Here is a 223,583-nt window from a genome sequence, read left to right as displayed (position 1 = left end):
CGACGGCTGGGCCGCGTCCGCGGTCGCCTGGATCGTCGAGCAGGGGGAAGACGGTGACTACGGCCGCCGCTTCGTCCTGGACGCGCCGATGCGGGCGCGGATCGAAGGACGCGGCTTTCGCAATGCGCTCGACGTCGGCTGCGGGGAGGGGCGCTTCTGCCGCATCATGCAGCGCGCCGGCATCCGCACCACTGGCCTCGATCCTACCGAAGCGTTGCTTGCGCGCGCCAGGGAGCTGGACCCCACCGGCAACTATCGGCTCGGCCGCGCGGAGACGATGGAGCTCAGTGCGGAATTCGACCTGGTCGTCAGCTATCTCAGCCTGATCGACGTGCCCGACCTCGGCGCAGCCATAGCGAGGATGGTGGCGGCGCTGCGGCCGGGCGGCACGCTGCTGATCGCCAACCTGACCAGCTTCAGCACCGCTGGCCAGCCCGACGGCTGGACGCGGGACGGCGAGGGTATCCCGCGATTTTCGATCGACCATTACATGGAGGAGCGGGCGATCTGGGTGAGCTGGCGCGGCATCCGGATCCAGAACTGGCATCGTCCGCTCGGCACCTACATGACGCTGTTGCTCGATCACGGCCTTCAGCTTCGTCTGTTCGTCGAGCCGGAGCCCGCAGGCGGCGATCCCGAGAGGAATGCCGTTCATCGCCGCGTGCCCTACTTCCACATCATGGAGTGGCAGAAGCCCGCCTGAGGGAAGTGATCGGCGATTTCGCAGGCGACGTTGCGGCTGTATAGTGGGCCCGCGACGGAATCTTGACGCGAGTCCTGTCCGATGATCCCCAATCGTCCACCCGTCCTCGCCCATGAGCGCTTCGTTGCGGACCGCGAGAACTTTGACGGCCTCGATCTCGCCGCGCGGTTCGAGCGGATCGAGCGGACCAACCTGTGGGGCGCGGCCACATCCGTCTCGGGCCTCGGCTCGGAGGACCCGGCGACCGCCGCGCTCCGGGAGGAGCTTCCTCCGCTGCTGCAACGACTGGGCGCACGCTCGCTGCTCGATGCGCCCTGCGGCGATGCCGGCTGGATCGGCCGCATCAAGCTCGGCCTCGACTACACCGGCATCGACATCGTGCCGTCGCTGATCGAGACCAATCGCCGGCGTGTGGCCGGCGGCGAGTTGTCCGGCCGGTTTCTCGTTGCCGACATCACGCGCGATGCGCTGCCGCGCGCGGATGTCATCCTGTGCCGGGACTGCCTGGTTCATTTGAGCTTCGACAACATCGCCCGCTCCGTTGCCCGCTTTGCCGAGAGCGGCGCGGGCTTCCTGCTGGTCACGACATTTTCCGAATGGGATGCAAATCGCGATTGCGCGGATGGCGATTGGCGCGCGCTGAACATGGAGAAGGCACCATTCAACTGGCCGTCGCCGCGCGCGCTGATCAACGAGCGTTGCGAGGAGGGTGGCGGCGGCTGGCGCGACAAGAGCCTTGCCCTATGGCGTCTGGATGAACTGCCCGATCGTATCCGCATGGCCACGGCGATGTGACGGACGCAGGCGGAACGTCCATTGCGTCCGCGATCGCACTGGAGATACACTTCAGGTTGTGTGATGCGATCTTTGCTTGACGATACCCGGAGAACGCCATGAGGCCGAGTTTTGTCGTAGCGGCTCTGTTGATCTGGTGCTCCGCGCCGGCACTGGCGCAACAGGATGGCGCCGCGCTCTACGCAACCCACTGCGCGCAATGTCACGATGCCGGCGATGCCCAGAACCGCGCACCCGCGCGCGGCGCCATGCAGGCGATGTCGTTCGATCACGTGCTGGGGACGCTGACCTCCGGCAGCATGGCCGCGATGGCGAAGGAGCGCAGCGACGACGAGCGTCGCGCGATTGCCGCTTTCGTCACCGGCAAGGCCGCGATCAACAGCGCGTCCGACGGGCAGGGCCGCTGCACGCAGCAGATCAGCGGCTTTCCGCAGCCGCTCGACGGTCCACGCTGGAACGGCTGGGGCGTCGATCTCAACAACAGCCGCTTCCAGCCGGCCGACATGGCGGGGCTGACCGCGGCGCAGGTGCCGCGCCTGCGGCTGAAATGGGCCTACGCGTTTCCCGGCGCCTCGGTGTCCTTTGCGCCGCCGACGATCATGGGCGGCCTGCTGTTCATCGGCGGCACCGACCGCAAGGTGCACGCGCTCGACGCGCGAACCGGCTGCACGCTGTGGACGTTCGCGATCGATGCGGCGGTGCGCGCCGCGATCACGGTCGCACCACTTCCCGGCTCCGATCAGTTTGCGATCTTCTTCGGTGATTTGCGCGCCAACGCCTATGCCGTGAACGCGCTGACCGGGGCGTTGATCTGGAAGACGAAGGTCGAGGAGCATCCGGCCGCGCGCATCACCGGCGCACCGGTGCTGCATTCCGGCGTGCTCTACGTGCCGGTGTCCTCGCTCGAGGAAGCCGCCGGCTCGCAAGCCTCTTACGAATGCTGCACCTTCCGCGGCAGCGTGGTGGCGCTGGACGCCGCGACCGGCAAACCGCTGTGGCAAGCCTATACGATCCCGGAAGTGCCGCATCCGACCGACAAGAACGCGAAGGGCGTGCAGCTCTTCGGGCCGTCCGGTGCCGCGATCTGGTCGGCGCCGACGATCGATGTGAAGCGCGGCGCGATCTATGTCGCGACCAGCAATTCCTATTCGAATCCGCCATCCGCGACGAGCGACGCCATTCTCGCCTTTGATCTTGCGACGGGAAAGCTGCTCTGGAGCCAGCAGGCCACGCCGAAGGACGCTTATGTCGTGGCATGCTACGGCGTTGACAAGACCAATTGTCCCGAGGATCACGGACCCGACCACGATTTCGGCCAGTCACCGATCCTGGTGACCCTGCGCGATGGCAGGCGCGTTCTGGCCATCGCACAGAAATCCGGCGTCGTGCACGGGCTCGATCCCGACGACGCTGGCAAGATCCTGTGGCAGACGCGGATCGGGAAGGGCGGTGCGCTCGGCGGCAGCGAATGGGGCTCGGCGGCCGATCAGGACCGCATCTATGTCGCGAACTCCGACGTGCGTTTCCTGCGTGATGGCACCAGACGTCTCGACTCCACGCAAGGCGGCGGCCTGTTCGGGCTCGATCTCGCCAGCGGGACAGTCGTGATGGAGGTGCCTCCGGTCGCCTGCGGCGACCGTCTCCAATGCAGCCCCGCGCTGTCGGCGGCGGTGAGCCTGATCCCCGGCGTCGTGTTCTCCGGCAGCGTCAGCGGCTTCCTGCGTGCCTATGCCAGCGACGGCAAGCTGCTCTGGGAGTTCGACACCGCGCAGGATTACAAGTCCGTCAACGGCGTCCCCGCCCATGGCGGCGCGATCGACGGTCCCGGACCGGTCATCGCCGGCGGCATGCTCTACACCAATTCCGGCTACGGCCAATGGAGCGGCGTCGCCGGCAACGTGCTGCTGGCGTTCGAGGTGGGGACGGAGTGAGCGCAACACGGAGTCCGCTGCGCTGCGTCCGCGACCCGGCTTGTGGTTGCCCTCATCGGCGACGGAGGTGAGTGGCGCTGCACTTTCAATTTGCACTCGGCAATGGGAGGCAAATTCGATGATCGAGGCCAGATGCAGTTGCGGCGCTGTTTCACTCTCGCTGCCGGGACCGACCAAGCTGGTCGCAGCCTGTCATTGCATCGACTGCCAGCGGCGAACCGGGGCACCGTTCGGTGTCGGTGCGTTCTACCCGGTCGAAGCCGTCACGATCTCCGGCGCGCCGAAGGGGTACGTTCGCGCCGCCGCAAGCGGGGGCGAGGTCCGCTTCTATTTTTGCTCCGATTGCGGCTCGACGGTCTATTGGAAGGCCGACAATCTGCCGGCGATGATCGGCGTTGCCGTCGGCGCCATTGCGGACCCGGATTTTCCGGCTCCCGTCAGATCGGTCTTCGAGCAGTCGAAACATGCCTGGGTCGAGATCGGCGGCTCGGGTGTCGAGCACTTCGAACAGAGCGGCTCGCGGAAGAGTTCAGGCTGACGAAGATTTTATGCGAGCCATCGCCCGCACCGCAGCCGGTGTTCGGTCAGGGACGCTGCCGGATACTTGCGCTGGACGGCGCTCCAATCGTTGGTATCGGTTCACCGGGAGCAAGGTCGAGCGGCGGGTGAGGCCTTGCGAGTCCGACCGTTCCGGGAGGTGCGTCGTTGCTGGCCGTACGGGTATTGACGCGCTCTAACGTGACCGTCGAGGCAACTACAATGGCGATGGCCAAGGCGACAGCGGATAGGGCTAAGGCTGCTCGATCATTCGGGTCCATCGCTAGACCTCCGCGAGACGGCTCTATAGTGCGAGGATAACGCCGAACCGATGATTTGGTTCGGTGGTCGCCGCTGGGTGGGGAGCCGTGGCGATTGACAGGCGCTTTGATCTGCGGTCGCGAAGGGCGGAGGAAGCACTGCCGCCCGGTGGGGGCCGAGCGCGTCGCTGCCACCGAATCTACAATTTATCGATTTCATACCCATAGGGCGGGCGGCGTGGGGTCTAAGGTTTGCCGCCAGCTACCTCGTCGCTGCCCTGGGAAGGTTCGCACCAAAAAAGGATTAAGTGTTTTCCTATTGTGCGTGATGAAGTCGTATCGCCGACGGCCGCTGGAATAGCCGGCAATAGGAGACTCTCGAAAATGCTGAAAGGACTGATGCTGCTAGCCATCGCATCGTTTCTGCAAATAGGGAGGAACTCATGCGGAGCTATGTCATCGGCGCCGTGCTCGCGCTCGTGGGGCTGTGGTTCGTCTCTATCCGCGCGCTGATGCTGAGCTGTGGGGACGCTAGGTTCTTAGTTCCGGTTCCGCAATGAAGCTCAGTTTAGGCTTGCCACATCGGCCACCTTGCCGCGCGGTGAAAAACCGCGCGACGATGAGTAGCATTGCTTTTTTGATCGCCCAGTTCGTTCTTCTTGGAGAGCAGATCTTGTCGATCGTGGATGCGCTCTCGCGAGAGGCCAGCACATGATTGAGCTTTGGAACAACTGGTACGGGACCTTGGCCTCTGTCGAGGCGCTGGCAGCCGTCGTCGTTATTGCCGTGGTGACCGCTGGCATTCTTACGCTAGTTGAGAGTCAGCGGCATAGGACAAAACATTGATGGGGAGACGTAAACGATCAGCTAGACCAGAGTAGTTCAACAGGTGAGTGGCGCTAAAAAATGCTCCTATGCAGGAGGATCAAATGATCCTTTCTCGTGCAAGTTGGACAAACGTGAATGCTTCTTGGCGGCAAGCATTTTGCACATGCGCGGTGTTGGGCATACTGGTCGCAGCTCCCGCATTCTTGATGATACTCCTGCTGGATTCCCAGCTCGTCCTACCAGCGCTCAGTATTCTATTTTTCTCAGACGCGATGATCACTGCGGTCTTGGCTTGGGCAAAGTCGGGAAATGCGACATTAGAAAATGTAACGCTATGGGATGTTGCCGGGGCATTGACCATGTTGGGTTGTGCCGCAGCGATTCTTGGCGAACCAGATCAAGTGGCACTGCTTTTCGAGCAACCGGTCAGACTACATTCGGACGCGGCTCTAGGCGATAGCGCTAGCCCCTGATAACCGGCGGCGTTAGGCCCCCGTTTCTTGGTGGCAGGTATCGGTCAACCGATCCGATAGACGTATGCGATCTCGCTTGCAGCTGCCCATTCCCCTGCGGCGGGGACATGACCCGTGCCTGATTATTTCGATACAGATGTCCTTAGCGTATTCTTGCAGATCGTTCTGATCGACCTGGTGCTCGCTGGCGATAACGCCATCGTCATCGGTCTTGCTTCAGCCGGACTTCCTGAGGCGCAACGAGGCAAGGCGATCTTGATCGGTATTGCCGCCGCGACGATGCTGCGCGTCTTACTCGCCGGGTTGGCGACGCAAATCCTCCAGATCGTTGGCCTCTTGCTCGCCGGCGGGATCCTGTTGTTGTGGGTGTGCTGGAAAATGTGGCGAGAGTTGCGCACATTCTCCACAGGGCCAACAGGTGCGATGGACCCTGCTGGAGCAATTGCAGGCAGCAAAGCTCGCAAAACACTCGCTCAAGCGAGTTGGCAGATTGTCGTGGCCGACGTTTCCATGTCTCTCGACAACGTTCTGGCCGTGGCAGGGGCAGCACGCGAGCATCCGATGATCTTGATTTTCGGACTGGGGCTTTCGATCGCGATGATGGGCGTGGCCGCTTCTTTCATTGCGCGCCTTCTGCAGACTTATCGATGGATTGCTTACGTCGGTCTAGCTGTCATCCTTTATGTGGCGGGTGACATGGTCTTTCGCGGGACGTTGGATGTCATCAACGTTGCGTCGATATGAGATGGATCGCGCCGATGCGGACGTCAGTGAAGTAGATATGCCAGTTCTCCTCGTGCGGATTCTCGGAGCGGCGGCGGGTACGTGCGGTCATGGGCATGGATATGCCGCCAGAACGTCACCGGAACAACTGATCCTGTTTTTATGACTGGTGAAACCGCTGCCGTTCGCTGTTCGTGCCGACTTTGCCGAGCGGCAGAATGCGAAGGAAACCTTATAAAACAAGCTAAGCGCTGGTGCCGGCTGAGGGGATTGAACCCCCGACCTTCGGTTTACAAAACTGGTCCGACAGTTTTCGCGGGCTTGCCTATTGTTTCTAGAGATGAACAAAATCCCTTGTAAATAGGCCGTATTCCCTTATCTTGCTTTCACCGTGTTGCCGCGGGATGGCCCTGGTTTTCCGTTCTGGTGGCTTCTCGGTGGCTACTTTTGAGGGAAAGACCGAATGCCGATGGTTCGATTGGGCGCGTCATCACTAGGGATCAAGCCGGAGTTTCCACCGACCAATCGAGGCGCCAACCGGTACGTCATTTACTGGGACACAGAGCTTAAGGGCTTTGGCCTGAAGATCACCGAGAATGGGCACAGGGCGTGGATTGTTGAGTATCGGCCCGGCGCGGGAGGTAGGGGCGTTTCTAAGAAAAGAATAGTACTGGGCTCGGCCTCCACATTAACCGCCGAGAAGGCGCGCAGGGCCGCTAAGGATGCGCTGGCAAACGCCAGAGTCGGCGATGACCCTGCGACAGCGCGAGCCGACGGGCGTGCAGCGATAAGCGTATCAGACTTGGCCGATGCATTCATTACTGACCACGTGGAACCAAAGCGGAAGGATCGAACGGCGTCGACATATCGCCGGTTGATCGATGATTTTATCAAACCGAAGCTGGGAACCGCGCGTGCTGTTGACCTTACCCGCGCTGAGGTCGCCAAGCTCCACCTATCACTGCGCAAGACAGCGGTCACGGCTAATCGTGCCATTGCCGTGCTGAGCGCTATTTATTCGTTTGGCGACGCGCGCGGACTTGTGCCGGAAGGGACGAACCCGACCAGGAAAATTGAAAAGTACAAAGAACAGAGCCGCGAACGCTTCCTGTCGGTTGAAGAATTCCAGCGGCTCGGGGCCGCACTGCGGGACGCCGAGACCCGCGGCATTCGATGGGAGCCGGACCCTGTCAAGAAAGCTAAGCATGCTCCTAAACCTGAAAACCGCGCCGTCGTGGTCGACCAGCACGCCGTTGCTGCCATTCGTCTATTGTTACTGACCGGTGCGCGCCTGCGGGAAATCTTGCACCTCCGGTGGCTGGATTGGGACAAGCAGCGCGGTTTACTCAATCTGCCCGACTCCAAGACTGGCAAAAAGTCCCTCGTTTTAAATGATGCTGCCACGGCTGTGTTGAAGAACCTGCCGAAGCTGGGGCGCTATGTCATTGCGGGCGAAAGCGCCGGCCAAAAGGACGAGCGGCCGCGCGCAGATCTGAATAGGCCTTGGCGCGCAATTCGCCGTCGCGCTGGACTTGAGGATGTCCGCCTGCACGACCTGCGGCACTCCTACGCTGCAGTCGGTGCGGGTCAGGGATTGGGTTTGGTGCAGATCGGCGGCCTGCTGGGGCATTCCCAGCCGAAGACCACAGCCCGATATGCCCACCTTGCCAACGCGCCGCTGCGCGCGGCAACCAATATAATCGGCGACACGATCGCCAGTGCGCTTGGGGGTAAGTAATGGCGGCCCTTCCGAAGTCGTTTGATCTGGAAGCGATGAGACTCCGTGTGCGCCTTCATCAGGGAGAACGGGATTCGGTGAAGCAGCGCTGCGCAGAAATCCTAGCTGGGAGCAAAACCCGCCCCGAGATTCAGAAGCTCGCCGACGAACTTGCCAAGGCTTGCCGCGGCAGACCGAGAACTGGCGCGAAATACTTGTGGTTTGAAATCGGCGAACGGGACGGGATTCTTCGCGACGAGGGCCATAAGTATGAGGTTCGGCTCAGGCTACTGGGTGAGGAGTTCGACCTGCGCGACGAATCGAAGATCAAGACCGCCTTGGCTCTCTATAAGAAGGCCATGGACGAATACGACGCGATCGCGCGCAAGGGCTAGTTTCTTATTTTAAGCAACCATCTTTCCTATTATAGGCAACTAAGATCATAGGCCGATACGGCGCATATTCCTTCCAACGTCGCGACTCTCGCGGCAAATGTGGAGGAAATGATGCACAATCTTCGGGTCGCGGAGGCGGCCGAACTACTTAGACTTTCGAAGTCGACACTCGATAAGCTCCGCTGTCATGGCGGGGGGCCGACCTATTTCAAACTAGGGCGAGCGATTGTCTATGCGCGGGCCGACCTGGACAAATGGATGCTGTCTCGGCGACGGAATTCTACCGCTGTTGCAGCCCAAAACAACGCGTCCAAGAGGGTGGCTGCGTGATGGACACTTGGGAGAACATCGCCATCACCGCCGCAGCCATGCCAGAGCTAATTCAAACAGGTTTGAAAAAAGGTCGGGGCATGGCGCGGGCCTCGCTCGACATGATTGCTGCCATGCGCGACATCGCCGAGGAGGTTCGGCCCGTCACCGGTCGCGGCATCGGCTACAAGTTGTTCACCCGTGGCCTTATCACGTCAATGTCGACCAACAACATGCAGAAGGTATATCGCCTTCTGCGTGTCGCTCGGGAACAAGGCACGATTCCTTGGGACTGGATTGTCGACGAAACCCGCGAGCTTGAGCGGGTTTCAGCATGGAGCAACCCGGCCGAGTATGCCCGTACAGTCGCATGCTCCTACAGGCGTGACTTCTGGGACCAGCAGCCCTGCAGGGTCGAAGTGTGGTCCGAGAAAGGTACCGTTCGCGGTGTCTTGAAGCCTGTCTTGGACCAGTATGCTGTGGGATTCCGAGTCCAACATGGTTTCAGTAGCGCGACTGCCGTGCATAACGTTGCCGACGACACTGATGGAAGGCCGCTTGTTGTTCTCTACGTCGGCGACTTCGACCCTTCGGGCATGTACATGTCGGAGCACGACCTGCCGCAGCGGTTGCGAGAGTATGGCGGCAACCATGTGAGGTTCAGGCGCATTGCCCTGACCGAGGAACATTTGCGCGGATTGCCTTCATTCCCTGCCGCCGACAAGCACAAGGACCCGCGTCACCGTTGGTTCACTCAGCACCATGGCTCTGAGTGTTGGGAGCTGGATGCCATGGACCCCCGCGACCCGCGTGACTGCGTCGAGAGCGCCATCGTTGAGTTGATTGAACCCGTAGCTTGGGAGCGCTGCGAAGTCATCAACGCCGCAGAACTAGAATCCTCTGCGCGACATCCTCGTCATGTGGAAGAGTCCGAACTGAGGGCGGCTGGCTTTTTCAAACCTGTTTGAGAATAAGCGTCGCCTGAGGGGCGCCGCTTAGCTCGATCGGCCTCTAGCCGAGAGCATCGTTCCGAAGGAGCAATCCCACACATATTTTGTTCGTCGCGCTTTTAGTGTCCCGTCCCAAAACTCGCACTAGTACTCACAGACATGGAGGTGAGGATGACGCCGCAACTAAACTTCCACCGCGACACCAAGCCGATCAAGATCCCTGGTTCTTACAACCTTTACTACGACCCCGTCCAGACCGACCGCGAACTGACGAAAATGTTTCAGATGGGAGATGACTATTTTGATGAGGATAGTCGCTACACACGCGCGACTAGGCGCTGATCTTGCCCGAGCCGACGTTGAGGTTCTGCCCGGCCTCGCACTCTTCGGTGTTCGCATCCTTCGCGCAAACGATGGCGACTATCGGGCCTTCGCCCAGGGTGCATCGTTCAACCGCGACATGGTGAAGTCAATTGCAACTCTGATCATGGGCGAATGCCAACGTGTCAACGCAAGCTAACTCAGTCTATAGGGGCGACTGCACGATGCACAGCACTGCCATATCTAACGACAATGTTACTAACGCCGGGTTCGGTGCAAACGACAATCGGCGTGAGCCAGATGCAGGTGTACAGCCGACCGAGGACGCGGTCGCTAAGGTGTTCGCCAACAGTTACCGGAACCAACTACGCTATTGCCACACGGCTGGCGCATGGTTTGAATGGACCGGATCGCATTGGTGCAAGGACGAAACGGGGATCGCCTCCCATTACGCGCGGGTGATGGCGCGCGAGATGTCTAAGACCTGCACGAGTGCGAAGGTGCTTGCAAGTATCAGGAAGAGGTCGTTCGCAAGTGGCGTAGAGAACTTTGCGAAGAACGAACCTATGCTAGCCAGATCCTACCGTGCTTGGGACATCGACCCGTTCCTTCTGGGAACGCCGGACGGTACAGTTGACCTGCGCACTGGCAAGCTGCGCGCAGCGGATCCTGCCGACTGCATCACCAAGGTGACTTCCATTGCTCCGTCCGATAGGGCCGACTGTCCGCGGTGGCTCGCGTTCCTTGACCAGGCGACGGGCGGCGACCGGGAGATGATCCGCTTTCTGCAACAATGGTGCGGCTATTCGCTGACCGGCGACACGCGCGAGCACGCGCTTGTTTTTGCTTACGGTCCCGGCGGAAACGGCAAGTCGGTTTTCCTCAACACCGTGTCGCACATCATGCTGGATTACGCGACTACGTCATCAATGGATACGTTCGTTGAGTCCCGCGGCGATCGTCATCCGACCGATCTTGCCATGCTTCGCGGCGCGCGCCTGGTGACCGCCAGCGAAACTGAGGCTGGTAAGAACTGGGCGGAAAGCCGCATCAAGTCGTTGACCGGCGGCGATCCGATCACGGCGCGGTTCATGCGCCAAAACTTTTTCACCTTCATGCCACTGTTCAAGCTGTGTATCGTCGGCAATCACCAGCCGCGGCTCCAGAATGTCGACGACGCAGCCCGTCGACGGTTCAACATCATTCCGTTCATTCAGAAGCCCGAAAAACCTGATCGCCAGCTCGAGTCCAAGCTTCGCGATGAGGCGTCCGGAATTTTGCGATGGATGATTGATGGTTGTCTTGATTGGCAGCAAAACGGACTGGTGCGGCCGACGTCAATCGTGGAAGCGACCGAAGCGTATTTCGCAGAGCAAGATGTCTTTGGGCAGTGGCTGCGCGATATGTGTCGCGTCGACGATGGCAGTCGGAGTCTGTCGGAGTTTCAGGCAGATTTGTTCGAGTCGTGGACGAAATACGCCGAGGCAGCAGGCGAGAAGCCCGGCAGCCGCATTGCCCTGGGAAAGGCGCTGGAAAATCGTGGCTTCGCTAAAAAATCAACGAAGCGTGGAGTAATGCATTTCGGCGTTCAGCTTACGAAAGCCGAGCGCGAAAATCACCACGACAGCCAGGGTAATGAGTGATGAAAAGTGATCACTTTTTCCATAATCGGCCCTACGCGAGCGCGTAGCAAAGTAAAATGGTAAAAGTCGTCACCAGTCGTCACCTCATCACCACGTTTTTTTCGATTGGACAACTATGCTCAATCTAGCCCTATCCCTAGCCGCGGCACGCCTCCCGGTATTCCCCTGTCGGCCTGAGAACAAGCGGCCCTATACGTCGAACGGCTTTAAGTCCGCGACCGTCTTCCCACACATCATCAATCGCTGGTTTACCGATTGGCCCGATGCTCTTGTCGGCATGCCAACCGGCGAGCGCACGGGTTTGTGGGTGCTGGACATGGACGCGCACAAGGGCGCCACCGAATCCGACCTGCCGCACGACGTGCCGCCGACCACGACCGTGCGCACGCGCTCCGGCGGCAGGCACTTCTATTTCCGTCATGTCGGGCTGGGTAATTCACCGGGCAGGTTGCCGCACGGCTGGGATGTACGTGGAACTGGTGGCTATTGTTTGGTTGCTGGCAATCCGGGCTATACGCTGGATGTCGACATGCCGCCTGCCGACGCGCCTGAATGGCTGGTGACGCTTATCCGACCCCGCCCATATGTGCCGCGCCCGAGCCAGCCTTATCAGCCGCAAAGCCATGACCGCTACGTTGACGCCGCTGTGCGCGCAGAGCTTGCCGCGCTAGCCGGCGCCGCACCCGGTACGCGCGGCACGCTGCTGAATCGCACGGCCTTCACGCTAGGCACATTCGTCGGCGCCGGTGCTCTAGACCGTGGCGAGGCTGAACATGGACTATTTGATGCCGCGCACGGCTGCGGGTTGATTGCGCTGGACGGCGAGCGTGCGGTGCGGGCAACCATCCGGCGTGGTCTGGATGCAGGCACCAGACAGCCGCGCGCACTGCCGGAGCGGGACAACACGCCGATAGTAGATGTGAGCAAGTTGCTGCGGAAGCGGAGGGCATGACAAGGCGGGGGTAGGGGCCATCTCGATCTCTCCCACCGTGGGCCTCAACTTCCGGCCGCACAATTAGACGCGTTATCCCGCAGATTTCGAGATAATTTTTTGGCCGGTGACACAAATAGAAAACCTGCGGCGTCGCGTCCCCAAGTGCCCATACCGGTATGGTGACGAACCGCCCGAGGGTTTGAAGCCACCCCACCCAACACTCGATCGGCGCGCAGACGTCGACGAAACGAAGAGCCGCACAAACGGCCAGATCAGCAAGTCACGTTACGTTGAGGTTTTTATGAAACATACTCCAATCCAACCCGTCTTGCCCGCGCAGGCAGGAGCTCAGATTTGCGCCTGCTGCAAGACTACGCCGCGCCTCCAACACCGGAATATCACAACGACAACCCGCCTTGCGGCTTTGGCGCGGACTGCTTCTGGAGGTGCGCCCATCGCCTGCTGAACTGCTAGGGCTAGCTTAGGACGCAATCGCCGCGGGCCCATACGGTCCCGTTAGCCCGACTGATATTGACCGGGCAACCCGGCAACGTATCCGTTTCAAGGATGGCCGTATTGATCAATGGCTCGGCGGCGACGGGCGTTGGCATTCTGCGGAGCGCACTAGCGGCACGAGCGTGGCAAACGTCGCCATTCGGAAGCCGAACAGCAGGAGGACGCGGCCCGCCATCTGGCGCTGCCCGCCACAGGCCAACTTCCGAGTACCATCTACAAAGCTACTGGAAGGCCATGCTTTGCGCTCTTGCACCGGCTTGGCGTTAGCGGGGTCTACAGCTTCGACGAGTCCTGGGTTAACGCCGGCCTATACCCGGCGTGTCGGGTGCCGCGCTACATGGTTGGCATTGCGCGTGGCGCGCCGTTTATGGCCGGTAGGACTCGTCGGAATGCCTGCGCTTCGGAGAGCAGCTTCGCCGGCCCTGAATACGCCATTCTCGCCGGCCTCGATGCCCCGTGTTGCTGCTGCGCTTGGCGATCACTGCGATGTGTTGGAGCGCTCGCTGGACGGCGACACCGCACGTGAGATCGCCGTGGCGAATGGTTGGGGCAATGGCAAGGCGGGCGAGCGACGGGCGGTCACGGCACAGGACAACGCGCTAGCGGCGTTGGCCGCAATGGAGAAAAAGCTCGCGGCCTAGCAATGAAACCATGGTCTAGCCTCATTTGAGACTGGAATCGCCAACCAATATCTCCCGCGCGCTAGAGCGGGGAGGCGGCGAGACGTGGCGGACGGGCGAAAAATCAGTGCCTGTATAGGCCAGATCGTGATTGATGGCTCTCCTTTGCGCTGCAAGGTACGCCATCTCACAGCTTCGTCCGCAATCGTTCAGACGCTTGACGCGCCTTTAATGCCAGCGACCTTCGGTTTGCGTATTCCAAGCGTTGGACTCGACTTGAGTTGTTCGGTTGTGTGGCGCGATAAGCGCCGTCTCGCTGTGAAGTTTCTGAACTAGCAGCCACTGTTTCTCGTAAACGGCGTCCCTCAGCTCAATCCCGGAACGTAGGATGGCGGCCACCATGGCCAGCTTGAATGACGCACTTCCTGCAATCGACCGGCACGTTGAATTTCCACGCTCAAGAAGCGTGGGCGTCGCACGCCGATTGCACGACGCCGGCAACTGCCGACCCGGCATTTTGCAGGCCAGTTATGAGCCCATAGCAACGTTTTGAGGGTGAGCGCGGGGTAGACGCGTGAACGGGGGTGGGTCAGATCCTTCCGACCTTCGTCCATAGCTACCGGCGGCCCCCGAAAATTCGCGCATCTGCATTTCAGAATATGGGGTATCTTAGGTTGCATTGTATACTAAGTCGCGCCGACGAGAAGAATCGGAGCTGCGGGTAAGTGTGCCGAGATCAGCGCTCCGTATTCGAATAATAGTTCCTTCATGAGGCCGCTAGCAATCGATCCGATCGGCTCGGAGCGGTCTCCGATCGATCTCCGCGGAGGACATCGGCGCGTTGCTTGGCGGTGTCGCGAGGCGACGATAGCGGCCGCTGGCGGCCCGATCCGCAGCCGCCTGAATCCGCTTATTTTCGTAGAGACGGAGGACGCTCTCGTCGCCCATCAGGGCCGAGGGGAATGGGCCGCTGCGGATCGCGCCAACGTTCGCCCTCGGACCAGAACGTCGGGTTGCGGGTATCGAGCGGACTCGGGGGCTGGCTGCATGAGACACGTGGCCGCGGACGAGACTGCTGGCGACAGCGACGCAGATCCGCAAATTCCCCGAGGGACAAGGCGTAAGGCCGCCTCAGTTGGCGACCTCTATCATCATTGCCACCACGTCAGTGAATAGGTTTGCTCGGTGTGTTTGCGTCGCTGTTGTCGCTGGTCGAGAAGGTGATGCCTGAGCCCCGCCAATGTCGCGCACCAATATGCTCAAATTCGCAGCCAGCTATCCGGCGTTCGTCAAACTCGCACCAATCCGCCTTTGGTTGCGAGCTAATGAGCCACGCCTTACACGCCGTGTGACCGTGGACAAAGGCCAGAAGTCAGCTGCATGACCGAAGGCCAGATGGAACTCAACCGTCTTAGTATTGTTTTACCTCAACCCTCCAGCAGTCGGCGGGCTGGATAGGACCCGAATGGAAAAATCAGACCGCTTCGATGCTGCACAATCCAGCGAGGGGCGTTATCGGCTACTTGTTGAGGCGATCACCGACTACGCGATCTATATGCTGGATCGCGACGGGCATGTCACCAGCTGGAACCCGGGGGCGAAGCGCTTTAAGGGCTATGAGGCCGAGGAGATCATAGGGCACCACTTCTCGACATTCTATACGGAGACCGAGCGGGAGCAGAAAGTGCCTGCGTTGGCGCTGGAGGAGGCGGAGCGAACCGGACGCTTCGAGCGAGAGGGTTGGCGGGTGCGCAAGGACGGCACGCAGTTCTGGGCCCATGTCATCATTGACGCGATCCGCTCGCCTAAGGGCGAGCTTGTAGGTTTCGCCAAGATCACTCGGGATCTGACCGAGCGAAGGGCTGCCGAGGCCAAATTACGCGAAAGCGAGCAGCAGTTCCGGCTAATGGTCCAAAGTGTGACGGACTACGCCATCTACATGCTGGACGTGGAAGGCAACGTGGCGAGTTGGAACGCTGGAGCCCGGCGCATCAAGGGGTACGCTCCCGAAGAGATCATCGGTCGCCACTTCTCCAATTTCTATACGGAAGAGGATCGCGCCGCGGGCCTCCCGCGAACAGGCCTGCAGACCGCATCCCGTGACGGACGGTGGGAGCATGAAGGTCAAAGGGTACGAAAGGACGGCACTCGCTTTTGGGCGCATGTCGTGATCGACGCGATTCGAGACGACGACGGGAAGCTCGTAGGATTCGCCAAAGTGACCCGGGACATTACAGAACGGCGTGAGGCGGAAGCCGCGCTCCAGGCGGCGCAAGCAACGATGATCCGATCCCAGAAGCTGGAAGCGATCGGCCAACTTACTGGCGGCGTTGCCCACGACTTCAACAACTTGCTGCAGGTCATCAGCGGAAATCTGCAACTGCTTAGGAAAGATATCGCTGGTAATGCCCGGGCCGAGATGCGGGTCCAAAACGCCCTCGGAGGTGTGGCCCGAGGTTCTAAACTTGCCTCTCAACTGCTTGCCTTTGCAAGGCGACAGCCGCTGGAGCCAAGGGTAGTGAACGCGGGCCGTCTCATCAAGAACATGGATGAGATGCTTCGTCGCGCCCTCGGTGGGGAGATCGAAGTCGAGACGGTCGTCGCAGGTGGGCTGTGGAATAGCCTCATCGACCCGGATCAACTGGAAAATGCGGTCCTGAATCTTGCGATCAACGCCCGCGACGCGATGAACGGCGAAGGCCGGCTGACGATTGAAGCAAGTAATGCCTTCCTCGACGACGAATATGTCCGCCAGCATGACGAGTTGTCTGCGGGACAATACGTGATGATCGCGGTGACCGATACAGGCACCGGAATTCCGCCGGATATCCTGGAACGGGTCTATGAGCCATTCTTCACAACCAAGGCGGAGGACAAGGGTACGGGCTTGGGCCTCGCCATGGTTTACGGCTTTCTCAAGCAGTCCGGCGGACACGTGAAAATCTACAGCGAGGTAGGGGCCGGGACCACGGTGAAGCTGTACTTCCCGCGAGAGATGGCATCCGAAGATACTCTGGTGGGGGCTCCGACCGGAGAGGTTCAAGGCGGAGAGGAAACTGTCCTCGTGGTTGAGGATGACGATGAGGTTCGCGAGGTCGCGGTCTCGATGCTTACCGAGCTCGGCTACCGCGTGGTCAAGGCGCGAGATGCAGCGAGCGCACTCGTCGTTGTCGACAGCGGCATTCCAATAGACCTTATCTTCACCGACGTCATGATGCCTGGCAGCCTGCGTAGCCCGGACTTCGCAAGAAAAGCCAAGGAGCGTTTGCCAAACGTCGCCGTACTTTTCACATCCGGCTATACTCAGAACGCCATCGTGCACGGCGGGCGGCTCGATCCCGGGGTGGAACTCCTGGCCAAACCTTACACGCGCGAGGCGCTCGCGCGGAAAATCAGACACTTGCTGGCTAATCAAGCTCAAAGGCGCGTCGCTCAGGGATCGCAACACTCGGCCAACGAAAAGTCTTTCAAGGACGCGACCGTGTTGCTCGTCGAAGACGACGACCTCATCCGCCTGACGACAACAGAGATGCTAAACGATCTTGGATGCAACGTAAAAGAGGCCAGCACGGCTCAAGAGGCCTTGAAGATCCTGGATGAGCACCCCGTGGACATCTTACTTACCGATGTCGGACTCCCAGGAGTTTCCGGTCTAGAGCTCGCAAGGAATGTCTATGCGCGCCGGCCCGATCTTTGCCTAGTTCTCGCGACAGGTGACAGCGGATTGAAATCTGAAGCCGCGCGATTGGGCGCAATACTCGTCGTGAAGCCTTACACTCCGAAGTCTCTTCGTCAGGGTTTGGAACAGGCGATGAACAAGCGTCGCTGAATAGATAGGTCTCACTGGGTGAAGCAACTTAACCCCATGCGCTTTCAACATTGACGCTATACGATATTCAAAGTCCACGCTGATGCTGGCTGGGTAACGCCGAATGTGAGGTTAACGCTGCGCCGAATTACAGAAAGGCCGGCGCAACGTCCGATTTGGCACACAGCCGACCTTTTTGGGAAAGCCCGCGACGATTAGTTTTGACCCCAGGCGGACTACATCTCATCTGAAGACCAAGAACGTGGCACTGGTCAGCGCACTAACTGTGGCGTGAGATTTTGACGCAACTAGCGATGTAAGAATCACCAGTCCTTGAATGAAGGCTCAGCACATCCACCGCAAACCCAGAGAAATGTCCAATCGGCGGTGCGTCTCGCGCTCTCCGGAGGATATCGGCTCCGCACGGATGCCTTGATCGGGCTGGCGGACTGCCAAACGACCTCGAAGGTACCCGTCGCCGCCGGCTTCGAGAGATGATGATTGGTATTCATCACCAGCTCAAAACCACTTGGCGCCCCTTACGCGTTGTCCGTACATGGCTTGCCGGACCGCCTCGACATCGACCGTGCCGGCTTGGCTGACCGCCTGAGCCCGCATCCTGAAGCCGATGTAAGTCGCCTCCTTTTGATCGTTGGTGGTCGTGTCCCGTTGTTCGTTGAACTCCGTCCACATTCTGATGAACGCGTCGTTTCGATCGAGGTCGACACTGCGCAACTCATGTTCGCTGACGTGAGGGCCATGACTGGATCTGACGGGCATCTACCTGTTGCTTTATCAATACGGCTTACATATGAGCGTTGGAATCCCCAGCGACCGTCGATATCATTGCGGTCTTTGGTCCAGCTGTGCCTAAAGCCTACCTCGCGCATTGGCTTCCCCGCGGCCGTTAGCGAATTACGGACATCGCGGGCTATGATTATACGCGCTAGCGCCACTCCGGCCCAAGTTCCTAAATCTTACGTTTGACTGGTCGACACGCCGATTGCTAACGAGCGGCTCTTTTCTCCGGGTCATCCCGGCGCTGCGCCATCTCTGTGTTTCGGTCGAGCTGCGCACGCTCGCTGCGGCGCAACCTTCCCGTCTTCATAACGCCATACAGAATTGTGCCACCCAAGATGAAGGCGCCAATAAACATCATCCAGAGCGCCGTCACTGAGGTATCGCCGAGTAGCATTCCGACGCCACTGTTTCCCATTTTCGCTCTCGCTGTTTGTCTCAAGAACCAAACCCGCATCGGAGCGGAGGTTCCTGTGGAGCTCGCAGCAAGCCTTCCGACTCGAAATCCCATCTCTTTTTGCAGCCCCCAAAGGTACGTTGGCGATCGGCAAGCCGTTTTCGGTCGACCAGTTGAGGGCTAAATTGCGGATCGCGGCTCCTTTAGCGACCAAGCCAGCTTGTACGGTCTCGGCGCTTAGGCACAATTCATGAGGCCCGACGTTAGAAACGAATGGAGGACCACCCGACCGAACACACTGAGGGCGATGTGCTGGACAAACTCCGGCGCCACATCCGCATTTTGGTCGATATCGGTCGTCTTTCGGTTGAAGACCCCGGAGCAGAACGCTTCTTGGACCAAGCCGTGCTGCAAATTGCCCGCGCCGTGGAAATCCACCATGTTAAGGTGCTTCAATATCGTCCAGACACGTCCGATCTTCTGTTGATTGTGGGAGTCGGCTGGAAGGATGGTGCCGTCCGCACCGCCACGCTGTCGGCCGACCTCCGCTCGCCGCCTGGCCGCGCCTTCCAAACGGCCGAGCCTGTCAGCATCAGAGATTTCGCCGATCAGAACGAATTTGTTCGTTCCGAGTTCTTGGCGGAGCATGGCATTGTGGCTGTCAGCAACGTCCCGATCCTCATCGGCGGCGCCGCATGGGGCGTGCTGGAGGTGGACAGTACAAAGCCGAGAGACTTCTCGCAGGATACGACCGAGTTTCTGACCGCCGCCGCCGCGCTGATAGGTGCTGTGCTCCGTCGCGGTGCGCATCCGGACGAACATGCAAGCCTTATGGCTGCGGTCGCGGAAGCTAAAAAGGGGCAGATCTTGCTTCGAGAGATGCAACATCGGGTCAAGAACAATTTTCAGCTCGTCCTGTCCTCGATTTCCATCCAGAAGCGCCGCTATCTTGATCCAGAATCACACCGCGCTCTGGATCACGTGGCCAGCCGCATCAACGCCATCTCGCTCGCACATGATCAGCTTGCCCCTCGCCAAGAAGGGCAGATCGTCAGACTTTCCCATTACATCCGGGCTCTTTGCAGCGCGATCCGGAATCAGGTGGATGAGGTTGAAGTAGACGTCGAGTGTGACGAACTCGAGTTGGCGATCGACCGCGCCCTCCCGGTTGGCCTCATTTTAAATGAGACTGCGATGAACAGCATCAAACATGCGTTCGGTGCAGAGGGAGGCAGGATCAGCGTAAGTTTAGTGGGAGGCGTCGGCTACGGCGAGGCCCGATTGACAGTGACAGACAACGGTCGCGGCATTCAACATCCTAACGAAAACGGGTCGGGCCTTAAGCTGATTACCTCTCTGGCGAGACAAATTGGCGGTACCGTCGACCAGACCAGCAGCGACGCGGGTACAACAACAACGCTTACATTCCCTTTGATATCGTAAAGTGGGACCTGCTGAGGCAGGCACGGGATAGGCGGCGCCTCGGCTAGTCGGCCGAGGGTACACCTGCGGACCACAAGCCCACATCGTCGCTGAGGTGGGGTAGTCGGGTTGTGACCCGTCAGCGAAGTAGCGTCGCACCTCGTTGAGGTCCGCTCAGTGAGGCACGGCGGACTAGATTTGCTCAGGTTGAGTTCTTCGCATCTTGAACCGAAGCGGACCACAGTGCCGACGCGGGTGAAGCGGTAAAAGCAAGGCCCGGCCTGAAATCACAGGCCCCGTGCCTGCGTGTTTTCGCTGGGCAATGGACGTCTGTGACAACACCTCAGCACGAACCTGGGCGACGCCACGGTTGGTAAACCCCAAGCTACGCGCGGCGGCGAGCGAGAGGTCGATGACGCGACTGCGAATCCATGGTCCGCGATCAGTGATACGAACGACCACCGATTTGCTGCTCTTAGGGTCAGTAACGCGAACATGCGTGCCGAGCGGCAGATTGCGATGAGCTGCAGTTAGCGAATCCCGATCGAACGTTGTGCCGCTCGCTGCAGCTTTCATCGACGACGCCGCAATCGCGAGGTCGAAAAGCCCTGTGACGTCTGAAAAACCTTAAGTTTGCGAGGCATTCAGGTCCAATAATCCGCGATGCAGCTTGGTTCCCGATCTTGGAAGGTCAGTTCCGAAATTGGAACGTCCGGCTCTGGAGTTCGTTTAGCCGGAATAGGAGAAGCGCCATGATCCTCGAAAGCTTCGATCGCCGCACACTAGCAAGCATGGAAGCCGTTCTCGAACGGCTCTGTCAAGGCAGGCCGGACGGCGTCAATCATGAACTAAGATCTTTCATCGCGGACAGCCTTGTCCAGTGTGCAAGGAAGGGGCAGACAACGCTCGGCGCCTTGACCGAAGCAGGAGAAGCCGCGCTGGCACGCTGGGCAATCTCGGATAGGAAACAGGCCTGAGCCAAAAGCGGATCGCTTCCTCGGTCTGGGACGCGGCTGCTTCCTTACCGGCGCGCGGTAGCCAGCGCCATACGCCCAGCACGTTGATCAGAAGAAGGACGGCGTTCTGGATGATGAGCGAGCTCTTTGGCTCAATTATTCCATCGGCGTACTCGCCCGGCGCCGGCATCGGCTGGCACAAGGATCGCCCCGTCTTTGGCGATGTTGCAGGCATTTCAGTGCTCTCTTCCTGCACCCTCAGGCTGCGCAGACGAACTGAAAAGGGCTTCGAGAGGAACACTCTCGTTGCCGAGCCGCGCTCCATATACCTTCTCGGCGGTCGATCGCGCACCGAATGGCAGCACAGCAGTCCCGGCGTCGAAAGCCTGCGCTACTCGGTCACGTTTCGTAACGTGCTCGAAGAAGGTGAATCCTAGTGGCGCGCGTATCCACATTGCCGAAGCGGCTCCAGCCCATGCTCGCGACACTGACCGACGCGCCGTTCGACGATAAGGGCTGGATATTCGAGGACAAGTATGACGGCTTCCGGATGGTCGCAAACATCGACAGCGGCAAGGTTACTCTCTACAGCCGCAACGGCAAGATCATCAGCCATAGCTATATCGAAGTCGCCCAGGCCCTCGAAGGTGTCAAAGGCGATGCCGTCATCGACGGAGAACTCGTAGCGATCGGCAAAGACGGCGTATCGCATTTTCAGCTCCTGCAGAATGCGCTGCGCCATGAAGCAAAGCTGCAGTACTTTGCCTTCGACCTGATGTTTCAGGATGGCGAAGACCTTCGTGGCCTGCCGCTCACGGAGCGGAAGAAGCGCCTTAAGGGTATCCTGCCGAAGCACAGGCTCATCGGGTTCAGTCGCGACCGAAAGACTTCGGGCGTGAAAGTTTTCGAGGAGGCCGAGCGCAAGGGTCTTGAAGGCATCATGGCAAAACGCGCCGACAGCAAGTACCTATCAGGCGCGCGAACCGACGACTGGCTGAAGATCAAAACCTCGAAACGCCAGGAAGTGGTGATCGCGGGATTTACGGCGCCGCGGAGGACGAGACCGTTTTTCGGCGCACTTACACTTGCGCTGCGGGAAGGAGATGGCTGGCGTTATATCGGCCATGTCGGGACCGGCTTCAGCCACGAAACACTCGGAGAGCTGCACAAAAGGCTCATCAAGCTCAAAGCCGCCAAATCTCCTTTCGGCAAAAAGGTGAAGGACGAAGCGGTCACCACCTGGGTGAAGCCGCAACTCGTTGCCGAGGTAAAATTTACCGAGTGGACGAGCTCCGGCGAGATGCGGCACCCCGTTTATCTCGGCCTGAGAAAAGACAAGCAGGCAAAAGACGTCGTCATGGAGCGCGAGAAGCCGCGAGGATGACGCGGCATGTCAGCCCGGCTGAGCGGTGAGCATCCTTGTCTCGTTAATCCCATGAATAGGAACGAGCACCTTCGCGCATGATTGTCATCATCCACGAAGTGAAAGGACGTTCACATGGCAGACGAGCAGAATCCCAACAAGCAGCAGACCCCTGGACAGCAGAACCAGCAGGGCAATCAGGGCGGCCAGCAAGGTCAGAACCCGAATCAGAAGCCGGGCCAGCAAAACCAGGACCCGGGCCAAAACAAGCAAGGCGGCGAAAAGGGCGGCCAGCAGGGCGGCCAGAAGCCGTAAAGTAACAAAAGCCCGGCTTCGGCCGGGCTTTCCGTTTGTGTCGTGATTGCCTGACCTATTTACGGTTCTTGTCGAGCGTCTGCGCCATTTCGAGATGGTGCTTCAGTGCCGCCAGGGTTTTACCAGCCCAGTCCTTCAGCTTGGCATCGTCGCCGCCATTCGAGTAACGCTCGAACAGCGAGACCGCATCCTTATGAGCGCTCACCTGCATGGCGTCGTATTCCGACGCAAAATCCTCGGGTTTGGCCTCGCGCAGCTTTGTGATCTTCTTCTGCGACGCGTCATCGAGCGAAGCCGGGATCGCGGCTTTCAGGGTGTCGGGGACCATCGATTTGAGTTCGCTGCTCGTCTTGGTGTGGTCTTTCACCATCATTTCCGCAAACTGTTTCTCGTCCGCATTGCCCTTCTGCTGCGCGATCTTGGCCGCTTCGATCTCCGTCATGTCGCTCATGGCGGCTTCCTTGATGAAGTCTTCGGTCTTCGGCGCAATTCCAAGCGTGGAATTCACGCCGGTCTTCTCGCCGACCGACTGCGCAAAGGAGGGTGAGGCAAAGACTGCGAGCACGGCAAATGCAAGGGCTGCTTTTTTCATGAAAGTCGTCCTCTGGAGGATAATCGCGCGATCAACCTTCGTTCAGGATCAAAGTTCCTGGGCACAAAGGGACGAGCACGACGCCGGCCCGAGAGGAGGGAGACCGGGGCCGCTTGCCCGGGCAATGAGCATGCCGGACGTTCCGGCATACACTGGCAATGCCAAGGCAAGCTCTGCCGTTCCTAAACGTGGTTCGGCCCAACGTTCAAACAGGGGTATGCGCTGTGTGCACTTTTGGACCGAGACGTGCGGGCGATCATCATGGGGCCCGAGCGAGCACCGCCCGGCTGCCATGCGAAGCGTCCGCGCGCATGCGGGCTACCAGTGCCTGTCACGCCGACCAGCGAACCTGCTCTTCCCGGTGAGCCTGCTCGTTCAATCTCTCAGCGAGCTGATCCGCAAGTTCGTCCGTGTCGGCGGTCGCTATGGGCTCGCCTTTTGCGTAGCTTTTGCTTGTCTGCTTCGATCGGAAAATCATCGGGAGTTAATGCGGGTTCTTTGCTCATGTCACCCTCATGCGGCTGGCACCTGCAGACGTGGAACGCTTGGTCTCAAGGCCAGTTGCAAGCGAACTTCAATATGTTGGAAAGCCAACGTTAAAGTGCGAAGGAGATTGCGTTTATCGCGGTCGCCTCGCCCCGAGGTGGGGGACGATGAATGAAAAATGGTTTATGTGGCAGGAGGTCTGACTATGCGGCGCGACCCTAGACCGAAGATGTAGAGAAGCGGTTGAGGCAAATGGCGGAAGCCGGGCGACCGGAATTGGAACGACTCAAAGGCAGCCCCGTTAGCCGCCGAGCTTCACAGCGGTGATGCGATTACCTCAAAACATTGGAGAACCGCAAATGGCGAAAGAGCCGAAGACTCTCGACGACCTGTTCCACGATACTCTCAAGGATATCTACTTCGCTGAGAAGAAAATCCTGGCCACCCTGCCGAAGATGGCAAAGGCAGCTCAGAACGAAGAACTGAAAGCAGCATTCGAAAAACACCGCACCGAGACGGAGGGCCAGATCGAGCGACTGGAGAAGGTGTTCGCGGTGATCGAGAAGAAACCGCAGGGTAAAACCTGTGCCGCGATCGTCGGTATCACAGAAGAGGGCGCCGAGATCATGGAAGAATATAAGGGCTCGCCCGCTCTCGACGCCGGCCTCCTTGCCGCCGCTCAGGCCGTCGAGCACTATGAGATTTCTCGCTACGGCACGATGATTGCTTGGGCCGAAGAGCTTGGCCTCGACGATGCCGTCTCACTCCTTGAGGAAACCCTCGAAGAGGAAGAGGCGACCGACGAGGCTCTGACTGAAATCGCAAAGACAGCGATCAATCAGGAGGCTGAAGCAGCCTAACACTTACGATGAACTAGAAACTGCCCCGCAATACGGGGCGTTTTTTTATTCCGTCCCCTCCAGGCCGCGGGCGCCTGGTTCCATTCCCTTGACAGTGAATTTCAGACATTCGCCACAAAGCTTGGCGACACCTCCGACAGTCCCCGCATCGAGGCTGCCGTGACCCGCCATTCACTCTGAGATCTACGTCAGCGCTATGTTATCAAGGGCAGCCGCTCGAAGGGCGGGGAATCAAGTTTGCGGCGACCTACATAGGTGAAACGCTGGGCAATCCGTCGGGCGGTCTGAAACGAGGCTCCGTCTATGAAGGCCGGTTGAATCTCGCTGTCGACGTCGAGTTTGGAAAGCTCGCGGGCGTGCGCGATCTGACCTTCCATGCCAACATGTTCCAGATCCACGGCGGCGGCTTATCGCGTGGCGCGCTGCTAAACTTCATGGATGTCAGCGGCATCGAGGCGTTGCCGTCGACCCGCCTTTACGAAGCCTGGTTCGAACGCAAATGGGGGACCATGCTTGCCCTTCGTGCGGGGCAGCTCGCGGCCGATACAGAATTCATGACCGCGCAATACACGGAAGTGTTCACGAATGCGTCGCTCGGCTGGCCGGCAGGACTTTCGCTACCTTCCGAGCGGCGGTCCTTCGCCGCCGCTGGCTGCTCTCGGTGCCCGGCTGCGCGCCGACATCACAGATAATCTGACGGTGCTGGGCGCGATCTTCAACGGCGACTCGGCAGGGCCGGGCGCGGACGACCCGCAGCTCCGCAACCGCTATGGTGTCAACTTTCGCATCAACGACCCGCCGCTCGCGCTCGGCGAAATGCAATTTCTTTGGAACGGAAAAAAGGCGACCCGGGACTGGACGGAAAGTTGAAGCTAGGCGCATGGCGCCATTTCAGGATGTTTAGCGATCAGCGCTTCGACTGGATGGGGGTCTCGCTTGCGGACCCCGCGTCGAGCGGAATGCCGGGACTCATGCGCGGAGACTTCGGGGTATATTCGGTGTTTGAGCAGAAACTATATCGTGTCGGTGCGGACGACGATCGCGCCATCGGCGTTTTCGCGCGCGCTTCATACAGGCCGCCTGACCGGAACGTCATCGATTATTACGCGGACACGGGCCTAGAATTCGTCGGCCTATCGGACGGGCGGCCGAAGGACAAGTTCGGTTTAGCAATGGCGTACGCTCACGTCTCGCCCCGCGTCCGCGCCCTCGATTTCGACTTCCGAAGATTACTGACGCCTGATTGGCCCCCGCGCAGTTTCGAAGGCCTTGTCACCGCCGTGTACCAGTACGAGCTGCGTGCCGGATGGACGCTGCAGCCGAACTTTCAGTTCATCGTGCGACCGGGCGGCGGCGCGACGGGCCCGCTCTCCGCTTTTCCCGGCAAGGCTCTTAAAAACGCGGAAGTCTTCGGTCTTCGAACCGTGCTTAAGTTCTGACGCGAGCGACAGCGGCGCCTCGGTCGCGCGCCACTGACGCAATGGCCCATTACCGCAATAGAAGAATCAAGATGATCAGCGGGATCGGAATTCCAAGGAGCCAGAGTAAAATGGGCATGATGTTTCCTTTCGCTTATCGACGGCGTTTCCAGGTGCCGTCGCGAAGGCCGCCGCCTTCGGTGGCTGCAAGGCTGGCGCAAAAGGCGCCAAGAAGAAGCGAAGCCGTGATCCAGAATGCGAGCGAAGCGGTTGCTTTGCGTGCGGCATCGATGTCGGCCTTGATCTGCGTGACGACCTCATTGACCCGCTTTTCCGCGTCCTGCTGGCTCAGGCCCGTCCGCGCGGCCACGACCTTGACGGTGTAATCGCGGTCCGGGCCTTTGAGTTCGCCGCCGTTGCGAAAACTTCGCGTGAAAAGGCGGACTACCTCGCCGCGGGCTTCGGCGGGGTTAGCGTTTTGTGCAGCGGGATCGCTTCGCAGGATAGTATCGACATAACCGTCCATCGGACCGCTTGATTGAGCGGCGCTCGTAACGGCTCCCTGGCTTGCTCCGGCTGCGGTGCCGCCGATAAGGCTGGTCGCCGGGCTGGCGAGCACGGCGGCGCCGAGTACCGAAGCTAAAGCCCACGCGATAAACCCGTGCGCCGTATCTCGGAAGTACACTTCATCCGCGTGCACGCCCTCCCATGCCGTCCGCAGACGCCCGGCGAGATACCCGCCGATCGACGACGAGATCATGGCGATGACGATCAGATAAAGCCCGGTCGTAATTTTGAAAGTGGTGGCCGAAACGCCTGAGCCTGCCCACGGCGAGATTGCGCTAAGGCCAAGTCCGGTGCCGAAGGCGAGAAGCACGAGGGTCATCGCGCATGCGGCGATCGCCCCCGCGATGATGGAAGGCCAGGACACGCCCGTTCCCGGCGAGCCCGCGGGCCCCCTCGGTGCAACCACGACAGTATCGATCATCAATTCGCTCCGCAAATGACCGCGCCGCGCGCCGTCTGCCGCAATAATGAGCATGTAAGGGGTTGGTTCCCTGGCGATGGAACTTTCGGGCGCACTACCGATTTGTCCCGCCGGCTGACACGCTGACATGGGGCGCCATTCATGAAGGCCAAGGAAAAAGCTAAAGAACCGTCCGCGGTTTCGAAGTTTTTCGGCGACCTTGCCAACAAGACCTCGCTGGCGGCAGGCCGGGCTTCAACGTTCATTCTCGCGGCCGGCATCGTCATCGTATGGGCGGTAACCGGACCGCTGTTCGGTTTCTCCGATACGTGGCAGCTGGTGATCAACACAGGAACGACCATCGTCACGTTCCTGATGGTGTTTCTCATCCAGAATTCTCAAAACCGCGATAGCGCCGCGATCCAGGTCAAGCTCGACGAATTGATCCGGGTCGGCGCGGCTCGGAATTCACTGGTTGGTATCGAACACCTGACGGACGACGAGATCGAGGATCTGCGCGGCAAGTGCGAGGCGAGGGCGCGCGCTGAAAGATCGGCCGACAAGAGCGTCGACAAAACGCGGAAGTCGGCGCGACGGGCCGCAGAAGAGGTCGCAGACTGATGCGGGCGGGCACTCAGTCAGCGAGGCCCGCCGCCCAAAGCATCGACGCAATCCTTCGCCTTGAAAAGCAGGATGAAGAAACTCTGGCGGTTCATCACCGTCTGTTTCACTGGATCGGCTGGTTCGTCGGCACCATTCAGTTTATCGTTCTTCAATGCGCGTTCGTGATCGGCTGGATCATCCTCAGCCACTTTTTTCCGCATCACGCTTTCGACGAATATCCGTTCCCGCTGCTCGCGACGATCCTCGCGCTCGAAGCCGTTCTCCTCACCTCCTGCGTGCTGATCCGCCAAAGCCTGATCGACCGAACTCTGGAACGGCGCGATCACCTGGAGCTGCAGATCAATCTCCTTGCAGAGAGGGAGGCGACCCAGTCGTTGCGCATATTGCAGCGCATCGCGAAGAAATTGGATGTCGAGGACATCGAGGATGGTGGGCCGGATGAGCTTGCAAGCGAGACGTCGGTTGATCAGATAGCGCAAGACTTGAAAGACCGCCAGGACGAAGACGCGAAGCAGTAGACGGTTACGAAGCTCTGTCGGAGGCCACGCTTTCGACTCCCACCCTTCGATCGCGTATCGATGCGCCCTTCTCGGTTCTGGACCAGGTCTAAACCGCCTTACGTGATGTCAGCTCGATACCGCTCGTTTGTCTTGCGCCTTGGACTGTCGCCTTGGCCTCAGCGCTTCTCTGTCTTCCTTCTCAAACGCTGACGTGAAGCCGACATGGTCGAGTAGCCCCTTGTCATTATACAGGCCGAGAAGAAACGAGCCGACGCGCTCACTGTCCTGTGCATAGCGGAAACCTCCAACGACGCAGTCCAAGGTGCGGACGCGTTTTACCTTAAGAATCGCGCGTTCGCCGAAGCGGTAATCGAGATCGGTCTGCTTCGCGATAACGTCGTCGGACCCCGCAAACCGTTTATCGAGCCACCCCCTGTGCAGTCTTGACGTTCGCCGTTTGCTTAGTCAGGCTCAAATGCTGGTGCTTGAACCCGGCTGAGATATTGCCAAGGGCTTTGTGCCTTTGTCCAAACGGCTCGGCGCAAGACCTTGCGACAGTCTTGCCAGGACTGGACGGTGCATCAGACCGTCGATTGCGCAAGAGGCATCACAAACATAAACCTCCTTTCTGCCGCCGACGAGTAGAGCCTTAGCGCTGTCCATTGCGGCCGCCGGGATCGAGAGACCGGCGCTGGCGTGTTTCGTTCGACCCGAAACGGGAAAAATAGGAACATCGTCGCGGCAGGCGTGTTGTGACCGGCCACAATGGAGGATGATATGAACAAGAAAGTTCTTCTGCTGCTGACCGCGGCCTCGCTTCTGGCAGGTCCGTCGTTTGCCCAGAATCCGCCGGCCACGGATCGACCGAACAATAGCGCGGTCAATAGCTCGGGCCAGAACAATTCCGCCAAGCCGGTGTCGGGCGCCAACAGTTTTACCGAAGGGCAGGCCAAATCAAAGATTGAGGAAGCAGGCTACGCCAACGTCACTTCGTTGAAAAAGGACGACAATGGCGTGTGGCGCGGAAAGGCGAGCAAGGGCGGCGCCTCGACCGATGTCAGTTTGGACTTCCAAGGCAACGTGAACGCAGCCAAGTGACCGATCGCTCAGGAGCGATAAACGACAAGGATTCCATATGACCGTTACAATTTCACGTCTCTACGACAACTATTCTGACGCGCAACGCGCCGTGACAAGCCTGGAAGCGGCGGGCGTGCCGCACTCGGATTTGAGCATCGTCGCTAACAACTCCGACAACTGGTACAGCAAGGACAAGAAGGTCGATCGTGACCGCGACGGGGTCGACGATCGTGCCGAAGGTGCTGCAACGGGAGCGGGCGTCGGGGCGGGTCTCGGCGGTGCTGCCGGTCTGCTCGCAGGCCTCGGGCTGTTGGCGATCCCGGGCTTGGGTCCGGTCGTCGCGGCCGGTTGGCTCGCGTCGACCGCGCTGGGTGCCGCTGCCGGCGGTGCCACGGGTGGCGTGGTTGGGGCTTTGACGCAGGCTGGTGTATCCGATGAGGAAGCTCCGCTCTACGCCGAAGGCGTGCGAAGGGGCGGCACACTTGTTTCGGCACGCGTCCCCGATGCCGATCGCGCGCGATACGAAGCGCTCCTGAACCAATCCGCGGTCAATCTGCGCGACCGGAGCGTGGCTTGGCAGAAAGCTGGATGGAAGAGCTACGATCCTTCAGCCCAACCGTATAACGCCGAAGAGGTCCGGCGAGAGCGCCAACTCTACGGAGCCGGACTGCGGTGAGTTCTTGGGCGGTCCGCCGAGGCGGGCCGCCTTTTCTTCGAGCCTTACTATGTTATCACGCCGATGGAGTCGGAAGATGTCTGTCGGGCGTTATTGCTCCACGGCTGTCGGAAGCTCGCGAATAAGCGGTCGAGTATCTCCTGATGCGACAGGCCTGTCTGTGCTCCAGTTTCTGAAGGACGTCGGGACCGATAGCCTGCCGGAGTAGGGCCGCGTCCCCTTGCCCATCCTGCCTGAAGTGCTCGAGGGGCAGGCGAGGCGTGACCAAGGGCGGATCGAAGTCGGGTGCAACGCTTGCGGCGGCGGGGATCTCTGGCCACGCGGGAGTCCGAGCCCGGCCGCAGGGGACCTATCCGGCCTCCAATGGCCGCGCGCGACGGGGCGACACGATCCATCATCCTCTTAAGGATCGTTCCCGCCTGGCGCTGGGGGCGCCAAGCGGGTGGAGCTGTTAGTTCTGTATTGTGCCGGGCATCGATTGCAAGAGCTGTTGGACCAGGCGTTCCTCCTCGGCTATGCGTCGTTCATACGCGGCCCGCTCGCCGTTGTCCCTTGCCCGTTGCAGCAGCCAACGGTAGTGAGCGATTATTTTCGCGCTGCCGCGAACGAGCAGATCGACGCTCGTGCTCATGGCATCACCTCTGCAATCGGCAGCGGTCGACTAGGCCTTGGCTCATTGAAGGCGATCGGGAAGGTCGAAGCGGAAAGGCTTTGCAGAGCGGCGGCCTCCTCGGAAAGCCGCCTTTTGATAAATTGCCGTTCCAAAGGCAAAAGCTTGGTACGCAGGAGCCGGCGGTAGCGGCTGATGTTGTTGCGATGGGCACGAAGGCGTGCCAGGTTCTCGTCCATCATCATCATCATCGGGGCCTCCGAACCTACGCAGCGGCGGCCGTACGTTCGGTCGAACGGAGACGGTAAGGCTTTCCGCCGGGTGGCGTCCGGGGGCCACCGTCCAGGGCGCGCAACGCGTCCAAGATCTCGTCGATCGATACCGGTTTCTTGAGGCCGGCAGGTCCGCGCATCGACGGGCAAGAGGCGATCGCGGACGCGTCGGACGCCCATGATGCCAGGATTGCGCGTTTCTCGCTCAACGTCAGCGCCGGATGATCCAGCACGTCTCTCGGTGCTTCAAACACCGTGCCGGGATGAAGAAGAGCGTCGAAATCGAAAACGTTGTCGTCAGCGGTCGTCGGCCGCATGGTCCTCTCCTATTCATTGACGAATGGATGGGAGCCGCACGATTGGTCGCGCGGCTCCAATGGCGTCTGCGCTAGGCGGCGGCCTTAGCTTCCAGCTTCGGCACGTTGCCGGCCGAGGCATCGCCGATCGAAATCCGGCGAGGCTTCATGGCTTCCGGAATCTCGCGGACGAGTTCGATGGTCAGCAAGCCGTTGTCGAACGCGGCGCTTTTCACCTGGACATATTCGGCGAGGCTGAATTGGCGCTTGAAGTTGCGGTGCGAGATACCGCGATAGAGGAAATCACGCTCGGTCTTGTCGGATTTGCTGCCTTCGACCGTCACCACGTTCTGCTCGGCGGTGATGGCGATATCCTCGGGCGAGAAACCCGCCACCGCCAGCGAGATCTGATAGCGATCCTCCGCCAGCCGTTCGATGTTGTAGGGTGGATAGTTGTCCTCGCTGGCCCGCTGAGCAGTTTCTGCGAGGTCGAAAAGGCGGTCGAAACCAATGGTCGAGCGCCAGAGGGGGGCAAAATCGTAGGTGCGCATAGCCAAATCCTCCTAAGAGCAAGATGTCTACGAGCGGCACCGGACACAACCGGTGCCCGTCTCTTGGCCCGGGCCCATGAGGCACCCGGACGCCATCGTCCGATGGCGACAAAAAAATTAGCAAAGCCGGTTTTGGTTTCAAGAGGGGGCTGAAAAAATTTTGCCTCCGATCGCCGCCATTACAGGTCCTCGCGCAACCCTTTGAAGAACGGATGTCACCCTTTCCCTCTTTGGGATGCCAACTCAAAGGCCCGCTGGTTCACTGGCGGGCCTACCACCAATAAGCAACCCCTGCCGGTTTACGACAGGGGCTGCCGCGGATGGATGGCCTGAGGCTAGCGCCACACGGGCTTTCTAACCCAACGGTGCTGCGTTAATTTAGAACCATGCCTCGGAGCACAAACCGTAACCTGCCGCGATCTGCGGACCTATTGACCGCCAAGGACGAGCTTCTTGCTGGTCGACGGATCGTCATTGCTGCTTCGGCTGGACCGTGTCTTAGCGGTAAGAAAGGCATCGTTGTTGGTCAGGGAGCGACGGCCACTCAGGTCAAGGTGCTTTTAGACGGTGTCAAGGGCTACGTGATTCTCCATGCGCGATACGTTGATCTATTCGAGGATCGATCCGCTGCCGAGGGGGTCTAGAATGATCGAAATGAAGGCGCGGTACGTTGTTTGGTATGAGCGACCGGTAACCGGCCGGTTCACCGTACTGGATCTTTCACTGGATGTGCCTGCGATCGGAAAAGGCGGGAAGCCTCTGTCTGGCTTGTCGCACTCCACCGCTGAAGCAGAGGCCGAGAGACTGAACGCTGCCCGCAGCCGACCGAAGGGCCCAGAAAGGGGATGGACGGAAAGGGGCAATTGAACCGCTGGGCCCCGATTGGGCAGGAGGCGCGCGACCGAACGCTCAGAATTCTCGCGTCATTGCCGGATGGGTCCGGTTCTTCACCTTGATCCAGTCTTTCGAGCGGCCGGCGCCATAACGCCGGTCGCGGCGTTTCGAGACCAAGCCCTCGAGGCCTATGCGGCAGGCGGCGGCGAATAGATCCGGGCCGATTTCGGCAGCCTCGAACGGCGCGACGAATATGCCATCAGGCCGGCCGCGGAGCAGCCGCGCCAGATCGGTCTCAATGGCAGCTGGCGCAGGTCCTCGCCGCCAAGCGCGAGGATGTCGAACGCATAGAGCTGAACCTCGTGATCATGCTTGCGCAAGTGCAGGGCATTGAAGTCCGAGGCGCCATCGACGCCGAGCACCACAGCCTCGCCGTCGATGGCGAATTGCTGCTCGCGGTTCTTCGGCGCGGCCTCGACGATCCAGGGGTATCGCTTGGTCCAGTCGTGCCCGTTGCGGGTGAAGAGACGCACGGTCTTGCCCTGGCGCTCGACGTGCAGACGATAGCCGTCATATTTGATTTCGTGGCGTGGGCCGTCCCAAGGGCGGTCCGGGTGGTTCTCGCAAACCCGGCCGTGATCGTCACAGTTGACGCACGTTGTAGCGCTGCCACGGGCCAGCGGCTTTTCGTCGCTGGACATCAGGCGAGCCCGCGCAAAGGCAGCGCTAACTGCATGTCGAAGCGCCTTGTGGTGTTAGTGGCGATGAAGTCTTGCAATGCAGACGGGACCTCGGCGTGGTGTCGGCTGCGCGCTGGGCCAGCGCGTCGGCGACTTCGGAAGTCGCATCCCGCGAGCGCCCCTCGACGGGGTTGAAGGATACAATCCGGACCGGATAGGCGTACTGGCCCGAGCGTCGAAATCGGAGGTCGGTTGCATCAGCTTTCTAGGGTCAGGTGGTTGCAAGGGAGGTCTTTTTTCGGGTAAATGGGGGTCAGGTTAAGGGGCGAAACGGGGCGAATCTGCCGCGCTTTGTAGAACTTGGTCACACCTCAGCCCAGCTTGCATTGCTCGGCGACAAGGTTCGACCGCCGACTTCGGCACCCATGTGTGCGGCACATCAGTGGATTGCTCGCCGTTTAAAGCCACGACCCAAACGGAAAGCAGAAAGCAGAGGCTCATGCCCACAATCGCTTTGGTCGACGATGACAGCAACATTCTCACATCCGTCTCGATCGCGCTGGAGACGGAAGGCTACCGCATCATGACTTACACCGACGGCGCCTCCGCGCTCGACGGCTTCCGCACCACCCAGCCCGATCTTGCCATTCTCGACATCAAGATGCCGCGCATGGACGGCTTGGAAACGCTGCGCCGTCTCAGGCAGAAATCCGACCTGCCGGTGATCTTCCTGACCTCCAAGGACGAAGAGATCGACGAGCTGTTCGGCCTCAAGATGGGCGCCGACGACTTCATCCGCAAACCGTTCTCGCAGCGCCTGCTGGTCGAGCGCGTCAAGGCCGTGCTGCGCCGCTCGGCGCCGAAGGACCCGACCGTCGCGCCGAAGGAGAACAATGCCAAGGCGCTCGACCGCGGCCTGCTGCGCATGGACCCCGAACGGCACACCTGCACCTGGAAGAACGAGCCGGTGGCGCTGACCGTCACCGAATTCCTGATCCTCCAGGCGCTGGCGACCCGGCCCGGCGTGGTGAAGAGTCGCAACGCGCTGATGGACGCCGCCTATGACGACCAGGTCTATGTCGACGACCGCACCATCGACAGCCACATCAAGCGGCTGCGCAAGAAGTTCAAGGTGGTCGACAACGAGTTCGAGATGATCGAGACACTTTACGGCGTCGGCTACCGCTTCAAGGAAGCCTGAGGCTCACGCGCCTTCACGAAAGACTGAGAGCATGCCGGTTCTCGTTCCATCGGGACCGGGATGGCTCTAGCGATAGGAGATTTTGCAGGACGGTCTCGAGGCCGGTGTCCGCCTCATCCGTCTCGCGCCAGGCGCAACCGGCACGTGCGCCGAAGTCTTCAAGCACCAGATAGATGTCGCGATCGAGGCGGTCGGCCGGCACGATCGAGGGCGACGAACGCATACGCTATTCCGATCGACAAGGGCGGAGAGACGGCCCCGGCTGCAGCCGCCCAGATGAGAGTTCGGAACATTTGTTCACTTTGATACTTAGGAACATCGACATGTCACGCGGGTGGTTCGATGCTCCAAATGATTTTGATAATGGCAGGGCTCGGTACAGCTCTGATGGGCATCATAGTCATCGCCTTCGAGTGGCGCGCGTTGGTCGGGTACTGGCGCGTCAAGAAGCGCCCGCACACCCGATGGACGTGAAGTAAGACCCCTCGGTTGGCGGCCTCTTTCAGTTAGAGCGTGAAGTCATCCTGCGGCACGAGCAGCAAACCTCTCGTTGGCAGTGGTCGACCAGGCCGTGGCTCCTTGAGGACGATCGGGAAGGTCGAAGCGGAAAGGCTTTGCAGAGCAGCCTCCTCCTCGGAAAGTCGCCGTTCAATATACTGTCGCTCCAGAGTGGAGAGCTTAGTGCGCAGCAGCCGGCGATAGCGGCTGATGTTGTTGCGATGTGCGCGATCGGCGCGCGCAAAGAGGGGCACGAGGCGATGGCGGATGCATCTGACGCCCATGAGGCCAGAATGGCGCGTTTCTCCGCTTTTGTCAGGCAAGGATGCTTCACGACGTCTCGGGGTGTTTCAAACACAGTGCCGGGATGAAGCAGGGCGTTGAAGTCGAAAACGTTGTCATCGGCGGTCGTCGGCCGCATGGTCCTCTCCTTTTCATTGACGAATGGATGGAGCCGCACGATGCGCCGCACGGCTCCAAGGGCAGCAGCACTATGCGGCAGCCTTGGCTTCCAGCTTACGCATGTTGCCGGCCGAGACATCGCCGATCGCAATCCGGCGGGCCTTCATGGCTTCCGGGACCTCGCGAACGAGTTCGATGGTCAGCAAGCCGTTGTCGAACGCGGCGCTTTTCACCTGAACATATTCTGCGAGGTTGAACTGCCGCTTGAAACCGCGGTGCGAGATACCGCGATAGAGGAAATCACGCTCGGTCTTGTCGGATTTGCTGCCTTCGACCGTCACCACGTTCTGCTCGGCGGTGATGACGATATCCTCGGGCGCAAAACCCGCAACCGCCAAAGAGATTTGATAGCGGTCGTCGCCCAGACGTTCGATGTTATAGGGTGGATAGTTGTCCTCGCTGGCCCGCTGAGCCACTTCTGCGAGGTCGAAAAGGCGGTCGAAACCAATGGTCGAGCGCCAGAGCGGGGCAAAATCGTAGGTGCGCATAGCCAAATCCTCCTAAGAGCAAGATGTCTACGAGCGGCACCGGACACAACCGGTGCCCGTCTCTTGGCCCGGGCCCGTCAGGCGCCCGGACGCCATCGTCAGATGGCGACAAAAAAATTAGCAAAGCCGGTTTTGGTTTCAAGAGGGCGTGGAAAAAAATTTGGCCACCGATCGCCGCCGTTATAGGTCCTCGCGCAACCCCTTGAAGAACGGGTGCCGCACCTTCCCTTCGGCGGACTTGGCGCGGTATTCGATCTCGGCAAGCAGCTTCGGCTCGACCCAGATCCCCCTGTGCGCGATCCGCTTGGCATATGGCTGAGTCTTGCGGACGAGCGGTTGAAGCTTCTTATGCAACTCGGCCGCCGATGTCTTATCGAAGCCGTGGTCGACCTTGCCGGCATAGATCAGGTCGTCGCCCTTGCGCCGTGCGAGATAAATGCCGTCCCATTTGCCATCATCGAGCGCGAAGCCGGCAATCGTCAGCGTCTCGCGTTGGGCGCAGGTCTTCTTGACCCAATTGTTGCCCCGGCCGCTCGCGTAGATGCTGTCACGCATCTTCGAGACCACGCCTTCGAGCCCCACCTTGCAGGCGTGCGTGAACATCTCGCGGCCGTCGATCTCGAAGCTTTCGCTAAATTGGACGTCGCTGCCGGCGATGATCTTCTTCAGCGCGGCCTTGCGCTGGAGCAGGGGGACTTTCCGTAGATCGCGGCCGTTGAGGTAGAGCAGGTCGAATGCGACGAGCACGATCTTGTTCGAGGTGCCCTTTAGCTCGTTCTGCAATACGGAGAAATCGGTGCTGCCATCGGCGGCCGGCACCACGACCTCGCCGTCGATGATGGCCGAGCTCGCCTTAATGTGCCAGGCGTCGTCGGCGACCTTCTTGAAGCGGCGGGTCCAATCGTGACCGCGGCGGGTGAAAATCTTCACTGCTTCGTTGGCGAGATGCACCTGGACGCGATACCCGTCGAACTTGATCTCGTGAATCCAACGTTCGCCGGATGGCACGCGGTCGATCGAGGCTGCCAGGGCCGGCTCGATGAAGCCGGGGAAGGGCGCCTTGACGCCCAGCGCTTCCGGCTTTTTTCGTTGAAACGCCACGGTTACACCAGGCGAAGACTGAATTGCTGCAGGTCTTGTGGTGAGTAGCGATCCACAAACTCGCGCAGATTCGACGGCACATCGGTCAGTTGAAGATTGCAACGACGCTGGATCTCGCGGGCAATGTCCTCGGAAACATCTTCCGACCAGCGTTCGGCCGTGTTGAAGGCGACTACCCGGATCGGCTGGCGATATTTTCCGGTAAGCAGATCCTGGATGACGATTTCCACCGCCCGCTCCAAGTCTGCTTTGCACCATGCGCTGCCATTGCGGCCGGAGTTGTCTGCGACCAGGTAGATAGTCTCGTCGCTGTTCGGAGCGATCGACAAAAGCCATCGGAATTGACGCATAAGCAACTCACGCAACTAACCGGGATTCAATTTGAACTGGGCCAATTCGTTCCAGCTCTTGGAACTGCTTGTCACAGCTGCGCCTTATAGTGAGGGCAGTCAGCGGAGGTAACATGGCAGTCAATAAACCGACTGGCGACAACGCCCGCAAGGGCGCGGTGAAGAAACGCTCGCAGACCAAAACGACGATCGGGGGCGCTACCGGCTATACCAAACGCGACAGGACGTCCGGCGAGTTCATGGCTGTGAAGAAGCCGAAAACAGCGAAGAAAGCCGCGACAAAATTCAAAGGCGTGCGGGTCGAAAAGAAAGCTAAGAAAACCACCAAGCGAGCCCGCTAGGGTTGGCGATCGGCGTTACCGCGCGGCTCGGTGTTCGGTTAAGGCCGCCAGGTGAGGCGGCCCTACTTTCTCCGCAGACGCCTGTCTTCCTTTTCGAGTTCAGAAAGAAACTCGGCCAGCGCCTTCTTTCCTGCAAATTGAGCGGCAGTGTCGGACTGGAAACCGTCTGCGGTCATTTTAATGCCCAACGGTTGGCTCTTCCGGCATATCTCCCAACCCCACCGTTCGGGACTGCTACTCGTGCGAGAAGTGGCGATGTAATAGTCGTTAAGATCGATCGGCATACCCCATATTAGACCAATCTACCGAGCCGCAGAAAGCCGAGGTTTAAGGCAAACTAGGCCACTGCGGTTTTCAAACTAGGCCACTGAGGTCGGAAACAGGCCAGTACCAAAAGCGCTGTGAGAACGTTCCGGGCAACCGAGAACAGGCCGCCAGCTTGGACGGGCGGGGCGAAGAGGTCGTCAACCGAGGTACTCGCTCAATCGCCGCCGAAGCTCCACCTCAGCCACGCCCTCGAAGATTGCGACGATAGCCGCGATCAAGACGAGGCCTGTACTCAGCGTGATCAGGATCATCTCAAGCATCAATCTAGATAACACCGTATCCGCCAAAACCATCCGGACCTTTGGCCGTTAGATGCTGTCCCCGGCCTGGGGTCGATTCATTGGTGCAGGTGGCCCGCCAGTGTGAAACGGCGGGCGTTGTCCCCACCACGACCGAAGTAGCTCGCGCGCGTTGTTACAGGTCGCGAAAACGGCCCCAGCACAACTAGATGCCAGAGCCGTTGGAAGCCTTGGCGGTAATGGGGTCGCCGAGGTTTACTGAGGTCTAGGAAGATTCGGCAATCGGGTCTGTATGCCTTCCGACATAGGCAGCGCCACACTGCTCGCGCTCTCTGAGTGATCCTTGGCGCCAAAAAGCTACGACCCCAACCATTGGCAAGCTGGGGCCGTGCTTTCACTTAGCTTCCGACCCACGGGGCATAGGCCAGAAGCGACTTGAAAATGCTCCGTACCTGAGAAGGTTCCTGAGCCGTCATAGCGGCTCGTTAAATAAGCACGAGCATTCTTCGGTTTCGGGACGGGGCCGTGGGGACACACGCGTGCAAGTGCGGTTTATCGCCGTACCGAACGCATGGCCTGCGAGCGAGAGTTCAGTAGTTTCGAGTGCGCCGTCTGCGGCGAGACAATTGAAAAATGGCATTCTGCTCGGGTCCCAGCTACCGCCTGATAATCGGACCTGGCAGAGAACCAAATGACCCATCATCCCAAACGCCCTAGACCCCCAACTTCCTAAGTCCAAATCGAGGTCGTGAGCCGCTGCCGGTCGCGCTTCCTGTGCAATCGGCCTTCACACCCACGACAGGCAGTAGCTCGCGCTCATGCACCGGATCGAAATCAAAGGTGCAATCCGATGATAAACCGGATGGCAAGGAAGGCGCCACCGGCGACAATAGCCGTCGCACCAATCGCCAGCACCACTCTCCAGGTCTCGTCCAATCGGCGCCTCGCAAAAAATAAACGGCCCCAGCATCGGGCCGGGGGGCATGATGATGCTGGGGCCTCCGGACAGGCTCTGGTCTTGCGACAGAGACCGTCGCGGAACACAAGCCGGGCTCCGTCCGGACGTTCCAGCCCAAGTCTTGATCTCTATTGCTGTGGCTGAATCGCCACATCGGATCTTTCCTTTTGCACACCCACGATCGCCAGCCCGCGCATTCGGAGCCTCTACGATTGGGTGCGATGTTCCCAGGCAAAATGCGTCACCAGCATCTGACTTCGCTTCCAGTCACGAACTAGCGACCGCACGCGCCAACGATGACACGAAGATTTTGAACCCTTCTCGGGGCCGAGGGACTACCCCCATAATCTCAAGGTACGGTTCTATGACTGCTGTCGATATCGTCGGTTGGGTCTTATTGGCAGCGGTGCTGGTGGCTTCGCTGAGCACAAAGAAAAGGCCGTTGGGTTGAGCGCCTGCATTTGCCTAAGGCGTTACCAAGGCAGCTTAGCGATCGCGTAGGCAACAAACGCGAGAAGCGCAATCCAAGCGAACGACACGCACCAAGACCTAACCGCACGATACGGGCTAACGCCGCGCGTAGCACGGGTCCACAACGATAAAATCATCCATACCAACCCCAAAGCACTGAAGATCGACAGCACGACAAAGCCGAACCGATAAGTTCGTTCCGCCCAATCCATAAGCGTCCCCTGCTTATGCAACCTGTAGTGAATGGTTGTTTGGGAAAAGGAGGCAACTTTGACCTAAGCGCACTTTTCCGCACACCGTGGCCCGCTCGCACTCACGGCCCCTTGAGACGGCTCAAAGCGACAGGATCAACCAAACGACTAGGCCAGCGTTCACGGTGCCTACGGTGACAATGCCTGCCTGAATAAGTCGTTCGGTCATGGTGTCACCCCTCCGATTGAAAGGGAAACCTACACTCAACCAGAACGAGCGGCTACGCAGATTGTGCCAAAACCGGGAAATGTCGGCAACCGGCGCGGTCACAAACCTGTGGCACAGGCATTGCAGAATTCAGGGCTAACTGAGATTTCAGGGCTCAGTTTGAGAATGAGACGCTGCCGGGACAGGTATTTCGAGCCCGGCAGCGTTCTGTTTTGAGACTAGCGGTACAGCCGCCAACTTGCACCGGCCCTGGGCGTTCGAGACCTCGCTCGATGCTCGGGCGGATTGATTTAGCCGGCGGCGTTGCACTGTCGGCCCGGTAGGCGCGCACGCTCGGCCTGTCGTTGCCGAGCACGGCGGTGGCGCAGCAATTGTTCTCGTCCTGCGCCGCGCATGGCGGCAAGGCCTGGGATCATTCCGCGATGGTGCGCGCACTGGAACTGATGGCGGGACACGAGATCGCAGCGACCTGAACTGTTACCCGGTAACAGTCTCCGGGATTTGACGTGCCCTTCATCATGGGTAACCGGAACAATGCTCCAGCCCCGCGGTTGTCGGCGCATCAACAAACACTGGAGAGTGTGGACATGAGAACTCGTCTAGCGATTTCGCTGGCTGCCGTGTCGCTGCTGGCGTCGAGTGCAGCCTTTGCCCAGTCGACGACCGAACAGGGCGCCAGGGACGGCGCGCGCGCGGGTGGCGACATCGGCGGACCGATCGGCGCAATGGTCGGCGGCACCGTCGGTGCGGCCGTCGGTGCCGGCCTCGAAATTCCGAATGCCGTGCTCGGCGGAATCCCGCGCGACGATTCCGTCGTGATCCACGAGCGCGTCGTCGTCGGCGAACCGTTGCCCCCGACCGTGGTGCTGCGCCCCGTGCCGAACTACACCGAGTATCGCTACGCGGTTGTGAACGACCGCCGTGTCATCGTCGAACCGCGCACGCGCCGGGTCGTGAAAATCATCGACTGATCGCTCAAGGCGTGTAGGCTTTTAAGAGCCAAGGCCCCGCGGAGTGACGCTCCGCGGGGCCTTAGTTCGTCATTGCCGAATTGGCGCGAACCGCCGGTGCGGTTGGGAGATCAGTCGTTGCGAGAAGGCCGCCAGGCAACTGTGGCGGGCTTCTCGTGCTCGAGGCCGCCGAGCCGGGTGTACGATAATGGCGAAGAGACGGCCCCGGCTGCAGGGGTCAAGGGGGTAGGCCGAGGCCGCTGCGCCAGCTCTGCCGGCGAGCCAGCGACGACTCAAATAATTGCCCGCGCTCGTCGTTCCTATTGGGACCATCATTCCAAAAATGGGCACTGGCTTGTATCCGACCTTAGGCGCTGGCCGTACTTATTTGGCGCGGGAACAAGTGGCAATTCCACGGGTTTTCGAACCGTCTGTGTTGCATGGTTATGCGCCGAGGCATCGATGAAGACCAAGCTATCCGGGAAGTTGTCGCACTACGATAAGATGGCCGCCTCCGCTCAGCAATTTTTCACGGAGGCGACGGCCTGTCGCGAGGAGGCGGCTCGGAGCCTCGACCAGGTCGATCGAGAAGGCTGGTTGAAGCTTGCGCGCGAATGGACTGAGCTCGCGCTCGCGGCCGAGCGGGGCCAGATTTTCCGCCGGGATTAGCGGGGCCGTCTCACACCGTTGTCATATCGGAGTAACGTATGCGTTCCTCGCCCTCGATCGTGCCGGCCGGCCGCCTCGACCACAACATTGCTGAGTGCCGCGAACATGCGGATCACTACAAGAGACTTTCTGACCACTACAAGAGACTTTCTTCCGCGAGCGGCATCTCCAAGGACCGCGCCACCGCACTGAGAAACATCGCCCGAACCTATGTCGGTTTGGCCGGCCAACTGGATAGACTGGCGTCTCTCGCGAGGAACGAGCAGACAATGGAGGTGAAGTAAGGCGGCACTGGCCTGCTTGCAACTTCACGGGCGCTGTTCGTATTTCAAAATTGCCAAGTTTTCCCGAATTAGTTACGTCCTCTTAGTTGGTTGGGGTACAAGGCGGGATAGGTTCGGGTTTGCCAAATGCCGACAGAAAAAGAGCAAGAAGGCCGCTGGGTCTCCTTCGAGCCTCCATTGCCCGCGCAGATGATGGCTATCGACGGCACTTGGCGTCGCGCCTGCATGCTTAAGGATGTTTCAGACGTCGGAGCCAGACTTCAAGTTGAGACCTCGATTGAGGGATTGACCTTCAACGAGTTCTTTCTTCTGCTTTCCTCCACCGGACTGGCCTACCGCCGTTGTCAGCTCGACCGGGTCAACGGCGAAGAACTGGAGGTCAGCTTCCTCCGTCAAAAAGCTAAGGCCAAGAGATCCTCTGACAGGGACTGAACCATCGTCTCTGGAGTTTGCCGAATTTTCCCGGTAGCTCGGGAACTTTCTCCTTGTGTGCACTTTGTAACATCCAGTGCTCGTGCGCCAGGGGAGACTTTGCCGAAATGCTACCTATAGTCCTGGTGATTGAAGACGACGCTACGATCCAGGGCATCGTCGAAGATGCTTTGAGCGAGGGGGGCTTTGAGGCCGCCATCGCCACGACCGGCGAGGAAGCGGTGACGCTGCTCAAGGGGCGGCTTGTCGCCTACCGCGCCCTTGTCACAGACATCAATCTCTTGGGAAGGTTCAGCGGCTGGGAGGTCGCGCGGGCGGCACGCGATGTCGATCCCAATTTTCCCGTAGTCTACATGTCGGGCGTAGCAGCCCACGAATCGCCGGCACAAGGTGTTCCCAACAGCATAATGCTCCAGAAACCCTTTGCGCCGGTGCAGCTTACGACTGCGATCTCTCAGCTCCTTAATGGGCTCTCGGTGGCCGGTCCGAGCAGGGATTGAGGCAAGTCATGACGCAAGCATCGATACTCCTTGTCGAAGATGAAGCGCTCATTCGAATGATGCTTGTCGCGATGGTTGAGGAGTTGGGGCACAGAGTCATCGCCGAGGCGGGAAGCGTAGATGAAGCGCGACCTCTTGCAGAACGCGAGAGCTATGATCTCGCGATCCTCGACATCAATTTGCAAGGAATCAACGTGCAGCCAGTTGCCGAGGTAGTGAGGGGCCGGGGGCTGCCCTTCTTTTTTTTGAGCGGGTACGGAAGTGCAGGTCTGCCCGACGGATTTGAACAAATGCCCGTGCTCGTCAAACCCTGTACGCCGGATGCGCTCAAGCACACAATCGATGCTGTCCTACCGAACGGAGACAGACCTCGGGGAGCAGCGTAAATTTGGGGGGCCTAAGGGACGGCCGCCCAAGTCGTTCAGGGCACGAGGTCTGGCATATACTCATGCCGAGCTTCGTTCTGAACTGTCACAAGGCACCTCAGTGTCGCCAGCCGTCCTTGTCGACTTCCACGCGAAAGCCCTCTGGCATGCCGGCACTTCACCCTCGCTCAGTCACGTTGTAGGCCGGGCAGGGCGCCAGCGCCACCACAGGTGCAGGCACGCGGGCCGTCCCAAGGGAGGAATCAATAAGCGTCTTTGTTTACGTGAACACCGCGAAACAGATCGGTGACGTCGAGCACCTCAAGATCTTTGCGACCGAAGACGCTGCCAAGGATTGGCTTGATGAGAACGACCCCGAGGGGGTGGCCTTCGAGTACGATGTGTTAGGGTCCGCCACCGGCAACCGAGGGGCCTCCGACTGAGGCGGCCTTACTCGTCGATCTCGCGAAGCTTGTTTTCCAGTTCCCGAACTAGGTCTTTGATGCGCTCGGCCGGCTCTGGATTGTAGCAAAGCGCCGGGCTATTTGCCGATAGCGGAGTATCCGCATTTCCAGCTCAACGCGCTCGTTCTTGGACTACACGGCACCCACCAATCCCATCACCTTTCCTTAAGTGTGCTGGAACAGCCGTTTAGTTTCGATTTAGGGCTACCGACGGGGCGGTACTGGGCAGTTCGGTTGTGGCGCCGTGGGCTCCGCCTGCGGCGGGCGCCGCGCAGACGTACGTCCGGACTTCAACTGGAACGCCAAAGGGCCAATCGGTGGCATGGGGTATCGGTAGGCACCGTTTGGAACAAAGGGCCATCCAGCTATAATTGCTGACGATTCTTCATGGAGGCTCATCAGCTGAAATGGCAAAGGCATCTAAGCTCGTTGCAGCCAAACGTGGCAAAGTTCTTTTGGTGAGGCGGCGGTCGGACGGCCTCTGGATGTTCCCGGGCGGCCGGAAGCGTTCGCGCGAGTCCGAGAAGGACTGCCTGCGGCGGGAGATCAAGGAGGAGCTGCCCAAGCTGAAGCTCGGCAGGATCAGCCTGTGGAAGGAAGTGACGGCCAGGAATAAGCGCTCCGGTCGCAAGATGAGCGACGCGATCTTCATCGCCAAGGGCGCCAGGGGCAGGCTCGCGATCGGCGACAAGAAAGAGATCGACCGCGCCGTGTGGCAAAAGCCACGTGCGGTGCGCCTGACGGCAACATCACGCTTTATTCGCGACCGGCTATTTCCTAGAAAATCGAAACGGTGAATTATTGGCCGAGGCTAGGCGGCCTTTCGAGGAGCAGATAGAGGCCGATGGCCGCATTCAATACGACGTTCTGGAGTAGGCCGTACCGGCGGGCTTCTTTTTGCGCAATCTGCACAACATTTGTGCTCCACGATCGGCGCGCAAGGGCGTTCATAGTTCTGCGGGTCCTTGGTGCGACACCTCGTTCGCGCGAGCCTCGCGCCATCCATCCGCGAGCCCCCGCTCTCTAACGGTGGGCGGGGGCTTCGCTTTGGCATCCGTTGGACATCATGTTCCATGCCGCTGTTTTCGTTCAAGCTCATCAATTCCCACTTTGTCTCGGATTTTGGATCGCATGACCTGCCGAGCGAAACGGACGCACAGATAGAGGCAATCAGGCTTGCTCGGTCACTGCGCGAAACTCGCCCGGAACTGGTCGGCCATCGCTATTCGATCTTCGTCAGTGACGATGATGGCAGAGGCGTGTGCACCATTCCCCTGGATGTTATCTTGTGACGGGGCTGATCGGCCCGCCAGCGTGAACGGGCGGCCGTCTTTAGCCCCTGAAGCGGCCGCTTCCACCTGAATTTGTAGGACAGATTTTTTTCTAACCTGAGTTAGTTTTTTCGATGCCCAGTGTCGACTAACCCCAATTTTTCTGCGCGTAGAGCAAGGGGTCGGCCTGGTGGTTCAACAACTGAGACTGGAGGATTGGGCCTGGCAAATCGCCGGCGACGTGTATCGCTTGAATCTGTATAGCCGACTCACGGGACGAGCGGCCCCTGGAGACGCCGTATCAGACGAACAGCTTGCCAGAGCAATCCGCGAAAGCTTCACTCAAACGAACGACGCTGCTTATCGCGAAATGGTTGAGTTGGCGACCGATGCCGCTATATCGGCCTACGATCGCGTCGTCTCACGCAATGTCAAACAGGCGCGCGCTCAAGTAGCGAACTAACGGCTCGTCGGCGGGCGTGGCTTCTGGTCGCTTGGGAGACGCGCTTTTCATGCGTCAATCCCGCTCCCGACCGGGCCGCTGCGGGTTACTTCGCGCTTGGCTGGACTTCATGGCTTGCTCAACTGACGCGATGGGCCACGGGCGGAACTGATGTTGCTGATTTTGAATTACATCATGGGACCCGGAATGAAGCAGCGAATATCGGTCACGCGTGCTGGCATGCCATCGATATATTCATACACGGGCCACGCAATGGTCCGTCCGGTGAGGTTGGGTCCGACAATCACCGCTTCCGGTGGCACATCCCACCATTGTCCGTACAAACGGACGCGGTATCCGTCGCCCTTGCTCTCCCAATCGGGGCCGGCGACTGCTATTCCGTCCGTGTTTGAGCAGCATGGCCCCTTGCCACTTTTGAGGCTCTCGAACCAGTGATTTAGTTCGGGGCGGTTAGGATCGTGCGCGTGCGCTGCCAAGTGCGAGACCAGTAGCACGATCAATGTCGTCGCCGAGTTTGCGGCCTTCAAGGGCAAGTTCGTCATCGCAATTTCTCTAAGAAAACAAGAAATTAGCGCCGCGATTTCCTCAAAATGCGTTAGTTCAAACTGCGCGGTCTTTCCAATACGAGCCGCGTCATGTCGCACCAATTGCAGACAATTGGGCGACTTCCAAAAATCCCGCTCGTTGCTACGTCTGCGATGCGGACACTAAGGTTCAAGCGGCTGCCGATGTCCGGTAAGGGCCATTCGCGACCGGGTCGAGCCAGGAGTAAGTCCGGTCAAGTCCGCTATACCGCCGAAAGCGGAAGTAAGTTCAGAGCATTAGTGGCACGCCCACGGAGCGTTGCCGGTTGATGGCGCTGCCCGAGACGTGATTCAAGCTCCGAAAACCGGAGCCTGGAATCATGCGCTACGAACTCAGCGATTACGAATGGACCGCCATCAAACCCATGCTGCCGAACAAGCCGCGCGGCGTTCGGCGCGTAAATGACCGTCGCGTGCTCAATGGCATTTTTTGGGTCCTGCGTTCAGGTGCGCCATGGCGCGACCTGCCGGAGAACTACGGTCCCCGCACCACTTGTTACAATCGCTTCGTTCGGTGGCGGCGGGCTGGCGTCTGGGACCGGATCATGGATGCACTGGCCGCCGGTCGTGACGCGGCGGTGCAAATGATCGATACCTCGGTCGTTCGCGTGCACCAGCACGGAGCCTGCATTGCCGACAACAATCATCAAGATATGGGTCGCTCACGAGGGGGCCTGACGAGCAAGATTCACGCGGTGGTGGACACCAATGGCCTGCCGGCAGGGAACGTCACATGTCAGAGAGCGCTCGCGAGTTCATAGATTTCTGGGTCGAGAACAGCATCCATGCTGTCGAGCAGTACCAGACTGCGGGAGCGTCGCAGGATGTGGCGGAACTGACGCGGCGTCTCGTCGAGGTTGCCAAAGGGCAGGGCATCTCGGAGACCGACGTGCGGGCGGAGATTGGCGACATCGCCGCCTACATCGAAGAGCTTTTAAGGGCGGTGAATAAGGCCGAAAGCGAACGGCGCAGGCCTACGTAGCGAGCCTCACTCATCCAACTCTATGAACATCCCCGGGCTGTAGTTTAAGCCCTTCGAATAGTCGCTGCTGCTTGGAAGTTATCGCGACACTCAATACTTCCGCAATCCATCCCTCAGGCACGGCGGCGAGCACCAACGTCAGCGCTTGGCTCGGTTTAGCGAGCGCGATCCAAATTTGCGTTGTTGTGTCGTCCGCAGTCACTTGAACGACGGTGAAGCTATTACCGAAGGATTCCGCCATTTTCTTTTCAATGCGACAACTTGCACCCGGATTCTAGTCCGATGCGCCTCGATCTCGCTTCGCCTGTCTTCCTGCCTGCAAACTCTCCAACGCGGTCGGCGGTTGTAGCCCCGGCGACGTCAACCATTCGTTGATGTGTGAGGCCGTTTCGGCCTGGCGGGCTCGTCTGAGGTAGAGCTCGCGCTGGGTGCCTGGCGGCAACTGTGCTGCGGCCTCCTTGAAGCGCGCAGCCTCTTCAGCCAATCGCTCTTCAAATGTTTTCGTGTGCTTGGTTCGGTTGCGACGCTTGATCATGCGCTGCACCTTTCCGTCAGAGGAAGGCGGGAGCGCATTGTCGCGTTCTCATCACCGATGTTTGCCACAATACCGCGCGGTGATGGCGTCTAAACTGACCAGGGTCGTGGTTGGTTTCTATATCCTGCGTTAACTCACTGATTTATTTTGAGAAATACTCAATTGTGCTAACTACTCATTTTACTGGAAACACAACAACCCCACGACTCGCTGGCCCGCTCCTGAAAGCGGGGCGGGCGCTCTACTTGCCGCCGTTCATGGCGTCAGCGCATCCGCAGCTCAAGTTCGAGTGCGTCCCAGCGCTGCACAGCGCCCTTGCTGGTGCGTTATTTCGGCTTCGGGGCTGTACAGGGAGAGCGGGGATTTTTCAGCGAAGCTTGGGGTCAGTTCGGTCTAGTCGTCATATGGAAGATCCACGCGAAAAAGACGCCAGCCGCCATCGGCCAGGCGCCGCGTCCGTGACGATCGCGCAGATGCGTGCCGCAGGTTCAGAACGCCTTTATTTGCGGGCCAGCAGGTCTTCACTGGACGGCATCAGCTTCACATACGTGCCGCTTTCGTGCTTCCACAACCAACCGCGCTCGATCGCGTGTTTGAGCCCGGCGCCGAACTCGCTGCCACTGCCCTCCAGCTTGAACAAGAAGGGCGCGTTGATCCTCTCGATATAGATTCGGCCGTCCTGTACGGCCTCGACGCTGGCTGCGAGCTCGACGAGCTTGCGAGCGGCCGCCTCCGGATCTGCATAGGGTCGTTCTTCGGTGTGCTTCATAGGCGTGTCCCATTGGCCGCCTGCGCGGCGGTGATATGTGCGCGGTGCTGGTAGCTCTCCGCCGGTCTCCAGCTGTCGAATGTGGTCCCGCAGATGCAGCGCATAAGCGTGCTCCGGATCTCGCTGTCGAGCTTCTCGCTCCGCGCCCGCTTGGCCGCCATCGCGGCGCGCCAGTCGCGGTCTTGGCGCCATTCGGCGAAGGCATTGTGGGTGATGTTCGGCTGTAGATCCGACCAAGCGGTCTCGAAAGCCCCGCGCGCGGCTTCGAAGGTGGCGGCTATGCCACTCCGCCATGTGCTTGGCTCCATGCCGGGATAGAAGCCGACCGACCAACCCCATTGATCGGCGTGCACAGGCACGCCGGTGCGCACGCCGATCGCGCCGATGCGGACGTCGGTAAAGTAGATATGCCAGGTCTCCTCATGCGGATTGTCGGCGCGGCGGCGGGTGAGGGCGGTGTTGATCATGGCGACAGGATAGGGGCTAGCCGAGCCTTGAGCCAGTCGCTGGGGCTTGCGCGTGGTCTTGGGCCGAGCCCAATAGGTTGGTCAATAGGCTGCCCAGAAGCCGCCGTACCGATGCGCAGCGGTTCTGGTCGTTTTGAACCCCTCGCTACCGCTTTCTTCGCTAGGCATTTTCAATTGGTCCATTTTCGGGGAATGAATCTTTGCGCAATTATTGCGAGTTGGCCCAAGCCATTCGTGCAGCTTCAACCCTGATTGCGGCCTTCTTGTCGTTCGTCATCCGCGAACGCATCTTCATCAAAGGAGATTGGAATAACGGGAAAAATTATTGCTACTAGCCTTCATCACGTAAATTTTTTCATGACCTCAAGCCCTGCAGCGATGCCGGGCTTTTCTTTTGGTCCGGCGCAAGGATAGGTCGTCTGCCATCCCGTATGATTCCGCGAGCGGCGAAAGCGGTCAGCCAACGATTTCCGCAATCTCGATTGGCGCCTTCGCTGCGCAAAGGGCGCGACCAGTGCGCTATGGGTCACACCCGGAAGAACTCGGCCTGAGCATATCAAGTCTGCTTCATCCCCAAGGAGCGGACATCTAGCGGACATGCTGGGTCGACCTCTAAGGGCCACAAGCGGGAGGAGAGGAATAAGGAACGCCAGTCCGGCCGCGGATCTAAGGACGAAGGCGTTGGTCGCTAGTGGCGCACTAACAGCTCGCTTACATTTTCCTCACTGGCAGCTTATTGTTATGGTTTCCGAGGGTGGCCCCGGAGAGGGAATGCAGCTTGCGGTTTCTTTTTGAGGATTACGCATTTGATACCGACAGGCGCGAACTGCAGCGCGCAACAGACGTGGTTGTTGTCGCACCCCAAGTGTTCGATCTGCTCGAATACCTGATCCGAAACAGAGAGCGCGTCGTCAGCAAGGACGACCTCATCAACGCCGTTTGGAAGGGTCGCATCGTCTCGGATGCTGCGCTGACGACTCGCCTCAATGCCGCCCGGAGCGCAATCGGCGACACGGGCGAGAAACAGCAGTTGATCAAAACATTGCCGCGCAAAGGTTTCCGCTTCGTTGGTGCAGTGCAGGAAGACCGGAGGCCCGCAAGTCAGACGGTGGGCCCAGTCGAGCGAACCGACGACGCGCCGCCGCGCCTGTCCATCGTCGTGCTACCCTTCGCGAACCTGAGCGGTGATCGCGAGCAGGACTATTTCGTGGATGGTGTAACCGAGAGCTTGACCACGGACTTGTCGCGCATCGCTGGTTCATTTGTAATCGCACGGAACAGCGCCGTCTCATACAAGGGTAGAGCAGTCGATGTACGGCAGGTCGGCCACGAATTAAACGTTCGCTACGTGCTCGAAGGTTCAGTGCAACGCAGCGGCAAGCGACTCCGGATGAACGTGCAGTTGATCGATGCTAAGAGCGGCCAGCATCTTTGGGCCGAGCGCTTCGAGAAGCCTGTCGGCGACCTGTTCGATATGCAGGACGAAATCGTATCGAGGCTCGCCGGTACATTAGGTGCCCAGCTCATTGAGGCTGAGGCGCGACGAGCCGAGCGTACGCTGCATCCCGATGCGATGGACTTGTGTTTCCAGGGCCGGGCCTGGTTGATGAAGGGGATTAGCCTTGAATGCGTGACGCAAGCGCGGGGCTTCTTCGAACGCTCGCTGGAGTTCGATCCCGGCAACGTCGAAGCAATGATTGGTCTGGCAAATGTTGATACGGTAGTTGGAGGTAGCTTTACGACGGATGATGGGCCCGCGCGGCTTGCGGCGGCCGAGGCGATGGTGAACAAGGTATTGTCGATTAGGCCGAACAGTGCCTCAGCCCACATGGCTCGGGGTTGGGTCCAGACCTTTACGAACCGGGCCGCCCAAGGCATCCGTGAGTTCGAACTTGCGTTGGCGCTGGCTCCGAATTTGGTCCACGCTCATGCTGCCCTTGGTTTCGCAAAATCCTACATAGGTCGCGCTGCCGAGACCGAAGGCCATATACTCGAAGCTTTACGGCTCTCTCCTCGCGACGTTTTCGCCTACCAGTGGGCGTGTTTTGCGGGCGTGGCCAAGCTGCTGCTTGGTTCAGACGTCGAAGGCGTTAGTTGGCTGCGACGAAGCACCGAGGCGAACCGTAACTTTCATCTCGCTCATATATCGCTCGCCGCTGCCTTGGCCTTGACCGGCGCGCTCGATGAGGCGCGAACTGCTGCGAGAACGGGACTTGCGCTCAACTCAGGTTTCACCATTCGTCGCTTGCTCGCAGCTCAACAAAGCGACAATCCAATTTACCTTGCCGGGGTGCAGCGCTTGTGTGAAGGCTGGCGCCTCGCTGGCGTGCCGGAAGGATGATGAGCGCTTCGGGTCAGAAGTCGACTTCAGCGCGTTCCTGACCTACGTCGGCTTTGGGTCACAAGCGGCTGTCTAGCTGGTGTCCGACCTTGGTCAGCTCAAAGCCCAAAGCCGACAATACGGCGATTGAGACAGATGATAGCTAAGGGCCAAGGCCGAATTACACTGTGACCAACGCAGGGATTTCCGACCTGGGCAATGGTGTGCCGCGTCTCCCATTTGTCAGCGCCGTTGACCGTAATTGCCCGGAATTGCTGTTCCGCGAACTATTGGGTGGAGTCCTACCAACCAATCATGATGAATGTGCCTTCGCAGAACTGGTCATGGTGGTTGAAGTTCGGCGCATGTGTGACCGGCTGCATTAGCGGTGTCATGGCGCGCGATGTGGACTCCCGAGGTGAATGGCGCAGTTGAAGTTAGCGCCGCCTGCGCCTCCTTCCTAATGAACGAATGGCCGGCTGCAGCGCGACCGGCGACGGTGTCGGCATGCTGGCGGGAGCGCAGCCGCGGCAGACGATCGGATTGATTATCTGAGAAATCGGGAAAGGCATTATGCAATAGAGGAGTATCCTATGAAGTTGGCTCAAACATCAGCACTAATCATTTGTCTGCTCGGCGCGCCGGGAGTTTCGTTGGCCGCGGACGCCAAAGAGGACGTGGAGAAGGCTTACGCCGCTTGGGATGCCGCATTCAACAAGCAGGACGAGAAAGCCATCGGCGCCTCCTATGTCGCAACGGCAAAATTGATGCCGCCAACACATCAGGTCGCGTCGGGTCCGGCTGAGATCGAGAAGTTCTTTGCCGGACTCTTTACCAACGGTGTGACGGGTCATAAGTTGGAGATGATCGACGCCGGCGGAGACGACAAAATTGTGTTCGGCACAGCCAAGTGGAGCGCTACGGGTAAGGACAAGGAGGGCAAGCCGTCTCCCTTCAGTGGTTTAGCGACGCACGTCTTCGAACGCCAAGCCGACGGATCGCTCAAATTGAGGCTGCAAACATTCAACTAAAGCGGTCGAGGCTTAATCCGTCCGGTGAGGCGGCGGCCTTACCGGACACCCAAAACGGCTACTTGCCGCCGGTGCAAGAGATCTCCGGGTTGGGTCGGTAGCAGAAGCTGGCGGGCAGGAGTGCGACTGCTGGATCAGGCGGAGCCGGCGGCGGCGCGGGCTGGGGGTGCTGGATCGGGCGGCGGCGGCAATTCTCCGGCGGCCGCTAGCGGTCAAGGCGATTCGAGCAGCCCTGGATCGACCAACCCGGGCGCGACATCAATGACCCGAAGATGAAGGGGAAGTAGTCGCATCGCGAACAGCCCGCCGGATATGATCCAGCGGGCTATCTTCATGATGCGTTCGCTTATGAGCAGGAGCAGTCGCGGTTGAGGACCGAATTCATTGGAGCGATTGCCTTGGATTTGAGGATCGGTGACTAGATCGCCGACGAAGGAACGCTCTCAAACAAACAAAAAGTCATTCGCCGTCATCAAGTGCGTGAAGTTTGCAAGCGTAACTTGATCAGCTCCCGCCATGATAATCGTGCTAGTTCCGCTTTGAGTGATGACAAGGTCATCGAACGACTGCACGCCCGCAACATCAATGAAAGCTATCTTGTCATCCTGGCATTGGCTGAAATCCCGGATGAGATTGTTGGCACCAACGGTCATTAGACCATTGTCCTTGAATACAAACGTATCGGCACCTCCATGAGCATTGCCGCTCAGTTCACCATCTCCCCACATCTCATTGCTGACTGTGCCACCTTGCCCAGCCGTCCCCGCGTATAGGACATCGCTGCCGGCCTTGGCGCGACCTGAAATTTGCGCCGCATCGCCCCATAAGAAGTTGTCGACCCGGCCGCTGTCAACGGCGTGGCCCCCGAAGATAAGATCATCGCCTCCTTGGGTCGCCCCGCCCATGACCTGTGCGTCGCCATAGAGCTGGTTCACAACGTCCGTCAACGACCTGTCGCCGCCACTAAGACTGTCATTACCTCCGCTGGCAGCGTCGAGCATCGTAACAGCATCGCCGACGGCGAAGTTCTTGCTCCCCTGCAGCGCTGCAACGTCGTCGCCGCCTTGCGCATGGCCGGACATTGTGGCGCCGGCGTCCCCGTAAAAAGACACTGTGGAGCCGCCCTCGTTTACGAAAGTATCGTTGCCGCCCTTGGCAAAACTGGAAATGTCGCCGCCGGCATCGCCATAGAAGGTCTTTGACGTTACCGTCCCACCGGATCCCGTGAAACTGTCGTCACCTCCCTCAGCATGGCCGGAAATGTTGCCTCCGGCATCACCGTAGAACACCTGCGTTGCGAACAAGGCCCCGTTGAAGGTGTCGTTGCCACCTTTGCTGTGGCCGGTCATGTCACCGCCGGCATCTCCGTAGAATGAGTTGCCTGAGTCCGTTCTGGCTGTGAATGTGTCATCGCCGCCTTGGGCGTGACCGGTCATGTTGCTCCCGGCGTCACCAAAAAAGGTGTTTGTAGCCTGTCTGGAGCCTTGGAAGCTGTCATTGCCACCCTTGCTGTGGCCAGACATGTCGCCGCCCGCATCGCCGTAAAAGGTGTGGGTGCCGCCCTGTACCGTCTGAGTTATGAAGGTGTCGTCGCCGCCCCGAGCGTGACCCGACATGGCGCCGCCGGCATCGCCGAAGAACGTATTGATTTGCTGTCTGCCAGTTCCACTCAAGAAGGTGTCGTTGCCCCCCTTACTGTGGCCCGACATGTCCACGCCAGCGTCCCCGTAGGCAGTGACACCTCCCGTTGGGAGTCCGTTGAATGTGTCATCGCCGCCCTGCGCAAAATCGAAAATGCTGCCAACCACGTCGCCATAAAATGTGTAATTGGAAAGTCCGACTTCATCGAAGGTGTCGTTCCCTCCCTTCGAAAAGTCAAACATGCTACCACCAGCATCACCGAATAGGGTCGGTGCGTCAGGGTTGCCTATCAGGTTGTCGTCGGTGCCAATTTGACGATTGACTAGGTCACCCGGAGTAAGCGGAACAGGCTGCCTGCGCATCGGAAGTCCTCCTCGACTGCATCCAACACAATCTTAGGGTGTTTCGTCAGGCAGCGATCAAACTATAAGTGGGTACACCCCGAGACCGAAGTCCCCGACTCGCTACAACGGAATGAGGCGGTACGGGCGGGTAGGTCCGCTTGGGTCACTCGCTGACGTCCCGGGTGTGGAACAATAGACCGCTTGAGTCCGCTAAGGGGGGCTCAAAGTCGGCTTACACCATAACCAGAGGGTTTCCGACCTAGGGCAATGGCAGGAGAAATGATCTCAATCAAGTCTAAGTTGGTGAGTAACTACCGGCTAAGCCGCCCACGCCAAGGGCTGCATTGCTCGTCTAGATCTGAAACAAGCGCCATCGTAGTGCCTGTCTTTGGCGCGATGCAGCAAGACGTGGGCCAAGGCGCCCCACGAGCCTGTACGAAAAGGTTTCACTCTTGAGGGTCATTCCCCTTCGGCTCTTGTAGGAACTTCGGCATATGATGGCGTCCCTCGCCACGCTCGCTGCGGTCACGCGGGGCCGGGCGTTCGGACGGGTCGCGGCCGAGCTTGGATTGCAGCTCGACGAGGTCGGTGAAGACGTCGGCCTGGCGGCGCATCACCGTCGGCGATCATCAGCGGCTGGCTCGCGATGGTGGAAATCACGGTGACTCGGACGCCGTCGGCGCTGGACGGCCTGGACCAGGGAGCGGAAGTCGCCGTCGCCCGAGAATAGCTCATTGTTCGATTGCTCGGCGAACTCGAGGTCGTCCACGGCGAGCACGGAAGCGCATAACAAAACGCGGAGCCGGAAGGACTGGCATAAAAAAAATCGCAGCTCGCCGCCTAAGATACCTGCCGCATAGAATAGCCAAGCCCGACTTGTATCGGAATCTCGAAAATCTCTGCACCGTTTTCGTCCCGGACCCTGATGTAGTTGCCAGGCTGCGCGAAGGGTGGCTTTTCAGCGCCAGTGCGATGAGCGATGAACTTGGCGTGCTCCTTCGCCTCGCGGCGGGACGCGCATTGATGTCCCACCCTGTCGCAGGCCGTGAACGAGCCGACTAGATCGAAGTAAAACCGCTTCATAAAACCTAAAACGACCGTTCCTGCGCCGCGTTCCTATGGGCCTCTTAATCTCACGCCGGGCCGACCGATTTACCTGCCGAAACGCTCGACATTGCCGGCCACGATTTTTCTGTAGTGATATCTCGTCGGCGGTGCCGGTGCCCGCCGCGATCTGTCGCGGCCGCATGTCGATGACCTGGAGGGCATCAGCCATAAGAGCCAGCATCGAATACAAGCAAGCATGCGAACTCCAGTCCAGGCTGATAAATGTTGCGGAACAAGGCGGTGCGCGCAGATTAAGCCTCCGTGGCAGCCCGGGTTCCTAGCCACGTGCGTCAGCGACATCGTCTCCCGGGACGCGCGTCAGCGATAGGAACGAAATGTACCGTAAGCCGCTTGGTCGCTAAAGGAACCGCAGCATGAAAGTCGTCTGTCTCGCCTTCGCTATTGCAATCGTCCTTCCCTGTGCCGCTTTCGCTTAAGGCAGAAGAGGTGGGGGAAAGCGCGGCCTTGCGAAGGTTGTTAAGTCCAATGAACGCCGCGCCGCACACGTTCGCTCCGGCGTAAATTAGCCAATATCAAGGGACACCTCTATGCATCGATCGATCGCAATCGCTTTCGCAATGACCTTCTCTTGCGTCGCCGCTTCCGCATCGGCGGAGCAATGCGAGGACAAGCTCCAGCAGGATAAATCTCAGCAGAACTCAGCCGACGAGGCCCAAGTGAGGGGCGACCTCAAGGCCGGTTCGCAATGCGCTACTCCAGGCGATAAGGAAGAGTCAGCAAAGAAGAACGAGGACAGAGCCGCAAAGCTCAAAAGCGAAGGGAAGGTGGAAGACCACACCACCACCGGCCAGCCACGTACCAAGGAATAAGGCCAACGGCGTGCAAGCATCTTGGCCCATGCGATGAGGGTGCCGTACCTCGTGATTTCGTAGTGCTCGACGGCCTGGGCCGCCGCGATCAGTGCCGCGTCCAGCACCTGCTTTTCGTCAATATCGCCCGCGACTTCGCTCGCTTCCTTGAGGATTCCGTCAATCGCAGGGCAATCGACGCCCTTAGCCTCGACGCCGTGCATCTCGAACACTTTCTCAAGCCGGGTGATCTGGCCCTTGGTTTCGGAGAGATGCGTCTGGAACCCGTTCTTGAGGCCGAGATCGCTCGCTTTCTCGATCATGTCCGGAAGGTTCTTCGCGATCTGCTGCTCGGCGTAATAGATATCCTGCAGCGTATGCACGAAGAGGTCGTTCAGCGTCTTTAAGTCCTTGGTAAAAAAAGCCCATGGCGTCCTCCTGTGTTTCTGCTCTGCAAACAGCCGGTAATGGAGAGCGTTCCCAATCTTACAGCGTGCGAAAGCTCACGTTCCAGCCGCTCGCGCAGGATGCGCCAGAACTCGGGTGCGAGTTTTGCCACCATGACTTCGATGACCGCGATATTGTCCCGCTCGGCCTCGTGGCCGCTGCGCCATAGGACCCTGGCCGGGCGCCCGGACAAAGCTGGTCGCGCCGCCGAATTTTCCGGTCAGTTCTTCCAGGAATTCCTCGAACCAGCTTTGCGAAACCGGCTCTCCGTCACCGCGCTCCTTCGGCAGGAGAATCTGCACGAGAAGGATTTACTCATGACACAAGCCTTGCCCTGGAGCTGCCCGGCCAGCTGCCGAGAAGCGTTTCGGTCGTTACGCATTCCACCTGCTGCCCGAAGCGGTTCATGTAGATGTTCATCATGGAATCATGCGTTTCGTCAGCCGAACTGCAAAGTGCGTCAGTGACAAGAATGACGCGGTATCCCCAGTCGACGGCGCCGAGCACCGTCGCCAGCACGCAGACATCCGTCTCGCCGCCGGTAATGATGATCGTATCGACATGAGCCGCGCGCAGCTGCTCGTGAAGATCGCTTCCTGTCCAGGGCGAGTAAACGTGTTTGTCGAAGATGCGTGCGGGCGGTACGAACCGCGCGAGATCCCGAACCAGTCCGATCATTTCGGGACCAAGCTCGTCGATGGTCATCGATCCCCAGCGCTCATAATAGCGTCGCCACATGCCGGCACCCTGGCCCGGCTTCTGCGCCGGGATGAACCGGGTGAAGACGGTTCGCTCGGGGTGGGCCGCCGCGACCGAAACGACATTCGGCAAAACCCGCGGCAGCCACGGCATCTTCCATGCCGTGCTTTCCGCGAACATCCTCTGCATGTCGACGCAAATATGAACCGCGTTCTCTCCGGGTGCCCCAAAGCGGAGCTCATCGTTCTTTGGCATTGGCGCCGTCCTCGAAAGTGAGCTTCAACGGAGCGGCGCGACCTTGGTTCCTGTCCTGAAAAGGGGTTGCGGCGAGCAACCCGGCTAGCCACGCGGCAATGAGCGGGGAAAGATGGTCAAAGGTGCGGTGACGCACCGCGTCCAGCTGCCGCCGGCTCTCAACCTCGGCTGATGTCGCGCTGTCGATTTACTCCAGTCCCGCTTCCCGCTAGCCTATCCGCATTGCAAATGCGAATTTCATTGTGGGGTAGCGTTATGTCGAGTGCGATTGAGTTGATTGTCGATGGCTATGCCCGACTGAAGGATCGCCAGTCGCTCGAGGATCTACGGATGCACCGCCGGCGCTTGGCGGTCGACCTAAAGGCCAGGGAGGGCTTCGACTGCCGGTCATCGACCGCCCAACTCGAGCAAGATATCGCTGCAATCGAGGGGGGCTGCAGACGCTGTCAGGACCCGTGTGGGGGTAGGGGAACCTGAAGGGACCACGGCGTGATGGCAGGCGGTTGCCTATCCCTGTTGCCCCGGCGGGCACTCCGAGTTGGACGGCAAGCGAAACGGCGCCACACGGAGCTGAGGACGGGGTTCGGCATCTCGGGAGTCGCCCTCACGTCGCCGAGGCGGTGCTGAACCACCTGCCCCCCTTGGCTGGTGCGCACCTATGACACGAACATCTACTTCAAGGAAAAGCGCGAAGCGCTGAATTTATGGGCGGGCGCATCTGATGGGGCTGGTCGAGGGTGCCCCGAGCACCGTGGTGCCGATCAGAGCTCGACTATGGCGCTATGCAGCCAGCGCCAGAACCTGATCCGCTGCTTCTGGTACGCTGTGTGCCGGGATCAGCTCGAGATCGTCTTTGGCTGCTTCGTGTTTCAACTCGGCGATCGCTCGCATTGTCGCTTGCAATGCCTTCTCAGGATACGTGATGTCGTCTTCGCGAGGAGCGCCCAAGATCACTGCACCCCGGCTCACGAAGCCTTCACGCTTCACCATCACTAGCTCGTAGAGCTTGCCCCGCACAGTGCCAACCGATGCTGAGAGTCCATTCGGCCGCAAAGTGGCAAAATTGGCACCTCGGCTTTCGTAAAGGAAACCGATCCGCGGCGGCATGCCGTTTGAGATGAGCTGCACATCGCAATTGAAGCTGTTCGCGAGTTCCGGACGGCGTTCGATGACGCTTTGCCGCACTTGCGCCTGCCACTGCTTGGTTCCTTCTTGCGCGGTAGTTTCGTCCTCTTGCGCATCGAGCTCGTCGAGACTCGCCATCGAGCACGATCGATAGACGGCTTGGCGCAATACGCCATATCGTTCGGCGCGCGAGGACGCCTCTTTCCAAGAGCCGAGCGAGAAACCAGTCAGCGGAATGGTGGGATTTGCGTTGCCTATTTGCGACCGCAGCGCATCGAGCACGAAATCGATCATCTGGGACAAGTGCGCCCGCCTCGACCCATACAGGGCCTTAAGTACGTCCTCGCGCACCGTGCGCTTCACTTCCCCGCCCGCCGCATCAGAGACGACAATGGCCACGGTAATGCGCTCACCCGAGCCGGTGATGGGTTCGAAAAACACTGGCGCCCAGCTGGCCCGGTATGAAGGCGCTGTTTGGACATCGAGTTTGATGCTCATAGCTGCATCCTAAGCTGCGTGTTGGGGAACCTTATTCCGATGTGGTTAACTATGTTCACCAAACGATCGCACACAAAAGCGGCGAATGCCTGGGGTAGGTCAGGTCCGGCGACGCCGACGAGCTCCGCGGCGCAATCACGGGCCTGGACGTCGTCGAACAAATCCGCAAACCTCAGTGCATCGCGCTTCAGCCGCTGCTGTGCCACTTGGTCGCTGTTAGCCACAAAGGCCAGCCAGCATTCGATCATGACGTTGCGATCGGCGTAGTGCGGGTCGAGGTTGAGCGCCTTACCGTGATCAATCAAGGCAAACGTGTTCTCGTCCTGCCAGAGGATATTTTGAAGGTTTCGATCCCGGTTGTTGATCCACTCGTCAAAAGCCGCGACCTTTGGGAGTGCCGGCCAATTTCTGAGCAATTCGCCGAGCATCGATTGCGACTGAGGGCTCCCGGCGTCGAAGTTCAAGAATTGCGAGCAATTCGGGTGCGGAAGATCGACAGATCCAAACATCCAAGCGCCTGTTGCCTGATCCTTCAGGAGCAGGGGTTCGGGCGCCGGTAGGCCGACCGCGCGGCACAAAAGAGAGCAGTATATCTCGCCGAGGATTTCTTCGTCGGGCAACTTCTTGGCGACGACCGCAACGTCCGTCCCCTGAACGTCCGCAAAACCGCGCACCGCGCCCTTCAGTCCGGTGCCGACGGGCACAGCGCCGAGAAGTAGAACGCCGAATCGAATGGACATGGGCTGCGAGTGGGTCATGGGGCCTACCCGGATGGTGGGGGCACCTCTGTGGCTGAGTCAACGACGCAGTAGGCTGGTCCGGCCCGGCGAGATTTGCTCGGCGCCCTAAGGGGCCCCCGGAAGGGGATGGCTCTCAGCAAATCAGCATGGGCAGAGAGGTGGACCGTCCGGAGGTTAGCCTTTGATCCGATTCTCTCGGACGTCTTTCAGAATTGCTTCGTACGTCGCAATCACCTGCTTATTGCGATCAATTGCCTCCTGGGTGACGTCTACCCAGGCGCCGCTTCCCTCGCGCTCACCTAGCGTCATCCTTCCCGACTCAAGGGGCTCGAGATCTTTCCTCAGTTGCTCAAGCTGCTTCTCGATGCCCCTTGCGTATTCGTGCCAGTCCGGTGCCACGCTCGTCCTCCCAGTCCTACAATGAGCTTGACGCAACTTTAGCGCGAACGCAAGCGGTCACAGGGCATTGGCACATTGGGAGTTAGCGGGCATGGTAGCTCCCTCATGGAATACCCCAGCGCGTGCCGGCTTACCTCGTTCGCACAATCGAGACCCGCGACCTGGTCGGGTTATTCGTCGCCGATGACGAAGACGACCTAGCGTTCGTGATGACGAATGCACGAATGCGCCTGAGTGCGAATACGTTGAGCTCCCCAACGGCGGGGTGGTATGGGACAGCCCTGCCAAGTCGGTACCCCTCGACGCTGGCGATCCGCAGGACGAGGAATCCGAGCCAGAGGAATTCCCATGGGCTGGCGCCTCGCTCACCGAGCGCTGGTGGTACATCGCCTACGGGATGGAAGACGTCGAGTGGACGCCTTTTGACGACGATCCCCCCGGCCGTCCCGGACGGAGCCGCGCCCGGCAGGCTGGCGTCGGGTCATCCAGTTTCGGAAGCTCCGCGGTAACGAATGACCTGGGATTTTCCTAGGGGTATGCTTTGCAGGAATGTCTCTTCAAGCTTAGCTTTAGCCGTGACCCGACAGGCACGAAGACTTATTGATCCGCGACCTTGGACCAAGTCCCGCTGCTGTCTTTCATGTCACGATGAGAGATACCGGTGTCCCAGTCGACGCAGATTCGGACATCCTTGAACTCATTCAAGGTGCATGCTTCACGCACGATGACCTTGCCGTTCATGTCCTCGACCGTTTTCAAGAAGGCGACTTTGCCTTGATTATCGACGTAGCTCAAACCGATGTTGCACACCTTTAGTTCAGGCTGGCAGGAGCGATGAAGGAGCGGCTTTCCGTTATTCTGACTCGCCGATCGGTCCATCGCCTTGTTTACCATTTCCGCCCAAGTAGGGGCAGTATCAGGCTTGGAGGTCCGCGAAGCGGTGACGCCACTGCCTGATGGGGACAACGACAAAGGTGCATTTGGCGGAGTTTGCTGCAGATTGGCGACGGGCGGAGTGACCTGAGATGGACGGCCCATCATGGTGACGCCCATTGATTGAAGCTCCTGAGGGCTCAGCCAGACCATATCCTGCGAAGACGTAACGACCATCCGACCAATGATGGCGGCTGGGACGCCGAGCTCCTTTCCGATTTTCGCCATGGATACTGTTGCAGCACCTGACGCGGCAGTTTCTTCGCCATTTTCTCCTGAAGCTCCGTGGACGCCGACTTGTGCGCCGTAGCCGGCGTTCTTGGTCGAACCGGCAGCGAACATCAGAAAACACGCAGAGGCGCAAACCGCTGTTTTGCCAACGTTGGTAGACGTTTTGCCAAACCTGATAGCGTCGGCGATCTTTACACCTTCGAGCAAGTTGCCGCCTGGAGAATCCAGCCTCACGTTCGCGACAAACTTCCCGGAATCGTTGGCTTGGCGAACTGACTGCAAAAACTTGTCGGCGTCGCCTGGAACAATTTCTCCAGTGATCCAGATCGTCGCTTGCCCAGATTTACCCACGCCGACTTTGACTTCGGCAGAGTGGCCGTGAGTAGATAACGTAAGAAGTACAAGCGAAATTAAGACACTTGAGCGCGATTTGCCCATCACTCCCCCCAATCGACGAGCATTGTCTCGCAACCTCGACGCGTACGCAAGGCCGAAGGGGATTGGCTGCCACGAAGCCCAACAAGGCTTGTCGGCTCATTGCGGAGGGCGCGTGCCCCGCTTAGTTGGTTCGCGACGAAGCAACATTTATCGAGCGATCCGCCCGCCGGTCGCACTCAATATCGAGGCGTCCGATGACCGCTCTGACCCGTGGACGTATTGTAGTTGCCGCTGGTCCCGAAGTTATCACGCTGCGTGCCGTTGGGATTTGTAGCGACGTAAGGCGCCACGTAAGTTCCGTTGCTGCGGGTGTAGCCAGACGATGTGTGCGTGCTCGGGTTAGAGCCGGTACCAGTTAAATATTGCGCGTCGGCCGCGGTAGCGGTCAGCAAGAACGCCGCCGTCAAAATAAGCTGTTTCATCCCTGGTCCCCCAAATAGTGTTATTAGTTTGGGGATGCAACCACGAAGTCATTCGACAGTCGAGTTCGACTATTGGATGAGCCACAGCAGATGGTGCTTGCGAGCTTATGCAGGCAAATGTCTGAGGGAGGTCGCGCAGGGATAGCCGTGTATGAATTGCGCCACTGTCTACTAGCGCTGCAAAACTGGGGCAGGGGAATGAAGACTCTCAATTGTATGCTGGCTGCGCTGACGATTGCGATCACCTTCGGCGCCGGGCTCCTGAATGCGCGTGCTGATAGCCTGCGCTGGGTATGTAGATACGAGGCGATGGCATCGCCATCTGGAATAAAGCAAGAGAGCTTTAGGCTCGAGTTTGTCTTGGACACACTAACCAAGAAAGCTGCACTGATCGGCAACGCCGGCGTTTCTGACCTAGACGTTTTCAACGGTAACCAGGCCATCACATTTCAAGAAAAACTGGCCACAGGCGCAATTCAGACCACGACGATCAGTCATACAGACGGTCGATCGGTACATAGCCGCCACTCGATCATGAACGGCACATTTGTCCCCTCGCAGTACTACGGCGGCTGCAAGTAGCTTCCAAAATCAGGTGGCAACGTCTGCTGGCTCGCTCGCGCTGATCGGCGGCAGCGCCGGCTTACGCGGGCGCTTCTTGAGATCTTTGTGGTTGAAGTGCCCGCGGGCGGGACCAGGACCAGCCAGCGCTTACATATCTTTCGCAGGGTAAACTCGGAAATGCCAAGATCGCCGGCCGCACGGATCATTGTCTTACTCCAAACTAGATCTCGGATCTCGGCGCGTGTCGTTTCTCTCCGCAGATGGCGACGCCCGATGGAAATCTTTCTGCTTTTGCGCGGCCGCTTGATCCCGTGCTTTCGCTCGAATGCCTTGGTGGCCCTGTCTTCCATTCTTGATCGGTAGCGCGTCAGGCGCTCGGGGTACGCTGCGCATAGACCGCGCGCCCACCGTTTGGGCAGAGCGGGCCTCGGATGACGAGGTCGTGCTACTTGGCGCCCGTCAGTAACAAGCCCGCGCCGCTGCAGTAGAGTGGGCGTTCTACTTGCTCTATTTGCCCCACGGCGCTAACCCTATATCGGCAGGGAACGTCACATGTCAGACAAGGCCCGCGAGTTAATCGATTTCTGGGTGGAGAACAGCACGCTGTGGGGCAGCACCAGACTGCGGGCGCGTCGCAGGATGTAGCAGAACTCACGCGGCGTCTCATCGAGGCTGCCAAGGGGCAGGGCATTTCCGAAGCCGAGTTTTAGGCGGCAATTGGCGACATCGCCCCCTATATCGAAGAGCTTCTGAGGGGGGGTGAATAAAGCCGAAGGCGAACGGCGCAAGCCTACTTAGGCTTGGTCAACCTTTACACATCACCAGGATCAAGTTCGATTTCTTGGAACATCCGCTGTTGCTCAGCCGTCAACGCTTCCGCCGTCCAGCCTTCAGGCACGGCCGCGAGTACCAAGGTCAGCGCCTAGCTCGGCTTAGCCAGCGCAATCCAGATCTCAGTTTTCGTATCGTCCGAGGCTACCTCAACGACAGTAAAACTGTTGCCGAACGACTCAGCCATCCGCCCCCAATTCCACAGCTCGCGACTGGTTTCTACTTTCGCAGATGTGAAACCGCAGCACGGCCGATTGGCCTGTTGAGTGAGAGTAGTCCCGTTGAACTATAATCGGGCTTTCGATGATCTTATAGGAAGGGCCACTCGGAATGCCGCCGTGCCCCACCAGAACGAGCGTGTAGAACTCGCTCCAAACGTGGCAGGCTGTTTACCTTCTGCCAATCATCCGTCGGGGATCTGTCCAGCGATGAAGTCTGCAGCGCGCTTCGCGGGATCGGTCGCGACATGCGAATAGCGCGCGGTGGTGGCAGCCTGAGTGTGACTCAGCAGGCGGCCAATGATGCGCAGGCCGAGACTGCAATCCGCTGCCGAAGCCCGCTCCGAAGGGTGCAGGCGTTTAACTTTTTCCGTGGCTTCCCGGTGGCTTTTTCGGGCAAAACTTCCGACGTGTCAAACTGGTGACTGCTATATCATATTGAACCATATGAATTATTTGGTGCCGGCTGAGGGGATTGAACCCCCGACCTTCGGTTTACAAAACCGCTGCTCTACCGCTGAGCTAAGCCGGCCACGCTTGGAAGCGGGCAGGGCCGGCATGTGCCGGGGCTGTCTGCCCGTGCGCGCCGCAATATCAGACTTGGATGGAAAGTGCCAGAACCAGACGGGTGGGTTTCGCCAGCATGAAACAGGCGGCCCATTGGGCCGCCTGAAACCATTCAACCCGATGGAAGAAGGCCTTACTGGCAAATGTGCTGGAGGCCGTCCGCTCCCTTGTACCAGGTCCCGGGCCGGCAAATGATGCCGTTGCGGGCCGCGTAGGTATCCCAATTGCCGTACCAGCCCATTTCGCCGCGGCCGCCGGCATACCCACCGGAAGTGTCATAGGCGTAGGAATTGTCCCAGCTGCCGAACGGCGCTGAGGCAACGGCGGCCGCGGTGCCGACGGCGGCACCTGCCACCGCGCCGGCAGTCGCTGCGGGCCAGAAACCGTTATCCTGCCTGGTCACGTTGTTGTAGCGGTCCGGGTCGCGATAGGCTGTCCGCCTATATTGTCGCTGCTGACGGCTGGTGGCGTAAGGGCTGCCAGCGCCCGCGTTGAGGCAATTGGCGCTGGGGAACATGGATTCGCAGGCGGCCGGGTTGCTGATGGTGGCCTGACCCATTGCGGGGCTCGCGAGTGCGGATACCGCGATCACGGCGGCGCCGATTAACTTGAGGCTCGTCATGGTATTTGCTCCATGTGGTTGAGAGCATCGTTAAGTGCGACGCTAAGTGCGATCGTCGACAAGTCGTTCCGCGATTTCATTCGAGCGGCGTCACTTCGAAGTGATCGCGCAGGGGATGTGCGGTTTGTGCCACGCAATCCAGGCTGGCCCGCGCGAAGCCGTGCATCGCGGCTTCCGCACAGCGTTAACGCTTCGCTAGCTCGCTTCGTGGCATTCGCGGACCATGCGATCCTTACGCGTTAGGCTTACCGGAAGTTGGTGAGCGGGCCTTAACTCTCTCTGCGTCGCGATCGGATAGGTTGTCGCCGGATAACCGGGGTCCCTTCATGCGCGCTCTCGCGCTCGCCGCCTTTCTCATCGGATTGCCCGCGACGGCGTTTGCCGGCGGCGGCTTCGATATCGTCGTGCCCGGCCGCCCAGGCGTGCCCATCATCATCAACAACATCGACGCGTCCTACAGCGTGGTCGAGGGTGTCTGGGGTCTCGGCAAGAACGTCCAGGTACAGCCGACCATTTATGGCGGGCGCTACATCGCCGAGCGGCAGCCCGAGGACGTCGGCCATTATTATCCGACCATGGGCCTGCGGCCCGGCTACGGCCGGCTCGAGGTCGAGCCGCCCGCCAACCGCAAATTGCCGAGGCCTGCCGAGAGCTATCACCAGAGTTGGGGTGTGCAATCGGCGCCGCTGCCGCCGCAGATGGACGTGCCCGTCAATCCGCCGCCGGTGATCTTTGCGCCTGAGATCAACGACCGTCCGCGGCGTCCTCGGCCGCGGCCGCATGCACAGGCGCCCGGAAGGCCGCCAACTTAAGACACGTCAAGAATTCAAGAAAAAATCCAAGATACGAAAATCAACAGGAGAGAGTAATGCGTCAGATGATTTCGGGACTGGTTGCGGCGGCTGCCGTGATGTTCGTCGCCACCGCGCCCGCCGCGGCTTGCGGCTTCAGCACGTGCGCACCGGTTGTGCCGGTTTACTCCGGCTGCAACACCGGCTGCGGCGGCTACGGCTACGGCTACGGTGCCTATGAGCGTCTCGCCGAGCCAACCACGCAGTATTATTACGTCAACCAGGGTCCGACCTACACCGGCCCGGGCGCCTTCGCGCCGTATCCGACCTATCGTGAGGACGCGGTCGTTGCGCCCGCTAATTACGGCTACGGCTATGGCTATCGCGCTGCCGCCCTCGAAGCGCCGGCGGCCTATCCCTATCGCCGCCCGTACTACCGTCCGTATCGTTACGGCTATGGCCCGCGCTACGGCTATCTGCCGCGTACGCACTACGGCTACGGTCAGCGCTACCTCTACGCCCACCGCCGCGCGCCGGCGCCGTACTATTACGGCGGCCATCGCGTGCTGCGCCGCTATTACTGATCCCTGATCGGTTGAGCCAAAGAAACGCCCGTCCGCGTGATGCGGACGGGCGTTTTGTTTTTTGGATTCTCAGTTTGACGCGTTTTCTCGACGCGACCCGGTATCCACTTCGTTCGAAAACGCTCTACCGCTTCATCAGCCCAAGACGGCTCGCGCCGACATAGAGCGAGAGCACGGCGGCGTTGGAGACGTTGAGGCTCTTGATCTCGCCGGGCATGTCGAGCCGCGCCACGACGCTGCATGTCTCGCGGGTCAATTGCCGCAGGCCCTTGCCTTCGGCACCAAGCACCAGCGCGAGCGGCTCGCGCAGCGTGACGTTCGAGAGGTCCTCGCTGCCTTCGCTGTCCAGCCCAACGGTCTGGAAGCCGCGCTCGTTCAGCGCGGTCAGCGCTCGGGCGAGGTTCTGCACGGTCACCATTGGCACCAGTTCGAGAGCGCCGGAGGCGGCCTTGGCCAGCACGCCGGTTGCCTCGGGGCTGTGGCGCGCCGTGGTGACGATCGCCTTCACCGCGAAAGCCGCTGCGGAGCGCAGGATGGCACCGACATTGTGCGGATCGGTGATCTGGTCGAGCACCAGCACCATGCCTTCCTGCGCCAGGGTCTCGATGTCGGGCGAGGGCAGGGCGTCGGCCTCGGCCAGCAGGCCCTGGTGCACGGCATCGGGCGACAGCAGGCGGTCGATCTCCTGGGGCCGGACGATCTCGGGCGTGACGCGGGTCGCGATGTTTTCGTCCGAAAGCCGCTTTGCGGCGTTCTCGGTCAGCGTCAGCTTGCGGATCCGCCGCTGAGGGTTGGCGAGCGCCATGGTCACGGTGTGCCAGCCATAGAGGATGACCGGTCCGTCGGACTGCGAATCGCGGTCGCGCCAGGCCGGCCGGCCGGCTGATTTTCCGGGCCTGTTGAAGGGCTTAGCCCCGCCGCGGGGGCCCCTTGGGGTGAATTTTCGATCCTTCATGGGCTCGCTTGTGTCACGGGTCCCGGAATATGGCAATTTGGGTGGCTTCAGGGGCGATTTTAGCTGTTCGCCTCGGTTGACTTTGCCCCACCGCATCGCCCATAAACGCGCCCGGTCGCGCCCCCATCCGGGCTGTCGCGGCCTTCACGTTCCATGGCCGTTTTCGGTCGCCGGCAAGGTCCGGCCCGATTGTGCTGCCGTCGAGCGGGGGAGTGTCCCGAGTGGCAAAGGGAGCTGACTGTAAATCAGCCGCCTCATGGCTTCGCAGGTTCGAGTCCTGCCTCCCCCACCAGCCTTCGCTCGCTTCGCGAGCTACGGCTGGGCAAGCCAGACCAAATCACCGTCACGCGAAGCTAGCGAAGGCTGTCACGCCGTAGCCCGAAGGGCGTAGGCGGACTGGCTCAGAGCGCAATTCCCCCCATCATCTCCCTGACCATCGGCACCACTTTCCGCCCGTAAAGCTCGATGCTCTTCATCAGCTTCTCGTGCGGCAACGGCCCCGCCGAATATTTCAGCTGGAAGCGCGAGATGCCAAGCGCCTTTGCGGTCTTCGCGATCTTGCGCGCGACGGTTTCCGGCGAGCCGACATAGAGCGAGCCGTGCTCGGCCTCATTGACGAACTCGTCGCGGCCCATCGGCGGCCAGCCGCGCTCCTTGCCGATCCGGTCGCGCATCGCCTTGTAGTCGGGCCACAGCTCTTCGCGCGCCTGTTGGTCCGTCTCGGCGACGTAGCCAGGCGAGTGTACGCCGATCGGCTGTGCCGGGCGGCCGAACTCCTTGAAGGCGCGGTGATAGAGATCGACGTAAGGCGCAAAGCGCGCGGGATCGCCGCCGATGATCGCGAGCATCAGGGGCAGGTCGTAATGCGCGGCGCGCACCACCGATTGCGGGCTGCCGCCGACGCCGATCCATGTCTTCAGTGTTCCGTTCTCGACCGGCGGAAAGACCAGCTGCTCCTTCAGCGGCGGACGCAGCTTGCCTTCCCAGGTCACCGGCTGCTGCGACAAGAGTGCCGTGAACAGGTCGAGCTTCTCCTCGAACAGCGCCTCGTAAGCGCGCAGGTCGAAGCCGAACAGCGGAAAGGATTCGGTGAAGGAGCCGCGGCCGAGGATGACCTCGGCGCGGCCGTTGGAGAGCGCATCGAGCGTGGCAAAGCGCTGGAACACGCGAATGGGGTCGTCCGAGCTCAGCACCGTCACGGCCGAGCCGAGATGGATGCGCCTGGTGCGCGACGCGATCGCGGCGAGCACGGTCTCGGGCGAGGAGATCGCGAAATCGGCACGGTGGTGCTCGCCGAGGCCGATGAAGTCGAGGCCGAGCTCGTCGGCCAGCACGGCTTCGTCGACGACGTTGCGGATCACCTGCGCATGCGCGAGCGCCTTGCCTGTGCCGTCCTTGGTGACGTCGCCAAAGGTATCCAGTCCGAATTCGAGCGGTGGGGTCATCGATCAGGTCTCTGAGGGGAGGATCGACGACATCTAGTGGATGGCCGCCGGGTCACAAGGCGGGTTTCGGAAATGCTCGGTTTCCGTTTGGTAGACCCTTGCTCTCTGCGCGGTCACGAGGCGGCAGATGTCGTTGCCGCCTCGTGCTCATGACAGTCAGAGCGGATCGCGGATCAGCGGCGAGGTCGAGCAGTGGATGCCGCCGCCGCCGAGCGCGACCTTGTCGTAAGCCACAACGCGCGTGGTGATGCCGGCCTTGGCGAATTTCTCCATGGTCCGCGGCGAAATGCCTTCGGGCACGATGACATGGCCCGGGCGTACGGCGAGACAATTGATCACCCAGTTCTGGTCATCGGGACAGACCTCGATCTGGCGAATCCCGAGTTCCTTCAATCTTCCAAGGAACCAGAACGGCAGCAACGTCGGGTTCACGAAGGCGGTATCGTGGTCGATCATCACGAACATGCCGTCGATGTGCAGCCGATAGCCGGTCAGCTGGACGCGCAGCAGCTCCACGCCCTGCGTGCGCAACACTTCCTCGAGCTGGCGCGCGCCTTCCTCGTCGACGCGGCTCGACAGCCCCACGACCGCGACCTTGGGCGTGATGAAGGCGAAGCTGCCACCCTCCATGAGTCCCGTGCCGGAGATCGTCCTGAGGATCGGCATCCCGAGCTTGGCCAGGGTGCGGCTGACCGGCAGCTCTTCCCCGCGCCTGATCGGGGGGCCGAGACGGGTGACGATGGCGCCGCCGTCGACGGCAATCACGCTGTCGCGCGTGTAGACGGTCTTCATCTTGCCCGGCGCGCATTGATCGACATAGACGACCTCCGCACCTTCCTCGCGTAACGCCTGAGCGAGCGCGTCATGCTGGCTCTGCTGTGCGGCCAGATCCGGGATCACGTCACCGCGCCAGTACCAGCCTTGCGCGGGGTCGCCGAAGGCGCCGATCTCGGGCAGGCGCTTGTTCGCGTCAACGATATTCAACTCGGCGCCGGGGCGATGCATGAGCACCATCCGGATCTGGCCGACGTCGTTGTTGCAACCCCAGCGGCGCCCCCAAACGCCGACCTGCTCCGATTCCGTCTCGAAGGCCGGTTCGGCGCGCGACGGAAACGCTTTGATCAGCATGTTGTAGCGAAATTCTGGCTCGGAAATGATCGACATGAGGGTCTCCTGCGGGAAGTGGTTGGTGTGGCGCATGGGGGCTCAACGCGAGCGGTACGCCCGGACTGCGATATCGATGAAGAGAAGACTGATCGTGATCAGGATGAGCACGGCGGCGACTGCGGCCATGGTGGGATCGAGTTGTTCGTTGATGCCGTCCCACATCCGCCGCGGAAGCGTGAAAACCCCGCGGCCGGCAATGAACAGCACGATCACCAGCTCATCCCAACTGTGGATGAAGGCAAAGATCACGCCGGAGATGATGCCCGGCAGAATGTTCGGGATGATGACCATGCGCAGCGTCTGGCCGATGCTGGCGCCGAGATTGAGGGCCGCCTGTTCGAGCCTGGGGTCGAAGCCGGCGAGCGCCGTCGAGACGGTGATGATCACATAGGGCATACCGGTCACCGCATGGGCGATGATCACGCCGGCGTAGGTATCGATCAGCCTGAGGTCCACCCAGACCTGATAGATGCCGAGCGCGTAGACGATGGTCGGCACCATGATCGGCATCAGCATGACGAGGCGGACGATATTGCTGGCACGGTTGCCGAGACGCCAGCATCCGATAGCGCAGAGCGTTCCGGCGACCGTCGCGATGACCGTCGAGCAGATCGCGATAACGAGGCTGTGCAGGATGCTCGTCAGCCAGGCCTGGCTGGTCAGCAGGTTGCGATAATATTGCAGCGAGACGCCGTCGCGAGGCAGCGACAGATAGGGGCGATCGGTCAGCGACACCGCGAAGACGATGGTGATGGGCAGGACGAGAAAGCAGATAATCGCCCATGCGATCGAGCGCGTCATGGGCGAGCAGCCTTCGAATGCGGTGCTGCTGGTGCTCATATGGACCCGAACAGCTTGCGCAGATCGACGACGCGGGCGAGCGCGACAAGCAGCCCGCCGATGATGATGAGCAGGGTGCCGGCCAGCATGCTGCCGACGCCCCAGCGGACGATCTCGAGAATCTGGACCTTGATATATTCGGCGATCATCAGAGTCTTGCCGCCGCCGAGAATGGCCGGGGTCACGAAGAAGCCGAGGGAGAAGATGAACACGAGGATACTGGCGCCGACGACTCCGGGCATCGACAATGGCAGGAACACCTGGCGGAACGCGACCGCGCGGCTGGCACCGAGGCCCCGGGCTGCGGCAACGCATCGTTGATCGATGTCGCGCATGTTGGCGTAAATGGGGAGGATGCCGAAGGGCAGCATGTAGTGGACCATGCCGATCAGCACACCGGTCTCGTTCCAGATCAGGCTGAGCGGAGCGTCAACCAGTCCGCTTGAGATCAGGATGTTGTTGATGAGACCCTCGCGCCGCAGCAGCACAAACCAGGCGAAGGCGCGCACCAGGACAGAGATCCACAGCGGCACGAGAACGCCGAGGAACATCCAGCGGCGGACCCGCTCGCTCGTATGGACCAGCGCGTAGGATACGATGTAGGCGAGCACGAGCGTGATCAGCGTACTGATGACGCTGATGCGCGCCGTCGTCGCCAGCATGCGCTGGATCGACGCGCTGGTCGCAAGCATGGCGTAGTTGTCGAGGCCCGGCTCCGGCTCGGTGACGCTCAACCAGAGCACCTTCGAGATCGGGTAGATATAACAAACGATCATCAGCGCCAGGGCCGGCAGGATCAGCAACCAGTAGCGCGCGGTTACGCCGAAGCCTGGACGGGACGGCGAGGGCGTCAGCTGATCTGCAGGAGAGCTCATCGATATCGGACCCGGGCGCTCGACCTTGGCGAGGTTTGGCAGCGCGGCGCCGAGGAGCGCCACGCCGCCGGTAACGGATGTCAGGAGGAGATGAAATCCAGATAGGCCTGGAAGGTCTTGGAATGGTTTTCGATGTACCAGGCCGCGTTGATCCTGGCCTGAACTGCTGCGTTTGCTGGATCGGCCGGATTGGTCGCGCGCAGGGCTTCCGGCACCATGGACTGGGCCGCCGGATTGGAGGGACCGTTGCCCATCGCAGTCAAAAGTTTCACCTGCCCCTCCGGCTGCTGCATGGAGGCGATGGCGCGGAAGGCCTCGGCGCCGGCCGGATTGTTCTTCGGCACGACCCACAAGCCGGGCTGCAGAAGACCGTCCTTGAAGGTGTAGGCGATGCGGTTATTGGTCTCGGCTTTGAGGACGTTGGCGCGGGTGTGCCACAACAGGCCCATGACGCATTCGCCGTCCCGCATCAGGCTCTGGCTTTCGGCGCCGCTGTTCCAGTAGAGCACATCCTTCTTGATGGTTCCGAGCTTGGCGAAGGCGCGCTTGACGTCGAGCGGATAGAGCTGGTCGAGCGGGACACCGTCGGCGATCAGGCACAGCTCGAGCATGGCCTGGGAATCCTTGCGGACCATGCGGCGGCCTGGATATTTCTTCAGGTCGAAGAAGTCTGCGAGGGTCGGCGTCTCCTTGACCTTGGCCGTGTCCCAGGCGAGCACGGAGGAGAACATGTAGTTCACGACGCCGTTCTCGTAGGCGAATTCCGTGGCGACCTTGCTCTTGTCGACGATGCTGTAGTCGATCTTCTCCAAGGCGTTGCGCGGCCCGAGCTCGGCCAGCGTCGTGACGCCGCAATCGCAGATGTCCCAGGTGACGTTGCGCGACTGGACCATCGTCAGGATCTTGCCGTTGAGGGGGCCGCTGCCGTCCAGCACCATGCGGCCGCCCTGCGCGGCGAAGGGCTGCACATAGGCTTCGTCGAAAGCCTTCATGGCGGCGCCGCCGTAATTGACCACGACGACCTCCTTGCGCGCCTCTGCGCGGGCAGCGCCGGCGGCGAGCATTGCGGGAGCGGCGAGAAGGCTGGCGCCTCCCTTCAGGAGGGCGCGCCGGGTCGGAGTGAAAATTGAATTGCGTTCGTTCATGACGGAAGCCCCATTCGTTCGTTTCGACTGTTGCGGCACTGCAGTTCAGGCATCGGTGACCAGCGTCCCGGCGCTGTGGTCCCAACCGATCGTTACGGCGTCGCCGGCGACGGGCGGCTCGCCATGTCGCCAGGTCGGCATCATCACGACGACGTCGCCGAATTCCGGCGTGGCGACCACGAGCCGGAATTGCGAGCCCAGATAGCTCCACTCGGAGACGAAGCCTTTGAGCGTATTGTCGGGTTGACCGGTTTTGCCGGCGAGGGTGATCTTCTCCGGCCTCAGGGCGATCACGACGGGCTGGCCGATCGCCGGGCGATTGCAGTCGTCGCTCGCCTGGATGATCCGCACGCCCTGATGGGTCAGCACGAAGCCGCCGGCCACGTGACTGTCCACGCTGCCCTTGAGGAAATTGCTCTTGCCGAGAAAGTTGGCAACGAAGCTTGTCGCGGGCCGCTCGTACAGCTCGGTCGGCGATCCCTGCTGGACCATCTTGCCGTCTCGCATCACCACGATCCGGTCGGACATCGACAGGGCTTCGTCCTGGTCATGGGTGACGTAGATGAAGGTCAGGCCGATCCGCTTGTGCAATCGCTTCAGCTCGTCCTGCAACTCTGCGCGCAACTTCTTGTCGAGCGCGCTCAGCGGCTCGTCCAGCAGAAGCAGGTGAGGCGTGAAGACCATCGCGCGGGCAAGCGCGACGCGTTGCTGCTGGCCGCCGGAGAGCTGGCGCGGATAGCGGCCGGCTTGCGAGGTCAGCTGCACCAGATCGATGGCGGCATCGACCTTGCTCTTGATCTCGGCGGCAGGCCGTTTGCGCACCTTCAGCGGGAACGCGACGTTGTCGTACACGGTCATGTGCGGAAACAGGGCGTAGCCCTGGAACACCATACCGAAATTCCGCTGCTCGGGAGGGAGTCGCAGGATGCTCTGTCCGCCCAGGAGGATGTCGCCGCGATCGGGCTGGACAAAGCCGGCGATGGACATCAGCAGCGTGGTCTTGCCTGAGCCCGAGGGCCCCAGCAGCGTCAGAAATTCTCCGCGCTTGACCGTGAGGGACACATCGTTCAGCGCCGCGAAGTCTCCGTAGAACTTGACGAGCCTCTCGATCTTCAAATCGTGATCAACTCCTGCGGAAGCTGACACACTTATGAAATTGTTGGTGATCATTCTCGTCTTCTGGCTACGGCGGCAGAACGTGCGGAGATCCGTGTATCCCTGCAGATTGGCCGAGAGCCAAAATCGCAACAATCATCTAATTTGCATCTGTATGGTGTGTTTTTTGAACGATTGACCCGCCGGTGGCGGACGGTTGCAATCAGTGCGTTCGGTGTGCCGACGATGAGCGTCGGCGTTGTCGCTGGACAGGCGGCCTATTCAGAACGAGCCGCCGCATCGATTGTCCTGGCGATGCCCCCCTGGAATGCTTCCTTCAACCAGCGGCGCAGCACCACCAGTTCGGGGTCGCCCCAACGTCTGGCAACAGCGACGAAGTAGTAACCGCCGAGACTGACGGGGTGAGGGCTGAGATCGACCAGTCTGCCTGCGGCGAGGTCCTCCTCGACGAGTAGCGCGTTTGCGAGTGCGACGCCTTGTCCCTGTCTTGCGGCCTCGATCGTCAGATGGGCATGCCAGAGGTGCGGTCCTCGCAGCATCGGCAGGTCGGTGACTCCCGCATTTTCGAACCATTGCTCCCAATAGAGCGTCGAGGCTTCGTGGATCAGCGGCAGGTTCAGGAAATCGGAAGCCTGAGTGACGACGGGATGGCGCGCCCTGAACGTGGGGCTTGCGACGGCATGAATCTTCGGTGCCGCGATCAGCTCGGTCCTGACCTTCGGGCGGCTGATCATCATGTTCATGTGAACGATCTCGGCATCAGCCTCGCCGCGCGTGAAGTCCGCACGCGACAGCGTTGGATACAGGGCGATGTCGTAGTTCGGCAGACTGGCCATGAGCGCGGGCAAACGGGCGAGCAGGCGCTGATTGATGATGCCGGGAATGCACCAGATCGTCAGGGTTCGGCGGCTGGCCGGACGAACATCTTCGTTGGCCTGGCGCAGGATGTCGAAGGCGCGGGTGACCCGGGCGTGGAATGCTTCGCCGGCTGCCGTCAGCAGCAGGCCGCGTCCGTGCGCCGCAACCAGCGCGACATTGAGGTCGAGCTGGAGCTTGCGGATGTGTCGGGAGACGACGGTCGGACTCACCGACAATTCATCGCTTGCCGCCTTGATGCTGCCGGTGCGGCCGACAGCCTCGAAGGCTCTCAGGGCATTGAGCGACGGAAGCCGCAGTGACAAGCGATCCTCTGGCAAAAGCCACCTCTTTCCAGATGATCTAGCTCACCAAACCAGCCAGCGGAAGCAGGATCCGCGCCAATCCGAGGGATCGATGTACTGGGATTCGGATCCACCTACCGCCACATCCCCCGCATCCGCGCCCCGATGTCGATCTTCGGGCCCTGCGCCGCGGTGCGGGCCGCAGCCGAAGCCGCCTTCGGCCAGGCGGTGCGCTCGAACAGATAGACGAGGGATTCCGGGATGAAGCGGGTGCGCGAGGCGTAGACGTGGCGGTCGCCCTTGGCTTGCTGGCCGTGGGTGAAGAAGCGCTGCGGCACGACGAGGTGCAGATCGTCCTTGGCGCGCGTCATCGCGACATAGAGCAGGCGGCGCTCCTCCTCGAGCTCGGCCGAGGTGCCGGCGCCGAGATCCGACGGCATGCAGCCGTCGACGACGTTGAGCACGAACACCGACTTCCATTCCTGGCCCTTGGCCGAATGGATGGTGGAGAGGATCAGATAGTCCTCGTCGCGAAGCGGAGGACCTGATTTGTCGCTGGTCGCATCCGGCGGGTCGAGCGTGAGCTCGGTCAGGAATTTCTCGCGCGAGGCATAGCCGCTCGCGATCTGCTCGAGCTGCATGAGATCGGCGCGGCGCGTCTCGGAATCCTCGTGGATGCGGTCGAGATGCGGCTCATACCAGAGCCGCACGCGCTCGAGATCGGCCGGCCATTCCGAGTAGCGCAAATTCTCGACGGTACGGACGAAGTCGGTCCAGTCCGCGCCGGTGCGCGCTGGCACCGGGAGCTGGCCGAGCGCGTGCAGCGGGTCCATACTCTCGGCCATCTGGTCGAGCACGCGCTGCGCGGTGGCGGGGCCGATGCCGGGCAACAGGTGCAGGATGCGGAAACCGGCGACGCGGTCGCGCGGATTTTCGGCAAAGCGCAGCAGCGCCAGCACGTCCTTGACGTGCGCGGCATCGAGAAATTTCAGTCCGCCGAACTTGACGAAGGGGATGTTGCGGCGGGTCAGCTCGATCTCCAGCGGACCGGAATGCGAGGACGTCCGGAACAGCACCGCCTGGTACTTGAGCAGCGCGCCTTGCTCGCGGTTGGCCAGCACCTGCTCGACGATGTAGCGCGCCTGGTCGGCCTCGTCGTGGACGGTGACGAGCTGCGGCTTCTGCGACGAGGTGCGGTCGGTCCAGAGGTTCTTGGTGAAGCGTTCGCGCGCAAGCCCGATGACGCCGTTGGCCGCCGCCAGCACGGGTTGCGTCGAGCGATAGTTGCGGTCGAGCGTGATCATCTCGGCGCGGGGCGAGAAGTTTTGCGGAAAATCCAGGATGTTGCGGACGGTGGCGGCGCGGAACGAATAGATCGACTGCGCGTCGTCGCCGACCACGGTGAGCCCGCGTCCATCCGGCTTCAGCGCCAGCAGGATCGAGGATTGGAGGCGGTTGGTGTCCTGATATTCGTCGACCAGCACGTGATCGAAGCGGCCGCCGATTTCTTCGGCGATCAGCGCATCGCTCATCATCTGCGACCAGTAGAGCAGCAGGTCGTCGTAATCCAGCACGTGCTGGGCCTGCTTGGCCTCGACATAGGCCGCGAACAGGCCCTTCAGCTCGGCGGCCCAGCCCGCGCACCAGGGATAGTGCTGGCCGAGCACTTTTTCGATCTCCATCTCGGCATTGACGCAGCGCGAGTAGATCGACAGGCACGTGCCCTTGGCGGGAAAGCGACTCTCGGTCTTCGACAGGCCGCGCTCGTGCCGGACCAGATTCATCAGGTCGGCGGAATCCTCGCGGTCGTGGATGGTGAAGGCTGGATCGACGCCGATCCGCTCGGCATATTCGCGCAGGAGGCGCGCGCCGATGCCGTGGAACGTGCCGGCCCAGGTGAGGGCGCCGCGCATGATCGCGGCATTGTTCTCGCCCAGCACCTTTCGTGCGATGCGCTCGACCCGGCCAGCCATCTCGGCCGCGGCGCGGCGGGAGAACGTCATCAGGAGGATGCGTCGTGGATCGGCGCCCGCGACGATCAGGTGCGCGACGCGATGGGCGAGCGTATTGGTCTTGCCGGAGCCCGCCCCGGCGATGACGAGCAGGGGGGCGCCCACGGTCGCGCCGTCGGCGACGCCATGCTCCACGGCGCGGCGCTGCTCCGCATTGAGCGTGTCCAGATATGTCGCCACGAATCGCCCCGGTGAAAGGGGGAGAGTCGGCGATCCCGGCGCGAATCGCAATGCGGCTGGACGGAACCAATGTTAAGACCTAGGGACAAGACGGCCCGAAGTTCCAGCCCGAAAAGCACGCAACCGGCATGACCGAGCTCAAGCCCGACCAGTTCGAGATGCGGCGGCTGGAGTCGCTCAGCAACACCATCTTTGGTGTCGCCATGACGCTACTCGCCTACGACCTGCCCAAGGCCGCGGTGTTCACCAGTGCCCCGAGCTGGAGCGATCTCGCCCATGTCTATTCCGGCAAGCTCGCCGGTCTCGCGCTCAGCTTCATCATCGCCGGCGTGTTCTGGATCAGCCACCATCGCCGGCTCGCGCGCCAGCCCCTGGGCAGCCGCGGCATGGTGATCCTCAACCTGTTCTTCCTGCTGTCGATCGTGCTGCTGCCGGTCACCAACGGCCTCTACACCAATTACGGCATGAGCAGCGCGGTGGCCGTGCTCTACGGCCTGCATCTGACCGCGATCGCCGGCCTCAATGCCTGGCTGTGGTGGACGATTTTGGGCGGCTGGCGCCACGAGATCATGGCCTCGATGTTTCCGCTGCTGGTGTTCATTCCGGGCACGATCGTTGCGGCCTTCGCGCCGCACGTCGCGCCCTTCGTGTGGTTCATCGCCTTTGGCGGGCTGCTGATCCAGCGCTTCTATGCCGCGCCGACCGGGCCAGGCGCGTGAGGCGGCGGCTCACCCCTTTGTCGCGCCGAACCCGTCGGCCGGCACGTAAAGCTTGACCGGGCGGATTTCGTAGACCGCCGACGGGTTGACCTCGCGCAGCTTCCGCGCTGCCGCGATCGCTTCCTCATCGGTATCGTAGTCGACGAGATGGAAGCCGAGAAGCTGCTCCTTGGTCTCGGCAAACGGGCCGTCCAGCACCATGCCCGCGCCGGGGCCGCGCAAGGTGTGCGCCTTTCGGGTCTCATCCAGACGGGCGGCCGGCCCAAGGTGTCCGCTTGCCCTCAAGGGCGCCTGAACCTCGATCACTTTGGCCACGACCGCGGCGTCCTGCTCCGTCGTCCAGGACAAAATCTCGTCTTCCACGTGGTAGGCCAGGATGGCGTAAAGCATCGTCACCTCGTTTGTTTTTCAAGCTCGCAGTCGGAAGGATGTATGAGCACTGCCGATACCGACAATCCCGGAGACTAACATATTGCGTCGCGCAAGTTGCGACGAAACCGTCCTGAAACCCGATTGCCGCCCTCGGAGGTGAACGCTGTCCAAAGCCGAGGCGACTGATGGCCACCAAGAACACTTCGGAGGCGGCCATGTCGACCATCAAGATCATCTGCGACGCGCGTCGGGCAGGAAAGTCGGAAGCCGCGGATTTGCACGACCAGTCCGGCCACCACCGCTATTACGGCAGCTCGGCCGAGAACGGCGGCGAGCGGATCGTCGAAAGCCGCCGCGGAAAACGCCCCCGCGTGCTCAATGTGTGTGGCTTCTGACGCCTTCGGCGACACCGTCTTTCAACATGGATGTCCTGCAAATATCGATCGCGGCGATGCCATTCCTGCTTGCGCTGATGAGCCGGACGCGAAAGGCAATCGCGCCGTGCCTGCTGACGAGCATCATCACCGTGCTGCTCGGCGACGAGCCTCATCGGGCGGTCATGGCCTGGTGCGTCGGCGTGCTGATTGCAGCCGTTGCCCTGCGTGAGCGGATTCGCGCGAGCTGACCCGGCGCCGTCACGGCGCGCTCAGGACCTGTTTGACCAGCGCCTCGCGCAGCATTGCCAGCTCGCCGCTCGCCTCCATCTGCGCGATCACCTTGCCGACCTTCGGCACCAGATCGCGATGGCGTTCGTGCAAATAGTGGTAGATGTGGATGCGCTCCAGCGGCGGCGAGAGCGGGACAATCCTGGTCTGCAGATTGAGTTTCCTTACCGCGACGAGCCCGCTGAAGAGATCGGTGACCATCACCTCGAAACGGTCGGCGTCGAGCATCCTGATCATGTTCTCGAGGCTGGTGGTCGCGGTGACGCGGGCCATGCCGCGCGTCCCGGCCTCTGAGGAGCCGACGCCGCGGACGATGCCGATGCTGTACTCCCTGATCGAATTCCAGCCGGCGACGTCGAAACGGAGTTTCGTCGTGAAGACCGCCGGCTCGATGTAGTTGATCGCCGGCGTCACCTTAATCAGCGTCGGGTAGTCGCTGGAAAGCGTTCCGATCCGCTGGATCTCGCCGTCGACCTCGCCGGCGCTCGACAGCGCCAGTGCGCGCTTGCCGGGGACGTCCTCGAACGCCAGCTTGATATTCAGCTTGGCGTAGACGGCCCGCAGCATCTCGCCGCCGACATATTGATCGGGGATGTCGGCGATCCGCGCCAGTCGGATGAGCTGCTGCGCCTGCGATGGGCCGGCTGCGAGCAACGACAGGCAGAGGACGACTATCCGCCACATGCCGCGTCTCTCGCCCATTGCTACCATTGGATTCAAATGCCAGCGCGGTCGACCGCAGATGGTGCCTGGGCAGGGCCGGAACGATCGCGACTCGCCCGACGTGCAGGCGACTCCGGACCTTCACCGATATGTCATTCTAGCACGCGAAGTGGTAGTTTGCCGAACAATCCTGCTACAGGGCGCAAGGCATGCTTCCATCGCCCCTGGGCCGACAGGATGGCTGCCCGCATCGGGTGCTGAGGGAGAGTCTCAACCGTCGAATTGCTCGAGGCTGCGACCGGCAGGCCGGAGCTGGGTGTCGCCATTCCGGGGAAGTGGTGCATGGGCAACGCAGGTGACGAGGAATCCGGCCGCGCCACTGCGCCGGCGGCGGCGAAACAGAATTTGAACGGCATTGGCGCCGCGATCGCGCCGTCGATGTTTGCGGCGCTACTGGCGCGGATCTTCCATTGGTCGCGCAGCGGCGTCGGGCCGCGCCTGCTGGCCGCCGTGCTGCTGTTCTCCTCGATCGTCACGCTGATGCTGACCGCCCTTCAGCTCTATCTCGACTACGAGCGTGAGGTCGGCGTCATCGAGACGCGGCTCGACGAGATCGGCCGCAGCATGACCGGCAGCCTCGGCGAGAGCCTGTGGAATCTCGACCAGAACCAGCTCAGGCTCCAGCTTGACGGCATCCTGCGGCTGCCCGACATCCGTGCTGCCGAGGTCCGCGAGATCGCCGATCGCCCCAATCCCATCCGTGTCTCGGTCGGGGAGCGAAGCACCCGCTCGGTCGTGACCCGGGACTATCCGCTGAACTACACCGCGCAGGGGGCGTCGCGTCCCATCGGCCAGCTCCACGTCGAGGCCACGCTGAGCGACGTCTACCAGCAATTGCTGAACCGGGCTCTGGTCATTCTGGCAAGCCAGGCTGCAAAGACGTTCCTGGTGTCCCTGTTTATCATCTACATGGTTCATCTTCTGGTGACGCGGCACCTCGTCGCTATCGCCGAGTTCGTCAGCAAGTACAGCGTTGCACGACCGCCTCCGCCTTTGCACCTGGAGCGGCGCCGACCCTACGATGCCGACGAGCTGGATAAGGTGATCGACGCCTTCAACGCCATGTGTGCGAAGCTCGAACGCGCCTACGATGAGCTTCGCGACGCGAACGCGAATCTCGAGCGCGATCTGAAGATCCGCCGACGTGCCGAAGAGGACGCGCACGCGAGCGAGCAGCGCTTCCGCGACTACGCCGAGACCGCGTCCGACTGGTTCTGGGAGACCGGACCGGATCACGCGTTCACCTACATATCGGACCGGGCCGGCGCCTTCGGCATGGACCGCAAGGCCCTGATTGGCAAGCGCCGGTGCGATGCCGCCTTCGACCGCGATGCCGAGCCGCAGAAGTGGCGCGAGCACATGGCGACGCTTGACCGCCACGAGCCGTTCCGGAAGTTCGAGTATCGCGGCCGCGATGTCGTCGGACGCGTGCGCCATTTCAGCGTCAATGGTCAGCCGATCTTCGCCGCCGACGGCCGCTTCATGGGCTATCGCGGTTCGGCCACCGACCTCACTGGGCAACACGAGACCGAGGAGCGGCTTCGCCAGTCCCAGAAGATGGATGCGATCGGCCAGCTCACCGGCGGCGTCGCGCATGATTTCAACAACGTGCTCACGGTCATCACCGGCACCATCGAGATCATCCACGAGGGGCTTGCGGACAAGCCCGAGCTTGCCGCGATCGCGCAGCTCATCGACGATGCGGCCTCGCGTGGCGCGGAGATCACCTCGCAGCTCCTGACCTTCGCGCGCCGGCAGCCGCTGGAGCCGCGCGAGATCGACGTCAACGGCCTCGTGGTCGAGACGGCGAAACTGTTGAAGCCGATCCTGGGCGAGCATATCGAGATCGTGACCCGGCTTGCCGACGACGCATGGTCCGCGATGGCCGATCCGTCGCAGCTCTCGTCCGCGATCGTCAATCTCGCCGTCAATGCGCGCGACGCGATGCCGGGCGGGGGCAAGCTCGTGCTCGAGACCGCGAACCGGGAATTTGACGGCACCGGCAGTGCCGATGACGGCGATGTCACACGCGGTGGCTTCGTGATGATCGCGGTGACCGACACCGGCCACGGCATCCCAGCGGAGATCCGCGATCGCGTATTCGAGCCGTTCTTCACCACCAAGGGCGTCGGTCGCGGCACCGGGCTCGGTCTCAGCATGGTCTACGGCTTTGCCCGTCAGACCGGCGGCACCGTCGCCATCGAGAGCGAGGAGGGCCGTGGCACTGTGGTGCGGTTGTTCCTGCCACGATCGGAGGGGGAGGCTTCCAACAGAATGGGGCCGGTGCAGGCTCAGGCGGCGACACGCGGGCGCGAGACGATTCTCGTGGTCGAGGACGATCCGCTGGTGCAGGGCTATGTCATCGCCCAGCTCGGCAGCCTCGGCTATCGCACGCTTGTTGCCGCCGACGGCGCGACCGCGCTCACGCTGGTCGACCAGGGCGCGAGATTCGATCTCCTGTTCACCGACATCATCATGCCCGGCGGCATGAACGGCCGGGAACTGGCCGAAGCGGTCCGACTCCGCCGCCCTGGGGTGAGGGTGCTCTACACCTCCGGCTACACCGACGACACCATCATCCACGAGGGACATCTCGATCCCGGCGTGGCGCTGCTCCAGAAGCCATACCGGAAGTCGGAGCTGTCCCAGAAGATTCGCGAGACGCTTGCGGGCGAGCCGCCGGCCTGAGCGGCACCCGCGCCCACCCACGAAAAAGGCGCGGCGGGGAAGCCCCGTCGCGCCCGATTTCTTGCTCGCTGGTCCAGGGCTGAGAGCGCCCCGATGCCAGGCCTTTCGTCAAAGCCTAGCGGGCGATCCCAGCGAGGTGACAGCGCTTGAGATAAGACACTGGATCACCTCCTTTCGTTGGTTTCGGGACTCTGGATATAGGACGAATTCCCGCCGCCGTTAAGGGGCGCCCAAGGGCGGGAACTGGCCTGTCCGTAACACGGGAAAGACCGGCCCGGAGCAGTTGAGACTGCCGCCCGGTCGTGTTAGGGAGCCGGTGATGCGGGTGTAGCTCAATGGTAGAGCAGCAGCCTTCCAAGCTGAATACGAGGGTTCGATTCCCTTCACCCGCTCCAATGTTTTCAAGTACTTATTGAATTTCTTAATTTCCATTCCGACAAGACGGCGGAATCGATTCCGACAAATATTCACTTTCTGGCCGCCTGCTTGCGCCGCTTGATGCGCTTTATCTGTGCGTCCCGCTTGGCCTCGTCGTCGTGATGAAGATAGTGCGCCATCGCCTTGGTCGATGACCATTGGCCCTTCTTCATCAACTGCGTCTGTCAGGCCGGACGTGCTCGCCTCGGTGGTCCCGCCATGCCGGCCAAACGACGTGAAGGTCAGCTCGGGACGCAGGCCGCGGCCAGAATGATCTTCTTCGAAATGCGCTCGACCTGAGTCAGCATCTCGCCCTTGCCGCTCCAGGGCAAACTACTACCATCTCGGCGAAGCATCAGGCCGCCCGTCGGCCGCAATGCTTTCATGGCGTCGAGCTCTGCCATCAGCAGGGGATAGAGCGGCTTACCCTTCTTATCGAAGAGCGGCTCCCACGAGCCGGTACTCGTTTTGTAGTTGATGACATAGACGTGGTGCGGGCGGCTTTCCGGCCGATAGTGCTCCGCCATGAATCGGATGAAGATATGAGCCTTGCGCTGCAGCCATTCCCAACCGATCAGCACACCCGTTGCCAATGACGGATAGCCCAACTCGATCGCTTTCGCACGGAACGCTGCCAACTCGTCAAAATTAGCGTGCGGCGTTTCCTCTCGTCCAACTTGAGAACGACGAAATCTCGCGGCGGAGGTTGGTGGCGCTGCACCGGCCGCAACGCCCGAGGCGGCGCTCAAACTCTAAGGTGAGCCGAAAGGGGCGGACCTCCGATCACCGTTACGAGAGATGTGAAGCCGCACACATCCGGAACTTGGGTGAAGCGCTAGTCAGGCCTTCAACTTTCGCAAACAACGGAGATTCCCGTGAAGCGTCTGACAATTTGCGGACTGATCGCCGTTGCGTCGCTCGTTGCCGCAACGACTATGCTGCAATCACACAAATGGCCGATCATCGGGACGGTCGGAGCGGCCCGAATCGCCGGGATGCCGGTGTCTCAAAGCGGCGGGCAGGCAGACAAACTTCCGGTCCAGGACTTCGATGATCGATCACTGGTGTTCCCGCGTGAGACAAAGCCGCAGCAATAGGCGTGCTGGCATGCCCGCGTGAGCGTCGATCGCTGAAGGGCAGTATCCTTGACCCGTCAAGGGCCCATCAGATTGGGCAGCATGCTGGAGGGATCGCCCAGCAGCCCCAGGGACTGAAGCGTTGCGCGGTGCTGGTCGACTTCCAGTATCGCCAGCAGCAGGGTCAGAACGACCGCAACAAAGATGAGCAGGGATGAAGCTTCCTTGCTCGTCTTGACCGCGGGATCGTGGGCCGACGAAAGCAAGGCACGCAGACCTCGCAGATGCGAAACCATCAGCAGATACGCTTTGGATCGTATTTGCATGACCAAGGCCCTCGCAGCCTGAAATGCAATCTGGAACTTGGTTCGTCGCCGTTCAAGCTGGCGTGTCAATGTGCCCCATGGAACTGGGTAGAGCGCTATTCGCTGAGCTGGATCAAATGCAATCGAGGTGCCTCATGCGTCGATTCGCGATCATCGTCTGCGTAGCGGCGTGGTCCAGCTGCGTGGCGCTCGCGCAAACGGATCAACGCACCGAGCAGCCGGGCACTGTTGGCACGGGGCGAACTGCTCCCGAAGATAAGGGCCAGCTGCAGCCGCAAGGCTGGACCGGTCCGGTCGAGACGCGATCGGGTGGCGCGCCCGCCGAAAGCCCGCAAGGCCAGAGCCCGCCCGGCATGCAAGCTGCTCCGGAGGGATCGAGCAAGACCGTCGTCGCGCCGGACAAATGACGCGTTTGTGCGAAGCGCAAATTCAGGCAGAATGGGACGTGCGTAGGTCTGGCGCTGCCTCGGATTCGCTGATGAATTCCTTCCTTCTCGCCTCGCTCACTCTGATCGCCTCGCTCGTCATCCCGGTGCAGACAGTTCGCGCGCAAATGATGGGCCACGGCGGGGCGGTACGGGCGATGGCTGTTTCGGCCGATGGGAAGAGCCTGCTGTCCGGCGGGTTCGACACCGCCGCCATCAGATGGTCCCTCGCAAGCGAATCCGCGGAACAGGTGCTGCGCTTTCATTCTGACGCGGTGAACGCGGTTGGATTCCTTCGCGATCGGCGGATGGTGACCGCCGGGGCGGACGCGCGCATCGCGATCTGGACAGCCGGCCGGCAGCAGCCGGACACGGTGTTGCTGGGACATGACGCGCCCGTCGTCGCGTTCGCGGTCTCGCCCGACGGCGCGATGATCGCCTCTGCATCCTGGGATCACTCGGTGCGGCTTTGGTCACTCATCGACGGCGCGCAGCGGGTGCTTGAAGGTCATTCGCAGAACGTCAACGGCGTTGCTTTCGCGCCGGACGGCAAGTCGCTCGTCAGCGTGGGCTACGACCTTGCGCTGCGGATCTGGCATTTGCCCGATGCGAGTGGCGAAACGATCGTACTGCCGGCTCCGCTGAATGCCGTCGTCATCGCCAGTGACGGTGAAATCGTCACCGGGGCGGCGGACGGCAAGCTGCACCTCTTGAGTGCCGGCGGCAAGGATCGCGGCGAGGTTGCCGCCGGCACCATGCCGGTCGTGGCTCTCGCTATATCCGGCGATGGCGCACTGATTCAGCTGCCTGTGTGGATGGCGTGGTGACAATCGTCGATCGCAAGACGCGTGCTGTGTTGCGCACGCTGGTGAGGTCGGCAGTGCCGGTCTGGTCGGTGGCGTTCCTGCCCGATAGCGAGATCCTGCTGACCGGCGGGGCCGACGGAAAGATCCGGCGCTGGAATGTGCGCACCGGCGAACCCATCGGCTCCAATCTGCTGGGCACACCAACCGATCCGCTGGCGGCCTATGCCGGCGATCCCGGCGCGGAAGTGTTTCGCGCCTGCGTGGCCTGTCACACGCTGTCGGAGAAGGACACACAGCGCGCGGGCCCGACATTGGCGGGAATATACGGCCGGAAGATCGCGTCGCTGCCCAGTTATCGCTTTTCGGATGCACTCAAGACGATGGAGATCGTCTGGACGCCCGACACGGTCGCAAAACTGTTCGAGATCGGTCCAAATGCCTACACGCCCGGCACCAAGATGCCCGAGCAGCGCATCGGCTCGGCGGAAGATCGCCGGGCACTCACCGATTTCCTGGGGCGCGCGACCGCGAAATAGTCGAACAACGCTCTAGTTCTTGTTGTCTCTTTCGCGCAAATAGTCGTCCGTCGTGCGCGGCGGGGCGCGTTCGGGGACGCCGGCGAACGGATCGAACTGCTGCTCGCTCATGGTGATGACACGGCAGTCGGCGCACATCCTGAGCGCATCAACGCGCTTGTCGCCGGCTGGATACATCCAGTGCCGGCCTTCGAGCTTTGCCGCGATGCGATCGATCGTGCTCTTGACGCCAAACGGCTTGCCGCAACGGACGCATAGGGCAGGCTCTTCCTCCTTGATCACCAGCGCGGGCGCGCGGGAGGCGCGGAAATCGATCTGTGGCGTCAGTTTGATCACCTTTTCGGGGCAGGTGCTTTGGCACAAGCCGCATTGCACGCAGGCATCCTCCAGGAATTTGAGCATCGGACGTTCCGGATCGTCGCGCAACGCGCCAGTCGGACAGACCGAGACGCAGGACAGGCACAGCGTGCAGCCCTCGGTGTTGACGCTGATGGCGCCGAACGGCGCGCCCTCGGGCAGTGCAATCACGTCGGTCGGGCTCGGGGCCACGCGGTGCAGCTCGCTCAGGGCAAATCGGAGCAGATCGCGCCGCTTCCCTACGGTCCTGAATGTTGCGGGCTGACTGACGGTCGCGAGCGGCTCGATCGCCTGCAACGCTTCGCTCAGCTTATCGGGGTCGTCCGTCTCTATCGTCGCGACGCGGCGGCCGGAAAATCCGAGACCGGCGAGAATGGCGTCCGCCATTGCGATGGTTTGCGACAGCCCGGTCAAATCGTGCAGGGGCTTCGCCCGCAGCAGGAAACGCACGGCGGACGCGCCATGGGCAAACGCCGCCACGACGGCTTCGAGGCCGAGCTGCGTCACTTCGTTGACGGTGAAAGGCAGCACATTCGCCGGCAGACCGTCGCCAAGGCGGGCCAGCGCATCGATCAGCGAGCTGCCGTGCTGGCTGTCATGAAACAACAGCACGGGCCGGTCGCCGCCGGCCTCGCGATAGGTCAGCAGCATCGCGCGGAGCCGGTGCAGCTGCGTGTCGGCGGGCGGCAGGACATAAGAGGCCGCGCCGGTCGGGCAGGCTGCAGCGCATTGGCCGCATCCGGCGCAGACTTCCGCATTCACACTGACATGATCGCCGGCCGGCGTGATCGCACTCGTGGGGCACAAATCCAGGCAGCGGTGGCAGCCAGTGCGGTTCGAACGCGAATGCGCACAGAGCTCGGCAGTGAAGTTGACGTATTTCGGCTTGTCAAAGCTTCCAACGAGATCACGCGCCTTCAGCACCGCGCGAAGCACGGCGGCGGGATCGGCAGGATCGGCGCGCAGGTAGCCGTCCCTGAGATGGTGGGCAGGAAACAGCGGCGCGCCGGCGGATAGATCCAGCACGAGATCGCAGCGCGAGATCGCGCCGTTGCGTGGAGCCTCGAACACGAAGCGATCGCGTGAGGAAGGGCGCGGCCGGGCGTAGTCGTCGATCACGAGTTCGAACGCGCCGAAATGGCCCTTCGCGTTGCCGATCGTTCCCTTCACGATCGGAAAGGCCGTCGCCGCGGGCGGCGTGATGTCCTGCGGCTGCTTCAGCATGACCGTCACGTCGAGATGGTCGGCGAGCAGCCGGCCCGCCTCGATTGCCGCCTCATCGCGCCCATAGATCAGGATGACGCCGTCGCTCGACAGCGTGACGAGCGGATAGTCCGGGACGGCGACGGAGGCTGCCGCAAGCAGCGCCGCCATCTTTGCACCCGCTTGCGCGCCGTCGCGGGACCAGCCTGCCGTCTCGCGGATGTTGGTGAAGGTGATGGCGTCAGGCCGCTCGCCGGCTTCGTCGGTAAACTGCGCCGCCTGCTGCGTGCAGGCCACGGTCAGCGGGCCGCTTGCCTTTGCGGCGCTGCGGAAATGATCGATCTCCGTGCCGCAGAGATGGCGGAAGCTCTTGATGTCGCGGTTGGGGCATCCACGCCGGATCGCGGCCGTGTCAAGGCGCATCGTGTCTTCGCACGAGCAGATCAGGACGGTCTTCGCTGGTTGCTCCAGGTTAAGCCCTCCGTCGGTGCGGCGCGGAGGACGGACTCGCGCCGACCCATCACCTCATATAATATTCTCCACGAGTAAAGAAAGGAAAGTGGAGGACGGCCCTGCCGTCGACCTCGACCACCCACGTTTCCCTGGCGGAAGCCATCCGTCTGCCGCCGCCGTTCACGCTCGTCCGGCTGCGCGAGAGCGGAGACGCCTTCGCCCATGCTTGCCGCATTGCACCCGAGAGCGGTGCCGGCACGCTGGTCTATGTCGGGCGGTTCGACCTGGCCGAGTTCGCCGTGGTGCTCGAGCCGGGCGAACCCTTGCGCAGTGCGCGGCGCGCTTTCTACGCCGGCATGGTCGCGCTCACCGACGCCCTGCGCGCCTACGCACCGCCCAACAAGATAGTGACGATCGACTGGCCTGATGCGGTCAGGATTGACGGCGGGCTGGTGGGTGGTGGGCGGATGGGATGGCCGTCGTCCGCCCGCGAGGACGGGCCGTCCCCATGGCTTGTGTTCGGCGCCATGATCCGCACCGTCGCAATGACCGACCAGGGGCCCGGCGTTCACCCGCTGGTTTCAGCACCGGATCAGGAGGGTTTTGGCGAGGCGGGGGCCGTGCAGGTGATGGAGAGCTTTGCGCGCCATTTGATGCGGGCGCTCGACTGCTGGCGGGTCGACGGCTTTGAGCACATCGCGCGCGACTATCTTGGCCGGGTGCCACGCGAGCGGCAGAGGCTTCTGCGGATCGACGATCACGGAGATCTCCTGACGCGCCGCGTCGGCGCGGACCGGATTGAGCGAAGAGGGCTCGTGAAGGCGCTAGGCACGCCCGGCTGGTTCGATCTTAAGCTCGGAGGGCCGCGCCTGTGAAGCTGCTGCGGACCATCGCGCTCGATCCGTCCGACACGTTCGTGTTCGAAGTGGCGGCCGAGCCGGGCGAGTGGGCCGTCTCCGGCGCCTTCCGCTTCTGCGACCAGGATCCGGCGGCGCTCAGCGGCAAGGTGCGCACGGCCTTCCGCAGCGGCTTTCTCGGCGTGCAATCCTGGGGCTGGTCGACGCTGGTGCAGATCGTGCCGGCGACGGAGGCTGATTGCCGGACGCTGATCGATCTCCTTGCCAGGCAACTGGTCGACCGCTTCGGCGCCCCGGACATGGCAACCGCGCGGACGTCAGCGGAAGAGGAGGTTGCTTTCACGCAATCGCTCTGCACGCATCCAATCAGCTCGCTCATTGCCGTGCACCGCACCGCTGATGACGGCGAGATCCGCGAGTCCTTCCGGCGGCTGCAATTGCGGGCAGGGCAGGGACACGGCAAGGCATTCTCCTTCATGGAAGTCGAGGATGACACCGAGCCCGACGGCGGTCTCAATCTCACGGAGCTGGGCCGGGAGCTGCGACGCCCATGAACGATTCAACGAACGATTTCTGGTTCGCGTGCGGTCACCATTTGCTCGATCGCGACGAGAGCGGCGGGCTATGCGTCACCGACGAATTTCTGAAGGCCTATTTTGCCCGCCCCGAACTGATGCCGCCGGACGATGCCTGTCCCGTCGAGCGCCGGCTGCACCGCGAGCTGCTTGTAAATCCGCGCTTGCCGGTGGGCGCAGAGGATATTGCCGCGATTATTGACGCGGACGCCCGGGAGAACTGGCAGTTCGTGTTGGCCTTTCGCGATCTCCTGTTGCGGCATCCAACGCTGGAGGCGGCCTATCTCGCAATTATCCGCTCGGGCATGAGCGACCTGCCGCCGCTCTTCGTCAACCAGCTCGTGCACGTGATCCTGCGCAATGCGCTCGATGACTGTGACGATCCCTTCGTGCTGCGCGCCGCGGAACTGTTTTTCCGCCCGCAGCGGATTCTGCCGCACGAGCAGGCCCTGCTGCTCGGCGATGACGAGGTTGTCGGCGGGCGAAACCCGACTCTGGTGCTCTCGCTGATGTCGATGCTGGGCGCAATGCATGATGCCGAGGTCGATGTCATGAGCGAGGAGACCGCCGAAGGCTATTGGCAGCGCAGCGACCGGTTCGACATGGCATTCGACCTCACTGCGGCGGGCCGCGGGCCGCCTGCGGTGGCGCAGGTAATGACACGCTGGATCTCCCATCTGCTCGGGATCGATGTCGCGATCGAGCCCTTGCGCGCACTTCACGATGCGCACCTCACCTGGTATGTCGGGCTCGATGCCGATGCGACGAGGCTTGGCGACCGTCTCTGGCATGGCGAAGAGCTCGACGAGCGCAGTGCGGGCCGCGTGCTCGCGCTGTTCCGGCTGACGTTTGCGGACGCCAGCCAGGCGATGGCGGACGTGCGCGGCGAGCCGGTCTATCTCATCCTGGCGATGACCAATGACCAGAAGCTCCGGATGAAGCCGCACAATCTGCTCACCGGCTTGCCGATCAAACATCTGGAGATGGTGACGTGAGCGGCGCTGCGCTGCCATTGGTGCGCATTCCCGTCGGCATCGTCGTCGAGCGGCGCAAGGCGGACTCGCCATGGGTCGACGTTGTCTGGCGTGGCGTCGCCGTGCTGCCGGACGAGCCGGAGACAAGACCCTGGACAGTCCTGCGCGAGGAGGAGGGGACGACCTTGTTCTATGCCGGCAGTGCCACGGTCGACCTCTATCCGCTGGAGACCGCGCGCTATCGCGACAATCTCGCATCAGGCAGCCCGAGCATCTGGATCGTTCTGGCGCCCGCGGAGGGCGCCTGGCCCTATTCGGTGGCCGCCGCCACCGCGGATCCCGCGGAAGGCGAGGCGTTCACCGAGGCCGGCGCCAATCTGGTCGAAGCGGTACCCATGCCGGAGATGCTGCGCGAGACGATTGAAAGTTTCATCGCCGAGCACCACGTCGAGCGCGAGTTCTTCAAGCGCAAGCGACGGCAGGCTGATCCCGAGGCGTTGGCGCGCCGTCAGCATGAAGGCGGGCACGAATGAGCGAGGACCGATTTCTGGAGCGCTGGTCCCGCCGCAAGCAGGAGGCAAAGGCAAATGCCGCGCCTCCCGAGACGGCAATGCATGACGACGTGCAAGCGACGCCGTCGCCCGCAGCGAAAGAAGATGATCCCGAACTTGATCTGTCGAGCCTGCCCTCGATCGACCAGATCACGTCGGCAACCGACATCACCGCCTTCCTGCGCAAGGGAATTCCGCAGGAGCTGACGCGTGCGGCGCTTCGCCGCGCCTGGAGCGCCGACCCCGCCATTCGCGACTTCGTCGGGCTGGCCGAGAACGCCTGGGACTTCAACGACCCGAACGCGATGCCCGGCTTTGGACGGCTGGACTGTTCCCAGGAAGAACTGGCCGCACTGGTCGACCGCATCGTTGGCGGCGTGCGCAAGGCGGCTCAATCCCTACCGGATGCATCTGTCGAACCCAAGGATTCTGCATCGGAATTGCAGCAGGCGGAAACTTCCATGATTGCAGATGCGGAAGACAGATCTGTGGCGACGGAGTCCGCGCCCGGTGCTGTTGCATCGCAACCGATATTGGCTGAGGACGCCGCGCGTGACACCGCTCCCGTGAAGCGCCGCACGCATGGCGGCGCGCTGCCGTCCTAGATGCTCAACCAAAGGCTATAGTGTCAGGCTATGGGCAAACGTTGACCACCCACGGAACCAGGACTACGATTCGCTAGTTGTTTGTAACAAAAGCAATAATCAGGCAGACGGGGACTCTGGATGGGAGGTCCACGTGCGTGATGAAGGGCTTGATCGCGCCATTGACGCCGTAGGCGGCGTTGCCCAGCTTGCGCGCAAAATTGGCATCAGCCAGCCGTCGGTTTCGAACTGGGGCAAGGTGCCTGCGCAACGGGTGATTGCAGTCGAGGCTGAAACCGGCGTGTCGCGCAATCAGTTGCGGCCCGATCTTTATCGCGAGAGCTCCTTATCCGAGCCGATCGACCCCATCGATGCGGCGCGCGCGCAGGAATACGCATTCCTTGCCACGCTTCTGTCCGCAGCTCCATCAAGGGAGCTGCTCGATCAACTCGCCGCATTGAACACAGATACGACGCCGCTCGGACGCGCGCACGCAGTGCTCGCGGACGCCGCCGCTCGCGCGGTCCCGGCCCGGATCGAACGCGAATATTTCGATCTGTTCGTGGGCCTCGGCCGTGGCGAACTGCTGCCCTATGCGTCCTATTACCTGACCGGGTTTCTCAACGAGCGGCCGCTGTCGCGCCTGCGCGCCGACCTCGCGGCGCTCGGGATCGAGCGCGTCGAAAACAATTTCGAGCCCGAGGATCACGCAGCGATCCTGTGCGAGATCATGTCTGGCTTCGCAAGCGGGCAGTTCGAGGCGACCGCGGATGCGCAGCGCGCCTTCTTCGAGACGCACGTCGTGTCCTGGATGGGTCGGCTGTTCGCCGACATGGAGAGAGCAGAGTGCGCCGATTTCTATCGCGCGGTCGGGGGACTCGGTCGCCTGTTCATCGAGATTGAGACTGATGCATTCACGTTCGCCAACTGACCAGCGTGCGCTGGTCCGGGAGGAAAGCGATGAGGAACGAAAAGGAAAAGAAAGTCGCTGTCGGGCGCCGCGATGTCCTTCGCAAGATCGGCATCGGCACGCTCAGTGCCGGTGCGACGCTCGCGACCCCGCTGGTCGGACCTGCGCAGGCCGATAGCGAGAACAACGATGAGAAGCGCAAGGCGCGCTACACGGAATCCGACCATGTGAAGACGTACTATCGCGTCAATCGCTATCCCAGTTAAGACAGGGAGGCAGCCGTGCTTATCAAGAGAACACAGCGTTCCGGCTCCGACCATAGCGGCTCCGTCGCGGAAGGCCTTGCTCGTCAATCCGGTGGTCTTGATCGCCGCAGCTTCCTGCGCAAATCCGGTCTTGCGGGCGGCGCGCTCGCCGCGCTCGGCACCATCCCTATCGGCAGCGTGCGCAAGGCGGAAGCGGCCACCGCCGGTCCGCTCGCCGCGGGCGCCACCGTCCGCAAGAGCATCTGCACGCATTGCTCGGTTGGATGCACCGTGACCGCGGAGGTGCTGAACGAGGTCTGGATCGGCCAGGAGCCGAGCTGGGAATCCCCGATCAATCGCGGATCGCATTGTGCCAAGGGCGCATCTGTACGCGAGCTCGTGCACAGCGACCGGCGGCTGCGCTATCCGATGAAGCTCGTGGGCGGGCAGTGGACGCGCGTCTCCTGGGAGACCGCGATCAATGAGATCGGCGACAAGTGCCAGGACATTCGCGAGAAGTCGGGCCCGGATTCCGTCTACTGGCTGGGATCGGCCAAGATGACCAATGAAGGCGCCTATCTGTTCCGCAAGCTTGGCGCGTTCTGGGGCACCAACAACACCGATCATCAGGCGAGGATCTGCCATTCGACGACCGTCACCGGTGTGGCCAACACCTGGGGCTACGGCGCGATGACCAACAGCTATAACGACATTCGCAACGCCAAGACCCAGGTCGTGCTGGGCGGCAATCCGGCGGAGGCGCATCCTGTATCGCTGCAGCATCTGCTCGAGGGCAAGGAGCTGCAAAAGGCCAACTTCATCGTCATCGATCCCCGGATGACGCGGACCGCGGCGCATGCGACCGAATATGTGCGCATGCGGCCGGGCACCGACATACCCGTGCTCTACGGCATGATGTGGCACATCCTCCAGAACGGCTGGGAGGACAAAGAATTCATCCAGCAGCGCGTCTACGGTTTCGACGATCTGCGCAAGGAAGTGGAGAAGTGGAATCCGGAAGAAGTCGAGCGCGTCAGTGGCGTTCCCGGCGAACAGCTCAAGCGCGTCGCCAAGATGTTTGCCACGGAGAAGCCGTCAACGCTGATCTGGGCCATGGGTCAGACGCAGAAGACCGTCGGCACGGCCAACGTGCGCGCGAGTTGCATCCTGCTTCTGATGACCGGCAATGTCGGCGGACAGGGCATGGGCGCCAACATCTTCCGTGGCCATGACAACGTGCAGGGAGCGACCGATGTCGGGCTGGATATCGTCACGCTGCCATTCTACTACGGCCTCGCCGAAGGCGCATGGAAGCACTGGTCGCGGGTCTGGGAGGTCGACTACGAATACCTGAAGTCACGCTTCGACACCAAGCAAATCATGGAAACCCCCGGCATTCCGCTCACCCGTTGGTTCGACGCGGTGACGTTGCCGAAAGATCGGGTCGCGCAGAAAGACAATGTGCGGGCGGTGTTCGTTCAGGGACACGCCAGCAACAGCATCACCCGCATTCCGGAATCTCTCAAAGGCCTGAAGGCGCTCGAGCTGCTTGTCATCGCCGACCCGCATCCGACGACCTGGGCCTCGCTCTCGGTCGAAGCGGGACGCAAGGACGGGGTCTACATCCTTCCGGTCGCCACGCAATTCGAGTGCAAGGGCTCGCGCGTCGCTTCGAACCGGTCGCTGCAGTGGGGCGAGCAGATCGTCAAGCCGGTGTTCGAATCCAAGGACGATCTCGAAGTCATCTACCTGATGGCCAAGAAGCTCGGTTTCGCCGACAAGATGTTCAAGAACATCAAGGTCGAGAACAATCTGCCCGAGGCCGAGGATGTCCTGCGCGAGATGAACCGCGGGAGCTGGTCGACCGGCTATTGCGGCCAATCGCCCGAGCGGCTCAAGGCGCACATGAAGAACCAGGCCAAGTTCGACATGCTGACCATGCGAGCGCCGAAAGACGAGCCGGAAATCGGTGGCGACTATTATGGCCTGCCGTGGCCGTGCTGGGGCTCGCCGGAAGTCAGGCATCCGGGCACGCCGCTGCTCTACAACACCAACCTCCACGTGATGGATGGTGGCGGAACTTTCCGGCCGCGCTTCGGCGTCGAGCGCGAGGAGAAGCTGCCGGACGGGACCACACGGAAGGTCAGCCTGCTGGCGGACAAGTCCTCCTCCAAGGACTCGGAGATCCAGGACGGTTATCCCGAATTCACATTGGCGAGCCTGAAGAAGCTCGGCTGGGATACCGATCTCACCGAAGCGGAGATGGCCACGATCAACAAGATCAATCCCGCCACCCCCGGTGCCGTGTCGTGGTCGCTCGATCTCTCCGGCGGCATCCAGCGGGTTGCGCTCAAACACGGCTGTGTGCCCTACGGCAACGGCAAGGCGCGCATGAACGCGTTCGGCCTGCCGGACCCGATTCCGGTGCATCGCGAGCCGATCTACACGCCGCGCGTCGACCTCGTCGCAAAATATCCGACGTTGCCCGATGCCGAGCAGTTCCGCATGCCCAATATCGGTTTCTCCATCCAGAAAGCTGCGGTGGAGAAGGGAATTGCAAAACAGTTTCCGCTCATTCTGTCGTCGGGCCGTCTGGTTGAATATGAGGGCGGCGGTGAGGAGACCCGTACCAATCCGTGGCTTGCCGAACTGCAGCAGGACATGTTCATCGAGATCAGTCCTGCCGATGCCGCCGATCGCGGCATCAAGGACGGCGGCTGGGTCTGGGTCACCGGCGCCGAGAGTAGCTCCAGGGCGAGAATGAAAGCGCTGGTGACGGAGCGGGTCGGCAAGGGCGTTGCCTGGATGCCGTTCCACTTCGGCGGCTGGCTCGGGGGCAAAGATCTGCGCAGCGCCTACCCGAAGGGCACCGATCCCATCGTGCTCGGCGAAAGCGCGAATACCATCACCACCTATGGCTACGATCCTGCCACGGGCATGCAGGAGCCGAAGGTCACCCTCTGCCAGATTGCTGCAGCATAAGGAGCAACGACGATGGCCCGTATGAAATTCCTCTGCGACGCCGACCGTTGCATCGAGTGCAACGCCTGCGTGACCGCGTGCAAGAACGAGCATGAGGTCCCCTGGGGCATCAACCGGCGCCGTGTGGTCACCATCAACGACGGCAAGCCCGGCGAGCGTTCGGTTTCGATGGCCTGCATGCACTGCACCGATGCGCCCTGCGCGGCGGTGTGTCCGGTGAACTGCTTCTACACCACCGCCGATGGCGTCGTGCTGCACTCCAAGGACCTCTGCATCGGCTGCGGCTATTGCTTCTACGCCTGTCCGTTCGGGGCGCCGCAATATCCGAAGGTCGGCAACTTCGGCTCGCGCGGCAAGATGGACAAATGCACCTTCTGCGCCGGCGGCCCCGAGGCCGACGGCAGCAAGGCGGAATACGAGAAATACGGTGCGAACCGTCTTGCCGAAGGCAAACTGCCGCTGTGCGCCGAGATGTGCTCGACCAAGTCGCTATTGGCCGGCGACGGCGAGATCATCGCGCAAATCTACATGGAGCGTGTGACGAAGCGCGGCTACGGCTCGGGTGCATGGGGCTGGAAGACGGCCTATCGCGAGACGATCGCGTCCTGACGCAAGCCGCGGGTGATAGGCGCGCGCAAGACCGGGAGGAGCTCATGGCGTCGTTTGGAAGGTTCATTCGTTTAGGCGTCGGCGCGTGGGCACTGCTTCTGCTGGTCATCGTGGCGCCGGCACCGTCGAGCGCCCAGCAGGTCAATCCAACCGCGCGCTCGGTCAAGGAACAGCAGCTTCTGCAGGAGCTGAACCGGATCCAGGGCCGCGTCAGCATCCCGGACCAGCGGTCCGGTGTTCTCGAGCAGCCGCAGGGGCGCGAATGGCGTGACTTCCGCAATGTCACGCTACGGTGGATTGGCGGCGTGGCGATCATCGGCATGCTGGCGGTGCTCGTCATCTTTTATCTCACGCGCGGCATGGTCCGGCTGGAAAGCGGCCGATCGGGGCGCACCATCGTGCGCTTCAACATGTTTGAGCGGTTCGTGCACTGGATGACCGCGACCTGCTTCATCATTCTGGGGATCTCCGGCCTGAACATCACCTTCGGCCGGCCGCTGCTGCTGCCGCTGATCGGATTCGAAGCGTTTTCGGAATGGTCGCAATGGGCGAAGTATGCCCACAATTATTTGAGCTTCCCGTTCACCATTGGAGTCGTGCTGATCTTTCTGATGTGGCTTGGCGGCAATATCCCGAGCAAGCTGGATGTGGAGTGGATCAAGCGGGGAGGCGGTCTCATCGGGCATGATCACCCGCCGGCCCGTCGCTTCAACGCGGGCCAAAAGGGGATCTACTGGATCGTCGTGATTGGCGGCGGTCTCGTCGCTGCGACCGGCTATCTCCTCATGTTCCCGTTCTACACCACGGGGATTGAGGGCATGCAGATGGCCCAGATCGTTCACTCCATCGTTTCGGTGTTGTTCGTCGCGGCGATGCTCGCGCACATCTACATCGGCACGATCGGTATGGAAGGCGCGTTCGAGGCGATGGGATCGGGCGAAGTTGACGTCAATTGGGCGCGCGAGCATCACAGCCTATGGCTGGACGAGGAAACGGCGCGCACAGCGCAGCCGCGCCACGCGGCCTCTGCGGCGGAGTAGCGGCGGAGAGCGGTTCCTGGCCGCTCCCTAGAGACGCACGCCGATTGTCGCAAAGGCCTGTGCGACGGGCTCCTGAATGCCGCTAAGCATCGCAGCCGAGGCTGCGGCGATCACGACAGCCGCCACGCAGGCGAGCAAGAAAGCTTTCATCCGAATCCTCCACAAATTCTGTATGGTGCACGCGACCCCTAGCACGTCGCGCGCGGGCCTCGCGCACCTGGCTACCAGCCGCGAATGATGAACCTTGGTCCGCCGTATCGGCGACTGTAGTAGCCGGGGCCAGCGTAGTAGTTGTAGCCCCAGCCGGGGAAGTAGCTGGGGTCGTAGAAATAGCGCAGCACGTAGCGCGGTCGCCGGGTCCGCCAGCAGCGTCCATAATACTCGTTGCAGACCAGGCCGACCTGGTCGAAGTTGGAAATTTCGGCGGAGGCGATCGTCGTCGCGCTGAGGGGGGCGGCGGAAGCGGCAGACACGAGCAGCGCGGCACCGAATGCGCCCGGCACGATGGCCTTCATGGAGTTATCCCTTCAGTTGGGCGAGCGTTCGGGACTCAACCCTGGCCTCGAGCATCGAACTACTCGACGGACGGTGTTCGACTGTCTCTCGACGCTGACGCATGGCTTCTGGGAGCAGCGGATCAAAAGTTGAGCTGGATCAGTCCGAACGCACCATGCGCGAGCTTGCCCGTGCCGCCGACGTTCGTTGAATAGTCCCAATTGGCGGAATATTCGACGGCGATTTTCAGCCCGTCCATCACCCACTCGCCGGCGGTGAGGAACAGCCGGTGTTGCGGGACGAATCCAATTCGAGTCGGCACGCCGTTTTGCAGAATCAACACGCCAGCCATGTCCTTGCTGCCGGAATATCCCAACGAGATGAAATCACCCTGCGCGCCAATCTCCGTCACCCATGGATTCCAATCGAACTGGTAGGCAAGCGAAGCCTGCCATGTCATCGGCGTCATGTTCCTCGGAATGCCGAGCCCATCGATGAACTGAGCTGACCGAAGAGCGGCGTTCACCTCGCCAACAACCGCGAACGGGCCAAGACTGGCTTTGACGCTCGCTGCCACTCCGGGAACGCGTCCGATCTCCGGCAGGAATGGCAGGTACGACGCATGCAGGAATCTGCTCTCGAACACGGAGGTGTCATAGTCGACATGGAAATCAAGGGTCCACGGACAGATCAGCGAGGTCGTCAACTGATCATACGGCAAGCCACAATGGCCGCTCGTGCGGAAACCAAGTGTAGCGTTGTAATCGTCAATTCTGGTGCGGCCGGGTATGATGCTGTCGCTGCCCCTGTACGTGATGACCGAGCCGTAGAAGGGTGGCGGCTCGAGCGGGGGAGTCACTGGTAGCGGCTTGAACGGCCGCTGAGGAGGTGGGGTGTAACCCATCCAGCGCGCGATCTGCTGAACTGCCGGTGCGACCACCAGCGGATTGACCTTGGGAACGACCACAGGCGCGGGCAGCGGTCGCAGAGGAGGGGTCGGCCAGGCGAATTCCAAACCTCCTGCGGTCTGGCGGTTTTCAAACACCTCGGTCGTCAGAGGGGTGCCGATCGAAAGGGTATCCAGACGTGCGACGCCGGTTGACGTACCGAAATGCAGCGTCTCAACGCCGAAGCGGGCAGCTATCGGGAATTGCATCAAGTCGCCGACCAAAATGTGAGTCCGATCAAGCGTGAAGCGATCAACGCCGGTGCCGGGGACGTTAGGCACGATGGGTTGGTTTCCGGTCGGAAATATCGCGCCGGTGCCGCTGTCGAAATGAAGTACCACTGCGCCGGTCAGCCAGTCGCTCAGCTTGATATCGAAGTCGAGTTCGGCTGTGCCCAACTGCAGGTTTTCCTGGGTGGGGCCGTTAAAATTGTTTGTGCGCGAGGCAATCCCTTCGACGACCCCGCTAAGGGTGAGGTAGTTGTTGATCTTCGGTCCCGTCTTGTTGAGCGTATCTGCGATAATCTGTCGTGTCGCATTCTCCTGTGCGCCCCAGGCGATCTCCAGGTCATTCACGCGTGCTGCGAGCGGTCTTTTTGCTCCTGCTTCGGTCAAATCCGGAGCGGGCAGGACGGCGGCTGATGCCTCGGCGGGCCGCACCGGCTTCACCTCAGTTGCGGCAGGCGCCGCTGCTGTTGCGCCGGCTATCGCGCGCTCACGCGGCGCGCTGCGCTTTGGCGTTGCCGCTCCTTCCAGCGCACTGAGGCGTTCGGACAGCTTTCGATTCTCCGTCTTCAGCTCCCCAAGCATCCGTCGGAGAACTGCGATCTCCTCGCTCTCCGCAGCCGCCGCATAAGAAGGGACAAGAAGGGCAAGGCCGAAGAATGCTGGCGCACCGCCAACGATCAACCGGCATATGACGTAGGGGCGCCGACCGCCCATCGTCGACTCGAGCGCTCTGATTGCTTTCACCTGCCGTCGCCGTCCGGATCCAGCAACGAACTCATCTCGCTTGCCAGAGTTCATGCGCGGTCTCCCCTCGCTACTCCAGGCACCCAAACAGCCGGGCCAACTCGCTCACAACCATTTCGAGCATACAGGCAAACATTCACCGTCAACGTTTCACCCGTCAAGTCGACAACAGACAACAGAAGAAGTCGTTAACGGAAGCGCGTCGATGGCGCCGAGACAACACTAGTCACTCTGACGTGCATTACCCGCGCGCGAGCGAATTGGTCTGGCAAGCGCCGTTGTCAGGAGATTTGCAACCTGGAGTCGTCGGGTGATGCGAGGGACGTAACCCAATTCGGTAGTGCCCCCTAACCAAATGGGTAGCATTGCTTGACCCAGTTGGCCGAACCTGTCCAAAAGTACGTGCGTCAAAATGTCTCGCAGAGGTTAGTCAAGCAAAGGCCGTAATATAGGACCCCTCGTGCACGCGCAAAGATTTTGCGGATAGCGCCAGACAAGCTGCGGTTCGCCATTCCCGAGGGGAAGATGATCGCGGTTCCGTGCGAACGAGATGGAAACCAAAGCATCTAGTAGTTCAGCAGACGTTTGCAATCGGAGTTTGATTACAATCATAGGTAAAAAGAGGGGGCGAGAATGTTGTGGCTCATTTCCTCTAGCGTGCGTTTGCGTACTCTTGTTGTGGCTGTCGCTGCTGGCCTGCTGATCTTCGGCGCCATTGGCATCAGGGACAAGCCGTTGGATGTTGTCCCCGAACTTGCGCTCCCCTCGCTCACGGTGAAGACGGAATCGCTCGGTCTCTCTAGCGCCGAAGTTGAATCGCTGATCACAGTGCCGCTGGAAGCGGATCTGCTTAACGGCGTCCCTTGGCTTCAGCTCATCCAATCGGAATCGATGGCGGGACTCTCGACGATCGAAATGATCTTCGCGCCCGGCACCGATCTGATGAAGGCGCGGCAGATGGTGCAGGAACGACTGACGCAGGCACACGCCCTGCCGAACGTCTCCAGCCCGCCGGTCATGCTGCAGCCGGTGTCCTCAACCAGCCGAGTGATGAATATCGGCCTGAGTTCGAAATCCGTCTCGCTGATCGACATGTCTATTCAGGCGCGCTGGAACATCGCTCCGCGGCTCGCCGGCGTTCCTGGAGTCGCGAACGTTTCGATCTGGGGGCAGCGCGAGCGGCAGGTGCAGGTGCTTGTCGATGGCCGAAACCTGCTGAAGAAGGGCGTTAAGCTGGAGCAAGTGATCAAGACCACTGGTGAGGCGGTGTGGTCCTCGCCGCTGACCTACCTGAACTCATCCACGCCGGGCACTGGCGGCTTCATCGAAACACCGAACCAGCGGCTCAGCATTCGTCACCAGCTGCCGATCTCCACGGTAGGTACGTTCGCCAAGGTGCCATTGAGCGGCACCACCGTGCGCGTCGGCGACGTTGCATTTCTCGCCGAAGGTCATCAGGCGCTGATCGGTGATGCCATCATCGGTGACGGACCGGGCCTGATGCTGGCCATCGAGAAGTTTCCCGGTTTCAACACATCAGACGTCACGCGCGGAGTCGAGCGTGCGCTGGACGAGTTGAAACCGGGGCTGCCCGGCATCGAGATCAACACGACGATCTATCATCCCGCGAGCTTCATCGAACGTGCGACACGCAACCTGAGCAGGGCCGCAATTGCTTCGGTCGTTCTGGTCGCAGTCGCGCTTGGTCTGTTGATGGGGAGCTGGAGGGGCGCCGTTATCGCCCTGGCCGCGATCTCGTTGTCCTTCGTTTCGGCCGTGCTGCTGCTGCAGGCTGCCGGAATATCGCTCAGCATGATGGTCATCGGCGGTCTTTTGATGGCCTCGGGGGTGGTGGTTCATGACGGCATTCTCGACGCTGACAATCTGCTGCGCCGGTTGCGGGCGCCTCGCGACGGACAATCGAGTTTCCTTGTCCTCGCCCGTGCGATGCAGGAGACGCGTCGGCCGATGGTCTACGCATCGCTGATCGTCGTGCTGGCGGTGCTTCCCGTCCTGTTCATGCAGAGCCGGTCGGCGTCGTTCTTTGCGCCGATGGCCTGGGCTTACATCGGCGCCGTGGCGATCTCGATGCTGGTGGCGCTAATCCTGACCCCGGCGCTCGCCTCACTGCTTCTCGTCAATGTTGCGCCGAATGCCAGGGGTGATGGGCCGATCGATCGATGGGCCGGAATTCTTGATCGGGTAGTTTGCTCCGTCGCCCGCTGGCCGATCGCCTGCATCGGCGTCGGCGTCGTCGCAGCGTTCGCTTGCGTTGCGCTCTTGAATTTGCACGAACGCAACTTGATACCGAGCTTCAAGGAGACTGATCTTCTCATTGAGTGGCAGGGACCGCCCGGCACCTCGCTTCAGGCGATGATGCGATCCACTGAGGGATTGATTCGCGACCTCAAGCAGATCCCGGGTGTGCAGAGCGCCTACGCCAATCTCGGGCGCGCGCTGCTCTGCAACTGCGAGCGCGTGACCGACGTGAATGCCGGGCAGGTGTGGGTCAACATCGATCCCGAGGCGCAATACGAAACCGTGGTCGATGCCGTGGAATCAGTCGTCACAGGCTATCCCGGAATGCGCGGGCAGGTCGGAACATATCTGTCGACCAGGCTTCGTGAAGCGCTCACAGGTGACCCGGATTCCATCACCGTCCGCGTATACGGCAAGAGCCGACGTCATTCGCGCCAAGGCCGAGGAGATTCGCGCGGCGATCGCCAAGATCCAGGGCATCGAAAATGCACGGGTTGAGCTGCAGGTCGAGGAGCCGGCGATCGAGGTCAAGGTGGATGTCGATCGCGCGGCTGACTTCGGTTTGAAGCCAGGTGACGTCCGCAGGGCAACCTCTGCGCTTGTCGGTGGCATCACCGTCGGCGCGCTGTTCGAGGAGCAGAAAGTCTTCGATGTGGTGGTCTGGGGCCGTCCGGAACTGCGCGACAACATCGAGGACATAAGGAATCTGATGATCAACAGCGAGAACGGGTCTCAGGCTCGTCTCGCGCAGGTCGCCGATGTGCACGTCTCGCCGGCGACCAGTATTATCCGTCGGCAGGGAGCTTCGCGCCGCATCGACGTCCTGGCAAAAGTGGACGAGCGGGCGCTTGGTGATGTGGCGGAAGAGGTTGTCCGCAGCGTCAAGCAAGTCGCATTCCCGTTCGAACACCGCGCCGAGGTGCTCGGTGAATACAGGGAACAGAGAGCCAGCCTGCGGTCGATATACGGCTACGTGGTGGCTGCGGCGATCGTAATGTTCCTGCTCCTGCAGGCGGTGCTGCGCAGTTGGAAGCTCACTGCACTATCGCTGCTCGGTGTCCCCATCGCCGTGCTGGGCGGTCTGGCGGCCATCCCGGTCACCGAGGAGGGTACAGTCTCGCTTGGCTCGCTGATGGGCCTGGCGGCCGTGCTTGCGGTGGCGGTACGGCAGGGCGTCGGTCTCGTCTCTCATTTCCAGCATCTGCAGTTGAACGAGGGCGAGCCGTTCGGTGAAGCGCTAGTGCGCCGTGGTGTTCGCGAGCAATTCCCGCGCATCGTGGCATCGGCGATCGCGACATTCGTTCTGGTGCTTCCATTCGCAGTCATGGGCGATGTTGCGGGACTTGAAATCGTCCACCCGCTTGCAGTCGTCGTTTTAGGCGGCATCGTCACCGCGACGCTCGCAACATTGCTGATGCTTCCGGCGCTCTATGTACGGTTTGCCGCCGGCTGGACCGACGACCGCCTCGATCTTGAGATGGAGACCACGCCATGAGCACGGTGTGCTTTGTTCGATTGCGATCAAGAGGAGGGAACGCCTCATGACCCGCTTTAAGGTGCTGGTAGCGGCGTCTGCCGCGTGCCTCGTAATGGTTTTTGTCCTGGTCCTATCTGCGGAAACGGTAGGGAAAAGCACGCCGGCGCGCGTCGAGCCTACGCTTGATGCAAACATCAAGAAGATTACACTCACGCCGAAGGCGGCGGAACGGCTTGGTATTCTGATCGACGAGGTGCGCGCCGATCCGTCGGGGCGACTCATCGTCCCCTATGCATCCGTTCTTTACGATCTCTCGGGAAAAGCGTGGATCTACATCAGCGCCGAGCCGCTGACCTTCGTCCGCGGACCGATTGAGATTGACACCATCAAGGGTGACAACGTGTACCTGAGCGACGGGCCGCCGGTCGGCACCAAGGTGCTCTCGGCCGGGGTGCCGCAAGTATTCGGGACTGAGGTGAAGGTCGGCCATTAGCTTGGTTGTGCCGCCTAACGGCCGCGGCCCGAGTTGGATGTCTTGCGATGATGAAGCTGGTCATAGCATCGAGCCTGCGCTTTCGCTATCTCGTCCTCGCGCTGGGCGTGGTGCTGACCTGGTTTGGCCTGGCACGCCTTAGGGATGTGCCAGTAGACGTGTTCCCGGAATTCGCGCCGCCGCGCGTGGAGATCCAAACCATCTGCCTTGGACTCTCGTCGGCCGAAGTTGAACAGCTGGTGACCGTGCCGCTGGAAAACGCGCTGAACGGCGTTCCGGACATCGACGTGATGCGTTCGAAGTCGGTGGGGCAATTGTCGTCGATCCTCCTGATCTTCAAAACCGGCGTCGATGGTATCCGGGCGCGTCAACTGGTGAGCGAGCGCATGGCGCTTGCGTCCAAGAGCCTGCCGACGTGGGCGGCTCCGCCCTTCATGATGCCGCCATTGTCCTCGACGAGCCGGATCATGAAGATCGGCATCACCTCGCGGGACAAGTCCGTCATGGACCTGTCGATGCTTGCCTATTGGACCATTCGACAACGGCTGCTCGGTGTTCCCGGAGTTGCGAACGTCGCGATCTGGGGCGAGCAGCTCAAGATGCTCCAGGTCATGGTCGATCCGAATCGGATGGCCGCAGCGGAAGTCACGCTCGATCAAGTGCAGGAGGCGGTTTCCGATGCCCTTGACGTCGGCCTGTTGCGCTATTCCCGCGGCGCGCATATCGGCACCGGCGGCTTTGTCGAAACGCCCAATCAGCGCTTTCAGCTGATCTTTGCCGCGTCCGGCGTTACACCCGAGACGCTCTCCAAGGTGCCGGTGACGACAAAGGACGGCAAGCCACTGTTGCTGAACGAGGTGGCCAACCTTGTCTATGCGCCGCAAGGCATGATCGGTGACGCCGTCATCAATGACGGCCCGGGGTTGATGCTCATTGTCGAGAAATTCCCCTGGGGAAACACGCTCGCGGTCACCCGCGGGGTGGAAGAAGCGCTGGAGAAGATGAAGCCGGGTCTTCCGGGGGTAGAGATCGATACGACGATCTTCCGGCCCGCAACCTTCGTCGAGGACTCGATCGACAATCTGTCACGGGCAATGTTGCTGAGCTGCCTGCTCGTTACGGGCATTATTGTCATCTTCCTCTATGAGTGGCGCACCGCGATCGTCTGCGTCGTCGCCATTCCGCTGTCGCTGCTTGCAGCCGCACTGGTCCTGTTCATGTTGGGTGCGACTGTCAACACGATGACGCTGGCCGGCTTCGTGATCGCGCTGGGAATCGTCGTCGATGATGCGATCCTCGATGTCGAGAATATCATGCGACGCCTGCGTCTTTCGCGGCAGGCGGCCGATACACGAAGCACGGCGCGCATCGTTCTGGACGCGTCCCTCGAGATGCGCGCGCCGATCGTCTCCGCGACCCTGATCGTGGTGGCCGCCGTGGTTCCCGTGTTGTTCATGCAGGGCCTGACCGGATCGTTTTTCAAGCCCTTGATAGCGGCCTATGTGCTTGCGATCGCGGCTTCGCTTGTCGTGGCGATGACGGTGACGCCGGCGCTTTGCCTGATCCTGCTGAACAACGCGCGGCTTGAAGGGCGTGAATCGCCACTCGTCGTCTGGCTGCGGCGCCATTACCCGCGCTTGCTCGAGCGTGTCACTCGAACGCCGCGTCCGGCGTTCATCACCGTCGGCGTCGTAACCCTCGCGGGGATCGTCGTCTGGCCGTTGCTCGGGCACTCGTTGCTGCCGGCGTTCAAGGAGCGCGATTTCCTGATGCATTGGGTCACCTCGCCCGACACCTCGCTGCCCGAAATGTTGCGCATCACGACGCGGGCGAGCAAGGAGCTGCGAGCCATTCCGGGAGTACGCAATTTCGGCGCCCATATCGGTCAGGCCTTCGCCGCGGACGAGGTCGTCGGCGTCAATTTCGGAGAGAACTGGATCAGTATCAGCAAGGATGCCGACTACGACCGGACGCATGCCAGGATCGAGGAAATGGTGGAGGGTTATCCAGGCCTCTATCGCGATGTGCAGACCTATCTGAAGGAGCGCATTCGCGAGGTCCTGACTGGCGCCGGTGAGGCGATCGTCGTTCGCATCTTTGGCCCGGACCTCGACGTTCTCCGGGGCAAGGCGGAGGAGGTCCGCGCGGCACTCGCCGACGTTCCCAACCTCGTCAACCTGCACAAGGAGCTGATCGTCGAGGTGCCGCACATCCAGGTGACACTGAAGCTGGATGAGGCGCAACGTTACGGTCTGAAGCCGGGTGATGCCCGGCGAGCCTCCGCAACTCTGATGGCTGGCGAGGAGGTCGGTGACATCTTCCTCGAGGGGCGCACCTATGACGTTCAGGTATGGACCCCGCCGGAATTCCGTCGCAGCGTTGACTCTGTCCGCCAGATGCAGATCGACACGCCGACCGGCCAGCGCGTGCGGCTGGCCGAAGTAGCCGACGTCGACATTCAGCCGACGCCAAATGTCATCCGACGCGAGGCAAGCTCCCGCCGGATTGATGTGGAGGCGAATGTCCGGGGCCGGGATCTCGCCGCGGTCGCCCAGGACGTGCAGGCGCGACTCGAGAAGTTGTCGTTCCCGCTCGGCTACTACGCGGTGCTGCAGGGCGAGTATCAGGAGCTGCGCGCCGCTCGCGCGCGGCTCGAAGCGCTTGGTGTGCTGGCGCTCGCCGTCATATTCGTGCTTCTGCAACAGACTTTTGGCAGCTGGCGGCTGGCAACGCTCAGTTTCCTCACTCTCCCGTCAGCGCTGGTGGGGGGCGTGCTGGCAGCGTGGCTGGCAGGTGGAATCGTTTCGTTGGGTTCATTGATCGGATTTCTGACCGTGCTGGGCATCGCCGCGCGCAACGGAATCATCATGATCAACCACTTCCAGCATTTGGAGCGCTATGAGGGAGCGACGTTTGGCATGGACCTCGTGCTTCGCGGAGCGAACGAGCGGTTGCGTCCGATCCTGATGACAACAGGGGCGGCTGGACTTGCGATCCTGCCACTGATCATTTTCGGCAATTTGCCCGGCCATGAGATCGAGTATCCGATGGCGGTGGTCATCATGGGTGGCCTTGTGACCTCGACACTGCTCAATCTGTTCATTTTGCCGGCCCTTTATCTCCGTTTCGGCCGCGGCACGGTCGGGCCGACAGGTCCGGAAGCCGTAGGAGCATATCAGGGGAGGGTGACGTGAAGCTCAAGCTGCGTCACGACAGTTGGCTCGCTTCGGCTGTGGCATTGGCAACCATTTCTCTTCCAATGGCGACGTCCGCGGCTGAGAACGGGCAGTTCGAACAGCTCTCCGTCTATCTCGAACGCAACGTGCAAGACAGGGACGCCGAGATCAAGTTCGAGGTAACAGGCGCCAGCGAAGGGCTCACGGAGCTGAGGGTAGCGGCGCCCGGTGAGCGAACGGTGGTCGACGTCAAGACTCCCGACTCGAAACTTGGAATTCGCAAGCTGACGATCGAATCTCCGGAACCCGCGGATGACCGCATCGTCAAGGCCGACTTCCCGGCGGGCGCATACCGTTTCGAAGGAAGCACGAGCAAGGGGGTACGCCTGCGCGGCGAGGCGCGACTGAGCCATGCTTTTCCGGAACCGGCCACGTTCGAATATCCACGGTCTGGCCAAAAGGATGTTCCCGCCACTGACTTGACCTTGCGTTGGTCCGTGCCGAAAGGGATCGAGTCGTGCGTCATCGTTATCGAGCAGAACGGCTCGCCTTACGAAATCCGGGCGCTGGTGCCGGCTTCGACCAAAGCCTTCGCGGTGCCCAAGGGATTCCTGCGTGCCGGCCAGGCTTACACGCTCGCGATCGGTACGGTCGCGAAAGATGGCAACCGCTCTTTTATCGAAACCGAATTCTCCACCGCGAGGGAGCGATGAACGAACGCATCCCGTCATCATCGGATCGGCCTGAGACCAACCGGCCATGTCTTAAGGTCCAGCTTGCGCGATCCCGGGCGGCAGCCGGATCTTCCGTCCATACCTGAGGGCATTGCAATGGCGGACATACAAGCAAAGCCAGTGGATTGGCGGCTCAGCCCATTCTTCCGGTTGCGTGCCGTGCTCACGGCAGCTGTCGTCCTGTCCGCGGCCGGATCTATCACGGGCAGCGGAGCGTATGGGGCCGAAATCAAGGACGCGCCGCGCTGGACCAAGGGCAGTGACTTCTCCTCACTGAAGGATTGGAATTTGAAAGGCGAGCAGATCGTCCCGCATGGCGTCAACCCGCTCTATTACCCGATCACGCCGGGCCACAAGCATGCGCTGGAGCGGCGCGATCACCCCGACGGCAGATATCGCAAGGAGGCCGTGGTGCTGGACACCACGGAGGATTTCGATATTCGGGGCATCGGCAAATTCAAGACGGCGGTGGTGCAGGAAGAGGAGTATCTCGACGGCGCCCTGGCGCAGCGCACGCTCAACTGGATCGCTCTCGACAAGGCCACCAACAACGTTCTCTCGTTCGGCGAGGTGAGCTGGAAAATCGAGGACGGCAAGCCGAGCTTCACGGGCACGTGGCGGGCCGGAGACCCCGACGGCGACGGCGTCGCTGAACCAGGCCTGCTGATGCCGGGCACCTTCAAGGTCGGCGAGCGCTACATTTCCGCCGGCAGCAAGAGCACGTCCTATGGTGGCGCCGAGAACATGGAAGAAGGCCTTCAGGCCACAGTTCCTGCCGGGACGTTCAAGGGCTGCGTCCGGGTCCGCGAGCAAGATTTGATCGACCTGAAGGATATCAACGACAAGATCTGGTGTCCGGAAGTCGGCCTGGTGAGCGATACCTCAGACGGCAAGCTCGTCATTTCCAACGCGCTCCCGTCCAGCAATCCGGCCTCCAACGTTTCAAGCATCGGGAAGCAGCGCGACAAACCCGCGAAGCAAAAGTCGGCGGCGGCCAAGGTTTCAATTGCTGACGCCAAGAGGGTCGCGCTTCAGCGAATGCCCGGAAAAGTCACCGACGTAACCATCGAGAAGAAGCGGGGCAGGAACGTTTACGTCGTCGAGATCCAGACCGGTAGTGGAGAGGTCGACGTCTTTGTCGACACCCAGACCGGGGAGGTCGTTGGAACGGACTGACATAACGGACTGACGTGGAGACAGGCCAGTGGAATAGGAAGACCGCATGAGGAAGATGGTTCGCGGCAGTGATTGCTGTCCGCCCGCCACCTGAACTCAAGTTTCCGTAACCCTGGGCGACGCATCGCCAGACCGCCGCCCGCAACTGGAGGGCCGTGAGATGTTCGACATGAAGAGTTTGGATCGACATATGAAGATGGAAGACCGGCCATCTGGCCGGCTGATCAGGTGGCGTGCCGCACTCATGGCGGTCAGCTTTCTGACGGCGGTCGGGTTCACGCTCGGCGGCGCTGCGGTCGCGGGTGAGATCAAGGATCCGCCGCGCTGGAAGCATGCCAAGGATTATTCTTCTCTGAGGGATTGGAATCTGAAAGGCGAGAATATCGTCCCGCAGGGGATAAACCCGCTCTATTACCCGATCGTGCCGGGCCACAAGCATGTGCATGAGCGGCCCGATCATCCCGACGGGAAGTATCGCAAGGAAACAGTGGTCCTCAATGACACCGAGGATTTCGACATTCCCGGCATTGGAAAATTCAAGACAGCGGTCGTGCAGGAAGAGGAATATCTCGATGGGGTCCTGACGCAGCGTGCGCTCAACTGGTTCGCCGTCGATAAGACGACCAACAGCGTTTATGCCTTCGGTGAGGTGAGTTGGGAGATCAATGAGGAAGGCAAGCCGGTTTTCGCCGGCACCTGGCGGGCGGGCGAATTCGACGGCGACAGCGTCGCCGAACCGGGCTTGTTGATGCCCGGCACATTCACGATCGGCGGTCGCTATCTATTCGACGGGGGCCGCGTGAACTCTGGCGGCTCCGAGAACATAGAAGCCGGCATCGAAATGACGGTTCCGGCTGGGACGTTCAAGAACTGTGTCCGGGTTCGCGAGCAGGGTCTGCGCGAACTGGACGACATCACCGACAAGATCTGGTGTCCGGTGGTTGGGGTGGTGTCCGACACCTCCGACGGCAAGCTCATCGTTTCCAACGCGCTGCCGAAGGAAAATCCGGCCTCAGACGTTTCAAGCGTCGGGACGCTGCGCGACAAGCCGCTCAAGTATACGCCGCCCGTGGCGAAGGTCACCGGAGCGGAGGCAACGAAGATCGCTCTCGAGCGGATCCCTGGCAAGGTCACCGAGGTGAAGATCGAACGAAAGAAAGGCAAGAATGTCTACGTCGTGGAGATCCAGACCCCGAACCAGGGTGAGAAGGATGTCTTCGTCGACATCGAGTCGGGAAATATCGTTGGAACGGACTGAGGAAGCGACGGCACGAGGGCGATCTGAATGGACCGTCTTTCGACTGCGATCCACGATTTTTTCACTCTCAGTGACGAAATCGTGGATCGCGCGCCCACCCTCCTGGTGGTTGCGGTGAGATGCGGCCGCGATCCTGACAGGATTATTCGACGAGGTAGTGCCATGAAGAGAGCAATCTGCACGGGACTGTTCACCGTTCTTTTCGCTCCAATGATCGCCGCCGCGGCAGAGGCCCCGAAGGGCCTTGGCACCGAGGAATTCGGGCTGTCGCCACGCGAGCTGGTTCAGGCGATCGAGAAGACCGAGGAAATCATCGCGCGCTGCATGAGCGAACAGGGCTTCAAGTACATTGCTGCTGATGTCGACACGGTGCGAGCTGGCATGTCGGCGGACAAGAGCCTTCCTGGCCTCAGCGAGGAGGAGTTCGTCAATCGCTATGGATTCGGCGTATCCACCTTCTACACGGGCTTGGCGCCTCAACTGTCCACCGGCTACAGCCCCGCTCGCGTCGGCCTCGGCGAACGCAATGTGCAGATTTTCCGTAAACTTTCACCGGCGGATCAGGCCGCCTATAATCGCGCCTTGTTCGGGGACGACGTATCCAGCACTTTCGCGGTCGCGCTCGAGATCGAAGACCTGTCGCGCACTGGCGGCTGCACACGCAAGGCTGTTGCCGAAACGTTCAAACCCGATCAACTGAAGGCGAGCCACTACAATCCCCAGGACGCACTCATCAACAAGGATTCGCGCATGAAAGCCGCACTTGGCTATTGGCAGCGCGAGATGAAGAAGGCCGGTTTTGAATATGGCCATCCCGATGAAATTGAACCCGACCTGCGCAACCGGCTCAACGCACTGACCGAGGGCGGCAGGCTCCTGGTTGACAAGATGTCAGCGGACCAGAAGGCGGCTTTGCGAAAACTACAGGATTTTGAGCGAAGTGTGGCGGCTAAGGCCTTCAAAATGTCGGAGGAGGTGTTGAAGCCGGTCGAGGAGCGGATCCAGGAGGAAATGTTCTCCCGGAAAGTCCAATGAGATCGATCGTTACATCCATTTGTCGGTCTTTCCCGGATCGGTTGCTGCGGGTATTCTTTTCCCGTGGCCGGGAATCGCAGCGAAGGCCAACGCATTGCTCGAGCGAGCATGGCCGGTGCGACCCCAATAAATAGTTGGGAGGATTGGGCATGGTCGCGAGCCGGGTAAATGTTCTCTGGGGCATCCTGGGCCTTGTCGGCGGCACGGCGCTTGGCGCCTGGTACATGGGGTCCAGGATCCAGTCGCCGGCAGAGATGGCGGCGCGAACCGCGCCGCCTGAGCCATCTCCGATCCTTGTGCCGGTCGAATCGCGCGTTCTGAGTTCCGATGTTGTCACGCGCGGGACCGTTCGCTTCGGCCTCCCGCAGCCGATTTCGATTGCGCCTTCCATCGTTAAGGGTGGGGCCGGACTGATCTCGTCGCTGCCGCGGCCAAATGCGCAGTTCAAGGAAGGCGACGTGATCATGTCAGCGTCTGGCCGTCCGGTCCTGGTCCTGCGTGGCGCCGCGCCGGCCTTCCGCGACATGTCGCCGGGAACGAGCGGGAGCGACGTGCAGCAGCTCGAGGAAGCGTTGGCCCGGCTCGGCTTTGATCCGGGACCAGTCGACGGCAACTACGATCAAAAGACGTCCCTTGCGGTTGAGCGCATGTATCAAAAGGCCGGGTGGGATGCGTTCGGACCAACACGTGAACAGCGCGCCGCAATCGCCACGCTGGAGCGAGACTGGTCGGACGCTGCGAGAAGCCGGCTCGCTGCCGAGACCGCGCGCGACACGGCCGTCAAGGCGGTGGCCGCCGCGCGCGCGATCGCGGAGCAGAATATTCGTCAGGCCACAATCGATAGCGCTTTGCGTTTCGGTACCGGCCGGCAGCTGGCAGACGCACGCACCGGCAAATCCCTCCTGGTTCAAACCGAGCGTGCGCGGGGCACATATTCGGCCGCTATGGCCGACGCCGATATCAAGACGCAGATGGCCGACCGCGCCTTGGTCGTCCTCGATCCGCGCCAGACGGAGATGACCAAGGCGGCAGCCGAGGCCAAGCTGAGAGTAGCGCGAAGCGCGCAACGCAAGGTAAGGGTAGAAGCCGAGCTTGCGATTGAGAATGCGACGCGCGAGGCCAGCCTGGCCAACGAGCGGATCAAGGCCGCCGAGGGCGCCGTGAAAGCGGCGAGCTTGGAAGGCGAGCGCAGCGTGCGTGCGGCGCAGGAACAACAGACGCTCGCCGAATTCGACGTCAAGGTTGCAACCGAACGATACGAGCGTCTGGATCGCGAGCTCGCGGCGGCGAGGGCAAAGCTCGGCGTCCAGGTGCCGGCGGACGAGGTCGTGTTCATCCCGTCGTTGCCGATCCGCGTTCACGAGGTGACCGCGTCCGTTGCCGGCAATGCGACCGGGCCGGTGATGAGCGTGACGGACAACGAGCTCAGCATCGACTCGCAACTGGCGATCGAGGCCGCGCCGCTGGTGAAGCCAGGAATGAAAGTCGCCGTCGATGAGCAGGCGCTTGGCATCAAGGCGAACGGTATCGTTGAGACGGTGGCGAACACGCCAGGGACGCGCGGCGTGGATGGCTACCACTTCTATCTCGGCGTCAAGGTGGAGAGTACGCCAGTTGCCCTGGCAGGTTTCTCCGTTCGCCTTGCAATCCCGATCGAAACCACCAAGGGCCCGGTTATCGCCGTGCCGACGAGCGCATTATCGCTCGCCGCGGACGGAACGTCACGCGTGCTGGTCGATCGTAGTGGCCGCCAGGAATACGTCACCGTGCAGCCAGGGCTTTCGACGGGTGGCTATGTCGAGGTCAGCGCGTCCGACGAGCGGCTCGCGCCCGGCCAGATGGTGGTGGTAGGCTACAAGACGGCGGAGCCAACGGCGATGAAATGATGCCCACCGCAACCATACGTCGAGAGTTGTCGGTCGAAACGGTTGCCGCCGATCCCAATCATGTGCTCGACCTGCGTAAGGTGTGCAGGCAATTCGGGACCGATCCTGCCGTCAATGCGTTGGTTGATGTCGATCTCGTGGTGCGGCGTGGCGAATGGCTGTCGATCACCGGGCCATCCGGCTCAGGGAAATCGACACTTTTGAATATGCTGGGTTGCCTTGACCGGCCAACCAGCGGAGAGTTCCTTCTTGATGGCGTAGAAACGACGAAGCTGAGTGAGAATGAGCGAGCCGGACTGCGCAGCCGGCGCATTGGATTCATCTTCCAGTCGTTTCATCTCCTGCCATATCGCACCGTCCTCGAGAATGTCATGCTGGCGGAAGTATACCGCCGCCGGACCGGACAGGGGCGGCGCGAGCGAGCGCTGGCGGAAATTCGCCGCGTTGGCCTCGCCCATCGGGCGGAGTTTCTGCCTTCCAAATTGTCAGGCGGCGAACGGCAGCGGGTGGCGATCGCCCGGGCTCTGATGGGCTCACCGAGTCTGCTGCTGTGTGATGAACCGACAGGCAATCTCGATTCCAAGAACACCGAGTCGATCCTCGACTTCTTCACCGAGCTGAACAAGGAGGGAATGACGATCGTCGTCGTCACGCACGATGAAAACGTGGCGGGCCGCGCCTCGCGGCGGGTCAATATGAAGGATGGCGAACTCCTTGGCGGAGGCGAGCCTGCATTATCAACCCCATCCAAGAAGCGCTTCGCGGCTTCGGGAATCACGACGCGCGACCTTATCACCGAGTCGATCGCCGGGGCGATCGCGCGGCCGGCCCGCATGGCGCTTACGGTGCTCGGCATCGTAATCGGCATGTCGGCTTTGGTCGCAACCGTTGGTCTCACCCGAACCGCCGGCAATCGCATCATCAGCCAGTTCGATCAACTCGCAGCCACAGAACTCTTCATCTCGGCACGGCCGGGCGGCGCCACCGGCACGATTGATCCGCGTGCAATTCCGTGGGACGCGCCGGAACGGCTCGTTCGGCTTAACGGAGTGGTAGCCGCGGGCCTGCTGAGCGACGTCAATGTCCACGACGCGCTCGTCAGCGCGTCGCCGGTCGTGGATCCGGCAAACCAGACAGCCATCAGGCTGGCGGTGCGGGCGGCCTCGCCCGATCTGCTTCGCGCCGTGCGCGGCGACCTCGCCTCGGGACGGTTTCTGGACGATGGGCATTCTTTCCGCGCCGACCGCGTCGCGGTCCTCGGCCCCGACGCCGCGCGCCGTCTGGGCATCGGTGGGGTCGAGCGGCTGCCCGCGATCTATGTCGGCGATGAACTTTATCTCGTCATCGGCATCCTTCGCGATGTCGTGAGAAAACCCGAACTGCTCGGCTCGGTCATTATTCCCGAGGGCACGGCGCGACGATACTTTGGCCTTTTCGGGCCCGGCCTCGTTGTCGTGGAGACGAAGATCGGCGCCGCCTCCCTGATTGCGCTACAGGCGCGAGCTGCTTTGCGGCCGGATGACCCACGCACGCTTCGGGTGCAATTGCCGCAGGAGCCGCGACGCGTGCGCGATGACGTGCAGACCGACCTCAATGTCATGTTCCTGCTCTTGGGTGGCCTGTCGCTCGTGGTGGGTGCGCTCGGGATTGCCAATATTACGCTGGTGGGCGTGATGGAGCGGACGGCGGAGATCGGATTGCGCCGCGCCATTGGTGCGACGCGCCGGCATATCGCGGCACAGTTCCTTGTTGAGAGCGCGTCCATGGGGATTGTGGGAGGACTGCTCGGATCCAGCATCGGCGTTACGATCGTCGTTGGCGTCTCAGCGTACCAGGTCTGGACACCGGTGCTCGATCCGCTCGCTCCTTTGCTCGCGCCCGTTGTCGGCGGCGTGATTGGCCTCTTGTCCGGAGTCTACCCCGCCTCGCGCGCGGCTGCGCTCGAGCCGGCCGAAGCGCTCCGCGTCTAGTTGAACGTCAAACAAGATCTCTGCTGTGCGGTTGGATCCCCGGTCTGTCGCCAGCGCCGGTCAGGACGCGTGCATCCATCGGGTTAGTCGACGTGTTCCTCACCTTCGGCATCGTCGCCCATTGTTGCGTCGGCTCGCGCTGGCCAAATGGCGTGCTTGTCGCGTCGGTCCATAGAGGGCCTTTCGACTTGCCCAAGGTTGGCGCGGACTCGTGCGTTGTCGCTAACCGTGGCACCTGTTCCGAATGCGCCCGGCGTGATGCCGAAACGCTGTCGGAATCCTCGTGCAAAATGCGTGTAGTCGCGAAAGCCGCAGGCGTAGGCGATATCGTTGAGTGGCTGGCCTGTCTTGATCAACGCGCGGCGCTCGATCAGACGCGCCGCATGATCCAGACGGGCCGAACATATGTGGTGTCGGCATGTCGACCCACGGACCGTGAACAGCTTCTGCAAATAACGTAGCGAAATTCCCGCCTCGGCAGCCACCTCGCGCGGAGAGATGTCCGGATCGGCAAAGCGGTTCTTTATGATGTGGCAGGCGCGCATGAACAGCTTGTCGTTGTGGCGTGAGCCAAGCGGGGCGGGCGGTGCAAACAGCGCGCCGAGGAGATCATAGACTACTAGAGGCATATATCTATCAGCCGACGAAAACGATGGTTCTGCATCGCTCACGGAGCCAAGAGCGAGTTGACAGAGCAGACGTGACGCTTGCGCCGATCGCGGACCGCAAGCGCCACCTTGTGGTTCGAAGCCGAGATGCGAAACCAGGTTCTGGCGCGGCAATTGCAGACTAAGCCATTGCGCGTCCCGGTGCTTGGCCTCCGGGACGAATGTTACGGGTCTTGTGGAATCGAGCAGGACGACATCGCCAGCAGCGAAATTTACGACTCGGTCGTTCTGAATGATTGTCGATCCGCCTGTAAGCTGAACTACGGCGTAATAATACTCCATGTCATCACGGCGAATATCCGATTCCGTACGCTCAACGCGAGTCGCGTTGCAGGTGAGATCCGTTGCGACGAATCCGAAGACGCGCCGCGTGCGCACCTTGCCGGCGAAGATGTTGGCTTCGAAGGCGGGACTAAACAATCCCCAATCCTCGCGCAGTGCAGCTCGGAAACTGTCATAGTCCAATTTTGGCGCGCTGAGAAAATCGTCGTTTGGGTGCACCATCAACTCCACGGGACAACAATGCTGCAGACCTAATCGTATGATTTGGGTTTGGAATGGCCCGCGCCGAAGCCACCGGCGCAGTTAATCAATCTAGCGTGCGCCGAAATTGGCCGCGCTCAACTCTGCGTCACACCAAGTCACGCCTGAGAGATCGTGTCGACGTCGCTGCGAGGCACACGCGGTGCGCGCCAGTACGGACGATTGGGCGCGCGCGCCTCACGACACCGGAGGTCCAGCCGCTTAGCTTTCAATCTTGGCAGTTGATGCGGAGGCTTTGCCTGTTCCAAGCCGATCGCAACAAAACTTCGGCGAAAGGACGATACCCATGAGTAACGACGAGACCACGGTACCAACAGGAATGGCCCTGACCCACCTGGATCCCGTCTTTCGTGAACGACCGAACGAATATCTCGATCTGCTGAGGTCGCGGGAGCCGGTACACCAGGATCGGACGGTCGATCGGGTGGTGCTGACCCGTGAGGCCGATGTCGAGGCCGTTATGAACAATCGCAGCCTAGCTTCCGATCCGCGGAAATCCCGCCCGGGTTCGTTCTCTCGGGTCCAACTTAAGGTGGATGAGACGTTCCGGCCGCTCATACTGCATATGGACGACCCGGACCATAAACGCATGCGCGACCTGGTCGCCAAGGCGTTCAACCGGGTCGCGGTCGATGCGATGCGCCCGCGTATCACTGAGGTCGCATGCGGCTTGCTGGACGACATAGACGATCCATCCTGCTTCGATATTATGGACGCTTATGCCCGGCCGTTGCCGACGACAGCCATCGCCCTGATGTTGGGCGTCGATACCGCCCGCTGCCGCGACTTCAAGCAATGGTCTGACGGCAAAATGCAGATGTTCAACCCGCGACGCATGCCGGAGCAGGAGGCTATTCTGGCATCCAGCGACGCCGCTCTCACCGGCTACTTCACCGAGGTGATCCAAAATCGTCGTAAGGAACGTCGCGCCGATCTGATCAGCAGCCTAATCGACGCTGAAGAGAACGGCGAGCAGCTCGATGAAGCGGAGATCATTAGCGTTTGCGTTACTTTGCTCATTGCGGGCAACGTGACGACGACCGATCTTATCGGTAACGCCGTACTAGCCCTGCTACAGCATCCCAGTGAACTCAGCAAACTGCTCGCTAATCCGAACCTGGTTCGTAGCGCCGTCGAGGAAGTGTTGCGCTATGACGCGCCAGTCATGCAAGGCACTCGGATCGCAACCGAGGCGATGCGGATCGGCGGGTGCCCGGTCGCTGCAGGGCAGACGATCAATGCCATGCTCTATGCAGCGAATCTCGACCCAGAAGCGCATCCGGATCCAAAGCGGTTTGACATCGAACGGCCGGATAAGCGTCACAACTCATTTGGTGGGGGCGCTCATTTCTGTCTTGGCGCGCCATTGGCCCGGGCCGAGGCACAGATCGCTCTTTCGATGCTTTTCGAGCGGTTCCCGAAGCTCCGCCTGAGAGCCGAGCGCCCCTTGGAGCGCCGGACGATGTTCAACTTCAATGGACTAAAGGCGCTTTGGGTGTGTGCGGACTAGCAGTGCGCTGCAGTGAACTATGACTCTTTGTCCCAGGCCCAACCTGATGGGCGGGGCGAGCGGCATCAGTAGCAGAGCGGTCCATCGCATTTTCGCCGAACATGCTCCATCCGCTCCATTTGAATTAGGAGTAGCCGAACAAGATGGTTGAGCAAGCAACACAATTGCCGCTACTCGAACAGGTCGACGTCGGATACGCCGGCGTACACTGGGACGTCAATAGCGGCGGAGAGGCAGAAGCTTTTCGGACTGCGATGCGACGGATAGTCGGCGGTGTCACCATAATCACGACGCTGCATGATCGTGAACCGTGGGGAATGACGGTTAGCGCATTCACGCCCGTATGCATTGATCCCCCGACGCTCCTTGTTTGCGTAAATAGTCGTACGACCACGGCCTCGGACATATCACGTGGCGGCCGCTTTGCTGTGAATTTGCTGAGCCAGGCGCAGCTTTATCTGTCGCAGCTATGTTCGCGCGCAGGCGAAGATAAATTCATCGGCGACTATGTCGTTCCGCCCTCCGGTTTACCAGAGCGGGTCATGACGCCGGTTTTGCGAGACTCCATTGTGACGTTCGATTGCAGAGCGACCGACATTCTCTCCGTAGGAAGCCATCTCGTCGTCATTAGCGTCATTGCGGCGATCCTGGCACCGCAATCCCTGCCGCCGTTGCTGTATGGAGAGGGCCGCTATCTGCACGGTGTCGCGATCGGAGAGGCAGCTACGAGAGAGATCAGATCATGAAATTACACGGAGTCGCCGACGTGCTCTATGGCGCCTACAACCGTCATGACACGGCAGCTGTCGCGGAGCTTTATGATGGTAACGGCACTCATGAAGACATAGCGATGGGCCCTCCCAAGGTTGGCCGGGCCGCGATTGCGCATGGCCTGCAGAAGTTCTTCGGTTGGTTTCCGGATGCGCACTGGGCCCCGCACGTGCAGATCGCAGATCCATTCGGGTCGGTGACGATCACGTACCTCCTTACGGCAACTCTGCAGACGCAAATGGACCGCACGATTGCGCGTGGTCAAAGGATTTCATTGCGCGGAGCTCACGTTTTGCATGTGCGGGGGAGGCTCATTCACAGCAGTGAAGACTACTGGGACGCTGCAACGTTTCAGAAACAACTTAACGCTTAACGGAGCAATTATCATGCGAACAGGCCAAGAGTATCTAGCGTCGCTTCGCGATGGGAGGAAAGTGTACGTCGGTGGCGAACTCATCGAAGACATCACGACGCATCCCAAGACGAAGGGCTATGCTCAAGCGATCGCAGAGTATTACGACCTGCATCTCGATCCCAAGAACCGGGATGTCGCAACTTTTGTCGACGCGAACGGTAATCGCCAATCGATGCACTGGTTCTTGCCGCGATCCAAGGAAGATGTTGTTCGGCGCCGCAAGTACTGTGATTTTATTTGTCGCCATTTCAAGGGTGGCATCTTTACGCGGCCGCCGGTCGGAATGAATGCTGTGATGTTCACGCAGGTCGACGACCAAAAGCCGTGGGCTGAAAACTCCCGATTCAAAAACGGAACGCGCGACCTATCCAAGAATATTCAGCGTCAATGGGACGAGGTTACCTCCAGGGACCTTGCGATTTCTCCAATGTTCCTCGATGTGCAATTCGACCGGGGTCGCGACAACGCAATAGCCGAGACCCCGATGCTGAAGATTGTTGAAGAGAGGGACGACGGTATCTTGGTCAAGGGCTGGAAAGCGATTGGCACATCGGTGCCGTTTGTAAACCACCTGCTGATTGGAAATTTGTGGCGGCCGGGACAGACACCAGAGCAAACGGTATATGCCTTGGTTCCGATCGCCACGAGGGGTGTCTCAGTGGTTGCCCGCAAATCGAATGCCGAACCGGACGCAGATCCGTACGATCGACCGCTGGCTACTATCGGTGACGAGCTTGATGCAATGGTTTACTTCGACGACGTCCTGATTCCCTGGCCGCAGGTGCAGCACATTGGCAATCCGGACCATGCGAAATGGTACCCGCAGCGTCAGTTTGACTGGATTCATCTGGAAACACAAATTCGCCACTGCGTACACGCCGAGCTTATGGTCGGTCTGGCGCTGTTGCTTACTCAGTCGCTCGGGACCGGTTCGGGACCGGTAGTACAGGCGCAACTCGCTGAGCTTATCAGATTCCGTGAGACGTGCCGGGCCTTCATGTTCGCAGCCGAGGAGACCGGATTCGTGACTCCCGGGGGACTCTACAAGCCGAACAACATCTACATCGACTTTGGTCGCGCTTACTACCTGGAAAACCAGCATAAGATGGTCAATATGCTGATCGACTTCTGTGGGCGCGGCGTCGTTATCCAGCCGACCAGGAAAGAGCTGGACGACCCGTACATCGGTCCCAAATTGGCTGAAGCGCTTCGGGGGCCGGAGATCAGTGCTCGGGATCGCATCAAGATATTCCGGCAGATCAGCGAGCGGTTCCTTACTGAGTGGGGCAATCGTCATGAGATGTTCGAGAAGTTCAATGGAACGCCATTGTACCTGATAAATCTCCTTACGATGCAACGCACCGAGTATCAGGTTGATGGCCCACTCACGGAGCTTGCTAGACAGGTTCTTGGTTTCGGAGACACGGCGGAGCTCGGCAAGAGGACTCAGGAAGCGGAAAGAGCCTCGCACTACGCCAGCGTTCGATTCCAGCCCGAGTACGCAAAGGCTCAAGATGTCCATGAGGGCTATGCGCGAAGTTGACAAGAAGTCCGCAAGGGGTGGCGTCGATTGATAAAGAGAACCCCAGGATGATTGGGCGCCCTGGGGGCCGACTTCGATGACTTAGCGATACCGTCGACATTGTAGGACTATCAGCACGCAGGAATGTTCTAATCCTGAAAGAACAGTGGAGCGATACCGAGCGAGCAACCCAATGAGGTGAAGTGCAGGTTTCGTTTCGATAGCCTCAATCGGATGGAATGTTCGCCTCCACCTTGCGATCTCCAGCCCTAAGGGGAATCAGGGCCGACCCTCCGGAGAAGGACGATCGGTTGCTCATAGCGCTAGGGATTCGCGGCCGACATATGTGGCCGTCTGACAAGTCCAGGCGTCGAAGCCGCGATACCGTCATCGAGGTCGATCTCCTCGACGATCTTGCCGTCCTTAGGCTTTAGGTAGGAGTAGCCGAACATGAAGGAAACCATTCTCCGCTCCGGCATCGACCGTCGCACCCTGCTCACGACGTTGGCGTTGCTTCCGGCCCTATCCGTGCGGCCCTTATCCTTCTCCGCGTCGGCCCAGACCGCTTCGAGCGGCCCATTGCCATCGTGGAATGAGGGATCCGCCAAGCAAGCGATCCTCGACTTCGTCCGAGATACGACGGAACGGGCAAATCCGAAGTTTGTGCCTCCCGAGGAACGCATCGCCACCTTTGATCAGGATGGTACGCTTTGGGTGGAGCACCCGATCTATAGTCAGATGGTGTATTGCCTCGACCGAGTGCCGGTGTTGACCGCACAACAGCCGGCGTTAAAGGAGGTCGAGCCTTTCAAGACGTTGCTGTCGGGAAGCCGCGGAGCGATGGCCGGGCTCTCGATGCGGGACTTCGAAAAGATCGTTTTTGCAACGCTCGCCGGGATGACAACTGACGAGTTCGAGGCCGAAGGAAGAAAGTGGCTTGCCTCCGCGAAGGATCCACGCTGGAAGCGGCCCTATACCGAACTCGTCTACCAACCGATGCTGGAGGTGATGACCTACCTGCGGGCGAATGGCTTCAAGACCTACATTGTCACGGGCTTCGGTCAGGATTTTGTACGTCTGTATTCACAGCAGGTCTACGGCATCCCACCGGAGCAGGTGCTCGGGTCGGCGCTCGCCGTCAAATATGATTATGACAAGGACGGCAAGCCGGTCCTCATCAGCGAACCCTGCCTCTTGCTCAACGACAGCGCTGCCGGGAAACCGGAGAGCATTCACTTGATGATTGGTCGACGTCCGAACGCATCATTTGGTAACTCGACTGGAGACCAGCAGATGCTGGAATATACGGGTGCCGGGGACCGCGCGCGACTATCGATGCTCGTGCTGCACGACGATGTGATACGTGAGTACGCTTATGGTCCGGCGCAGGGGCTGCCCGATACGAAGATTGGTTCCTTCACCCCCGCGCTCTATGCCGAGGCTAGAGAGAAAAACTGGACCGTCATCAGCATGAAGAACGACTGGAAGAATATCTTTTCGTTCGGATAGCGGATGACTGGGTTGAACATCACTAAATGCCAGCCAAGTGCAATCTGGCGGCGCGGCCGGGAACATGTCGGTGTCGCCAGAGCCGATGCTCTGCGTCCACCGCGCGCTGGTGATGAAGCGGGATGGCCGATCACGATGCCGTTGGTCGTAGTCGTCACCCAGGCAGGGAAGGGAGCTCACCAATCGCCAGATTGGCGGCGACGTGGTGGTGAGCAGTGCGTGCCAGTATGGGTGAAATGGCGCTCGCGGCTCACGACATCCGGCTTCCGGAGCCCTACCATCATTCATTCACAACGTCGAATCCAAATCGTGTTTGGAGGACACATGCCCCTGTCAGTCATATGGCTTCTCTCGTCCTTTGCGATCAGGCTGCTCGTTGTTCACTTCAGGCTTATCATCCTTCTCAGCTCTCGCGCGAAGGCGCGCTTTTGAGAATCGGGCACCCGATCGTGCGGGCGAGAAGTCGTCTTGGCTGATGAAGGCTACGGGCACCCGTGCGGACAATCTCCTGCCGGCACGGTTAGTTGATTTCTGCTGAAGCGAAAGCGTTGAAACCAAGGACCATTCGCCATGCTTGGCTTAATGATGCAAACTCCATTGCTCCTGTCGTCCATTCTCATGCACGCGGCGCGCTCCTTTCCCGATGTCGAGATCGTCTCCCGAACCCCCAATAAGCCCGATCACATTACCAGCTACAGCGGCCTTCTCCAGCGCAGCTCTCAGCTCGCAAATGCATTGGACTCGATTGGAATTAAGCGGGGCGATCGCGTGGCGACGTTAGCCTGGAACAGCTATCGGCACCTCGAGCTATACTTCGGTGTTTCGGGAATGGGGGCCGTTTGTCACACGATCAATCCAAGGCTGTTCGTGGAGCAGATCATATACGTCATCAACCACGCCGAAGATGTGGTTGTGTTCTTCGATCTGGCCTTCATCGATCTCGTACACTCATTAGTGCCGCAATGTCCGACTGTTGAGGCATGGATATATCTGGGGGAGGCTGCCGACGCGAAGATCGTGGGAGCCAAAGGCTTCGCATCCTATGAAGGATTTCTCTCCGGGTGCTCGGGAGCTTATGCATGGCCGGAATTCGACGAGAACACGGCGTGCGGACTGTGCTATACTTCGGGAACGACAGGAAACCCAAAGGGTGTTCTGTATAGCCATCGCAGCGCCGTACTGCATTCTTGCGCCTCAGCGCTTCCAGACGCTTGTCGCATTTCTCTGGATGACACGGTCGCGCTTGTCTCGCCGATGTTCCATGCAATGTCCTGGGGAATGCCGTATTGCGCAACGGCAATGGGTTCGAAGCTGGTGATGGCCGGACCAAAAGTCGACGGGGAGAGCCTGCACAAGTTGTTTGAGGACCACGGGGTGACTTTCGCTGGCGGCGTGCCGACGGTCTGGCTGGGCTATGTTCGATACCTGCAAAGCGCCGGCGTAAAGCCGACGACGCTCAATCGCGTGCTGATCGGCGGTACAGCATGTCCCCCCTCGCTGATGGAAACGCTGCAGGATGGCTACGGAGTCGAGGTGCTGCATGGCTGGGGCATGACGGAAACAAGCCCGATCGGCACGATCTCAAAGTCACTGCGCAAGCACCGGGCCTCGTCGAGAGCTGAACGGCAGTCTCGCCAGGTCAAACAAGGACGAGCGGTTTTCGGGGTGGAAATTGGCATTCTGGATAGCAACAACAGAATACTCCCACACGATGGCAAGGCAGTTGGCGACCTCGTGGTCCGGGGGCCCTGGATCGCCCGCGCTTATTACAAGATGCCGGAAAGCGAGCGTGCCGATGGCTGGTTTTTCACCGGTGATGTCGCCACGATCGACAGCGACGGTTATATGCAGGTTACGGATCGCTCGAAGGACGTCATCAAGTCCGGGGGCGAATGGATATCATCTATCGAGCTCGAAAACGTGGCGATGGCCCACCCCGAAATCGCCGAAGCGGCCGTGATTGGTGTTGCGCATCCAAAATGGGACGAACGCCCGCTTGTCCTTGCAGTTCGACGCCAGGGATCGATGCTCGAGGCGCAAGACCTCCTGGCCTTTTACGAAGGCAAGATAGCGAAGTGGTGGATGCCGGACGATGTGCTGTTCGTCGACGGACTTCCGCACGGGGCGACTGGAAAAGTCCTGAAGAGCAAATTGCGTGAGCTTTACGGGGACCGCGCGTCGGCAGCTACAGCCAGCAATGTGACGCGCTTGCGGCGATCGGCTACCAAGGCTTCGCGATGACCAGATGACAGCGGTAACGGGAGAAAAATCCGGTGAGCATGAATCCCTACTACGGTCAGGAAGGTCACGGTCCCTACGAATCGATTGGAATCGGCAGCCTCGAACTCGAGGAGGGCGGCACTATTCCGGATTGTCAGCTTGCCGTGGCGACCCACGGCACGCTGAACGCAGCGAAGGACAATGCCATCCTCGTTCCGACCTGGTTCTCTGGAACCAGCAAGATCGTGGAGCAGGTCTACATCGGCAACGGGCGTGCGCTCGATCCGGCGAAGTATTTCATCATCGTCGTCAACCAGATTGGAAATGGCCTTTCCACCTCACCGCACAACAGCGGTGGAGCGCAGGCCGGGCCGATGTTTCCGAAAGTGCGCATTGGCGACGACGTGCGCGCCCAGCATAAGCTTCTGACCCTGAAATACGGTCTGAAGCGGCTCGCGCTGGTCGTCGGCGGCTCCATGGGCGCTCAGCAGACTTATGAGTGGGCCGTGCGCTATCCCGACTTCGTCAAGCGCGCCGCTCCGATCGCCGGCACCGCCAAGAACACCGAGCACGATTTCGTCCTCACCGAGACACTTTCCGAAGCGATCACATCCGATCCAGGGTTCAACGGCGGCAAGTACGGTTCGCCCACCGATGTCGCCGCCGGCCTTCATCGCCACGCCAGGCTGTGGACGGTGATGGGGTGGAGTACCGAGTTCTTCCGAGAAGGCCGACACAAGGCGCTCGGCTTCGACTCGATGCAGGCCTTCGTCGATACGTTTATGGCCGGATACTTCGCGCCGATGGATCCGAACGATCTTCTGGCGATGGCGTGGAAGTGGCAACGAGGCGACGTGAGCCGAAACACCGGTGACGATCTCGCGTCGGCGCTCGGCCGTATCAAGGCGAAGACTTACGTGATGCCGATTAGTCACGACATGTTCTTTCCGCCGAGCGACTGCGAGGTAGAGCAACGGCTGATCCCCGGTAGCCAGTTCCGTCCGCTGAAGAGCATATGCGGACACCTCGGCCTGTTTGGCGTGGATCCCGAGCTGCTCGCGCAGCTTGACGCCAATCTGAACGAGCTGCTCGCGACACCTGTGAGCTGACGAGGCGGATCGGTGTAGCATTATGGCGTAGCACTCCCAGCCGTTACGGCGATGCGGCGCCAGTGTAACGAGGGGTGCCGGAGCTGCAGCTCGACGCGGCCCCAGCAGCCAAGAGACGTGAGCGCATCCTCATCTTTGCGCGCCAGAGGCGTCTTTTCCTTCGCAAAGCGACTGAGGCGTTCCAAGCCTTGCGTGACCTCTCGACCGATCGACCCAAAAAGGCGGTCGTACCCGGAAATTTGCGACCTCACTTTTGATGAATGAAGAGAACTCGCGAAGACAGTCGTACCGCAGGCGCGAAAGCTCATCGCCTTCGCTTGCGTTCTCGACCAATCCCCTGCGGTTCTTCTCTTCGTCCTCTGCCGATCGCTCAACGAGTGCGCTGCGGCCGCTTCGGACTGATAAGGAAGAAAAACGGCGGCCTGCGACGAAGCCACGGGGAGGCGTCAACCAACCTAGCGTGGCCGCGAGATAGGTCCGGCTCAACTCCGCGTCACACCAAATCACGCCTCCGAGATCGTGTCAGCGCCGCCGCGCGGCGCGCCACGCGGTACGCGCTGGTACGGACGATTGGGCGCGCTCGCCTCACGACACCTGAGATTGCGCCGCCTACATTGCGGTCCAGCAGTCACGTATTGACGAGAGACGGAAGAAAGAATGATTTGGGAAGTTGAGAATACAATGACACCAACAGCCATACCGGCTGATCATCTCGCATTGACCCGCAACGCTCATCACCTTAGGCAAGCCATGACCAGGACTATTCTCATCACCGGTACATCGAGTGGCTTCGGCCGCGAAACTGCGGAAAGGCTGGCGCGCGACGGCTATTACGTGTTCGCCGCGATGCGCGACATCGCCGGCCGCAATCGCAGCCACGCCGACGCGCTGCGAAGGCAGAAAATAAGCGTCGTGGAACTCGACGTCACCGACGATGGCTCGGTCGATCGTGCCGTTGCTTCTATTCTCGCCGAGGCCGGCAAGATCAACGTGTTGGTCAACAACGCCGGCATTGCGTCGGTCGGCGTGACTGAAGCCTTCACGGCCGATCAGGCGAAGGCGATCTTCGACACCAACGTCATCGGGCTCCTCCGCGTTACGCGGGCAGTGTTGCCTTCGATGCGTCGGGAGCGCGAAGGCCTCATTATCAACATGGGCTCGGTCCTCGGCCGGGTGACGTTCCCCTTCGTCGGCATCTATGGCGCGAGCAAGATGGCGATCGAAGCCTTGACCGACAGCATTCGGCTGGAGGTCTCCCAGCTCGGCGTAGACGTAGTGGAAGTCCAGCCTGGCGCTTACCCGACAAGCCTGTACTCGAGCATCCAGAGGCCTGCCGACGACGACATCACGAAGTCTTACGGCGCGGTCGGCCAGATCCCCGACGCCATTTACAAGACCTTCACGTCAATGTTGCAGGGTAAGGACGCCCCGAAGCCTCATGACATTGCCGAGGCCGTCGCCAAGCTCGTCGGCCAGGGGAAGGGCAGTCGCGCCGCTCGGACGGTGGTGGGCATGTCGTTCGGTGCTGACAAGATCAATGCCGACGTCGCGCCCGTCCAGAAAGCCGTCGTCGGCGGTCTGGGCCTCGGGCATCTCGAAGAACTCGCGTGAAGCGCTGTGGGTGCGTGCGGACCAGCAGTGCGCCGCAGTTAATTACGACTCTTTGTTCAAGGGCCAACCTGATTGGCGCGGGCGCACGGCATCAGTGTCAGAGCGGTGCATCGCATTTTGCCGAACATGCGCTCAAATCCAAAATCGCGATTGGAGAATTTATGCCCGTGTTAGTAATATGGCTCGCCATATCCTTTGCGATCAGGCTGCTCGTTATGTACGTCAGGCTTGTCATCCTTCTCAGGTCTCGCGCGAAGGCGCCTTCGGCGATGGGGCGCCCGAGGGGCGAGGGCGGGCGAGACGTCCCTGGCTGATGAAGGCGTCCCGCCAAAGGGAGGCCCTTGCGGACGATCTCCTGGCCGCTCGAATAATTGCTTGCGGCTCAAGCGAAAGCGTTGAAATCATGGTGACGCGCGCCGATCCGTTAATCACCCAAAAGCTGACTTCCTCTCATCGGCCGGTTTTGGCGCGAACGCGATGGCAGAGGATTACGAGATCATCGAGCACAGCTGCGATAAGGACATGGCGATGAGTGGAAAGCCGAATTGTCTGATCACGGGTGCCGGTTCTGGCTTTGGCCGGGTTGGCGACGAAAGGGCTCTCGTCCGGATATTCCGTGATCGGCACCGTGCGAAGTGGGGCGGCGCGACAGGAGTTCTGCCCGATGGACCCCGCTCGCGCGCGAGCGGTCGTGTTGGATGTCACGGATTGCGCAGCCATCGGCCCTGAGATTGCGCAGGCCGAAAGAGATGTTGGCCCGATAGGCGTCCTCGTCAACAAAGCAGGGTACGGCCGCAAAGGGACCCTTGAGAGGGGTCGCTGGAGGAGATGAGGTGTCAAAGCCGCCGGCAGGCAGGTGATCCCGTCCAAGCTGCTCGTGCGATCTTGAAAGTGGTGGACGATCCACCAATGCCTCTCTTACTCGGAAACGGCGCACTGAGATAGGTTCGCGACAGGTTGAATTCGCTAGCTAGGGAGATCGACACCTGGGAACGGGTCGCGAGATCGACCGAGCACGCGTAGGAGTTTCCGGCCCGCGACTTCAGTAACCAATCGACCTGTTTGCGTATCACGGCTGAATGCCGATCCGAATCCAACAGCTGAGTCTGAGGGGACCAATGTCCATTATGACTATCGCTGAAGAATTCGCGCGCAATACAATTCTGCCGCGAGCTGCCGCTTGGGAAAAGTCGCGCGCGATGGCAACGACTGAGCTCCGCGAAGCGATCAATGTTGGAATTGGATCGCTCAGGATTGGAGTTGAGCACGGTGGTTTGGGCCTGGACTATCTCCGCGTTGGAAATGTCCTCAGGGTCTTGGCCTCCGCGGATTTTCCGTTTGCTTTCAGCCTTGCTGTGCACAGCGCGGTTGCCGGCTTGATAACGGAGTCCGGCTCGCCTGTTCAGCTCGATCAATATGTTCGCCGGATGCAAACAGGAGAACTAATTCTCTCCGTATGCGTAACTGAACCTTCCGCAGGCTCGGATGCAGCAGCTATGCAAACGAAAGCGACCCGTAGGCGTGGGGGGTGGCAAATAAATGGTTCGAAGGCGTGGATTACTAATGCTGTATCTGCGGATCTATTTCTCGTGTATGCGCAAACCGATGTGGATGCTGGACCAGCAGGCATTGCCGCATTTTTAGTAGAGAGAACGTGCGCGGGTCTCTCGATTACGGCTCCCTACGATCTCGTGGGGTGCCATTCTATGGGGCTCGCTGGCGTAGAGCTCTCCGATTGTTTCGTTCCCGATGAGGCGCTGTTTGCTCGACCTGGCGAAGGCTTTAAAAGAGCGATGAGCGGTATCGACGTGGCCCGCACTTTGGTTAGTGCAATGTGCTGCGGGATGCTGCAATCAAGTCTGACGCACGCCTTAAAGGCAACAGCGGAACGTTCCGCATTCGGTTCGAGGACGATCGAGTTTCAAGGCCTTCAATGGATGCTGGCCGACGTCGCGACGGATCTATCGGCCTCAGAGCTGTTGTTCGCCGCTGCTGCATCGAAGCTTGACCGAGGAGAGCGAGCTACAATTGAGGCCGCTCACGCGAAGAAATTTGCGACAAGGGCAGCGTTCAACGGTGTCGCGCAATGTATGCAGCTTGCTGGTGCGCGCGGCCTGTTGGCTGACACGCCAATCTCGCGGCATTTGGCCTCCGCAAAGGCAGCTCAGTACCTCGACGGCACGACAGAGATACAGAATGTTGTTATCTCCCGCTTTCTTCAGGTGCGGGCGGTCTAGCTTCGGCACTTCGACGAAGTTGCATTGTTCGGCGTTGCTCGGAAGTTTGGATATACTGGATGGGGCGGCTGCGAGTACAAGGCGCTGCAGTCAACGCTCGGCGGGCTTGGATGGGCATGCAGCTTCGGAATTGGCATTTCCTCGCCAATTCTGTCGACCTCACAAGAGGCGTTCTGATCACGCTCCTTTGGCGAGTCGCCGATCGACTTACGCGCGAAAATAACATCATGTTAGGTTTATCGCATAACTGGGTAATTGTGTTAGCCCGGCGAAAGCCTATTGTCGCGACCAATCGGATACCCATCGGCAGTGACAAGCGCTCGCGGAAGACGGCAGAGCGCCCAGAGAATGCTGCCCAATTTCCAGCGAAGCCCGACAACGGGACGTCAGCAAACCCAGTGGAGGAATTTTCTGCGATGACCACGACTCGCACGATCCGTAACATGAGTCAGTCCAGGAAGGCTGCTGCGAGCGGCTGGATCGGTTCGGCTCTCGAATATTATGACTTCTTCATCTACGCGACCGCCGCGTCGCTGATCTTCCCGCAAATCTTCTTCCCGTCGGAGAATCCCACCGTCGCCATCGTCGCATCGCTGGCGACCTATGGTGTGGGATATGTGGCCCGGCCGATCGGCGCCTTCGTTCTCGGACATTGGGGCGACACCCATGGCCGCAAGACCGTTCTCATCGTCTGCATGTTCCTGATGGGCATCTCGACGATGGCGGTGGGCATCCTGCCGACCTATCAGCAGGTCGGCATCCTGGCGCCGATCCTGCTCGTCATCCTGCGCCTCGTGCAGGGATTTGCCGTCGCCGGTGAAATCTCCGGCGCGAGCTCGATGATCCTGGAGCATGCGCCGTTCGGCCGGCGCGGCTTCTATGCCAGCTTCGCCCTTCAGGGCGTGCAGGCCGGACAAATCCTCGCGGCAGCCGTCTTCCTGCCGCTGGCGGCCTATATGCCGACCGACGCATTCAACAGCTGGGGATGGCGGATTCCGTTCCTGCTCAGCTTCTTCGTCATCGTCGCAGGCTACATCATTCGTCGCGAAGTCGACGAGACCCCTGCGTTCGCCCGTGAGGGCGAGCGGGGCGAGACGCCGCGGGCGCCCATCGTCCAGGCCATCAAGCTGAGCTGGCGCGACATGCTCAGGGTCATCTGCATGGCCCTGATGAACGTCATTCCGGTGGTTGCGACCATCTTCGGTGCGGCCTACGCGGTGCAGCCGGCCTATGGCATCGGTTTTGCCAAGGACGTCTATCTTTGGATCCCGGTGCTCGGAAACATGCTGGCCGTGTTCGTCATTCCCTTCGTCGGCAATCTCTCCGACAAGGTCGGGCGCAGGCCTCCGATCATCGTGGGCGCGCTGCTCTCCGGCTTGCTCGCCTTCGGTTATCTCTATGCCATCAGCATCAGGAATGTGCCGCTCGCGATCCTGCTGTCGCTCCTGATGTGGGGTGTGGTCTATCAGGGCTACAACGCCATCTTCCCGAGCTTCTACCCGGAGCTGTTTCCGACCCGCACCCGGGTGTCGGCGATGGCGATCTCGCAGAACATCGGAACGACCATCACCGCGTTGCTTCCGGCCCTGTTTGCGGCCGTGGCGCCTCCCGGCTCGGACAATATCCCCTTGACGGTGGGAGCGATCGCCTTCGGTATCACTGTCATCGCGGCGCTGGCGGCCGTCACGGCCCGGGAGACCTATCGGGTCAGGATCGACGATCTCGGCAATCCCAAGGCCGTTCCGATGCCGCGGGCCGACTATGAGCGGCAGCGTGCGGAGGCGGCGAGCGGCGCGGCCGCAATTCCGACCTGAAGGGCACGCAAGGAGCCTGCCGCTGCGATCGATGATGTTTGCAGCGGCAGGGCTCGATGCGTTACGAGATTGCCGATTCGAATTTTTGGGCGCGCGAGCGCGATCATCATGAGGTCAAGGGATGAACCCCGTTGTTGTTGCTGTCGCCATCACCGGCTCCGTTCCGCGCAAGAAGGACAATCCCGCGGTGCCGATCCTGCCGTCCGAGCAGATCGAGTCGACGCAGAAGGCCTTCGAGGCCGGCGCCACCCTTGCCCATATCCATGTTCGAAACGATGACGAGACGCCGTCCTCCGACCCCGAGCGTTTCGCGCAGGTGCAGGAGGGGATCAAAAAGCATTGCCCGGGGATGATCGTTCAGTTCTCGACCGGCGGGCGCGGCCGCGATCCCTCGGCGCGGGGATCATCGCTTTATCTGAAGCCGGACATGGCCTCGCTGTCGACAGGGTCGGTGAACTTTCCGACGATCGTCTACGAGAACGGCGCCGCCCTGGTCGAGACTCTCGCGACCGGCATGAAGACAAATGGCATCCGCCCGGAAATCGAGATCTTCGATCTGTCGCATCTCCACGGTGCGCGGCGTCTGATCGAGGCGGGGCTGATGGACGCGCGTCCGCACGTGCAATTCGTCATGGGCGTCAAGAACGCGATGCCGGCCGACGAGCATGTCCTCGACATCCTCCTGGGAGAGCTGAAGCGGCTGATCCCGAAGGCGACGTGGACGGCGGCCGGGATCGGACGCCATCAGGCCGAGGTCATGGGCTGGGCGCTTGCGCGCGGCGCCGACGCGGTTCGCACCGGGCTCGAGGACAATATCAGGATCGACAAGACCCGCCTGGCCGCCAGCAACGCCGAACTCGTGACCATCGCCGGCGAGGCTGTCGCGCGCCACGGCCGGCGCGTCGCGACCGCGGCCGAGGCGCGATCCCTGCTCGGGCTCGCGGGGTAGGAGCTACTGCCTCCTGCTGACATGCTCCCGGCCGCCTTCTGCCATTCAGCGGCCGGCGTTCCGTTGCGCTGAGTCTCCGGGTAAGACGGATGTCACAGGCGTGATCGGCGCCTGCCGGGCAGGCGACGTTTGGAATGCGGTTCTTGAGATCTGACAGCAGGCTCATCGGGGTCCTGCTGGTGCTGGCAATCACCCAACTCATCGGGTGGGGCACGATCGGCCTTCCGGCCGTCATCGGCCGCGACCTTGCGGCCGATCTCGGCATGAGCCTGTCGGCGGTGTTCGCGGGCAACTCGGTCCTTTACGTCACCATGGGGCTGTGCGCGCCCTGGCTCGCCAGGGCGTTTGCACGCCACGGTGCGCGCAAGGTGATGATGGTCGGCACGGTCGTGACCCTGCCGGGCTTCGTCGTCATGTCCTTTGCCCACGAGCCGATGCTCTATTTCATCGGTTGGGTCATTCTCGGCATGGGCGGCAGCGCCACGCTCTCGACCGGCGCCTATATCATGCTCAACGAAGTGGCCGGGCGGGGCGCCAAGAATGCCATCGGCGGGCTCATGCTGGTGACGGGCCTCTCCAGCAGCATCTTCTGGCCGACCACGTCGTTCCTGAGCGGGCATTTCGGCTGGCGCGGGACCTGTCTCGTCTACGCGGCGATGATGCTCCTCATCAACCTTCCGCTCTACGCGTTCCTGGCTCCGCACCGAAAAATTGCGACTGACGATGGCGGTGGCCCGATCAAGGCCGCGCCGCCGCCTGCGATTCCGAGAAGCACCTTCGGTCTCGTCGCTTGCGTGATCACGATGAACGCCTTCGTCAATTTCGGCATCGGCGCCATCATGATCGAATTGCTGCGGGCGGAGGGGCTGGCGCCCGCGCAGGCGCTCGCATTCGGTTCGATGCTGGGCGTGATCCAGGTCAGCGCCCGCGGGCTGGATTTCCTCGGCGGCGGGCGATGGGACGGGATCACGACCGGGCTCGTTGCGGGCACGGCGTTGCCGGTGGCAATGCTGCTGCTGATGACGAGCGAGGGCGCGACCTGGGCAGTTGCGGTCTTCATCCTGCTCTATGGCGCCGGCAGCGGTGCGATGGCGGTGGCGCGCGCGACGATCCCGCTGGTGTTCTACGACCAGGCCGAGTTCGCCAAGGCAATGTCGATGATCGCGCTGCCGCTCAATCTGGCATCCGCGATCTCGCCGCCGCTCCTTGTCGGCCTGCTCACCCAGTTCGGCAGCCGCGGTGCGCTCGGTCTCACCTTTGTCTTCTCCTGCGCCACGGTGCTGATCCTGGTCCTGCTTGGCCGCCGGCGGCCGCAGGTCGCTGCGGCGGCCGCGACCTGAACCGTCGACGTAATATTCGCAGCGCGGAATACCCCGCCGGGGGCTGCCTCAGCTGCGGGGCGGGGGATGGCCGTATGCCCAGCGTGCAGTGCTCAGCGCCCGAAAATAGTGTATCCGCAGGAAGCGCAGGCCCGCTTCGAGCGCCGCGCCAAGATCCAGTTCCCGGAGGAAATCGACATGTCGGCTCTGCCGCTCTCAGGCATCAAGATCCTTGACCTCACCCGCGTGCTCGCCGGGCCCCTGTCGGCCCAGATGCTGGGCGATCTCGGCGCGGAGGTGATCAAGATCGAGCGGCCGGGCACCGGCGACGACGCGCGCGCCTTCGGCCCGCCTTATCTGACCGACCCCGAGGGCAAGGCCAACAACAACAATTCGTTCTACCTTTGCGCCAACCGCAACAAGAAGTCGGTCACGGTCAACATCGCCAAGCCGGAGGGGCAGGCGATCATCCGCGCGCTCGCCAAGGACGTCGACGTCTTCATGGAGAACTACAAGGTCGGCGATCTCAAGCGCTACGGCCTCGACTACGAGACGATCAAGGCGATCAACCCCGGCATCATCTATTGCTCGGTGACCGGCTTCGGTCAGACCGGCCCCTACGCCCCGCGCGCCGGCTATGACGCGATCCTGCAGGCGATGGGCGGCCTGATGAGCGTCACCGGCCATATCGACGGCGAGCCCGGCGAGGGACCGATGAAGGTCGGGCCGTCGATCGTCGACTACATGACCGGCATGAACACCTCGATCGGGATTCTTTCGGCGCTCTACCATCGCGACGCCAATGACGGGCAGGGACAGCACATCGACGTCTGCCTGTTCGACACCGTCATCGCATCGCTGTCGCATTGGCTGCAGATCTACCTCGTCAATGGCAAGATGCCGCCGCGCCGCGGCACCTGGGGCAATGGCGGCATGCCGGCCGGTGTGTTCCGCTGCACCGACGGCGAGCTGATGCTGGTGGTCGGCAATGACGGCCAGTTCCAGCGCACCTGCGCCGTGCTAGGCGAGCCCGAACTCGCCAACGACAAGCGCTTCGTCAAGAACAACGACCGCGTCGTGCACGGCAAGGAGATCATGGCGATCTTCGCCGGCCTGTTCCTGAAGAAGCCGGTGGCCTATTGGCTCGAAAAGCTGGAGGAGGCCGGCGTGCCATCGGGGCCGATCAACAATTTCGAGCAGGTGTTTTCCGATCCGCACGTCCAGTCGCGCGGCATGCGGGTGAAGGTCGATCATCCGTTCGAGCCCGATCTGTCGCTGATCCGCAACGCGCTGACCCTCTCGGAGACCCCGATCGAGAATTACCGCGCCCCGCCGCTGCTCGGCGAGCACACCCAGGAGGTGCTCGGCGGCAAGCTCGGCTATGATGCCGGCAAGATCGAGCAGCTGAAGCAGCAGGGGATCATCTAGCGTCGCTTCCTGATCCTCCCAGGGGCGTGCCGGCGAAGACCAATGCGGAGCTGGTCGTGCATGGGGCAGGGATCCTGACGGGCCTCGGCGCGACCGTTGCGAGCGCCGCCGAAGCGAGCGCGATGCTCGAGCTTGCTTGAGGCTTGCGCGCAATCCCCAGACAAACCCGGTCCGTACTCGCACAGGCTTTCGCTTCGCGCGCGACTCTGGTGCGATGCTCCCGACGCAAGTCCGGGAGGGAACGCATGTCCTACACGATCGGGTTTCAGGCCAAGGACCAGAAGGCAATTCTGGCGACCGAAGCAGCAACGGCCAATCAGGCCGTCGCCATCATTGCCGCGCTGCGCCAAAGCGCCGACGAGATAAAGTTCATCCGCTCGCCCCAGGAAGGCGAGATGGGCATCGAGATGCTGCTGCTGCTCGCCAAGGAAGAGGCCGAGGAGATGCCGCAGCGGGTGTAGAGCGCGATCCGGAAAACTGCGCCGCGGTTTTCCCTCGCGACAAACGCGGAACGCGTTTGCGCGGAGATCATGCTCAAACAAGAACTAGAGCGCGATCTCATCGCGCTTTAGGCCCGCAACCACACTTCGAGCTTTAGCGAAGCATGCCGGCTGCAGAATAATGTAGCAAGGCGCCAGTCTCGCTTGAACCGAAGGTGGCCGCCGATGAAACGCGAAGCGCTCCGCGTCGAACCGATTTCGACATTCCTCGATCGCTGGAAGGCGCCGACCTCGCCGGTGACGCGCGCCGGCAGCATGATCTTCGTCGCCGGCCTGCCGCCATTCGACCCCGAGACGGGCGCGATCGCGGAAGTGCCGATCGAGCGCCAGAGCGAGCTCATCATGGAGCAGATGAAGCTCTGCCTTCAGACGGCCGGCGCGTCCCTCGACAACGTCATGAAGTGCAACGTCTACTGCACCTCGACAAAACACTTCGCCGCGTTCAACGCGGTCTATGCGCGCTATTTCCCGATTGATCCGCCGGCGCGCATCTTCGTCTGCACCCCGGAATGGTTCGGTCCCTTCGACGTCGAGATCGACTGCATCGCGATGATGTGAGGCGCTAACGCGCGGCAATCCTTGACGGCATCTTGGCCTCGGCCTTTCCGGCCGTCAGCGCCATTGTCGCGACGCTGACGACGCGCGCGACGACGTCCTCGACGTCGTCGAGATCGCATTTGCCTTCCGACAGCTTCGTCAACCGCTCGCTCTCGCGGATGGTGTGGTGCGCCATGGCGAGCGCGAAGTTCAGGCCCCAATAGATATCGACGTCGCTGCGGTCGGGCAGGGACCGTCGCATGGCGCCGGCGAATTTCCGCAAATGGTCGATCTCGCGATTCTTGATGCGGCGGATCGGCGGCACGGATTCGATCGAGGCGCGGATCATGAAGCGCGCCGCGGTGGAGCGCTGGTTTTCCGGACCCAGGCAGCCGCGCAAGGTCGGGCCGACGAGGGCGCGCAAGATCACCTCGATCGGCGCGCGACCGCCGCCTTGCTCTTCCGCAGCCTTCAGTTCGCGCAGGCGTTCGCGGTTGGTGGCGATCGAACGCGAGACGAACAGCTCTGCGATCAATTCGTCCTTCGAGCCGAAATGATAATTCACCGCCGCGAGGTTGACGTTGGCCTCCGCGACGATGTCGCGCAGCGTCACGTCGCCAAAGCCGCGATCGGCATAGAGCCGTTCGGCGGCGGCGAGAATGGCAGACCTCGTATGATCGCTGGCCATGGATGCCCCTCAGGGAGGGAGTTGCAATTCAAACACTTGTATGAAACTATCGTTTGAAGGCTGGAGAAAGTCAATCCGCAATCGAGACTCGTTCGCAGCGCGCGAACCGGTTCCGAGGCGTCCGCAAGCATTCGCGCTTGCGGGCCGCGTGCGGCGGGAGGACAGTCCGGCGCAAAACAGCTTTGCAAAGAGAGACCGAGGAGCGTCCCATGGATTTCGATCTGTCCCCCAAGCAGAAGGAATGGCTCGACCGCGTGCAGTCGTTCATGACCAAGCACGTGCGTCCGGCGGTGCCGATCTATAACGAGCAGGATCACAGCGGCGAGCGCTGGAAGGTGATCCCGGTTCTGGAGGACCTCAAGAAGAAGGCGAAGGCCGAAGGCCTCTGGAACATGTTCATGCCGCCGAACGAGCATGAGGACGATGAATTCCGTGGCGCGGGATTGACCAACCTCGAATACGCGCTGCTGTCGGAGCAGATGGGCCACATCTCCTGGGCTTCGGAAGTGTTCAACTGTTCCGCGCCCGACACCGGCAACATGGAAGTGTTCATGCGCTACGGCTCCAAGGAGCAGAAGCGCAAATGGCTGCGTCCACTGATGGACGGCGAGATCCGCTCGGCGTTCCTGATGACGGAACCGGCGGTCGCCTCGTCCGACGCCACCAACATCGAGACCCGCATCGAGAAGGATGGCGATCACTACGTCATCAACGGCCGCAAATGGTGGTCGTCCGGCGTCGGCGATCCCCGCTGCAAGATTGCGATCCTGATGGGCAAGACCGATTTCAAGGCGGCCAAGCACCAGCAGCAGTCGCAGATCCTGGTTCCGCTCGACACCCCCGGCATCAAGGTCGAGAAGATGCTGCCGGTGTTCGGCTTCGACGATGCGCCGCATGGCCACGCCCAGGTGCTGCTCGAGAACGTGCGCGTGCCCAAGGAGAACATCCTGCTCGGCGAGGGCCGCGGCTTCGAGATCGCGCAGGGCCGCCTCGGTCCCGGCCGCATCCATCACTGCATGCGCACCATCGGCAAGGCCGAGGAGGCGCTGGAGAAGATGGTGAAACGCCTGATGTCGCGCACCGCGTTCGGCAAGAAGATCGTCGAGCACAGCGTGTGGGAGCAGCGCATTGGCGAGGCCCGCACCAACATCGAGATGACGCGTCTGCTCTGCCTCAAGGCCGCCGACATGATGGACAAGGTCGGCAACAAGACCGCGCAGGCCGAGATCGCCATGATCAAGGTCGCAGCCCCGAACATGGCGCTGAAGATCATCGACGAGGCGATCCAGGCCTTTGGTGGCGCGGGCGTTTCGGACGAGGCGGGGCTTGCCAAGGACTACGCCGGCATCCGCACGCTGCGGCTCGCCGACGGTCCGGACGAGGTGCACAATCGCGCCATTGCCAGGCTCGAAGTTCGGAAGTATGCCAACTCTCCCAGTCATTAAGAGGGAGAGCCGCGCGGCGCTCCCGATCTGAAGAAACGACAGGGCATGATCCGCATTCGGAATGACCGCTTGACGCAAGTGCGTCAGCGGTTACCGATTAGGATCATGCTCGACCTGAAATGGTCAGGACTGAAGAGGGAGCGTCACCGTGGCTGACGGCGTCAGGAAAGACGAAGAGTTCTCGGGCACCAAGCCGGTCGAGGAGCGTCATCGCTTCGACGAGATGCGGCTCGAGGCGTGGATGCGCGACAACGTCGAAGGCTATCAGGGCCCGCTGGTCGTGCTCCAGTTCAAGGGCGGCCAGTCCAATCCGACCTACCGGCTGAACACGCCGAACCGCTCTTACGTGATGCGCCGCAAGCCGTTCGGCAAATTGTTGCCGTCGGCGCATGCGGTCGATCGCGAATATCGCGTCATCGCAGCCCTTGGAAAGCAGGGCTTTCCGGTCGCGCGCGCCTATGCGCTGTGCCAGGACGACAGCATCATCGGCGCTGCGTTCTACATCATGTCGATGGAGGACGGCCGGGTGTTCTGGGATCCGACGCTGCCGAGCCAGACGCCGGAAGATCGCCGCAAGATATTCACCAGCAAGATCGAGACGCTGGCGAGGCTCCACATGTTCGATCCCGTCGCGATCGGCCTCGGTGAGTTCGGCAAGCCCGGCAATTATTTCGCGCGCCAGATCGACCGCTGGACCAAGCAGTATCGGGCCTCCGAGACCCAGCACATTCCGGAGTTCGAGAAGGTCGCCGAATGGCTGCCCAAGACCGTGCCGGAGCAGGCGCGCGTCTCGATCGTCCACGGCGACTATCGCCTCGACAACATGATTTTCCACGCGACGGAACCGCGCGTGCAGGCCGTGCTCGATTGGGAGCTGTCGACGCTCGGCGATCCCATGGCCGACTTCACCTATCTCCTGATGCAGTGGATCATGCCGGGCCTGCAGGGCGCCGACCTCAAGGCGCTCAACATCCCGAGCGTGGACGAGGCCGCGCAGATCTATTGCAACGTCACCAAGATGACGGTGCCCGATCTCAACTGGTATTTTGCTTACAACCTGTTCCGCCTCGCCGGCATCACCCAGGGCATCGCCGGCCGCGTCCGCGACGGCACCGCCGCGAATGCCAAGGCCCTGGAATCAGCCAAGCGCACCGTGCCGCTGTCGAAGGCGTCGTGGGAGTACGCGCAGAAGGCGGGCGCGGTGTAGGGACGACGAAGGCGCGGCTGATGGCCGCGCTTTTTGTTTGTTGCGACGCCGCTTCTACACGCTCAGTGTCATTGCCCGCGAAGGCGGGCAATCCAGTATTCCAGAGACGGTGGTGCTTGAACCGAGAAGCCGCGGCGTGCTGGATGCCCCGGTCAAGCCGGGGCATGACACCAGTGATGAGGCGAGCTCGTTCCGTCGTCATTGCGAGCGAAGCGAAGCAATCCAGAATCGTTCCGCGGCGGCAGTCTGGATTGCTTCGTCGCAAGAGCTCCTCGCAATGACGAGGATGGAACTCAGGATCCTCGCTAGTAGTTCGTGCAAGGTTCGTAGCCCGGATGAGCGCAGCGATATCCGGGGAGTGTCGCTCCGCTCATACGAGCTACGCCGCTCTCGTAGGGTGGGCAAAAGCGCGTAGCGCTGTGCCCACCATCTCTCCGCTATGTTGATACCAATGGTGGGCACGCTTCGCTCTGCCCACCCTACGGCGGCGTCGCTTCCGGCTACCCCTTCACACAATGCGCGATCAGCCTCTCCACAAAACCCGCGCATTTCTCCAGCTCAGCCATCTCCACGAACTCGTCCGGCGTATGCGCCTGCGCGATCGAGCCCGGTCCGATCACGACCGACGGGACATCGGCGATGCTGGCGAACAAGCTCGCTTCGGTGCCGAATGCCACCTTGGCGTGGTCATTGCGACCCGCAAGGCTCTTGGCGAGCGTGACGATCGCGGCATCGGCATCGGTGTCGAGCGCGGGATAATCGAGGATCTCCTCGAAATCGATGCCGCACTCCGGATGTTGCTTCTTCATCGCGGGCTCGAGCTCGGCCTTGGCCCAGGCGACGATCGCATCCGTCACCTCCCTGGACTCGGTGATGCCGATACCGCGGCATTCGAAATCCACCGTGCAGGTGTCGGGCACGATGTTGAGCGCGGCGCCGCCATGCACGATGCTGGTCAGCAGCGTCGAGTGCGGAACGTCGTAGAGGCTGTCATTCGAGCGCGCGGCCGCAAGCTTCACGGCACGGCGGCGAATCTCGGTGATCAGCTCGGCCGCGTATTCGATCGCGTTGACGCCGTCGGGCGCGATCGAGGAGTGGCGGGCGAGGCCACGGAATGTCGCGCGCACGCCGTGCTTGCCCTTGTGGCCGATGATGACCTTCATCTCGGTCGGCTCGCCGATGAAGGCGCCGAGCGGCCTGATCTTCTTCGCGACCTCGCGCAGCATCGGCCGCACGCCGACGCAGCCGATCTCCTCGTCATAGGAGATGGCGAGATGGATCGGCGTCGTCAGCTTCGCTTCCAGCATCTCCGGCACCATGGCAAGGCACACCGCGACAAAACCCTTCATGTCGGTGGTGCCGCGGCCATAGAGCTTGCCGTCGCGCTCGACCAGCTTGAACGGATCGTGGCTCCAGTCCTGGCCCACGACCGGCACGACGTCGGTATGGCCTGACAGCACGAGGCCTGGCCGGTCCTCCGGTCCGATCGTGACCCAGAGCGACGCCTTCTGCCCGGTCTCGTCGACGATGCGCTCGCCCTTGACGCCGAGGAAAGCGAGATAGCTCTCGATATGGGCGATCAAGGGCAGATTGGTGCGGTCGCTGACGGTGTCGAAGCCGACGAGGTCGGCGAGGAGGTTGCGAATGCGATCGGGTCGTGAACTCGGGAAAATCGGGTTGGGCATTGTCTTTTCTTGTCGGGGATTGCAGAGGCTGAGGTTGCCTGCACGAACCATACCAATGTGAGGGCCGGTGGCGCAAATCAACACAGGCCCCGTAGCCCGGATGGAGCGCAGCGCAATCCGGGGCCTTGGTGCCGCATGGATGGATCCCCGGATTACGCTTCGCTCTATCCGGGCTACAAGCCCTTGCGCTGCCCGTCGGGCAAAACACGCCAGCGATGGGGCAACCTGTATCGCCAAAAATATTCAGCTTTACCGAAATTCGGAAACGGCGTATTCGTCGCTGCAACCCGGCCCAAGGAAGAGGGGCGTATCGCGATCGTCACGAACGCGGGCCGGGCGGCGGTGGACGCAGGTCACATCGGCGCGAAGGGTCTTGCAGGGCGGGCGACCGTGAGCGAAGACCGCGCGCCAACGACAGATGTGATCGGCGTACGGCCAAATCGTGTCGTCCTGGCGCCCGGGGTCTGTGCGCCAAGTCTTGCGGTGATGTGGCAGCCCGACCGGGCCTGCGCATCAGCCATCCGCAACGGCGACGGGGGCAATAGTGCAACGCTCCCCGGGGAGAGCACGACATAAGCCGTTCCAACCACTGCGCAGGGAAGGCCGGGATGCTCCGGTTGCCCTGTTACCCGCTGTGCATTGTAGCGCAAACTACTCATGGCATAGCGGACAATGGGAGCCAGCCGGCTCCCGGTCTTCCCTGCGCCCTCTTTCAATGGGGGGTGAGGCGATAGAGCAAAGCTCGGGCGGAAGATGCCGCGAGGATACGAAGGTGCGTCTGCGATTGAGATGCCAGTTAGAAGAGCGACCTGACGCTCCTTGCTCCGGCATTGCGAGCACAGCGAAGCAATCCTGAGTTTTTCCGAGGAGGGATTCTGGATTGCTTCGCTGCGCTCGCAATGATGGTGTTGATGCAGGTGTGCGCCACAAACTCACTCTCGTGCCCCGGACGCAGCGCAGCGTCTCTTCGACGGCGCGCTGCAGAGCCGGGGCCCATGCAACAGCGGTTGCTGTGGCTTTCTGGGTCCCGGCTCTGCGCAGCAACGCTAAGAGGCGTTGCAGCGCGTCCGGGACACGAGAGAGTGCGGATGTCAGACCGGCTTGCCCGTATACGGCATCGACGCCGTCAAACCACCGTCCACCGGGAACGCCTGGCCGTTGACATACGAGGCCTCGTCGCTGGCCAGGAACAGCCCCATCGCCGCGAGCTCGTGCGGCTGGCCGGGGCGCTTCAGGGGATTGAGCTGGCCGATCTTGTCCTGGGTGCCGCGTTCCTTGGCGCGGTCGAAGATCGGTTTGGTCATGCCGGTCTCGATCAGGCCCGGACATACTGCGTTGATGCGCACGCCGGTGCCGGTGAGCGAATACGCCGTGGTCTGCACCAGGGAGATCACGCCGGCCTTGCTCGCCGCATAGGGATGTCCGCTGGCACCGGCCTTCAGGCCCGCGACGGACGCCGTGAGCACGATCGCGCCGGACTGCTGCTTCACCATGTGCGGCATCGCATGCTTCACCGCGAGGAACGGGCCGATCAGGTTGACGCGCAGCACCTCCTGCCACTGTTCCACGGTCTGCTCGCCGAGCGGCACGAGCCCGCCGGAGACGCCGGCATTGGCCCAGATCACGTCGAGCCGGCCGTGCGTCTTCACAGCCTTGTCGATGACGGCCATGACATCCTTTTCGGAGCCCGCATCCGCGATCATCGCCTCCGCGACACCGCCGGCCTTCTTCACCTCGTCGACGGTCTCCTTCACCGCCTCGGTGCGGTCGACCGCGATCAGCTTGGCGCCTTCCCTGGTGAAGAGGAGTGCGGCGGCGCGGCCGATGCCGCTGCCGGCGCCGGTGATGATGACGGATTTGCCTTGCAGACGGCCCATGTGTTTCTCCCTTTTTGCACGCGCGCGACGCTTGCCGCGCGACGGAATTTCAAACAAGATTTCAAACGGTAAAGTGTCTTGAGACACGTTCACACCTGACGTACAGCGACATCAAACGGGATGGAAGAGTTTCGATGACAGGCGCAGACAAGCCCAATGTGGTCACGACGCGGTGGTGGTGGGTCCGTCATGCGCCGGTGCGCAATGACGGCGGCAACATCTACGGGCAGAGCGATCTCGCCTGCGACACCAGCGACACCTACGTCTTCAACGCTGTTGCCAAGGTGCTGCCACGCAAGGCGGTCTGGTATTCGAGCAATCTGATGCGCACCCACCAGACCGCGGAAGCGATCTGGGCGGCCGGTTACCCGAAGCCTGCGTCGATGAAATGGGAAGCGGATCTCGCCGAGCAGAATCTCGGCCGCTGGCAAGGCATGAACCGCGCCCAGTTCATCGCCAGCCGCCCCGTCGGCTCGAGCTGGTTCGCCGACATCAATGAGCCCGCGCCCGGCGGCGAAAGTTTTATGGATCTCTACAACCGCACGCGCCGCACCATCGAGCGGATCAACAAAGAGGCAGGCGGGCAAGACGTGATCGCGGTCGCGCATGGCGGCACCATCAAGGCGGCGATCGGCCTCGCGCTCGACGGCCAGGTCGAGCGGGCGCTGTCGTTCGACATCGACAATGTGTCGATCACGCGGCTCGATTATTTTTCGAGCTCCGAGCGCTCGGTCTGGCGTTTGCCGATGGTCAACCAGCAGCCGTGGATCGCCGATGACGCGCACGCCGAGATGCATCAACCGGCGGGGCCGGAAGTCAAGAAGCTCGCCTGACGCCGTTGTCCGCTCGTGCGGACGCGGCGTAGGCTTCAAGCCAATCAAAACGTACTCTGGGAGAGAAACATGACCTTGTTCGACATGAAGGGGAAAGTCGCCGTCATCACCGGATCGACGCGCGGCATCGGGCTTGCGATCGCCGAGCGCATGGCCGAGCACGGCGCCAAGGTCGTGATCTCCTCGCGCAAGGCCGACGTCTGCGACCAGGTTGCGAAGGCCATCAACGACAAGTTCGGCAAAGGCACGGCGGTTGCGATCGCCGCCAACATCTCGTCGAAGGAAAATCTGCAAAACCTCATCGACGAGAGCAACCGCGCCTTCGGCAAGATCGACGTGCTGGTCTGCAACGCCGCGTCGAACCCGTATTACGGTCCGCTCGCCGGCATCTCCGACGATCAGTTCAGGAAGATTCTCGACAACAACATCGTCGCGAACAACTGGCTGATCTCGATGGTGGTGCCGCAGATGATCGAGCGCAAGGACGGCTCGATCATCATCGTCTCCTCGATCGGCGGCCTCAAAGGCTCGACCATTCTCGGCGCCTACGCGATTTCCAAGGCCGCCGACATGCAGCTCGCGCGCAACCTCGCCTGCGAGTACGGCAAGCACAACATCCGCGTGAACTGCATCGCGCCCGGCCTGATCAAGACCGATTTTGCCAAGGCGCTGTGGGACAATCCGGAGAATTTGAAGGCCTCGACCTCGCGCTCGCCGCTGCTCCGCATCGGCATCCCCGACGAGATCGCCGGCGCCGCCGTGTTCCTGGGATCGAAGGCCGGCGACTTCATGACCGGCCAGACCATGGTGATCGACGGCGGCGCGACGATCAGTTGACGCGGTAGAGCGTCATCCCGGGGCGCGCTTAACGCGAACCCGGGATCTCGAGATTCCGGATGCGGTCCTGCGGACCGCTCCGGAATGACCCTTCGGGTCAATCCACCGCCGCGTAAACCAGATCCCGCACCAGCGTGCGCGTGTGGTCACGCTGTCCCGGTCCCTGCGACATAAACACGACGAACAGATCCTCCTTCGGGTCGATCCAGAAGAACGTCCCCGCAATACCGCTCCAGAAATATTGGCCGACGCTGCCGGGGAACGGTGCGATGCCGGCCTCGCGGCGCACGGCAAAGCCGAGGCCGAAACCGTGGCCCGGCGACAGCAGGGTGCCGTTGGTCACAACGTGCGGGCCGAGGTGATCGGATGCCATCAGCTCCAGCGTCTTGCGGCCGATGATCCTGTTGCCGTCGAGCGTGCCGCCGTTGCGCAGCATCAGCGCGAAGCGGGCATAGTCCATCGTGGTCGAGACCAGGCCGCCGCCGCCGGACTCCATCACCGGCTGCTCGAGCATGTTGAACAGCGCGACCTTGTCGCCGGTCCAGGGATCGGCTTCGAACGGCTGGGCGAGCCTGCTGGCATTGGCCTCGCTGGTGGAGAAGGCGGTTTCAGTCATCTGCAACGGCGCGAGGATGCGCTCGGTGAGGAAGGCGCCGAGCGACTTGCCGCTGACGACCTCGATGATGCGGCCGAGGATGTCGGTGGAGCGGCTGTAGTTGAACTCATCGCCGGGATGGCAGACCAGCGGGAAGCTTGCCACCAGCGCGGCATGCTCGGCATTGGTGATCTTGCGGCTGCGGACGCGGGACTCCTGGTAGAGCTTGTGCACGGGGCCGTCGCCCTGGTGCTCATAAGTGAGACCAGAGGTGTGGCGGAGCAGGTCCTGCACCGTCATCGGCCGCTTCGGTGGAACCAGTTCCAGCTTGCCGCCGCTGACGACGCCGACCTTCTGGTTGGCGAACTCCGGAATGAACTTGGCGACGGGGTCGGCGAGCAGGAGGTGGCCATCCTCGACCAGCGCCATGATGCCGACCGAGACGAGCGGCTTGGTCATCGAGAAGATCCGGAAGATCGAATCAAGCGCCATCGGCGCGGCTCCCGCCGGGCTCTGCTTGCCGAGCGCCTCGAACCAGCCGACCTGACCGCGCCGGGCCACCAGCACGGTCACCCCGGGAATGGTTCCCTTGTCGATCTCGCGCTTGAAGGCATTCGACATCGCCTGGAGGCGAGGGCGCGACAGCCCCAGCGTTTCCGGCCTGGCCTCCGGCAAAAGCGGGGTTTTCGGCGCGGTGGCGGCTTGGGCGGCGGCTGTGGCAGTCATGTTCACTCCCGGGGGCACATTATTGTCGGGAATGAACTCTGGCCCAGAAGGCGCGGCACAAACAAGCGAAGCCAGCGCGCTTCACCCTTGCAATCCGGCCGTCCCTTGTGCTTGAAAGCGCCCCTGATCCGCGTGGCGACGCGAGGGTCCGTAGGAGTGTAGCTCAATTGGTAGAGCACCGGTCTCCAAAACCGGGGGTCGCAGGTTCGAGCCCTGCCACTCCTGCCAACTAATCCCAGACAATCAGGATCGACAGGCAGGACGGCGGCGGGCTGACAAGCTCGGACCGTGGATCATGCGGACCGGGTAAGCCCTTGATCCGGATCGGGTCCGCTGGCCCCGGCCGGGCGTGTCCCGGGCAGCCCACACCTTGACCTTTGGCCTCATCCGCAGTATCTACCCCGCACTCGCAGCCGGCCCGTTAAACGCGGATTTCCGGCGCGGCTTTGAAATCCCCGAACAATCGAGCCCGGTTTCCCGGCTCATCCTTCGAGACAGAGGGCTGGGCCAACGGCGGCTGTTCGGATCCCCGAAATTCATTCGCGTCTGTCGACGGACGTTGGATATCAAACGATGGCAGTCAGCCCGTTCAAGTTCTTGCAGGAAGTGCGCTCGGAGACCGCCAAGGTCACTTGGCCGACCCGTCGTGAGACAACGATCACCACCATCATGGTGTTCGTGATGGTCGCCGTGGCCTCGATCTTCTTCTTCGCCGCCGACCAGATCATCCGTTACCTCATCACCTTCCTTTTGGGCATTCACTGATGGCAACAGCCGCTGCAACCCAATCGTCCGACAAGCGCTGGTACATCGTCCACGCCTACTCGAACTTCGAGAAGAAGGTCGCCGAATCGATCCGCGAGCAGGCCAAGCAGCGCGGGCTCGAGGAGCTGTTCGAGCTGGTGCTGGTTCCGACCGAGAAGGTCACGGAAGTGCGCCGCGGCCGCAAGATCGACGCCGAGCGCAAGTTCTTCCCGGGCTACGTGCTGGTGAAGATGAAGCTGACCGACGAGGCGTTTCATCTGATCAAGAACACCCCGAAGGTCACGGGCTTCCTCGGCGCCGAGAACAAGCCGATGCCGATCTCGGAAGCCGAGGCCATGCGCATCCTGCACCAGGTGCAGGAGGGCGTGGAACGGCCGAAGGCGTCGGTGTCGTTCGAGATCGGCGAGAACGTGCGCGTGGCCGATGGCCCGTTCGCCTCGTTCTCGGGTGTGGTCGAGGAAATCGACGAGGCGCGCTCGCGCGTGAAGGTCGCGGTGTCGATCTTCGGCCGCGCCACGCCGGTCGAGCTGGAATTCGGTCAGGTCGAGAAGGTCTGATCGATTGAGGCGTGAGGCTTCGGTCTCACGCTAGCAAGAGGCCGTGGGAGGGAGAGGGCGGTTGCCAGCCGCATCCGACCCAGACCACGAACCTGAAACCGCCGGCCTGGCCGGCACAACAGGAGTGATACATGGCAAAGAAAGTGACCGGATACCTGAAGCTTCAGGTCCCGGCCGGTGCGGCGAATCCTTCGCCCCCGATCGGTCCCGCGCTTGGTCAGCGCGGTCTCAACATCATGGAGTTCTGCAAGGCGTTCAACGCCCAGACCCAGAAGGAAGAGAAGAACACCCCGATTCCCGTCGTGATCACGATCTACGCCGATCGTTCGTTCACGTTCGAGATGAAGACGCCCCCGATGTCCTTCTTCCTCAAGCAGGCCGCCAAGATCCAGTCCGGCTCGAAGGCGCCGGGCCGCGACAAGGCCGGCAAGGTGACCAAGGCGCAGGTGCGCGAGATCGCCGAGAAGAAGATGAAGGATCTCAATTGCGATTCCATCGAGTCGGCCATGAAGATGGTCGAGGGCTCTGCCCGTTCGATGGGTCTGGAAGTGGCGGGGTAAGCGGTCATGGCAATCGGAACGCGTTTGAACAAAGCCCGCGAAGGTGTTGACCGCGAAAAGCTTTACCCGCTCGCGGACGCCATCAAGATGGTCAAGGAACGCGCCAAGGCGAAGTTCGACGAGACCATCGAGGTCGCGATCAATCTCGGCGTCGATCCGCGTCACGCCGACCAGATGGTCCGCGGCGTCGTGACCCTGCCGAACGGCACCGGCCGTACGCTCCGCGTCGGCGTGTTCGCCCGCGGCGCCAAGGCCGATGAGGCCAAGGCTGCGGGTGCCGACGTCGTCGGCGCCGAGGACCTGGTCGAGAAGGTGCAGAACGGTTCGATCGATTTCGACCGCTGTATCGCCACCCCCGACATGATGCCGCTGGTCGGCCGTCTCGGTAAGGTGCTCGGCCCGCGCGGCCTGATGCCGAACCCGAAGATCGGCACCGTGACCATGGACGTCACCGGCGCGGTGAAGGGTGCCAAGGGCGGCTCGGTCGAGTTCCGCGTCGAGAAGGCCGGCATCTTGCAGGCCGGCGTCGGCAAGGCCTCGTTCTCCGAGGAGAAGCTGGTCGAGAACATCAAGGCCCTGGCCGATGCTGTCTCGAAGGCGAAGCCGGCTGGCTCCAAGGGCACCTACATCCAGCGCGTTGCGGTGTCCTCGACGATGGGCCCGGGCGTGAAGGTCGAGCCGGGCACCATTCTCGGCTAAGGTTTGGAAATTGCATGAGGCGAGGGGCGGAATTGGACAACCGATTCCGCCCCTCGTCGTTTGTGGCGTTCGTCGGAAGCAAGAACTGGGAAACAAGAAAAAATGGCTGACAAGGTCCTGATCTACTCGCGCTTCCCGAAGACGATGATGGCGCGTTTCGCCGAGCGGTTCGAGCTGCTCGACACCGGCGGCAAGCCGGCGCACGAGGTGTTTTCGGCCGATGAGCTCGGCGGCATCCGCGCGATGCTCACCGCCGGCGGCTCGCCGCTCGGGGCGGAGGCGATGGACCTGTTCCCAAAACTCGGCGCCATCGTCTGCTACGGCACCGGCTATGACGGCGTCGACCTCAAGGCTGCGGCCGCCCGCAACATCGCGGTCGGCCACAGCCCCGGCGCCAATGCGGCTTCGGTCGCCGACATCGCCATGACCCTGATGCTGGCAACGACGCGGCGGATCCTGGTCGCCGACCAATATGTCCGCAGCGGCGATTGGGCGGCGTCAAAGCAGTCGCCGATGATGCGGCCGCAGGCCGGCATGCCCGGCCGCCGTATCGGCGTCTACGGCATGGGCGAGATCGGCCGCAAGATCGCGGCGCGCTGCGCTGCCTTCGAGAGCGAGGTCGGCTATTTCAGCCGCAGCAAATACGATCTGCCCTATCAATATTTCCCGACGCTGGAGGCGCTCGCCGACTGGTGCAGCGTGCTGATGATCGCGGTCCGGGCAGGGGCCGAGACCCAGTACGTCGTCAACGCCGATATCCTCGGGCGACTCGGGGAGCACGGCTATGTCGTCAACATCTCCCGCGGCTCAGTGATCGACGAGAAGGCCCTGGTGGCGGCCCTGACCGACAGGACCATCGCCGGCGCCGGCCTCGACGTCTTCGAGAAGGAGCCGCACGCCCCCGATGCGCTGACGGCGCTCCCCAATGTCGTGTTCGCCCCGCATATCGGCGGCCACACCCTCGAATCGCACGTCGCCATGCAAAACTGCGTGCTGGCGAACCTGACGGCGTTCTTCGCGGGCAAGCCGCTGCCATATGGGGTCAAATCGGCCTGAATCGGCCCTTGTCGGGCCGCCTCAAGCCCGGCCGGCAACGGATTGGAACTGGTGTGAATTTTGCTCTTGGCAAGCGGGCTCCGAGCGGTTAAAGAACCGCTTCCGGACGTGCCGGCCTCGGCTGGCGCGTTCGTGCACGCATTCCGAAAACCCGACAAGACAGGAGATCATTCCTTTTCAGGACGTCCGTGAGGATTTGCCCGAAAAGGAAGGAAAACCCGTCGGTTGGTGGAGTGCGGGCAGGGGTCGGGCGGTTCGCCGGCTGACCTTGTCCTGTCCAAGACTGCAGGCGCCCGCGGGAAATTTCGATTTCTCAACGGCTTAATCGCATGGCCTGCATAGACGGGTGAAGACCGGATTTCACTTCGCGCCCAGCTTCAACGGCTGGCTTGCGAAACGGGTCTGGTTCGGACCTCGACACGCCGTGGGCCTTAAGGGTTCCCGGAGGGCAGGCTTTAAATTGTCGTCTCGCCCGGCGCGTGTCCCAGGGGTTTTGGCCCCGAGGTTCAGGTTTTGGGTGGGACGATGGGTGCAACCCGGCGGTCCCGTTTCTCGCGATGACCGCCAACCGGAAAGAGCTTGCTGTGGAACGAGCGGCAAAAAAGGAAGCGGTCGAACAGCTCAATGGGGTCTTCAAGACCACGAGCGTCGCGGTCGTTGCTCAATATTCCGGCCTGACCGTTGCCCAGATGCAGAAGCTGCGTATGCAGATGAAGCAGGCTGGCGCCTCGGTGAAGGTCTCGAAGAACCGTCTCGCCAAAATTGCTCTTGAAGGCACTGACGTCGTTGCCATCGGCCCCATGCTGAAGGGACCGACCGTGATCGCCACTTCGAACGATCCGGTAGCGGCGCCGAAGGTCGCCATCGAATTCGCCAAGGCGAACGAAAAGTTCGTCATCATCGGCGGCTCGATGGGGAAGACCGTCCTGAATGTCGACGGCGTGAAGGCGCTTGCCTCGCTGCCGTCGCTTGATGAACTGCGCGGCAAGATCGTCGGCCTGCTTGTGGCCCCGGCGACCAAGCTCGCTCAGCTCGCCAATGCGCCCGCGGGCAAGCTCGCGCGCGTCATCCAGGCTCATGCCTCAAAGGGCGAAGCGGCCTGACGCCCTTCGCAAAACTCAAACCCGAACCAGACTTACACTCAAGGAAACTGAACAATGGCTGACTTGCAGAAGATCGTTGACGACCTCTCGAGCCTCACCGTGCTCGAAGCTGCCGAACTCGCGAAGCTCCTCGAAGAGAAGTGGGGCGTTTCGGCTGCCGCGGCTGTCGCCGTGGCTGGCCCGGCTGGTGGTGGCGCTGCCGCCGCTCCGGCGGAAGAGAAGACCGAGTTCACGGTCGTTCTCGCCTCCGCCGGCGACAAGAAGATCGAGGTCATCAAGGAAGTCCGCGCCATCACCGGCCTGGGCCTGAAGGAAGCAAAGGACCTCGTCGAGGGCGCGCCGAAGCCTGTCAAGGAAGGCGTGAACAAGGACGAAGCCGAGAAGATCAAGGTCCAGCTCGAGAAGGCTGGCGCGAAGGTCGAACTCAAGTAAGCAACGCTTACTGGCGCGAGATCCCGGGGCGAGCATCAGCGAGACCGGGGTCTCGGTCCATCCCTCGAAAAGGGCGGGCCAGATGCAAAAGGCGTGCGACGGAACGTCCCGACGCAGGCCGAACACGAAAAAGTGTGAGGATTTGAGGGTTAACCCCTCGAATCTTCACTATTGTCGCCCCATATCGGTTCGGCAGCACGAAAGCGCGGTGGGCAGGGATGCCGGATTTCCCTGTAAGCCGTTGGGAGAGCAGGCTATTTCGGGCTTTTGCAGTCCGTGAAGACAATCGTTGTGACGGGCGGGCGTGCCTATGCGCCCCGCGCGTCGTTTTGCGTTTTGAAGGTCTGAAGAACAGATTCAGGACATGACGGCCTGAAACTGGATTTTTAGTCCCCGAAACGGGTTCGAAAAATTCAACCCGGGGAGCGGCGGCAGCCGCGTCCTGGACGGCGCGCCCAGAGCGGGCGACGAAATGAGAGGCCACGATGGCGCAGCAGACATTCACCGGTCGCAAACGCGTTCGCAAGTTTTTCGGACACATCAAGGAAGTTGCCGAGATGCCGAACCTCATCGAGGTTCAGAAGGCGTCCTATGACCAGTTCCTGATGGTCGACGAACCCGCGGGCGGGCGTCTCGACGAGGGCCTGCAGGCTGTGTTCCGCTCGGTGTTCCCGATCTCCGACTTCTCGGGCACCTCGATGCTGGAATTCGTCCGCTACGAGTTCGAGCAGCCGAAATACGACGTCGACGAGTGCCGCCAGCGCGGCATGACCTTCGCGGCACCCCTCAAGGTGACGCTGCGCCTCATCGTGTTCGATATCGACGAGGAAACCGGCGCGAAGTCGGTGAAGGACATCAAGGAGCAGGACGTCTACATGGGCGACATCCCGCTCATGACGATGAACGGCACCTTCATCGTCAACGGCACCGAGCGCGTCATCGTCTCGCAGATGCACCGTTCGCCCGGCGTGTTCTTCGACCACGACAAGGGCAAGACCCATTCGTCGGGCAAGCTGCTGTTCGCCGCCCGCGTCATCCCGTATCGCGGCTCCTGGCTCGACATCGAGTTCGACGCCAAGGACATCGTCTATGCGCGTATCGATCGTCGCCGCAAGATTCCGGTGACGTCGCTGATGTTCGCGCTCGGCCTCGACGGCGAGGCGATCCTGTCCACGTTCTACAAGAAGATTCTCTACAAGCGGACCAAGGAAGGCTGGCGCGTTCCGTTCGACGCCAACCGTTTCCGCGGCTACTCGACCATCAACGACCTGATCGACGCCGACACCGGCAAGGTCGTGCTCGAGGCCGGCAAGAAGCTCACGGTGCGCGGTGCGCGTCAGATGCAGGAGAAGGGCCTGAAGGCGCTGCGGCTGTCCGATGAGGAGCTCGTCGGCAACTATCTCGCCGAGGACCTCGTCAACCCGAAGACCGGTGAGATCCACGCGGAAGCCGGTGAAGAGATCACCGACAAGTCGATGAAGGCCCTCAACGAGCAGGGCTACAAGGAACTGCCGCTGCTCGACATCGACCACGTCAATGTCGGCGCCTACATCCGCAACACGCTCTCGGCCGACAAGAACATGACGCGCGAGGACGCGCTGTTCGACATCTACCGCGTGATGCGTCCGGGCGAGCCGCCGACGCTGGATTCGGCGCAGGCGATGTTCCAGTCGCTGTTCTTCGACGCCGAGCGCTACGACCTGTCCGCGGTCGGCCGCGTCAAGATGAACATGCGCCTCGACCTCGATGCGCCCGACACCCAACGTACGCTGCGCAAGGAAGACATCCTCTCCGTCATCAAGACGCTGGTGGATTTGCGCGACGGCAAGGGCGAGATCGACGACATCGACCATCTCGGCAACCGCCGTGTGCGCTCGGTCGGCGAGCTCATGGAGAACCAGTACCGCATCGGCCTGCTGCGCATGGAGCGCGCGATCAAGGAGCGCATGTCCTCGGTCGACATCGACACGGTCATGCCGCAGGACCTGATCAACGCGAAGCCGGCGGCTGCCGCCGTGCGCGAGTTCTTCGGTTCCTCGCAGCTCTCGCAGTTCATGGACCAGACCAACCCGCTGTCGGAGATCACCCACAAGCGCCGCCTCTCGGCGCTTGGACCGGGCGGTCTGACCCGCGAGCGCGCCGGCTTCGAGGTGCGCGACGTGCATCCGACGCATTACGGCCGCATCTGCCCGATCGAGACGCCGGAAGGTCCGAACATCGGCCTGATCAACTCGCTCGCGACGTTTGCGCGCGTGAACAAGTACGGCTTCGTCGAGACGCCGTACCGCAAGGTCAAGGACGGTCGCGTCACGGACGAGGTCGTGTACCTCTCGGCGATGGAAGAGGGCCGCTACACGGTCGCGCAGGCCAACGTGCCGCTCGACCCGAAGGGCCGCTTCACCGAGGACCTCGTGGTCTGCCGTCACGCCGGCGAAGTCTTGCCGGTGACGCCGGACAAGGTCGACTACATGGACGTGTCGCCGAAGCAGCTCGTTTCGGTCGCCGCGGCGCTGATCCCGTTCCTCGAGAACGACGACGCCAACCGCGCGCTGATGGGCTCGAACATGCAGCGCCAGGCGGTGCCGCTGGTTCGCGCCGAGGCGCCGTTCGTCGGCACCGGCATGGAAGGCGTGGTTGCGCGTGACTCGGGTGCTGCGATCGCGGCGCGCCGTTCGGGCGTGATCGACCAGATCGACGCGACCCGCGTCGTCATCCGCGCCACGGAAGATCTCGATCCGACCAAGTCGGGCGTCGATATCTACCGCCTGATGAAGTACCAGCGCTCCAACCAGTCGACCTGCATCAACCAGCGTCCGCTGGTGAAGGTCGGCGACATCGTCAAAAAGGGCGACATCATTGCCGACGGTCCGTCGACCGATCTCGGTGAGCTCGCGCTCGGCCGCAACGTGCTGGTCGCGTTCATGCCGTGGAACGGCTACAACTTCGAAGACTCGATCCTGCTCTCCGAGCGGATCGTGAAGGAAGACGTCTTCACCTCGATTCACATCGAGGAGTTCGAGGTGATGGCCCGCGACACCAAGCTCGGCCCTGAGGAAATCACCCGCGACATTCCGAACGTCTCGGAAGAAGCGCTGAAGAACCTCGACGAAGCCGGTATCGTCTACATCGGCGCGGAAGTGCGCGCCGGCGACATCCTGGTCGGCAAGATCACGCCGAAGGGCGAAAGCCCGATGACGCCGGAAGAAAAGCTTCTGCGCGCCATCTTCGGCGAAAAAGCCTCCGACGTTCGCGATACTTCGCTGCGCGTTCCTCCGGGCGTGCAGGGCACGATCGTGGAAGTGCGCGTGTTCAACCGTCACGGCGTCGACAAGGACGAGCGTGCGCTGGCGATCGAGCGGGAAGAGATCGAGCGTCTGGCCAAGGACCGCGACGACGAGCAGGCGATCCTGGACCGCAACGTCTACAACCGTCTTGCCGAGCTCCTCGAGGGACGGCAGGGCATTGCGGGCCCGAAGGGCTTCAAGAAGGACACCAAGATCACCCGTGCGGTGCTCGAGGAGTACCCGAAGTCGCAGTGGTGGCTGTTCGCTTCGCCGAACGACAAGCTGATGGCCGAGATCGAGGCCATGCGGAAGCAGTACGACGAGTCGAAGAAGGGGCTGGAACAGCGCTTCCTCGACAAGGTCGAGAAGCTTCAGCGCGGTGACGAATTGCCGCCCGGCGTGATGAAGATGGTCAAGGTCTTCGTCGCGGTGAAGCGCAAGATCCAGCCCGGCGACAAGATGGCCGGCCGTCACGGCAACAAGGGCGTGGTGTCGAAGATCGTGCCGATCGAGGACATGCCGTTCCTCGAAGACGGTACGCATGCCGACATCGTGCTCAATCCGCTCGGCGTGCCCTCGCGCATGAACGTCGGACAGATCCTCGAGACCCATCTCGGCTGGGCCTGCGCCGGCCTCGGCAAGCGTATCGGCCAGACGGTCGATGCCTACCTGTCGAAGCAGGACATCAAGCCGCTGAAGGAAACCTTGAAGAAGGTCTACGGCGAGGACGAGACGATCAAGACGCTCAACGACAACGAGTTGATCGAGCTCGGTCACAATCTGAGCCGCGGCGTGCCGATCGCGACGCCGGTGTTCGACGGCGCCAAGGAAGCCGACATCGAGGAGATGCTGAAGCTTGCCGGTCTCGACGCTTCGGGTCAGTCGACCGTCTATGACGGCCGTACCGGCGATGCCTTCGATCGCAAGGTGACGGTGGGCTACATCTACATGCTCAAGCTGCACCATCTCGTGGACGACAAGATCCACGCGCGTTCGATCGGTCCGTACTCGCTCGTCACCCAGCAGCCGCTGGGCGGCAAGGCGCAGTTCGGTGGCCAGCGTTTCGGCGAAATGGAGGTGTGGGCGCTCGAGGCTTACGGCGCGGCGTACACGCTCCAGGAGATGCTGACGGTGAAGTCGGACGACGTCGCCGGCCGTACCAAGGTGTACGAGGCGATCGTCCGCGGCGACGACACGTTCGAGGCCGGTATTCCGGAATCGTTCAACGTGCTGGTCAAGGAAATGCGCTCGCTCGGCCTCAACGTCGACCTGCACAACTCCAAGGTGGGACCGGCGCCGACGTCGGAAGCAGCCGAGTAATACGACCTTTCATGCCCGGCCTTCACGGCCGGGCATCGGCGCCCCTCCCGAGGCCTTGAGGGCAGGGCGCCCCGATTGAGTGATTTTCGAATTTGCGGCCGTAGGCGACCGGCCCGCGAGGAGAAGACGATGAACCAAGAAATTATGAATCTCTTCAACCCGACGACTCCGGCTCAGGTCTTCGACCAGATCCGGATTTCGATCGCGTCTCCTGAGAAGATTCTGTCCTGGTCCTATGGCGAGATCAAGAAGCCGGAGACCATCAACTACCGTACCTTCAAGCCCGAGCGCGACGGCCTGTTCTGCGCCCGCATCTTCGGGCCGATCAAGGATTACGAGTGCTTGTGCGGCAAGTACAAGCGCATGAAGTACAAGGGCATCATCTGCGAGAAGTGCTCGGTCGAAGTCACGCTGTCGCGCGTCCGGCGCGAGCGCATGGGCCATATCGAGCTCGCGGCCCCCGTCGCCCACATCTGGTTCCTGAAGTCGCTGCCCTCGCGCATCGGCCTTCTGCTGGACATGACGCTGAAGGATCTCGAGCGGATCCTCTACTTCGAATATTACGTCGTGCTCGAGCCGGGCCTCACCGCGCTCAAGGACCGTCAGCTGCTGTCGGAAGACGAGTATCTGAAGGCGCAGGACGAGTACGGGCAGGATTCCTTCACCGCCATGATCGGCGCGGAAGCGATCCGCGAGCTGCTCAAGGGCATGGACCTCGAGAAGCTCGAGGCGTCCTTGCGCATCGAGATGCAGGAGACTGACTCCGACATCAAGCACAAGAAGCTCGCCAAGCGCCTGAAGATCGTTGAAGCGTTCCGCCACTCCGGCAACAAGCCGGAATGGATGATCATGACGGTGGTCCCGGTGATCCCGCCGGACCTGCGTCCGCTGGTGCCGCTGGACGGCGGCCGCTTCGCGACCTCGGACCTCAACGACCTCTACCGCCGCGTCATCAACCGCAACAACCGCTTGAAGCGGCTGATGGAGCTGCGCGCGCCGGACATCATCATCCGCAACGAGAAGCGCATGCTTCAGGAAGCGGTCGATGCGCTGTTCGACAACGGCCGCCGCGGCCGCGTCATCACGGGTGCCAACAAGCGTCCGCTGAAGTCGCTCGCCGACATGCTCAAGGGCAAGCAGGGCCGCTTCCGTCAGAACCTGCTCGGCAAGCGCGTCGACTATTCGGGCCGTTCGGTGATCGTGGTCGGTCCCGAGCTGCGCCTGCATCAGTGCGGCCTGCCGAAGAAGATGGCGCTTGAGCTGTTCAAGCCGTTCATCTACTCGCGGCTTGACGCCAAGGGCCTGTCCACCACCGTGAAGCAGGCGAAGAAGCTGGTCGAGAAGGAGCGGCCCGAGGTCTGGGACATCCTGGACGAGGTCATCCGCGAGCATCCGGTGCTGCTCAACCGCGCACCGACGCTGCATCGTCTCGGCATCCAGGCGTTCGAGCCCGTGCTGATCGAGGGCAAGGCGATCCAGCTGCATCCGCTGGTCTGCGCCGCGTTCAACGCCGACTTCGACGGCGACCAGATGGCCGTGCACGTTCCGCTGTCGCTCGAAGCGCAGCTGGAAGCGCGCGTCCTGATGATGTCGACCAACAACATCCTGCATCCGGCGAACGGCCAGCCGATCATCGTGCCGTCGCAGGACATCGTGCTCGGTCTCTACTACGTCTCGATCATGCGCGAAGGTCTGCCCGGCGAGGGCAAGATCTTCGGCGACATGGCCGAGCTCGAGCACGCGCTGCACGCGAAGGTCATCCACCTCCACACCAAGATCAAGTATCGGTGGCAGGGCATGGACGAGACCGGCAAGGTCTCGACGCGCTGGATCGAGACCACCGCGGGCCGCGTCATGCTCGGCAATCTGCTGCCGAAGAACCCGCGGATTTCGTACGAGATCATCAACAAGCTGATGACCAAGCGCGAAATCTCGGGCGTGATCGACCAGGTCTACCGTCACTGCGGCCAGAAGGAGACTGTGATCTTCTGCGACCGCATCATGGCGCTCGGCTTCTACAACGCGTTCAAGGCCGGCATCTCGTTCGGCAAGGACGACATGGTCGTGCCGAACTCCAAGTGGAAGATCGTCGACACCACCCGTACGCTGGCGAAGGATTTCGAGCAGCAGTACAACGACGGTCTGATCACCCATGGCGAGAAGTACAACAAGGTCGTCGACGCCTGGTCGAAGGCCACGGAAGAAATCGCCAAGGCGATGATGAAGGAGATCTCCTCGACCAAGAAGACGGCGAGCGGGGCGGATGCCGACATCAACTCGATCTACATGATGGCTCACTCCGGTGCCCGCGGTTCGCCGGCCCAGATGCGCCAGCTCGCCGGCATGCGCGGCCTGATGGCCAAGCCGTCGGGCGAAATCATCGAGACGCCGATCATCTCGAACTTCAAGGAAGGCCTCTCGGTGCTCGAGTACTTCAACTCGACCCACGGCGCCCGTAAGGGCCTCGCGGACACCGCGTTGAAGACCGCGAACTCGGGCTACCTGACCCGTCGTCTCGTCGACGTGGCGCAGGACTGCATCATCACGCAGAACGACTGCGGCACCAAGCTCGGCATCAAGATGCGCGCCATCGTCGATGCCGGCACCGTGGTTGCCTCGCTCGGCTCGCGCATCCTTGGCCGCACGGCCTGCGAAGACGTGCGTGACAGCTCGGGCAAGGTGATCATCAAGCGCGGTACGCTGATGGAAGAGAGCCATCTGGACGCCATCCACCAGGGTGGTGTGCAGGAGGTGAAGATCCGCTCGGCACTGACCTGCGAGCTCGTCAACGGCATCTGCGGCATGTGCTACGGCCGCGATCTCGCCCGCGGCACGCCGGTCAACCACGGTGAAGCCGTCGGCGTCATCGCGGCGCAGTCGATCGGCGAGCCCGGCACCCAGCTGACCATGCGCACCTTCCACATCGGTGGTGCGGCGCAGCTCAACGAGCAGTCGTTCGTCGAATCCAACTTCGACGGCAAGATCGTGATCCGGAACAAGGCCATCGCCCGCAACAGCGAAGGTCACCTGGTCGCGATGGTCCGCAACATGGTGGTGGCGATCGTCGATGCCGACGGCACCGAGCGTGCGACGCACCGTATCCAGTACGGTTCGCGCCTGCACGTCGACGAGGGCGACACCGTCAAGCGCGGCCAGCGCATCGTCGAGTGGGATCCTTACACCCGTCCGCTGCTCACCGAAGTCGAAGGTACGATCGGCTTCGAGGATCTGGTCGAGGGGCAGTCGATCTCGGAAACGCTCGACGAGGCCACCGGTATCGCCAAGCGCGTGGTCATCGACTGGCGCTCGACCCGCGGCGGCGCGGACCTGCGTCCGGCCATCGTGGTCAAGGGCAAGGACGGCAAGGTGCTCAAGCTCGCCCGTGGCGGCGATGCCCGCTACATGCTGTCGGTCGACGCCATTCTCTCGGTCGACGTCGGAGCCAAGGTCAATCCGGGCGACATCCTCGCCCGTGTCTCGACCGAAAGCGCCAAGACGCGTGACATCACCGGCGGTCTGCCGCGGGTGGCGGAACTGTTCGAGGCACGGCGTCCGAAGGATGCGGCGATCATCGCCGAAATCGCGGGCACCATCCGGTTCGGGCGCGACTACAAGAACAAGCGTCGCATCTCGATCGAGCCGATGGACAAGACCGACGAGGCACGCGAGTACCTGATCCCGAAGGGCAAGCACATCCACCTTCAGGACGGTGACGTCGTCGAAAAGGGCGACTTCATCGTGGAAGGCAATCCGGCGCCGCACGACATCCTGGCGGTCAAGGGCATCGAGGAGCTCGCGGCCTATCTGGTCAACGAGATCCAGGAGGTCTACCGGCTCCAGGGCGTGCTCATCAACGACAAGCACATCGAGGTGATTGTCCGTCAGATGCTCCAGAAGGTGGAAGTCACCGACCAGGGCGACACGGACATGATCTCCGGCGAGCAGGTCGACAAGATCGAGTTCGACGCGCTCAACGAGAAGGCGAAGGAAGAGGGCAAGAAGGTCGCCACGGGAACGCCGGTTCTGCTCGGCATCACCAAGGCGAGCCTCCAGACCCGCTCCTTCTTCTCGGCGGCCTCGTTCCAGGAGACCACCCGCGTCCTCACGGAAGCGGCGGTCAACGGCAAGGTCGATCCGCTCGAAGGCCTCAAGGAGAACGTCATCGTCGGCCGGCTGATCCCGGCGGGCACCGGCGCCTCCATGGCCAAGATCCGCGAAGTCGCGATGAAGCGCGACAAGCTGATCCTGGACGAGCGCGAGAAGCAGGCGGCCGTCGTGTCGCCCGCGCCGGAAGCGGAGCTTCCTGCGCTGCCTCCTGCGGAATAATCCCTCATCCGTAGGAATACCGAGGACAATGAAAAGGCCGGCGCAAGCCGGCCTTTTTGCTGCTTTGTTTGCCTGTTGCGGTGCAGGATCAACCTTTGTTCATCTTTCCTTCAGGCGCAAAAGCGCTTCTGCTAAGGGAACTTAGACCGGTGGTCCCGTGACGGGGGCAGGGCCGGAGACCACGGAACTCATATGCTTGATCTCGCAATCGTAGGCGGCGGCCCCGGCGGGCTGATGAGCGCCTGGTACTTGAAGCGTAAGCTCGGCGACCTCTGCCGCATCACCATCTACGAGGCCTCCGACCGGCTCGGCGGCAAGATCGTCACGCGCAAATTCGATTCCGCGCCGGCGATGTACGAGGCCGGCGTTGCCGAGATCTACGACTACTCGATGACGGGTCCCGATCCGCTGCGCGAGCTGATCCAGCATTTCGGACTTCAGACCATTCCGATGGACGCCGAGCAGGTGCAGTTCGGCGGCGAGCTCCTCAACGACGTCGCAGGCATGCGCCGCAAATACGGCGCCAAGACTGCGGCGGCGATCGAGGCGTTCCGCAAGCGCTGCGCCGAGGCGATGTCGCCGATCGAATATTACGAGGGCGTCGGCGCGCACGACAACGAGAATCCCTGGGCCTACAAGACCGCCGAGCAGGTGCTCGACGAGGAGGTCGAGGACGAAACCGCAAAGCGTTTCTTCAAGGTGATGGCGCGCTCCGACATCGCGACCGAAAGCCACAACACCAACGGGCTCAACGCGCTCAAGAACTACCTGATGGACGTCGACGGCTATATCGGCCTCTATTCCATCCAGAACGGCAACGAGCAGCTGATCGAGTGCCTGCAGTCGGAGGTCAACGCCGACATCCAGCTCAATCACCGCGTGCTCACCGTCGGCAAGGCGCCGACCGGCCGCTACCAGCTCAAGATGATGAACGGCAAGGGGCCGGAGACGCGCGACTTCGACCTCGTGCTGGTCTGCCTGCCGCATTCGTGGCTCGCGACCATGGGCTGGGAAGGCGAGCAGCTCCGCAAGTCGATGGTCAAGCACGTCTCGTATTTCGATCGTCCCGCGCATTATCTGCGCGTCTCGATCCTGTTCGACACGCCGTTCTGGGGTGAGAAGATTTCCGGCGCCTGGTTCATGTCGGAAGCCTTCGGCGGCTGCTGCGTCTACAACGAGGGCGCGCGCCACGACGTCGGCAAGCACGGCGTGCTGAACTGGCTGATTCCCGGCTCCGACGCGCTGGCCTTCGCCAATCTGTCGGATCAGGAGCTGATCGACGCCGCACTGAAATCGCTGCCCGCCTCGCTCGGCGATGCGCGTTCGCATTTCGTGGAAGGCAAGATCCACCGCTGGCTGTCGTCGGTGAACGCCATCCCCGGCGGTCTGCCCGTGCGCGACGTCATGACCAATCACCGGCCGGAGCCGAAGGAGCATCCCGGCATCGTGGTGGTCGGCGACTATCTGTTCGACTCCACGCTGAACGGTCTGCTCGACTCCTCGGACGCGGCGACCGACATCATCCTGACCGAGATGATGCGCCTGCGCCGCGAGCGCGCACAGGAGGAGGGCGAGCCGGTCTCGGACAAGATCGACCGCGATTATTTCGAGAATTATCGCGGCCTCGGTCCCTATAGCGACGCCTGGCGCCACTTCAGCGATCCCGATTATCTGGCCAAGCTGATCGGCATCGTCTGGGGCAAGGCCAGGGGCGCCAAGCTGCTGGTCGCGGGCTCGGCCAGCGGCGAACTGGTCGGCGCGCTCCGCGATCGCGGCATCGATGCCTTCGGCATCGAAAACAACCGCGCCATCCACGCGAGGACGCCGAAGGCGCTGAAGAAGTACAACAAGCTCGGCTCGATCACCGACTTGCCGTTCAAGGGCGGCGCCTTCGACTTCGTGTTCGAGACCAGCCTCTGCCATGTTTCCCCGAAGCAGGTGGTCCGCGCGATCCGCGAACTGAACCGCGTGGTCAAGACCGGCCTCGTGTTCGGCTCGATCACCTCGGACATGGCTTCGGTGGTGATCGACCGCTACGACCTGCTGCGCGGCGTCAAGAAGCTCGGCACCTGGTGGGAATGGTCCGAGCTGTTCTTCGGCAACGGCTTCGACCTGTCGATGCACCGCAAGGACTGCACCGATGCGCTCTGGGAGGCGACGCTTGCCGCCAACAAGGGCCCGGGCCAGTGGTACGCCGACGCCGACAGCCTGCGTTATTCCTTCTTCGACAAGGTCGAGGATGAGGACGACGACTAGAGACGGGATCGGACCGGCCTAGCCAATTGCTTTGCCGAATTCGTCATGATCGCATAGAATCGGTGCGATAGCGGTTGCCGCTATTTCCTGCTTTCTCCGCGGTCATGCCGGCCGTCAGCATCGGTTGGTTTCATGGCGTCCAAGCCCCTCCCGCCCGACAAACAGAAACTCGCCACGGGCGAGGCGGCCGAGCTCGACGACAAGCTGGTCCCCGTCAAGCCGGACCTCGAAGACGACGAGGACGACGAAGACGAGGAGGATGACGAGCTGGAGCTCGACGACGACGATGAGGACGAGGAGCTCGTCGTCTTTACCGCGCGCGAGGCCGCAGGCGCGCTCGCGACCATCCTGGGTTTCGTCAAGCCGTTCCTGTCCAACTACAAGCGGATGCTGTCATTCGTGGCGTTCGGCGTCTGCGTCGAGACGCTGTTCAACGTCATCATGCCGCTCAGCCTGAAGTACCTGATCGACGACGCGCTCGGCGAGGAGGATTTCCAGGCGCTCTACAAGATCCTCGGCGTGCTCGCGGTCGCCGGCATCTTCACCTCGATCGTGGCGGTCTGGTACGAGCGCTGGGACGCCAGGCTGGCTGCCTGCATCATCTCCGACGTCCGCAAGCGCCTGTTCGAGCATGTGCAGGACCTGCCGGCGGCCTATTTCGGCCGCACCAAGCGCGGCGAGATCCTGTCGCGCTTTTCCGTCGACCTTTCGGCCTTCGAGGGTTCGGTCAAGACCTTCGCCAACAGTGCGGCGCTGCCGTTCCTGGAATTGATCGCCGGCATCATCCTGATGGTGTTCCTGAACTGGCAGCTCGCCGCGGTCGCGCTGCTGGTGTTCCCGATCACGCTGATCGGGCCGCGCATCCTCACCCCGAAGGCGGTGCAGGCCAATTACGAGCAGAAGCAGAACGAGAGCGCGCTGCTCGGCATGGTGCAGGAGAACGTTGCCGCGCAGGCCGTGATCAAGGCGTTCAGCCTGCAGCGCAAGATGTTCGGCTTCTTCACCTTCCGCAACGACGAGACCCGCCGCAAGATCGCTTCGGCTGCGTTCCTGTCGACCATGGTGGAGCGGACGGTCACCATTTCGGTGCTGCTGCTGCACCTCGTCGTGCTCGCGATCGGCGCCTATCTGGCGACCAAGGGCCAGATCACCATCGGCACCTTCGTCACCTTCGAGAGCGCGTTCTGGGAAGTCTCCTACAACATCGCCCACGTGATGCACTTCATCCCGGTGTCGATCTCCTCGGCCGCCGCGATCCGCCACATGCAGGAGCTGCTGGACGAGCCGACACGCGGCGCCGATCGTCCCGGCGCCCCCGACCTGCCGCGCATCACCAACGACATCACCTTCGACCACGTGACGTTCCAGTACGAAGGCAGCCAGACGCCGGTGCTGGACAATCTCAGCCTCAAGCTTAACGCCGGCAAGCGCATTGCCATCGTCGGCCCCTCAGGCTCCGGCAAGAGCACGCTGCTCAATTTGATCCTGCGGCTGTACGTGCCCAACGAGGGGCGCGTCGCCATCGACGGCGTCGACGTCCGCAAGGTGACGCTGGATTCGCTGCGCCGGAGCATGGCGGTGGTGTTCCAGGAGAACATGCTGTTCAACATGTCGATTCGCGAGAACATCCGGCTCGGCAAGGAAGGCGCGACCGACGAGGAGGTGGAGGACGCCGCCAAGAAGGCCGAGATCCACCGCTACATCATGAGCCTGCCGCAGCGCTACGACACGCCGGTCGGCGAGCGCGGCGACACGCTGTCGGGCGGCCAGCGCCAGCGCATCGCGATCGCGCGCGCGGTCATCCGTAACCCTTCCGTGCTGCTACTGGACGAAGCCACCTCGGCGCTCGACCAGACCACCGAGGCCGCGATCAACCGTACGCTGCTGAAGGTCGCGAAGGGGCGCACCATGATCTGGTCGACCCATCGCCTGACCTCCGTGGTCGAGATGGACGAGATCATCGTGATCTCAGGGGGCAGGGCGATCGAGCGCGGCTCGCATGCCGAACTGCTCGCCAGGAACGGCACCTATCGCAAGCTGTGGAACGACCAGATCCACCAGCCGCATGGCGCCGTGGCTCAGGCCGATGACGACAGCGACGATGACGACGAGGATGAAGACGACCTCGACGAGGATGATGAGGACGAGGACGACGAGGAGGCGTGACCGAGGAAGTTCGGCTCCAGGTGAATTGCTCCTCCGAGCGGCCGCAGCAAGCCTTGAACTGACCAAGCGATGAAGCGCGCCCAGCGCTGCGCGGTCCAGTAGGGATTCGTCGCGGTCGAGACTGAGCGGAACTCGAACGCCTTCGCCGCCGACCATTGGTCGCAGGCCCGCTTGACCGGATCGGCGTAGAAGGTGGCGATCTTGTCCGCATCCATCCCGTCGGAGGCGAGCCAATCCGGGATATGGACGTTGCAGAGCCGCTCGACGTCGGTGAAGACCTTGTCGCAGCCGGTGCCGGCGGCGGGGCACGAGGTAGAGAACGCATCGCCCACCAGCACGAGGCCGGGCTGGCCGCCTGCGTCGTTCACATAGAGGTCGACCGGACGGATCTTGATCTCGCCGGCGATGTCGAAGGCGCCGGTGATGCGCTTGAGCCGGGGCAGGGCGGCGTTCAGTGTCTCGGCTGGCGCGCGGCGCAACTCGCGCAGCCAAGGGTCGTCGAAGCCGCGATAGACGAACAGATTGGCGCGCATCCGCGGACCGGTCGGAAACAGCGTGATGTAGGGGATTCGGTCGCTCGGCCGTTCCGAGAAATAGGTCAGTGCCGGGAAGTCGAACGAATTGCGCCCCGCCGGCACCACGTCGAATCCGATCGAGATCGAATGGCAGGCGCTGATGACTTTTCGCGCGATGCCGAGCTGGTGGCGCAGGCCGACGTTCAGGCCGTTGGCGAGCACGACGAGCCGGGCCGAGATCGTCTCCTCATTGGAGAGCGTGATCTTTTGCCGGTCCGGGCTCGTCGAGAGCGAGACCGCCTTGGCGCAGATGCGCTCGACGCCGGCAGGAATCTCGTCGCGGACGGCGTTGACGAGCGAATCGTAGAGGATGTTGAACTGCTGACTCGGCGCCTTGTCGAGCAAACGGCCGAATCGAGCGATCCAGTTTTCGCCGGCAAAGGTCGCGCGGCGCAGCACCGATTCTCCGATTCCGGTCTTCAGGAATCGCTCGACCTGGACGTGACCACTGAGTTTTTCGACTCGAAAGTCCGCCGGATAGCTCTCATGCGGGTCGATCAACACCGTTGAAATGCCGGCGCGGCCGAGCATTGCGGCGGCGGTCGAGCCGGACAATCCCCCGCCGATAATGGCAATGTCGGTGTACCGCATGGTGCAAATCTCTGCCGCAGGCGGCAGATTGACGCATCAACAGGAAAAAAAGCCTTAGCAAGGGTTATAAAAGTACATTTTGCCCGGATATAAATTGTTTTTGGGCTGGCGGAACAGGCGTCCGCTCCCCATATCCGACAGGCGTAGTGAGTGCGGGCAAACAGCGATTTCGTCAGGTGGCAGAAGCGTTTTCTGACTGTCGTTTCACCTTGACTTGGCCGACTCTCACTTATAGAAAGCGCCTCACTTAACGACAGGCGGTGAGCATCGCCAGCGTCGGAACGGGCCACCCGTTGATCCGGAAGGATTAGATCTCCAGGGATCGGATCCTCAGGGATCGCTAAGACGGGCACCAACCTCGACGAATGCCGCTCAAACGCTGTCGATCATAGCTAGGCAATGCCAGTGCGATTTTAGGTCTCTTGAGCTCGTTCTCTTGAGGTCAAATTCGGATGCATGACCTCGGTGCGCGGGCCACAGCTTTATGCTGATTGGCCTGAAACTGCGGTCCTCTGTGGCGTCGTAACGCTTTCCGCTCGGTGATGGAGCGGTTGGCGCAATTTCGCTTTGTGCGGATTGTTCCGTGCGAGGCGACCTCGTCGGGCAGGTGGCCCGAAAAGAATTGCGGTTCCGGCAACGGGCCGCGCCAAGACAGCGGGCCCGGAAGGGACCGCGGCAGAACAAAGGGTAAGGCCAGGATGCCGACGATCAACCAGCTGATCGCTCAACCGCGTGAAGTGCAGAAGTCGCGCAAGAAGGTGCCGGCGCTGCAGCAGTCGCCGCAGAAGCGTGGTGTTTGCACCCGCGTCTACACCACGACCCCGAAGAAGCCGAACTCGGCGCTTCGTAAGGTCGCCAAGGTGCGCCTGACGAACGGCTTCGAGGTGATCGGCTACATCCCCGGCGAAGGTCATAACCTCCAGGAGCACTCGGTGGTCATGATCCGCGGCGGCCGCGTCAAGGATTTGCCCGGCGTGCGCTACCACATCCTCCGCGGCGTTCTGGATACCCAGGGCGTCAAGAACCGTAAGCAGCGTCGTTCGAAGTACGGCGCCAAGCGTCCGAAGTAAGCGGGAACCAGCTCAATGTCTCGTCGCCACTCAGCGGAAAAGCGCGAAGTTCTCCCGGATCCGAAGTTCGGGAACATCATCGTCACGAAGTTCATGAACTCGGTGATGTACGCCGGCAAGAAGTCGGTCGCCGAAGGCATCGTCTACGGTGCGTTCGGCATCATCGAAACCAAGACCAAGCAGAACCCGCTCGGCGTGTTCGAGCAGGCGCTCGAGAACGTCATGCCGACGATCGAGGTTCGCTCCCGCCGCGTCGGCGGCGCGACCTACCAGGTTCCGGTCGAAGTTCGCTCCACCCGCCGGCAGGCGCTGGGCATCCGCTGGCTGATCTCGGCCGCGCGCGAGCGCAACGAGAAGACGATGACCGAGCGGCTCTCGGCTGAGCTCCTGGACGCATCGAACAACCGCGGGAACGCCGTCAAGAAGCGTGAAGACGTGCACCGGATGGCGGAAGCCAACCGCGCCTTCTCGCACTATCGCTGGTAACGGCGAAACAAACGGACTCGCAAGGAACAACCCATGCCCCGCCAACATGCCATCGAGGACTACCGTAACTTCGGTATCATGGCGCATATCGACGCCGGCAAGACGACGACGACCGAGCGCATCCTCTATTACACCGGCAAGAGCCACAAGATCGGCGAAGTGCACGAAGGTGCCGCGACGATGGACTGGATGGAGCAGGAGCAGGAGCGTGGCATCACGATCACCTCGGCTGCGACCACCGCCTTCTGGGCCGGCAAGCGCCTGAACATCATCGACACCCCCGGCCACGTCGACTTCACCATCGAAGTCGAGCGTTCGTTGCGCGTGCTCGACGGCGCCGTCTGCGTGCTCGACTCGAACCAGGGCGTCGAGCCCCAGACCGAGACCGTCTGGCGCCAGGGCGACAAGTACAAGGTTCCGCGCATCGTCTTCGCCAACAAGATGGACAAGACCGGCGCCGACTTCTTCAAGTGTCTGTCCGACATTGTCGACCGCCTCGGCGCCAAGCCGATCGCGATCCAGCTTCCGATCGGTGCCGAGAACAACTTCAAGGGTCTCGTCGACCTCGTGAAGATGAAGGGCATCGTCTGGAACGATGAATCGCTCGGTGCGAAGTTCGACTATGTCGACATCCCGGAAGATCTCGTCGAGCAGGCCAAGGAATACCGCGAGAAGATGGTGGAAGCCGCCGTCGAGCTCGACGATGACGCATTGGCCGCCTTCCTCGACGGCAACGAGCCGGACGAGGCGACGCTGAAGCGGCTGATCCGCAAGGCGGTGCTGACCGGCGCGTTCTATCCCGTGCTGTGCGGCTCGGCCTTCAAGAACAAGGGCGTGCAGCCGCTGCTCGACGCCGTCGTCGACTATCTGCCGTCGCCGATCGACGTGCCCGCGATCAAGGGTACCGACGACCACGGCAACGAGGTCGTGCGCAAGGCCGACGACAAGGAGCCGCTCGCGCTGCTCGCGTTCAAGATCATGGACGACCCGTTCGTCGGCACCATCACCTTCTGTCGCATCTACTCGGGCATCCTGCAGAGCGGCACCGGCGTCGTGAACTCGACGCGCGAGAAGAAGGAGCGCATCGGGCGCATGCTGCTGATGCATGCGAACAACCGCGAGGACATCAAGGAAGCCTATGCCGGCGACATCGTCGCGCTGGCCGGCCTGAAGGAAGCGCGCACCGGTGACACGCTGTGCGATCCCGACAAGCAGGTGATCCTGGAAAAGATGGAATTCCCCGAGCCGGTCATCGAGATCGCGATCGAGCCGAAGTCCAAGGCCGACCAGGAAAAGCTGGGCGTGGCGCTGGCGAAGCTCGCCGCGGAGGATCCGTCCTTCCGCGTGTCGACCGACCAGGAGTCCGGCCAGACCATCCTCAAGGGCATGGGCGAACTCCATCTCGACATCAAGGTCGACATCCTCAAGCGTACCTACAAGGTCGACGCCAACATCGGCGCGCCGCAGGTTGCGTTCCGTGAGCGCGTCACCAAGAAGGCCGAGGTCAAGTACACCCACAAGAAGCAGACCGGCGGTACCGGTCAGTTCGCGGAAGTGTCGATCGTGGTCGAGCCGAACGAGCCCGGCAAGGGCTACGAGTTCGAGTCCAAGATCGTCGGCGGTGCGGTTCCGAAGGAATACATCCCCGGCGTCGAAAAGGGCCTCAACAGCGTGATGAGCTCTGGTGTCGTCGCGGGCTTCCCCGTGGTCGACGTCAAGGTTCAGCTCGTCGATGGCAAGTACCACGACGTCGATTCGTCGGCGCTCGCCTTCGAAATCGCATCGCGCGCGGCATTCCGCGAAGCGCTGCAGAAGGGCAAGTCCGTCCTGCTCGAGCCGATCATGAAGGTCGAAGTGGTGACCCCGGAAGACTACACCGGCTCGGTCATCGGCGACCTGAATTCCCGGCGCGGTCAGATCCAGGGTCAGGACATGCGCGGCAACGCCAACGTCATCAACGCGATGGTGCCGCTCATGAACATGTTCGGGTACGTGAACAACCTGCGCTCGATGAGCCAGGGGCGCGCGACCTTCACCATGCAGTTCGACCACTACGCAGAAGCGCCGGCCAACGTGTCGGCAGAAGTCCAGAAGAAGTTTGCCTGATTGTCGTCGGTCCAGAGCTGACGATTGAACGGAGAGTCAAATGGCCAAAGCAAAGTTTGAACGTAACAAGCCGCACTGCAACATCGGCACCATCGGTCACGTCGACCATGGCAAGACGTCGCTGACGGCGGCGATCACCAAGATCCTCGCCGAGACCGGCGGTGCGACGTTCACCGCGTACGACCAGATCGACAAGGCGCCGGAAGAGAAGGCGCGCGGCATCACCATCTCGACCGCGCACGTCGAGTATGAGACTCAGAACCGCCACTACGCCCACGTCGACTGCCCCGGCCACGCTGACTACGTGAAGAACATGATCACCGGCGCCGCCCAGATGGACGGTGCGATCCTGGTCGTGTCGGCCGCTGACGGCCCGATGCCGCAGACCCGCGAGCACATCCTGCTCGCCCGCCAGGTCGGCGTGCCCGCGCTCGTCGTGTTCCTCAACAAGTGCGACATGGTCGACGATCCGGAGCTCCTCGAGCTCGTCGAGCTCGAAGTCCGCGAGTTGCTCTCGAAGTACGACTTCCCGGGCGACAAGATCCCGATCATCAAGGGTTCGGCGCTCGCCGCTCTCGAAGATTCCGACAAGAAGCTCGGCCACGAGGCGATCCTCGAGCTGATGAAGAACGTCGACTCGTACATCCCGCAGCCGGAGCGTCCGGTCGACCAGCCGTTCCTGATGCCGGTTGAAGACGTGTTCTCGATCTCGGGTCGCGGCACCGTCGTGACCGGCCGTGTCGAGCGCGGCATCGTCAAGGTCGGCGAGGAAATCGAGATCGTCGGTCTGCGCGCCACGCAGAAGACCACGGTCACGGGCGTCGAAATGTTCCGCAAGCTGCTCGATCAGGGCCAGGCCGGCGACAACATCGGCGCGCTGCTCCGCGGCACCAAGCGCGAGGACGTCGAGCGCGGCCAGGTGCTGTGCAAGCCGGGTTCGGTCAAGCCGCACACCAAGTTCAAGGCTGAGGCCTACATCCTCACCAAGGAAGAGGGCGGCCGCCACACCCCGTTCTTCACCAACTACCGTCCGCAGTTCTACTTCCGCACCACCGACGTGACCGGTGTCGTGCATCTGCCGGAAGGCACCGAGATGGTGATGCCGGGCGACAACATCGCGATGGAAGTGCACCTGATCGTGCCGATCGCGATGGAAGAGAAGCTCCGCTTCGCGATCCGCGAAGGCGGCCGCACCGTCGGCGCCGGCGTCGTCGCCTCGATCATCGAGTAACAAGCGAATAGGGAATGGTGAGTGGCGAATAGGGAATTCTATTCGCTACTCGCTACTCGCCACTCACTAGAGAAAGCACGGCAATGAACGGCCAAAACATTCGTATCCGTCTCAAGGCGTTCGACCATCGTATCCTCGATACGTCGACCCGCGAGATCGTGAACACGGCGAAGCGCACCGGCGCGCAGGTCCGCGGACCCATTCCGCTGCCCACCCGCATCGAGAAGTTCACCGTCAACCGTTCGCCGCACGTCGACAAGAAGAGCCGCGAGCAGTTCGAGATGCGTACCCACAAGCGCCTGCTCGATATCGTCGATCCGACCCCGCAGACCGTCGATGCTTTGATGAAGCTCGACCTGGCCGCCGGTGTCGACGTCGAGATCAAGCTCTAAGATTTTTGGATCACGTTCGCGACTAGCGGACAGAAAGAACAGGAAGCACGCCGATGCGCTCCGGAGTGATCGCACAAAAGGTCGGGATGACGCGGGTCTTTACAGAGGCCGGCGAACATATCCCCGTGACCGTGCTGAAGCTCGGCAATTGCCAGGTCGTAGGCCACCGCACTGAAGAGAAGAACGGTTACGTCGCGCTCCAGCTTGGTTCTGGCAGCCGCAAGACCGTGTACATGCCCAAGGCAGAGCGCGGCCAGTTCGCGGTCGCCAAGGTCGAGCCGAAGCGGCAGGTCGAGGAGTTCCGCGTCTCCGCGGATGCCATGATCCCCGTTGGCGCCGAGATCCTCGCCGACCACTTCGTCGTCGGCCAGTTCGTCGACGTCACCGGCACCTCGGTCGGTAAGGGCTTCGCCGGCGGTATGAAGCGCTGGAACTTCGGCGGTCTGCGCGCCACCCACGGTGTGTCGATCTCGCATCGTTCGATCGGTTCGACCGGTGGCCGTCAGGACCCCGGCAAGACCTGGAAGAACAAGAAGATGCCCGGCCACATGGGTGTCGACCGCATCACCACGCTCAACCTTCGAGTCGTTCAGCTCGATGTCGAGCGCGGCCTGATCCTCGTCGAAGGCGCCGTTCCCGGCTCCAAGGGCGGTTGGATCCGTGTGCGCGACGCTGTCAAGAAGCCGCTGCCGAAGGAAGCTCCGAAGCCCGGCAAGTTCAAGGTTGCTGGCGAAGCGGACGCCGCTCCGGCTGCGCAGGAGGCGTGAGATGGAATTGAAGGTCACGACCCTCGAAGGTAAGGAAGCCGGCTCGGTCCAGCTTTCCGACGCCATTTTCGGCCTCGAGCCGCGCCAGGACATCATTGCGCGTTGCGTGCAGTGGCAGCTCAACAAGCGTCAGGCCGGCACTCACAAGGCCAAGGGCCGCGCCGAGATCTGGCGCACCGGCAAGAAGATGTACAAGCAGAAGGGCACCGGCGGTGCTCGTCACGGCTCGGCCCGCGTGCCGCAGTTCCGCGGCGGTGGCCGTGCCTTCGGTCCGGTGGTGCGTTCGCACGCCACTGACCTGCCGAAGAAGGTCCGCGCGCTTGCCCTCAAGCATGCGCTGTCGGCGAAGGCCAAGGATGGCGATCTGCTGGTGATCGACAAGGCCGCGCTGGAAGCCGCGAAGACCAAGGCGCTGCTCGGCCACTTCTCGGGCCTCGGCTTGACCAACGCGCTGATCATCGACGGCGCCGAGCTCAACAACGGCTTTGCCGCTGCGGCCCGCAACATCCCGAACATGGACGTGCTGCCGATCCAGGGCATCAACGTCTATGACATCCTGCGCCGTCAGAAGCTCGTTCTGACCAAGGCCGCCATCGATGCGCTGGAGGCGCGCTTCAAATGACGAAGAACATCGAGCCTCGCCACTACGACGTGATCTTGTCGCCGGTCGTGACCGAAAAGGCGACGATCGCCTCGGAGCACAACAAGGTCTTGTTCAAGGTGGCCGCGAAGGCGACCAAGCCGCAGATCAAGGAAGCGATCGAGAAGCTGTTCGACGTCAAGGTCAAGAGCGTCAACACGCTGGTCCGCAAGGGCAAGACCAAGGTCTTCCGCGGCAATCTCGGCTCGCAGTCGAACAGCAAGCGCGCGATCGTGACCCTCGAAGAGGGCCACCGGATCGACGTGACCACCGGTCTGTAAGGTCGTACGACGATGGCACTGAAAAAATTCAATCCCACGACGCCGGGCCAGCGCCAGCTGGTGATGGTCGATCGTTCGGCCCTCTACAAGGGCAAGCCGGTCAAGGCGCTCACCGAAGGCAAGCACTCCTCGGGCGGTCGCAACAACACCGGTCGTATCACCGTGCGCTTCCGCGGCGGCGGTCACAAGCAGACGCTGCGCATCGTCGACTTCAAGCGCGACAAGGTCGATGCGCCCGCGACGGTCGAGCGGCTGGAATACGATCCGAACCGCACCGCGTTCATCGCGCTGGTCAAGTACGAAGACGGCACCCAGGCCTATATCCTGGCGCCGCAGCGCCTTGCCGTCGGTGATTCCGTGGTTGCCGGCAACTATGTCGACGTGAAGCCGGGCAACGTCATGCCGCTCGGCAACATGCCGGTCGGCACGATCATCCACAACATCGAGGTCAAGATCGGGAAGGGCGGCCAGCTCGCTCGTTCCGCCGGCACCTACGCCCAGCTCGTCGGCCGCGACCACGACTACGTGATCATCCGCCTGAACTCGGGCGAGCAGCGCCTGGTGCACGGCCGTTGCCGCGGCACGATCGGCGCGGTGTCGAACCCGGATCACATGAACACCTCGATCGGCAAGGCCGGCCGTAGCCGTTGGCTGGGCCGCAAGCCGCATAACCGCGGTGTTTCGATGAACCCGATCGACCATCCGCACGGCGGTGGTGAAGGTCGTACCTCGGGCGGTCGGCACCCGGTCACCCCGTGGGGCAAGCCGACCAAGGGCAAGAAGACCCGCAGCAACAAGTCGACCAACAAATTCATTCTCCTAAGCCGCCACAAGCGGAAGAAGTAAGGAACGCCGGACATGGTTCGTTCAGTCTGGAAAGGCCCGTTCGTCGAGGGTTCTCTGCTCAAGAAGGCAGATGCCGCCCGCGCGTCCGGCCGTCACGACGTCATCAAGATCTGGAGCCGTCGCTCGACGATCCTGCCGCAGTTCGTCGGCCTGACCTTCGGCGTCTACAACGGTCAGAAGCACGTACCGGTTGCCGTCAACGAGGAAATGGTCGGTCACAAGTTCGGCGAGTTCTCGCCGACCCGGACCTTCCATGGCCACTCCGGCGACAAGAAAGCCAAGAAGGCTTGAGGATTAAACGATGAGCAAACCTAAGCGCGAACGGAGCCTCGCCGAGAACGAGGCCAAGGCGGTCGCCCGGATGCTGCGGGTGAGCCCGCAGAAGCTCAACCTGGTCGCCCAGCTCATTCGCGGCCGGAAGGCAGCTGCTGCGCTCGCCGATCTGCAGTTCTCGCGCAAGCGGATCGCCGTTGACGTGAAGAAGTGCCTGGAATCGGCTATCGCCAATGCCGAGAACAATCACGACCTCGACGTCGACGATCTCGTCGTGGCGCAGGCCTTCGTCGGCAACGGCCTCGTGATGAAGCGCTTTGCCGCCCGCGGCCGTGGCCGTTCGGGCCGCGTCTACAAACCATTTTCGCAGCTGACGATCATCGTTCGTCAGGTCGAAGCCGAAGCAGCGGCCTAAGGGACGCAGGAGCACACGATGGGTCAAAAGATCAATCCGATCGGTCTGCGTCTCGGCATCAACCGGACCTGGGATTCCCGCTGGTTCGCCGGCAAGCAGGAATACGGCAAGCTGTTGCACGAGGACGTCAAGATCCGCGAGATCCTGCACAAGGAGCTCAAGCAGGCGGCCGTCGCCCGCATCGTGATCGAGCGTCCGCACAAGAAGTGCCGCGTCACCATCCACTCGGCTCGTCCGGGCGTGGTGATCGGCAAGAAGGGCGCCGACATCGACAAGCTTCGCAAGAAGGTCGCGGACATCACCTCGTCCGACGTCGTCATCAACATCGTCGAGATCCGCAAGCCGGAGCTCGATGCGACGCTGGTGGCAGAGTCGATCGCGCAGCAGCTGGAGCGCCGCGTGGCGTTCCGCCGTGCCATGAAGCGCGCCGTGCAGTCGGCGATGCGTCTCGGCGCGGAAGGCATCCGCATCAACTGCTCGGGTCGTCTGGGCGGCGCGGAAATCGCGCGCATGGAGTGGTACCGCGAAGGTCGCGTGCCGCTGCACACGCTGCGCGCCGACATCGACTACGGCGTTGCGACCGCGTTCACGACCTTCGGCACCTGCGGTGTCAAGGTCTGGATCTTCAAGGGCGAGATCCTCGAGCACGATCCGATGGCCCAGGACAAGAGAATGGCCGAAGGCGAGACGGGTGGTAGCGGTGATCGTGGTGGCCGTCAGCGCCGCGATACGGCTGCAGCCTGAGTCAGCACAGGAATTTGAGGGCTTAAAGCCATGATGCAACCTAAGAAAACGAAGTTCCGGAAGGCGCACAAGGGCCGCATCCACGGCGTCGCGTCTTCGGGCGCGACGTTGGCCTTCGGCCAGTTCGGCCTGAAGGCGACCGAGCCTGAGCGCGTCACCGCGCGCCAGATCGAAGCCGCTCGCCGCGCGCTGACCCGCCACATGAAGCGTGCCGGCCGCGTCTGGATCCGCGTGTTCCCCGACGTTCCGGTGTCGAAGAAGCCGGCCGAAGTCCGCATGGGCTCCGGCAAGGGTTCGCCGGAATTGTGGGTCGCGCGCGTCAAGCCGGGCCGGGTGCTGTTCGAGATCGACGGCGTCAACACCCAGACGGCGCGTGAGGCGCTGACCCTGGCGGCCGCCAAGCTGCCGATCAAGACGCGCTTCGTCGAGCGCATTGCGGAGTAATGGCCATGGCACAGATGAAGATCGAAGACATCCGCGCGATGAGCCCCGACCAGCAGGATGACGCCATCCTGAACCTGAAGAAGGAGCGCTTCAACCTGCGCTTCCAGCGCGCCACCGGGCAGCTCGAGAACACCTCGCGCCTGCGCGAGGCTCGCCGTGACATCGCCCGGATCAAGACCGTCGCCGCGCAGACGCGCGCGAAGAAGAAGTAAGAGGCTTACGAAGATGCCGAAACGTACTTTGCAGGGCGTGGTCGTCAGCGACAAGCAAGCCAAGACCATTGTGGTGCGCGTCGACCGCCGCTTCACGCACCCGATCTACAAGAAGACGATCCGCCGTTCGAAGAACTATCACGCGCACGACGAGAGCAACGAGTTCAAGCCGGGCGACATGGTGTGGATCGAGGAATCGAAGCCGATTTCGAAGTTGAAGCGCTGGGTCGTGATCCGGGGCGAACACAAGAAAAGCGCCTGATCTGTTGGCTTTAGCCGACTGACTTCAGGGAAATGTTGAGCGCCGGCTGGGCTGGCGCAAAGAGAAAGAGGACGAGGTGCATCAATGATTCAGATGCAGACCAACCTCGACGTGGCCGACAATTCTGGCGCACGCCGTGTCATGTGTATCAAGGTGCTCGGGGGCTCCAAGCGCCGCTACGCCACGATCGGCGACATCATCGTCGTCTCGATCAAGGAAGCGATTCCGCGTGGCAAGGTGAAGAAGGGCGACGTGATGAAGGCCGTCGTGGTGCGCGTCCGCAAGGACATCCGCCGCGCTGACGGTTCGGTCATCCGCTTCGACCGCAACGCCGCCGTCCTGATCAACAATCAGTCCGAGCCGGTCGGCACCCGTATCTTCGGGCCCGTGCCGCGCGAGCTGCGCGCCAAGAACCACATGAAGATCATCTCGCTCGCGCCGGAGGTGCTGTGATGGCTGCGAAGATCCGCAAGGGCGACAAGGTCGTCGTGCTGACCGGTCGCGACAAGGGCCGCACCGGCGAAGTGTTCGAAGTGCGTCCCGCCGCAGGCACGGCGCTCGTGCGCGGCATCAACATGGTCAAGCGTCACCAGAAGCAGACGCAGGCCCAGGAGGGCGGCATCATTTCGAAGGAGTCGCCGATCCAACTGTCCAACATCGCGTATGTCGGCAAGGACGGAAAGCCGACCCGCGTCGGATTCAAGATTTTGGCGGACGGCAAGAAGGTCCGCATCGCCAAGAGCTCGGGAGCTGAGATCGATGGCTGAGGCCGCTTACACGCCGCGCCTGCGCGCGGAATACGACGCGAAGATCCGCACGGCGATGACCGAGAAGTTCGGTTATGAGAACGTGATGCAGGTTCCGCGCCTGGACAAGGTCGTGCTGAACATGGGCGTTGGCGATTCCGTCAACGACCGCAAGAAGGCCGAGACCGCCGCTGCCGAGCTGACCCAGATCGCCGGCCAGAAGGCGATCGTGACCTATTCGCGTATCGCGATCGCGACCTTCAAGCTGCGTGAAAACCAGCCGATCGGCTGCAAGGTCACGCTGCGCAAGGCCCACATGTACGAGTTCATCGACCGCCTGGTGAACGTGGCGCTGCCCCGCGTCCGCGACTTCCGCGGCCTGAACCCGAAGAGCTTTGACGGCCGCGGTAACTACTCGCTCGGCATCAAGGAGCACATCATTTTCCCCGAGATCGACTTCGACAAGGTCACGGAAGCCCGCGGTATGGACATCACCGTCTGCACCACGGCCAAGACCGACGAAGAGGCGAGGGCCTTGTTGACCGCTTTCAATTTCCCGTTCCGGCAGTGAGACGCTGACCTAAAGCCTCTCAAACGCGGATACCCAGGAGCCAAGCATGGCAAAGAAGAGTTCAGTCGAGAAGAACAACCGGCGCAAGCGGATGGTGAAGAACGCCGCCCCGAAGCGCGAGCGGTTGAAGGCGATCATCGCCGACAAGACGCTGCCGATGGAGGAGCGGTTCGCCGCGACCCTGAAGCTTGCGGAAATGCCGCGCAATTCGTCGGCGACCCGCGTCCGTCTGCGTTGCGAGCTGTCGGGCCGCCCGCGCTCGAACTACCGCAAGAACAAGCTGTCCCGTATCGCGCTGCGCGACCTTGGCTCCAAGGGCATGGTCCCGGGCCTCGTGAAGTCCAGCTGGTAAGGAGGGTCGTTTAGATGTCTACGCACGATCCAATCAGCGATCTGATCACCCGCATCCGCAACGCGCAGATGCGCTCCAAGAGCAAGGTGTCCACGCCTGGTTCAAAGATGCGCGAGAACGTGCTGGAGGTCCTCAAGTCCGAGGGCTACATCCGTGGCTACGCCACGCTCGAGCACTCCTCGGGCCGCAGCGAGATCGAGATCGAGCTGAAGTATTTCGACGGCGAGCCCGTCATCCGCGAGATCGAACGAGTCTCCAAGCCCGGGCGCCGCGTTTACGCCTCGGTGAAGAACCTGCCGCGGGTCAACAACGGGCTCGGCATTTCGGTGTTGTCGACGCCGAAGGGGATCATGGCCGACCACAGCGCGCGTGACGCGAATGTGGGCGGTGAAGTCCTCTTCACGGTGTTCTGAGGAGGATTTTTGATCCATGTCACGTGTTGGCAAAAGGCCTGTGGCGGTTCCGTCGGGTGTTACCGCGACCGTCGATGGGCAGACCGTCAAGATGAAGGGGCCGAAGGGCCAGCTTCAGTTCGTCGTCCATGACGACGTCGAGGTGAAGCTCGAGAGCGGCCAGATCAAGGTCAAGCCGCGGCTCGAGACCAACCGCGCGCGGGCGCTGTACGGTACCGCTCGCGCCCAGGTCGCGAATCTGGTCGAAGGCGTCACCAAGGGCTTCGAGAAGAAGCTCGAAATCACCGGCGTCGGTTACCGCGCCGCGATGCAGGGCAAGAACCTGCAGCTCGCGCTCGGCTACAGCCACGACGTGGTCTACGCGATCCCGGAAGGGATCACGATCACCGTGCCGAAGCCGACCGAGATCACGGTAACCGGCAGCGACATCCAGCGTGTCGGCCAGGTCGCCGCCGAGATTCGCTCCTATCGTCCGCCGGAGCCCTACAAGGGCAAGGGCGTGAAGTATGTTGGCGAATTCATCTTCCGCAAGGAAGGCAAGAAGAAGTAACGGAGCCGGTCATGTCGAAAGCCAAGGTTACGAATGCCCGGCGCAAGCGGAGTGTGCGGCTGAAGCTGCGCCGCTCCGGTGGTGGCCGTCCGCGCCTGTCGGTGTTCCGCTCGTCCAAGCACATCTACGCCCAGGTCATCGACGACTTGAAGGGCGAGACGCTGGCGTCTGCCTCGTCGCTCGAGAAGTCGATGCGCGACGGCGGCAAGACCGGCGCCGACATCGATGCGGCGAAGGCGGTCGGCAAGCTGCTGGCCGAGCGCGCCGCCGAGAAGGGCGTCAAGGAAGTCGTGTTCGATCGCGGCAGCTATCTCTATCACGGGCGCGTCAAGGCTCTTGCCGACGCGGCGCGTGAGAGCGGGCTGAGCTTCTAACGGAATTTGAGGATTGAGGCGCAAGCCTCTGAAGGATTGGAAAAACCATGGCAGCTGAACGCGAACAACGTGGTGGACGCGATCAACGCGGCGGCGGACGTGAACGCAGGGAGCGCGAGGAGCGCGACAGCGAGTTCGTCGACAAGCTCGTCCACATCAATCGCGTGGCCAAGGTCGTCAAGGGCGGCAAGCGCTTCGGTTTCGCAGCGCTCGTCGTGATCGGCGACCAGAAGGGCCGCGCCGGCTTCGGTCACGGCAAGGCGCGCGAAGTGCCCGAGGCGATCCGCAAGGCGACCGAGTCCGCCAAGCGCAACCTGACCCGCGTCTCGCTGCGCGAGGGCCGCACCCTGCATCACGACATCGCCGGCCGTCACGGCGCGGGCCGTGTCTACCTGCGTGCAGCCCCGGCCGGTACCGGCATCATCGCCGGCGGTCCGATGCGCGCCGTGTTCGAGACGCTCGGCGTCCAGGACGTGGTCGCGAAGTCGATCGGCTCGTCGAACCCCTACAACATGGTTCGCGCAACCTTCGACGCGCTGAAGCATCAGGATTCGCCGCGTTCGGTCGCAGCCCGCCGCAATATCAAGGTGTCCACCCTCCAGTCCCGCCGTATCGGCGGTGACGCCGAGGCGGCTGCCGACTAACGGAAGCTTTTCGGAGTAGACTCCCATGGCCAAGGCCGCAAAGACGATCAAGCTCGAGCAGACCGGCAGCGCGATCCGCCGCCATCACTCGCAGCGTTCGACGCTGATCGGGCTCAAGCTCAACAAGATCGGCCGCACCAGCGAACTGCCGGACACCCCGGCGGTTCGTGGCATGATCGAGAAGGTTCACCATCTCGTTCGCATCGTCGACGAGAAGTAAGCAAAGGCGCAGGATCCCGAACAACGGGCACCCGTTTTCGGTGAAGATCATGCGCAAGAAACAAGGAGCAGGGCGATGAAGCTCAGCGATATCGCCGACAACGCCGGCTCGCGCAAGAAGCGTATGCGCGTCGGCCGTGGCATTGGTTCGGGCAAGGGCAAGCAGTCCGGCCGCGGCGGCAAGGGCCAGACCGCGCGTTCGGGCGTGCGCATCAAGGGTTTCGAAGGCGGCCAGATGCCGATGCATCGCCGTCTGCCGAAGCGCGGCTTCAACAACATCTTCCGCGTCGAGTTCGCCGAGATCAATCTCGACCGGCTCCAGGAAGCGGTCGATGCCAAGAAGATCGACGCCGGCAGCGTCGTGAACGTCGAGGCCCTGGTGAAGGGCGGCGTGCTGCGCCGCGCCAAGGCCGGCGTGCGGCTGCTCGGCCGCGGCGAGCTCAAGTCCAAGCTCAACATCGAAGTGCACGGCGCCACCAAGACCGCGATCGCCGCGGTCGAGAAGGCCGGCGGCTCGGTGAAGATCCTCGCCCCTGCCAAGGAAGAAGGCGAGGCGGCGTAACAACTGCGTCATTGGCCCGCGGCTCGCGGGCCTTTACGCGTGTGGGACGTGGACTTATCGAAGCCGAGCCCCAGATAATGTCCGGCGTCCGCTAGAGTAGCCCGGCCGCGGGCATGACGGCGCAACAGGCGGCGGGAGAAAGTCCAAGATGGCCTCTGCAGCGGAACAACTGGCAGCCAATCTCAATTTCGGTGCGTTTGCCAAGGCTGACGAACTGAAGAAGCGCATCTGGTTCACCCTGGGTGCGCTGCTCGTTTATCGGCTCGGGACCTATATCCCGCTGCCCGGCATCGATCCCAACATCTGGGAACAGGTGTTCCGCTCCCAGGCGGGCGGCATCCTCGGCATGTTCAACATGTTCGCCGGCGGCGGTATCCACCGCATGGCGATCTTCGCGCTGAACATCATGCCGTATATCTCGGCTTCGATCATCATCCAGCTCCTCACCACCGTCTCGCCGCAGCTCGAGGCGCTGAAGAAGGAAGGTGAGTCCGGCCGCAAGCTGCTGAACCAGTACACCCGCTATCTCACGGTGATCCTGGCGGCGTTCCAGTCCTACGGCATCGCGGTGGGCCTCGAAGGCGCCGGCAACGTCGTCAGCGACCCCGGCATGTTCTTCCGCCTGTCCACGGCGATCACGCTGACCGGCGGCACCATGTTCCTGATGTGGCTGGGTGAGCAGATCACCTCGCGCGGCATCGGCAACGGCATCTCGCTGATCATTCTCGCCGGCATCGTCGCCGAGCTGCCTGCGGCGCTCGCCAACATGCTCGAGCTCGGCCGTCAGGGCGCCATGTCGACCGGCCTGATCCTGGTCGTCATCATCATGGCGGTCGCCGTGATCGCCTTCATCGTGTTCATGGAGCGCGCCCAGCGCCGGCTGCTGATCCAGTATCCGAAGCGCCAGGTCGGCAACAAGATGTTCGAGGGCCAGTCCTCGCATCTGCCGCTCAAGCTCAACACCTCGGGCGTGATCCCGCCGATCTTCGCGTCCTCGCTGCTGCTGCTGCCGACCACGGTTGCCAACTTCAACGCTGGCAGCGGGCCGGAATGGTTCCAGTGGATCACGACCCAGCTCGGCCACGGCCGTCCGCTGTTCCTGATCATGTATCTCGCGCTGATCGTGTTCTTCGCGTTCTTCTACACCGCGATCGTGTTCAACCCGACCGAGACCGCGGACAATCTGAAGAAGCATGGCGGCTTCATTCCGGGCATCCGTCCGGGCGAGCGCACCGCGGAATATATCGACTACGTGCTGTCGCGCATCACCGTGCTCGGCGCGATTTATCTGGCGATCGTCTGCTTGATCCCGGAAATCCTGATCTCCTACGCGTCGGTGCCGTTCTACTTCGGCGGCACCTCGCTGCTGATCGTCGTCAGCGTCACCATGGACACGGTGGCGCAGGTGCAGGGCTATCTGCTGGCGCATCAGTATGAGGGCTTGATCCGGAAGTCGAAGCTGCGCGGCCGCCGTCGCTAAACGCGGCGCTCCCCGAGGGCGGCGCGACAGCGTCGCCGATTCGCCGCGCGAGCAGCGCGCGGCGCCCGCCGAGGTGACCAGTCAGCCATTCCAAGACATCGGCAGAGCTGCTCTCCCTGCGACGCAATCACTGATTTCAAAGGCCTTCTTGGCGTCCTGGCATTTGCTCCCCTATGATATGGGTAGCGGTGCGACGCCGATTATGATTTGCACTGTCATTGGACTTCAAACACAGGTGCGCGACGTATCGCTCACCAATCCGGGGGGCGTACGCCGATGAGAATTATACTTCTGGGACCGCCGGGGTCGGGCAAGGGGACCCAGGCGCAACTGCTGGTGCAGCGCTATGGCATCGTCCAGCTCTCGACCGGCGAGATGCTGCGCGCGGCCGTTGCGGCGGGAACGCCGGTCGGGCTGAAGGCCAAGGAGATCATGGCCAGCGGCGGCCTCGTGCCCGACGAGATCGTGGTGGGAATCATCTCCGACCGCATCGACCAGCCGGACGCCAAGAACGGTTTCATCCTCGACGGCTTCCCGCGCACCGTGCCGCAGGCCGAGGCGCTGGATGAGCTGCTCAAGCACAAGCATCTCAAGCTCGATGCCGTGGTCGAGCTCCGCGTCAACGAGAGCGCATTGCTGAGCCGCGTCGAGACTCGCGTCGCCCAGATGCGGGAGCGCGGGGAGGAGGTCCGGGTCGACGACACCCCGGAGGTCCTGACCAAGCGACTCGCCAGCTACCGCAGCCAGACGGAGCCGCTGATTCACTACTATTCCGAGCGGCGGAAGCTCTCGACCATCGACGGCATGATGGCGATCGACGAGGTCACCCGCGCGATTCATCGCCAGCTCCTGGCGCTGGGGGCGGTCGAGCCCAAGTCGCATGGCAAGGCCCATGCGCGCAGCGCGGCCAAGTCGGCGCCCGCCAAGAAGGGTGCCAAAACGGGTACCAAGAAGGCCAAAGCAGCCAAAAAGCCGGCGAAAACGGCCAGAAAGGCCGCCAAAACCGCTAAAAAGGCCGCCAAGAAGGCCGTAAAGGGCGCCAAGACGGCGGCCAAGAAAACGGTCAAAAAGGCAGCCAAAAAGACCGCCAAGAAGGCAGTCAAAAAGGGTGCCAAAAAGGCCGCAAAAAAGGTCACGAAAAAGCGAGCTAAGCGCTAGCAGCGGTTGACGAAAGCCCCCTGAATCCCCTAATAAGCCCCGCATCCAAGTCGGATAGTTTCAAACGATGCCGGGCCCCAGGAAGACCAGGGGTGGGCGTCGTGTTCGCGTTTGTGAACACCTGCCCGAGAAACCAAGCACTTAAAGACCGGTTCCTGACGAGGGATCGGCAACAGGAGAGAGAGCCGTGGCCCGTATTGCCGGCGTGAACATTCCGACCAACAAGCGCGTGCTGATCGCGCTCCAGTACATCCATGGCATCGGCCAGAAGATCGCTGGTGAGATCCTGGAGAAGGTGAAGATCCCCGAGGATCGTCGCGTCAACCAGCTCAGCGATGCCGAAGTGCTCCAGATCCGCGAAGTGATCGACCGCGACTATCTCGTCGAGGGCGACCTGCGTCGTGAGGTCGGCATCAACATCAAGCGTCTGATGGACCTCGGCTGCTATCGCGGCCTGCGTCATCGTCGCGGCCTGCCGGTGCGCGGTCAGCGTACCCACACCAATGCGCGTACGCGCAAGGGTCCGGCCAAGGCCATCGCCGGCAAGAAGAAGTAAGTTTTCGAATCCAATCGCGGCGTGTGGCGAAAGGGGAGACCCGTTCGCCACACGCCTTTCGTTCCACAGGTGTAGCCGCTGGCATTACGGCGGCGTTTGAGATCTCCAGGAAAGGTACTCTATGGGCAAGGAAGCCACCCGCGTTCGTCGTCGTGAGCGCAAGAACATCGCCTCCGGCGTCGCGCATGTGAACTCGTCGTTCAACAACACGACCATCACCATCACCGACGCGCAGGGCAACACGATTGCCTGGTCCTCCGCCGGCACGATGGGCTTCAAGGGGTCGCGCAAGTCGACCCCGTACGCCGCGCAGGTTGCCGCCGAGGACGTGTCGAAGAAGGCGCAAGAGCACGGCATGCGCACGCTGGAAGTCGAAGTCGCCGGTCCCGGTTCGGGCCGCGAGTCGGCGCTCCGTGCGCTTCAGGCCGCGGGCTTCACCGTCACCTCGATCCGCGACGTGACCACGATCCCGCACAACGGTTGCCGTCCCCGCAAGCGTCGGCGCGTTTGAGACCAAGTCGCGGGCGCATCGGCGCCCGCGATGACTTTTTGCAAAGCCGCGGAAATGATCGCGGCCTTTCTCCAACGCCAGTGTCTGCAACAGCAGTTTGACTGGCCTGTATGGGTGAAACAGTGACGATCCAGAAAAATTGGCAAGAACTGATTCGACCGAACAAGCTCCAGGTCACGCCCGGTAGCGATTCGAACCGTTTCGCGACCATCGTCGCCGAGCCGCTCGAGCGCGGCTTCGGGCAGACGCTCGGCAACGCGCTGCGCCGCATCCTGCTCTCCTCGCTCCAGGGCGCGGCGGTGCAGTCGGTGCACATCGACGGCGTGCTGCACGAGTTCTCCTCGATCGCGGGCGTCCGTGAGGACGTCACCGACATCGTGCTCAACATCAAGGACATCTCGATCAAGATGCAGGGCGAAGGCCCCAAGCGCATGGTCGTGAAGAAGCAGGGACCGGGCGTCGTCACCGCCGGCGACATCCAGACCGTGGGCGACGTCGTCGTCCTCAACCCCGACCTCCAGATCTGCACGCTCGACGAGGGCGCGGAGATCCGCATGGAGTTCACGGTCGCCACCGGCAAGGGCTACGTGCCCGCCGAGCGCAACCGTCCCGAGGACGCGCCGATCGGCCTGATCCCGGTCGACAGCCTGTACTCGCCGGTCCGCAAGGTCTCCTACAAGGTCGAGAACACCCGCGAGGGCCAGATCCTCGACTACGACAAGCTGACCATGACGATCGAGACCAACGGCGCGATCTCGCCGGATGACTCCGTGGCTTACGCCGCGCGCATCCTGCAGGATCAGCTCAACGTGTTCGTCAACTTCGAAGAGCCGCGCAAGGAAGTCGCCCAGGAGATCATCCCGGACCTCGCCTTCAACCCGGCCTTCCTCAAGAAGGTGGACGAGCTCGAGCTGTCGGTGCGTTCGGCCAACTGCTTGAAGAACGACAACATCGTCTACATCGGCGACCTCGTGCAGAAGAGCGAAGCGGAAATGCTCCGCACCCCGAACTTCGGCCGCAAGTCGCTGAACGAGATCAAGGAAGTGCTGGCCCAGATGGGTCTGCATCTCGGCATGGAAGTGCCGGGCTGGCCGCCAGAGAACATCGACGAGCTCGCCAAGCGCTTCGAGGATCACTACTGAGAATTCGTCGTTCCGGGGGGATGCGTCAGCATCGAACCCGGAACGACGAGATTCCGGGTTCGGCTCTGCGAGCCGCCCCGGAATGACTGAGAAGGGCGAACGCAGGCAGCCCACCTGAGCAACATGTCCGACGAACCGTCGCGGCAGTTTCAAACTAAGGAATAGTTACATGCGTCACGGCAAGGTTCATCGGAAGCTCAACCGCACGGCCGAGCATCGCCGCGCGATGTTCGCCAATATGTGCGCCGCGCTGATCAAGCACGAGCAGATCGTCACCACGCTGCCCAAGGCCAAGGAGCTCCGTCCGATCGTCGAGAAGCTCGTCACTCTCGGCAAGAAGGGCGGCCTGTCCATGCGTCGCCAGGCGATCTCCGAGATGCGCGACAAGGACCAGGTCAAGAAGCTGTTCGATGTGCTGGCGCCCCGCTACAAGGACCGCCAGGGCGGCTACACCCGCATCATCAAGGCCGGCTTCCGCTACGGCGACAACGCCGCGATGGCCGTGATCGAGTTCGTCGATCGCGACGTCGATGCCAAGGGCCAGGATTCTGGTCCGGTGCAGGAGAAGGAAGCCGAGGCGGCGTAAGCCGGCCGGTACCTCAGTTTTCAGAAAGCGGCGCTCCCGGGCGCCGCTTTTTTGTATGGCGCGGCGATATCTCATGCCGCGCATCGTCTGGTGAGCGCGATTCCGGCCGGGGGGCTGTCGATGAGGATTGTGTTTGGGATCGCGCTGGCACTGTTGATGTCGCCGGCCTCTGGCGAGACGCTGGTGGAACGCGGCGCTTATCTCGTCAACAGCGTGATGGTCTGCCACAACTGCCACACGCCGCGCGGGCCGCAGGGCCTTGATCTCTCGCGCGCGCTTTCGGGCGGCAACCAGGTTTTCGATGAGCCTGCCTTCAAGGTCACCGGCTCCAACATCACGCCGGACAAGGACACCGGCATCGGCAACTGGAGCGATGCCGGGCTGAAGCGGTTTCTTGTCAGCGGCGACAGGCCGAACGGGACCAAGGTCGCGCCGATCATGCCGACCGCGTTCTACACGGTGCTCACGGCCCGGGATCTCGATGCGCTGACCGCTTACCTGCGCTCGGTACCCGCAGTGCGCCACGAAACGCCGGCGCCGGAATACAGGATCGCGCTGAAGCCGGAAACGCCGACCTATGCCGGCAAGCAGGCGACCGAGGCTGAGCTCTCCGACAAGCTCGCGCGCGGCCGCTATCTCCTGACCATCGCCCATTGCCTGGAATGCCACACGCCGGAGGGCCCGTCCGCCGTGCATGATTTCGCGGGTGCGAGCGGCAAGGGTGGCCGGAGATTCGAGGGGCCGTGGGGCGAATCCATCTCCCCCAATATCACCGCGGATCCGGCGGCCGGCCTGGGCGGCTGGAGCGACGACGAAATCAAACGTGCGATTACGCAAGGCATTGCGCGAGACGGCCACAAGCTCAAGCCGCCGATGGCCTATGCTGCCTACGCCAGCATGACGGCCCAGGATCTCGATGCCATCGTCGCGTTTCTCAGGACGCTACCGCCGCGGCAATAGTGCCGCAGGGTGGGCAACGGTGCGCTCTCAGCGCGCCGTGCCCACCATTTCGCTTTCAACTCGTGTCGAAAAGCTGGGCACGCTTCCGCCTTCGCCCTTCGAGCTACGGCGGACAAGTCGCTTTGCCCCACCCTACGATTTCGCAGTTGTGGCGATTGAAGCGGCGTGCGCCGGACACGATATCCGCTTCAGCAACAATGGAGATGATTCATGAAGATCGACCTTTCCGGAAAGACCGCCCTCGTGACTGGCTCTACCGCCGGCATCGGCCACGCCATCGCAAAAGGTCTCGCTGCGTCAGGCGCGAGCGTGGTCATCAACGGTCGCGGCCAGGACAAGGTCAATGCCGTCGTGCGCAAGCTGGAAGGGGCGGGCCTTAAGGTCCGCGGCATCGCCGCCGACGTCTCGACCGCTTCGGGCTGCAAGGCGCTTGTGGCGGCGCTGCCGGAGGTCGACATCCTCATCAACAACGCCGGCATCTTCGAGCCAAAAGACTTCTTCGAGATCCCTGACGAGGACTGGAGCCGCTTCTTCGAGGTCAACGTCATGAGCGGCGTGCGGCTGTCGCGCGCCTATATGAAGGGCATGCTCAAGCGCAACTGGGGCCGCATCGTCTTCATCTCATCGGAGTCCGGACTCAACATTCCCGTCGAGATGATCCATTACGGCATGAGCAAGACGGCCCAGCTCTCGGTCGCCCGCGGCCTCGCGCAGCTCACCCGGGGCACCGGCGTCACCGTCAATTCCGTGCTGCCGGGTCCGACCATGTCGGAGGGCGTCGAGATCTTCGTGAAGGATCTCGCCAAGCAGAATGGGCAGTCGGTCGATGAGGCCGCCGCCAATTTCGTCAAACAGCACCGCCCGAGCTCGCTGATCCAGCGCTTCGCCAGCGTCGACGAAATCGCCAACATGGTGGTCTATGTTGCGTCGAAGGAGGCGTCCGCGACCAACGGTGCGGCGCTGCGGGCGGAAGGCGGTATCGTCAATACGATCGCCTGAGACGCGTTCGTAGGGTGGGTTGGCCGGCGGCTGCGCGAAGCGCAGTCCGCGGGCGTAACCCACCACTGTGTGTTCCCGAAGGGGCAGAAGAGGTGGGTAACGCCGAGCAGATGCGCTTCGCGCATCTGCAGGGCTAACCCACCCTACGCCCCAACGGCGCGGCCGCTACCACCCCTCCAGCACGATCTTGCCGCGCGACTTGCCGCTCTCGAGCAGCGCATGCGCGCGCTTGAGGTTGGCCGCGTTGATCGTGCCAAAGGTCTGGTCGAGCGTGGTGCGCAGCACGCCCTTGTCGATGAGGTCGGAGACGTCGTTGAGCAGATGATGCTGCGCGATCATGTCGGGCGTCTGGAAAGAGGAGCGCGTGAACATCGATTCCCAGTGTACCGAGATCGCCTTGCCCTTGAAGGTGCTCATGGCGAACTCCGGGGGATCGTCGATCAGGCCGAACCGACCCTGCGGTGCCATGAACTCGGCGATCGCCTTGTAGTGCTGGTCGGTGAAGGTAAGGCTCGCCACCAGCGCGACCGGCGGCAGCCTCAAGCTCTCGATCTGCTCCTTCATCGGCCTGCCGTGGTCGATCACCGCATGCGCGCCGAGATCGAGGCACCATTTTTGCGACTCCGGCCGCGTCGCCGTCGCGAGCACCGTGAGGCCGGTGAGGCGGCGCGCAAGCTGGATCAGGATCGAGCCGACGCCGCCTGCGCCACCCGTGATCAGCAGCGTGCGCGGATCGACGCTCTTGCCGGGCACCGCGCCGAGCCGGTCGAACAGCAGTTCCCAGGCGGTGATGGAGGTGAGGGGAAGGGCTGCGGCCTGCGCGAACGACAGGCTCTTCGGCTTGTTGCCGACGATGCGCTCGTCGACCAGGTGAAATTCGGAATTGGTGCCCTGGCGCAGGATCGAGCCGGCGTAAAACACCTCGTCGCCCGGCTTGAACAGCGTGACGTCCGGACCCACGGCATCGACGACGCCGGCCGCGTCATAGCCCAGGATCTTCGTTTCGCCCTCGGGCGGGGCGGCGCGCTTGCGTACCTTGTAATCGACCGGGTTGGCCGAGATGGCCTTCACGGCGACGCGGATATCGCGCCCCTTGGGCTCGGGCTTTGCGGTCTCGAAATCGATCAGCGCGTCCTGATCCTCGATCGGAAGCGATTTTTTGTAGCCAACGGCCTTCATGGCTTGTCTCCATCAAATGGCGCGTAGCTTTTGATCTGCGCCTGGCCCGCTAACTGTCCCGCTAGCCCCGGTTTGGCAAGTACTGTAAATTCGGGGATATAGTCCCTGTTTGGATACTATTGGGAAAACACGCATGAAGCGGCGAGATTTTACCCGGCGTCCCGGCTGCTCGGTCGAGGCGACGCTGGACCTGATCGACGGCAAGTGGAAGGGCGTGATCCTCTACCACCTCCAGGACGGCACCCAGCGCTTCGGCGAACTGCGCCGCCGGATGCCCGGCATCACCCAGCGCATGCTGACAAAGCAGCTTCGCGCGCTGGAGGAGGACAAGCTCGTCATCCGCAAGGTCTATGCCGAGGTGCCGCCGCGCGTGGAGTATTGCCTCTCCGAGCTCGGCGAGAGCCTGCGACCGGTGATCGATATCCTGAAGGCCTGGGGCGAGAGTCATCAGCAACGGCTATCCTGCGCGCCGCCGCCTGAAGCGGAGCCGGTCAAGAAGCCGAAGCGCGCAGCGTAGCTCTCCGGGAGCGGACGGTGCCGCTCCCGGAAGAGATTGCATCAGAACGCGAACTGCGTGCGCATCGCGATCGCATCGAACTTCGAGCCGACATCGGCGGTCGAGATCGGCGAAGCCTGCTTCGATACCGTGCCATGCAGGTAGTCGAGCATGAAGCGGACGTTGCCGTTGACGTACCAGTTGAGCGCGAGCGTGTAGACGGTCTGACGTCCGCCGGCGATGCCGGCGGCGGTCGCGAGCTGATTGTTCAGATCCATGGTGGAGTAGCGGCCGGCAATCTCCCAGGCCCCCCAGCCGCCGCCATCGAGCGAGAACGGATTGTTCGGCTTGACGCCGCCATAGGCGGCATTCGACGGATTGTACTTGCGTGATTCACCGGTCAAAACGTAAGCCGCTTCTGCATAGCCGCCCTGGAATTTCAGGCTTGGTGCTCCGATCAGCGGCACGCTGGTATTCGCGTTGCGATCGATGTTGAACCAGTAGTATTCGCCCTGGAGGTACAGCGATCCATAGGTCGCTGCGGCTTCCACGCCATACACCTGGGCGCCCGCGACATTGGCAATCGCACCGGTCGAGATCAGTGTCGTGGGGTCGATGCGCAGCTCGGGCCGGTCGCTGAGCGTGAGCGTTTGCGTGTTCGCGATCAGATTGCGCGGTGGCTGGATCAGCCATTCTGCGTCGCCGCCGAGATGCACCGAGTAGCCATTACCGCTAACCACCTGGCCCGCCACGCGGGCGACCGCGCCGTATTGCTCGCTGGTCCCGGGAGGTGAAACGCTCGAGGCCGAGTGAACGGCGCCCGTGGTGGGGCCGGTCACGTAAGCGCCGGCCCAGAACACGTCATTGTACCAGCGTGCGCCGATGGCAGAACGGAAGTCGCCAGCGGCGATGTTTTGCGCGATCAAGCCGACCGAGGCGCGCTCCATGAAGGGAATGTCGTTGGAGCTCATGGATTCGTCCAGGGTCCAGGCAAGGTCCATGACGCCGGCTTCGATCGACAGCTTGCCGCCGAACGGCTTCAGCCCTGTATAGCTCACCCAAGCGTTCTCGATGCCGGATGTGCCACCGCCGGGCAGGAAGCCGACAGGGGTCGCGCCAGCGGCACCCGTGCCGCCAAATCCGTCCGACGAGCCGCCGAAATCATAGATCAGCGCGAAATTCCAGTCTTCGAGGAATTTGCCGACGACACCGATGCGCGCGCGGCGGATGTTCTCGCCGCTGTCGAGCTTCTGCGGCACCGTCGCCGCCGTGTTGGGACGATAGTTGTAGCCGCCGACGTCCCAGTGCACGCGGCTGGTGATGGCGACGCAGTTCGCCCCGTCAGCGGTGCAGATGGTCGGCCGGTTGTTCGGCATCGTCACGACAGCACCGGAGACGGGTACCGGTCCCTTGAGCGGGATCGCGGCGTTGGCGTTGGCGACCACGGCTTTCGCCTCCGAGCGCGCTTCGGCCTTCGCCTCTGCCTTTGCTTCGACTTTAGCCTTCGCCGTGGCCGCCGTGTTGGCGGCGGTCTGGCTCTGGAGCTTGTCGAGCTTCTGCTCCAGCATCTTCAATTGCTGCTTCAGCAGAGCGATCTCCTGATCGCTGCTGCTTGCCGTTTGGGCCTGGGCCTGCGAGGCCGCCAGCACGCCGGCGAGACCAATCGCCGTGGCTGCTATTCTTGTCCTGCTCACATCATGACTCCATCGTTTGACGAACTTCCCCAAGTCGTAACGGGAGAGTCTAGGTATGAACGATGACTGCCCCGCGACGCTGCGCCCGGTTGCGCGGTTCCCACTGATGCCAATTCGCTGCAACCGAATCCGCTCGACAGTACAATGCTGGATGACACGCATCATGCCAATCCACCGCCCAGACAAATTGTCATTTCGCAGGCGGGACTTGCAGGCGGGACACACCGGAAAGGGGGGCTGAATAATGCCGCCTGGCGCCCTTCTATTGGCGGGCGAACGCGCCTATATTCCGGCGTCTTTTCCGAGAGGTAGGAATGTTTCGATCGACCCGGACTGCCGTGCTCACGGCATTGTGCATAGCGTTTTCAGCCCATCTCAATCCGGCCGCCGCGCAGGACCGCCGTGTCCCGTCCTCGCCCGCCGAGCTGCGGCTGTCCTATGCGCCGATCGTGCAGCGGGTGCAGCCGGCCGTCGTCAACGTCTACGCGGCCAAGGTGGTGCAGAACCGCAATCCGCTGCTGGACGACCCGATCTTCCGCCGCTTCTTCGGGGTGCCGGGCCAGCAGCCCGAGCAGATGCAGCGCTCGCTCGGCTCCGGTGTCATCGTCGATGCCTCCGGCCTCGTCGTCACCAATGTCCACGTCATCGAGGGCGCGGACCAGGTGAAAGTATCGCTGTCGGACAAGCGGGAATTCGAGGCCGAGATCCTGCTGAAGGATCCGCGCACCGATCTCGCCGTGCTGCGCCTGAAGGACACCAAGGAGAAGTTTCCGACCCTGGACTTCACCAACTCCGACGAACTGCTGGTTGGCGACGTCGTGCTCGCGATCGGCAATCCCTTCGGCGTCGGCCAGACCGTGACCCACGGCATCATCTCGGCGCTCGCGCGCACCCAGGTCGGCATCACCGACTACCAGTTCTTCATCCAGACCGATGCGGCCATCAATCCCGGCAATTCCGGCGGGGCGCTGGTCGACATGGGCGGAAAGCTCGCCGGCATCAATACCGCGATCTATTCGCGCTCCGGCGGCTCGCAGGGCATCGGCTTTGCGATTCCCGCCAACATGGTGCGCGTCGTCGTCGCCTCCGCCAAGAGCGGCGGCAAGGCGGTGAAGCGTCCGTGGCTCGGCGCGAAATTGCAGGCGGTGACGCCCGAGATCGCCGAGAGCCTCGGCCTGCGTTCGCCGACCGGCGCGCTGGTCGCAAGCGTGGTCTCAAGCGGCCCCGCGGCCAAGGCCGGCCTGAAATCCTCCGATCTCATCACCGGGATCGACGGCCAGGCCGTCGATGATCCCAACGCCTTCGACTACCGTTTCGCCACGCGTCCGCTCGGCGGCACCGCGCAGATCGACGTGCAGCGCGGCGGCAAGCCGCTCAAGGTCACGATCGCGCTCGAGACCGCACCCGACTCCGGCCGCAACGAACTCGTCGTCACCGCGCGTTCGCCGTTCCAGGGCGCGAAGGTCTCGACCATCACGCCGGCAGTTGCGGACGAGCTGCATCTGGACGCCGACACCGAAGGCGTCGTGATCACCGATCTCGGCGGTGACAGCGCGGCTGCGAATGTCGGCTTCCAGAAGGGCGACATCATCCTCGCCGTCAACAACCAGAAGATCGGCAAGACCACTGACCTCGAAAAGGCGGCGGGCGAACGGCCGCGGATCTGGCGCATCACGCTGGTGCGTAACGGCCAGCAGATCAACGTCACGCTGGGCGGATGAGTCCGAAGCGACCACAGGAGACGCCAACTCTCTTTGCCGCGGCGGGGCTCGATCACGAGGCACCGCACCCGCTGCCGGACCGGCTGCGCCCGCGCGCGCTGTCGGAGGTCGTCGGCCAGGACCACATCCTCGGCCCTGACGGCGCGCTGACGCGCATGCTGGAGACGCGCACGCTCGGCTCGCTGGTGTTCTGGGGCCCGCCCGGCACCGGCAAGACCACGGTGGCGCGGCTGCTGGCGGATGCGACGGACCTGCATTTCGAGCAGATCTCCGCGGTATTCTCCGGCGTCGCCGATCTGAAGAAGGCGTTTGACGCCGCGCGCGCCCGCCGCGAGATGGGCAAGGGCACGTTGCTGTTCGTCGACGAGGTGCATCGCTTCAATCGCGCCCAGCAGGATTCGTTTCTGCCGGTGATGGAGGACGGCACCGTCGTGATGGTCGGCGCGACCACCGAAAACCCGTCCTTCGAGCTCAACGCGGCGTTGCTCTCGCGTGCGCGCGTGCTGGTGTTTCGCTCGCTCGATGCCGCTGCGATCGAAAAACTGTTCGCGCATGCCGAGGAGGTCGAGGGCCGCAAGCTGCCGCTCGATGACGAGGCGCGCGCCGTGCTGGTGCGCATGGCCGACGGCGACGGAAGGGCATCGCTGACGCTTGTCGAGGAGGTCTGGCGTTCGGCGCGGGCGGACGAGATTTTCAACGCGGCGCAGTTGCAGGAGATCCTGCAGCGCCGCGCGCCGATCTACGACAAATCGGCCGACGGTCACTACAACCTGATCTCGGCACTGCATAAATCGGTGCGGGGCTCCGATCCCGACGCCGCGCTGTATTACCTCGCGCGCATGCTCGATGCCGGCGAGGACCCGCTGTTCCTGGCCCGCCGCGTCGTGCGCATGGCGGTCGAGGACATCGGCCTTGCCGATCCGCAGGCGCTGGTCATCGCCAATGCCGCCAAGGACGCCTTCGATTTCCTCGGCCATCCCGAAGGCGAGCTCGCGATCGCGCAGGCCGTGGTCTATCTCGCCACCGCGCCGAAATCGAACGCGGTCTACACCGCCTTCGGCACGGCGATGCAGGTCGCCATGCAGGCCGGCTCGCTGCTGCCGCCAAAGCACATCCTGAATTCCCCGACCAAGCTGATGAAGTCGGAGGGCTACGGCGCTGCTTACGAATACGACCACGACGCCCCCGACGCCTTCTCCGGCCAGGACTACTTTCCGGAAGCCTTGGGCCGCCAGACTTTCTACGACCCGCCCGAGCGCGGTTTTGAGCGCGAGATCCGCAAGCGGCTGGACTACTGGGCCAAGCTGCGGAAGGAGCGGGGCGGCTCGCGCTAGAAACGGCCATTTCGCCGTGACGGGAGCCGGCTTTTAGGGTACGCAGGCAACCATGAGCCGCCGCATCAAGAGAATGAACCCAAAGCCCCGCTCGCGTGACGAGCGCGACGATTCGCGTCCGTTCAAGGCGCGCACTGCGAAGAAGACGGGGCCACGGCTGGGTGGCAAGCCGGGTGCGAAGCCGCCGCGCTTTGCGGCGGAGCGTGCCGAGCGGCGGCCGCCCAAGGCTGCGCCCGAAGCGTCTGCGCCGGCAAAGCCCGTCGAGGCGCTGCTGCCGACCAAGGTGCAGACCGTCAAGGTGACGGCCGACGAGAACAACATGCGCGTCGATCGTTTCCTGGAAGCGCGCTTTCCCGGCCTGTCGTTCTCCCACATCCAGCGCGTCGTCCGTAAAGGCGAGCTGCGCGTCGACGGCAAGCGTGTCGACAGCAAGGACCGGCTGGAGGAGGGCCAGAGCGTCCGCATTCCGCCGTTGAAGCTCGACACGCCGAAGGCCGCCGGTGAGCTATCGGAAGGCGCCCAGAAGACGCTTGCCGCGCTGAAGGAGATGACGATCTGGGAGGACGACGACGTCCTCGTCCTGAACAAGCCGGCCGGCCTCGCCGTGCAGGGTGGTTCGGGCATGACGCGGCACATCGACCAGATGCTGGATGTGATGCGCGATTCCAAGGGCCAGAAGCCGCGCCTCGTGCACCGTATCGACCGGGAGACCTCGGGCTGCCTGCTGATCGCCAAGACGCGATTTGCCGCCTCGCATCTGACCGGTGCCTTCCGCTCGCGGTCCGCGCGAAAAACCTATTGGGCGCTGGTGCCGGGTCTGCCGAAGCCGAAGCAGGGCCGCATCTCGACCTTCCTCGCGAAGGAAGAGAGCGAGGACGACACCATCATGCGCATCGCCCAGCATGGCGACGAGGGCGCCAGCCACGCGGTGACGTATTATGCGGTGGTCGAGACCGCCGGCAACAAGTTGACCTGGGTGTCGCTCAAGCCCGTGACCGGCCGCACCCACCAGCTGCGCGCCCATATGGAGCATATCGGCCACCCCATCGTCGGCGATCCCAAATATTTCAACATCGAGAACTGGCAGCTGCCGGGCGGCCTGCAAAACCGGCTGCATCTGCTCGCGCGCCGCATCGTCATTCCGCATCCGCGCGGCGGCGTGATCGACGCCACCGCGCCATTGCCGCCGCACATGCAGCAGTCGTGGAATCTGCTCGGGCTCGATGCGAGCCGGTTTGATCCGATCGAGAACGCGCCGGAAGAGTAGTGATTGGACGTGCCGGCTGCGGCAGTTGCGCGACCGAGTAAGCCACATTCTGCGGTGTCATCGCCCGCGAAGGCGGGCGATCCAGTACTCCGAGACGGCTGCGGTTGAATCGATAGGCCGCGGCGTACTGGATGCCCCGCCTGCGCGGGGCATGACAGCTGTGCGTCGAGCTGTCTCAACCCCCTCACTTCCGAAACTGCTCCAGAAACATCCGCAGACTGTCATGCGGGCTCTCGACATCCGTGATCAGCCATCCCTCGGGTCCGTTGACCAGGACGAAGTTCAGCGTGACCTTCCGCCCGCGATTGTCGAAATTCGCCGCGACATAGGTCTTGTCGTATTGCCTGCGAACGACCGTGATCGCGACCGGGCCGAGCTTCCAGTTCGGGCTCTGCACCAGGAAGTCGTAGGGCTCGACCCTCGGCGCGCTCCAGGCCTTGCGCAGGCTGGGGTCGAAGAATTGCCCGGCGGCGACGGCATCGCGCGGCAGGCCTTTTGACAGTTCCGGCGCGCCATCGCCGTAATGCGCGTAGACATTGCGGACCAGCGATTCCGGGGTGCGGAAACCGGCGTCCGCCGCGGCCAGCCAGAGCCCGGCGAGAAGGGTCCCAATGCCCGCAAGTTCCCTCATGCCTTGCCGCTCGCTTTATCAGCCGCCGGTCTTGGCTTACAAGCCTAGCATCCAGAGACCGAAGGCCGAAACGAGATGCGCGAATTGTTCGATGAGGTTGCGGGGCGGTCCCCGCTCGATCCGCAGGAGGCGGTGCGCCAGGCCGCGCGTACGCCGCAGCGCAAGCGCTTCTACAAGGAGGCGGGCGTGGCCGAGGCCGAGGGCGGCTTTGCCATCACGCTGGATGGCAGGCCGATCCGGACGCCATCGGCCCGCCAGGTGGTGATCCCGTCGCGCGCGCTGGCCGATGCGGTGGCCGCGGAATGGGCGGCCCAGGGCGAGACGATCGATCCCGTGACCATGCCGCTGACGCGGATCGCCAACAGCGTCGTCGAGGGGGTCATCGATCGCGTCGAGCTCGTAGCCGACGACCTTGCAAAATACTTCGAGACCGACCTGCTGTTCTATCGCGCCGGCCACCCGGAAGGGCTAGTCGCCCGCGAGGCCACGCATTGGGACCCCGTGCTGTTCTGGGCCGCGGAGACGCTGGGCGCGCATTTCATCCTGTCCGAGGGCATCATGCATGTGAAGCAGCCGGACGAGGCCGTTCAGGCCGCCCGCGCCGCGCTGCCCGGGGATGCCTGGTCGATCGCGGCGCTCCACGTGGTCACGACCCTGACCGGCTCGGCGCTGCTGGCGCTGGCGCTCGCCCATGGCGTGCGCGATGCCGGCCAGGTCTGGGCCGCCGCCCATGTCGACGAGGACTGGAACGCCGAGAAATGGGGCGTGGACGAGGAGGCGGCTGCCCGCCGCGGCGCCCGCCTGAAGGATTTTCAGGCCGCCGTGGCGGTTCTGGCGGCCGTGAAGCCGCAAGCGGCCGAAGGTCCTTAACGAGAGGTTTACGAGGGCGGCCTTAGGGTGGGCCAGCGTTCCCTGGGCCCCTGAAATGCCAACGCCGATAAGCTCGATCGTTCCGGTCAGTGCCGCCAGCCCCGTGGCTGATGCGGCGACGCCCGATCTTGTGCTCCAGGCCGGCAGCGTCGTGGACGCGAGGGTCGTCAGCGTGATGGCCGACAATCTGGTGCGGATCGCAATCGCCAATCTGTCGATGGATGTGATGTCCGAGGTGTCGCTGACACCGGGGCAAAATCTCCAGCTCGCAGTGTCGCAGAACGACGGCACCATCAGGCTCGCCATCATGAACGGGGCAGGCGAGGCGGCGGCCGACCAGATCACGCTGACGCCGCGGGCGGCTTCGCTCGTGGACAGCCCGTCGCTCGCGCCATCTGCAACGACCGCACGCAACACGCTGACGCCGTTGGAGCAGGTCGCCGTCACCGTGGCTTCGGCTGAGGCGGTCACAAAACAGGGCAGCCAGGCGCCGCTGTTCGCCAATCTCGCCTCCGTCGTCACCGGCAGCGATCTGCCGGCGGGACTGAAGCAGGCGGTGCTGGACGTGCTGGCGCAGCAGACGCCGCTCAGCACCGCCCTCGATGGCGGCGATATCGAATCCGCCTTCCAGAAGTCCGGCCTGTTTCTCGAGGCCTCGCTCGCCGCAGGTACAACGCCGTCCTCCGGCGCGATGCCGGACCTGAAGGCCGCGCTGCTGGTGCTGCGCCAGACATTGGCCACGCTCGAGACCGCCACTCCACAAGCGCAAGGCGCCGCGCTTCCGGCCAGCACTACGGCGGGGGCATCGCAGGTCGCCGCCGTGCCGGGTCAGGCTGCATCGCCGTCGACCGAGCTCGATGTGGCCCAACAGCCGCAGATGCCGCGCAGCGCCAATCTCGCACCCGCTGCGCTCGCCGACATCGCCGGCGGCGCTCCGCAGGCCGCGATGCCTAGAACCATGTCCGCCGGCCTTGCCGCGGCCCTCCTTCAAGAGGTCACGCAAAATCTGCCGCGCCTGACCGGCAATGTGCCCGGCTCCAACAAGGCCGTGCCGGATGGTCACCTCTTCGAGGCAGCGGCGCGCGCGACACCGCCGCCGTTCCGCGGCGCGCTGCCGGCGCCGCAGGCGATCGCATCGCCATCGCTCGCGCCGGATACGCCGCTCTCCGCAACGGTGCATCGCCTGCTCGACGACACTGACGCTGCGATTGCGCGTCAAACGCTGCTCCAGGTCGCCTCGCTGCCCGATCGCACCGACGCCTCCGGCCATCGCATCGACTCGACCGTGCCGCAATGGAATTTCGAGATTCCCTTTGCGACCCCGCAGGGCACCGCGATGGCGCAGTTCGAGATCTCGCGCGATGGCGGCAACGAATCCGCCGATCCCGCCAAGCGCGCCTGGCGCGCGCGCTTCACGCTCAATGTCGAGCCGGCCGGCCCGGTGCATGCCCTGATCACGCTGAACGGCGACAAGACTTTTGTGCGGATGTGGGCGGAGCGGCCCGCGACCGCGCAGCAGCTCCGCGCCGGCATCGGTGAGCTGAATCAAGCCCTGACGCGCGCCGAGCTCAAGCCCGGCGACATCCTGGTGCGCGACGGCACGCCGCCGCAGCCCGCACCGGCCCGCGCCGGCCACTTCCTGGACCGCGCCACATGAGCGATCCATCCAAGCTCGCAATCGCGCTGCATTACGAAAAGGGCGGCAACGCGCCCGTCGTCGTCGCCAAGGGCAAGGGCACGATCGGCGAAAAGATCGTCGAGATCGCCAAGGCCAACGACATCCCGATCGAAGAGAACGAGATCCTGGCCGGCGCGCTCTCCAAGGTCGAGCTCGGCGAGGAGATCCCGCCCGACCTCTACAAGGCCGTCGCCGAAGTGCTGGTGTTCGTACTGCGACTGTCGGGCCGGGGGCGGTAGAGCATGATCCGGACCCGAAGGGCCGCGCTAACGTAAAGTGTGCAGCGGTTTTCCGACAAGATCATTCTCAAGAAATAACCTGTCATCGTTTCACCACGATAGCGGCTGCATGGTCGCGGCCATCTTCATTGCTCAACGGATACCGCTCTTGCTGACCCGCCGTTCCACGCTTGGCCTTCTCGCCGCAGCTGCGACCATGCCGTCGCGCGCGCTTGCCCACGTCGCGCCGCCGCGCAACGAGATCCGCGACAGCCTGGCAAAGCGTTTCACCGACCTCGGCACGGCAGGCACCTTCGTCGGCTACAAGGTCGAGGACTATCTGATCATCGCGAGCGACAGGGAACGTTCCGGCGAAGCGAAGCTGCCGGCCTCGACGTTCAAGATTCCGAACTCGCTGATTGCGCTGGAGACCGGCGTCGTCGCTGACCCCGACAAGGACGTATTTCCCTGGGACGGCGTGAAGCGGCCGATCGAGGCCTGGAACAAGGACCACACGATGCGCAGCGCCATCGCGGTCAGCGCCGTGCCGGTCTATCAGGAGATCGCGCGCCGGATCGGGCAGGAGCGGATGCAAAAGTATGTCGACATGTTCGACTACGGCAATCGCGATATCGGCGGCGGCATCGACCAGTTCTGGCTCACCGGCAATTTGCGCATCGATCCGGTCGAGCAGGTCGATTTCGTCGACCGGCTGCGCCGCCGCGTGCTGCCGATCAGCAAGCGCAGCCAGGACCTCGTCGCCGACATCCTGCCGTTGACCAAGGTCGGCGACAGCGTCATCCGCGCCAAATCCGGCTTGCTCGGCGCCGAGCGTGGCGAGCCGTCGCTCGGCTGGATGGTCGGCTGGGCCGAGAAGGGCGAGGCGCACACCGTGTTCGCGCTCAACATGGACTGCAAGGAGCCGCGTCTCGTCGGCGAGCGCATGCCGTTGACGCAAGCCTGCCTTGCCGAGATCGGCGCGATCTAGCTGGCGCGTACGAACCTGCTAGCATTCTTCCGACCAAACAAAAGAAACGGTCGGGAGGATAAAATGAATTCAACGCCACTCTGGCTGTCGTCGCTCACGTTGGCCGCCGCCGGCGGCTGGCTCGCCGCCACGATGTTTGCAGCACCCGCCACCAGCAAGGAGCCGCGCTTTCCGCAACTCACCATGGACCAGCTCGACGCCAAGCAGAAGCCGCTCGGCGAGCAGATCATGAAGGTGTCGAGCGTCGGCATCGGCGGGCCCTACAATCCGATGATCCGCAGCCCGGTGCTCGGCCAGCGCCTGTTCGACCTGTTCTACTATCTGCGCTGGGAAACCTCGGTCCCGACCAAGCTGAATGAGTTCGCGATCCTGATCATCGGTCGGCAGTGGCGCTCGCAGGTGGAATGGTTCGCGCACGCGCCGCTGGCGGCCAAGGCGGGCCTGTCGCCTGACATCATCGCGGAGCTGAAGGCCAACAAGCGCCCGTCGAAGATGGCCGAGGACGAGGCCGTGGTCTACGATTTCGTCACCGAGCTCACCACGACAAAGAAGGTCAGCGACGAGACCTATGCGCGCGCCAAGAAAACTTTCAATGATCAGCAGATCGTCGATCTCACCGCGCTCGCCGGCAATTACGTGATGGTCGCGATGCTGCTGGCGATGGCGGAAGAGACGGTGCCGCCGGACAAGCAGGAGCCGTTCAAGCCGGGTGAGCCGTGAGGCTCGTCCTCGTTGTCGGGAGCGCAGCTCTCGCCAACCTCATTGCGAGAAGCCCGCGACAAAATTGCGAAGCAATTTTGCGCTGGTGCGACGAAGCAATCCAGACTGCCGCTGCGGAAAGATTCTGGATTGCTTCGCTGCGCCCGCAATGACGGAGAATGTCGCGCTGACGTCGCCTATCCCAGCTTGAACAGCGCCTGCAAGAACTCCACCACCGCCTTGCGCGACTCCGCGGCCGTCGCGGGGTTGCCACCGACATGCGGGTTCAGCTCGACGCATGCATCCTTGTAGGTGAAGGGCGCGTTGGTGTCGCCGTTCATCAGCACGCCGCCGTCGCCCTCCTTGATATGGCAGTTGCGCACGGTCTGCGCGTTGGCCGACACCGCAACGGTGCTGACGCCGAGCAGGCCGCTGTCGAAGCCGTGGGCGCTGTCGGGGTACTCGGTCAGCACCACATCACGCCCGGCCGTCTTGAGCCGTCCGACGAACGCCTTGCAGCTCGTCGCGGGATTGTAGTCGTCGGGCGTGCCGTGGAAGATCCGGATCGGGCGCGCGGCGACCTCGCTGTCGCTTTGATACATCGTCGAGCAATCCGGATAGAACGGGATGTAGGCCGCGAACTGGACGCCGGACTTGTTCCAGAGCTTGTTGAAGCGATCGAGGCTCGCATAGAGCGTCGCCTGTCCGCCGCGCGAAAAGCCCATCAGCACGATACGATCAGGATCGACGCGGGGATGCTTCGCAAGAATCTCCAGCGAGCGGTAGATGTCGACGATCAGGTTGAGGCGGCCGAGCAGGGCCTGGTTCGGCCCCACCACCGTCAGCCCGCGGCCGGTAAAGCCGTCGATTACGAAGGTCGAGATGCCCATGGCGTTGAAAGCGTGCACCCAGGCCTCGGTGGTGGCGCCGACGCCGCTCGAGCCGTGCATCAGCACCACGACGGGAAGTTTGCCGGCGCCCTGGGCGACGCGGAATTCGCCGGCGACCGTCACCGGCTTGCCGGCCGCCGCATCGCCGCTGAGGAATTGCTGGTCGGAGAGGGTGAGCGAGGCGATCGGGTAGATCTCGGCGCGGGTGGCGACTTCCTTCGGCAGGGATTGCGCGTTGGCGCCAACGCCGGCGAACAGTGTTGAAATGCAGAGCGCCATGGCGACGCGGAATGCCGTCGGCATCGTGATCCTCCCCCTATGATTTTCATGGAGTAGAACAACGGACCTGCGCGCTGTCAATTTGCCGCGCGGCTATCGGCTCCAGCGTCATGGCCGGGCTTGTCCCGGCCATCCACGACCTTCTCCAACAGCGCCAAGAACGTGGATGCCCGGGACAAGCCCGGGCATGACGATCTCGACGACCTCAGGCCTTATCGGCCGTCTTCTTCATCAGCGCCTCGTCGATCGCAAAGCCGCCGATCTCGCTCATCGCCTGCGAGATCACGTCGCCCTTGCGAGCAAAGCCGGCGGAGAGGACATCGAACTGGGTGCGTGCCAGACGCAGCACCTCGAGCGGCACCGAGACCACGGTCTCGTTGAAGCTGTCGACGGAGGCGCGCAACGTCTCGAGCTCGGTGGTGAGCTTGCCGATATGGCTTTCCGCATCCTGCATCAGGCCGAGCAGCTTGCCGCGCTCGGCGTCGAACGCCGCGCGCTCGGCCGCCGCGGCTGCGGTCACCTCGGCGAGCTGGGTCCCCAGCGCCGCGATCTGGTTGACCATGCCGCTCGAGGCGAGCGCGGTCACCTCGCGCAGGTCGACAAGTCGCTTGTTCTCTTCTTGTTGCTCGTGAAACAGCCGCTCGGCCGACATCGCCCGTTGCTTGAGCGATTCGATCAGGCTTGCTGCGCGCAGCAGCATCTCGCCGTTGCGCCCCGACACCATGCTGGCCATCCGCCGCAGGAAGTCGGTGGTTTCGGACGGGCTGTTCGGCGGCAGGGGGACGACCGTGGCGGACATGGGTGATGCTTGCAGCCAGACGTGGTGACCGCCGCCGTACCGACTGAGCTCACGCAACATTCGGCGCCTGATCGTGGAGGGAGCAAGCCTGAATCGGCCGGCCCGGTCAACCGGCGGGGCCGACAAAAAGGGGGCAATCCCCTCAGGCGTCTTTCTGGCGGCCGATCCGCCCGAGATGGGTGAAGCCGAACCCGGCCGAATATTTCAGGCCATAGCCGAGCGCCCGGTCGATGCCGATATGGGCGAGCCAGATCAAGGCGATGGACAGCGTGAGCGGCGAGGCGAAGCCGAAGCCCAGCGTCAGCAGCGTCACCGGCGCCATGTAGCTGTGGGCGGCATTGTAGACCAGGGCCCCGAATCTGGCATCGGCCAAGTATGCCAGGAAGCTCAGATCGGGGACGAAGAAGAGCAGGGCGAACACCAGCCACGAGCCGTCCCAGGAGGCGTAGAGCATCACCATCCCCGTGAACAGGGTCAGGCCTTCCAGCCGCAGCAGGATCTTGACGCCGCCGGTCGCCGCGCCCGTCTCGGCCGTTGCTTCATTCATCGTCGTCTCCCAGGCAAAACTCTGTAATTCCTTGCGCTTTGGCGCTGCGGCAAGGCAGCCCTGCGGCGCCGAAAGCGGCTTCCCGGCCCGCAAAATGCCGTGTTAGAACCCCCGGCAATCGCATTTAGGCTAAGAACTGGCGGGAGCAAATGAAGAATATCCTGGACGCCCTTGAAGATCGTCGCGCCGGCGCAAAGCTCGGCGGCGGGGAGAAGCGCATCGAAGCGCAGCACGCCCGCGGCAAGCTGACCGCGCGTGAGCGCATCGAGCTCCTGCTCGACAAGGGATCGTTCGAGGAGTTCGACATGTTCGTCGAGCACCGCTCCACCGAGTTCGGCATGGAGAAGACCAGGGTGCCCGGCGACGGCGTGGTCACCGGCTGGGGCACCGTCAATGGCCGCAAGACCTTCGTCTTCGCGAAAGACTTCACGGTGTTCGGCGGCTCGCTCTCCGAAACGCACGCGCTGAAGATCACGAAACTCCAGGACATGGCGATGAAGGCGCGGGCGCCCATCATCGGCCTCTATGACGCGGGCGGTGCCCGCATCCAGGAGGGCGTCGCGGCGCTCGCCGGCTATTCCTATGTGTTCCGCCGCAACGTGCTCGCCTCGGGCGTGATCCCGCAGATCTCCGTCATCATGGGCCCCTGCGCCGGCGGCGACGTCTATTCGCCGGCGATGACCGACTTCATCTTCATGGTGAAGAACACCAGCTACATGTTCGTCACCGGCCCCGACGTGGTGAAGACCGTCACCAACGAGGTCGTCACGGCGGAGGAGCTCGGCGGCGCCTCGGTGCACGCCACGCGCTCCTCAATCGCGGATGGTGCCTTCGAGAACGACGTCGAGACGCTCTTGCAGATGCGACGCCTGATCGACTTCCTGCCGTCCAACAACAGCGATGGCGTGCCGGAATGGCCGAGTTTTGACGATATCGGCCGGGTCGACATGTCCTTGGACACGCTGATCCCCGACAATCCGAACAAGCCCTACGACATGAAGGAACTGATCCTGAAGGTCGTGGACGAGGGCGATTTCTTCGAGATCGCGGATGCCTTCGCCAAGAACATCGTCACGGGCTTCGGCCGCATCGCGGGCCGCACCGTCGGCTTCGTCGCCAACCAGCCAATGGTGCTGGCCGGCGTGCTCGACAGCGATGCATCGCGGAAAGCGGCGCGCTTCGTTCGTTTCTGTGATGCCTTCAACATCCCGATCGTCACCTTCGTCGACGTGCCGGGCTTCCTGCCGGGCACCGCGCAGGAATATGGCGGCCTGATCAAGCACGGCGCAAAACTGCTGTTCGCCTACTCGCAGTGCACCGTGCCGCTGGTCACCATCATCACCCGCAAGGCCTATGGCGGCGCCTTCGACGTCATGGCCTCCAAGGAGATCGGCGCCGACATGAACTACGCCTGGCCGACCGCCCAGATCGCGGTGATGGGCGCCAAGGGCGCGGTCGAGATCATCTTCCGCGCAGATATCGGCGACCCCGACAAGATCGCCGCGCGCACCAAGGAATACGAAGACCGCTTCCTGTCGCCCTTCATCGCCGCCGAGCGCGGCTATATCGACGACGTCATCATGCCGCACTCGACCCGCAAGCGGATCGCGCGTGCGCTGGCGATGCTGAAGGACAAGAAAGTGGAAACGCCGGCGAAGAAGCACGACAATTTGCCGTTGTGAGGACAAGTAGCCCGGATGGAGCGTAGCGAAATCCGGGTTCTTAACCCAAGTGCCGCATGTCGCTGATGACCGAAGACGATCCGTCCGACGAGATTTCCGACATCGAGGATCGGATCGAGGCGCTAGCCGAGGTCTCGGAGCGGTGCCGGAAATACATTCTGGCATCCAAGATTGCGATTGGTAGCGGTGCAGCGTTGCTGCTGATCACGATCCTCGGCCTGCTAGGGACGGGGCAGACCGCTGCTCTTGGATCGATTGCCCTGGTGCTCGGTGGGATCGTTTCTCTCGGCTCCAACATTAGCACGTTGCGGCAGACGGATGAGGCCATCCGCGCTGCGGAGGCGCTTCGCGCGCAACTGATCGGCAGGATCGACCTTCGGATGGTCAGCGATGCGCCTATGAAACTGATGTGACGGGGGCGTACGCGTGAGGACGAGCGCGCAGCGCGGGACTTGGCCGCCGTAGCTTGACGGGCGAAGGTTGAAGCACCGCGGCGGGATATCAGCCGCCGCTAGCCGCTTGCAATCGCCTCCCGGTGGCCTACCATGCGTTGCGTGTCTACCTTGAAGGAGCGCAGCCATGGAACTCACCGTGGTGCCCATCGTCAAGCCGGACGCTGCCAACTTCATCTTCGGCCAGTCGCATTTCATCAAGACCGTGGAGGACCTCCACGAGGCGCTGGTGGGGGCTGTCCCCGGCATCCGCTTCGGGCTGGCCTTCTGCGAGGCCTCCGGCAAGCGGCTGGTGCGCTGGTCGGGGAATGATGAAGCCGCCATTGCGCTTGCACGCGACAACGCATTGGCCATCGGCGCCGGCCACACCTTCCTGATCTTCCTGGGCGAAGGATTCTTTCCGGTCAACGTGCTGGCTCAGGTGCGCGGGGTTCCGGAGGTCTGCCGCATCTACTGCGCGACGGCCAACCCGACTGAGGTAATCGTCGCACAAACAGAGCAGGGGCGTGGCGTGCTCGGCGTGGTGGACGGCGCCTCGCCCTTGGGCATCGAAGCCGACGCCGACATTGCGTGGCGGAAGGATCTGCTGCGAAAGATCGGCTACAAGTTGTAGCAGCCGGATGGCGTCGGAAGCGAGCGGCCTGCATCGACAACGCCGTCGAACCGCCGGCGCTCTCAAGCTCCATACCCGAGGAGCAATGACATGACGCAGCACACCCCCACGAAATTTTCCACCTTTGTGGTCATGGGCAGCATGAAGCCGCCCCGAGATCCTGATGACGACGAAGACGATGAGGAAGATGAGGACGAGGAGGACGAAGACGAAAGCGACGCACCGCCGGCCGTACGCGAGCCGAACGAAGACTAGACCAGCCTCGAGCCGGCAATCGGCCTTGTTGCGGAGCACGTAGCGCCGGCAGAGGTATCCGCGCTCGGCCGCGGCGCTCCTTTCAGGGCTGGAGAGCGCGATCATGAAGGCCTTGCTGCTCGTGATTGCCATGATTGTCCTCGCGCGGGACACGAGCGCGCAGGACGCGCAATGCGTCCGCGAACGCGCCGCCATGGTTGAAACCATCCGGACCTACGCCCGGTCCGCCGCCGGTGTTCTGGGACAGCAAGGCCTGTCGGAGAGGGTCCTTGAGGCCATGGCGCAAACGTTGCGCCATCTGTTCATCCCCGAGCGATCATGCTCGATCGCGTACGCGGATCAACCGATACCGATCGGCCTCGGCCAGACCATATCGCAGCCCTATGTCGTCGCCTTGATGACCCAGCTGGCCGAGGTCGCGCCCGATCATGTTGTGCTCGAAGTCGGTACGGGTTCGGGCTACCAGGCAGCCATTCTTGCGCGCCTGGCGCAAAAGGTCTGTACCATCGAGATTATCCCGCAACTGGCCGAGACCGCCGCGAAGACACTACGAGACCTCGCATATGACAACGCGAGTGTCAGGCTCGGCGACGGCTACAATGGCTGGCCCGAATGCGGTCCTTTTGACGCCATCGTCGTGACTGCGGCGCTCGGGGAGCCACCGCCGCCGCTGATCGAGCAGCTGAAGGTGGGAGGCCGGCTCGTCATGCCAGTAGGACCGGCGTACACGACTCAGCAGCTCACGGTCGTCGAGAAAGTTGCCCTCGGCAAGACGACGACTCGCGCGGTTGCCCTCGTGCGCTTTGTCCCGTTTATGCGCTCACAAAACTAGAAGCCAGGCGCGGAATTGGTTGAGCGCGTAGGGCGGATTGGCGGCTTGTCCGCCGAAGCTCGAAGAGCGAAGGCGGAAGCGTAATCCGCCATCTGTCCGCGGCGCCGAAGGTGGCGCATTGCGACTTTGCCTAATCCGCCCTACGAAGTTGGTCCGCCGCGGCGAAATGCGCCATCTGGTCGGCGTGGGCTTTTGCGAACGCTGGACGGCCTGTGGCGCGCGCAACGTAGGTGCGGCAGGCCGGGTGTTCCGCCAGGCCGTTGAACTTATCGACCACGCGCAGCACGTCCGACATCAGGATGTCGGCGACGGAAAAGGATCCCGCCAGCCATTCGCGGCCGGCCAGCACCGTCTCCATGTGCTTGAGCCGGAGTTTTAGGAAGTCGTCGACGAACTTCACGGCAGGTGAGCCATCGTCGCTGCCGGTGAACTTGAACATCGTCCAGGGCAGGGCCGGCATCTCCACCGAATTGAGCGCCGCGAACACCCACTCCTTTGCCTCGCTGCGACCGCGCGGATCGGTGGGCATCAGCCTGGCGCTGAGCTCACCCAGATGCAGCAGGATCGCGCCGCTCTCGAAGATCGAGAGGTCGCCATCGGTCAGCCACGGCACCTGGCCGAAGGGCTGGTGCGCAAAATGCTCGGCATCGCGCGGGCCGAATGGCACGCTCGCGACGCGATAGGGGAGCGCGGCCTCTTCGAGCGCCCAGCGCACGCGAAGATCGCGCACGAAGCCGCGCGGCATCTCGGGAACCCAGTCGAAGGTGGTGAGCGTGAGGTTGGCCATGTGGAGTCTCCGTGCCGTCTGGGCATAGGACGGATGAAGGGCGGGCGTTCCGACAGGCGAGGACGTTTTTTCTCTGCAGGCTGCGACCGTAGGGTGGGCAAAGGCGCACTTGCGCCGTGCCCACCATCTTTTGGCCGACGACAGAAGTGGTGGGCACGCCCCGCTTTGCCCACCCTACGGGGCCACTGGGCTTCGCTCACTGCCCAAGCTTCGCCAGCTTCCCTTGCTTCGCCGCTTCCGTCGCGCGCTCTGCATCTTCCGGCAGCAGGGTCCGCTCCGCCACCTGCCTTGCCGCCTCGCGCCGGACCGCGGCCACATACGCCCCGTCATCCGCATATCGCTCCGCGATCGACAGCCTGGGATCGTGCACTTCCTTCCGAGCAGCTTCCGTCGGCGCAAACGGCACGACCGCGCCTTGCAGCGGATAGAGCGCGGTCGGGCCAAATCCCTGCGCGCGTGGATTCCATGCGGTGTAGGTCGCGCGTGGCACCGCGAGCGCAAGCTGGCGGATGCCAGCGATGGCCATGCCGTCATTGTCCGCCTTCGGCACGAACACGGGATAGCGGCCGATCTCCTTGGGCGGCAGCACGCTCTGGTCGGAGAAGGCAGCGAGCGTGTGGATGCCGGCGTAGGGCAGGCCGGGGATATCCATCGGCACCGCGCCTTGCGCCGGCGCCAGCGTGCCGTGGGCCCGCATGGGGACGCGGCTCGCGGGCGGTTTGATGCCGTCGCTGATCCAGGCGTTGAGGTCGGTGAGCAGCGCGCGCATCGGCCCGCCCGCATGCATCGGGTTCTGCGGCAGCGACATCGCCGGCACGCCCTTGCGCATCACGTCGGCGGCTTCGGCGAAATGCGGCGTACCTGCGATCATGTAGGCGCGGACGTTGTCGGGGAGGTCGAGGTGGTTGCCGGCGAGATCGGTGACGAGCAGCGAGGCGTGCGAGGCCCACCATTCGTGCTCGCTGTCGGTCTGCATCACCTTCGGGCACGTCGCCGAGAGCGCGCAGCGGCGAAGCAGGCCGTCGGTCTTGCCGGAATAGGGATCGCTGAGGCTCGCATAGGTGAACGGGAACAGATCGGCCTGCCACGCCGGATCCTGCGGATGGCGCGGGTTGCGGCCGGGCTGGCCGAAGCGGACGTTCGTCGCCATCCGCCGCGTGCCCGCGACATGCGGCATCAATCCGTCGAACACGGTGCGCCCCTGGAGATCCTCGTTGAAGCCGAGATAGAGGAAGTCGCGCAGGAAGCGGCCGGATTGCGACACGCCGAAGCCGATGGCGCGGCTGACGGAGGGATGCAGGCCGTTCAGCAGCGGGTTCGCCTGCGTCTCGTCGTGGCGGAGGAAGCTGACGACGTCGCGCACGGCGGCATAGCCCATGCCGAGCGGCACGGGATCGCGCGCCGTGTAGGTGATCTCGTAGAGCGCGCCGGCATCAAAACCATCGGGCCGGGTGATCTCCACCGTCACGGGATCGACGAGCCTTGCGAGGAGGCCGGAAGGTGCCTGCCGCGCATCCGCCCAGGCGGCGCGCACGGAGACCTTGAGGTCGGCGGCGTCAGTCGCCGGCCAGGTCAGCGTCGCGCGCGCGGGATTGGTCGTGTTGTCGAAGACGAATTCTTCGCGCGCGGGTCCGGTGATGCTCTTGAGCACGGGCGCGGTCATCGCGAGTTGTCCGGGCTTGGAGGGGATGTCGCCCTGCCAGCCGACCCAGACCATCGTAAAGCCCTGGCGATGCAGGAAGCCGATGCCGGCGTCTTCGGCCTTGTCGGCATTGTTGGCGCCGGGCTGGGCGGCATCGTCGAACAATTGCGGCGCCAGCTTGCGGCCGCGATTGGGTACCTCGAGCAGCAGTGTGCCGTTGCCGTGGGTGGGATCGGTGGGGCGCAGGATCACGACGTCGGCGGTGGCTGCCACCTTGCCGTCGGAGCTACGCGGTGCGAGCGCGAGGTCGGTGATGACGGCGTTGCGATCGTCGGACGGGTTGAGCGCGAAGGTCGCACGCGCGGTGATGCGCTCATAGGTGCCGACATCGCCAAAGCTGCGCCCGGCAAAGGCGGGCTCGCGCGCGAGGATGTCGAAGCGGACGATTTCGGCGAGCGAGGCCGTGGGCCACAGGAAGGTGATCGCAACGAGGCCCGTGATGATCCTGCGCATGGCCGTTCCTTCCCCCATCGGCGCGATCCGAATGTTCCGTCGCGCGGGCTTTTTGTTGCCGCCACTATAACCGTCTATGCTGCGGCCAAACAACGGGAGGAAACACATGCCTGCTGCCTACTTCGTCGTTCGCGCCACCGTCACCGACGCCAGCAAGCGCGCCGCTTTCGACACATGGTACGAGACGGAACATGTGCCTGATGCGGTGAAGGCGTTCGGCGTAGCTAAGGCCTGGCGGTTCTGGAGCCTGGACGATCCCTCGCTGCATCAGGCGATGTATCAGTTCGATGACGAGGCCAAGCTGGCTGCGATGCTGAAGGGCGATGCATTGAAGCAGCTCGTCGCCGATTTCAACCGCGACTGGCCCGACGTGAAGCGCACGCGCGAGACGCTGGTGCTCGCGCAGGAGTTTGCGAAGCAGGACGCCGGAGCGTAGCTGGCACCGAGTCCCGTAGCCCGCTTGTCTCTGACATCCATGTCATGAAGCTGAAGGTGCGATTCAGCTTTCGTTCATGTCGTGACCGCGACACTCCCTCTGCATCACTTGCTCGATAGCCTAGAGGACATGTCATGGAGCGTCGGAACTTTTTGAAACTTGCATTCGGCGTCGCGGCTGGAGCCGCGACGTTGACTGCGACCGCACAAGCTGCGCCGTTGGCGCCGCAGCCGCTCGGTGATCTCACGCGCGCGCCGCAAGGCAATCCCGACGCTCGTCCCGCCGTCACCACGAGTGAGGAGACCGCGCAGCTCAAGCCCGAGCAGGTGCATTGGCATGGCCACCACCGCCATTGGGGCTGGCGCCGCCGTCATTGGGGTTGGCATCGCCGGCGCTGGCACCGCCACCACTGGTAAGCTCGGCACAAGCCAGGCCTTGAACGGGGATCGCGCTTGCGGTCCCCGTTTTGATTCGGAGCTGGCGGATGCGACGTCAGGCGTTCAAAACGAAAATGGCCACGCAGGCTTTCGCCGCGCGGCCACTTCGTAACGCGAAGAGACGAGATCAGATCGGGCGGCAGCGGCCACCCCACCAACGGAAGCCGTACGGGCAGACGCGGGCGCGGGGCACGACGACGACCGGCGGGGCAACCACCACGGGGGCGGGTCGCACAACGACCGCACCGCGCATCGGGCGGCAGCCGCCATAGGGGCCGCGGTACCAGCCGGGGCCGCAGCCGCCGGCGGCGCTGGCCGCCTCGCTGAAACCGACGACCGCGCTGGCGAGCATGACGGCGGCAAACAGGTATTTCATATGATCTTCCTTCTTGTCCTTGGGCAGGTTTTTAGGGCAGATTCTTAGGGGATTGGCGCTTGCGGCGCACAATGAATCAAAAGACACGATTCGACACGTTAAAATTTGGAGACGTGCCGGCACGTCGCGATCCAAACCTGCCAATCATGACCTGAATGCGGCATGAACATTCTTCGCATGCGGCTTCCGGCGACAGCAATGGCGCTGGAGCGCCGTCCCGATGGAATCGGAACGGGGCTCCAGGTTCTTTGTTCTGATGCGTTTCCTTGACGCGAACTGAATTCGCTTCGCTCGAAAACGCCTAGCGGCCGAGAAAGCCCAGCACCAAATCCTTGTACTTCTCCGGCGCCTCCAGGAAGACGAGGTGGCCGGTGTCCGGGATCACTTCGGCCCGCGCATTCGGCATCTTGGCCGCAAGCGCTTTCGCCAGCTCCGCGTTCTGGCCCATTTTCGCGCGCAATGCCTCCGGCGCGTTCGGACGGCCCGGCGCGTTGTGATCGTCGGCGCCCATGATGAACAGCGTCGGCTCGGTGATCAACGCGACCTCGTGCGCGACCGGCTCGCGATAGATCATCTGGCCGGAGCTGACATAGGCGCGCAGCCAGCGCGGATAATCGGGGCTGCCCTTGATGTTGAAGCGGGCGTCGACGAACGGAGTGATCGCGTCCGGCGGCAGCTTGATCGCATAATTGGTCTGGAGCTGCTTGCGGTAGCCGTCGGGTGTGAGCTTGTCCTCGTTATCGATGATCTTCTCGGTCGGCGTCGGCGGCACGTAGAGACGGTAGTCTTCTAGCCCGATCGGCGCGGTCAGCACGAGATGAGCGACGCGATCCGGATAGGCGCGGGCGATGCGCACGCCCAGCATGCCGCCGAGCGAATGCGCGACGACCTCGGCTTTGTCGATCTTGAGATGATCGAGCAGGGCGATGGTGTTGCGCGCCAGCGTGTCGAAGTGCAGCTCGCCTTGCGGCTTGGAGGATTTGCCGAAGCCGATCTGGTCCGGCACGATCACGCGAAAACCGGCGGCACTGAGCATCTTGATGACGGGCGCCCAGTAGCTCGACGGAAAATTGCGCCCGTGCAGCAGCACGACGGTGCGGTCGTTCGGCCGCTCGGGCGCGACGTCCATGTAGGCCATGCTGAGCTGCTCGCCGTCGTTGATGACAGGCAGCAGATGCACGGGATACGGATAGGCAAAGCCTTCGAGCGCGATGCCGTAGGGCTCGCGCGGGGCGGTGTCGGCAGCGAGGGCGGACGTGAACGGGGAAGCAAGGAGGGCTGCGGCAAGCGCGGCCGAGAGGATGCGGTTCATGAAGATCTCGTAATTGGAGCCGTCATTCCGGGGCGCGTCGAAGACGCGGACCCGGAATCTCGAGGTTCCAGGTTCGATGCTTTGCATCGCCCTGGAACGACACTGCGCTTAAAGCGATGGATGGCCGGGTCAAGCCCGGCCATGACGATGGTGCTCGTTCACACGCAAACGTGCGATCTCACGCACCTGGCGTGATCAATCCTTCCCGGTCCCGAACAGCGTCGCAAACTGCTTCTCGCCGGTACGGGTGAAATTCACCACGCGGCTGCCGGGCGTGGCGTCGCGTGCGGCCCATTTCAGCTCGGCGAAACGCTGCATCATGGCGGCGCCCAGCGTGCCGGCGAGATGATGGCGCCGCTCGCTCCAGTCCAGGCACGCCTTGCACACCGGACGGCGCGGATGGGTGAGCATGTCGGGCGAGATCTGCAAATGCTTTGCGAGAAAGCGCTCGCCCTCGGCCGTCAGCTCGATGTCCTGCTTCTTCTGCCTGACCAGGTTTCGCGTGCGTAGACTGTCGAGCATCTGCACGCCGAGATCGCCGGCGAGGTGGTCGTAGCAGATCCGCGCGCGCCGCAGCGCCGGATCCTTCGGCCCGGTGCGCACGCGCATGTGGCCGGTGCGCGCGGCAAGGCCCGCAAGGCCTTCGAGCACGCCGGCGACGTCATCGTCGGTGAGGCGGTAGTAGCGGTGGCGGCCCTGCTTCTCCGGCTCGATCAGCCCGCCGGCCTCGAGCTTGGCCAGATGCGAGCTCGCGGTCTGCGGCGTGATGCCGGCCTCCTGCGCGAGCTCGCTCGCGGTCAGCGCGCGGCCGTTCATCAGCGCGGTGAGCATGTTGGCGCGGGCGGGGTCGCCGACCAGCGAGGCAATCATGGCGATGTCAGGACCTGATTTCATGCTTCGATGGTAGCCGAAGCATTGCGGTGGAGCAAGGACGTAGTCTGTCGCTGCGAACACGTCATTGCGAGCGAAGCGAAGCAATCCAGTTGCTTCAGCGGCGACGGTGTTGCTCGCGCTTGCCGCAATGAAAAATCAGGGAGCCGACCATGTCCGTCACCGTCTTCATCCGCTACCAGCTCGATCCCTTCAAGCGCGCGCAGTTCGAGGAGTACTCGAAGCGCTGGCTCACCATGATCCCGAAATGCGGCGGCGACCTGATCGGCTATTTCATGCCGCATGAGGGCACCAACAACATCGCGTTTGCGCTGATCACCTTCGAGAGTCTGGCCGCCTATGAGGCCTATCGCGCCCGGCTGCGGCAGGACGCAGACGGCATGGCCAACTTCCATTTCGCCGAGGAGAACAAATTCATCCTCGCCGAAGAGCGCACCTTCCTGCGCAAGGTGGTATTGTAGACTGCCAACGCAAAGGAGACGCCCATGATTGCCGTGATTTTCGAAGTCTGGCCCAAGCCGGAACATCGCCAGGACTACTTCGACCTCGCGGCCGACCTGAAGCCGATCCTGCAAACCATCGATGGCTTCATCTCGGTCGAGCGTTTTGAAAGCCTGACCGAGAAGGGCAAGATCTTGTCGGTGTCGTTCTGGCGGGACGAGGCAGCAGTCCAGGCCTGGCGCAACACGATGGAACACCGGCGCACGCAGGCGAAGGGCAGGGCGAAGATCTTTGCCGATTATCACCTGCGCATCGCCAGCGTCATCCGCGACTACGGCATGAATGATCGTGAGCAGGCGCCGAAGGACAGCCGCGCCGTGCACGACGCGCACTAGCGTTTCCATTTGTGCGCGCTTATGTCTGCGCGGCCAACAAGGGAGAGAAACATGCATGTGACAACCGCTGACAAGCGCGCGACGTTCAAGACAATGCACGAGAGCGGCTGCTTCATCCTGCCCAATCCGGTCGACGTCGGCAGTGCCAAGGCGTTGCAGCATCTCGGTTTCAAGGCGCTGGCCTCATCGAGCGCGGGCTTTGCCTGGACCATCGGCAAGGCCGACAACCACGTCACGGTCGACGACGTCTGTCAGCATCTGGCAGCATTGTGCTCGGCCGTCGACATCCCCGTGAATGCGGATTTCGAGGGCGGCTTTGCCGTCGAGCCGGACAAGGTCGCGGACAATGTCGAGCGCGGTGTGCGCACCGGCGTCGCCGGCCTCTCGATCGAGGATTCCACCGGCGACAAGGACAAGCCGCTCTACGAGCGCGCGCTGGCGGTCGAACGCATCAAGGCCTCACGCAAGGCGATCGGCGACAGCGGCACGCTGCTGGTCGGCCGCTGCGAGGCGTATCTGTGGGGCGTGACCGACCTCAAGCTCGTCATCGACCGGCTCACGGCCTACGCGGACGCCGGAGCCGACTGTCTCTATGCACCCGGCCTGAAGACGCGCGAGGACATCGCCGCCGTGGTGAAGGCTGTCGCACCGAAGCCGTTCAACCTGTTGATCGGCGCGCCTGGCCTGTCCTTGCAGGAGGCCGCCGACCTCGGCGTGCGCCGCATCAGCGTCGGCGGCTCGCTCGCCCGCGTCGCCTGGGGCGGCTTCATGCGCGCCGCGAAGGAGATGGCGGAGAAGGGGACCTTTACGGAGCTCGGCACCGGCTATTCCGGCGGCGAACTCAACAAGATGTTCAGCTAAACGAAAAGCGGCGGGATGTGAGGTCCCGCCGCTCTTTCATCCTCTCGCTGTCATGCCCCGCGCAAGCGGGGCATCCAGTACGCCGCGGCCTCTCGACTTAATCTGCGCCGCTGGTGGAATACTGGGTCGCCCGGTCAAGCCGGGCGACGACAGCTATCGTGCTTGTCTTACTTCGCGCCCTCAGACGGGGCGGCCGGATCTGGCGCCGCCGGCTTGCTCGGGGCGGCACCCGTGGTCACGCCGGGGCCGGTGTTGTTGCGCGGCGTCACGTCACGCATGCCGGGAGGCGCGGCGGGATTCGCAGGCGGAGCCTGCTGGGCGGTCTGCGTTGCCGGCGTGTTGCTGGCCTGGTTGCCGGTGCTCGTGTTGTTCAGTCCGTAGAACACGGCACCCAGTACCAAGGCGATCGCCACTGCGAACAAGGCTACCTTGCCGCTGGAGGCGGGGCCTTCGCCAAGCTCGGGATCGGCCTGAAGCTCGGCATCCCGTCGCGCCGCACGGACATACTCATCATCGGCGAGATTCGGGCGATACGGATCGTTGGGAAAACGCTCGTCAGCCATCGATTTTGTCTCCTCGATTATTGCGGCTGGACAACCGCTAGATGCGAGATTCTGTTCCGCCCTCCTTAGTGCTTTCGTCGCATGTTGCCCTTGCGCGAGGAATCGGGAACCTGTTCATTTTGGAACCGTGCGCGTCGGTTCCATCGATGGGGAAGGGAACAAGGCGATGTGGAGCTTGCCGCCGAGCGATAGCGTGCTGCATCTGTTGTCGCTGGTCGCGGTCGCAGCGCAAGGCATGACCGCCGCGCTCGCGGCCGGCCGCCGGAGCATGGACTGGCTCGGCGTCTGCTTCCTTGGCTGCATCACCGCGCTCGGCGGCGGCACCTTGCGCGATCTCCTCCTCGGGCATTATCCGCTGACCTGGGTCGCTCATCCCATCTATCTCGCGCTGGCCGGCGGCGCCGCCTTCCTCACCATCCTGATCGCGCGGCTCGTGCACCGGCTGAAGCTGGCCTTCATCGTACTCGATGCCATCGGTCTCGTCGTCTTCACCATGGCGGGCTGCGACATCGCCTGGCAGACGAATGCCGAGCTGCCGATCGTCATCGTCTCCGGCATGGTGACCGGCTGCGCAGGCGGGGTGCTACGCGACGTGCTCTGCAACGACGTGCCGCTGCTGTTCCGCTCCGAGCTCTACGCGACCGTTTCGGTGGCGACCGGCCTGTTCTACGCCACCGCGTTCGGCTTGAATCTCAACGCGGAGCTCTGGACGATCTTGACGTTTGTCCTCGGCGTCAGCTTCCGCCTGCTCGCGGTGCGCTACAAATGGGAGATGCCGAAATTCGTGTTCACGGAAGGCGAGGAGCGGTAGGGCTCTTTCAGTCACTGTTCCATCTACGTCGCAATGACGGAGGAGGCAGCAGGAACTACGGCTTTTCCTTCCGCGCCTTCGCCACCTGCGCCGCGGTCACCAGCGGCGCGGCGTTGCCCCAGGAATTGCGGATGTAGTTCGTCACTGCGGCGATCTCTTCGTCGGACAATTGCTTGGCATAGCCCGGCATCTCGCCGGTGTTGGGCGCGCGTGGCGTCGTCACGGTGTGGGCGCCGTCGAGGATGATGCGCAAGCTGGAAGACGGGTTGACCGATTGCAGAAGCGCGTTGCCGGGCAGCGGCGGATAGATGCGCGGCGCGCCGGAGCCGCCGGCTTCATGGCAGGCGATGCAGAGCTTTGCGTAGACGGCCTGGCCGGCCTTCATCTCGGCATCGTCGGGCGGCGTCACGATCGTCTCGCGCCGCGACGCCGGCAGGCTCTTCAAGTAAACCGCGATGGCGCGCACATCGGCATCGCTCATCTTCGCGGTCGAGTTGACGACAACCTCGGCCATCAGCCCGCCGGCATGGCTTTTGGCGTTGCGGCCGCTCTGGAGATATTCCGTGATGTCCTCGACGCTCCACGACTTCAGCCCGGTGCGCGCGGCGCCATCGAGCCTTGGCGCGTACCAGCCGCCAACTTCGTTGCCCGACAGCGCCTGCGCAGTCTTGTCCGCGCCGAAATAGTTCTTCGGTGTGTGGCAGGCGCCGCAATGGCCGAGCCCGGTGACGAGATAGCCGCCCCTGTTCCACGCCGCGCTCTGGCTCTGGTCCGGTTCGAACAGGGCGGGCTTGAAATACATGGCGTTCCAGAGCCGCATCAGGCCGCGATAGCCGAACGGCCAGCGCAGCTCCGGCGGCTTGTTGCGGCTCGCCACGGGCGCCAGCGTTCCGAGATAGGCCCGGATCGCCAGCGTGTCGTCCTTCGTCATCTTCGTGAAATAGGGGTAGGGGAAGACCGGGTAATAGCTCGAGCCGTCGGGCGCGACGCCGGTGCGCACCGCGCGGGTGAAATCGGCGTCGGTCCAGGCGCCGATCCCGGTGTCACGGTCCGGCGTCAGGTTCGGCGCGTAGATCGCGCCGAAGGGCGTATCGATGCGCTTTCCGCCCGCGAATGGCTTTGCCGGATCGGCGGTGTGGCAGCTCGCGCAGTCGCCGGCCTCGACCAGCGCCTTGCCATAGGCGATCAGCTCCGGCGATGGCTCGGCGGCGCGGGCCACGCTCGCAATTGCACTGCACAATGCGACAACGGCCAGAATCATTCGCATCGAAAGCCTCCCCTGCGACCAATCGCCCGGACAGGAGCCTCACGTCGTTTCGCGATGGCGGGGGTATGGTGACACAAATTGAAAATGCTTGATGCCTTTGCAGCCACGAAATTGCGATTTTTACCCGGGGCTTCCTTTGGTCCAGATTTGTGATGCGGAGCGTTAAATATCCGACATAGAGTGGCAGAGGTGGTTGGCGCGCCCTAGCTAAAAACAACGGGCAGGCAACGGCTTAAGTGGCCAAACGCTCAAAAGGGCGGAAGAGGACAAGAATGGGTATCAACCAGGGTCCGATCAGTCTCGACCAGAAATACACCCAGGAAACCGGACACGTCTTCACCACGGGCATCCAGGCCCTGGTCCGGTTGCCGATGGCCCAGATCCGGCGCGACCGCGCCAACGGCCTCAACACCGCGGGCTTCATCTCCGGCTACCGCGGCTCGCCGCTCGGCGGCTATGACCAGCAGCTCTTCGCGGCGCGGAAGCATCTCGAGCAGTACAACATCAAGTTCCAGCCCGGCGTGAACGAGGATCTGGCGGCGACGGCGGTGTGGGGCTCGCAGCAGCTCAACCTCTCGCCCGGCGCCAAATATGATGGCGTCGTCGGCATCTGGTACGGCAAGGGCCCCGGCGTCGATCGCTGCGGCGACGTGTTCCGCCACGGCAATGCCGCCGGTTCGGCCAAGAACGGCGGCGTGCTGTGTCTGGCCGGCGACGACCACGGTGCAAAATCCTCCACCGTTCCGCATCAGTCCGACCATGCCTTCATGTCCGCGCTGATGCCGTATCTCTATCCCTCGAGCATCCACGAGATGATCGAGATGGGTCTGCTCGGCATCGCGATGTCGCGCTATTCGGGCTGCTGGGTCGGCATGAAGGTGATCACGGAGACGGTGGAGACCACCGCCGAGATCGACCTCACCGACGAGATGAAGCCGTTCATCATCCCGCCCGATTTCGAGCTGCCGCCCGGTGGCCTCAATCTGCGCTGGCCCGACGACCGCTTCGAGCAGGACCGCCGCCTCCAGGACTACAAGGGCTTTGCCGCGATCGCCTTTGCGCGCGCCAACAAGGTCAACCGCGTCACCATGGATTCGCCGAACGCCCGTTTCGGCATCATGGCGTCGGGCAAGAGCTATGAGGACGTCCGTCAGGCGCTGCGCGAGCTCGGGATCACCGAGGAGGTCGCCGCCAAGATCGGGCTTCGCCTCTACAAGATCGGCATGCCCTGGCCGCTGGAGCCGGAAGGCGTGCGCCAGTTCGCGGTCGGGCTCGAAGAGATATTCATCATCGAGGAGCGGCGCGAGATCGTCGAGAACCAGGTCAAGCAGGAGCTGTTCAACTGGCGCGACGACGTCCGCCCGCGCATCGTCGGCAAGATGGACGAGCACGACAAGCGTTTCCTGACCTTTGCCGCCGAGCTCAGCGTCGCCTCGCTTGCGACCTCGCTCACCGAGCGACTGCTTCGACTTAATCTCAACCCCGAGATTGCGGAGATGCTCCGCGTCAAGGCCGACTGGTTCAACGGCCGCCAGGCCACGCAAATGCAGGCGACGGCGCCTGTCTCCCGCACACCGTATTTCTGCTCCGGCTGCCCCCACAACACCTCGACCAAGGTCCCCGAAGGCAGCCGTGCCATGGCCGGCATCGGCTGCCACTTCATGGCGCTGTGGATGGACCGCTCGACCGAGACGTTCACCCATATGGGCGGCGAGGGCGTGCCGTGGGTCGGCATCGCGCCCTTCACCAACGAGAACCACATCTTCGCCAATCTCGGCGACGGCACCTACTTCCACTCGGGCCTTCTCGCCATCCGGCAGGCCGTCGCCTCCAAGACCAACATCACCTACAAGATCCTCTACAACGACGCCGTCGCCATGACCGGCGGCCAGCGCCATGACGGCGATCTCTCGCCGCAGCAGATCACGTTCCAGCTCCACGCCGAAGGTATCCGCGAGATCTACCTGGTCTCGGAGGCGCCCGATGCCTATCCGGCCGACACCATCGCGCCCGGGGTGAAGAAGTATCACCGCGACGAACTCGACAACGTCATGAAGATGTGCCGCGAGTACAAGGGCACCTCGGCGATCGTCTTCGTGCAGACCTGCGCCGCCGAAAAGCGCCGCCGCCGCAAGCGCGGCCTGATGGAGGATCCCGCACGCCGCGTCATGATCAACCCGGCGGTGTGCGAGGGCTGCGGCGACTGCTCGGTGCAGTCGAACTGCATCTCGGTCGAGCCATTGGAGACCGAGTTCGGCCGCAAGCGCGCCATCAACCAGTCGTCCTGCAACAAGGACTATTCCTGCGTGAAGGGCTTCTGCCCGTCCTTCGTCACCGTGGACGGCGGCAAGCCGCGCCACCGCGCGCCGGCCGATCTCGGTGAGATCGGCGAGCTACCGGAGCCCGCGTCTCGGCCGATGCTGGACAAGCCCTACAACATCGCCGTCGGCGGTGTCGGCGGCACCGGCGTGCTCACCATCGGTGCGCTGCTCGGCATGGCCGCGCATATCGAGGGCAAAGCCTCGATGATCCTCGACATGTCTGGCCTTGCGCAAAAGGGCGGGGCGGTGCTCAGCCACGTCCGCCTGTCCGATCATCCGGCCGAGGTGACCTGCTCGCGCATCGTCACCGGCACGGCCGACGTGGTGCTCGCCGCCGACGAGGTGGTCGCGGTCGCAAAGGATACGATCTCGCTCTGCGATACCAGCCGCACCCGCGGCATCATCAACAGCCACGTCATCCCCACCGCCGACTTCGTCCTCAACCGCGACTTCAACTTCCAGACCCGCAAGCTGAACGGCTTGCTGGAGACGGCGCTGCACAAGGACTCCGTCTTCTTCGATTTCACCAAGCCGGCCGAGCAGTTGCTCGGCGACAGCATCGCCACCAACATGATGATGATGGGCTATGCCTATCAGAAGGGGCTGTTCCCGCTGTCGGCTGAAGCGATCGAGCAGGCCATCGAGGTCAACGGCGTCTCGATCAAGATGAACAAGGAAGCCTTCCGCCTCGGCCGCCTCGCGGTCGTCGATCCCCAGCGCCTCGCCGATATGCTGAAGGGGACGGACGAAGTGGTTGCGCCGAAGACGCTCGACGCAATGACGCTGGATGAGGTCGTCGCGCATCGCGCCAAGCACCTGACCGCCTACCAGAGCGGCCGCCTGGCAAAACGCTATCGCAAGCTGGTCGATCAGGTTCGCGATGCCGCCAAGCAGGGCGGTTATGACGATGCGCTGCCGCGCGCGGTCGCGGTGAACTACGCCAAGCTGCTGGCCTACAAGGACGAATACGAGGTTGCGCGCCTCTTCTCCGACGGTGCTTTCGAGCAGCAGCTCCGCGACCAGTTCGAGGGCGACTTCAAGTTCAACTTCAATCTAGCCCCGCCGATCCTCAGCAGTGGTGTCGACGCGCTCGGCCGCCCGAAGAAGCGCGCCTTCGGCCCGTGGATGCTGAAGGTCTTCCGCGTGCTGGCGAAATTCAAGTTCCTGCGCGGCACGCCGCTCGACATCTTCGGCCGCAGCGCCGACCGCAAGCTCGAGCGCGATCTGATCGTGGGCTACGAGAAGGACGTCGCCACCGTGCTCGGCCTGTTGTCGCCGATCACGGTCGACACGGCAGTCGAATTGCTCTCGCTGCCCGACCGCATCCGCGGCTACGGCCCGGTGAAGGAAAAGGCGGTCGTGGACGCCAAGGCCCGCTACGCCCAGCTCGCCGCCGACCTCGCGAGCCCGCCGCCCGCGCCAAGGCAGATCGCAGCGGAGTAGGGCGGTCTCGACGCGGACGCAATGCGCAGGGTGGGTTAGCCCTGTAGATGCGCGAAGCGCATCTGCTCGGCGTAACCCACCACTTCTCCGTCCACGTGGAAAGCAAAGAGGTGGGTTACGCCTTCGGCTAACCCGCCCTACGATTTCCTGTTTGAAATCAACCAGCGCCCTACTGTGCATGGGGTTGTTTTCGTAAAAAAAGAATAGCGCTTGTACCGTCGGGCAAAACACCTTTAGGATTTTGGTCGTCGCGTTCATCATTGTGAGCGCAGCTAAGCAATCCACTTGCGCCGACGCGCTGCCCTCTCGCCCGACGGAATATTTCCGCGCTTGCCAAGCTGGCCCCCGCGGTTCAGAAAAACGGAGCAAGAAGAAACGCGAGCGGAGACCTCTCTTTTGACCATCAAGGGCAAGGCCTACATTGCCGGGATCTACGAACACCCGACCCGGCATGCGCCGGACAAATCCACCGCCCAGCTCCATGCCGAGGTCGCCAAGGGCGCGATCGAGGATGCCGGGCTCTCCAAGGACGATGTCGACGGCTATTTCTGCGCCGGCGATGCACCGGGCGGCGCCTGGCCGATGGTCGATTATCTCGGCCTGAACACCAAAAAACTCCGCCACGTCGATTCCACCGAGACCGGCGGCTGTTCCTACATCATCCATCTCGGCCACGCTGCTGAAGCCATCGCGGCGGGCAAGTGCTCGATCGCGCTGATCACGCTCGCCGGCAAGCCGCGCACCGGCGTGATGCCGCCGCGCGCCGCAGGCGCAGAAGCCGATTTCGAGTCCGCTTACGGCGCAACCACGCATAATGCTTACGGCATGTGTGCCATGCGTCACATGCACGACTACGGCACCACCAGCGAGCAACTCGCCTGGATCAAGGTCGCGGCCTCGCACCACGCGCAATACAATCCGCATGCGATGCTCAAGGACGTCGTCACCGTCGAGGACGTCCTGAACTCGCCGATGATCTCCGATCCCCTGCATCGCATGGATTGCTGCGTCGTCTCCGACGGTGGCGGCGCGCTGATCGTGACGACGCCGGAGATCGCCAGGAGCCTGAAGAAGCCGTTGGTCAAGCTGATCGGCCATGGCGAGGCGATGAAGGGCCCGCGCGGCGGCAAGGATCTCGATCTCACTTACTCCGCCGGCATCTGGTCCGGCCCGCGCGCGTTCGAGGAAGCCGGCATCACGCCGAAGGACATCAAATACGCCTCGATCTATGACAGCTTCACCATCACCGTGCTGATGCAGCTCGAGGACCTCGGCTTCTGCAAGAAGGGCGAGGGTGGCAAGTTCGTCGCCGACGGCAATCTGATCTCGGGCGTCGGCAAGCTGCCGTTCAACACCGACGGCGGCGGCCTGTGCAGCAACCATCCCGTCAATCGCGGCGGCATGACCAAGATCATCGAGGCTGTCAGGCAATTGCGCGGCGAGGCGCATCCGAAGGTGCAGGTTAAGAATTGCGATCTCGCCATCGCCCACGGCACCGGCGGCCTTTTGGGCGTTCGCCACGCCGCCTCGACGGCAATTCTGGAGCGCGTGTGATGAGCGAAGCCAAGAAATATCCGGCCCCGGTGACCAATCCGGAGACTGCCGCGTTCTGGGACGCAGCCAAGCAGGGCAAGTTCATGATCAAGCGCTGCACCGCGTGCGGTGAAGCGCATTACTTTCCGCGCTCGATCTGCCCGTTCTGCTACTCCGACAAGACGGTGTGGGAGGAGGCGTCGGGCGAGGGCACGATCTACACCTGGAGCCTGATGCGGAAATCGCCGACTGGTCCTTACGCTATCGGCTACGTCACGCTGAAGGAGGGGCCGTCAGTGCAGACCAATTTCGTCGATTGCGATCTCGAGAAGCTCAAGATCGGCCAGAAGGTGAAGGTGGTGTTTAAGCCGACCGACGGCGCGCCATTGCCGTTCTTCACGCCGGCCTGAGGCGACGCTGCGTAGGGTGGGTAGAGCGAAGCGAAACCCACCGACGCCGGCAATGATGGGTTTCGCTGCGCTCTACCCATCCTACGAGTTCTTCCTTCCCCCTTGTGGGGAAGGTGGCGCGAAACGCCGGATGAGGGGTATCGCTTCGCGGAGAAAATTTTCCGTGCGGAGGCAACCCCTCACCCCAGTGAGTTTGTTGCGAGCACCTCGCGGCCCTCTCCCACAAGGGGAGAGGGCATATTAACGAGCGCCACTGCTCGCGGAGAGACCGGGAGGAAACCAGAAAAATGTCCGCCAGATACGAAGAACTCAAAGGCCTGAAAAACATCGGCCAGAAATACGCCTATGGCGATCGCGAGGTCATGCTCTACGCCTACGGCATTGGTCTCGGCGCCGATCCGATGGACGAGAACGAGCTCGCCTTCGTCAACGAGGGCACGTTCACGCCGCGGCCGCTGAAGGTGGTGCCGACCTTTGCGTCCGTTGCCGCATGGGGCTCGGGGCCCGGCGAGATGAACCTCGACCGCGTCATGGTGGTGGACGGCGAGCGT

The 223,583-nt window shown here is 62.2% G+C and carries 225 protein-coding genes, 4 tRNA genes and 7 pseudogenes (2 of these 236 running past the window's edge); 165 read left to right on the top strand and 71 right to left on the bottom strand.

All coding sequences use genetic code 11. From position 1 onward, the window contains the following. From AB7008_RS31575 to AB7008_RS31505, 15 genes are all read left to right on the top strand, one after another. Positions 1–703 carry the 3' portion of a class I SAM-dependent methyltransferase gene (locus tag AB7008_RS31575; RefSeq protein WP_441260058.1) on the top strand. 17 nt of this gene lie to the left of the window's left edge, so only the last 703 of its 720 coding nucleotides appear in the window; its start codon lies beyond the left edge, outside the window; it ends in the stop codon at positions 701–703. 81 nt (positions 704–784) lie between these two features. Further along, positions 785–1,498 (top strand): class I SAM-dependent methyltransferase, encoded by a 714-nt coding sequence (locus AB7008_RS31570; RefSeq protein ID WP_304490311.1) that lies wholly within the window; start codon positions 785–787, stop codon positions 1,496–1,498. A 98-nt stretch (positions 1,499–1,596) separates the two neighbouring features. Next, entirely contained in the window at positions 1,597–3,429 is a 1,833-nt protein-coding gene (locus AB7008_RS31565) for an outer membrane protein assembly factor BamB family protein (protein WP_304490310.1), read from the top strand. A 118-nt stretch (positions 3,430–3,547) separates the two neighbouring features. Then, positions 3,548–3,967, top strand: a complete 420-nt coding sequence (locus AB7008_RS31560; protein WP_248878510.1) for a GFA family protein — start codon at positions 3,548–3,550, stop codon at positions 3,965–3,967. 1,188 nt (positions 3,968–5,155) lie between these two features. Continuing rightward, on the top strand, positions 5,156–5,527 hold the full coding sequence (locus AB7008_RS31555) for a hypothetical protein (RefSeq protein ID WP_441260057.1): 372 nt from the start codon (positions 5,156–5,158) through the stop codon (positions 5,525–5,527). Positions 5,528–5,641: 114 nt separating this feature from the next. Beyond that, the gene (locus AB7008_RS31550; protein WP_441260056.1) at positions 5,642–6,271 is read left to right on the top strand and encodes a TerC family protein; all 630 of its coding nucleotides are present in this window, start codon (positions 5,642–5,644) and stop codon (positions 6,269–6,271) included. A 442-nt stretch (positions 6,272–6,713) separates the two neighbouring features. Continuing rightward, the gene (locus tag AB7008_RS31545) at positions 6,714–7,988 is read left to right on the top strand and encodes a site-specific integrase (protein ID WP_014494377.1); all 1,275 of its coding nucleotides are present in this window, start codon (positions 6,714–6,716) and stop codon (positions 7,986–7,988) included. Then, entirely contained in the window at positions 7,988–8,362 is a 375-nt protein-coding gene (locus AB7008_RS31540) for a hypothetical protein (RefSeq protein ID WP_014494378.1), read from the top strand. Before AB7008_RS31545 ends, AB7008_RS31540 begins: the two co-directional genes overlap by 1 nt. Before the next feature lie 108 nt (positions 8,363–8,470). Next, complete coding sequence (locus tag AB7008_RS31535; protein ID WP_441260055.1) at positions 8,471–8,692, top strand: helix-turn-helix transcriptional regulator; 222 nt, start codon at positions 8,471–8,473, stop codon at positions 8,690–8,692. Then, positions 8,692–9,639 carry a hypothetical protein gene (locus tag AB7008_RS31530; RefSeq protein ID WP_441260054.1) on the top strand — a complete coding sequence of 316 codons (948 nt, stop codon included), beginning with the start codon at positions 8,692–8,694 and terminating at the stop codon, positions 9,637–9,639. Before AB7008_RS31535 ends, AB7008_RS31530 begins: the two co-directional genes overlap by 1 nt. 153 nt (positions 9,640–9,792) lie before the next feature. Continuing rightward, on the top strand, positions 9,793–9,963 hold the full coding sequence (locus AB7008_RS31525) for a hypothetical protein (RefSeq protein WP_014494381.1): 171 nt from the start codon (positions 9,793–9,795) through the stop codon (positions 9,961–9,963). 203 nt (positions 9,964–10,166) lie between these two features. Then, positions 10,167–11,585, top strand: a complete 1,419-nt coding sequence (locus AB7008_RS31520) for a phage/plasmid primase, P4 family (protein ID WP_441260053.1) — start codon at positions 10,167–10,169, stop codon at positions 11,583–11,585. A 115-nt stretch (positions 11,586–11,700) separates the two neighbouring features. Continuing rightward, positions 11,701–12,537, top strand: coding sequence for a bifunctional DNA primase/polymerase (locus tag AB7008_RS31515; protein ID WP_014494384.1), 837 nt, complete (start codon positions 11,701–11,703; stop codon positions 12,535–12,537). An 887-nt stretch (positions 12,538–13,424) separates the two neighbouring features. Next, a complete protein-coding gene (locus tag AB7008_RS31510) occupies positions 13,425–13,676 on the top strand; it encodes a hypothetical protein (protein WP_141378547.1) in 252 nt (83 codons plus the stop codon). Between the two features lie 1,444 nt (positions 13,677–15,120). Continuing rightward, positions 15,121–17,484, top strand: a complete 2,364-nt coding sequence (locus AB7008_RS31505; protein ID WP_441260052.1) for a PAS domain S-box protein — start codon at positions 15,121–15,123, stop codon at positions 17,482–17,484. 498 nt (positions 17,485–17,982) lie between these two features. Here the strand turns inward: AB7008_RS31505 and AB7008_RS31500 are convergent, their stop codons facing one another. Both AB7008_RS31500 and AB7008_RS31495 read right to left on the bottom strand, forming a co-directional pair. After that, the gene (locus tag AB7008_RS31500) at positions 17,983–18,198 is read right to left on the bottom strand and encodes a transporter substrate-binding protein (protein ID WP_028170172.1); all 216 of its coding nucleotides are present in this window, start codon (positions 18,196–18,198) and stop codon (positions 17,983–17,985) included. Positions 18,199–18,469: 271 nt separating this feature from the next. Beyond that, positions 18,470–18,679, bottom strand: a complete 210-nt coding sequence (locus AB7008_RS31495; protein ID WP_014494388.1) for a hypothetical protein — start codon at positions 18,677–18,679, stop codon at positions 18,470–18,472. A 288-nt stretch (positions 18,680–18,967) separates the two neighbouring features. On the opposite strand from AB7008_RS31495, the gene AB7008_RS31490 reads away from it, so the two are divergent. Beyond that, on the top strand, positions 18,968–20,101 hold the full coding sequence (locus tag AB7008_RS31490) for a sensor histidine kinase (protein ID WP_354118336.1): 1,134 nt from the start codon (positions 18,968–18,970) through the stop codon (positions 20,099–20,101). A gap of 171 nt (positions 20,102–20,272) precedes the next feature. Here AB7008_RS31490 and AB7008_RS31485 read toward each other — a convergent pair whose 3' ends face one another. Next, positions 20,273–20,656 carry a septal ring lytic transglycosylase RlpA family protein gene (locus AB7008_RS31485; protein WP_080593881.1) on the bottom strand — a complete coding sequence of 128 codons (384 nt, stop codon included), beginning with the start codon at positions 20,654–20,656 and terminating at the stop codon, positions 20,273–20,275. 176 nt (positions 20,657–20,832) lie between these two features. On the opposite strand from AB7008_RS31485, the gene AB7008_RS31480 reads away from it, so the two are divergent. From AB7008_RS31480 to AB7008_RS31465, 4 genes are all read left to right on the top strand, one after another. After that, on the top strand, positions 20,833–21,057 hold the full coding sequence (locus AB7008_RS31480) for a hypothetical protein (RefSeq protein ID WP_014494390.1): 225 nt from the start codon (positions 20,833–20,835) through the stop codon (positions 21,055–21,057). Positions 21,058–21,167: 110 nt separating this feature from the next. Next, positions 21,168–21,473, top strand: coding sequence for an alpha-ketoglutarate-dependent dioxygenase AlkB (locus AB7008_RS31475; protein ID WP_441260051.1), 306 nt, complete (start codon positions 21,168–21,170; stop codon positions 21,471–21,473). Continuing rightward, positions 21,473–22,420, top strand: coding sequence for a non-homologous end-joining DNA ligase (gene ligD / locus AB7008_RS31470; RefSeq protein WP_014494392.1), 948 nt, complete (start codon positions 21,473–21,475; stop codon positions 22,418–22,420). Before AB7008_RS31475 ends, ligD (AB7008_RS31470) begins: the two co-directional genes overlap by 1 nt. 114 nt (positions 22,421–22,534) lie before the next feature. Next, positions 22,535–22,714: a hypothetical protein gene (locus AB7008_RS31465; RefSeq protein WP_014494393.1), complete on the top strand. Its 180-nt coding sequence runs from the start codon at positions 22,535–22,537 to the stop codon at positions 22,712–22,714. A 55-nt stretch (positions 22,715–22,769) separates the two neighbouring features. On the opposite strand, the gene AB7008_RS31460 is transcribed toward AB7008_RS31465, so the two are convergent. After that, a complete protein-coding gene (locus AB7008_RS31460) occupies positions 22,770–23,306 on the bottom strand; it encodes a DUF4142 domain-containing protein (RefSeq protein WP_135216008.1) in 537 nt (178 codons plus the stop codon). Positions 23,307–24,151: 845 nt separating this feature from the next. Here AB7008_RS31460 and AB7008_RS31455 point away from each other — a divergent pair. From AB7008_RS31455 to AB7008_RS31445, 3 genes and pseudogenes are all read left to right on the top strand, one after another. Continuing rightward, complete coding sequence (locus AB7008_RS31455; RefSeq protein WP_014494395.1) at positions 24,152–24,652, top strand: YciE/YciF ferroxidase family protein; 501 nt, start codon at positions 24,152–24,154, stop codon at positions 24,650–24,652. Between the two features lie 98 nt (positions 24,653–24,750). Further along, a complete protein-coding gene (locus AB7008_RS31450; protein WP_354269169.1) occupies positions 24,751–25,344 on the top strand; it encodes a carbohydrate porin in 594 nt (197 codons plus the stop codon). Further along, positions 25,238–26,091 (top strand): annotated as a pseudogene (locus AB7008_RS31445) (carbohydrate porin). The gene AB7008_RS31450 and the pseudogene AB7008_RS31445 overlap by 107 nt, the downstream one beginning before the upstream one ends. Positions 26,092–26,224: 133 nt before the next feature. Here AB7008_RS31445 and AB7008_RS31440 read toward each other — a convergent pair. Beyond that, a complete protein-coding gene (locus tag AB7008_RS31440) occupies positions 26,225–27,058 on the bottom strand; it encodes a hypothetical protein (protein ID WP_441260050.1) in 834 nt (277 codons plus the stop codon). A 141-nt stretch (positions 27,059–27,199) separates the two neighbouring features. Here AB7008_RS31440 and AB7008_RS31435 point away from each other — a divergent pair, with 141 nt between their 5' ends. The 4 genes from AB7008_RS31435 to AB7008_RS31420 all read left to right on the top strand — a co-directional run bounded on the left by AB7008_RS31435 (position 27,200) and on the right by AB7008_RS31420 (position 29,917). Beyond that, on the top strand, positions 27,200–27,658 hold the full coding sequence (locus AB7008_RS31435) for a low affinity iron permease family protein (RefSeq protein WP_208087484.1): 459 nt from the start codon (positions 27,200–27,202) through the stop codon (positions 27,656–27,658). After that, entirely contained in the window at positions 27,658–28,179 is a 522-nt protein-coding gene (locus AB7008_RS31430) for a DUF1003 domain-containing protein (RefSeq protein WP_208087483.1), read from the top strand. The genes AB7008_RS31435 and AB7008_RS31430 overlap by 1 nt, the downstream gene beginning before the upstream one ends. A 759-nt stretch (positions 28,180–28,938) precedes the next feature. Then, positions 28,939–29,259 (top strand): PepSY domain-containing protein, encoded by a 321-nt coding sequence (locus tag AB7008_RS31425; RefSeq protein ID WP_208087482.1) that lies wholly within the window; start codon positions 28,939–28,941, stop codon positions 29,257–29,259. A 37-nt stretch (positions 29,260–29,296) separates the two neighbouring features. Continuing rightward, positions 29,297–29,917 carry a hypothetical protein gene (locus AB7008_RS31420; protein ID WP_375791337.1) on the top strand — a complete coding sequence of 207 codons (621 nt, stop codon included), beginning with the start codon at positions 29,297–29,299 and terminating at the stop codon, positions 29,915–29,917. A 451-nt stretch (positions 29,918–30,368) separates the two neighbouring features. Here the strand turns inward: AB7008_RS31420 and AB7008_RS31415 are convergent, their stop codons facing one another. The 5 genes from AB7008_RS31415 to AB7008_RS31395 form a co-directional block, all read right to left on the bottom strand. Then, entirely contained in the window at positions 30,369–30,548 is a 180-nt protein-coding gene (locus AB7008_RS31415) for a hypothetical protein (protein ID WP_208087480.1), read from the bottom strand. Next, positions 30,545–30,778, bottom strand: coding sequence for a hypothetical protein (locus AB7008_RS31410; protein ID WP_309248049.1), 234 nt, complete (start codon positions 30,776–30,778; stop codon positions 30,545–30,547). The genes AB7008_RS31415 and AB7008_RS31410 overlap by 4 nt, the downstream gene beginning before the upstream one ends. A 14-nt stretch (positions 30,779–30,792) precedes the next feature. Next, entirely contained in the window at positions 30,793–31,116 is a 324-nt protein-coding gene (locus AB7008_RS31405) for a hypothetical protein (RefSeq protein WP_441260049.1), read from the bottom strand. A gap of 71 nt (positions 31,117–31,187) precedes the next feature. Continuing rightward, on the bottom strand, positions 31,188–31,646 hold the full coding sequence (locus tag AB7008_RS31400) for an Hsp20 family protein (RefSeq protein ID WP_212455061.1): 459 nt from the start codon (positions 31,644–31,646) through the stop codon (positions 31,188–31,190). Positions 31,647–32,668: 1,022 nt separating this feature from the next. Beyond that, positions 32,669–33,181 (bottom strand): ATP-dependent DNA ligase, encoded by a 513-nt coding sequence (locus AB7008_RS31395; protein WP_441260048.1) that lies wholly within the window; start codon positions 33,179–33,181, stop codon positions 32,669–32,671. Between the two features lie 478 nt (positions 33,182–33,659). On the opposite strand from AB7008_RS31395, the gene AB7008_RS31390 reads away from it, so the two are divergent. Further along, positions 33,660–34,361 carry a response regulator transcription factor gene (locus AB7008_RS31390; protein ID WP_208087477.1) on the top strand — a complete coding sequence of 234 codons (702 nt, stop codon included), beginning with the start codon at positions 33,660–33,662 and terminating at the stop codon, positions 34,359–34,361. A gap of 13 nt (positions 34,362–34,374) precedes the next feature. Here AB7008_RS31390 and AB7008_RS31385 read toward each other — a convergent pair whose 3' ends face one another. The 6 genes and pseudogenes from AB7008_RS31385 to AB7008_RS31360 form a co-directional block, all read right to left on the bottom strand. Further along, on the bottom strand, positions 34,375–34,584 hold the full coding sequence (locus AB7008_RS31385; protein WP_208089621.1) for a hypothetical protein: 210 nt from the start codon (positions 34,582–34,584) through the stop codon (positions 34,375–34,377). A gap of 283 nt (positions 34,585–34,867) precedes the next feature. Beyond that, positions 34,868–35,182, bottom strand: coding sequence for a hypothetical protein (locus AB7008_RS31380; RefSeq protein ID WP_376707392.1), 315 nt, complete (start codon positions 35,180–35,182; stop codon positions 34,868–34,870). Next, positions 35,092–35,280: pseudogene (locus tag AB7008_RS31375) on the bottom strand (hypothetical protein); the annotation flags it as partial. The pseudogene AB7008_RS31375 and the gene AB7008_RS31380, both read right to left, overlap by 91 nt. Positions 35,281–35,350: 70 nt before the next feature. Next, positions 35,351–35,809 carry an Hsp20 family protein gene (locus tag AB7008_RS31370; protein ID WP_212455059.1) on the bottom strand — a complete coding sequence of 153 codons (459 nt, stop codon included), beginning with the start codon at positions 35,807–35,809 and terminating at the stop codon, positions 35,351–35,353. A 180-nt stretch (positions 35,810–35,989) separates the two neighbouring features. Next, complete coding sequence (gene ligD / locus AB7008_RS31365; protein ID WP_441260047.1) at positions 35,990–36,910, bottom strand: non-homologous end-joining DNA ligase; 921 nt, start codon at positions 36,908–36,910, stop codon at positions 35,990–35,992. A gap of 2 nt (positions 36,911–36,912) precedes the next feature. Continuing rightward, complete coding sequence (locus AB7008_RS31360; protein WP_071911134.1) at positions 36,913–37,260, bottom strand: hypothetical protein; 348 nt, start codon at positions 37,258–37,260, stop codon at positions 36,913–36,915. A gap of 113 nt (positions 37,261–37,373) precedes the next feature. On the opposite strand from AB7008_RS31360, the gene AB7008_RS31355 reads away from it, so the two are divergent. Next, complete coding sequence (locus AB7008_RS31355) at positions 37,374–37,601, top strand: hypothetical protein (protein WP_038937310.1); 228 nt, start codon at positions 37,374–37,376, stop codon at positions 37,599–37,601. Positions 37,602–37,663: 62 nt separating this feature from the next. Here AB7008_RS31355 and AB7008_RS31350 read toward each other — a convergent pair whose 3' ends face one another. Next, positions 37,664–37,885, bottom strand: a complete 222-nt coding sequence (locus tag AB7008_RS31350; RefSeq protein WP_038937311.1) for a DUF3622 domain-containing protein — start codon at positions 37,883–37,885, stop codon at positions 37,664–37,666. 2,454 nt (positions 37,886–40,339) lie between these two features. Between AB7008_RS31350 and AB7008_RS31345 the strand changes: the two are divergent. The 11 genes and pseudogenes from AB7008_RS31345 to AB7008_RS31295 all read left to right on the top strand — a co-directional run. After that, positions 40,340–40,489 (top strand): annotated as a pseudogene (locus AB7008_RS31345) (NAD-binding protein); the annotation flags it as partial. Positions 40,490–40,603: 114 nt separating this feature from the next. After that, entirely contained in the window at positions 40,604–40,987 is a 384-nt protein-coding gene (locus AB7008_RS31340; protein WP_212455055.1) for a DUF1236 domain-containing protein, read from the top strand. 441 nt (positions 40,988–41,428) lie between these two features. Beyond that, positions 41,429–41,635, top strand: coding sequence for a hypothetical protein (locus AB7008_RS31335; RefSeq protein ID WP_038937313.1), 207 nt, complete (start codon positions 41,429–41,431; stop codon positions 41,633–41,635). 38 nt (positions 41,636–41,673) lie between these two features. After that, positions 41,674–41,919 (top strand): hypothetical protein, encoded by a 246-nt coding sequence (locus AB7008_RS31330; protein ID WP_014494419.1) that lies wholly within the window; start codon positions 41,674–41,676, stop codon positions 41,917–41,919. Positions 41,920–42,045: 126 nt separating this feature from the next. After that, on the top strand, positions 42,046–42,351 hold the full coding sequence (locus AB7008_RS31325) for a hypothetical protein (protein ID WP_441260046.1): 306 nt from the start codon (positions 42,046–42,048) through the stop codon (positions 42,349–42,351). A 107-nt stretch (positions 42,352–42,458) separates the two neighbouring features. Then, complete coding sequence (locus AB7008_RS31320; protein ID WP_071910693.1) at positions 42,459–42,851, top strand: response regulator; 393 nt, start codon at positions 42,459–42,461, stop codon at positions 42,849–42,851. A gap of 8 nt (positions 42,852–42,859) precedes the next feature. Next, positions 42,860–43,237 carry a response regulator gene (locus AB7008_RS31315; protein WP_071910694.1) on the top strand — a complete coding sequence of 126 codons (378 nt, stop codon included), beginning with the start codon at positions 42,860–42,862 and terminating at the stop codon, positions 43,235–43,237. A gap of 263 nt (positions 43,238–43,500) precedes the next feature. Next, positions 43,501–43,659, top strand: a complete 159-nt coding sequence (locus AB7008_RS31310; RefSeq protein ID WP_223153896.1) for a hypothetical protein — start codon at positions 43,501–43,503, stop codon at positions 43,657–43,659. A 428-nt stretch (positions 43,660–44,087) separates the two neighbouring features. Continuing rightward, positions 44,088–44,477 (top strand): NUDIX hydrolase, encoded by a 390-nt coding sequence (locus AB7008_RS31305; protein ID WP_212455092.1) that lies wholly within the window; start codon positions 44,088–44,090, stop codon positions 44,475–44,477. A gap of 276 nt (positions 44,478–44,753) precedes the next feature. Then, positions 44,754–44,972 (top strand): DUF6894 family protein, encoded by a 219-nt coding sequence (locus AB7008_RS31300; RefSeq protein ID WP_441260045.1) that lies wholly within the window; start codon positions 44,754–44,756, stop codon positions 44,970–44,972. A gap of 169 nt (positions 44,973–45,141) precedes the next feature. Then, positions 45,142–45,414 carry a hypothetical protein gene (locus AB7008_RS31295; protein WP_441260044.1) on the top strand — a complete coding sequence of 91 codons (273 nt, stop codon included), beginning with the start codon at positions 45,142–45,144 and terminating at the stop codon, positions 45,412–45,414. Positions 45,415–45,581: 167 nt separating this feature from the next. Here the strand turns inward: AB7008_RS31295 and AB7008_RS31290 are convergent, their stop codons facing one another. Further along, positions 45,582–45,956, bottom strand: a complete 375-nt coding sequence (locus tag AB7008_RS31290) for a hypothetical protein (RefSeq protein WP_071917231.1) — start codon at positions 45,954–45,956, stop codon at positions 45,582–45,584. 362 nt (positions 45,957–46,318) lie between these two features. Between AB7008_RS31290 and AB7008_RS31285 the strand changes: the two are divergent. After that, positions 46,319–46,717: pseudogene (locus AB7008_RS31285) on the top strand (IS5 family transposase); the annotation flags it as partial. A 14-nt stretch (positions 46,718–46,731) separates the two neighbouring features. After that, positions 46,732–46,980, top strand: a complete 249-nt coding sequence (locus AB7008_RS31280) for a hypothetical protein (protein ID WP_441260043.1) — start codon at positions 46,732–46,734, stop codon at positions 46,978–46,980. 10 nt (positions 46,981–46,990) lie between these two features. Here the strand turns inward: AB7008_RS31280 and AB7008_RS31275 are convergent, their stop codons facing one another. The 4 genes from AB7008_RS31275 to AB7008_RS31260 all read right to left on the bottom strand — a co-directional run bounded on the left by AB7008_RS31275 (position 46,991) and on the right by AB7008_RS31260 (position 48,751). Next, positions 46,991–47,221 carry a hypothetical protein gene (locus AB7008_RS31275; RefSeq protein WP_441260042.1) on the bottom strand — a complete coding sequence of 77 codons (231 nt, stop codon included), beginning with the start codon at positions 47,219–47,221 and terminating at the stop codon, positions 46,991–46,993. Between the two features lie 33 nt (positions 47,222–47,254). Then, positions 47,255–47,515 (bottom strand): hypothetical protein, encoded by a 261-nt coding sequence (locus AB7008_RS31270; protein ID WP_441260041.1) that lies wholly within the window; start codon positions 47,513–47,515, stop codon positions 47,255–47,257. Positions 47,516–48,014: 499 nt separating this feature from the next. Further along, positions 48,015–48,284: a hypothetical protein gene (locus tag AB7008_RS31265; RefSeq protein WP_441260040.1), complete on the bottom strand. Its 270-nt coding sequence runs from the start codon at positions 48,282–48,284 to the stop codon at positions 48,015–48,017. Continuing rightward, a complete protein-coding gene (locus AB7008_RS31260) occupies positions 48,281–48,751 on the bottom strand; it encodes a hypothetical protein (protein WP_441260039.1) in 471 nt (156 codons plus the stop codon). The genes AB7008_RS31265 and AB7008_RS31260 overlap by 4 nt, the downstream gene beginning before the upstream one ends. A gap of 778 nt (positions 48,752–49,529) precedes the next feature. On the opposite strand from AB7008_RS31260, the gene AB7008_RS31255 reads away from it, so the two are divergent. Both AB7008_RS31255 and AB7008_RS31250 read left to right on the top strand, forming a co-directional pair. Next, a complete protein-coding gene (locus tag AB7008_RS31255; RefSeq protein ID WP_014494435.1) occupies positions 49,530–51,092 on the top strand; it encodes a winged helix-turn-helix domain-containing protein in 1,563 nt (520 codons plus the stop codon). Positions 51,093–51,664: 572 nt separating this feature from the next. Further along, positions 51,665–52,102, top strand: coding sequence for a YybH family protein (locus AB7008_RS31250; RefSeq protein ID WP_014494436.1), 438 nt, complete (start codon positions 51,665–51,667; stop codon positions 52,100–52,102). Between the two features lie 443 nt (positions 52,103–52,545). Here AB7008_RS31250 and AB7008_RS31245 read toward each other — a convergent pair whose 3' ends face one another. The 9 genes and pseudogenes from AB7008_RS31245 to AB7008_RS31205 form a co-directional block, all read right to left on the bottom strand. Further along, the gene (locus tag AB7008_RS31245) at positions 52,546–54,105 is read right to left on the bottom strand and encodes a hypothetical protein (protein WP_441260038.1); all 1,560 of its coding nucleotides are present in this window, start codon (positions 54,103–54,105) and stop codon (positions 52,546–52,548) included. 428 nt (positions 54,106–54,533) lie between these two features. Continuing rightward, positions 54,534–54,862: pseudogene (locus tag AB7008_RS31240) on the bottom strand (NYN domain-containing protein); the annotation flags it as partial. A gap of 65 nt (positions 54,863–54,927) precedes the next feature. Next, positions 54,928–55,170, bottom strand: coding sequence for a DUF6894 family protein (locus AB7008_RS31235; RefSeq protein ID WP_014494439.1), 243 nt, complete (start codon positions 55,168–55,170; stop codon positions 54,928–54,930). An 862-nt stretch (positions 55,171–56,032) separates the two neighbouring features. Continuing rightward, a pseudogene (locus AB7008_RS31230) lies at positions 56,033–56,464 on the bottom strand (YciE/YciF ferroxidase family protein); the annotation flags it as partial. Positions 56,465–56,765: 301 nt separating this feature from the next. Next, positions 56,766–57,404 (bottom strand): cysteine hydrolase family protein, encoded by a 639-nt coding sequence (locus tag AB7008_RS31225; RefSeq protein ID WP_014494441.1) that lies wholly within the window; start codon positions 57,402–57,404, stop codon positions 56,766–56,768. A gap of 780 nt (positions 57,405–58,184) precedes the next feature. Continuing rightward, the gene (locus AB7008_RS31220; RefSeq protein ID WP_014494443.1) at positions 58,185–59,027 is read right to left on the bottom strand and encodes a hypothetical protein; all 843 of its coding nucleotides are present in this window, start codon (positions 59,025–59,027) and stop codon (positions 58,185–58,187) included. Beyond that, entirely contained in the window at positions 59,024–59,785 is a 762-nt protein-coding gene (locus AB7008_RS31215) for a HipA family kinase (RefSeq protein ID WP_014494444.1), read from the bottom strand. The genes AB7008_RS31220 and AB7008_RS31215 overlap by 4 nt, the downstream gene beginning before the upstream one ends. A gap of 156 nt (positions 59,786–59,941) precedes the next feature. Continuing rightward, positions 59,942–60,166, bottom strand: a complete 225-nt coding sequence (locus tag AB7008_RS31210; RefSeq protein ID WP_014494445.1) for a hypothetical protein — start codon at positions 60,164–60,166, stop codon at positions 59,942–59,944. A gap of 597 nt (positions 60,167–60,763) precedes the next feature. Further along, a complete protein-coding gene (locus AB7008_RS31205) occupies positions 60,764–61,768 on the bottom strand; it encodes a hypothetical protein (protein WP_028169917.1) in 1,005 nt (334 codons plus the stop codon). 620 nt (positions 61,769–62,388) lie between these two features. Here AB7008_RS31205 and AB7008_RS31200 point away from each other — a divergent pair. After that, positions 62,389–62,772 carry a hypothetical protein gene (locus AB7008_RS31200; RefSeq protein ID WP_441260037.1) on the top strand — a complete coding sequence of 128 codons (384 nt, stop codon included), beginning with the start codon at positions 62,389–62,391 and terminating at the stop codon, positions 62,770–62,772. A gap of 1,488 nt (positions 62,773–64,260) precedes the next feature. Here the strand turns inward: AB7008_RS31200 and AB7008_RS31195 are convergent. Then, positions 64,261–64,335: transfer RNA gene (locus tag AB7008_RS31195), tRNA-Thr, on the bottom strand. 168 nt (positions 64,336–64,503) lie between these two features. Next, entirely contained in the window at positions 64,504–64,992 is a 489-nt protein-coding gene (locus AB7008_RS31190) for a hypothetical protein (protein ID WP_441260036.1), read from the bottom strand. Between the two features lie 326 nt (positions 64,993–65,318). On the opposite strand from AB7008_RS31190, the gene AB7008_RS31185 reads away from it, so the two are divergent. Further along, the gene (locus tag AB7008_RS31185; RefSeq protein ID WP_041958442.1) at positions 65,319–65,804 is read left to right on the top strand and encodes a hypothetical protein; all 486 of its coding nucleotides are present in this window, start codon (positions 65,319–65,321) and stop codon (positions 65,802–65,804) included. Positions 65,805–65,860: 56 nt separating this feature from the next. Then, positions 65,861–66,367, top strand: coding sequence for a hypothetical protein (locus AB7008_RS31180; RefSeq protein WP_441260035.1), 507 nt, complete (start codon positions 65,861–65,863; stop codon positions 66,365–66,367). A 124-nt stretch (positions 66,368–66,491) separates the two neighbouring features. On the opposite strand, the gene rlmB is transcribed toward AB7008_RS31180, so the two are convergent. Beyond that, positions 66,492–67,322: a 23S rRNA (guanosine(2251)-2'-O)-methyltransferase RlmB gene (gene rlmB, locus AB7008_RS31175; protein ID WP_248878506.1), complete on the bottom strand. Its 831-nt coding sequence runs from the start codon at positions 67,320–67,322 to the stop codon at positions 66,492–66,494. Between the two features lie 206 nt (positions 67,323–67,528). Between rlmB and AB7008_RS31170 the strand changes: the two genes are divergently transcribed. Next, a tRNA-Tyr gene (locus tag AB7008_RS31170) sits at positions 67,529–67,614 on the top strand. Between the two features lie 109 nt (positions 67,615–67,723). On the opposite strand, the gene AB7008_RS31165 is transcribed toward AB7008_RS31170, so the two are convergent. The 8 genes from AB7008_RS31165 to AB7008_RS31130 all read right to left on the bottom strand — a co-directional run bounded on the left by AB7008_RS31165 (position 67,724) and on the right by AB7008_RS31130 (position 77,262). Next, positions 67,724–68,767 (bottom strand): LLM class flavin-dependent oxidoreductase, encoded by a 1,044-nt coding sequence (locus AB7008_RS31165; protein ID WP_304490303.1) that lies wholly within the window; start codon positions 68,765–68,767, stop codon positions 67,724–67,726. 156 nt (positions 68,768–68,923) lie between these two features. Further along, positions 68,924–69,931: a dimethylarginine dimethylaminohydrolase family protein gene (locus AB7008_RS31160; RefSeq protein WP_304490302.1), complete on the bottom strand. Its 1,008-nt coding sequence runs from the start codon at positions 69,929–69,931 to the stop codon at positions 68,924–68,926. Positions 69,932–69,973: 42 nt separating this feature from the next. Continuing rightward, complete coding sequence (locus tag AB7008_RS31155; protein WP_304490301.1) at positions 69,974–70,774, bottom strand: ABC transporter permease; 801 nt, start codon at positions 70,772–70,774, stop codon at positions 69,974–69,976. Further along, complete coding sequence (locus AB7008_RS31150; RefSeq protein ID WP_304490300.1) at positions 70,771–71,649, bottom strand: ABC transporter permease; 879 nt, start codon at positions 71,647–71,649, stop codon at positions 70,771–70,773. The genes AB7008_RS31155 and AB7008_RS31150 overlap by 4 nt, the downstream gene beginning before the upstream one ends. 80 nt (positions 71,650–71,729) lie before the next feature. Further along, entirely contained in the window at positions 71,730–72,794 is a 1,065-nt protein-coding gene (locus tag AB7008_RS31145) for an ABC transporter substrate-binding protein (protein ID WP_304490299.1), read from the bottom strand. Between the two features lie 45 nt (positions 72,795–72,839). Next, the gene (locus tag AB7008_RS31140) at positions 72,840–73,964 is read right to left on the bottom strand and encodes an ABC transporter ATP-binding protein (RefSeq protein WP_441260034.1); all 1,125 of its coding nucleotides are present in this window, start codon (positions 73,962–73,964) and stop codon (positions 72,840–72,842) included. A gap of 203 nt (positions 73,965–74,167) precedes the next feature. Further along, positions 74,168–75,091 (bottom strand): LysR substrate-binding domain-containing protein, encoded by a 924-nt coding sequence (locus AB7008_RS31135; protein WP_304490298.1) that lies wholly within the window; start codon positions 75,089–75,091, stop codon positions 74,168–74,170. 113 nt (positions 75,092–75,204) lie between these two features. Beyond that, positions 75,205–77,262 (bottom strand): ATP-dependent helicase, encoded by a 2,058-nt coding sequence (locus AB7008_RS31130; protein WP_441260033.1) that lies wholly within the window; start codon positions 77,260–77,262, stop codon positions 75,205–75,207. 128 nt (positions 77,263–77,390) lie between these two features. On the opposite strand from AB7008_RS31130, the gene AB7008_RS31125 reads away from it, so the two are divergent. Next, positions 77,391–77,981: a TMEM175 family protein gene (locus AB7008_RS31125; RefSeq protein ID WP_441260032.1), complete on the top strand. Its 591-nt coding sequence runs from the start codon at positions 77,391–77,393 to the stop codon at positions 77,979–77,981. A gap of 9 nt (positions 77,982–77,990) precedes the next feature. Here the strand turns inward: AB7008_RS31125 and AB7008_RS31120 are convergent, their stop codons facing one another. Continuing rightward, positions 77,991–78,371, bottom strand: coding sequence for a YciI family protein (locus tag AB7008_RS31120; protein WP_441260031.1), 381 nt, complete (start codon positions 78,369–78,371; stop codon positions 77,991–77,993). A 197-nt stretch (positions 78,372–78,568) separates the two neighbouring features. Here AB7008_RS31120 and AB7008_RS31115 point away from each other — a divergent pair, with 197 nt between their 5' ends. Both AB7008_RS31115 and AB7008_RS31110 read left to right on the top strand, forming a co-directional pair. After that, complete coding sequence (locus tag AB7008_RS31115) at positions 78,569–78,748, top strand: hypothetical protein (protein ID WP_028154823.1); 180 nt, start codon at positions 78,569–78,571, stop codon at positions 78,746–78,748. A gap of 26 nt (positions 78,749–78,774) precedes the next feature. Then, on the top strand, positions 78,775–78,978 hold the full coding sequence (locus AB7008_RS31110; RefSeq protein ID WP_041958427.1) for a hypothetical protein: 204 nt from the start codon (positions 78,775–78,777) through the stop codon (positions 78,976–78,978). 10 nt (positions 78,979–78,988) lie between these two features. Here the strand turns inward: AB7008_RS31110 and AB7008_RS31105 are convergent, their stop codons facing one another. Further along, a complete protein-coding gene (locus tag AB7008_RS31105) occupies positions 78,989–79,702 on the bottom strand; it encodes a substrate-binding periplasmic protein (protein ID WP_441260030.1) in 714 nt (237 codons plus the stop codon). 321 nt (positions 79,703–80,023) lie between these two features. On the opposite strand from AB7008_RS31105, the gene AB7008_RS31100 reads away from it, so the two are divergent. Both AB7008_RS31100 and AB7008_RS31095 read left to right on the top strand, forming a co-directional pair. Next, a complete protein-coding gene (locus AB7008_RS31100; RefSeq protein ID WP_441260029.1) occupies positions 80,024–82,429 on the top strand; it encodes an ATP-binding protein in 2,406 nt (801 codons plus the stop codon). Between the two features lie 321 nt (positions 82,430–82,750). Then, positions 82,751–82,824, top strand: a tRNA-Gly gene (locus AB7008_RS31095). A gap of 72 nt (positions 82,825–82,896) precedes the next feature. On the opposite strand, the gene AB7008_RS31090 is transcribed toward AB7008_RS31095, so the two are convergent. After that, entirely contained in the window at positions 82,897–83,022 is a 126-nt protein-coding gene (locus AB7008_RS31090) for a hypothetical protein (RefSeq protein ID WP_283842751.1), read from the bottom strand. Positions 83,023–83,088: 66 nt separating this feature from the next. Next, positions 83,089–83,595, bottom strand: a complete 507-nt coding sequence (locus AB7008_RS31085) for a hypothetical protein (protein ID WP_304490292.1) — start codon at positions 83,593–83,595, stop codon at positions 83,089–83,091. Between the two features lie 126 nt (positions 83,596–83,721). Here AB7008_RS31085 and AB7008_RS31080 point away from each other — a divergent pair, with 126 nt between their 5' ends. After that, on the top strand, positions 83,722–83,943 hold the full coding sequence (locus AB7008_RS31080; RefSeq protein WP_304490291.1) for a hypothetical protein: 222 nt from the start codon (positions 83,722–83,724) through the stop codon (positions 83,941–83,943). Positions 83,944–83,999: 56 nt separating this feature from the next. Here the strand turns inward: AB7008_RS31080 and AB7008_RS31075 are convergent, their stop codons facing one another. After that, complete coding sequence (locus AB7008_RS31075; protein WP_304490290.1) at positions 84,000–84,218, bottom strand: hypothetical protein; 219 nt, start codon at positions 84,216–84,218, stop codon at positions 84,000–84,002. Positions 84,219–84,382: 164 nt separating this feature from the next. On the opposite strand from AB7008_RS31075, the gene AB7008_RS31070 reads away from it, so the two are divergent. Then, positions 84,383–84,655, top strand: coding sequence for a hypothetical protein (locus tag AB7008_RS31070; protein WP_304490289.1), 273 nt, complete (start codon positions 84,383–84,385; stop codon positions 84,653–84,655). Positions 84,656–84,726: 71 nt separating this feature from the next. Continuing rightward, positions 84,727–86,015, top strand: a pseudogene (locus AB7008_RS31065) (c-type cytochrome). Positions 86,016–86,027: 12 nt separating this feature from the next. On the opposite strand, the gene AB7008_RS31060 reads toward AB7008_RS31065, so the two are convergent. Beyond that, positions 86,028–87,998, bottom strand: a complete 1,971-nt coding sequence (locus tag AB7008_RS31060; protein WP_304490287.1) for a 4Fe-4S binding protein — start codon at positions 87,996–87,998, stop codon at positions 86,028–86,030. Positions 87,999–88,147: 149 nt separating this feature from the next. Here AB7008_RS31060 and AB7008_RS31055 point away from each other — a divergent pair, with 149 nt between their 5' ends. From AB7008_RS31055 to AB7008_RS31010, 10 genes are all read left to right on the top strand, one after another. After that, positions 88,148–88,903: a biotin/lipoate--protein ligase family protein gene (locus tag AB7008_RS31055; protein ID WP_369527638.1), complete on the top strand. Its 756-nt coding sequence runs from the start codon at positions 88,148–88,150 to the stop codon at positions 88,901–88,903. After that, positions 88,900–89,439 carry a DUF6505 family protein gene (locus AB7008_RS31050; RefSeq protein ID WP_264621277.1) on the top strand — a complete coding sequence of 180 codons (540 nt, stop codon included), beginning with the start codon at positions 88,900–88,902 and terminating at the stop codon, positions 89,437–89,439. Before AB7008_RS31055 ends, AB7008_RS31050 begins: the two co-directional genes overlap by 4 nt. Next, entirely contained in the window at positions 89,436–90,455 is a 1,020-nt protein-coding gene (locus tag AB7008_RS31045) for a DUF6352 family protein (RefSeq protein ID WP_304490286.1), read from the top strand. Before AB7008_RS31050 ends, AB7008_RS31045 begins: the two co-directional genes overlap by 4 nt. Further along, positions 90,452–90,967, top strand: coding sequence for a DUF3305 domain-containing protein (locus AB7008_RS31040; protein ID WP_304490285.1), 516 nt, complete (start codon positions 90,452–90,454; stop codon positions 90,965–90,967). Before AB7008_RS31045 ends, AB7008_RS31040 begins: the two co-directional genes overlap by 4 nt. Next, a complete protein-coding gene (locus AB7008_RS31035; RefSeq protein WP_304490284.1) occupies positions 90,964–91,590 on the top strand; it encodes a DUF3306 domain-containing protein in 627 nt (208 codons plus the stop codon). The genes AB7008_RS31040 and AB7008_RS31035 overlap by 4 nt, the downstream gene beginning before the upstream one ends. A 133-nt stretch (positions 91,591–91,723) precedes the next feature. Next, positions 91,724–92,500: a Cro/CI family transcriptional regulator gene (locus AB7008_RS31030; RefSeq protein ID WP_304494223.1), complete on the top strand. Its 777-nt coding sequence runs from the start codon at positions 91,724–91,726 to the stop codon at positions 92,498–92,500. A gap of 29 nt (positions 92,501–92,529) precedes the next feature. After that, positions 92,530–92,745, top strand: a complete 216-nt coding sequence (locus AB7008_RS31025) for a twin-arginine translocation signal domain-containing protein (RefSeq protein ID WP_028154837.1) — start codon at positions 92,530–92,532, stop codon at positions 92,743–92,745. 15 nt (positions 92,746–92,760) lie between these two features. Further along, complete coding sequence (locus tag AB7008_RS31020) at positions 92,761–95,706, top strand: formate dehydrogenase subunit alpha (protein ID WP_028154838.1); 2,946 nt, start codon at positions 92,761–92,763, stop codon at positions 95,704–95,706. Positions 95,707–95,718: 12 nt separating this feature from the next. Beyond that, a complete protein-coding gene (gene fdh3B, locus AB7008_RS31015) occupies positions 95,719–96,315 on the top strand; it encodes a formate dehydrogenase FDH3 subunit beta (protein WP_304490283.1) in 597 nt (198 codons plus the stop codon). Between the two features lie 44 nt (positions 96,316–96,359). Continuing rightward, entirely contained in the window at positions 96,360–97,355 is a 996-nt protein-coding gene (locus tag AB7008_RS31010; RefSeq protein WP_304494222.1) for a formate dehydrogenase subunit gamma, read from the top strand. Between the two features lie 27 nt (positions 97,356–97,382). Here the strand turns inward: AB7008_RS31010 and AB7008_RS31005 are convergent, their stop codons facing one another. The 3 genes from AB7008_RS31005 to AB7008_RS30995 all read right to left on the bottom strand — a co-directional run bounded on the left by AB7008_RS31005 (position 97,383) and on the right by AB7008_RS30995 (position 99,822). Continuing rightward, entirely contained in the window at positions 97,383–97,505 is a 123-nt protein-coding gene (locus AB7008_RS31005; protein WP_256469294.1) for a hypothetical protein, read from the bottom strand. 71 nt (positions 97,506–97,576) lie between these two features. Next, on the bottom strand, positions 97,577–97,870 hold the full coding sequence (locus AB7008_RS31000) for a hypothetical protein (RefSeq protein ID WP_304490282.1): 294 nt from the start codon (positions 97,868–97,870) through the stop codon (positions 97,577–97,579). A 122-nt stretch (positions 97,871–97,992) separates the two neighbouring features. Beyond that, positions 97,993–99,822 (bottom strand): hypothetical protein, encoded by a 1,830-nt coding sequence (locus AB7008_RS30995; RefSeq protein ID WP_441260028.1) that lies wholly within the window; start codon positions 99,820–99,822, stop codon positions 97,993–97,995. Positions 99,823–100,401: 579 nt separating this feature from the next. On the opposite strand from AB7008_RS30995, the gene AB7008_RS30990 reads away from it, so the two are divergent. The 10 genes from AB7008_RS30990 (at position 100,402) to AB7008_RS30945 (ending at position 115,232) form a co-directional block, all read left to right on the top strand. Continuing rightward, positions 100,402–102,525: an efflux RND transporter permease subunit gene (locus AB7008_RS30990; RefSeq protein WP_441260027.1), complete on the top strand. Its 2,124-nt coding sequence runs from the start codon at positions 100,402–100,404 to the stop codon at positions 102,523–102,525. After that, positions 102,407–103,522: an efflux RND transporter permease subunit gene (locus AB7008_RS30985; RefSeq protein ID WP_441261260.1), complete on the top strand. Its 1,116-nt coding sequence runs from the start codon at positions 102,407–102,409 to the stop codon at positions 103,520–103,522. Before AB7008_RS30990 ends, AB7008_RS30985 begins: the two co-directional genes overlap by 119 nt. A gap of 46 nt (positions 103,523–103,568) precedes the next feature. Beyond that, on the top strand, positions 103,569–103,997 hold the full coding sequence (locus tag AB7008_RS30980) for a hypothetical protein (protein ID WP_248878482.1): 429 nt from the start codon (positions 103,569–103,571) through the stop codon (positions 103,995–103,997). Positions 103,998–104,044: 47 nt separating this feature from the next. Further along, the gene (locus AB7008_RS30975) at positions 104,045–107,191 is read left to right on the top strand and encodes an efflux RND transporter permease subunit (RefSeq protein ID WP_441260026.1); all 3,147 of its coding nucleotides are present in this window, start codon (positions 104,045–104,047) and stop codon (positions 107,189–107,191) included. Then, a complete protein-coding gene (locus AB7008_RS30970; protein ID WP_304490279.1) occupies positions 107,188–107,886 on the top strand; it encodes a hypothetical protein in 699 nt (232 codons plus the stop codon). The genes AB7008_RS30975 and AB7008_RS30970 overlap by 4 nt, the downstream gene beginning before the upstream one ends. Positions 107,887–107,949: 63 nt before the next feature. After that, the gene (locus tag AB7008_RS30965) at positions 107,950–109,083 is read left to right on the top strand and encodes a PepSY domain-containing protein (protein WP_441260025.1); all 1,134 of its coding nucleotides are present in this window, start codon (positions 107,950–107,952) and stop codon (positions 109,081–109,083) included. A gap of 160 nt (positions 109,084–109,243) precedes the next feature. Continuing rightward, positions 109,244–110,341, top strand: a complete 1,098-nt coding sequence (locus AB7008_RS30960; protein WP_248878478.1) for a PepSY domain-containing protein — start codon at positions 109,244–109,246, stop codon at positions 110,339–110,341. A gap of 27 nt (positions 110,342–110,368) precedes the next feature. Then, positions 110,369–111,376, top strand: a complete 1,008-nt coding sequence (locus AB7008_RS30955; protein WP_244464152.1) for a hypothetical protein — start codon at positions 110,369–110,371, stop codon at positions 111,374–111,376. A gap of 551 nt (positions 111,377–111,927) precedes the next feature. Then, positions 111,928–113,262, top strand: coding sequence for a peptidoglycan-binding protein (locus tag AB7008_RS30950; RefSeq protein ID WP_441260024.1), 1,335 nt, complete (start codon positions 111,928–111,930; stop codon positions 113,260–113,262). Next, on the top strand, positions 113,259–115,232 hold the full coding sequence (locus AB7008_RS30945) for an ABC transporter ATP-binding protein/permease (RefSeq protein WP_441260023.1): 1,974 nt from the start codon (positions 113,259–113,261) through the stop codon (positions 115,230–115,232). Before AB7008_RS30950 ends, AB7008_RS30945 begins: the two co-directional genes overlap by 4 nt. A gap of 83 nt (positions 115,233–115,315) precedes the next feature. Here AB7008_RS30945 and AB7008_RS30940 read toward each other — a convergent pair whose 3' ends face one another. After that, positions 115,316–116,404, bottom strand: coding sequence for a helix-turn-helix domain-containing protein (locus AB7008_RS30940; RefSeq protein ID WP_441261259.1), 1,089 nt, complete (start codon positions 116,402–116,404; stop codon positions 115,316–115,318). Between the two features lie 325 nt (positions 116,405–116,729). Here AB7008_RS30940 and AB7008_RS30935 point away from each other — a divergent pair, with 325 nt between their 5' ends. The 4 genes from AB7008_RS30935 (at position 116,730) to AB7008_RS30920 (ending at position 120,682) form a co-directional block, all read left to right on the top strand. After that, positions 116,730–117,953 carry a cytochrome P450 gene (locus AB7008_RS30935; protein WP_304490275.1) on the top strand — a complete coding sequence of 408 codons (1,224 nt, stop codon included), beginning with the start codon at positions 116,730–116,732 and terminating at the stop codon, positions 117,951–117,953. A 143-nt stretch (positions 117,954–118,096) separates the two neighbouring features. Continuing rightward, positions 118,097–118,699, top strand: coding sequence for a flavin reductase family protein (locus AB7008_RS30930; protein ID WP_441260022.1), 603 nt, complete (start codon positions 118,097–118,099; stop codon positions 118,697–118,699). Beyond that, positions 118,696–119,097 carry a nuclear transport factor 2 family protein gene (locus AB7008_RS30925; protein WP_304490273.1) on the top strand — a complete coding sequence of 134 codons (402 nt, stop codon included), beginning with the start codon at positions 118,696–118,698 and terminating at the stop codon, positions 119,095–119,097. The genes AB7008_RS30930 and AB7008_RS30925 overlap by 4 nt, the downstream gene beginning before the upstream one ends. A gap of 13 nt (positions 119,098–119,110) precedes the next feature. Continuing rightward, a complete protein-coding gene (locus AB7008_RS30920) occupies positions 119,111–120,682 on the top strand; it encodes a 4-hydroxyphenylacetate 3-hydroxylase N-terminal domain-containing protein (protein ID WP_441260021.1) in 1,572 nt (523 codons plus the stop codon). Positions 120,683–120,984: 302 nt separating this feature from the next. On the opposite strand, the gene AB7008_RS30915 is transcribed toward AB7008_RS30920, so the two are convergent. Next, the gene (locus tag AB7008_RS30915; RefSeq protein WP_304490271.1) at positions 120,985–121,125 is read right to left on the bottom strand and encodes a hypothetical protein; all 141 of its coding nucleotides are present in this window, start codon (positions 121,123–121,125) and stop codon (positions 120,985–120,987) included. On the opposite strand from AB7008_RS30915, the gene AB7008_RS30910 reads away from it, so the two are divergent. From AB7008_RS30910 to AB7008_RS30860, 11 genes are all read left to right on the top strand, one after another. Beyond that, positions 121,112–122,170 (top strand): HAD family hydrolase, encoded by a 1,059-nt coding sequence (locus AB7008_RS30910; protein ID WP_441260020.1) that lies wholly within the window; start codon positions 121,112–121,114, stop codon positions 122,168–122,170. The two genes, AB7008_RS30915 and AB7008_RS30910, sit on opposite strands and share 14 nt — an antisense overlap. Before the next feature lie 570 nt (positions 122,171–122,740). Beyond that, the gene (locus tag AB7008_RS30905) at positions 122,741–124,411 is read left to right on the top strand and encodes a long-chain-fatty-acid--CoA ligase (protein WP_304490269.1); all 1,671 of its coding nucleotides are present in this window, start codon (positions 122,741–122,743) and stop codon (positions 124,409–124,411) included. Positions 124,412–124,449: 38 nt separating this feature from the next. Continuing rightward, a complete protein-coding gene (locus tag AB7008_RS30900) occupies positions 124,450–125,499 on the top strand; it encodes an alpha/beta fold hydrolase (RefSeq protein ID WP_028154855.1) in 1,050 nt (349 codons plus the stop codon). A gap of 681 nt (positions 125,500–126,180) precedes the next feature. Further along, the gene (locus tag AB7008_RS30895) at positions 126,181–127,110 is read left to right on the top strand and encodes an SDR family oxidoreductase (protein WP_441260019.1); all 930 of its coding nucleotides are present in this window, start codon (positions 126,181–126,183) and stop codon (positions 127,108–127,110) included. A gap of 1,118 nt (positions 127,111–128,228) precedes the next feature. Then, positions 128,229–129,347 carry an acyl-CoA dehydrogenase family protein gene (locus AB7008_RS30890; protein ID WP_304490267.1) on the top strand — a complete coding sequence of 373 codons (1,119 nt, stop codon included), beginning with the start codon at positions 128,229–128,231 and terminating at the stop codon, positions 129,345–129,347. A gap of 416 nt (positions 129,348–129,763) precedes the next feature. Continuing rightward, positions 129,764–131,161, top strand: coding sequence for an MFS transporter (locus AB7008_RS30885; protein ID WP_304490266.1), 1,398 nt, complete (start codon positions 129,764–129,766; stop codon positions 131,159–131,161). 121 nt (positions 131,162–131,282) lie between these two features. After that, the gene (locus tag AB7008_RS30880) at positions 131,283–132,110 is read left to right on the top strand and encodes a 3-keto-5-aminohexanoate cleavage protein (RefSeq protein WP_304490265.1); all 828 of its coding nucleotides are present in this window, start codon (positions 131,283–131,285) and stop codon (positions 132,108–132,110) included. Between the two features lie 134 nt (positions 132,111–132,244). Then, positions 132,245–133,450 carry an MFS transporter gene (locus tag AB7008_RS30875; protein WP_304490264.1) on the top strand — a complete coding sequence of 402 codons (1,206 nt, stop codon included), beginning with the start codon at positions 132,245–132,247 and terminating at the stop codon, positions 133,448–133,450. A 177-nt stretch (positions 133,451–133,627) separates the two neighbouring features. Continuing rightward, complete coding sequence (locus AB7008_RS30870) at positions 133,628–134,857, top strand: CaiB/BaiF CoA transferase family protein (RefSeq protein ID WP_028154862.1); 1,230 nt, start codon at positions 133,628–133,630, stop codon at positions 134,855–134,857. Positions 134,858–135,102: 245 nt separating this feature from the next. After that, a complete protein-coding gene (locus AB7008_RS30865; RefSeq protein WP_014494475.1) occupies positions 135,103–135,318 on the top strand; it encodes a hypothetical protein in 216 nt (71 codons plus the stop codon). A 204-nt stretch (positions 135,319–135,522) separates the two neighbouring features. Next, on the top strand, positions 135,523–135,915 hold the full coding sequence (locus tag AB7008_RS30860; protein ID WP_304490263.1) for a RidA family protein: 393 nt from the start codon (positions 135,523–135,525) through the stop codon (positions 135,913–135,915). A gap of 4 nt (positions 135,916–135,919) precedes the next feature. On the opposite strand, the gene AB7008_RS30855 is transcribed toward AB7008_RS30860, so the two are convergent. After that, positions 135,920–136,582 carry a TetR/AcrR family transcriptional regulator gene (locus tag AB7008_RS30855; protein ID WP_038935933.1) on the bottom strand — a complete coding sequence of 221 codons (663 nt, stop codon included), beginning with the start codon at positions 136,580–136,582 and terminating at the stop codon, positions 135,920–135,922. A gap of 209 nt (positions 136,583–136,791) precedes the next feature. On the opposite strand from AB7008_RS30855, the gene AB7008_RS30850 reads away from it, so the two are divergent. Together AB7008_RS30850 and AB7008_RS30845 are read left to right on the top strand one after the other, a co-directional pair. Then, complete coding sequence (locus AB7008_RS30850; protein WP_014494478.1) at positions 136,792–138,027, top strand: acyl-CoA dehydrogenase family protein; 1,236 nt, start codon at positions 136,792–136,794, stop codon at positions 138,025–138,027. A 148-nt stretch (positions 138,028–138,175) separates the two neighbouring features. Next, complete coding sequence (locus AB7008_RS30845) at positions 138,176–139,234, top strand: phosphotransferase family protein (RefSeq protein ID WP_028154865.1); 1,059 nt, start codon at positions 138,176–138,178, stop codon at positions 139,232–139,234. Between the two features lie 500 nt (positions 139,235–139,734). Here AB7008_RS30845 and argE read toward each other — a convergent pair whose 3' ends face one another. Further along, positions 139,735–140,919 (bottom strand): acetylornithine deacetylase, encoded by a 1,185-nt coding sequence (gene argE / locus AB7008_RS30840; protein ID WP_304490261.1) that lies wholly within the window; start codon positions 140,917–140,919, stop codon positions 139,735–139,737. Between the two features lie 135 nt (positions 140,920–141,054). On the opposite strand from argE, the gene AB7008_RS30835 reads away from it, so the two are divergent. Next, on the top strand, positions 141,055–141,495 hold the full coding sequence (locus tag AB7008_RS30835) for a hypothetical protein (RefSeq protein ID WP_304490260.1): 441 nt from the start codon (positions 141,055–141,057) through the stop codon (positions 141,493–141,495). Between the two features lie 515 nt (positions 141,496–142,010). Here the strand turns inward: AB7008_RS30835 and AB7008_RS30830 are convergent. Then, on the bottom strand, positions 142,011–142,796 hold the full coding sequence (locus AB7008_RS30830; RefSeq protein WP_028154868.1) for an SDR family NAD(P)-dependent oxidoreductase: 786 nt from the start codon (positions 142,794–142,796) through the stop codon (positions 142,011–142,013). 134 nt (positions 142,797–142,930) lie between these two features. Between AB7008_RS30830 and AB7008_RS30825 the strand changes: the two genes are divergently transcribed. Together AB7008_RS30825 and AB7008_RS30820 are read left to right on the top strand one after the other, a co-directional pair. Beyond that, complete coding sequence (locus AB7008_RS30825; RefSeq protein WP_028154869.1) at positions 142,931–143,629, top strand: histidine phosphatase family protein; 699 nt, start codon at positions 142,931–142,933, stop codon at positions 143,627–143,629. Positions 143,630–143,698: 69 nt separating this feature from the next. Beyond that, positions 143,699–144,466, top strand: a complete 768-nt coding sequence (locus AB7008_RS30820; protein ID WP_028154870.1) for an SDR family NAD(P)-dependent oxidoreductase — start codon at positions 143,699–143,701, stop codon at positions 144,464–144,466. A 97-nt stretch (positions 144,467–144,563) separates the two neighbouring features. Here AB7008_RS30820 and AB7008_RS30815 read toward each other — a convergent pair whose 3' ends face one another. Further along, positions 144,564–145,787: a serine hydrolase domain-containing protein gene (locus tag AB7008_RS30815; RefSeq protein ID WP_441260018.1), complete on the bottom strand. Its 1,224-nt coding sequence runs from the start codon at positions 145,785–145,787 to the stop codon at positions 144,564–144,566. Positions 145,788–145,939: 152 nt separating this feature from the next. Between AB7008_RS30815 and AB7008_RS30810 the strand changes: the two genes are divergently transcribed. From AB7008_RS30810 to AB7008_RS30755, 12 genes are all read left to right on the top strand, one after another. Then, positions 145,940–146,015: transfer RNA gene (locus tag AB7008_RS30810), tRNA-Trp, on the top strand. 345 nt (positions 146,016–146,360) lie between these two features. Continuing rightward, positions 146,361–146,552, top strand: a complete 192-nt coding sequence (gene secE / locus AB7008_RS30805) for a preprotein translocase subunit SecE (protein WP_007611620.1) — start codon at positions 146,361–146,363, stop codon at positions 146,550–146,552. After that, complete coding sequence (nusG, locus tag AB7008_RS30800) at positions 146,552–147,109, top strand: transcription termination/antitermination protein NusG (protein WP_038942315.1); 558 nt, start codon at positions 146,552–146,554, stop codon at positions 147,107–147,109. The genes secE and nusG overlap by 1 nt, the downstream gene beginning before the upstream one ends. 131 nt (positions 147,110–147,240) lie before the next feature. After that, complete coding sequence (gene rplK, locus AB7008_RS30795; RefSeq protein WP_006611824.1) at positions 147,241–147,669, top strand: 50S ribosomal protein L11; 429 nt, start codon at positions 147,241–147,243, stop codon at positions 147,667–147,669. A 6-nt stretch (positions 147,670–147,675) separates the two neighbouring features. Further along, complete coding sequence (gene rplA, locus AB7008_RS30790; RefSeq protein WP_441260017.1) at positions 147,676–148,368, top strand: 50S ribosomal protein L1; 693 nt, start codon at positions 147,676–147,678, stop codon at positions 148,366–148,368. Between the two features lie 102 nt (positions 148,369–148,470). Next, positions 148,471–149,424 (top strand): 2-hydroxyacid dehydrogenase, encoded by a 954-nt coding sequence (locus AB7008_RS30785; protein ID WP_441260016.1) that lies wholly within the window; start codon positions 148,471–148,473, stop codon positions 149,422–149,424. Positions 149,425–150,008: 584 nt separating this feature from the next. Beyond that, positions 150,009–150,527, top strand: a complete 519-nt coding sequence (rplJ, locus tag AB7008_RS30780) for a 50S ribosomal protein L10 (protein ID WP_014494489.1) — start codon at positions 150,009–150,011, stop codon at positions 150,525–150,527. A 54-nt stretch (positions 150,528–150,581) separates the two neighbouring features. Beyond that, positions 150,582–150,959, top strand: a complete 378-nt coding sequence (gene rplL / locus AB7008_RS30775) for a 50S ribosomal protein L7/L12 (RefSeq protein WP_008136432.1) — start codon at positions 150,582–150,584, stop codon at positions 150,957–150,959. 485 nt (positions 150,960–151,444) lie between these two features. Further along, positions 151,445–155,563 (top strand): DNA-directed RNA polymerase subunit beta, encoded by a 4,119-nt coding sequence (rpoB, locus tag AB7008_RS30770; protein WP_014494490.1) that lies wholly within the window; start codon positions 151,445–151,447, stop codon positions 155,561–155,563. Positions 155,564–155,692: 129 nt separating this feature from the next. After that, positions 155,693–159,889, top strand: coding sequence for a DNA-directed RNA polymerase subunit beta' (gene rpoC / locus AB7008_RS30765; protein ID WP_014494491.1), 4,197 nt, complete (start codon positions 155,693–155,695; stop codon positions 159,887–159,889). A gap of 192 nt (positions 159,890–160,081) precedes the next feature. After that, a complete protein-coding gene (locus AB7008_RS30760) occupies positions 160,082–162,145 on the top strand; it encodes an FAD-dependent oxidoreductase (protein ID WP_304490255.1) in 2,064 nt (687 codons plus the stop codon). Between the two features lie 132 nt (positions 162,146–162,277). Further along, on the top strand, positions 162,278–164,311 hold the full coding sequence (locus tag AB7008_RS30755) for an ABC transporter ATP-binding protein (protein ID WP_248878454.1): 2,034 nt from the start codon (positions 162,278–162,280) through the stop codon (positions 164,309–164,311). Here the strand turns inward: AB7008_RS30755 and AB7008_RS30750 are convergent. Further along, positions 164,224–165,477 carry an FAD-dependent oxidoreductase gene (locus AB7008_RS30750; RefSeq protein WP_304490254.1) on the bottom strand — a complete coding sequence of 418 codons (1,254 nt, stop codon included), beginning with the start codon at positions 165,475–165,477 and terminating at the stop codon, positions 164,224–164,226. The two genes, AB7008_RS30755 and AB7008_RS30750, sit on opposite strands and share 88 nt — an antisense overlap. Before the next feature lie 698 nt (positions 165,478–166,175). Between AB7008_RS30750 and rpsL the strand changes: the two genes are divergently transcribed. The 33 genes from rpsL to AB7008_RS30585 all read left to right on the top strand — a co-directional run bounded on the left by rpsL (position 166,176) and on the right by AB7008_RS30585 (position 187,469). Beyond that, a complete protein-coding gene (gene rpsL / locus AB7008_RS30745) occupies positions 166,176–166,547 on the top strand; it encodes a 30S ribosomal protein S12 (protein WP_007603006.1) in 372 nt (123 codons plus the stop codon). 15 nt (positions 166,548–166,562) lie between these two features. After that, positions 166,563–167,033 carry a 30S ribosomal protein S7 gene (rpsG, locus tag AB7008_RS30740; RefSeq protein ID WP_027520967.1) on the top strand — a complete coding sequence of 157 codons (471 nt, stop codon included), beginning with the start codon at positions 166,563–166,565 and terminating at the stop codon, positions 167,031–167,033. Positions 167,034–167,066: 33 nt separating this feature from the next. Continuing rightward, a complete protein-coding gene (fusA, locus tag AB7008_RS30735) occupies positions 167,067–169,139 on the top strand; it encodes an elongation factor G (RefSeq protein WP_014494496.1) in 2,073 nt (690 codons plus the stop codon). Positions 169,140–169,179: 40 nt separating this feature from the next. After that, positions 169,180–170,370, top strand: a complete 1,191-nt coding sequence (tuf, locus tag AB7008_RS30730) for an elongation factor Tu (protein ID WP_014494497.1) — start codon at positions 169,180–169,182, stop codon at positions 170,368–170,370. Positions 170,371–170,453: 83 nt separating this feature from the next. Beyond that, entirely contained in the window at positions 170,454–170,762 is a 309-nt protein-coding gene (gene rpsJ / locus AB7008_RS30725; RefSeq protein ID WP_002712302.1) for a 30S ribosomal protein S10, read from the top strand. 53 nt (positions 170,763–170,815) lie between these two features. Next, positions 170,816–171,529, top strand: coding sequence for a 50S ribosomal protein L3 (gene rplC, locus AB7008_RS30720; protein ID WP_014494498.1), 714 nt, complete (start codon positions 170,816–170,818; stop codon positions 171,527–171,529). Between the two features lies 1 nt (position 171,530). Further along, positions 171,531–172,151, top strand: a complete 621-nt coding sequence (rplD, locus tag AB7008_RS30715) for a 50S ribosomal protein L4 (RefSeq protein WP_011088150.1) — start codon at positions 171,531–171,533, stop codon at positions 172,149–172,151. Then, on the top strand, positions 172,148–172,450 hold the full coding sequence (locus tag AB7008_RS30710; protein ID WP_008136362.1) for a 50S ribosomal protein L23: 303 nt from the start codon (positions 172,148–172,150) through the stop codon (positions 172,448–172,450). The genes rplD and AB7008_RS30710 overlap by 4 nt, the downstream gene beginning before the upstream one ends. 12 nt (positions 172,451–172,462) lie before the next feature. Next, positions 172,463–173,296 (top strand): 50S ribosomal protein L2, encoded by an 834-nt coding sequence (rplB, locus tag AB7008_RS30705; RefSeq protein WP_014494499.1) that lies wholly within the window; start codon positions 172,463–172,465, stop codon positions 173,294–173,296. A gap of 12 nt (positions 173,297–173,308) precedes the next feature. After that, positions 173,309–173,587 (top strand): 30S ribosomal protein S19, encoded by a 279-nt coding sequence (rpsS, locus tag AB7008_RS30700; RefSeq protein ID WP_008136357.1) that lies wholly within the window; start codon positions 173,309–173,311, stop codon positions 173,585–173,587. Positions 173,588–173,597: 10 nt separating this feature from the next. Then, on the top strand, positions 173,598–173,984 hold the full coding sequence (gene rplV / locus AB7008_RS30695) for a 50S ribosomal protein L22 (RefSeq protein WP_008136353.1): 387 nt from the start codon (positions 173,598–173,600) through the stop codon (positions 173,982–173,984). Positions 173,985–174,002: 18 nt separating this feature from the next. Further along, positions 174,003–174,728, top strand: a complete 726-nt coding sequence (rpsC, locus tag AB7008_RS30690) for a 30S ribosomal protein S3 (protein WP_014494500.1) — start codon at positions 174,003–174,005, stop codon at positions 174,726–174,728. Between the two features lie 30 nt (positions 174,729–174,758). Continuing rightward, positions 174,759–175,172, top strand: a complete 414-nt coding sequence (rplP, locus tag AB7008_RS30685) for a 50S ribosomal protein L16 (RefSeq protein WP_008136349.1) — start codon at positions 174,759–174,761, stop codon at positions 175,170–175,172. A 5-nt stretch (positions 175,173–175,177) separates the two neighbouring features. After that, positions 175,178–175,384: a 50S ribosomal protein L29 gene (rpmC, locus tag AB7008_RS30680; RefSeq protein ID WP_011088144.1), complete on the top strand. Its 207-nt coding sequence runs from the start codon at positions 175,178–175,180 to the stop codon at positions 175,382–175,384. Positions 175,385–175,397: 13 nt separating this feature from the next. Beyond that, complete coding sequence (gene rpsQ / locus AB7008_RS30675; RefSeq protein WP_007603028.1) at positions 175,398–175,646, top strand: 30S ribosomal protein S17; 249 nt, start codon at positions 175,398–175,400, stop codon at positions 175,644–175,646. Positions 175,647–175,730: 84 nt separating this feature from the next. Then, complete coding sequence (gene rplN, locus AB7008_RS30670; protein ID WP_007603030.1) at positions 175,731–176,099, top strand: 50S ribosomal protein L14; 369 nt, start codon at positions 175,731–175,733, stop codon at positions 176,097–176,099. Beyond that, a complete protein-coding gene (gene rplX / locus AB7008_RS30665) occupies positions 176,099–176,413 on the top strand; it encodes a 50S ribosomal protein L24 (RefSeq protein WP_014494502.1) in 315 nt (104 codons plus the stop codon). Before rplN ends, rplX begins: the two co-directional genes overlap by 1 nt. Further along, complete coding sequence (gene rplE / locus AB7008_RS30660; protein ID WP_014494503.1) at positions 176,406–176,963, top strand: 50S ribosomal protein L5; 558 nt, start codon at positions 176,406–176,408, stop codon at positions 176,961–176,963. Before rplX ends, rplE begins: the two co-directional genes overlap by 8 nt. Positions 176,964–177,009: 46 nt before the next feature. Further along, the gene (rpsN, locus tag AB7008_RS30655) at positions 177,010–177,315 is read left to right on the top strand and encodes a 30S ribosomal protein S14 (protein ID WP_014494504.1); all 306 of its coding nucleotides are present in this window, start codon (positions 177,010–177,012) and stop codon (positions 177,313–177,315) included. Between the two features lie 14 nt (positions 177,316–177,329). Next, on the top strand, positions 177,330–177,728 hold the full coding sequence (rpsH, locus tag AB7008_RS30650) for a 30S ribosomal protein S8 (protein WP_014494505.1): 399 nt from the start codon (positions 177,330–177,332) through the stop codon (positions 177,726–177,728). 16 nt (positions 177,729–177,744) lie between these two features. Next, the gene (gene rplF, locus AB7008_RS30645) at positions 177,745–178,278 is read left to right on the top strand and encodes a 50S ribosomal protein L6 (protein WP_028152982.1); all 534 of its coding nucleotides are present in this window, start codon (positions 177,745–177,747) and stop codon (positions 178,276–178,278) included. Positions 178,279–178,289: 11 nt separating this feature from the next. Further along, positions 178,290–178,652, top strand: coding sequence for a 50S ribosomal protein L18 (gene rplR / locus AB7008_RS30640; RefSeq protein ID WP_007603036.1), 363 nt, complete (start codon positions 178,290–178,292; stop codon positions 178,650–178,652). 47 nt (positions 178,653–178,699) lie between these two features. Further along, a complete protein-coding gene (gene rpsE / locus AB7008_RS30635; protein WP_014494507.1) occupies positions 178,700–179,296 on the top strand; it encodes a 30S ribosomal protein S5 in 597 nt (198 codons plus the stop codon). Positions 179,297–179,321: 25 nt separating this feature from the next. Continuing rightward, on the top strand, positions 179,322–179,516 hold the full coding sequence (gene rpmD / locus AB7008_RS30630; RefSeq protein WP_011088137.1) for a 50S ribosomal protein L30: 195 nt from the start codon (positions 179,322–179,324) through the stop codon (positions 179,514–179,516). Between the two features lie 75 nt (positions 179,517–179,591). Beyond that, positions 179,592–180,077: a 50S ribosomal protein L15 gene (rplO, locus tag AB7008_RS30625; protein ID WP_014494508.1), complete on the top strand. Its 486-nt coding sequence runs from the start codon at positions 179,592–179,594 to the stop codon at positions 180,075–180,077. A gap of 148 nt (positions 180,078–180,225) precedes the next feature. Beyond that, the gene (gene secY / locus AB7008_RS30620; RefSeq protein ID WP_028152980.1) at positions 180,226–181,557 is read left to right on the top strand and encodes a preprotein translocase subunit SecY; all 1,332 of its coding nucleotides are present in this window, start codon (positions 180,226–180,228) and stop codon (positions 181,555–181,557) included. Between the two features lie 276 nt (positions 181,558–181,833). Beyond that, positions 181,834–182,715 carry an adenylate kinase gene (locus AB7008_RS30615; RefSeq protein ID WP_441260015.1) on the top strand — a complete coding sequence of 294 codons (882 nt, stop codon included), beginning with the start codon at positions 181,834–181,836 and terminating at the stop codon, positions 182,713–182,715. Between the two features lie 187 nt (positions 182,716–182,902). Next, positions 182,903–183,271 (top strand): 30S ribosomal protein S13, encoded by a 369-nt coding sequence (rpsM, locus tag AB7008_RS30610; protein WP_014494511.1) that lies wholly within the window; start codon positions 182,903–182,905, stop codon positions 183,269–183,271. Between the two features lie 121 nt (positions 183,272–183,392). Next, positions 183,393–183,782, top strand: a complete 390-nt coding sequence (rpsK, locus tag AB7008_RS30605; RefSeq protein ID WP_007603045.1) for a 30S ribosomal protein S11 — start codon at positions 183,393–183,395, stop codon at positions 183,780–183,782. A 110-nt stretch (positions 183,783–183,892) separates the two neighbouring features. Next, positions 183,893–184,924, top strand: coding sequence for a DNA-directed RNA polymerase subunit alpha (locus tag AB7008_RS30600; protein WP_008136316.1), 1,032 nt, complete (start codon positions 183,893–183,895; stop codon positions 184,922–184,924). A gap of 169 nt (positions 184,925–185,093) precedes the next feature. Further along, positions 185,094–185,510 (top strand): 50S ribosomal protein L17, encoded by a 417-nt coding sequence (rplQ, locus tag AB7008_RS30595; protein ID WP_014494513.1) that lies wholly within the window; start codon positions 185,094–185,096, stop codon positions 185,508–185,510. A gap of 120 nt (positions 185,511–185,630) precedes the next feature. Then, on the top strand, positions 185,631–186,470 hold the full coding sequence (locus tag AB7008_RS30590) for a c-type cytochrome (protein WP_441260014.1): 840 nt from the start codon (positions 185,631–185,633) through the stop codon (positions 186,468–186,470). 210 nt (positions 186,471–186,680) lie between these two features. Beyond that, a complete protein-coding gene (locus tag AB7008_RS30585; protein WP_304490251.1) occupies positions 186,681–187,469 on the top strand; it encodes an SDR family NAD(P)-dependent oxidoreductase in 789 nt (262 codons plus the stop codon). Between the two features lie 165 nt (positions 187,470–187,634). On the opposite strand, the gene AB7008_RS30580 is transcribed toward AB7008_RS30585, so the two are convergent. Then, complete coding sequence (locus AB7008_RS30580) at positions 187,635–188,648, bottom strand: zinc-binding alcohol dehydrogenase family protein (RefSeq protein ID WP_041959359.1); 1,014 nt, start codon at positions 188,646–188,648, stop codon at positions 187,635–187,637. A 133-nt stretch (positions 188,649–188,781) separates the two neighbouring features. Here AB7008_RS30580 and AB7008_RS30575 point away from each other — a divergent pair, with 133 nt between their 5' ends. Next, positions 188,782–189,165 carry a winged helix-turn-helix transcriptional regulator gene (locus tag AB7008_RS30575; protein WP_028151187.1) on the top strand — a complete coding sequence of 128 codons (384 nt, stop codon included), beginning with the start codon at positions 188,782–188,784 and terminating at the stop codon, positions 189,163–189,165. A 41-nt stretch (positions 189,166–189,206) separates the two neighbouring features. On the opposite strand, the gene AB7008_RS30570 is transcribed toward AB7008_RS30575, so the two are convergent. Continuing rightward, positions 189,207–190,838, bottom strand: a complete 1,632-nt coding sequence (locus AB7008_RS30570) for an OprO/OprP family phosphate-selective porin (RefSeq protein ID WP_248878448.1) — start codon at positions 190,836–190,838, stop codon at positions 189,207–189,209. A 314-nt stretch (positions 190,839–191,152) separates the two neighbouring features. Here AB7008_RS30570 and AB7008_RS30565 point away from each other — a divergent pair, with 314 nt between their 5' ends. From AB7008_RS30565 to AB7008_RS30555, 3 genes are read left to right on the top strand one after another with little or no spacing between them, the layout of a single operon-like run. Further along, complete coding sequence (locus tag AB7008_RS30565) at positions 191,153–192,559, top strand: DegQ family serine endoprotease (protein WP_041959365.1); 1,407 nt, start codon at positions 191,153–191,155, stop codon at positions 192,557–192,559. Then, complete coding sequence (locus AB7008_RS30560) at positions 192,556–193,893, top strand: replication-associated recombination protein A (protein WP_441260013.1); 1,338 nt, start codon at positions 192,556–192,558, stop codon at positions 193,891–193,893. Before AB7008_RS30565 ends, AB7008_RS30560 begins: the two co-directional genes overlap by 4 nt. Before the next feature lie 52 nt (positions 193,894–193,945). Continuing rightward, the gene (locus AB7008_RS30555; RefSeq protein WP_441260012.1) at positions 193,946–195,160 is read left to right on the top strand and encodes an RluA family pseudouridine synthase; all 1,215 of its coding nucleotides are present in this window, start codon (positions 193,946–193,948) and stop codon (positions 195,158–195,160) included. A gap of 184 nt (positions 195,161–195,344) precedes the next feature. On the opposite strand, the gene AB7008_RS30550 is transcribed toward AB7008_RS30555, so the two are convergent. Then, positions 195,345–195,791, bottom strand: coding sequence for a hypothetical protein (locus AB7008_RS30550; RefSeq protein WP_441260011.1), 447 nt, complete (start codon positions 195,789–195,791; stop codon positions 195,345–195,347). A 75-nt stretch (positions 195,792–195,866) separates the two neighbouring features. On the opposite strand from AB7008_RS30550, the gene AB7008_RS30545 reads away from it, so the two are divergent. The 5 genes from AB7008_RS30545 (at position 195,867) to AB7008_RS30525 (ending at position 200,265) form a co-directional block, all read left to right on the top strand. Further along, positions 195,867–196,661: an ATP12 family chaperone protein gene (locus AB7008_RS30545; RefSeq protein ID WP_441260010.1), complete on the top strand. Its 795-nt coding sequence runs from the start codon at positions 195,867–195,869 to the stop codon at positions 196,659–196,661. A 55-nt stretch (positions 196,662–196,716) separates the two neighbouring features. Next, positions 196,717–198,318 (top strand): flagellar hook-length control protein FliK, encoded by a 1,602-nt coding sequence (locus AB7008_RS30540; protein WP_441260009.1) that lies wholly within the window; start codon positions 196,717–196,719, stop codon positions 198,316–198,318. Then, positions 198,315–198,578: an EscU/YscU/HrcU family type III secretion system export apparatus switch protein gene (locus tag AB7008_RS30535; protein ID WP_028154899.1), complete on the top strand. Its 264-nt coding sequence runs from the start codon at positions 198,315–198,317 to the stop codon at positions 198,576–198,578. The genes AB7008_RS30540 and AB7008_RS30535 overlap by 4 nt, the downstream gene beginning before the upstream one ends. Positions 198,579–198,726: 148 nt before the next feature. Then, positions 198,727–199,545 carry a penicillin-binding transpeptidase domain-containing protein gene (locus AB7008_RS30530; protein WP_441260008.1) on the top strand — a complete coding sequence of 273 codons (819 nt, stop codon included), beginning with the start codon at positions 198,727–198,729 and terminating at the stop codon, positions 199,543–199,545. 63 nt (positions 199,546–199,608) lie between these two features. Then, positions 199,609–200,265, top strand: coding sequence for a carboxymuconolactone decarboxylase family protein (locus AB7008_RS30525; protein ID WP_041959377.1), 657 nt, complete (start codon positions 199,609–199,611; stop codon positions 200,263–200,265). Positions 200,266–200,441: 176 nt separating this feature from the next. On the opposite strand, the gene AB7008_RS30520 is transcribed toward AB7008_RS30525, so the two are convergent. From AB7008_RS30520 to AB7008_RS30510, 3 genes are all read right to left on the bottom strand, one after another. Further along, positions 200,442–201,437: a dienelactone hydrolase family protein gene (locus tag AB7008_RS30520; RefSeq protein ID WP_441260007.1), complete on the bottom strand. Its 996-nt coding sequence runs from the start codon at positions 201,435–201,437 to the stop codon at positions 200,442–200,444. Positions 201,438–201,618: 181 nt separating this feature from the next. Continuing rightward, on the bottom strand, positions 201,619–202,212 hold the full coding sequence (locus AB7008_RS30515) for a hypothetical protein (RefSeq protein ID WP_441260006.1): 594 nt from the start codon (positions 202,210–202,212) through the stop codon (positions 201,619–201,621). A 142-nt stretch (positions 202,213–202,354) separates the two neighbouring features. Further along, on the bottom strand, positions 202,355–202,759 hold the full coding sequence (locus AB7008_RS30510; RefSeq protein ID WP_028154904.1) for a DUF4260 domain-containing protein: 405 nt from the start codon (positions 202,757–202,759) through the stop codon (positions 202,355–202,357). A gap of 149 nt (positions 202,760–202,908) precedes the next feature. Here AB7008_RS30510 and AB7008_RS30505 point away from each other — a divergent pair, with 149 nt between their 5' ends. The 5 genes from AB7008_RS30505 to AB7008_RS30485 all read left to right on the top strand — a co-directional run bounded on the left by AB7008_RS30505 (position 202,909) and on the right by AB7008_RS30485 (position 206,593). Continuing rightward, the gene (locus AB7008_RS30505; RefSeq protein WP_028154905.1) at positions 202,909–204,441 is read left to right on the top strand and encodes an acyl-CoA carboxylase subunit beta; all 1,533 of its coding nucleotides are present in this window, start codon (positions 202,909–202,911) and stop codon (positions 204,439–204,441) included. Between the two features lie 65 nt (positions 204,442–204,506). Further along, positions 204,507–204,854: a hypothetical protein gene (locus AB7008_RS30500; protein WP_304494221.1), complete on the top strand. Its 348-nt coding sequence runs from the start codon at positions 204,507–204,509 to the stop codon at positions 204,852–204,854. A gap of 166 nt (positions 204,855–205,020) precedes the next feature. Continuing rightward, positions 205,021–205,506: an adenosine-specific kinase gene (locus AB7008_RS30495; protein WP_304490239.1), complete on the top strand. Its 486-nt coding sequence runs from the start codon at positions 205,021–205,023 to the stop codon at positions 205,504–205,506. 90 nt (positions 205,507–205,596) lie between these two features. After that, positions 205,597–205,761 (top strand): hypothetical protein, encoded by a 165-nt coding sequence (locus AB7008_RS30490; RefSeq protein ID WP_304490238.1) that lies wholly within the window; start codon positions 205,597–205,599, stop codon positions 205,759–205,761. Positions 205,762–205,864: 103 nt separating this feature from the next. Then, entirely contained in the window at positions 205,865–206,593 is a 729-nt protein-coding gene (locus tag AB7008_RS30485) for a protein-L-isoaspartate(D-aspartate) O-methyltransferase (RefSeq protein WP_028154907.1), read from the top strand. A 130-nt stretch (positions 206,594–206,723) separates the two neighbouring features. Here AB7008_RS30485 and AB7008_RS30480 read toward each other — a convergent pair whose 3' ends face one another. Together AB7008_RS30480 and AB7008_RS30475 are read right to left on the bottom strand one after the other, a co-directional pair. Further along, the gene (locus tag AB7008_RS30480; protein WP_028154908.1) at positions 206,724–207,380 is read right to left on the bottom strand and encodes a glutathione S-transferase family protein; all 657 of its coding nucleotides are present in this window, start codon (positions 207,378–207,380) and stop codon (positions 206,724–206,726) included. 196 nt (positions 207,381–207,576) lie between these two features. Continuing rightward, complete coding sequence (locus AB7008_RS30475; protein ID WP_304490237.1) at positions 207,577–209,535, bottom strand: alpha/beta hydrolase domain-containing protein; 1,959 nt, start codon at positions 209,533–209,535, stop codon at positions 207,577–207,579. Positions 209,536–209,641: 106 nt separating this feature from the next. Between AB7008_RS30475 and AB7008_RS30470 the strand changes: the two genes are divergently transcribed. Then, positions 209,642–209,971: a hypothetical protein gene (locus AB7008_RS30470; RefSeq protein ID WP_038956409.1), complete on the top strand. Its 330-nt coding sequence runs from the start codon at positions 209,642–209,644 to the stop codon at positions 209,969–209,971. Between the two features lie 134 nt (positions 209,972–210,105). Then, positions 210,106–210,387 (top strand): twin-arginine translocation signal domain-containing protein, encoded by a 282-nt coding sequence (locus AB7008_RS30465; protein WP_304490236.1) that lies wholly within the window; start codon positions 210,106–210,108, stop codon positions 210,385–210,387. Positions 210,388–210,535: 148 nt separating this feature from the next. On the opposite strand, the gene AB7008_RS30460 is transcribed toward AB7008_RS30465, so the two are convergent. The 3 genes from AB7008_RS30460 to AB7008_RS30450 form a co-directional block, all read right to left on the bottom strand. Continuing rightward, on the bottom strand, positions 210,536–210,784 hold the full coding sequence (locus AB7008_RS30460; protein ID WP_028154911.1) for a GCG_CRPN prefix-to-repeats domain-containing protein: 249 nt from the start codon (positions 210,782–210,784) through the stop codon (positions 210,536–210,538). 301 nt (positions 210,785–211,085) lie between these two features. Beyond that, positions 211,086–212,096, bottom strand: coding sequence for an alpha/beta fold hydrolase (locus AB7008_RS30455; RefSeq protein WP_304490235.1), 1,011 nt, complete (start codon positions 212,094–212,096; stop codon positions 211,086–211,088). Positions 212,097–212,291: 195 nt separating this feature from the next. Continuing rightward, positions 212,292–212,990, bottom strand: a complete 699-nt coding sequence (locus tag AB7008_RS30450) for a winged helix-turn-helix domain-containing protein (protein WP_028154913.1) — start codon at positions 212,988–212,990, stop codon at positions 212,292–212,294. 149 nt (positions 212,991–213,139) lie between these two features. Here AB7008_RS30450 and AB7008_RS30445 point away from each other — a divergent pair, with 149 nt between their 5' ends. The 3 genes from AB7008_RS30445 to AB7008_RS30435 are packed head-to-tail and all read left to right on the top strand — an operon-like array spanning position 213,140 to position 214,684. Continuing rightward, positions 213,140–213,448 carry an NIPSNAP family protein gene (locus AB7008_RS30445; RefSeq protein ID WP_304490234.1) on the top strand — a complete coding sequence of 103 codons (309 nt, stop codon included), beginning with the start codon at positions 213,140–213,142 and terminating at the stop codon, positions 213,446–213,448. Positions 213,449–213,472: 24 nt separating this feature from the next. Continuing rightward, complete coding sequence (locus tag AB7008_RS30440) at positions 213,473–213,823, top strand: antibiotic biosynthesis monooxygenase family protein (RefSeq protein ID WP_028151163.1); 351 nt, start codon at positions 213,473–213,475, stop codon at positions 213,821–213,823. A gap of 51 nt (positions 213,824–213,874) precedes the next feature. Beyond that, positions 213,875–214,684, top strand: coding sequence for an isocitrate lyase/PEP mutase family protein (locus AB7008_RS30435; protein WP_248878435.1), 810 nt, complete (start codon positions 213,875–213,877; stop codon positions 214,682–214,684). Positions 214,685–214,851: 167 nt separating this feature from the next. On the opposite strand, the gene AB7008_RS30430 is transcribed toward AB7008_RS30435, so the two are convergent. Next, on the bottom strand, positions 214,852–215,247 hold the full coding sequence (locus AB7008_RS30430) for a hypothetical protein (RefSeq protein ID WP_014494549.1): 396 nt from the start codon (positions 215,245–215,247) through the stop codon (positions 214,852–214,854). Positions 215,248–215,413: 166 nt separating this feature from the next. On the opposite strand from AB7008_RS30430, the gene AB7008_RS30425 reads away from it, so the two are divergent. Beyond that, a complete protein-coding gene (locus AB7008_RS30425; protein ID WP_028154916.1) occupies positions 215,414–216,058 on the top strand; it encodes a trimeric intracellular cation channel family protein in 645 nt (214 codons plus the stop codon). Between the two features lie 55 nt (positions 216,059–216,113). Here AB7008_RS30425 and AB7008_RS30420 read toward each other — a convergent pair whose 3' ends face one another. Next, complete coding sequence (locus AB7008_RS30420) at positions 216,114–217,325, bottom strand: c-type cytochrome (RefSeq protein WP_304490233.1); 1,212 nt, start codon at positions 217,323–217,325, stop codon at positions 216,114–216,116. Between the two features lie 272 nt (positions 217,326–217,597). Between AB7008_RS30420 and AB7008_RS30415 the strand changes: the two genes are divergently transcribed. The 4 genes from AB7008_RS30415 to AB7008_RS30400 all read left to right on the top strand — a co-directional run. Continuing rightward, on the top strand, positions 217,598–221,089 hold the full coding sequence (locus AB7008_RS30415; protein WP_304490232.1) for an indolepyruvate ferredoxin oxidoreductase family protein: 3,492 nt from the start codon (positions 217,598–217,600) through the stop codon (positions 221,087–221,089). A 396-nt stretch (positions 221,090–221,485) separates the two neighbouring features. Next, the gene (locus AB7008_RS30410) at positions 221,486–222,643 is read left to right on the top strand and encodes a thiolase domain-containing protein (protein WP_060912572.1); all 1,158 of its coding nucleotides are present in this window, start codon (positions 221,486–221,488) and stop codon (positions 222,641–222,643) included. Further along, positions 222,643–223,032, top strand: coding sequence for a Zn-ribbon domain-containing OB-fold protein (locus AB7008_RS30405; RefSeq protein WP_028154920.1), 390 nt, complete (start codon positions 222,643–222,645; stop codon positions 223,030–223,032). Before AB7008_RS30410 ends, AB7008_RS30405 begins: the two co-directional genes overlap by 1 nt. Positions 223,033–223,319: 287 nt before the next feature. Continuing rightward, a protein-coding gene (locus AB7008_RS30400) for a MaoC/PaaZ C-terminal domain-containing protein (protein WP_304490231.1) crosses the window boundary here: on the top strand, positions 223,320–223,583 show its 5' end (the start). 597 nt of this gene lie beyond the right edge of the window; only the first 264 of its 861 coding nucleotides appear in the window; the start codon lies at positions 223,320–223,322; the stop codon falls past the right edge of the window.

Source organism: Bradyrhizobium sp. 521_C7_N1_3 (assembly GCF_052075975.1).
Lineage (GTDB): Bacteria > Pseudomonadota > Alphaproteobacteria > Rhizobiales > Xanthobacteraceae > Bradyrhizobium > Bradyrhizobium japonicum.
Note: the sequence above shows the minus strand (reverse complement) of the source record. Positions and strands in the feature narration are given on the sequence as shown.

What these genes read in the sequence shown, in the direction of transcription:
- AB7008_RS31570 (WP_304490311.1), top strand. Translation starts at nt 785, where the DNA reads ATGATCCCCAATCGTCCACCCGTCCTCGCCCATGAGCGCTTCGTTGCG.
- AB7008_RS31565 (WP_304490310.1), top strand. Translation starts at nt 1,597, where the DNA reads ATGAGGCCGAGTTTTGTCGTAGCGGCTCTGTTGATCTGGTGCTCCGCG.
- AB7008_RS31560 (WP_248878510.1), top strand. Translation starts at nt 3,548, where the DNA reads ATGATCGAGGCCAGATGCAGTTGCGGCGCTGTTTCACTCTCGCTGCCG.
- AB7008_RS31555 (WP_441260057.1), top strand. Translation starts at nt 5,156, where the DNA reads ATGATCCTTTCTCGTGCAAGTTGGACAAACGTGAATGCTTCTTGGCGG.
- AB7008_RS31545 (WP_014494377.1), top strand. Translation starts at nt 6,714, where the DNA reads ATGCCGATGGTTCGATTGGGCGCGTCATCACTAGGGATCAAGCCGGAG.
- AB7008_RS31540 (WP_014494378.1), top strand. Translation starts at nt 7,988, where the DNA reads ATGGCGGCCCTTCCGAAGTCGTTTGATCTGGAAGCGATGAGACTCCGT.
- AB7008_RS31535 (WP_441260055.1), top strand. Translation starts at nt 8,471, where the DNA reads ATGATGCACAATCTTCGGGTCGCGGAGGCGGCCGAACTACTTAGACTT.
- AB7008_RS31530 (WP_441260054.1), top strand. Translation starts at nt 8,692, where the DNA reads ATGGACACTTGGGAGAACATCGCCATCACCGCCGCAGCCATGCCAGAG.
- AB7008_RS31525 (WP_014494381.1), top strand. Translation starts at nt 9,793, where the DNA reads ATGACGCCGCAACTAAACTTCCACCGCGACACCAAGCCGATCAAGATC.
- AB7008_RS31520 (WP_441260053.1), top strand. Translation starts at nt 10,167, where the DNA reads ATGCACAGCACTGCCATATCTAACGACAATGTTACTAACGCCGGGTTC.
- AB7008_RS31515 (WP_014494384.1), top strand. Translation starts at nt 11,701, where the DNA reads ATGCTCAATCTAGCCCTATCCCTAGCCGCGGCACGCCTCCCGGTATTC.
- AB7008_RS31510 (WP_141378547.1), top strand. Translation starts at nt 13,425, where the DNA reads ATGCCTGCGCTTCGGAGAGCAGCTTCGCCGGCCCTGAATACGCCATTC.
- AB7008_RS31505 (WP_441260052.1), top strand. Translation starts at nt 15,121, where the DNA reads ATGGAAAAATCAGACCGCTTCGATGCTGCACAATCCAGCGAGGGGCGT.
- AB7008_RS31495 (WP_014494388.1), bottom strand. Translation starts at nt 18,679, where the DNA reads ATGGGAAACAGTGGCGTCGGAATGCTACTCGGCGATACCTCAGTGACG.
- AB7008_RS31485 (WP_080593881.1), bottom strand. Translation starts at nt 20,656, where the DNA reads ATGAAAGCTGCAGCGAGCGGCACAACGTTCGATCGGGATTCGCTAACT.
- AB7008_RS31480 (WP_014494390.1), top strand. Translation starts at nt 20,833, where the DNA reads ATGATCCTCGAAAGCTTCGATCGCCGCACACTAGCAAGCATGGAAGCC.
- AB7008_RS31475 (WP_441260051.1), top strand. Translation starts at nt 21,168, where the DNA reads ATGATGAGCGAGCTCTTTGGCTCAATTATTCCATCGGCGTACTCGCCC.
- AB7008_RS31465 (WP_014494393.1), top strand. Translation starts at nt 22,535, where the DNA reads ATGGCAGACGAGCAGAATCCCAACAAGCAGCAGACCCCTGGACAGCAG.
- AB7008_RS31460 (WP_135216008.1), bottom strand. Translation starts at nt 23,306, where the DNA reads ATGAAAAAAGCAGCCCTTGCATTTGCCGTGCTCGCAGTCTTTGCCTCA.
- AB7008_RS31455 (WP_014494395.1), top strand. Translation starts at nt 24,152, where the DNA reads ATGGCGAAAGAGCCGAAGACTCTCGACGACCTGTTCCACGATACTCTC.
- AB7008_RS31440 (WP_441260050.1), bottom strand. Translation starts at nt 27,058, where the DNA reads ATGATCGATACTGTCGTGGTTGCACCGAGGGGGCCCGCGGGCTCGCCG.
- AB7008_RS31435 (WP_208087484.1), top strand. Translation starts at nt 27,200, where the DNA reads ATGAAGGCCAAGGAAAAAGCTAAAGAACCGTCCGCGGTTTCGAAGTTT.
- AB7008_RS31430 (WP_208087483.1), top strand. Translation starts at nt 27,658, where the DNA reads ATGCGGGCGGGCACTCAGTCAGCGAGGCCCGCCGCCCAAAGCATCGAC.
- AB7008_RS31425 (WP_208087482.1), top strand. Translation starts at nt 28,939, where the DNA reads ATGAACAAGAAAGTTCTTCTGCTGCTGACCGCGGCCTCGCTTCTGGCA.
- AB7008_RS31420 (WP_375791337.1), top strand. Translation starts at nt 29,297, where the DNA reads ATGACCGTTACAATTTCACGTCTCTACGACAACTATTCTGACGCGCAA.
- AB7008_RS31415 (WP_208087480.1), bottom strand. Translation starts at nt 30,548, where the DNA reads ATGAGCACGAGCGTCGATCTGCTCGTTCGCGGCAGCGCGAAAATAATC.
- AB7008_RS31410 (WP_309248049.1), bottom strand. Translation starts at nt 30,778, where the DNA reads ATGATGATGATGATGGACGAGAACCTGGCACGCCTTCGTGCCCATCGC.
- AB7008_RS31405 (WP_441260049.1), bottom strand. Translation starts at nt 31,116, where the DNA reads ATGCGGCCGACGACCGCTGACGACAACGTTTTCGATTTCGACGCTCTT.
- AB7008_RS31400 (WP_212455061.1), bottom strand. Translation starts at nt 31,646, where the DNA reads ATGCGCACCTACGATTTTGCCCCCCTCTGGCGCTCGACCATTGGTTTC.
- AB7008_RS31395 (WP_441260048.1), bottom strand. Translation starts at nt 33,181, where the DNA reads ATGTCCAGCGACGAAAAGCCGCTGGCCCGTGGCAGCGCTACAACGTGC.
- AB7008_RS31390 (WP_208087477.1), top strand. Translation starts at nt 33,660, where the DNA reads ATGCCCACAATCGCTTTGGTCGACGATGACAGCAACATTCTCACATCC.
- AB7008_RS31385 (WP_208089621.1), bottom strand. Translation starts at nt 34,584, where the DNA reads ATGCGTTCGTCGCCCTCGATCGTGCCGGCCGACCGCCTCGATCGCGAC.
- AB7008_RS31370 (WP_212455059.1), bottom strand. Translation starts at nt 35,809, where the DNA reads ATGCGCACCTACGATTTTGCCCCGCTCTGGCGCTCGACCATTGGTTTC.
- AB7008_RS31360 (WP_071911134.1), bottom strand. Translation starts at nt 37,260, where the DNA reads ATGCGTCAATTCCGATGGCTTTTGTCGATCGCTCCGAACAGCGACGAG.
- AB7008_RS31355 (WP_038937310.1), top strand. Translation starts at nt 37,374, where the DNA reads ATGGCAGTCAATAAACCGACTGGCGACAACGCCCGCAAGGGCGCGGTG.
- AB7008_RS31350 (WP_038937311.1), bottom strand. Translation starts at nt 37,885, where the DNA reads ATGCCGATCGATCTTAACGACTATTACATCGCCACTTCTCGCACGAGT.
- AB7008_RS31340 (WP_212455055.1), top strand. Translation starts at nt 40,604, where the DNA reads ATGAGAACTCGTCTAGCGATTTCGCTGGCTGCCGTGTCGCTGCTGGCG.
- AB7008_RS31335 (WP_038937313.1), top strand. Translation starts at nt 41,429, where the DNA reads ATGAAGACCAAGCTATCCGGGAAGTTGTCGCACTACGATAAGATGGCC.
- AB7008_RS31330 (WP_014494419.1), top strand. Translation starts at nt 41,674, where the DNA reads ATGCGTTCCTCGCCCTCGATCGTGCCGGCCGGCCGCCTCGACCACAAC.
- AB7008_RS31325 (WP_441260046.1), top strand. Translation starts at nt 42,046, where the DNA reads ATGCCGACAGAAAAAGAGCAAGAAGGCCGCTGGGTCTCCTTCGAGCCT.
- AB7008_RS31320 (WP_071910693.1), top strand. Translation starts at nt 42,459, where the DNA reads ATGCTACCTATAGTCCTGGTGATTGAAGACGACGCTACGATCCAGGGC.
- AB7008_RS31315 (WP_071910694.1), top strand. Translation starts at nt 42,860, where the DNA reads ATGACGCAAGCATCGATACTCCTTGTCGAAGATGAAGCGCTCATTCGA.
- AB7008_RS31305 (WP_212455092.1), top strand. Translation starts at nt 44,088, where the DNA reads ATGGCAAAGGCATCTAAGCTCGTTGCAGCCAAACGTGGCAAAGTTCTT.
- AB7008_RS31300 (WP_441260045.1), top strand. Translation starts at nt 44,754, where the DNA reads ATGCCGCTGTTTTCGTTCAAGCTCATCAATTCCCACTTTGTCTCGGAT.
- AB7008_RS31290 (WP_071917231.1), bottom strand. Translation starts at nt 45,956, where the DNA reads ATGACGAACTTGCCCTTGAAGGCCGCAAACTCGGCGACGACATTGATC.
- AB7008_RS31280 (WP_441260043.1), top strand. Translation starts at nt 46,732, where the DNA reads ATGTCAGAGAGCGCTCGCGAGTTCATAGATTTCTGGGTCGAGAACAGC.
- AB7008_RS31275 (WP_441260042.1), bottom strand. Translation starts at nt 47,221, where the DNA reads ATGGCGGAATCCTTCGGTAATAGCTTCACCGTCGTTCAAGTGACTGCG.
- AB7008_RS31270 (WP_441260041.1), bottom strand. Translation starts at nt 47,515, where the DNA reads ATGATCAAGCGTCGCAACCGAACCAAGCACACGAAAACATTTGAAGAG.
- AB7008_RS31265 (WP_441260040.1), bottom strand. Translation starts at nt 48,284, where the DNA reads ATGAAGCACACCGAAGAACGACCCTATGCAGATCCGGAGGCGGCCGCT.
- AB7008_RS31260 (WP_441260039.1), bottom strand. Translation starts at nt 48,751, where the DNA reads ATGATCAACACCGCCCTCACCCGCCGCCGCGCCGACAATCCGCATGAG.
- AB7008_RS31250 (WP_014494436.1), top strand. Translation starts at nt 51,665, where the DNA reads ATGAAGTTGGCTCAAACATCAGCACTAATCATTTGTCTGCTCGGCGCG.
- AB7008_RS31245 (WP_441260038.1), bottom strand. Translation starts at nt 54,105, where the DNA reads ATGCGCAGGCAGCCTGTTCCGCTTACTCCGGGTGACCTAGTCAATCGT.
- AB7008_RS31235 (WP_014494439.1), bottom strand. Translation starts at nt 55,170, where the DNA reads ATGAAGCGGTTTTACTTCGATCTAGTCGGCTCGTTCACGGCCTGCGAC.
- AB7008_RS31225 (WP_014494441.1), bottom strand. Translation starts at nt 57,404, where the DNA reads ATGCCAAAGAACGATGAGCTCCGCTTTGGGGCACCCGGAGAGAACGCG.
- AB7008_RS31220 (WP_014494443.1), bottom strand. Translation starts at nt 59,027, where the DNA reads ATGAGCATCAAACTCGATGTCCAAACAGCGCCTTCATACCGGGCCAGC.
- AB7008_RS31215 (WP_014494444.1), bottom strand. Translation starts at nt 59,785, where the DNA reads ATGACCCACTCGCAGCCCATGTCCATTCGATTCGGCGTTCTACTTCTC.
- AB7008_RS31205 (WP_028169917.1), bottom strand. Translation starts at nt 61,768, where the DNA reads ATGGGCAAATCGCGCTCAAGTGTCTTAATTTCGCTTGTACTTCTTACG.
- AB7008_RS31200 (WP_441260037.1), top strand. Translation starts at nt 62,389, where the DNA reads ATGAAGACTCTCAATTGTATGCTGGCTGCGCTGACGATTGCGATCACC.
- AB7008_RS31190 (WP_441260036.1), bottom strand. Translation starts at nt 64,992, where the DNA reads ATGACGAGCCTCAAGTTAATCGGCGCCGCCGTGATCGCGGTATCCGCA.
- AB7008_RS31185 (WP_041958442.1), top strand. Translation starts at nt 65,319, where the DNA reads ATGCGCGCTCTCGCGCTCGCCGCCTTTCTCATCGGATTGCCCGCGACG.
- AB7008_RS31180 (WP_441260035.1), top strand. Translation starts at nt 65,861, where the DNA reads ATGCGTCAGATGATTTCGGGACTGGTTGCGGCGGCTGCCGTGATGTTC.
- rlmB (WP_248878506.1), bottom strand. Translation starts at nt 67,322, where the DNA reads ATGAAGGATCGAAAATTCACCCCAAGGGGCCCCCGCGGCGGGGCTAAG.
- AB7008_RS31165 (WP_304490303.1), bottom strand. Translation starts at nt 68,767, where the DNA reads ATGACCCCACCGCTCGAATTCGGACTGGATACCTTTGGCGACGTCACC.
- AB7008_RS31160 (WP_304490302.1), bottom strand. Translation starts at nt 69,931, where the DNA reads ATGTCGATCATTTCCGAGCCAGAATTTCGCTACAACATGCTGATCAAA.
- AB7008_RS31155 (WP_304490301.1), bottom strand. Translation starts at nt 70,774, where the DNA reads ATGAGCACCAGCAGCACCGCATTCGAAGGCTGCTCGCCCATGACGCGC.
- AB7008_RS31150 (WP_304490300.1), bottom strand. Translation starts at nt 71,649, where the DNA reads ATGAGCTCTCCTGCAGATCAGCTGACGCCCTCGCCGTCCCGTCCAGGC.
- AB7008_RS31145 (WP_304490299.1), bottom strand. Translation starts at nt 72,794, where the DNA reads ATGAACGAACGCAATTCAATTTTCACTCCGACCCGGCGCGCCCTCCTG.
- AB7008_RS31140 (WP_441260034.1), bottom strand. Translation starts at nt 73,964, where the DNA reads ATGATCACCAACAATTTCATAAGTGTGTCAGCTTCCGCAGGAGTTGAT.
- AB7008_RS31125 (WP_441260032.1), top strand. Translation starts at nt 77,391, where the DNA reads ATGACCGAGCTCAAGCCCGACCAGTTCGAGATGCGGCGGCTGGAGTCG.
- AB7008_RS31120 (WP_441260031.1), bottom strand. Translation starts at nt 78,371, where the DNA reads ATGCTTTACGCCATCCTGGCCTACCACGTGGAAGACGAGATTTTGTCC.
- AB7008_RS31115 (WP_028154823.1), top strand. Translation starts at nt 78,569, where the DNA reads ATGTCGACCATCAAGATCATCTGCGACGCGCGTCGGGCAGGAAAGTCG.
- AB7008_RS31110 (WP_041958427.1), top strand. Translation starts at nt 78,775, where the DNA reads ATGGATGTCCTGCAAATATCGATCGCGGCGATGCCATTCCTGCTTGCG.
- AB7008_RS31105 (WP_441260030.1), bottom strand. Translation starts at nt 79,702, where the DNA reads ATGTGGCGGATAGTCGTCCTCTGCCTGTCGTTGCTCGCAGCCGGCCCA.
- AB7008_RS31100 (WP_441260029.1), top strand. Translation starts at nt 80,024, where the DNA reads ATGGGCAACGCAGGTGACGAGGAATCCGGCCGCGCCACTGCGCCGGCG.
- AB7008_RS31075 (WP_304490290.1), bottom strand. Translation starts at nt 84,218, where the DNA reads ATGGTTTCGCATCTGCGAGGTCTGCGTGCCTTGCTTTCGTCGGCCCAC.
- AB7008_RS31070 (WP_304490289.1), top strand. Translation starts at nt 84,383, where the DNA reads ATGCGTCGATTCGCGATCATCGTCTGCGTAGCGGCGTGGTCCAGCTGC.
- AB7008_RS31060 (WP_304490287.1), bottom strand. Translation starts at nt 87,998, where the DNA reads ATGCGCCTTGACACGGCCGCGATCCGGCGTGGATGCCCCAACCGCGAC.
- AB7008_RS31045 (WP_304490286.1), top strand. Translation starts at nt 89,436, where the DNA reads ATGAACGATTCAACGAACGATTTCTGGTTCGCGTGCGGTCACCATTTG.
- AB7008_RS31035 (WP_304490284.1), top strand. Translation starts at nt 90,964, where the DNA reads ATGAGCGAGGACCGATTTCTGGAGCGCTGGTCCCGCCGCAAGCAGGAG.
- AB7008_RS31025 (WP_028154837.1), top strand. Translation starts at nt 92,530, where the DNA reads ATGAGGAACGAAAAGGAAAAGAAAGTCGCTGTCGGGCGCCGCGATGTC.
- fdh3B (WP_304490283.1), top strand. Translation starts at nt 95,719, where the DNA reads ATGGCCCGTATGAAATTCCTCTGCGACGCCGACCGTTGCATCGAGTGC.
- AB7008_RS31010 (WP_304494222.1), top strand. Translation starts at nt 96,360, where the DNA reads ATGGCGTCGTTTGGAAGGTTCATTCGTTTAGGCGTCGGCGCGTGGGCA.
- AB7008_RS31005 (WP_256469294.1), bottom strand. Translation starts at nt 97,505, where the DNA reads ATGAAAGCTTTCTTGCTCGCCTGCGTGGCGGCTGTCGTGATCGCCGCA.
- AB7008_RS31000 (WP_304490282.1), bottom strand. Translation starts at nt 97,870, where the DNA reads ATGAAGGCCATCGTGCCGGGCGCATTCGGTGCCGCGCTGCTCGTGTCT.
- AB7008_RS30995 (WP_441260028.1), bottom strand. Translation starts at nt 99,822, where the DNA reads ATGAACTCTGGCAAGCGAGATGAGTTCGTTGCTGGATCCGGACGGCGA.
- AB7008_RS30990 (WP_441260027.1), top strand. Translation starts at nt 100,402, where the DNA reads ATGTTGTGGCTCATTTCCTCTAGCGTGCGTTTGCGTACTCTTGTTGTG.
- AB7008_RS30980 (WP_248878482.1), top strand. Translation starts at nt 103,569, where the DNA reads ATGACCCGCTTTAAGGTGCTGGTAGCGGCGTCTGCCGCGTGCCTCGTA.
- AB7008_RS30975 (WP_441260026.1), top strand. Translation starts at nt 104,045, where the DNA reads ATGATGAAGCTGGTCATAGCATCGAGCCTGCGCTTTCGCTATCTCGTC.
- AB7008_RS30960 (WP_248878478.1), top strand. Translation starts at nt 109,244, where the DNA reads ATGTTCGACATGAAGAGTTTGGATCGACATATGAAGATGGAAGACCGG.
- AB7008_RS30955 (WP_244464152.1), top strand. Translation starts at nt 110,369, where the DNA reads ATGGACCGTCTTTCGACTGCGATCCACGATTTTTTCACTCTCAGTGAC.
- AB7008_RS30945 (WP_441260023.1), top strand. Translation starts at nt 113,259, where the DNA reads ATGATGCCCACCGCAACCATACGTCGAGAGTTGTCGGTCGAAACGGTT.
- AB7008_RS30940 (WP_441261259.1), bottom strand. Translation starts at nt 116,404, where the DNA reads ATGGTGCACCCAAACGACGATTTTCTCAGCGCGCCAAAATTGGACTAT.
- AB7008_RS30935 (WP_304490275.1), top strand. Translation starts at nt 116,730, where the DNA reads ATGAGTAACGACGAGACCACGGTACCAACAGGAATGGCCCTGACCCAC.
- AB7008_RS30930 (WP_441260022.1), top strand. Translation starts at nt 118,097, where the DNA reads ATGGTTGAGCAAGCAACACAATTGCCGCTACTCGAACAGGTCGACGTC.
- AB7008_RS30925 (WP_304490273.1), top strand. Translation starts at nt 118,696, where the DNA reads ATGAAATTACACGGAGTCGCCGACGTGCTCTATGGCGCCTACAACCGT.
- AB7008_RS30920 (WP_441260021.1), top strand. Translation starts at nt 119,111, where the DNA reads ATGCGAACAGGCCAAGAGTATCTAGCGTCGCTTCGCGATGGGAGGAAA.
- AB7008_RS30910 (WP_441260020.1), top strand. Translation starts at nt 121,112, where the DNA reads ATGAAGGAAACCATTCTCCGCTCCGGCATCGACCGTCGCACCCTGCTC.
- AB7008_RS30915 (WP_304490271.1), bottom strand. Translation starts at nt 121,125, where the DNA reads ATGGTTTCCTTCATGTTCGGCTACTCCTACCTAAAGCCTAAGGACGGC.
- AB7008_RS30905 (WP_304490269.1), top strand. Translation starts at nt 122,741, where the DNA reads ATGCTTGGCTTAATGATGCAAACTCCATTGCTCCTGTCGTCCATTCTC.
- AB7008_RS30900 (WP_028154855.1), top strand. Translation starts at nt 124,450, where the DNA reads ATGAATCCCTACTACGGTCAGGAAGGTCACGGTCCCTACGAATCGATT.
- AB7008_RS30895 (WP_441260019.1), top strand. Translation starts at nt 126,181, where the DNA reads ATGACACCAACAGCCATACCGGCTGATCATCTCGCATTGACCCGCAAC.
- AB7008_RS30890 (WP_304490267.1), top strand. Translation starts at nt 128,229, where the DNA reads ATGTCCATTATGACTATCGCTGAAGAATTCGCGCGCAATACAATTCTG.
- AB7008_RS30885 (WP_304490266.1), top strand. Translation starts at nt 129,764, where the DNA reads ATGACCACGACTCGCACGATCCGTAACATGAGTCAGTCCAGGAAGGCT.
- AB7008_RS30880 (WP_304490265.1), top strand. Translation starts at nt 131,283, where the DNA reads ATGAACCCCGTTGTTGTTGCTGTCGCCATCACCGGCTCCGTTCCGCGC.
- AB7008_RS30875 (WP_304490264.1), top strand. Translation starts at nt 132,245, where the DNA reads ATGCGGTTCTTGAGATCTGACAGCAGGCTCATCGGGGTCCTGCTGGTG.
- AB7008_RS30870 (WP_028154862.1), top strand. Translation starts at nt 133,628, where the DNA reads ATGTCGGCTCTGCCGCTCTCAGGCATCAAGATCCTTGACCTCACCCGC.
- AB7008_RS30865 (WP_014494475.1), top strand. Translation starts at nt 135,103, where the DNA reads ATGTCCTACACGATCGGGTTTCAGGCCAAGGACCAGAAGGCAATTCTG.
- AB7008_RS30860 (WP_304490263.1), top strand. Translation starts at nt 135,523, where the DNA reads ATGAAACGCGAAGCGCTCCGCGTCGAACCGATTTCGACATTCCTCGAT.
- AB7008_RS30855 (WP_038935933.1), bottom strand. Translation starts at nt 136,582, where the DNA reads ATGGCCAGCGATCATACGAGGTCTGCCATTCTCGCCGCCGCCGAACGG.
- AB7008_RS30850 (WP_014494478.1), top strand. Translation starts at nt 136,792, where the DNA reads ATGGATTTCGATCTGTCCCCCAAGCAGAAGGAATGGCTCGACCGCGTG.
- argE (WP_304490261.1), bottom strand. Translation starts at nt 140,919, where the DNA reads ATGCCCAACCCGATTTTCCCGAGTTCACGACCCGATCGCATTCGCAAC.
- AB7008_RS30835 (WP_304490260.1), top strand. Translation starts at nt 141,055, where the DNA reads ATGGATGGATCCCCGGATTACGCTTCGCTCTATCCGGGCTACAAGCCC.
- AB7008_RS30830 (WP_028154868.1), bottom strand. Translation starts at nt 142,796, where the DNA reads ATGGGCCGTCTGCAAGGCAAATCCGTCATCATCACCGGCGCCGGCAGC.
- AB7008_RS30825 (WP_028154869.1), top strand. Translation starts at nt 142,931, where the DNA reads ATGACAGGCGCAGACAAGCCCAATGTGGTCACGACGCGGTGGTGGTGG.
- AB7008_RS30820 (WP_028154870.1), top strand. Translation starts at nt 143,699, where the DNA reads ATGACCTTGTTCGACATGAAGGGGAAAGTCGCCGTCATCACCGGATCG.
- AB7008_RS30815 (WP_441260018.1), bottom strand. Translation starts at nt 145,787, where the DNA reads ATGACTGCCACAGCCGCCGCCCAAGCCGCCACCGCGCCGAAAACCCCG.
- secE (WP_007611620.1), top strand. Translation starts at nt 146,361, where the DNA reads ATGGCAGTCAGCCCGTTCAAGTTCTTGCAGGAAGTGCGCTCGGAGACC.
- nusG (WP_038942315.1), top strand. Translation starts at nt 146,552, where the DNA reads ATGGCAACAGCCGCTGCAACCCAATCGTCCGACAAGCGCTGGTACATC.
- rplK (WP_006611824.1), top strand. Translation starts at nt 147,241, where the DNA reads ATGGCAAAGAAAGTGACCGGATACCTGAAGCTTCAGGTCCCGGCCGGT.
- rplA (WP_441260017.1), top strand. Translation starts at nt 147,676, where the DNA reads ATGGCAATCGGAACGCGTTTGAACAAAGCCCGCGAAGGTGTTGACCGC.
- AB7008_RS30785 (WP_441260016.1), top strand. Translation starts at nt 148,471, where the DNA reads ATGGCTGACAAGGTCCTGATCTACTCGCGCTTCCCGAAGACGATGATG.
- rplL (WP_008136432.1), top strand. Translation starts at nt 150,582, where the DNA reads ATGGCTGACTTGCAGAAGATCGTTGACGACCTCTCGAGCCTCACCGTG.
- rpoB (WP_014494490.1), top strand. Translation starts at nt 151,445, where the DNA reads ATGGCGCAGCAGACATTCACCGGTCGCAAACGCGTTCGCAAGTTTTTC.
- rpoC (WP_014494491.1), top strand. Translation starts at nt 155,693, where the DNA reads ATGAACCAAGAAATTATGAATCTCTTCAACCCGACGACTCCGGCTCAG.
- AB7008_RS30760 (WP_304490255.1), top strand. Translation starts at nt 160,082, where the DNA reads ATGCTTGATCTCGCAATCGTAGGCGGCGGCCCCGGCGGGCTGATGAGC.
- AB7008_RS30755 (WP_248878454.1), top strand. Translation starts at nt 162,278, where the DNA reads ATGGCGTCCAAGCCCCTCCCGCCCGACAAACAGAAACTCGCCACGGGC.
- AB7008_RS30750 (WP_304490254.1), bottom strand. Translation starts at nt 165,477, where the DNA reads ATGCGGTACACCGACATTGCCATTATCGGCGGGGGATTGTCCGGCTCG.
- rpsL (WP_007603006.1), top strand. Translation starts at nt 166,176, where the DNA reads ATGCCGACGATCAACCAGCTGATCGCTCAACCGCGTGAAGTGCAGAAG.
- rpsG (WP_027520967.1), top strand. Translation starts at nt 166,563, where the DNA reads ATGTCTCGTCGCCACTCAGCGGAAAAGCGCGAAGTTCTCCCGGATCCG.
- fusA (WP_014494496.1), top strand. Translation starts at nt 167,067, where the DNA reads ATGCCCCGCCAACATGCCATCGAGGACTACCGTAACTTCGGTATCATG.
- tuf (WP_014494497.1), top strand. Translation starts at nt 169,180, where the DNA reads ATGGCCAAAGCAAAGTTTGAACGTAACAAGCCGCACTGCAACATCGGC.
- rpsJ (WP_002712302.1), top strand. Translation starts at nt 170,454, where the DNA reads ATGAACGGCCAAAACATTCGTATCCGTCTCAAGGCGTTCGACCATCGT.
- rplC (WP_014494498.1), top strand. Translation starts at nt 170,816, where the DNA reads ATGCGCTCCGGAGTGATCGCACAAAAGGTCGGGATGACGCGGGTCTTT.
- rplD (WP_011088150.1), top strand. Translation starts at nt 171,531, where the DNA reads ATGGAATTGAAGGTCACGACCCTCGAAGGTAAGGAAGCCGGCTCGGTC.
- AB7008_RS30710 (WP_008136362.1), top strand. Translation starts at nt 172,148, where the DNA reads ATGACGAAGAACATCGAGCCTCGCCACTACGACGTGATCTTGTCGCCG.
- rplB (WP_014494499.1), top strand. Translation starts at nt 172,463, where the DNA reads ATGGCACTGAAAAAATTCAATCCCACGACGCCGGGCCAGCGCCAGCTG.
- rpsS (WP_008136357.1), top strand. Translation starts at nt 173,309, where the DNA reads ATGGTTCGTTCAGTCTGGAAAGGCCCGTTCGTCGAGGGTTCTCTGCTC.
- rplV (WP_008136353.1), top strand. Translation starts at nt 173,598, where the DNA reads ATGAGCAAACCTAAGCGCGAACGGAGCCTCGCCGAGAACGAGGCCAAG.
- rpsC (WP_014494500.1), top strand. Translation starts at nt 174,003, where the DNA reads ATGGGTCAAAAGATCAATCCGATCGGTCTGCGTCTCGGCATCAACCGG.
- rplP (WP_008136349.1), top strand. Translation starts at nt 174,759, where the DNA reads ATGATGCAACCTAAGAAAACGAAGTTCCGGAAGGCGCACAAGGGCCGC.
- rpmC (WP_011088144.1), top strand. Translation starts at nt 175,178, where the DNA reads ATGGCACAGATGAAGATCGAAGACATCCGCGCGATGAGCCCCGACCAG.
- rpsQ (WP_007603028.1), top strand. Translation starts at nt 175,398, where the DNA reads ATGCCGAAACGTACTTTGCAGGGCGTGGTCGTCAGCGACAAGCAAGCC.
- rplN (WP_007603030.1), top strand. Translation starts at nt 175,731, where the DNA reads ATGATTCAGATGCAGACCAACCTCGACGTGGCCGACAATTCTGGCGCA.
- rplX (WP_014494502.1), top strand. Translation starts at nt 176,099, where the DNA reads ATGGCTGCGAAGATCCGCAAGGGCGACAAGGTCGTCGTGCTGACCGGT.
- rplE (WP_014494503.1), top strand. Translation starts at nt 176,406, where the DNA reads ATGGCTGAGGCCGCTTACACGCCGCGCCTGCGCGCGGAATACGACGCG.
- rpsN (WP_014494504.1), top strand. Translation starts at nt 177,010, where the DNA reads ATGGCAAAGAAGAGTTCAGTCGAGAAGAACAACCGGCGCAAGCGGATG.
- rpsH (WP_014494505.1), top strand. Translation starts at nt 177,330, where the DNA reads ATGTCTACGCACGATCCAATCAGCGATCTGATCACCCGCATCCGCAAC.
- rplF (WP_028152982.1), top strand. Translation starts at nt 177,745, where the DNA reads ATGTCACGTGTTGGCAAAAGGCCTGTGGCGGTTCCGTCGGGTGTTACC.
- rplR (WP_007603036.1), top strand. Translation starts at nt 178,290, where the DNA reads ATGTCGAAAGCCAAGGTTACGAATGCCCGGCGCAAGCGGAGTGTGCGG.
- rpsE (WP_014494507.1), top strand. Translation starts at nt 178,700, where the DNA reads ATGGCAGCTGAACGCGAACAACGTGGTGGACGCGATCAACGCGGCGGC.
- rpmD (WP_011088137.1), top strand. Translation starts at nt 179,322, where the DNA reads ATGGCCAAGGCCGCAAAGACGATCAAGCTCGAGCAGACCGGCAGCGCG.
- rplO (WP_014494508.1), top strand. Translation starts at nt 179,592, where the DNA reads ATGAAGCTCAGCGATATCGCCGACAACGCCGGCTCGCGCAAGAAGCGT.
- secY (WP_028152980.1), top strand. Translation starts at nt 180,226, where the DNA reads ATGGCCTCTGCAGCGGAACAACTGGCAGCCAATCTCAATTTCGGTGCG.
- AB7008_RS30615 (WP_441260015.1), top strand. Translation starts at nt 181,834, where the DNA reads ATGAGAATTATACTTCTGGGACCGCCGGGGTCGGGCAAGGGGACCCAG.
- rpsK (WP_007603045.1), top strand. Translation starts at nt 183,393, where the DNA reads ATGGGCAAGGAAGCCACCCGCGTTCGTCGTCGTGAGCGCAAGAACATC.
- AB7008_RS30600 (WP_008136316.1), top strand. Translation starts at nt 183,893, where the DNA reads ATGGGTGAAACAGTGACGATCCAGAAAAATTGGCAAGAACTGATTCGA.
- rplQ (WP_014494513.1), top strand. Translation starts at nt 185,094, where the DNA reads ATGCGTCACGGCAAGGTTCATCGGAAGCTCAACCGCACGGCCGAGCAT.
- AB7008_RS30590 (WP_441260014.1), top strand. Translation starts at nt 185,631, where the DNA reads ATGAGGATTGTGTTTGGGATCGCGCTGGCACTGTTGATGTCGCCGGCC.
- AB7008_RS30585 (WP_304490251.1), top strand. Translation starts at nt 186,681, where the DNA reads ATGAAGATCGACCTTTCCGGAAAGACCGCCCTCGTGACTGGCTCTACC.
- AB7008_RS30580 (WP_041959359.1), bottom strand. Translation starts at nt 188,648, where the DNA reads ATGAAGGCCGTTGGCTACAAAAAATCGCTTCCGATCGAGGATCAGGAC.
- AB7008_RS30575 (WP_028151187.1), top strand. Translation starts at nt 188,782, where the DNA reads ATGAAGCGGCGAGATTTTACCCGGCGTCCCGGCTGCTCGGTCGAGGCG.
- AB7008_RS30565 (WP_041959365.1), top strand. Translation starts at nt 191,153, where the DNA reads ATGTTTCGATCGACCCGGACTGCCGTGCTCACGGCATTGTGCATAGCG.
- AB7008_RS30560 (WP_441260013.1), top strand. Translation starts at nt 192,556, where the DNA reads ATGAGTCCGAAGCGACCACAGGAGACGCCAACTCTCTTTGCCGCGGCG.
- AB7008_RS30555 (WP_441260012.1), top strand. Translation starts at nt 193,946, where the DNA reads ATGAGCCGCCGCATCAAGAGAATGAACCCAAAGCCCCGCTCGCGTGAC.
- AB7008_RS30550 (WP_441260011.1), bottom strand. Translation starts at nt 195,791, where the DNA reads ATGAGGGAACTTGCGGGCATTGGGACCCTTCTCGCCGGGCTCTGGCTG.
- AB7008_RS30545 (WP_441260010.1), top strand. Translation starts at nt 195,867, where the DNA reads ATGCGCGAATTGTTCGATGAGGTTGCGGGGCGGTCCCCGCTCGATCCG.
- AB7008_RS30540 (WP_441260009.1), top strand. Translation starts at nt 196,717, where the DNA reads ATGCCAACGCCGATAAGCTCGATCGTTCCGGTCAGTGCCGCCAGCCCC.
- AB7008_RS30535 (WP_028154899.1), top strand. Translation starts at nt 198,315, where the DNA reads ATGAGCGATCCATCCAAGCTCGCAATCGCGCTGCATTACGAAAAGGGC.
- AB7008_RS30525 (WP_041959377.1), top strand. Translation starts at nt 199,609, where the DNA reads ATGAATTCAACGCCACTCTGGCTGTCGTCGCTCACGTTGGCCGCCGCC.
- AB7008_RS30520 (WP_441260007.1), bottom strand. Translation starts at nt 201,437, where the DNA reads ATGCCGACGGCATTCCGCGTCGCCATGGCGCTCTGCATTTCAACACTG.
- AB7008_RS30515 (WP_441260006.1), bottom strand. Translation starts at nt 202,212, where the DNA reads ATGTCCGCCACGGTCGTCCCCCTGCCGCCGAACAGCCCGTCCGAAACC.
- AB7008_RS30510 (WP_028154904.1), bottom strand. Translation starts at nt 202,759, where the DNA reads ATGAATGAAGCAACGGCCGAGACGGGCGCGGCGACCGGCGGCGTCAAG.
- AB7008_RS30505 (WP_028154905.1), top strand. Translation starts at nt 202,909, where the DNA reads ATGAAGAATATCCTGGACGCCCTTGAAGATCGTCGCGCCGGCGCAAAG.
- AB7008_RS30500 (WP_304494221.1), top strand. Translation starts at nt 204,507, where the DNA reads ATGACCGAAGACGATCCGTCCGACGAGATTTCCGACATCGAGGATCGG.
- AB7008_RS30495 (WP_304490239.1), top strand. Translation starts at nt 205,021, where the DNA reads ATGGAACTCACCGTGGTGCCCATCGTCAAGCCGGACGCTGCCAACTTC.
- AB7008_RS30490 (WP_304490238.1), top strand. Translation starts at nt 205,597, where the DNA reads ATGACGCAGCACACCCCCACGAAATTTTCCACCTTTGTGGTCATGGGC.
- AB7008_RS30485 (WP_028154907.1), top strand. Translation starts at nt 205,865, where the DNA reads ATGAAGGCCTTGCTGCTCGTGATTGCCATGATTGTCCTCGCGCGGGAC.
- AB7008_RS30480 (WP_028154908.1), bottom strand. Translation starts at nt 207,380, where the DNA reads ATGGCCAACCTCACGCTCACCACCTTCGACTGGGTTCCCGAGATGCCG.
- AB7008_RS30475 (WP_304490237.1), bottom strand. Translation starts at nt 209,535, where the DNA reads ATGCGCAGGATCATCACGGGCCTCGTTGCGATCACCTTCCTGTGGCCC.
- AB7008_RS30470 (WP_038956409.1), top strand. Translation starts at nt 209,642, where the DNA reads ATGCCTGCTGCCTACTTCGTCGTTCGCGCCACCGTCACCGACGCCAGC.
- AB7008_RS30465 (WP_304490236.1), top strand. Translation starts at nt 210,106, where the DNA reads ATGGAGCGTCGGAACTTTTTGAAACTTGCATTCGGCGTCGCGGCTGGA.
- AB7008_RS30460 (WP_028154911.1), bottom strand. Translation starts at nt 210,784, where the DNA reads ATGAAATACCTGTTTGCCGCCGTCATGCTCGCCAGCGCGGTCGTCGGT.
- AB7008_RS30455 (WP_304490235.1), bottom strand. Translation starts at nt 212,096, where the DNA reads ATGAACCGCATCCTCTCGGCCGCGCTTGCCGCAGCCCTCCTTGCTTCC.
- AB7008_RS30450 (WP_028154913.1), bottom strand. Translation starts at nt 212,990, where the DNA reads ATGAAATCAGGTCCTGACATCGCCATGATTGCCTCGCTGGTCGGCGAC.
- AB7008_RS30445 (WP_304490234.1), top strand. Translation starts at nt 213,140, where the DNA reads ATGTCCGTCACCGTCTTCATCCGCTACCAGCTCGATCCCTTCAAGCGC.
- AB7008_RS30440 (WP_028151163.1), top strand. Translation starts at nt 213,473, where the DNA reads ATGATTGCCGTGATTTTCGAAGTCTGGCCCAAGCCGGAACATCGCCAG.
- AB7008_RS30435 (WP_248878435.1), top strand. Translation starts at nt 213,875, where the DNA reads ATGCATGTGACAACCGCTGACAAGCGCGCGACGTTCAAGACAATGCAC.
- AB7008_RS30430 (WP_014494549.1), bottom strand. Translation starts at nt 215,247, where the DNA reads ATGGCTGACGAGCGTTTTCCCAACGATCCGTATCGCCCGAATCTCGCC.
- AB7008_RS30425 (WP_028154916.1), top strand. Translation starts at nt 215,414, where the DNA reads ATGTGGAGCTTGCCGCCGAGCGATAGCGTGCTGCATCTGTTGTCGCTG.
- AB7008_RS30420 (WP_304490233.1), bottom strand. Translation starts at nt 217,325, where the DNA reads ATGCGAATGATTCTGGCCGTTGTCGCATTGTGCAGTGCAATTGCGAGC.
- AB7008_RS30415 (WP_304490232.1), top strand. Translation starts at nt 217,598, where the DNA reads ATGGGTATCAACCAGGGTCCGATCAGTCTCGACCAGAAATACACCCAG.
- AB7008_RS30405 (WP_028154920.1), top strand. Translation starts at nt 222,643, where the DNA reads ATGAGCGAAGCCAAGAAATATCCGGCCCCGGTGACCAATCCGGAGACT.